Annotated in this window: 200 protein-coding genes, 4 tRNA genes and 1 CRISPR repeat array (2 of these 205 only partly in view); of the genes, 147 read left to right on the forward strand and 57 right to left on the reverse strand. The window is 41.8% G+C overall.

Annotation, left to right across the window (positions count from 1 at the left end):
• The 6 genes from CYCPU_RS0103165 to CYCPU_RS0103190 form a co-directional block, all read left to right on the forward strand.
• On the forward strand, nucleotides 1-2,746 hold the 3' portion of the coding sequence (locus CYCPU_RS0103165) for an EAL domain-containing protein (protein WP_020161899.1). Its footprint begins 1,682 nt before the window's first position; only the last 2,746 of its 4,428 coding nucleotides appear in the window; its start codon lies off the left edge, out of view; it ends in the stop codon at nucleotides 2,744-2,746.
• A 22-nt stretch (nucleotides 2,747-2,768) separates the two neighbouring features.
• The gene (locus CYCPU_RS0103170) at nucleotides 2,769-3,398 is read left to right on the forward strand and encodes a YqiA/YcfP family alpha/beta fold hydrolase (protein ID WP_015005437.1); all 630 of its coding nucleotides are present in this window, start codon (nucleotides 2,769-2,771) and stop codon (nucleotides 3,396-3,398) included.
• Nucleotides 3,399-3,482: 84 nt separating this feature from the next.
• Nucleotides 3,483-4,301: a DUF2797 domain-containing protein gene (locus CYCPU_RS0103175; protein WP_016389735.1), complete on the forward strand. Its 819-nt coding sequence runs from the start codon at nucleotides 3,483-3,485 to the stop codon at nucleotides 4,299-4,301.
• Nucleotides 4,294-5,505, forward strand: coding sequence for a competence/damage-inducible protein A (locus tag CYCPU_RS0103180; protein WP_020161900.1), 1,212 nt, complete (start codon nucleotides 4,294-4,296; stop codon nucleotides 5,503-5,505). Before CYCPU_RS0103175 ends, CYCPU_RS0103180 begins: the two co-directional genes overlap by 8 nt.
• Nucleotide 5,506: 1 nt before the next feature.
• Nucleotides 5,507-7,378, forward strand: a complete 1,872-nt coding sequence (locus CYCPU_RS0103185; RefSeq protein ID WP_020161901.1) for an ATP-binding cassette domain-containing protein — start codon at nucleotides 5,507-5,509, stop codon at nucleotides 7,376-7,378.
• A 74-nt stretch (nucleotides 7,379-7,452) separates the two neighbouring features.
• Nucleotides 7,453-7,540: transfer RNA gene (locus CYCPU_RS0103190), tRNA-Ser, on the forward strand.
• 110 nt (nucleotides 7,541-7,650) lie between these two features.
• On the opposite strand, the gene CYCPU_RS0103195 is transcribed toward CYCPU_RS0103190, so the two are convergent.
• The 7 genes from CYCPU_RS0103195 to CYCPU_RS0103225 all read right to left on the reverse strand — a co-directional run bounded on the left by CYCPU_RS0103195 (nucleotide 7,651) and on the right by CYCPU_RS0103225 (nucleotide 16,915).
• Nucleotides 7,651-8,532 (reverse strand): efflux RND transporter periplasmic adaptor subunit, encoded by an 882-nt coding sequence (locus tag CYCPU_RS0103195; protein ID WP_016389732.1) that lies wholly within the window; start codon nucleotides 8,530-8,532, stop codon nucleotides 7,651-7,653.
• Nucleotides 8,533-8,535: 3 nt separating this feature from the next.
• Nucleotides 8,536-8,745 carry a DUF1656 domain-containing protein gene (locus CYCPU_RS12190; protein WP_020161902.1) on the reverse strand — a complete coding sequence of 70 codons (210 nt, stop codon included), beginning with the start codon at nucleotides 8,743-8,745 and terminating at the stop codon, nucleotides 8,536-8,538.
• Nucleotides 8,742-10,718: an FUSC family protein gene (locus tag CYCPU_RS0103205; protein ID WP_020161903.1), complete on the reverse strand. Its 1,977-nt coding sequence runs from the start codon at nucleotides 10,716-10,718 to the stop codon at nucleotides 8,742-8,744. The genes CYCPU_RS12190 and CYCPU_RS0103205 overlap by 4 nt, the downstream gene beginning before the upstream one ends.
• Nucleotides 10,715-11,116 carry a MarR family winged helix-turn-helix transcriptional regulator gene (locus CYCPU_RS0103210; RefSeq protein WP_020161904.1) on the reverse strand — a complete coding sequence of 134 codons (402 nt, stop codon included), beginning with the start codon at nucleotides 11,114-11,116 and terminating at the stop codon, nucleotides 10,715-10,717. Before CYCPU_RS0103210 ends, CYCPU_RS0103205 begins: the two co-directional genes overlap by 4 nt.
• 463 nt (nucleotides 11,117-11,579) lie before the next feature.
• Nucleotides 11,580-14,189, reverse strand: coding sequence for a M14 family metallopeptidase (locus CYCPU_RS0103215; RefSeq protein ID WP_020161905.1), 2,610 nt, complete (start codon nucleotides 14,187-14,189; stop codon nucleotides 11,580-11,582).
• Between the two features lie 195 nt (nucleotides 14,190-14,384).
• Nucleotides 14,385-16,004 (reverse strand): DUF1643 domain-containing protein, encoded by a 1,620-nt coding sequence (locus CYCPU_RS0103220; RefSeq protein ID WP_020161906.1) that lies wholly within the window; start codon nucleotides 16,002-16,004, stop codon nucleotides 14,385-14,387.
• Nucleotides 16,001-16,915, reverse strand: a complete 915-nt coding sequence (locus CYCPU_RS0103225) for an ATP-grasp domain-containing protein (RefSeq protein WP_020161907.1) — start codon at nucleotides 16,913-16,915, stop codon at nucleotides 16,001-16,003. The genes CYCPU_RS0103220 and CYCPU_RS0103225 overlap by 4 nt, the downstream gene beginning before the upstream one ends.
• A gap of 331 nt (nucleotides 16,916-17,246) precedes the next feature.
• On the opposite strand from CYCPU_RS0103225, the gene CYCPU_RS0103230 reads away from it, so the two are divergent.
• From CYCPU_RS0103230 to CYCPU_RS0103240, 3 genes are all read left to right on the forward strand, one after another.
• Nucleotides 17,247-18,347 carry a M20 family metallopeptidase gene (locus CYCPU_RS0103230; RefSeq protein ID WP_026362575.1) on the forward strand — a complete coding sequence of 367 codons (1,101 nt, stop codon included), beginning with the start codon at nucleotides 17,247-17,249 and terminating at the stop codon, nucleotides 18,345-18,347.
• A gap of 370 nt (nucleotides 18,348-18,717) precedes the next feature.
• Nucleotides 18,718-19,530 (forward strand): DUF432 domain-containing protein, encoded by an 813-nt coding sequence (locus CYCPU_RS0103235; protein WP_020161909.1) that lies wholly within the window; start codon nucleotides 18,718-18,720, stop codon nucleotides 19,528-19,530.
• A 25-nt stretch (nucleotides 19,531-19,555) separates the two neighbouring features.
• Complete coding sequence (locus tag CYCPU_RS0103240; RefSeq protein ID WP_015005451.1) at nucleotides 19,556-20,401, forward strand: mechanosensitive ion channel family protein; 846 nt, start codon at nucleotides 19,556-19,558, stop codon at nucleotides 20,399-20,401.
• Between the two features lie 101 nt (nucleotides 20,402-20,502).
• On the opposite strand, the gene CYCPU_RS0103245 is transcribed toward CYCPU_RS0103240, so the two are convergent.
• On the reverse strand, nucleotides 20,503-20,943 hold the full coding sequence (locus CYCPU_RS0103245; RefSeq protein ID WP_020161910.1) for a phosphate-starvation-inducible PsiE family protein: 441 nt from the start codon (nucleotides 20,941-20,943) through the stop codon (nucleotides 20,503-20,505).
• 272 nt (nucleotides 20,944-21,215) lie between these two features.
• Here CYCPU_RS0103245 and mgtE point away from each other — a divergent pair, with 272 nt between their 5' ends.
• The 5 genes from mgtE to CYCPU_RS0103270 all read left to right on the forward strand — a co-directional run bounded on the left by mgtE (nucleotide 21,216) and on the right by CYCPU_RS0103270 (nucleotide 31,822).
• Nucleotides 21,216-22,553 (forward strand): magnesium transporter, encoded by a 1,338-nt coding sequence (gene mgtE, locus CYCPU_RS0103250; protein WP_015005453.1) that lies wholly within the window; start codon nucleotides 21,216-21,218, stop codon nucleotides 22,551-22,553.
• Nucleotides 22,554-22,656: 103 nt separating this feature from the next.
• Nucleotides 22,657-24,399, forward strand: coding sequence for an autotransporter assembly complex protein TamA (locus tag CYCPU_RS0103255; protein WP_232228646.1), 1,743 nt, complete (start codon nucleotides 22,657-22,659; stop codon nucleotides 24,397-24,399).
• Entirely contained in the window at nucleotides 24,396-28,427 is a 4,032-nt protein-coding gene (locus tag CYCPU_RS0103260) for a translocation/assembly module TamB domain-containing protein (RefSeq protein WP_020161912.1), read from the forward strand. The genes CYCPU_RS0103255 and CYCPU_RS0103260 overlap by 4 nt, the downstream gene beginning before the upstream one ends.
• A gap of 154 nt (nucleotides 28,428-28,581) precedes the next feature.
• Entirely contained in the window at nucleotides 28,582-30,858 is a 2,277-nt protein-coding gene (locus CYCPU_RS0103265) for a mechanosensitive ion channel domain-containing protein (RefSeq protein WP_020161913.1), read from the forward strand.
• Nucleotides 30,848-31,822 (forward strand): zinc transporter ZntB, encoded by a 975-nt coding sequence (locus CYCPU_RS0103270; RefSeq protein WP_016389722.1) that lies wholly within the window; start codon nucleotides 30,848-30,850, stop codon nucleotides 31,820-31,822. The genes CYCPU_RS0103265 and CYCPU_RS0103270 overlap by 11 nt, the downstream gene beginning before the upstream one ends.
• Before the next feature lie 225 nt (nucleotides 31,823-32,047).
• Here the strand turns inward: CYCPU_RS0103270 and rimK (CYCPU_RS12205) are convergent, their stop codons facing one another.
• The 6 genes from rimK (CYCPU_RS12205) to CYCPU_RS0103300 form a co-directional block, all read right to left on the reverse strand.
• Nucleotides 32,048-33,457, reverse strand: a complete 1,410-nt coding sequence (gene rimK, locus CYCPU_RS12205; RefSeq protein WP_015005458.1) for a 30S ribosomal protein S6--L-glutamate ligase — start codon at nucleotides 33,455-33,457, stop codon at nucleotides 32,048-32,050.
• Between the two features lie 37 nt (nucleotides 33,458-33,494).
• Nucleotides 33,495-34,556, reverse strand: coding sequence for a succinylglutamate desuccinylase/aspartoacylase family protein (locus CYCPU_RS0103280; RefSeq protein ID WP_015005459.1), 1,062 nt, complete (start codon nucleotides 34,554-34,556; stop codon nucleotides 33,495-33,497).
• An 82-nt stretch (nucleotides 34,557-34,638) separates the two neighbouring features.
• Nucleotides 34,639-35,856, reverse strand: a complete 1,218-nt coding sequence (rimK, locus tag CYCPU_RS0103285) for a 30S ribosomal protein S6--L-glutamate ligase (protein WP_015005460.1) — start codon at nucleotides 35,854-35,856, stop codon at nucleotides 34,639-34,641.
• Between the two features lie 117 nt (nucleotides 35,857-35,973).
• Nucleotides 35,974-36,477 carry a chalcone isomerase family protein gene (locus tag CYCPU_RS0103290; RefSeq protein ID WP_020161914.1) on the reverse strand — a complete coding sequence of 168 codons (504 nt, stop codon included), beginning with the start codon at nucleotides 36,475-36,477 and terminating at the stop codon, nucleotides 35,974-35,976.
• A gap of 55 nt (nucleotides 36,478-36,532) precedes the next feature.
• Nucleotides 36,533-37,234 (reverse strand): ChrR family anti-sigma-E factor, encoded by a 702-nt coding sequence (locus CYCPU_RS0103295; RefSeq protein WP_020161915.1) that lies wholly within the window; start codon nucleotides 37,232-37,234, stop codon nucleotides 36,533-36,535.
• On the reverse strand, nucleotides 37,231-37,809 hold the full coding sequence (locus CYCPU_RS0103300) for an RNA polymerase sigma factor (RefSeq protein WP_232228559.1): 579 nt from the start codon (nucleotides 37,807-37,809) through the stop codon (nucleotides 37,231-37,233). Before CYCPU_RS0103300 ends, CYCPU_RS0103295 begins: the two co-directional genes overlap by 4 nt.
• A gap of 229 nt (nucleotides 37,810-38,038) precedes the next feature.
• Here CYCPU_RS0103300 and CYCPU_RS0103305 point away from each other — a divergent pair, with 229 nt between their 5' ends.
• Genes CYCPU_RS0103305 through CYCPU_RS0103340 form a run of 8 tightly spaced genes read left to right on the forward strand, consistent with a single transcriptional unit; the run spans nucleotide 38,039 to nucleotide 44,611 of the window.
• Nucleotides 38,039-38,635: a DUF3833 domain-containing protein gene (locus tag CYCPU_RS0103305; RefSeq protein WP_232228563.1), complete on the forward strand. Its 597-nt coding sequence runs from the start codon at nucleotides 38,039-38,041 to the stop codon at nucleotides 38,633-38,635.
• A complete protein-coding gene (locus CYCPU_RS0103310; protein ID WP_020161918.1) occupies nucleotides 38,636-39,568 on the forward strand; it encodes an acyl-CoA desaturase in 933 nt (310 codons plus the stop codon). It abuts the gene before it with no gap.
• 2 nt (nucleotides 39,569-39,570) lie between these two features.
• A complete protein-coding gene (locus CYCPU_RS0103315; protein WP_020161919.1) occupies nucleotides 39,571-39,987 on the forward strand; it encodes a nuclear transport factor 2 family protein in 417 nt (138 codons plus the stop codon).
• On the forward strand, nucleotides 39,987-40,751 hold the full coding sequence (locus CYCPU_RS0103320) for an SDR family NAD(P)-dependent oxidoreductase (protein ID WP_020161920.1): 765 nt from the start codon (nucleotides 39,987-39,989) through the stop codon (nucleotides 40,749-40,751). Before CYCPU_RS0103315 ends, CYCPU_RS0103320 begins: the two co-directional genes overlap by 1 nt.
• Nucleotides 40,751-42,007 carry an NAD(P)/FAD-dependent oxidoreductase gene (locus CYCPU_RS0103325; RefSeq protein WP_020161921.1) on the forward strand — a complete coding sequence of 419 codons (1,257 nt, stop codon included), beginning with the start codon at nucleotides 40,751-40,753 and terminating at the stop codon, nucleotides 42,005-42,007. Before CYCPU_RS0103320 ends, CYCPU_RS0103325 begins: the two co-directional genes overlap by 1 nt.
• Nucleotides 41,988-42,767: a DUF1365 domain-containing protein gene (locus CYCPU_RS0103330; RefSeq protein ID WP_051088447.1), complete on the forward strand. Its 780-nt coding sequence runs from the start codon at nucleotides 41,988-41,990 to the stop codon at nucleotides 42,765-42,767. The genes CYCPU_RS0103325 and CYCPU_RS0103330 overlap by 20 nt, the downstream gene beginning before the upstream one ends.
• 45 nt (nucleotides 42,768-42,812) lie before the next feature.
• Nucleotides 42,813-44,108: an SAM-dependent methyltransferase gene (locus CYCPU_RS0103335; protein WP_016389711.1), complete on the forward strand. Its 1,296-nt coding sequence runs from the start codon at nucleotides 42,813-42,815 to the stop codon at nucleotides 44,106-44,108.
• 8 nt (nucleotides 44,109-44,116) lie between these two features.
• On the forward strand, nucleotides 44,117-44,611 hold the full coding sequence (locus CYCPU_RS0103340) for a DUF2878 family protein (RefSeq protein ID WP_083923778.1): 495 nt from the start codon (nucleotides 44,117-44,119) through the stop codon (nucleotides 44,609-44,611).
• On the opposite strand, the gene CYCPU_RS0103345 is transcribed toward CYCPU_RS0103340, so the two are convergent.
• From CYCPU_RS0103345 to CYCPU_RS0103370, 6 genes are read right to left on the reverse strand one after another with little or no spacing between them, the layout of a single operon-like run.
• A complete protein-coding gene (locus tag CYCPU_RS0103345) occupies nucleotides 44,608-44,988 on the reverse strand; it encodes a sirohydrochlorin chelatase (protein WP_015005472.1) in 381 nt (126 codons plus the stop codon). The two genes, CYCPU_RS0103340 and CYCPU_RS0103345, sit on opposite strands and share 4 nt — an antisense overlap.
• Nucleotides 44,985-45,443 carry a phosphate-starvation-inducible PsiE family protein gene (locus tag CYCPU_RS0103350; RefSeq protein WP_015005473.1) on the reverse strand — a complete coding sequence of 153 codons (459 nt, stop codon included), beginning with the start codon at nucleotides 45,441-45,443 and terminating at the stop codon, nucleotides 44,985-44,987. The genes CYCPU_RS0103345 and CYCPU_RS0103350 overlap by 4 nt, the downstream gene beginning before the upstream one ends.
• Before the next feature lie 29 nt (nucleotides 45,444-45,472).
• Complete coding sequence (locus CYCPU_RS0103355) at nucleotides 45,473-46,000, reverse strand: lipocalin family protein (protein ID WP_020161923.1); 528 nt, start codon at nucleotides 45,998-46,000, stop codon at nucleotides 45,473-45,475.
• Nucleotides 46,001-46,007: 7 nt separating this feature from the next.
• Nucleotides 46,008-47,420 (reverse strand): deoxyribodipyrimidine photo-lyase, encoded by a 1,413-nt coding sequence (gene phrB / locus CYCPU_RS0103360; protein WP_020161924.1) that lies wholly within the window; start codon nucleotides 47,418-47,420, stop codon nucleotides 46,008-46,010.
• Nucleotides 47,420-48,322 carry a MerR family transcriptional regulator gene (locus CYCPU_RS0103365; RefSeq protein WP_020161925.1) on the reverse strand — a complete coding sequence of 301 codons (903 nt, stop codon included), beginning with the start codon at nucleotides 48,320-48,322 and terminating at the stop codon, nucleotides 47,420-47,422. Before CYCPU_RS0103365 ends, phrB begins: the two co-directional genes overlap by 1 nt.
• Nucleotides 48,312-49,256: a YbgA family protein gene (locus tag CYCPU_RS0103370; protein ID WP_020161926.1), complete on the reverse strand. Its 945-nt coding sequence runs from the start codon at nucleotides 49,254-49,256 to the stop codon at nucleotides 48,312-48,314. The genes CYCPU_RS0103365 and CYCPU_RS0103370 overlap by 11 nt, the downstream gene beginning before the upstream one ends.
• Nucleotides 49,257-49,371: 115 nt before the next feature.
• On the opposite strand from CYCPU_RS0103370, the gene CYCPU_RS0103375 reads away from it, so the two are divergent.
• Both CYCPU_RS0103375 and hemH read left to right on the forward strand, forming a co-directional pair.
• Entirely contained in the window at nucleotides 49,372-50,280 is a 909-nt protein-coding gene (locus CYCPU_RS0103375) for a TIGR01777 family oxidoreductase (protein ID WP_020161927.1), read from the forward strand.
• A 14-nt stretch (nucleotides 50,281-50,294) separates the two neighbouring features.
• On the forward strand, nucleotides 50,295-51,314 hold the full coding sequence (gene hemH, locus CYCPU_RS0103380) for a ferrochelatase (RefSeq protein ID WP_020161928.1): 1,020 nt from the start codon (nucleotides 50,295-50,297) through the stop codon (nucleotides 51,312-51,314).
• A 102-nt stretch (nucleotides 51,315-51,416) separates the two neighbouring features.
• Here the strand turns inward: hemH and CYCPU_RS0103385 are convergent, their stop codons facing one another.
• Nucleotides 51,417-52,868 carry an NAD-dependent succinate-semialdehyde dehydrogenase gene (locus CYCPU_RS0103385; RefSeq protein ID WP_020161929.1) on the reverse strand — a complete coding sequence of 484 codons (1,452 nt, stop codon included), beginning with the start codon at nucleotides 52,866-52,868 and terminating at the stop codon, nucleotides 51,417-51,419.
• Between the two features lie 315 nt (nucleotides 52,869-53,183).
• Between CYCPU_RS0103385 and CYCPU_RS0103390 the strand changes: the two genes are divergently transcribed.
• From CYCPU_RS0103390 to CYCPU_RS0103400, 3 genes are all read left to right on the forward strand, one after another.
• On the forward strand, nucleotides 53,184-54,146 hold the full coding sequence (locus CYCPU_RS0103390; protein ID WP_020161930.1) for a dihydrodipicolinate synthase family protein: 963 nt from the start codon (nucleotides 53,184-53,186) through the stop codon (nucleotides 54,144-54,146).
• A 5-nt stretch (nucleotides 54,147-54,151) separates the two neighbouring features.
• Nucleotides 54,152-55,165, forward strand: a complete 1,014-nt coding sequence (locus tag CYCPU_RS0103395; RefSeq protein WP_020161931.1) for a ketopantoate reductase family protein — start codon at nucleotides 54,152-54,154, stop codon at nucleotides 55,163-55,165.
• Between the two features lie 92 nt (nucleotides 55,166-55,257).
• On the forward strand, nucleotides 55,258-56,163 hold the full coding sequence (locus CYCPU_RS0103400) for a DMT family transporter (RefSeq protein ID WP_020161932.1): 906 nt from the start codon (nucleotides 55,258-55,260) through the stop codon (nucleotides 56,161-56,163).
• Between the two features lie 211 nt (nucleotides 56,164-56,374).
• On the opposite strand, the gene CYCPU_RS0103405 is transcribed toward CYCPU_RS0103400, so the two are convergent.
• Entirely contained in the window at nucleotides 56,375-57,244 is an 870-nt protein-coding gene (locus CYCPU_RS0103405; RefSeq protein WP_016389696.1) for a bile acid:sodium symporter family protein, read from the reverse strand.
• Nucleotides 57,245-57,461: 217 nt separating this feature from the next.
• Between CYCPU_RS0103405 and htpG the strand changes: the two genes are divergently transcribed.
• Entirely contained in the window at nucleotides 57,462-59,366 is a 1,905-nt protein-coding gene (gene htpG, locus CYCPU_RS0103410) for a molecular chaperone HtpG (RefSeq protein ID WP_015005485.1), read from the forward strand.
• Between the two features lie 605 nt (nucleotides 59,367-59,971).
• On the opposite strand, the gene queF is transcribed toward htpG, so the two are convergent.
• Entirely contained in the window at nucleotides 59,972-60,361 is a 390-nt protein-coding gene (gene queF, locus CYCPU_RS0103420) for a preQ(1) synthase (RefSeq protein ID WP_016389693.1), read from the reverse strand.
• Between the two features lie 134 nt (nucleotides 60,362-60,495).
• On the opposite strand from queF, the gene smc reads away from it, so the two are divergent.
• From smc to CYCPU_RS0103505, 17 genes are all read left to right on the forward strand, one after another.
• A complete protein-coding gene (smc, locus tag CYCPU_RS0103425; protein ID WP_020161934.1) occupies nucleotides 60,496-63,996 on the forward strand; it encodes a chromosome segregation protein SMC in 3,501 nt (1,166 codons plus the stop codon).
• Nucleotides 63,997-64,028: 32 nt separating this feature from the next.
• Complete coding sequence (locus CYCPU_RS0103430; protein ID WP_015005489.1) at nucleotides 64,029-64,724, forward strand: cell division protein ZipA C-terminal FtsZ-binding domain-containing protein; 696 nt, start codon at nucleotides 64,029-64,031, stop codon at nucleotides 64,722-64,724.
• Nucleotides 64,721-66,742: an NAD-dependent DNA ligase LigA gene (ligA, locus tag CYCPU_RS0103435; RefSeq protein ID WP_015005490.1), complete on the forward strand. Its 2,022-nt coding sequence runs from the start codon at nucleotides 64,721-64,723 to the stop codon at nucleotides 66,740-66,742. The genes CYCPU_RS0103430 and ligA overlap by 4 nt, the downstream gene beginning before the upstream one ends.
• A gap of 16 nt (nucleotides 66,743-66,758) precedes the next feature.
• Nucleotides 66,759-67,892 (forward strand): GGDEF domain-containing protein, encoded by a 1,134-nt coding sequence (locus CYCPU_RS0103440; protein ID WP_015005491.1) that lies wholly within the window; start codon nucleotides 66,759-66,761, stop codon nucleotides 67,890-67,892.
• A gap of 269 nt (nucleotides 67,893-68,161) precedes the next feature.
• Nucleotides 68,162-70,738: a DNA gyrase subunit A gene (gene gyrA / locus CYCPU_RS0103445; protein ID WP_020161935.1), complete on the forward strand. Its 2,577-nt coding sequence runs from the start codon at nucleotides 68,162-68,164 to the stop codon at nucleotides 70,736-70,738.
• A gap of 19 nt (nucleotides 70,739-70,757) precedes the next feature.
• A complete protein-coding gene (gene serC / locus CYCPU_RS0103450) occupies nucleotides 70,758-71,840 on the forward strand; it encodes a 3-phosphoserine/phosphohydroxythreonine transaminase (protein WP_016389688.1) in 1,083 nt (360 codons plus the stop codon).
• A gap of 32 nt (nucleotides 71,841-71,872) precedes the next feature.
• Nucleotides 71,873-73,036 (forward strand): phosphoglycerate dehydrogenase, encoded by a 1,164-nt coding sequence (locus CYCPU_RS0103455; RefSeq protein WP_015005494.1) that lies wholly within the window; start codon nucleotides 71,873-71,875, stop codon nucleotides 73,034-73,036.
• 9 nt (nucleotides 73,037-73,045) lie between these two features.
• Nucleotides 73,046-74,128 (forward strand): prephenate dehydratase, encoded by a 1,083-nt coding sequence (pheA, locus tag CYCPU_RS0103460; RefSeq protein WP_015005495.1) that lies wholly within the window; start codon nucleotides 73,046-73,048, stop codon nucleotides 74,126-74,128.
• 37 nt (nucleotides 74,129-74,165) lie between these two features.
• Nucleotides 74,166-75,287, forward strand: a complete 1,122-nt coding sequence (gene hisC / locus CYCPU_RS0103465) for a histidinol-phosphate transaminase (protein ID WP_020161936.1) — start codon at nucleotides 74,166-74,168, stop codon at nucleotides 75,285-75,287.
• Nucleotide 75,288: 1 nt separating this feature from the next.
• Nucleotides 75,289-76,158: a prephenate dehydrogenase gene (locus CYCPU_RS0103470; protein WP_016389686.1), complete on the forward strand. Its 870-nt coding sequence runs from the start codon at nucleotides 75,289-75,291 to the stop codon at nucleotides 76,156-76,158.
• A 6-nt stretch (nucleotides 76,159-76,164) separates the two neighbouring features.
• Complete coding sequence (aroA, locus tag CYCPU_RS0103475; RefSeq protein ID WP_020161937.1) at nucleotides 76,165-77,466, forward strand: 3-phosphoshikimate 1-carboxyvinyltransferase; 1,302 nt, start codon at nucleotides 76,165-76,167, stop codon at nucleotides 77,464-77,466.
• Entirely contained in the window at nucleotides 77,463-78,137 is a 675-nt protein-coding gene (gene cmk / locus CYCPU_RS0103480) for a (d)CMP kinase (RefSeq protein ID WP_020161938.1), read from the forward strand. The genes aroA and cmk overlap by 4 nt, the downstream gene beginning before the upstream one ends.
• 133 nt (nucleotides 78,138-78,270) lie before the next feature.
• Complete coding sequence (rpsA, locus tag CYCPU_RS0103485) at nucleotides 78,271-79,938, forward strand: 30S ribosomal protein S1 (protein WP_016389683.1); 1,668 nt, start codon at nucleotides 78,271-78,273, stop codon at nucleotides 79,936-79,938.
• Nucleotides 79,939-79,998: 60 nt separating this feature from the next.
• Nucleotides 79,999-80,301: an integration host factor subunit beta gene (locus CYCPU_RS0103490; protein ID WP_015005501.1), complete on the forward strand. Its 303-nt coding sequence runs from the start codon at nucleotides 79,999-80,001 to the stop codon at nucleotides 80,299-80,301.
• Between the two features lie 120 nt (nucleotides 80,302-80,421).
• Nucleotides 80,422-80,712 carry a LapA family protein gene (locus CYCPU_RS0103495; protein ID WP_015005502.1) on the forward strand — a complete coding sequence of 97 codons (291 nt, stop codon included), beginning with the start codon at nucleotides 80,422-80,424 and terminating at the stop codon, nucleotides 80,710-80,712.
• Nucleotides 80,713-80,716: 4 nt separating this feature from the next.
• Nucleotides 80,717-81,856: a lipopolysaccharide assembly protein LapB gene (gene lapB, locus CYCPU_RS0103500; RefSeq protein WP_020161939.1), complete on the forward strand. Its 1,140-nt coding sequence runs from the start codon at nucleotides 80,717-80,719 to the stop codon at nucleotides 81,854-81,856.
• 133 nt (nucleotides 81,857-81,989) lie between these two features.
• Nucleotides 81,990-82,253, forward strand: coding sequence for a ComEA family DNA-binding protein (locus CYCPU_RS0103505; protein ID WP_020161940.1), 264 nt, complete (start codon nucleotides 81,990-81,992; stop codon nucleotides 82,251-82,253).
• A gap of 63 nt (nucleotides 82,254-82,316) precedes the next feature.
• Here the strand turns inward: CYCPU_RS0103505 and CYCPU_RS0103510 are convergent, their stop codons facing one another.
• The 5 genes from CYCPU_RS0103510 to CYCPU_RS0103530 form a co-directional block, all read right to left on the reverse strand.
• Nucleotides 82,317-84,101: an acyl-CoA dehydrogenase C-terminal domain-containing protein gene (locus tag CYCPU_RS0103510; protein WP_016389679.1), complete on the reverse strand. Its 1,785-nt coding sequence runs from the start codon at nucleotides 84,099-84,101 to the stop codon at nucleotides 82,317-82,319.
• Nucleotides 84,102-84,103: 2 nt separating this feature from the next.
• Entirely contained in the window at nucleotides 84,104-86,428 is a 2,325-nt protein-coding gene (locus CYCPU_RS0103515; protein ID WP_020161941.1) for a 3-hydroxyacyl-CoA dehydrogenase/enoyl-CoA hydratase family protein, read from the reverse strand.
• Complete coding sequence (locus tag CYCPU_RS0103520; RefSeq protein ID WP_015005507.1) at nucleotides 86,428-87,564, reverse strand: thiolase family protein; 1,137 nt, start codon at nucleotides 87,562-87,564, stop codon at nucleotides 86,428-86,430. Before CYCPU_RS0103520 ends, CYCPU_RS0103515 begins: the two co-directional genes overlap by 1 nt.
• 486 nt (nucleotides 87,565-88,050) lie before the next feature.
• A complete protein-coding gene (locus CYCPU_RS0103525) occupies nucleotides 88,051-89,712 on the reverse strand; it encodes an AMP-binding protein (RefSeq protein ID WP_020161942.1) in 1,662 nt (553 codons plus the stop codon).
• 75 nt (nucleotides 89,713-89,787) lie between these two features.
• Nucleotides 89,788-91,095: an OmpP1/FadL family transporter gene (locus CYCPU_RS0103530; protein ID WP_020161943.1), complete on the reverse strand. Its 1,308-nt coding sequence runs from the start codon at nucleotides 91,093-91,095 to the stop codon at nucleotides 89,788-89,790.
• Nucleotides 91,096-91,249: 154 nt separating this feature from the next.
• On the opposite strand from CYCPU_RS0103530, the gene CYCPU_RS0103535 reads away from it, so the two are divergent.
• The 11 genes from CYCPU_RS0103535 (at nucleotide 91,250) to radA (ending at nucleotide 102,972) form a co-directional block, all read left to right on the forward strand.
• On the forward strand, nucleotides 91,250-92,044 hold the full coding sequence (locus tag CYCPU_RS0103535) for an enoyl-CoA hydratase/isomerase family protein (RefSeq protein ID WP_020161944.1): 795 nt from the start codon (nucleotides 91,250-91,252) through the stop codon (nucleotides 92,042-92,044).
• 18 nt (nucleotides 92,045-92,062) lie between these two features.
• Nucleotides 92,063-93,328: a nucleotide sugar dehydrogenase gene (locus tag CYCPU_RS0103540; protein ID WP_020161945.1), complete on the forward strand. Its 1,266-nt coding sequence runs from the start codon at nucleotides 92,063-92,065 to the stop codon at nucleotides 93,326-93,328.
• Between the two features lie 145 nt (nucleotides 93,329-93,473).
• Nucleotides 93,474-95,759, forward strand: coding sequence for a ribonuclease R (rnr, locus tag CYCPU_RS0103545; RefSeq protein ID WP_020161946.1), 2,286 nt, complete (start codon nucleotides 93,474-93,476; stop codon nucleotides 95,757-95,759).
• Nucleotides 95,759-96,514, forward strand: coding sequence for a 23S rRNA (guanosine(2251)-2'-O)-methyltransferase RlmB (rlmB, locus tag CYCPU_RS0103550; RefSeq protein WP_015005513.1), 756 nt, complete (start codon nucleotides 95,759-95,761; stop codon nucleotides 96,512-96,514). Before rnr ends, rlmB begins: the two co-directional genes overlap by 1 nt.
• Nucleotides 96,515-96,831: 317 nt before the next feature.
• Nucleotides 96,832-97,260 carry a 30S ribosomal protein S6 gene (gene rpsF / locus CYCPU_RS0103555; RefSeq protein ID WP_020161947.1) on the forward strand — a complete coding sequence of 143 codons (429 nt, stop codon included), beginning with the start codon at nucleotides 96,832-96,834 and terminating at the stop codon, nucleotides 97,258-97,260.
• Nucleotides 97,261-97,292: 32 nt separating this feature from the next.
• The gene (rpsR, locus tag CYCPU_RS0103560) at nucleotides 97,293-97,529 is read left to right on the forward strand and encodes a 30S ribosomal protein S18 (RefSeq protein ID WP_015005515.1); all 237 of its coding nucleotides are present in this window, start codon (nucleotides 97,293-97,295) and stop codon (nucleotides 97,527-97,529) included.
• Nucleotides 97,530-97,564: 35 nt separating this feature from the next.
• The gene (locus CYCPU_RS0103565) at nucleotides 97,565-98,467 is read left to right on the forward strand and encodes a DUF2232 domain-containing protein (protein WP_020932830.1); all 903 of its coding nucleotides are present in this window, start codon (nucleotides 97,565-97,567) and stop codon (nucleotides 98,465-98,467) included.
• A gap of 45 nt (nucleotides 98,468-98,512) precedes the next feature.
• Nucleotides 98,513-98,962: a 50S ribosomal protein L9 gene (gene rplI, locus CYCPU_RS0103570; protein WP_015005517.1), complete on the forward strand. Its 450-nt coding sequence runs from the start codon at nucleotides 98,513-98,515 to the stop codon at nucleotides 98,960-98,962.
• 113 nt (nucleotides 98,963-99,075) lie between these two features.
• Nucleotides 99,076-100,473, forward strand: a complete 1,398-nt coding sequence (gene dnaB, locus CYCPU_RS0103575; RefSeq protein WP_015005518.1) for a replicative DNA helicase — start codon at nucleotides 99,076-99,078, stop codon at nucleotides 100,471-100,473.
• A gap of 50 nt (nucleotides 100,474-100,523) precedes the next feature.
• A complete protein-coding gene (gene alr, locus CYCPU_RS0103580) occupies nucleotides 100,524-101,618 on the forward strand; it encodes an alanine racemase (RefSeq protein WP_020161948.1) in 1,095 nt (364 codons plus the stop codon).
• Nucleotides 101,608-102,972: a DNA repair protein RadA gene (radA, locus tag CYCPU_RS0103585; RefSeq protein ID WP_015005520.1), complete on the forward strand. Its 1,365-nt coding sequence runs from the start codon at nucleotides 101,608-101,610 to the stop codon at nucleotides 102,970-102,972. The genes alr and radA overlap by 11 nt, the downstream gene beginning before the upstream one ends.
• Before the next feature lie 69 nt (nucleotides 102,973-103,041).
• On the opposite strand, the gene CYCPU_RS0103590 is transcribed toward radA, so the two are convergent.
• Nucleotides 103,042-103,644, reverse strand: coding sequence for an FHA domain-containing protein (locus CYCPU_RS0103590; protein ID WP_015005521.1), 603 nt, complete (start codon nucleotides 103,642-103,644; stop codon nucleotides 103,042-103,044).
• Between the two features lie 65 nt (nucleotides 103,645-103,709).
• Nucleotides 103,710-104,963, reverse strand: a complete 1,254-nt coding sequence (locus CYCPU_RS0103595; RefSeq protein ID WP_083856985.1) for an HlyC/CorC family transporter — start codon at nucleotides 104,961-104,963, stop codon at nucleotides 103,710-103,712.
• A 174-nt stretch (nucleotides 104,964-105,137) separates the two neighbouring features.
• Here CYCPU_RS0103595 and CYCPU_RS0103600 point away from each other — a divergent pair, with 174 nt between their 5' ends.
• The 17 genes from CYCPU_RS0103600 (at nucleotide 105,138) to CYCPU_RS0103680 (ending at nucleotide 121,479) form a co-directional block, all read left to right on the forward strand.
• On the forward strand, nucleotides 105,138-106,580 hold the full coding sequence (locus CYCPU_RS0103600) for a sigma-54 dependent transcriptional regulator (RefSeq protein WP_020161949.1): 1,443 nt from the start codon (nucleotides 105,138-105,140) through the stop codon (nucleotides 106,578-106,580).
• 118 nt (nucleotides 106,581-106,698) lie between these two features.
• Nucleotides 106,699-107,886 (forward strand): sensor histidine kinase, encoded by a 1,188-nt coding sequence (locus tag CYCPU_RS0103605; RefSeq protein WP_020161950.1) that lies wholly within the window; start codon nucleotides 106,699-106,701, stop codon nucleotides 107,884-107,886.
• 1 nt (nucleotide 107,887) lies between these two features.
• Nucleotides 107,888-109,231, forward strand: coding sequence for a sigma-54-dependent transcriptional regulator (locus CYCPU_RS0103610; RefSeq protein ID WP_020161951.1), 1,344 nt, complete (start codon nucleotides 107,888-107,890; stop codon nucleotides 109,229-109,231).
• Between the two features lie 39 nt (nucleotides 109,232-109,270).
• Nucleotides 109,271-109,588 (forward strand): flagellar hook-basal body complex protein FliE, encoded by a 318-nt coding sequence (fliE, locus tag CYCPU_RS0103615; RefSeq protein ID WP_015005526.1) that lies wholly within the window; start codon nucleotides 109,271-109,273, stop codon nucleotides 109,586-109,588.
• Nucleotides 109,589-109,636: 48 nt separating this feature from the next.
• Nucleotides 109,637-111,301, forward strand: a complete 1,665-nt coding sequence (fliF, locus tag CYCPU_RS0103620; protein WP_020161952.1) for a flagellar basal-body MS-ring/collar protein FliF — start codon at nucleotides 109,637-109,639, stop codon at nucleotides 111,299-111,301.
• Entirely contained in the window at nucleotides 111,286-112,320 is a 1,035-nt protein-coding gene (gene fliG / locus CYCPU_RS0103625; RefSeq protein WP_020161953.1) for a flagellar motor switch protein FliG, read from the forward strand. Before fliF ends, fliG begins: the two co-directional genes overlap by 16 nt.
• Entirely contained in the window at nucleotides 112,313-112,945 is a 633-nt protein-coding gene (locus CYCPU_RS0103630; RefSeq protein WP_020161954.1) for a FliH/SctL family protein, read from the forward strand. Before fliG ends, CYCPU_RS0103630 begins: the two co-directional genes overlap by 8 nt.
• Entirely contained in the window at nucleotides 112,942-114,327 is a 1,386-nt protein-coding gene (gene fliI, locus CYCPU_RS0103635) for a flagellar protein export ATPase FliI (protein WP_015005530.1), read from the forward strand. The genes CYCPU_RS0103630 and fliI overlap by 4 nt, the downstream gene beginning before the upstream one ends.
• Nucleotides 114,328-114,336: 9 nt before the next feature.
• Entirely contained in the window at nucleotides 114,337-114,777 is a 441-nt protein-coding gene (gene fliJ / locus CYCPU_RS0103640) for a flagellar export protein FliJ (RefSeq protein ID WP_223253240.1), read from the forward strand.
• Between the two features lie 74 nt (nucleotides 114,778-114,851).
• Nucleotides 114,852-115,091 (forward strand): OadG family protein, encoded by a 240-nt coding sequence (locus tag CYCPU_RS0103645; RefSeq protein WP_020161956.1) that lies wholly within the window; start codon nucleotides 114,852-114,854, stop codon nucleotides 115,089-115,091.
• Nucleotides 115,092-115,102: 11 nt separating this feature from the next.
• Nucleotides 115,103-116,896: a sodium-extruding oxaloacetate decarboxylase subunit alpha gene (gene oadA, locus CYCPU_RS0103650; protein ID WP_015005533.1), complete on the forward strand. Its 1,794-nt coding sequence runs from the start codon at nucleotides 115,103-115,105 to the stop codon at nucleotides 116,894-116,896.
• A gap of 12 nt (nucleotides 116,897-116,908) precedes the next feature.
• On the forward strand, nucleotides 116,909-118,042 hold the full coding sequence (locus CYCPU_RS0103655; RefSeq protein WP_015005534.1) for a sodium ion-translocating decarboxylase subunit beta: 1,134 nt from the start codon (nucleotides 116,909-116,911) through the stop codon (nucleotides 118,040-118,042).
• 375 nt (nucleotides 118,043-118,417) lie between these two features.
• A complete protein-coding gene (dusA, locus tag CYCPU_RS0103660; RefSeq protein WP_020161957.1) occupies nucleotides 118,418-119,398 on the forward strand; it encodes a tRNA dihydrouridine(20/20a) synthase DusA in 981 nt (326 codons plus the stop codon).
• Between the two features lie 57 nt (nucleotides 119,399-119,455).
• Nucleotides 119,456-120,001, forward strand: coding sequence for a GTP cyclohydrolase I FolE (gene folE, locus CYCPU_RS0103665; RefSeq protein WP_015005536.1), 546 nt, complete (start codon nucleotides 119,456-119,458; stop codon nucleotides 119,999-120,001).
• Nucleotides 120,002-120,221: 220 nt separating this feature from the next.
• Entirely contained in the window at nucleotides 120,222-120,422 is a 201-nt protein-coding gene (locus CYCPU_RS0103670; RefSeq protein WP_020161958.1) for a hypothetical protein, read from the forward strand.
• A complete protein-coding gene (locus CYCPU_RS0103675; protein WP_020161959.1) occupies nucleotides 120,419-120,691 on the forward strand; it encodes a hypothetical protein in 273 nt (90 codons plus the stop codon). Before CYCPU_RS0103670 ends, CYCPU_RS0103675 begins: the two co-directional genes overlap by 4 nt.
• 8 nt (nucleotides 120,692-120,699) lie before the next feature.
• Nucleotides 120,700-121,479 (forward strand): class II glutamine amidotransferase, encoded by a 780-nt coding sequence (locus CYCPU_RS0103680; RefSeq protein ID WP_020932819.1) that lies wholly within the window; start codon nucleotides 120,700-120,702, stop codon nucleotides 121,477-121,479.
• Here the strand turns inward: CYCPU_RS0103680 and CYCPU_RS0103685 are convergent.
• Complete coding sequence (locus CYCPU_RS0103685; protein ID WP_015005541.1) at nucleotides 121,476-122,342, reverse strand: HDOD domain-containing protein; 867 nt, start codon at nucleotides 122,340-122,342, stop codon at nucleotides 121,476-121,478. The two genes, CYCPU_RS0103680 and CYCPU_RS0103685, sit on opposite strands and share 4 nt — an antisense overlap.
• 273 nt (nucleotides 122,343-122,615) lie before the next feature.
• Here CYCPU_RS0103685 and CYCPU_RS0103690 point away from each other — a divergent pair, with 273 nt between their 5' ends.
• The 14 genes from CYCPU_RS0103690 to rluB all read left to right on the forward strand — a co-directional run bounded on the left by CYCPU_RS0103690 (nucleotide 122,616) and on the right by rluB (nucleotide 137,282).
• Complete coding sequence (locus tag CYCPU_RS0103690; RefSeq protein ID WP_020161961.1) at nucleotides 122,616-124,454, forward strand: EAL domain-containing protein; 1,839 nt, start codon at nucleotides 122,616-122,618, stop codon at nucleotides 124,452-124,454.
• A gap of 76 nt (nucleotides 124,455-124,530) precedes the next feature.
• Nucleotides 124,531-126,888, forward strand: a complete 2,358-nt coding sequence (gene mrcB / locus CYCPU_RS0103695) for a penicillin-binding protein 1B (RefSeq protein ID WP_020161962.1) — start codon at nucleotides 124,531-124,533, stop codon at nucleotides 126,886-126,888.
• Between the two features lie 6 nt (nucleotides 126,889-126,894).
• Nucleotides 126,895-127,443, forward strand: a complete 549-nt coding sequence (locus CYCPU_RS0103700; protein ID WP_020161963.1) for a tetratricopeptide repeat protein — start codon at nucleotides 126,895-126,897, stop codon at nucleotides 127,441-127,443.
• Nucleotide 127,444: 1 nt separating this feature from the next.
• Nucleotides 127,445-127,954, forward strand: coding sequence for a hypothetical protein (locus CYCPU_RS0103705; RefSeq protein ID WP_020161964.1), 510 nt, complete (start codon nucleotides 127,445-127,447; stop codon nucleotides 127,952-127,954).
• A gap of 9 nt (nucleotides 127,955-127,963) precedes the next feature.
• A complete protein-coding gene (locus CYCPU_RS0103710; RefSeq protein ID WP_020161965.1) occupies nucleotides 127,964-129,931 on the forward strand; it encodes a DNA repair helicase YoaA in 1,968 nt (655 codons plus the stop codon).
• On the forward strand, nucleotides 129,928-130,617 hold the full coding sequence (gene tsaB / locus CYCPU_RS0103715) for a tRNA (adenosine(37)-N6)-threonylcarbamoyltransferase complex dimerization subunit type 1 TsaB (protein WP_020161966.1): 690 nt from the start codon (nucleotides 129,928-129,930) through the stop codon (nucleotides 130,615-130,617). The genes CYCPU_RS0103710 and tsaB overlap by 4 nt, the downstream gene beginning before the upstream one ends.
• Nucleotides 130,614-131,249: an L-threonylcarbamoyladenylate synthase gene (locus CYCPU_RS0103720; RefSeq protein WP_015005548.1), complete on the forward strand. Its 636-nt coding sequence runs from the start codon at nucleotides 130,614-130,616 to the stop codon at nucleotides 131,247-131,249. Before tsaB ends, CYCPU_RS0103720 begins: the two co-directional genes overlap by 4 nt.
• A complete protein-coding gene (locus tag CYCPU_RS0103725; protein WP_016389646.1) occupies nucleotides 131,249-131,908 on the forward strand; it encodes a site-2 protease family protein in 660 nt (219 codons plus the stop codon). Before CYCPU_RS0103720 ends, CYCPU_RS0103725 begins: the two co-directional genes overlap by 1 nt.
• 8 nt (nucleotides 131,909-131,916) lie before the next feature.
• Nucleotides 131,917-133,137: a tryptophan--tRNA ligase gene (locus CYCPU_RS0103730; protein WP_015005550.1), complete on the forward strand. Its 1,221-nt coding sequence runs from the start codon at nucleotides 131,917-131,919 to the stop codon at nucleotides 133,135-133,137.
• Nucleotides 133,138-133,168: 31 nt separating this feature from the next.
• A complete protein-coding gene (gene ppnP, locus CYCPU_RS0103735; protein ID WP_015005551.1) occupies nucleotides 133,169-133,483 on the forward strand; it encodes a pyrimidine/purine nucleoside phosphorylase in 315 nt (104 codons plus the stop codon).
• Between the two features lie 78 nt (nucleotides 133,484-133,561).
• Entirely contained in the window at nucleotides 133,562-135,001 is a 1,440-nt protein-coding gene (gene pyk / locus CYCPU_RS0103740; protein WP_020161967.1) for a pyruvate kinase, read from the forward strand.
• Between the two features lie 71 nt (nucleotides 135,002-135,072).
• Entirely contained in the window at nucleotides 135,073-135,885 is an 813-nt protein-coding gene (locus CYCPU_RS0103745) for a segregation and condensation protein A (RefSeq protein WP_020161968.1), read from the forward strand.
• 13 nt (nucleotides 135,886-135,898) lie between these two features.
• A complete protein-coding gene (scpB, locus tag CYCPU_RS0103750; RefSeq protein WP_015005554.1) occupies nucleotides 135,899-136,510 on the forward strand; it encodes an SMC-Scp complex subunit ScpB in 612 nt (203 codons plus the stop codon).
• Nucleotides 136,488-137,282, forward strand: a complete 795-nt coding sequence (gene rluB / locus CYCPU_RS0103755; protein WP_015005555.1) for a 23S rRNA pseudouridine(2605) synthase RluB — start codon at nucleotides 136,488-136,490, stop codon at nucleotides 137,280-137,282. Before scpB ends, rluB begins: the two co-directional genes overlap by 23 nt.
• Here the strand turns inward: rluB and CYCPU_RS0103760 are convergent.
• From CYCPU_RS0103760 to CYCPU_RS0103800, 9 genes are all read right to left on the reverse strand, one after another.
• The gene (locus CYCPU_RS0103760; protein ID WP_020161969.1) at nucleotides 137,279-138,163 is read right to left on the reverse strand and encodes a GGDEF domain-containing protein; all 885 of its coding nucleotides are present in this window, start codon (nucleotides 138,161-138,163) and stop codon (nucleotides 137,279-137,281) included. The two genes, rluB and CYCPU_RS0103760, sit on opposite strands and share 4 nt — an antisense overlap.
• Before the next feature lie 224 nt (nucleotides 138,164-138,387).
• Nucleotides 138,388-138,864: a FixH family protein gene (locus CYCPU_RS0103765; protein WP_020161970.1), complete on the reverse strand. Its 477-nt coding sequence runs from the start codon at nucleotides 138,862-138,864 to the stop codon at nucleotides 138,388-138,390.
• Nucleotides 138,864-140,252, reverse strand: coding sequence for a cytochrome c oxidase accessory protein CcoG (gene ccoG, locus CYCPU_RS0103770; RefSeq protein WP_020161971.1), 1,389 nt, complete (start codon nucleotides 140,250-140,252; stop codon nucleotides 138,864-138,866). Before ccoG ends, CYCPU_RS0103765 begins: the two co-directional genes overlap by 1 nt.
• The gene (locus CYCPU_RS0103775) at nucleotides 140,249-140,491 is read right to left on the reverse strand and encodes a hypothetical protein (RefSeq protein WP_015005559.1); all 243 of its coding nucleotides are present in this window, start codon (nucleotides 140,489-140,491) and stop codon (nucleotides 140,249-140,251) included. Before CYCPU_RS0103775 ends, ccoG begins: the two co-directional genes overlap by 4 nt.
• 7 nt (nucleotides 140,492-140,498) lie before the next feature.
• Nucleotides 140,499-141,389, reverse strand: coding sequence for a cytochrome-c oxidase, cbb3-type subunit III (gene ccoP / locus CYCPU_RS0103780; RefSeq protein ID WP_020161972.1), 891 nt, complete (start codon nucleotides 141,387-141,389; stop codon nucleotides 140,499-140,501).
• The gene (locus tag CYCPU_RS0103785; protein ID WP_015005561.1) at nucleotides 141,386-141,559 is read right to left on the reverse strand and encodes a cbb3-type cytochrome oxidase subunit 3; all 174 of its coding nucleotides are present in this window, start codon (nucleotides 141,557-141,559) and stop codon (nucleotides 141,386-141,388) included. Before CYCPU_RS0103785 ends, ccoP begins: the two co-directional genes overlap by 4 nt.
• Before the next feature lie 3 nt (nucleotides 141,560-141,562).
• Nucleotides 141,563-142,171, reverse strand: coding sequence for a cytochrome-c oxidase, cbb3-type subunit II (gene ccoO, locus CYCPU_RS0103790; protein WP_016389633.1), 609 nt, complete (start codon nucleotides 142,169-142,171; stop codon nucleotides 141,563-141,565).
• A gap of 15 nt (nucleotides 142,172-142,186) precedes the next feature.
• Complete coding sequence (gene ccoN / locus CYCPU_RS0103795; RefSeq protein ID WP_020161973.1) at nucleotides 142,187-143,599, reverse strand: cytochrome-c oxidase, cbb3-type subunit I; 1,413 nt, start codon at nucleotides 143,597-143,599, stop codon at nucleotides 142,187-142,189.
• Between the two features lie 155 nt (nucleotides 143,600-143,754).
• A complete protein-coding gene (locus CYCPU_RS0103800; RefSeq protein ID WP_015005564.1) occupies nucleotides 143,755-144,471 on the reverse strand; it encodes a helix-turn-helix domain-containing protein in 717 nt (238 codons plus the stop codon).
• Between the two features lie 64 nt (nucleotides 144,472-144,535).
• Between CYCPU_RS0103800 and CYCPU_RS0103805 the strand changes: the two genes are divergently transcribed.
• Both CYCPU_RS0103805 and ccoS read left to right on the forward strand, forming a co-directional pair.
• Complete coding sequence (locus CYCPU_RS0103805; RefSeq protein WP_020161974.1) at nucleotides 144,536-146,992, forward strand: heavy metal translocating P-type ATPase; 2,457 nt, start codon at nucleotides 144,536-144,538, stop codon at nucleotides 146,990-146,992.
• Complete coding sequence (gene ccoS / locus CYCPU_RS0103810; RefSeq protein ID WP_015005566.1) at nucleotides 146,985-147,176, forward strand: cbb3-type cytochrome oxidase assembly protein CcoS; 192 nt, start codon at nucleotides 146,985-146,987, stop codon at nucleotides 147,174-147,176. Before CYCPU_RS0103805 ends, ccoS begins: the two co-directional genes overlap by 8 nt.
• A gap of 2 nt (nucleotides 147,177-147,178) precedes the next feature.
• On the opposite strand, the gene CYCPU_RS0103815 is transcribed toward ccoS, so the two are convergent.
• Nucleotides 147,179-147,862 carry a sulfite exporter TauE/SafE family protein gene (locus tag CYCPU_RS0103815; protein ID WP_020932804.1) on the reverse strand — a complete coding sequence of 228 codons (684 nt, stop codon included), beginning with the start codon at nucleotides 147,860-147,862 and terminating at the stop codon, nucleotides 147,179-147,181.
• 38 nt (nucleotides 147,863-147,900) lie between these two features.
• Entirely contained in the window at nucleotides 147,901-148,449 is a 549-nt protein-coding gene (gene sufT, locus CYCPU_RS0103820; protein WP_015005568.1) for a putative Fe-S cluster assembly protein SufT, read from the reverse strand.
• Nucleotides 148,450-148,573: 124 nt separating this feature from the next.
• On the opposite strand from sufT, the gene CYCPU_RS0103825 reads away from it, so the two are divergent.
• Nucleotides 148,574-149,908, forward strand: a complete 1,335-nt coding sequence (locus CYCPU_RS0103825) for a YihY/virulence factor BrkB family protein (RefSeq protein WP_020161975.1) — start codon at nucleotides 148,574-148,576, stop codon at nucleotides 149,906-149,908.
• A gap of 69 nt (nucleotides 149,909-149,977) precedes the next feature.
• Complete coding sequence (locus CYCPU_RS0103830; RefSeq protein ID WP_015005570.1) at nucleotides 149,978-151,657, forward strand: glutamine--tRNA ligase/YqeY domain fusion protein; 1,680 nt, start codon at nucleotides 149,978-149,980, stop codon at nucleotides 151,655-151,657.
• A 134-nt stretch (nucleotides 151,658-151,791) separates the two neighbouring features.
• On the opposite strand, the gene CYCPU_RS0103835 is transcribed toward CYCPU_RS0103830, so the two are convergent.
• The 3 genes from CYCPU_RS0103835 to CYCPU_RS0103845 form a co-directional block, all read right to left on the reverse strand.
• Entirely contained in the window at nucleotides 151,792-152,457 is a 666-nt protein-coding gene (locus CYCPU_RS0103835; RefSeq protein ID WP_020161976.1) for an OmpW/AlkL family protein, read from the reverse strand.
• A gap of 317 nt (nucleotides 152,458-152,774) precedes the next feature.
• A complete protein-coding gene (locus CYCPU_RS0103840) occupies nucleotides 152,775-153,317 on the reverse strand; it encodes a 3-phenylpropionate/cinnamic acid dioxygenase subunit beta (RefSeq protein ID WP_020161977.1) in 543 nt (180 codons plus the stop codon).
• A 12-nt stretch (nucleotides 153,318-153,329) separates the two neighbouring features.
• Nucleotides 153,330-154,637 carry an aromatic ring-hydroxylating dioxygenase subunit alpha gene (locus tag CYCPU_RS0103845; RefSeq protein WP_015005573.1) on the reverse strand — a complete coding sequence of 436 codons (1,308 nt, stop codon included), beginning with the start codon at nucleotides 154,635-154,637 and terminating at the stop codon, nucleotides 153,330-153,332.
• A 131-nt stretch (nucleotides 154,638-154,768) separates the two neighbouring features.
• Here CYCPU_RS0103845 and CYCPU_RS0103850 point away from each other — a divergent pair, with 131 nt between their 5' ends.
• From CYCPU_RS0103850 to cas6f, 9 genes are all read left to right on the forward strand, one after another.
• Nucleotides 154,769-155,638: an alpha/beta fold hydrolase gene (locus CYCPU_RS0103850; RefSeq protein ID WP_020161978.1), complete on the forward strand. Its 870-nt coding sequence runs from the start codon at nucleotides 154,769-154,771 to the stop codon at nucleotides 155,636-155,638.
• A 157-nt stretch (nucleotides 155,639-155,795) separates the two neighbouring features.
• Nucleotides 155,796-156,314, forward strand: a complete 519-nt coding sequence (locus CYCPU_RS0103855) for a zinc ribbon-containing protein (protein WP_016389623.1) — start codon at nucleotides 155,796-155,798, stop codon at nucleotides 156,312-156,314.
• Between the two features lie 181 nt (nucleotides 156,315-156,495).
• On the forward strand, nucleotides 156,496-158,289 hold the full coding sequence (locus CYCPU_RS0103860) for an ABC transporter transmembrane domain-containing protein (protein ID WP_020161979.1): 1,794 nt from the start codon (nucleotides 156,496-156,498) through the stop codon (nucleotides 158,287-158,289).
• Between the two features lie 342 nt (nucleotides 158,290-158,631).
• Complete coding sequence (gene cas1f / locus CYCPU_RS0103870) at nucleotides 158,632-159,606, forward strand: type I-F CRISPR-associated endonuclease Cas1f (protein ID WP_020161981.1); 975 nt, start codon at nucleotides 158,632-158,634, stop codon at nucleotides 159,604-159,606.
• Nucleotides 159,603-162,788 carry a type I-F CRISPR-associated helicase Cas3f gene (gene cas3f / locus CYCPU_RS0103875; protein WP_020161982.1) on the forward strand — a complete coding sequence of 1,062 codons (3,186 nt, stop codon included), beginning with the start codon at nucleotides 159,603-159,605 and terminating at the stop codon, nucleotides 162,786-162,788. The genes cas1f and cas3f overlap by 4 nt, the downstream gene beginning before the upstream one ends.
• A gap of 11 nt (nucleotides 162,789-162,799) precedes the next feature.
• On the forward strand, nucleotides 162,800-164,050 hold the full coding sequence (gene csy1 / locus CYCPU_RS0103880) for a type I-F CRISPR-associated protein Csy1 (protein ID WP_033422325.1): 1,251 nt from the start codon (nucleotides 162,800-162,802) through the stop codon (nucleotides 164,048-164,050).
• Nucleotides 164,047-164,940 carry a type I-F CRISPR-associated protein Csy2 gene (gene csy2 / locus CYCPU_RS0103885; RefSeq protein WP_020161984.1) on the forward strand — a complete coding sequence of 298 codons (894 nt, stop codon included), beginning with the start codon at nucleotides 164,047-164,049 and terminating at the stop codon, nucleotides 164,938-164,940. Before csy1 ends, csy2 begins: the two co-directional genes overlap by 4 nt.
• Nucleotides 164,937-165,944, forward strand: a complete 1,008-nt coding sequence (gene csy3, locus CYCPU_RS0103890; RefSeq protein WP_020161985.1) for a type I-F CRISPR-associated protein Csy3 — start codon at nucleotides 164,937-164,939, stop codon at nucleotides 165,942-165,944. Before csy2 ends, csy3 begins: the two co-directional genes overlap by 4 nt.
• Nucleotides 165,944-166,495, forward strand: coding sequence for a type I-F CRISPR-associated endoribonuclease Cas6/Csy4 (cas6f, locus tag CYCPU_RS0103895; RefSeq protein ID WP_020161986.1), 552 nt, complete (start codon nucleotides 165,944-165,946; stop codon nucleotides 166,493-166,495). The genes csy3 and cas6f overlap by 1 nt, the downstream gene beginning before the upstream one ends.
• A gap of 370 nt (nucleotides 166,496-166,865) precedes the next feature.
• Nucleotides 166,866-168,634: a CRISPR direct-repeat array (repeat unit 28 nt; unit sequence GTTCACTGCCGCACAGGCAGCTTAGAAA).
• Between the two features lie 167 nt (nucleotides 168,635-168,801).
• Here the strand turns inward: cas6f and CYCPU_RS0103900 are convergent.
• Together CYCPU_RS0103900 and CYCPU_RS0103905 are read right to left on the reverse strand one after the other, a co-directional pair.
• Nucleotides 168,802-168,877, reverse strand: a tRNA-Asn gene (locus CYCPU_RS0103900).
• Between the two features lie 69 nt (nucleotides 168,878-168,946).
• The gene (locus CYCPU_RS0103905) at nucleotides 168,947-170,137 is read right to left on the reverse strand and encodes a pyridoxal phosphate-dependent aminotransferase (RefSeq protein WP_020161987.1); all 1,191 of its coding nucleotides are present in this window, start codon (nucleotides 170,135-170,137) and stop codon (nucleotides 168,947-168,949) included.
• 126 nt (nucleotides 170,138-170,263) lie between these two features.
• Here CYCPU_RS0103905 and uvrB point away from each other — a divergent pair, with 126 nt between their 5' ends.
• The 13 genes from uvrB to CYCPU_RS11680 all read left to right on the forward strand — a co-directional run bounded on the left by uvrB (nucleotide 170,264) and on the right by CYCPU_RS11680 (nucleotide 182,820).
• Nucleotides 170,264-172,264, forward strand: coding sequence for an excinuclease ABC subunit UvrB (gene uvrB / locus CYCPU_RS0103910; RefSeq protein WP_015005581.1), 2,001 nt, complete (start codon nucleotides 170,264-170,266; stop codon nucleotides 172,262-172,264).
• Nucleotides 172,265-172,346: 82 nt separating this feature from the next.
• Nucleotides 172,347-172,423: transfer RNA gene (locus tag CYCPU_RS0103915), tRNA-Val, on the forward strand.
• A gap of 44 nt (nucleotides 172,424-172,467) precedes the next feature.
• Nucleotides 172,468-174,387 (forward strand): threonine--tRNA ligase, encoded by a 1,920-nt coding sequence (gene thrS / locus CYCPU_RS0103920; protein ID WP_016389610.1) that lies wholly within the window; start codon nucleotides 172,468-172,470, stop codon nucleotides 174,385-174,387.
• A gap of 84 nt (nucleotides 174,388-174,471) precedes the next feature.
• Nucleotides 174,472-174,990: a translation initiation factor IF-3 gene (gene infC / locus CYCPU_RS0103925; RefSeq protein WP_073023809.1), complete on the forward strand. Its 519-nt coding sequence runs from the start codon at nucleotides 174,472-174,474 to the stop codon at nucleotides 174,988-174,990.
• Between the two features lie 12 nt (nucleotides 174,991-175,002).
• A complete protein-coding gene (gene rpmI / locus CYCPU_RS0103930; RefSeq protein ID WP_015005584.1) occupies nucleotides 175,003-175,200 on the forward strand; it encodes a 50S ribosomal protein L35 in 198 nt (65 codons plus the stop codon).
• Between the two features lie 24 nt (nucleotides 175,201-175,224).
• Nucleotides 175,225-175,578 carry a 50S ribosomal protein L20 gene (gene rplT, locus CYCPU_RS0103935; RefSeq protein ID WP_015005585.1) on the forward strand — a complete coding sequence of 118 codons (354 nt, stop codon included), beginning with the start codon at nucleotides 175,225-175,227 and terminating at the stop codon, nucleotides 175,576-175,578.
• Nucleotides 175,579-175,711: 133 nt separating this feature from the next.
• Nucleotides 175,712-176,731: a phenylalanine--tRNA ligase subunit alpha gene (pheS, locus tag CYCPU_RS0103940; protein ID WP_020161988.1), complete on the forward strand. Its 1,020-nt coding sequence runs from the start codon at nucleotides 175,712-175,714 to the stop codon at nucleotides 176,729-176,731.
• Nucleotides 176,732-176,751: 20 nt separating this feature from the next.
• A complete protein-coding gene (gene pheT / locus CYCPU_RS0103945; protein WP_020161989.1) occupies nucleotides 176,752-179,130 on the forward strand; it encodes a phenylalanine--tRNA ligase subunit beta in 2,379 nt (792 codons plus the stop codon).
• A 4-nt stretch (nucleotides 179,131-179,134) separates the two neighbouring features.
• Nucleotides 179,135-179,434: an integration host factor subunit alpha gene (locus tag CYCPU_RS0103950; RefSeq protein ID WP_015005588.1), complete on the forward strand. Its 300-nt coding sequence runs from the start codon at nucleotides 179,135-179,137 to the stop codon at nucleotides 179,432-179,434.
• Nucleotides 179,415-179,768, forward strand: a complete 354-nt coding sequence (locus CYCPU_RS0103955; protein WP_015005589.1) for a MerR family transcriptional regulator — start codon at nucleotides 179,415-179,417, stop codon at nucleotides 179,766-179,768. Before CYCPU_RS0103950 ends, CYCPU_RS0103955 begins: the two co-directional genes overlap by 20 nt.
• A gap of 12 nt (nucleotides 179,769-179,780) precedes the next feature.
• A tRNA-Pro gene (locus CYCPU_RS0103960) sits at nucleotides 179,781-179,857 on the forward strand.
• A gap of 790 nt (nucleotides 179,858-180,647) precedes the next feature.
• Nucleotides 180,648-181,430: a 3-hydroxybutyrate dehydrogenase gene (locus CYCPU_RS0103965; RefSeq protein ID WP_015005590.1), complete on the forward strand. Its 783-nt coding sequence runs from the start codon at nucleotides 180,648-180,650 to the stop codon at nucleotides 181,428-181,430.
• A 292-nt stretch (nucleotides 181,431-181,722) separates the two neighbouring features.
• Entirely contained in the window at nucleotides 181,723-182,820 is a 1,098-nt protein-coding gene (locus tag CYCPU_RS11680) for a patatin-like phospholipase family protein (RefSeq protein WP_020161990.1), read from the forward strand.
• 368 nt (nucleotides 182,821-183,188) lie between these two features.
• Here the strand turns inward: CYCPU_RS11680 and hypE are convergent, their stop codons facing one another.
• Genes hypE through hypF form a run of 4 tightly spaced genes read right to left on the reverse strand, consistent with a single transcriptional unit; the run spans nucleotide 183,189 to nucleotide 187,891 of the window.
• On the reverse strand, nucleotides 183,189-184,244 hold the full coding sequence (gene hypE, locus CYCPU_RS0103980) for a hydrogenase expression/formation protein HypE (protein WP_026362582.1): 1,056 nt from the start codon (nucleotides 184,242-184,244) through the stop codon (nucleotides 183,189-183,191).
• Entirely contained in the window at nucleotides 184,241-185,353 is a 1,113-nt protein-coding gene (gene hypD, locus CYCPU_RS0103985) for a hydrogenase formation protein HypD (protein WP_020161992.1), read from the reverse strand. The genes hypE and hypD overlap by 4 nt, the downstream gene beginning before the upstream one ends.
• Nucleotides 185,354-185,358: 5 nt before the next feature.
• Complete coding sequence (locus CYCPU_RS0103990) at nucleotides 185,359-185,595, reverse strand: HypC/HybG/HupF family hydrogenase formation chaperone (protein ID WP_015005594.1); 237 nt, start codon at nucleotides 185,593-185,595, stop codon at nucleotides 185,359-185,361.
• Entirely contained in the window at nucleotides 185,573-187,891 is a 2,319-nt protein-coding gene (gene hypF, locus CYCPU_RS0103995) for a carbamoyltransferase HypF (RefSeq protein ID WP_020161993.1), read from the reverse strand. Before hypF ends, CYCPU_RS0103990 begins: the two co-directional genes overlap by 23 nt.
• Nucleotides 187,892-187,965: 74 nt before the next feature.
• Between hypF and CYCPU_RS0104000 the strand changes: the two genes are divergently transcribed.
• Genes CYCPU_RS0104000 through hypB form a run of 7 tightly spaced genes read left to right on the forward strand, consistent with a single transcriptional unit; the run spans nucleotide 187,966 to nucleotide 194,090 of the window.
• A complete protein-coding gene (locus tag CYCPU_RS0104000; RefSeq protein WP_232228569.1) occupies nucleotides 187,966-189,750 on the forward strand; it encodes an NAD(P)H-dependent oxidoreductase subunit E in 1,785 nt (594 codons plus the stop codon).
• Nucleotides 189,747-190,469, forward strand: coding sequence for a 2Fe-2S iron-sulfur cluster-binding protein (locus tag CYCPU_RS0104005; RefSeq protein ID WP_015005597.1), 723 nt, complete (start codon nucleotides 189,747-189,749; stop codon nucleotides 190,467-190,469). Before CYCPU_RS0104000 ends, CYCPU_RS0104005 begins: the two co-directional genes overlap by 4 nt.
• Nucleotides 190,453-190,992, forward strand: a complete 540-nt coding sequence (locus CYCPU_RS0104010) for an NADH-quinone oxidoreductase subunit B family protein (RefSeq protein WP_015005598.1) — start codon at nucleotides 190,453-190,455, stop codon at nucleotides 190,990-190,992. Before CYCPU_RS0104005 ends, CYCPU_RS0104010 begins: the two co-directional genes overlap by 17 nt.
• 15 nt (nucleotides 190,993-191,007) lie before the next feature.
• Nucleotides 191,008-192,501: a Ni/Fe hydrogenase subunit alpha gene (locus CYCPU_RS0104015; RefSeq protein ID WP_020161995.1), complete on the forward strand. Its 1,494-nt coding sequence runs from the start codon at nucleotides 191,008-191,010 to the stop codon at nucleotides 192,499-192,501.
• Entirely contained in the window at nucleotides 192,494-193,003 is a 510-nt protein-coding gene (locus tag CYCPU_RS0104020) for a hydrogenase maturation protease (protein WP_016389590.1), read from the forward strand. The genes CYCPU_RS0104015 and CYCPU_RS0104020 overlap by 8 nt, the downstream gene beginning before the upstream one ends.
• The gene (gene hypA / locus CYCPU_RS0104025; protein ID WP_020161996.1) at nucleotides 192,996-193,337 is read left to right on the forward strand and encodes a hydrogenase maturation nickel metallochaperone HypA; all 342 of its coding nucleotides are present in this window, start codon (nucleotides 192,996-192,998) and stop codon (nucleotides 193,335-193,337) included. Before CYCPU_RS0104020 ends, hypA begins: the two co-directional genes overlap by 8 nt.
• A 9-nt stretch (nucleotides 193,338-193,346) precedes the next feature.
• Nucleotides 193,347-194,090 carry a hydrogenase nickel incorporation protein HypB gene (hypB, locus tag CYCPU_RS0104030; RefSeq protein WP_020161997.1) on the forward strand — a complete coding sequence of 248 codons (744 nt, stop codon included), beginning with the start codon at nucleotides 193,347-193,349 and terminating at the stop codon, nucleotides 194,088-194,090.
• Between the two features lie 128 nt (nucleotides 194,091-194,218).
• Here hypB and CYCPU_RS0104035 read toward each other — a convergent pair whose 3' ends face one another.
• Nucleotides 194,219-195,481: an MgtC/SapB family protein gene (locus CYCPU_RS0104035; RefSeq protein WP_015005603.1), complete on the reverse strand. Its 1,263-nt coding sequence runs from the start codon at nucleotides 195,479-195,481 to the stop codon at nucleotides 194,219-194,221.
• Between the two features lie 60 nt (nucleotides 195,482-195,541).
• Nucleotides 195,542-198,256 carry a cation-transporting P-type ATPase gene (locus CYCPU_RS0104040; protein ID WP_020161998.1) on the reverse strand — a complete coding sequence of 905 codons (2,715 nt, stop codon included), beginning with the start codon at nucleotides 198,254-198,256 and terminating at the stop codon, nucleotides 195,542-195,544.
• A gap of 266 nt (nucleotides 198,257-198,522) precedes the next feature.
• Between CYCPU_RS0104040 and CYCPU_RS0104045 the strand changes: the two genes are divergently transcribed.
• The 13 genes from CYCPU_RS0104045 (at nucleotide 198,523) to CYCPU_RS0104105 (ending at nucleotide 209,721) form a co-directional block, all read left to right on the forward strand.
• Nucleotides 198,523-199,002: a Na+/H+ antiporter subunit E gene (locus CYCPU_RS0104045; RefSeq protein ID WP_020161999.1), complete on the forward strand. Its 480-nt coding sequence runs from the start codon at nucleotides 198,523-198,525 to the stop codon at nucleotides 199,000-199,002.
• Nucleotides 198,999-199,304 (forward strand): MrpF/PhaF family protein, encoded by a 306-nt coding sequence (locus tag CYCPU_RS0104050; protein WP_016389583.1) that lies wholly within the window; start codon nucleotides 198,999-199,001, stop codon nucleotides 199,302-199,304. Before CYCPU_RS0104045 ends, CYCPU_RS0104050 begins: the two co-directional genes overlap by 4 nt.
• A complete protein-coding gene (gene mnhG, locus CYCPU_RS0104055; protein WP_033422297.1) occupies nucleotides 199,301-199,636 on the forward strand; it encodes a monovalent cation/H(+) antiporter subunit G in 336 nt (111 codons plus the stop codon). Before CYCPU_RS0104050 ends, mnhG begins: the two co-directional genes overlap by 4 nt.
• Nucleotides 199,633-200,217, forward strand: coding sequence for a DUF4040 domain-containing protein (locus CYCPU_RS0104060; protein WP_020162000.1), 585 nt, complete (start codon nucleotides 199,633-199,635; stop codon nucleotides 200,215-200,217). The genes mnhG and CYCPU_RS0104060 overlap by 4 nt, the downstream gene beginning before the upstream one ends.
• Complete coding sequence (locus CYCPU_RS0104065) at nucleotides 200,207-200,659, forward strand: Na(+)/H(+) antiporter subunit B (RefSeq protein ID WP_015005609.1); 453 nt, start codon at nucleotides 200,207-200,209, stop codon at nucleotides 200,657-200,659. Before CYCPU_RS0104060 ends, CYCPU_RS0104065 begins: the two co-directional genes overlap by 11 nt.
• A gap of 7 nt (nucleotides 200,660-200,666) precedes the next feature.
• Nucleotides 200,667-201,023 carry a cation:proton antiporter subunit C gene (locus tag CYCPU_RS0104070; protein WP_015005610.1) on the forward strand — a complete coding sequence of 119 codons (357 nt, stop codon included), beginning with the start codon at nucleotides 200,667-200,669 and terminating at the stop codon, nucleotides 201,021-201,023.
• Nucleotides 201,020-202,510: a monovalent cation/H+ antiporter subunit D family protein gene (locus CYCPU_RS0104075; protein WP_020162001.1), complete on the forward strand. Its 1,491-nt coding sequence runs from the start codon at nucleotides 201,020-201,022 to the stop codon at nucleotides 202,508-202,510. The genes CYCPU_RS0104070 and CYCPU_RS0104075 overlap by 4 nt, the downstream gene beginning before the upstream one ends.
• A gap of 10 nt (nucleotides 202,511-202,520) precedes the next feature.
• Complete coding sequence (locus tag CYCPU_RS0104080; protein ID WP_020162002.1) at nucleotides 202,521-203,996, forward strand: monovalent cation/H+ antiporter subunit D family protein; 1,476 nt, start codon at nucleotides 202,521-202,523, stop codon at nucleotides 203,994-203,996.
• A gap of 12 nt (nucleotides 203,997-204,008) precedes the next feature.
• Nucleotides 204,009-204,296, forward strand: a complete 288-nt coding sequence (locus CYCPU_RS0104085; protein WP_015005613.1) for a hypothetical protein — start codon at nucleotides 204,009-204,011, stop codon at nucleotides 204,294-204,296.
• Entirely contained in the window at nucleotides 204,280-206,028 is a 1,749-nt protein-coding gene (locus tag CYCPU_RS0104090) for a Na(+)/H(+) antiporter subunit D (protein WP_020162003.1), read from the forward strand. Before CYCPU_RS0104085 ends, CYCPU_RS0104090 begins: the two co-directional genes overlap by 17 nt.
• Nucleotides 206,029-206,647: 619 nt before the next feature.
• Nucleotides 206,648-207,091, forward strand: coding sequence for a cyanase (gene cynS / locus CYCPU_RS0104095; protein WP_015005615.1), 444 nt, complete (start codon nucleotides 206,648-206,650; stop codon nucleotides 207,089-207,091).
• 35 nt (nucleotides 207,092-207,126) lie between these two features.
• Nucleotides 207,127-207,936, forward strand: a complete 810-nt coding sequence (locus CYCPU_RS0104100) for a formate/nitrite transporter family protein (protein WP_015005616.1) — start codon at nucleotides 207,127-207,129, stop codon at nucleotides 207,934-207,936.
• 63 nt (nucleotides 207,937-207,999) lie between these two features.
• On the forward strand, nucleotides 208,000-209,721 hold the full coding sequence (locus tag CYCPU_RS0104105) for a bifunctional protein-serine/threonine kinase/phosphatase (RefSeq protein WP_020162004.1): 1,722 nt from the start codon (nucleotides 208,000-208,002) through the stop codon (nucleotides 209,719-209,721).
• A 25-nt stretch (nucleotides 209,722-209,746) separates the two neighbouring features.
• On the opposite strand, the gene CYCPU_RS0104110 is transcribed toward CYCPU_RS0104105, so the two are convergent.
• From CYCPU_RS0104110 to CYCPU_RS0104120, 3 genes are all read right to left on the reverse strand, one after another.
• Entirely contained in the window at nucleotides 209,747-210,421 is a 675-nt protein-coding gene (locus CYCPU_RS0104110; RefSeq protein ID WP_020162005.1) for an NnrU family protein, read from the reverse strand.
• A 224-nt stretch (nucleotides 210,422-210,645) separates the two neighbouring features.
• Entirely contained in the window at nucleotides 210,646-212,349 is a 1,704-nt protein-coding gene (locus CYCPU_RS0104115; RefSeq protein WP_020162006.1) for a bifunctional protein-serine/threonine kinase/phosphatase, read from the reverse strand.
• Between the two features lie 18 nt (nucleotides 212,350-212,367).
• Nucleotides 212,368-213,834, reverse strand: a complete 1,467-nt coding sequence (locus CYCPU_RS0104120) for a NarK family nitrate/nitrite MFS transporter (RefSeq protein ID WP_020162007.1) — start codon at nucleotides 213,832-213,834, stop codon at nucleotides 212,368-212,370.
• A 304-nt stretch (nucleotides 213,835-214,138) separates the two neighbouring features.
• On the opposite strand from CYCPU_RS0104120, the gene nirB reads away from it, so the two are divergent.
• The 14 genes from nirB (at nucleotide 214,139) to CYCPU_RS0104190 (ending at nucleotide 229,777) form a co-directional block, all read left to right on the forward strand.
• Entirely contained in the window at nucleotides 214,139-216,673 is a 2,535-nt protein-coding gene (nirB, locus tag CYCPU_RS0104125) for a nitrite reductase large subunit NirB (protein ID WP_016389573.1), read from the forward strand.
• Nucleotides 216,674-216,681: 8 nt separating this feature from the next.
• The gene (gene nirD, locus CYCPU_RS0104130; protein WP_020162008.1) at nucleotides 216,682-217,041 is read left to right on the forward strand and encodes a nitrite reductase small subunit NirD; all 360 of its coding nucleotides are present in this window, start codon (nucleotides 216,682-216,684) and stop codon (nucleotides 217,039-217,041) included.
• 13 nt (nucleotides 217,042-217,054) lie between these two features.
• Nucleotides 217,055-217,969: a PhzF family protein gene (locus CYCPU_RS0104135; protein ID WP_020162009.1), complete on the forward strand. Its 915-nt coding sequence runs from the start codon at nucleotides 217,055-217,057 to the stop codon at nucleotides 217,967-217,969.
• Nucleotides 217,970-217,986: 17 nt separating this feature from the next.
• Nucleotides 217,987-220,188 carry a molybdopterin oxidoreductase family protein gene (locus CYCPU_RS0104140; protein ID WP_015005624.1) on the forward strand — a complete coding sequence of 734 codons (2,202 nt, stop codon included), beginning with the start codon at nucleotides 217,987-217,989 and terminating at the stop codon, nucleotides 220,186-220,188.
• A 5-nt stretch (nucleotides 220,189-220,193) separates the two neighbouring features.
• A complete protein-coding gene (locus CYCPU_RS0104145) occupies nucleotides 220,194-222,083 on the forward strand; it encodes a DmsC/YnfH family molybdoenzyme membrane anchor subunit (RefSeq protein ID WP_016389571.1) in 1,890 nt (629 codons plus the stop codon).
• 265 nt (nucleotides 222,084-222,348) lie between these two features.
• On the forward strand, nucleotides 222,349-223,062 hold the full coding sequence (locus CYCPU_RS0104150) for a thermostable hemolysin (protein WP_020162010.1): 714 nt from the start codon (nucleotides 222,349-222,351) through the stop codon (nucleotides 223,060-223,062).
• Complete coding sequence (locus tag CYCPU_RS0104155; protein WP_020162011.1) at nucleotides 223,062-224,525, forward strand: AMP-binding protein; 1,464 nt, start codon at nucleotides 223,062-223,064, stop codon at nucleotides 224,523-224,525. The genes CYCPU_RS0104150 and CYCPU_RS0104155 overlap by 1 nt, the downstream gene beginning before the upstream one ends.
• Before the next feature lie 2 nt (nucleotides 224,526-224,527).
• Nucleotides 224,528-225,199: an iron-containing redox enzyme family protein gene (locus CYCPU_RS0104160; protein ID WP_020162012.1), complete on the forward strand. Its 672-nt coding sequence runs from the start codon at nucleotides 224,528-224,530 to the stop codon at nucleotides 225,197-225,199.
• Between the two features lie 151 nt (nucleotides 225,200-225,350).
• Nucleotides 225,351-225,980, forward strand: coding sequence for a tetratricopeptide repeat protein (locus tag CYCPU_RS0104165; RefSeq protein ID WP_020162013.1), 630 nt, complete (start codon nucleotides 225,351-225,353; stop codon nucleotides 225,978-225,980).
• Nucleotides 225,981-225,996: 16 nt separating this feature from the next.
• A complete protein-coding gene (locus tag CYCPU_RS0104170; protein ID WP_016389564.1) occupies nucleotides 225,997-226,656 on the forward strand; it encodes a response regulator in 660 nt (219 codons plus the stop codon).
• Complete coding sequence (locus CYCPU_RS0104175) at nucleotides 226,653-227,978, forward strand: ATP-binding protein (RefSeq protein WP_020162014.1); 1,326 nt, start codon at nucleotides 226,653-226,655, stop codon at nucleotides 227,976-227,978. The genes CYCPU_RS0104170 and CYCPU_RS0104175 overlap by 4 nt, the downstream gene beginning before the upstream one ends.
• An 8-nt stretch (nucleotides 227,979-227,986) precedes the next feature.
• A complete protein-coding gene (locus CYCPU_RS0104180; protein ID WP_015005632.1) occupies nucleotides 227,987-228,310 on the forward strand; it encodes a cupredoxin domain-containing protein in 324 nt (107 codons plus the stop codon).
• Nucleotides 228,311-228,314: 4 nt separating this feature from the next.
• Nucleotides 228,315-229,091 (forward strand): FTR1 family protein, encoded by a 777-nt coding sequence (locus CYCPU_RS0104185; RefSeq protein WP_020162015.1) that lies wholly within the window; start codon nucleotides 228,315-228,317, stop codon nucleotides 229,089-229,091.
• Nucleotides 229,088-229,777 carry a hypothetical protein gene (locus CYCPU_RS0104190; RefSeq protein ID WP_020162016.1) on the forward strand — a complete coding sequence of 230 codons (690 nt, stop codon included), beginning with the start codon at nucleotides 229,088-229,090 and terminating at the stop codon, nucleotides 229,775-229,777. The genes CYCPU_RS0104185 and CYCPU_RS0104190 overlap by 4 nt, the downstream gene beginning before the upstream one ends.
• Before the next feature lie 100 nt (nucleotides 229,778-229,877).
• Here CYCPU_RS0104190 and CYCPU_RS0104195 read toward each other — a convergent pair whose 3' ends face one another.
• A protein-coding gene (locus tag CYCPU_RS0104195; RefSeq protein WP_020162017.1) for an ATP-binding protein crosses the window boundary here: on the reverse strand, nucleotides 229,878-230,686 show its 3' portion. It continues 1,561 nt past the right edge of the window; 809 of the gene's 2,370 nt are visible here — the last part of the coding sequence; its start codon lies beyond the right edge, outside the window; it ends in the stop codon at nucleotides 229,878-229,880.

Raw genomic sequence — 230,686 nt, forward strand, 5'->3', positions numbered from 1 at the left:
GGGGGATATGACTGCGTTTTTAGCGAGTTTTAAGGCGAATGAGGAATTTTCTGGTACAAAGTTAATTCCGATGGTCCGGTTTGGCAGCAAAATTAGCTCTGCAGACGAAAGCTTGCCGTTATTTGTAGGATCAATTGACCGTCCTGTACGGTATGAGAAGTTACGGATGACATTAATAGATGTATTCTCTGAAGGTAAGGGGAGCACGTCAGCGGAGATTGGGAAAAAACCCAAGATCAAGACATCAGATGTTTTGCAAAGTATAAAGGCCCTAGTTGTCGATGATAATGTGACTAACCAACTGGTAGCCGAGGCAACACTAAAGGAAATAGGTATATCGTCTGATGTGGCCAATGATGGTCTTGAAGCACTGAATGCTTTTAAAGAAAAAAACTATGATCTGATTTTGATGGATTGCAATATGCCAGTGATGGATGGGTATGAAGCAACTAAAGCAATCCGGGCGTTAGGCCTTAAGTGCCGGCAGCCGATTATTATTGCTTTAACGGCGAAAGATCAACCAGGTGACTTTGAACACTGTATTAATAGCGGGATGGATGACTATTTATTAAAGCCGTTTCAATTGTCAGCGTTATTGGCCAAGCTTGAAAAACTATTTGGTTTCCCTCTAATAGACGATGAATCATCAGGTATAGAGCTTGAAGTGTCAGAAGGCTCAGTAATTGTTGAATCGGCATTCAAGGAGCTCGTTGCTAATACTGGCAGTGGTATTCAACAAATTGTTCAATCCTATCTACTCGATACACCTATCTATATTGTTACCTTAATTGCCGCAATGGAGGCTGGTGATACAACAAAGTGTTTGGATGTGGCGCATAAAATTAAGGGCAGTTCACGTAACTTGGGGGCGGAAGATTTTGTATCTGTTTGTGTTGAAATAGAGGAGGCCTGGTCTCGTAACACTGTTGATGAATCGATAATTGCGCCATTAGCTGAGCGGTTAGAAACAGAGTTCACCTTGGTTGAAGCATCTTTGAACAGCAAGTTAGCGACGTTAGAACTTTCTGATACAGAACAAACAAAGCGAACGAAAGAAGTGGTGTTAATTGTTGATGATGATCAAAGTACGCGAATGACGGTAGCAAGTGTTTTGGAGCGCGAAGGGTATCAAGTTGAACTGGGTGCTAATGGTCGTGATGCAGTGAGGTTGTTTGAAGTGTTAAGGCCTAATGTGATTATCATGGATGCAATGATGCCCATTAAAGATGGTTTTGAGGCCTGTCGAGAAATCAAGGCAATGCAGGGTGGTTCGGATGTTCCAGTGCTTATAACCACGGCCCTAGAAAGTGAAAAATCTGTGGATTTAGCCTATGAAAGTGGCGCCGCTGATTTTGTACCCAAGCCGATAAACTTGTCAGTTTTAAGACAGCGAGTGAGACGTTTGTTAGACAAGCAGTTTGCTGATCAACATGTACATAAATTAGCTTATAAAGATGCATTAACGGGTCTACCCAATAGAACTGCTTTTGTTGAACAGTTTCAGCAAGAACTTGAACATGCCAAGAGAAAAGATTCAAAAGTGGCGGTTTTCTTTATTGATCTAGATCGGTTTAAAGATGTTAATGACAGCATGGGCCATGAAGCTGGTGATATTCTGTTGAAAGCGCTATCTGGGCGGCTAAAAAACTGTATCCGCTCAGGAGATATGTTGGCACGAATCGGTGGTGATGAATTTGTGGTTGTATTAAGTGATATGACCGGTAAAACAGCGCCTGACCAGGTTGCTAAGGCCATGTTAAATGCGCTAAAAGAACCATTTAGCCTCGCCGGGAACGAGGTTTTTGCAGGGGTTAGTATTGGTTTGGCAATATACCCGGATGATGGTCTATCAAAAGAGACGTTGTTGAAAAATGCAGATACGGCGATGTATAGAGCAAAAGCCGCTGGGAGAAATACTTACCGTGCTTATACGCAGGAAATGAGTGAGGTATTAGAGCAAAGAATGCGTATTGAAACTGAGCTACGGAAAGTGTTGGCGGATAATGAGTTATCGCTGTACTTCCAACCGAAACAAGACACATCAACAGCGGAAGTGATAGGCTCAGAAGCATTAGTTAGGTGGGAGCACCGGTTAAGAGGAATGGTATCACCAGCCGAGTTTATACCTGTTGCAGAAGAAATGGGGCTGATTAAAGAAATTGGTTTGTGGGTGCTAGACACCGCGTGCGCAACAGCAAAAAAGTGGCAACTAGAATTTGACTACTATGGCACTGTTGCAGTTAATGTATCCGCGGTACAGATGGCAGAGGAGAATTTTGTATCATTGGTTGGTATGTGTTTGGCTAAACATGAATTAGAACCAAAATACATAGAATTAGAAGTAACTGAAAGTATGGTGTTGGACAATATTGATGCGATGTTGGAAAAATTAAACGATATTGCAGCAATGGGTGTGAGTATTTCTATTGATGACTTTGGTACAGGGTATTCGTCATTTAATTATCTTAAGCAGTTACCAGCGAACACCTTAAAATTGGACATGGAGTTCATCAAAGAGATACCAGAAAATGAAGCTGATATGGCTGTTGTTGATGGAATGATAGTGTTGGCACATAATTTAGGTATGAAGGTTGTGGCTGAAGGGGTTGAAGCACAAGATCAATATGATTTCCTAGCAGAGCATAGTTGTGACCTAGTTCAGGGCTATTTAATTAATAAACCACTGTCGGAAGACGAATTTATCGCAGAGTATGCCCGTTCAGCTAAAGAAGTAGGTCGCGTTTAAGAAGAGTAACAACTGATCGTTAATGATGGCAGGCCTGCAACGGGTCGGTTATCCTAATGGTTTATTTTTAATAATAGAGTTTTTCGTGCATATTATTTACTTACATGGTTTTTGCAGTTCTGTAGATTCCTTTAAAGCGCAGTTAGTTAAAAGCTATATTGAGCGAAACAATGTTCATACCTTGTTTTTAAAAGATTTACCCCCTTCTCCAGCTCAAGCGATGTCCTTGGTTGAGGCGCACATAGCTTCGTTAGATGATCAATATTGGGGTGTTGTTGGTAGTTCTTTAGGGGGCTTTTATGCAACGTATTTAAGTCAAAAGTATGCCAAGAAAGCAGTGTTAATTAACCCCGCTGTTGATGCGCATTTGATACTTGAAAAAGCCTTGGGGAAGAATACTAATTATCATACCGGAGAGAGCTTTGATTTTACTCTAACGCATCTCCAGGAGTTGCAGCAGTTACACTTACCAAAGCTTCAGCAAGCGCAAAACTTACTGTTACTCACCAAAGTGGGTGATGAGGTGTTGGATTTTCAAAAAGGGGTTGATTACTACCAAGGTAGCGAGCAAGTGGTGCTTGAGGGCGGTGATCACGGCTTTGCTGATTACGAAAATTATTTAGAGAAAACATTCGACTTCTTAACTTCGTAAAAGGTTAAGTTTCATCATAAATCGGTTGTTATACAGCCACCATGTTTCAAATCGGCATGGATTAATTGAATTAGGATAGAGAACATGATTGAAGGCCATTTAAAGAAAATGCTCAGCACCTTGAGTAACCCTGTTGAATATGTATTGCCCATCGGTGATGAGCGTATTGGCTTGAACCAATATTTGGGTAAAACCATCGCGTTAACCTATGAAGGTGAGATCAATTGTCTAAATTGTGGAAAACGAACAAAGAAAAGCTATAGCCAAGGCTTTTGTTATTATTGTATGACTAAGCTGGCTCAGTGTGATTTATGCATTATGAAACCTGAAACGTGTCACTATCACTTAGGTACGTGTCGAGAACCTCAATGGGGCGAAGAGTTTTGTTTTCAAGACCACTTTGTTTATTTAGCAAATTCATCGGGCTTAAAGGTTGGCATTACTCGCCATACACAGGTGCCAACGCGTTGGGTTGACCAAGGAGCAACACAGGCCTTGCCCATTTTTAAGGTGCGAACACGTCTACAGTCTGGTCAAGTTGAGATGGCTTTAAAACAACACGTGTCGGATAAAACTGACTGGCGGAAGATGTTAAAGGGCCAAGCGGACCATAAAAACCTATATGAACATAGAGACCGCCTTATTGAGGCTGCAGCCTCTGAGTTAAGCAATATTCAGGCGGCTAATAAAGACGGGGATATAGAGTTAATAAAAGATGCTAAGCAGGTAGAGATTAATTACCCCGTTGTTGAATATCCTCAAAAGGTTACCTCCTTTAATTTTGATAAAACAGCTAGGGTCGAAGGCCGTTTAATGGGCATAAAAGGACAATATCTAATATTAGATAGTGGGGTCTTAAATATAAGAAAGTTCACCAGTTACAAGGTTCAATTTGATGCATAAAACAGACAAGGCGCCTAGCGTCATTATTTTTTCACAAGGCGATGAAGTGATTACAGGTGCTTTGGTAGACACCAATGCTGCTTTTTTGGCTGATCAGTGTCGCTTGCTAGGCTTCGATGTTATTAGGCATATTACTGTTTCGGATGACTTAGCAGATTTGGTTCAAGTGCTTAAAGAAATAGATGCGATGGCTGATGTTTGTTTGTGTACAGGTGGTTTAGGGCCAACACAAGATGATTTAACCGCCGAAGCCTTTGCTCAAGCCTTTCAAGTAGAACTTGAAATGGATAGTGAGGCTTTAGTGATGATTGCTGAGTTTTTCGCGCAATTAAAAATGCCTATGGCCGATGTAAATAAGAAGCAAGCACTGTTGCCCACAAACTCGACACGAATTGATAATCGTTGGGGAACGGCGCCTGGCTTTACTGCCGTCGGTCAGCAGTGCCGGTTTTACTTTATGCCAGGTGTACCGTATGAAATGAAACAGATGATGGAGACGTTTGTGTTGGCCGATTTACAGCGCCAATTTAAGCTGGAGCAGCCCCGTTTGATTACATTTCGAAGCATGGGCAAGGGAGAGTCTGATATCCAGCAAGCCGTTAATAGCTTAGAGATTGACAATGATATTCGTGTGAGTTTTAGAGCGGGTATGCCAGAGAATGAATTAAAGCTACTCTTTCCACAAAGCCATACCAAAGAGCAGGTTCAATATTGGGTTGATAACGTTAGTGATGCATTGGGTGCTAGCCTTTTTGCCATTGATGGTTGGGGTCAATCAGTCAGTAATTTACCGGATTGTGTCGATCAGTTAATGACCGAAAAAAAGTTGACACTGAGTCTTATTGAAACCTTATCGCAGGGTGATATCGCCCGCCAGTGCCAAGCAGATTGGTTATTAACTTCAGCTGTTTATCCAAAAGTTTCAGGCATCCAAACTGCGTTTAGCACGGTGCAGCAACCCATTGGCGAAGCGTTGGCGCTTGAGATAGCAAAGGAAAATCGTGCTCGGCATAAAACAGCGTTAAGCCTTGTGCAACTACATAAGAAAGTAAATGATACAACAGTGGCTGTTTTTACCGCAGTAGCAGATGCTCACGGCCACATTTCAAGCACAAAGGAAGTGTGGGGGAGAGCGCTACGTCAACAAACAGTAGCGTCAGCACTTGCGTTCAATTTAATTAGAAAATTTATTCAAAATCAATAATATGCCATTACTTAAGCTAGATAATGTTAGTGTAGCGTTCGGTTTAAAACCAGTGCTAGATAATGCCGACCTGCAAATCGATGAACAAGAGCGAGTGGGCTTAATTGGCCGCAATGGCGAAGGAAAGTCGACCTTGTTAAAAGTATTGGCTGGGCAAGTGTTGGCCGACTCAGGTCAGGTCTGGCGGCAAGCGGGCATTACCATAGCAACACTTGAGCAGTCACCGTTACTGCCTGATGCCTCCACCGTTTATGATGCTGTTGCTGATAGTTTGGGTGAGGTGGGTCACTTAATTGCTCGTTATCACGACATGTTGCTTGACCCTGATGTTGACTTAGAAGCGCTGGGCAAATTACAACATCAATTTGAAGCATTAGATGGCTGGTCATTACAACAACGTGTTGACTCAGTGTTAAGTCGTTTAAATTTACCCGCCGATAAAAAAATAAATGAAATGTCAGGTGGTTGGAAGCGACGTGTAGGGCTAGCACGTGCCTTGGTAGTCGAGCCTGATGTTTTACTGTTAGATGAACCAACTAACCATCTAGATATGGAAACAATTGTTTGGTTAGAAAAACAACTTGCAACCTTTCGCGGTGCCGTGGTTTGCATTACACATGACCGAGTTTTTTTACAAAATATAGCCAAACGTATTATAGAAATAGATAGAGGACAGCTAACCAGTTGGTCGTGTAGCTATGAGCAATACCTTGAAAGAAAAGCGGCCGCATTAGAGTCTGAAGCAAAAACAAATGCAGAATTTGATAAAAAGCTAGCGCGTGAAGAAGTCTGGATTAGACAAGGCATTAAAGCGAGAAGAACACGAAATGAAGGCCGTGTGAGGGCTTTACAACAGTTACGGCGGGAACGTGCAGAGCGAAGAAACCTAGCCGGCCCTGCGAAACTAGAGGTTGAATCAGGTGAAAAGTCTGGCAAGTTGGTGATAGAGGCGGAGGATATTTCTATTGCCTATGGCGGGCGTAAAATGGTCGATCAGTTTTCATGTCGATTAATGCGGGGTGACCGCATAGGATTGGTAGGACCAAATGGTATTGGCAAAAGTACGCTCATTAAAGCGTTGCTAAAAGAAATTGAATTAGATTCCGGTGCTGTAAAACACGGAACCAAACTAAAAGTCGCCTATTTTGATCAGCACAGAGATGTTCTGGATCTAGAGAAAACAGTTATTGATCTAGTCTCCGACGGACGAGAGAGCATTACCATTAATGGGCGTGACAGGCATATTATCAGCTACTTAGGTGATTTTTTGTTTGCCCCTGAACGAGCACGATCACCAGCAAAAGTATTATCTGGTGGTGAACGTAATCGAATTTTACTGGCGAAGTTATTTAGTCAGCCGGCTAACTTTATCGTGATGGATGAACCGACTAATGATTTAGATGTTGAAACATTAGAGTTACTAGAAGAGTTACTGGTTGACTATGAAGGTACCTTAATACTGGTGAGTCACGACCGTAAGTTCTTAGAAAACGTGGTTACTAATTTTTGGTTTTTTGAAGGGGATGGTGTCATTACTGATTATGTAGGTGAGTTGCCTAATTGGAGTCAAATTATTAAAGACAGTAGTCAGGCCGAGCAGCCGAGTAAAACGGTTAGTGAAAAAAAACAGCCTAAAACCGTTAAAAAGCCGAAATTAAGTTTCAAAGTTAAAAAAGAATTAGATGACTTACCAAAGCAGATCGAGGTGCTTGAAGAAACGTTAGCGAAGCTACAGCAATTAACGAGTACGGCGGAGTTTCATGCAGGAGACCGAGAAGAGATAAAAAGCAAAATGGCTGAATTAACGTCTATCGATGAACAATTACAAGAAAAGTATCAACGTTGGGATGAGTTAGAGTCTCAACTACAATAAATACAAAAGGTTTAAGTTTGCTGATATAATTCAGCGCCCTAAAACGCAAGCACAGTGCGTTTTATAAGTTTTATGGAGAGATGTCAGAGTGGCCGAATGAGCACGCTTGGAAAGCGTGTGTACCGCAAGGTACCGAGGGTTCGAATCCCTCTCTCTCCACCATTAACTGCAAACGAAGCGCCATCTGCCGCAGATGGCATAGCCAAAAAATCAGTGCTGCATTAATTTGAAGGCTTCTACAACTAGCCCTATTGAACGGTAAAAAGTGATATTCAACCTTCATGATTATTGATAGTAATGCTGGCTGTTCGCCCTGAAATAAGTGCTATGTTATCAGGAATTTCATCAATCGCTATGCGGACTGGTACACGTTGTGCCAACCTTATCCAGTTAAAAGTTGGATTGACATTGGCGATCAGTGTATTAGAGGATGTTGCACGTTCACGGTCTTCAATTGCGGATGAAATCCCGACGACATGTCCGCTGATAGCTTGGTCTTCTCCCATAATATGAACTGTTGCAGGCATGCCAGTGCGAATATGGCTTAGTTTTGTTTCTTCAAAATATCCAGCGACATAAAAGCTATCAATATCGACCAACGCCATTACCGGTTGTCCGGCGGTTGCATAGGTTCCTGGGCGCAGTGAAAAATTGGTTACGATTCCATTGATTGGGGACTTCACTTGCGAGCGCTCTAGATTAAGGCGGGCGAGTTTCAGGTCTGCCAATGCTTGCTCATATTTCGCCTGGGCCTGCTCAGCAACAGAGATACGGTTATCACGTTCTTGTTCCGAGACAATGGTGTTTTTTAGGGTTTTATATCGTTTTTCCTCCCTGTTTGCTGCAGCAAGTGTTGCCCTAGCATTGCTTAAAGCAGCTTCGTTTTGCGCTACAGTATTTTCCAAGCGATCGGTGTCGATAGAAAATAATACATCGCCCTTTTGAACCTGCTGGTTGTCCTGAACAAAGACGGCCTCTACTTGGCCGGATACATCGGAAGATAAGGCAACAATGTCGGCCTTGATCTTGCCATCGCGTGTTTGCGGAGTGTAAGTATAGTAGGAATAGATATGCCAGAGCACAAACGCTGCAAGAACGGTCAGCGTGCATGTCATCATGACTTTTAGGATGTGAATTGTTTTTTCTTTTTGCATATTTTAACCGGTTATAAGGTAAAAAGTTTTAAGTGAGATCCCCAGTAATATAAAAAATAGGGACATATCGAATAAGGGGCGATGCCAGACAACTTTGTAGATGTTCACTTTTTCAAAAAGAGTTGAAATCATGATTCTTCCAATAAATGCACTTAGCAAGCATAAGAGTAACGGCGAGATAAATATTCCAGCTATATCAATTTCTCCGATCATGGGGCATACCTCCAAGCAGGTGCATATTCAAACAACGCAAGACGAAGGCCAATGAGCCCCCTTAACAGTGGATGTTTGGCCGATTTCAACTCATGCTTCCAGGCGGTTGAAAGGGCGTTGTCTATTTTTGCCAAAAGCTTGTCTGACGGTTCTTTATGGTTAATGTCTTGGCGGATTGTGGTGAATAGGTCTTCCAGCACGCGACGAGTTTCTTCATTCAGGTAAGCACTGGTATGTCGTAGCTCGGCAATACTTGCAGCTGCACGCAAACGACTTAAAACACGAGAGCTAGTATTTATTTGACCGGTTTGTTCAAGCCTACTTGCAAGGGAACCAATTTTATCTAAAGACCGATTGAGGAAAGCATCTCTATCGCGGGGTGTGGCGCGGTAAGTTAGGTTTAATACTTCTTCGCGACCCTCACGAATAAGTCGTTCCATGGTGTGTTTGGCGCCCAACGTGCGCACTAAGCCTAGCGAACAAAAGGCAATAAAAATGCCTAAAAGGTTGGCGATACAAATTTCAAGAAAGACACCAAAATCATAGGGTTGGTAGCTGCTTTGAAAATTAATGCTGCTAAAAGCCATAGCCAATAGCAGTATCGCCATCGGGTTTTTCGTTGCCCAAGCGCCTATTGGTAAGATAAATATCGCCATTATGATCAGAAACATGGGGTAATCATTGGCAAGCGGAAGCAGGCCATAGCTTAATATACTTGCGGCGAATAAGGCGATAATTGTAAACCTACCAAATAAGGTAATGGCGCGACCACCTTCGTCTGAACCACCAAAGAAGGCGAGAGCAGCAACCCCCATTAAAACTGCAGCGGGAGCATGATGCCAGCCTGTTGCATACCATAATACACAGAGCAGGCTGTAGGAGATAAGGCTGCCAATAAATATTTTTTTGGCAATATAGGTATCCGGATAAAGCTTAAATGAACGTGTATTGCTGACTTCTTTTTCAAGAAGAGGCGGTAACGGCGAATCTTGTTCTAGTGACTGTTGGCATTGGCGTATTTCAGACCAGTTATGCAGTATAGTTTTTAGTAATTCGGCCATGTTTTCTTGAACTAAATGGCGCCACTTAGACATGGAATCCATACTATGAGCCGTTTGGGTTATTTGTGTAAGTAGGGCTTCGTCCGCTGGCTCGCCATTTTTTGCATGGGCGGCCGCTGTTTTTAAAGAGGCCGTTAACTTGTTGCGTATATCGGGTTCGGCATCGGCAATGCGAGATGAGATGGCTGATAGCAACGGCACTAAGCGCAATAAACGCAATTGTATGGAAAATATAAGTTGGCTTTCCCGTCGCGTAACAAGCGGGTCATAGCGCAATTGAGCGGCCAGAGCAGATAAGGAGCTGATATCAGAGAGGGCTTTTAAGCGGTCATGTACTGCTTCGTCGTCGGTAATATGGCCTTCAAAGGCATCATCAATCCATTTCTCCATATCAGCCAGCCAACCTTGCAATTTAAACTGCACGCCAGGTTTTAAAGAACGTGGAGCAATAATGCTGTCGACCATGGTGCAACATATGATCCCCAGACCAATTTCGCAGATACGAAATATGGCTATGTCAAACAGTGTGGCTGGGTGTTCTATATAGGGTATTGCGACGATCATTAAGGTCAGACCAAAGAGTTGAAAACCGTAGCTTCGCGGTGTGCGATCTAGTAAAGAACATCCAAATGCTACTGCACCAATTAGCCCTATAAAGGCAATCATTAAGATCGGTGTGTTTGCAAAAAAACTTACTAAAATCAACGAGACAAGCCCGCCACAAAATGTACCGGTAAATCGATAAACGGCTTTAGATCTTACGGCACCGCTCATGGGGTTCATAACCACGCAGCAGGTAACAATGGTCCAATATGTTTCGGGGAGGCCAATATGCGCAGAGATTGTAAACGCCATCATCGCTGCTAGGTACAGCTTGAATGCGAATAGCCACTGGTCAGGTTTAAAAATCATTTTTGATCAGTTTTGCCATTTAGTAAATAGGCTTGGCATCGCTCTTCCAACAGACGCATTACGCGCGTTGTTGTCTCAATATCTTCTTCTGGCACATCACCCATCAGCTTAAAACGAAGGTCCTTAAGTGTAGCTTCCATTTTGCTAGCGTGGCGCTTTCCCTTCGGTAGCAGCTTAATGGCTTTGCTTCTACGGTCATTGGGAACATCACAACGAACGAGTAGCCCGGCCTCTTCGCCTTGATCAAGTATACGAACCAGCGCGGCTGCATCAATACCAGCTTCGATAGCCAGCGTTTTTTGTTGAACATGAGGCCCGAAACGCGATGCTAGTAAAACGATAATGGCTAATGACGTGGAAATACCATGATCAAAAGGAAGAGTGCTAACAGTTTGCATCCAAACTCTCCGTGAAGGCTGAATAACATTAGTAAGATCAAAGAGATGTTGGTCTAGAGAGCGTTTTTTAGTAGACATTTTGTATAGTTCAAATGTAAGTTTTTGTATATGTTATAAATCAATAGTTGATTTGTCAACTAGTTCAAAGTATCGACAAGCATCTAACATGGTTATGCTCAGTGTGCTGTATGAGGTTTATCAAACAGCATGTTTAAATATTTCAGGAGAGGGTGAGGTGACTAGCGTTATATCCGCAGCCACTGTTAGGACCAGTGAGAACTTGGCGCTGACGAGACAGTAAGTTATTAGGCTTTTATGACACGCTGGCCAGCTTTTAACTGGCTGAGCAGGCGACAAAAAACAAAGCGTTATACGCTTTTCAAATTGCCGGCGAGATTAACGATAAACCAAGCGTTTATCGGCTATTCATTCGTATTAGCCATACAGTGTCATTCATATAAAACTAGTTAGATGGCTTTTCTGCAGTGCTTTGATGAGCTTCATAATGTATTACTTGAGGCTCAGAGTAGTTTGGAACATCATCATAACTAAAGGCAGCATAATATTTTGAGATTTTGCTAGAGCCAAAGCTGTCGTATGTGTAATTATCCGAACCAGCATAGAGCTTTACACCATCATAGGGTGAGCGAGGTGGGCGGAACCTATTGCGTACGACATAAGTGCCAACAAATGCTTTGGTAGGTGGGTTCGCCCATGTTAATTTCATTCGACCATTTTCATTGCTTGCTTTTAATTCAGTAACCGCTGCCGTTGGTTTTTTGCGACGCTTGATATATTTAACGACTAATTTCACTTCATTTTTATGTCCAGCCTCATGCCAGTCAATCAATTTTGCATAAGATTCTGACTCAGAGGTGGCTCGTATTACAAAAGCAGCTGCCTCATTAGATTCGTGTTTTTCTTCTAATGTTAATTGACTATATTTGTCGAAAATGAAGTACTGCTTTTGCTTGCGAACAAGGTCTTGCGTGGTTGCTTCATAACCGACATACTCGATATTAGTTCGATTTCTGATATCAGAATAGCTGATGGCATTCATGTCGACAAACTCAAGATTAAAGCAGATATCACGATCACTGGGGGGGGTGTTTTTATTTTGTAAGCAAATAAAGGCTTCGGTAATAACCGTTTCTTCTGGGTTCGGTAAACTGTACAGGTTAAACTCAATATAGCCGTATGTTTTACCATCATTTTCGCTAAAACCAGACAGGAGCTCGTTTTCAACAACCCCTTTTTTTGACAGACTACAAAGGCGCGTGGGTGATAAGACCACTTCTGTTTCAGGGACGGTATAAATGACCTCAAGGTGTGGGCGATAATGAATCCCGCCACCAAATTTTCCATAGCCAATGTCGAATTGCATCATTTGTGAATCACGCCCAAGAGGCAGTGTTTTGGGGCCATCTATGCGAAATAATACCGAGCGTTTTGCTAGGTTTGATTCTAGAATTCGACATTCATGAGCACTAAAGGTCCAATGACTCCAGATACCCTGTGTTAGGGCGTCTGATGGAACTGTTTGACCTAAGGTTTCTATGCTTTCGGCCTGCTCTATATCTTCAAAGTTTGTTATATCGGCTACGTTATCTTGCTCTAAAAATGAAATCGACCAATCTCCAAACTGCTCAATTTTTGCGGCGACACGATTCATTGGGTAGAGTGAAGCCCTGGCAAACTTAATAACAGCATTTTCAGGGATGTTATCGAGGCTAAACTCAAGAACACCGGTACAGATACCTTTGGATTGGTTGATGCCAATGAAGAGTGAATTGTGACCAAAATGTTGGCGGTTTTGCTCGCCAGTGTATTGACCAACATAACCGACATTGGATTTACCGGGGAATAGCACCCTAGAAAATTCATTATGATCTAGTAATGTTTTTAATCTAATTTTTGTAGCAAAAGGCGATTTAATATTACTCAAGCGATGAACCGCACGAATATAGTAAAAATACATGGTGCCACTATCGAGTTCTATATCTGTAAACTCTTGTGCATGGGTAATGCCAACTAAATTACTTTCGGTGCAGGCTTGTTTGTTTTTTGTATTGCGATAGATTTCAAAATAAATATCTTCATCTTCTTCATACGTCCACGTTAACGTGGCAGATTTACTTTCAATCTTAAGGATATTAAGTTCAGTAACGCGTTTTGGAGCGTGTGTGGAATAATTAATTGCCTCACCTAATGCATATTGTACCGCCGGTATATTTTCATTAATCGACTGGGTCATGTTTTGCATATAGTCGGGAATATTACGGGTACCGACTTCGACAACAGTGGCAAGAATGCCTCGGCTATAATAGTATTCTCGTCCGCTTCCACCGATCAAGTTTGTAGGCGGTTTACCACGATGAATACCGTATTTACGCCCTGTTACTTTGTAGATTTTTCTGGCCATATTGGCGCAAAGCATATTCAGGTCTGTGCCTTCATGTTCGGCTTCATGATTAAACTTGTGGGCAGGGAAAAAAACATTTCCCTGAGAGTGGTAATCTAAAGCAATCGTAATGTTTTGATGACTGTCCACAAATTGTTTGATGGCCTGAGTTTCTGGCTCACTAAAGGGCTGTGGCCCACTATAGACGTTTGATGAAGTGTTTTTTGAGCCTGGGAAACCGACACTAAAGTTACGATTAAGGTCAACACCATAGGTACCATCGTGATTGAGACGACGGTTCTTTCGCCAAAATGAGAAATGCTTCATTGAGTATTCGAAGCCATCCGGATTTAAACAAGGCACCATATAAAGCGTGTTACGGCTTAAGATGTTGATAAGCTCAGGGTTGTACTCATGGTTATCGACGATATATTCAATAAACTTAACAGCCAGCTCGTTACCAATCCATTCTCTGGCATGAATGGTGCCTGTATACAAAAGAGCGGGTTTAGACTCTGCCTTTTCTACATCGAAAGAAGCGGTGATTAGCATAATCTCACGTTGTTCGTGAGTGCTGCCGATACTCTGAAGTTTAAATAAATTGGGGTGCTGAGAAACAACATGTTGTAAATACTGTTCTGTTTCTTGGTATGTTTTATATTGTTTTTTCACTGCAGTTGATTCTTCTTAAAGTAAGGGGCGTTAGATTAAGGGGGCTTATTGGGGGCGTATAAAGCCAGCTAATGCTTATTTGGACGATGCTAACACGTTGATCACATTAAGTTAACACCGATGCCTAGTTGCTAATGCTGCGTTGTTTGCGGCATTAGCGCATTGCTTATAAGTATCAAGGCTTAACGTCCCTATTTAGAGTAAAACGGGTGTCATGTCATTTGCCAAACCTTTAATACTACGTGGTTGTTTTTTTACCGTTAGTTGAAAACATAATAAATTCGGTAGTAATGCTTTAACTTCATCGGCTCTTCCTTTGAATGTGCCATCATTACCCCATATCGCAATCGTTTTTTCAGCGCGTTGATGATTTTCTAATAAGCTGACATCATTATATGTGCCGATTGGGTCGCAGGCCTTTTTTAGGTCTGAAATGTTCTTCGCTCGGTACGCAAAAAGACTGCCAATAATAATGCTGCCATAGTCATGTTGTTTCGCATAAGCGATACATTTTTTTATTAAAGCATCATCATAATGGTCTTCTTCGCAGGTTGGGTGTAAAGCAATAAAAAATAAGCTCGGTTTTTTAATATCCCATGTTCGGCTCAGTGAATAACGGTATGTCTCATCGGTGGGTGGTATGACAAACGCATTGTCGGCATTTGCGCTAATGGACTCAGCTGTTTTAGCAGAATTTTTTGATGTGGTTGGAGCCGGTTTTGAATCGGTTTTTTTTTGACGACCTAAATTATCTTGAAAATTCCAAATATCACTGGGCCACTCTTCTTGACTTAGGTCTTTTATTAAGAGCTCATTAGTGCTTGTTTTGGCAAGTGGTGTAAAGCAGTCGGCATCTGAGCTAGGGGTATATTGACCAAAGGTGATTTGGCGCATGGTTCTTAATAAGTAGGGCGATATCTTACCAAGCTCTTCCCAGTTATTAATGGGGAAATGGGGCTTTTTAAATTGACCGTTACCAAATAACCACATCAAATATTGACCTATCCAGTCCCTAATATAAGGGAAGGCCGCAAAGGCCGTTGCGCACTCTAATATGCGGTACTTGCCATCTTTTCCAACAGCGATGTCACAGGCCCAGTATTCTGCTTTTGCGGCTTTAGAAACGCGTACAGCTAAATCAAGCACTTCCTTTGGCACGTTTTGGTAATCAATGCTGCCACCCTGACTGGTATTGGTTAACCACTCACCTTCTGGTGGACGGCGCCAAAAGGCACATACCGGTTCGTGACCGATTAACATGACGCGAATATCAGCTGACATGGGAATAAAATCTTGAACGTAAATGGGGTTGTATTTTTTGCTTTCTAGTAGTTGTTTGGCTTCATCAAAAGTATCGACCTTATGAACAAAATAGCCACCATAATTTGACGGCCCATAGGATTTTTTAATGATTTTTGGGTAACGAGTTTTTTCAAGAAACTGGTAGCCTTTTTTACGGTCGTAAAAAATATGTGTTGGCGGAATAGGAATGTCATATTTTTTACAAAAGCGTGTAACGTTTTCTTTGGATTTATTAGAAAACTGTGTGTCTAGTGAGGGGACAAAGCGGACGTTAGGCAGTGCTTTGGAGATTTCACGAAACGTTTCGTACGCTGTTGCCGGAATATTACCAATTAAAACATCAATTTTTTTGTTTTTAATGTCGTTAATAAGGCGTTGCTGGTCATTTTTCCAATGATAAGTGACGGTTTCAATTTTATCCGGCCAACCTTTAAAGTTAGATGGGTGAAAAAATTGCAGTACAAAGTCCATGTACAGTAAACCTAATGTTGGGCGTTTTTGACTGCTATTCATTTATTTTTCTCGTGTAGTTTTTTTTCAATTAAGTTGACGATGGCGTTAATTTTTTTAGTATTAAAATCTAAGCCTAGTTGTTCTTGTTCTGGTGTGGCAAAAGCAGGGATGCCGTTGACCTCTAAAACCACATATTGTTCACGTTCTTGATCATAAATCATATCGACGCCAGCAATATCCAGGCCGGTTAATTTGGCGGCCTTTTTAGCTAAAGCGACCAGCTCATCAGTTGGTTCACGTAGTAACAATTTGCCGCCACTGGTAATGTTGGTTTTCCAGTCGCCAGCAGGGGCTTGACGACCATAGCAACTGATGTATTCACCGTCGACAATATCAACCCTGAAGTCAGTGTTATCGTAATCAATAAAGCGTTCAACGTAAAAATGCCGAAGATCGGTATGTTTTATAAAGGGTATCAGCATATCAAGGGCCGCGTCGTTTTCAATTTTAACAAGCCCCATGCCTCCCCAGCCCTCAGTAGGTTTGTATATAATCTTGCCACCCCATTCTTTTAAGATTCTGCGTAGTGTATGAACATCATTACGATGGCATAACTCATATTCTGGCGTGATGATGCCATTACGTTGTAATAAATGAGCTGTTTTGAATTTATCCTCGGTTAGGCTAAAGGCCGTATAGTTATTAATGATCGGTATATATTGATCCAACGCTTCATAAAGATATAGTTGGTACTGTGTTTGTTGGCCAGCGTTGTAGCTAAAGAACAAATCTAACTCTTCCATTATAACGCCATCGCAGTAAATAGCGCCATTTGTGGCTGTTGCATTTCTTAAATTTAGCTCGGTAATTGCAGAAATGTCGCGTTCTTGTAATTGGGCAATGATCGAATTTTGAATAACATCACCACCACCATTTTGATAGATCCATAACCCAATTTCATAGGTAGACATGTTTTTTTATCCTCAGATGAAGCGCTCTATAAGATTACAGCAATATTAGTACCAAGCCTGTAAGTCTTTGTTAGAGCTTGCTTAAAGCTGTTTTAGGTGCAAATAGTCGCACCATATCAGCGCTTTTTGCTTTTATATGGTGCAGTGCAAAAAATAAATGCTAGTTTTTTTATTCGTTGTTCAAAACTGCGATATATTTCTAAGTATGAGGTGAATAATAGTGTTTAGATCTTGAGACTAGGTGAACCGGGTTATGACTATGTTGTTTGGATTTACCCTGAATTTGGTTAGGCCTTTTTTTGACTGTTAATAAAGCATGGTGAAGGGTGAAATGGATTTTTCTGAATTAGCAGAATTAATTAATATTAATTCTTATACGAAGAATAAGCAGGGTGTCGATAAGAGTGGTGCCTTGTTTCAACTATGGATGGAAGAGATTGGTTTCGTGACCTATGTTTACCAGCGAGAAATGATAGGTAATCATTTATTGTTTACCTCAACTCAATCAACAGGTAAAAAATTACTGCTGTTGGGCCATTTAGATACCGTTTTCCCGCCTTTGAGTTTTGAAACCTTTAGTGAAGATGAGCAGTGGATATATGGTCCGGGTGCTTGCGATATTAAAGGCGGTAACTATGTTGCTCTTTGTGCCTTAAGAGCTGTTAAAGCTGCCTGTGGTCAAATTGGCAATATAGATATGTTATTGGTCAGTGACGAGGAAACCGGCAGTGATGATTCCAAACTGATTAGCCAACAATTAGCCGAACAATATGATTATGTGTTGGTGTTTGAGGCTGCAGGAAAGAATAATGAATTGGTGACTGGGCGAAAAGGCGTGGGCACATTCTTTATTGATATTAAAGGTAAGGCCGCACATGCTGGAAACCATTATTCCGAAGGAGTTAATGCTAATTTAGAGGCGGCGCATAAATGTATTCAATTAACTGAATTGACCGACTTGGAAAGAGGGACCACAGTGAATGTTGGTAAGTTGGAGGGCGGTATTGGTGCCAATACTATTTCTCCGCATGCTCGTTTAATTGTTGAAATGCGTTATACCAATATGAAAGAAAGAGATCGAGTGCTTGAGGCGATACACGTGATTACCCACACGCATGAAGTTGAGGGAACTGATGCCAGCTTATCTGGGGATATTCAGCGAGATGTCATGGAGCCTAATGAAAAACAGCAGCGGTTTTTAAGACAATTAGAATCCATCACCGGTGATCGATTGTTAACAGAACAACGGGGTGGTGTTAGTGACGCAAATATTTTTGCTGCGAAGGGTTGTATTACCTTGGATGGGTTTGGCCCCTTTGGAGATGGGGACCATACTATTCATGAACGAGCGAATAAACAAAGTTTTATAACGCGTATTGAGCAAGTTAGAAAAATCTTGATGCATTATAACCAAGGTTTGGAGAAGGATTAACGCGTCTACTCAGTGCAATGAAGTTGATAAAAACCATGTGTGATCAAGTCGTTCGCTCGCAAGGCTAAGCAAATATCTTATTTTGGACGAATAAAAGGCCTACTTATCTTAAGTGGCCTGTAGGATAAACTGCATTTTGCAGCCGTGGCTACATCATTATTAAGCCTTGCTTGGTATCAAATTTTTCATCGCTATTCGTAAAACAGTAGACATCTAGCCGTTGTTTTTTTAGGCCGTTATAAAGCCCTTTGTGTTTACTTAATGGGGTATCATCATGACAGTAAAGTTGTTAAAAATTTAATGAATCAGTGGCTTAGCCCGCCCTCTGGCATTCATTGGTATAAGCAAGTTGTCAACGATCGGGGTTTATATGGGTCAACAAGATTTAAAACAAGAATCGAGGTGCTGGGGGGTGTTTGATTTGACACCCAACACAAGGTTGCAATTTAACTGTGGGGACCTTTTGCTGGATATTGCGTCTGGCGAGAAAGATTGGCTTATGCAGTATGAATTGAAAACAAGCGACACAGTGCACAACCCGTGTATACAACTGATGGGTACGGGTGAGGAGGGCTGGAGCTTGGCGAACAAGCAACGTATTGTGTCAAACAATATACCGCAAAAGCTTTCCTTGACTCCTGTTATGTCTGACAGGGCTATTGTCTGTCGTGCGACCACGACTGTTGTCTTGTTGCCAAAAGAACAAATATCGCTCTATGTTGCTGTTCCATTGTGGTTGCAACTGAGTATAAGGGGCGGGGAAAAACCATTGTTAGATGTCTCAACAGAGCGTATTTCAGATACATGGTTTGGCTTAAATTCACGAGAAGGTGTGATGAGTTATGCTTTGCGTATGAGCGAGCAATTAGATATACAACCTTCAACCAACCACGGAATGCGAGTGACGATTGAGATTAGAATTAAAAATGAATCCAATGAACAACTAAATTTAGATAAAGTGAGTGTGCCAGCACCACATCTTGCGCTTTATGTAGATGAAGTTGGTCACTTTTGGACACGCCGTATTACTATGGTTCGTGAACAAGATGAACAGGCGACCCTGACCATAGATAAAGTAATGAGTACAGGTTTAGCCCATCAAAACCTGACCCTAGTGAGTGCAGCAAGAGACGACCTGGGGCAACATAAAATAACAAAGGCCTTATCAGCTTTGTTTGGTTAGCCAATAATACCCCAGGACATAACAGATGGATAATGTATTCGCCAACATAAATACCGAGTTAACAATGGCCGTTGTACGTGCGCTGATTTTTTTTATAGTCGGTATTATTTTATCTCGAGCAGCTAATAACGTGGTGACCCGCTGGTCAACGCATAAGCTGGATGCGCATAAACAGTTATTGGTCGCAAGAGTGGCCAGTTACCTTGTGCTGCTGATGTTCTTTTTTATGGGTTTAAAAGCACTCGGGTTTGATTTAGGGGTGTTGATAGGCGCAGCTGGAATTATATCGGTTGCGATTGGTTTCGCCTCGCAAACCTCTGCCTCAAACATTATTAGTGGGTTGTTTTTGGTGTCTGAACGGCCCTTTTCGATTGGTGACATGGTTCGTGTAGGTTCAACCATTGGCGAGGTTATTTCTATTGATTTATTATCGGTCAAACTAAGAACCTTTGATAATTTATTTGTACGAATCCCCAATGAAACATTGATCAAGTCAGAAGTCACCACATTGACGCGTTTTCCAATTAGGCGAATTGATTTGGCGATAGGTGTTGCCTATAAAGAAAGCATTAAGCATGTGCGCAAAGTGATGGAGCGGGTCGCCGATGCTAACCCGATCTGTTTGGATGAGCCTAAACCGACTTTTATTTTTAAAGGGTTTGGCGATTCCTCGTTGGATATGCAGTTTTCGGTTTGGGTAAAGCGAGAAAATTTTAGCGAACTAAAAAATGCTATTTATGAAGAAATTAAAGAAGCCTTTGATGCCGAAGGGATAGAAATACCCTTTCCGCACCAATCCATCTATGCGGGTAGTGTTACCGAGCCGTTCCCTATACGCGTGGTAACAGAGGAAAATGAGGCTGGACGTTAATTCGTAGTGAATAACGCTACTTAGAGAGCTTTATCAACTGGGCTTAGTCGCAAAAACCAATGTTTGAAGCTGACTGATTGGGCTTTATGATATCTGCGCTTTTAGTCATGGTTTTCATCGGCAATTACTTTTTCTCGTTGGTATAAAATAATGGCGGCGGTTCGTAGTGCGCCTAGTACAAACAAAAAAGTAGAAAGGGCATAAAGCATACTGGGATCAATTTTATGCTTGAATAAGGCAATTAAAATTTCACGAATAATGAAAACAATCGCTGCGTCAATAATTAAAGAAATTTTTAGTTTGTGAGAAATAAAGTAGTCGGTTATCGAACGCGATAATTCAATTAATACATAGAGGGTGAGCACATCAGTAATAATGTTAATATACTGACCGGTTACCCCTTCTAATTTAAACAAATCCCAAACAGAGAAAACGAGTTGGCCTGCCCCAATAGCAATGCCAATTATTATCAGTGCGAGAATCACCCCAAATACAATATCAATGGTCTGACGATATAATTTTTTGAAAAACGTACTGAACATTATTTGCTCCTAAGCACGTCATTCGACGTGTGCTATTAACGATAAAATAGACAATAACACGAATTGCTTTGAGTCCTTATTTAATAATATAGAAAGCGCTAAATCAGACTGTCATAAACCGTTACTATGTCTTATGTTAAAAGAAACGAAAGGGCTAACAGTTGATTAAAAGATCCGATGGCTGGTAGGGGTGGCGAGTGTATTTCATAAGAAGGGTTTGGCTGATTTTTACACATAAACAATGTATTTAAACATTAAGAAAGGGGAATAGAATGACCGATGAAGTAAGCCAGTTAGTCGAACGGCTCAATGATGCTCATCATGATGAACAAAGGGTTGTCTTTGAAGATGCTGTTGATCAACTCGAAGGCACTGAGCTGGCTTTATTACTCGAGTCATTGCCTGTGGCGGAGCGGTTAGAGCGATGGGAACAAGTGCCAGATGAAGAGCGTATTAATGTGTTGGTCACAATGCGCTCGGAATCACGCCAGGCCATTTTTGACAGTATTGATGAGGAGAAATTACACGCTCTATTGAATAATGTTCATGCTGAAGACCTTGTTCAATTAGCCGATACGTTGCCTGAGTCAGTGGTTGATGAAGCCTTGCAAAATATGGCTGAAATGCAACGTGAACATTATCAGCAATCGGTTCAATATGAAACTGATCAAATTGGGCGTTATGTCGATCACGGGCTATATATTTTGCCCAGAACAGCACGTGTTCGTGATGCCTTACGGGGGCTTAAAAAATCGTCTTTTGAGTGTGCAGATTGCCTTTATTTAATTAAAAGAAATGGTGATTTTGCAGGGACCGTATTAATTCAAACATTATTTTCTGCTCCGCCAGAGCAATCATTGCAGGCATTAAGTATTGACGAGCCAATGACAGTGCCTGCTGAAATGAGTCGTTCTACAGCCTCCGATAAAGTTGAACATTCGGGTTTGATGGCGCTGCCTGTGGTTGATGCGAATAATAAACTATCTGGGCGTATTACTTTGCGCCAAGCCCTTGAAATAACGCGTGAAAATTATGAAAGCCAATTAATGGCAACAGCGGGTTTAAATGAAGATGAAGACCTTTTTGCGCCTGTATTACGCAGTTCTAAACGAAGGGCAACTTGGCTGGGCATTAATTTGTTAACCGCATTTTTCGCATCTTGGGCGATTGGCCTTTTTGAAGCGACATTGCAACAAGTTGTTGCGCTAGCTGTTTTAATGCCTATTGTCGCCTCTATGGGCGGGATTGCCGGCAGTCAAACATTAACCTTAATTATTAGGGGACTTGCATTGGGGCAAATTGCAAAAGGTAATATCCCACCCTTGTTAATCAAAGAGGTCAGTGTCGGTGCGCTTAACGGTGTGTTATGGGCTATTGTAATTGGCGTTATTGCCTCTTTCTGGTTTGCTAGTATCAACATTGGTTTAGTCATAGCAGCAGCGATTGTATTAAACATTATTGCGGCAGCTTTTTCAGGCGTGGTGATTCCAATTATTCTTGACCGATTGACTATTGACCCAGCCTTATCGGGTTCAGTTATCTTGACAACAGTAACTGATGTGGTGGGCTTTGTTGCATTTTTAGGTTTGGGAACCTTATTTCTGCTTTAATGCGGTATTGACGTTACTTTTACTCTTTCGCAAGGTTTAGTGGCGTGGTTATAAGGTGATGGTGCAAATTTAAAAATTATTTAGAGGTTATGCTTTGTTTACAGTGTTATTAAGGGGGAGCCTATTCGCTGTATTGTTGTCATTATTTTTTATGGCGGGCCTTGTGCAGGCGGAAGATCTGATCATTTCGGTGCAATTAGATGGCGCGCCTGAAGGCAAAAAGGACACCTTGTTAAGTGGTCTGAGTATTGTTAAACATCAAAAAAATCAATTGTTATCGTCTAAACGTATTCATCGCTTACATGAACAAGCAGTTGATGAGCTTTCCGAAATGCTGCCCGTGTATGGTTATTACAAGGCCAAAGTTACTAGCAAATTAGAAAAAAAAGACAATATCTGGTTGGCGAGTTATCAGTTAAATTTAGCTGAGCCTGTCACTATTCAAGCGGTCAACGTGACAATCGAAGGTGAAGGCTTGCACGATGAGAGTTTTCAGCGGTTATTAGAAAATTTTCCATTAAAGGAAGGGGAGGTGCTTAATCATGAGCAGTATGAATCAGCCAAGAAAAACCTACGACGATTAGCTGCTGAACGAGGTTATTTTGATGGTGAGCTGACTGAGCATCGGGTTGAAGTGAGTTTAGCTAACAACAAAGCGACTATTTATTTAGTGTATCAATCCGGTGTGCGGTATGTCTTTTCGAAGACTGTCTTTCCTAAAACGGTTATTAACAATGAACTATTGTTAAAACTATCGCCGATCAAGCAAGGCGCGCCTTATTTAGCCTCTAAGGTCTTGGCGCTGAGAAGTAATCTAAATAATAGTGGTTATTTTAATTCCGTGTCAGTGACGACGCTGATTGATGAACGTCAAAATGGCGTAGTCCCCTTAGCTATTTCCTTGGAACCGGAAACGCAGTATCGCTATTCTGCGGGGTTGGGGTTTGGAACCGATAGTGGTGCGAGGGCTTCACTCGGCTGGGAAAATAGATATGTTAATAATCGCGGGCATCGCTTTAGTGCGGGCACTAAATTTTCACAAATTGGTAATAGCTTGTCGGCGGACTACCAGATGCCCTTTTGGAGCCCTAAGATTTCTGATGTTGGTTTTAATGCCGAATTTAAAAACAAAGATACAGATAGCAGCGAAAGTCGTTCATTTGCAGTCGGCAGTTATTATAAAACTGATCGATGGGGCTGGAATGAAACCGGCTCAATAAAATTTCTAAATGAAAATTTTGACGTGTCAGAAGATGATAATACCTCGACCTTGGTGATTCCTAGTATTGCTTGGTCAAAAACATGGGCAGATAACAGTATCTATACCCGACAAGGTGGTCGGTTATCCTTGTCATTTTCCGGTGCCAGTGAAGCGGTATTATCGGATACGACGTTTGCGCAAATGGTTTTAAGAGGGAAATATATTCAATCGATTGGCGAAAAAGGTCGGTTTATTACCCGTGGTGCTTTAGGGGCGACAGACGTGAGCGATTTTACAAAACTGCCTAGCTCATTGCGGTTTTTTGCCGGTGGCGACAGCAGTATCCGTGGTTTTGATTTTGAATCACTAGGGTCTGAAGGTGACGATGGTGAGGTCACTGGTGGACGTTATTTATTGGTTGGAAGTGTGGAATACGAACGCATGCTGGTGGGCAACTGGGGAGTTGCCGTGTTCAGCGATTTTGGTAATGCCGTTAACAGTTTGCATGATCCCCTAGAATACAGTGCAGGCCTTGGTATTCGCTGGAAATCGCCCATTGGCCTTATTCGATTTGATATAGCTAAAGGGTTATCAGATTCAGCTGATTCAATCGGCTTCCATGTGGTCATTGGGCCTGACTTATGATGTATCGCGCTGGTCTACGTGTATTGTTAGCCACGTTTCTTTTGATCGTTGTGCTGGTGGCTTGGCTTGCGTTGACCGAATCTGGTCTTTCGGCGGTGCTATCGCTCAGTCAAAAATTGGTACCCGAATTAACGGTAAAAAAAGTGTCTGGCCGCTTGCTTGATGGCGCTGTATTTGAACAAATAGAGTATCAAGTTGACGAGCATAGCCAAGTGTCTATTAATAATTTAACGCTAAGTTGGCAGGCCGCTCAGTTAATAAGAGGGCGGTTAACAATTAACGAGTTGCTGATTGATGATGTGTTGATGACACAGCAGGGAAATGGGGCACAGACCTCAACGCCTATCAGTTTGCCTGCTATTTCATCGCCGTTAGTATTATCGCTGAAGAAGGTTCGTGTTAATACGCTAACAGTGCAGCAAGGGCAGGCTGTGACGCAGCCGATCAGAAACCTTCAGGCGGCGTTGAGTCTTTGGAATGACACCCTAACGATTGATGCTTTATCCCTCGACAGTACAGGTAAAGCAGGTTTAAAACTGAAGGGATCGATACAGTTAAGCGGTGATTACCCTACAACCTTAGCGTATGAGTGGTTTGCAATTGATCCGACGTTGAAAGGGCTGGCTGGGAAAGGCGATATTAAAGGTAATGCGAGCGAATTACGAGTTGAGCTGAAGGTTATTAAACCGATGCAGTCGACCAGCGTCCTGACGATAAAAAATTTACTCGGTAAACTGAGTTGGCAAATGAATGCGCGCATTGCACAGCTTAATCTGGCTGATTATGTAGACGGCCAAACAGGGCATTTAAATAGCATTCAAGTAACAGCCCAAGGCGATATAAATCAAGCGGATATTAAGTTTGATGCAGGCTATCAACAAGAAGGCTGGCCCGTGTTGGCGTGGAGCGCTCAGCTGCTGAGTAAAGACCTTGATAGCTGGACGCTGAACAGCACTTTAACCAATGAAAACGGACTAAGGTTGTCCCTGTACGGCGCTGTTAAAAACGTGATGACGTTACCAATACTTGAGCTAACTGGACAGTGGCAACAGCTCGCTTGGCCGTTGTCTAACGGAGTTAGCGGTATAGCAAGTCGAAGCGGCGAATTGACTATTCAAGGCGGGCTTGATGAGTATAAGCTTGCAATAAATGGGGTGCTTGAAGCGCAACAACAGGCCTTCAATTTTAAAGGGGCGATGGAGGGCCGCTCGAATAAGTTAAACATCACACAGTTACAACTGAACGGTTTAGACGGTCAGGCTTCTTTAATGGGCTGGTTAGATTGGCAGAACCAAATACCTAGTTTTCAGGCTAATGTCACAATAGAAAACATTGACTTGCCAAACATTCTGAGTGAGACGGCCTTATTAATTAAAGAAGGGCAGGTATCGTTTGCCGGTACGGTTGCCGATGCTACGGCTAAAATCGACGGCGATTTATCAATCAATTCGCTACCCTTGTCAGTACAAGCACAGGCAAAAATTAGCCAGCAAGGTGCGAAAGATTTAAATATTAAGCTGGCTGTTGAGTCCGGCCAAATGAGCTTTATTGGCGAAGCGCAATGGCAAGATATGCTCGCGCTTAAAGGCTCAGTGAGGCTCAATAAAGTTAACCCCGCATTTATTTCGTCACAATGGCAGGGGCAATTATCTGGTGGTTGGCAACTGGTGGCCGAAAACCTTAATACTAAGGCCGTGGGTGTATCAATAAAGGGGCTGGATATTAGCGGTACCTTAAGGCAACGACCGGTGCATTTAAGCAGCGATTTTTCATATCTTGCACAGCAGCTGACGGTCAAAAATCTCCAACTACAGTCTGGCCAATCAGTTATCACAGCGTCGGGGCAAATAAATGAAGGGAAAACGCTAAATTGGGTTGTTAATTCGTCTAATTTAGCAGATTTTCATCCCGAGCTAACGGGAGCATTAACGGCGTTAGGAACAGTCAGTGGGAACCTTGCTACAGCGCAAATATTTGCCGATATTGATGGCAGCACATTGGCCTATTCTAACCTCGTGAGCATTAATCAATGGAAAAGTAAGCTTAGCCTAGATATGAGTCAACAGGGCGTTATGAGTGGTAAAGGCTCGCTTGTCGGCTTAAGTGTTGAAAATTCAGCGCGACTTGATGTCACGGTGGATCTTAACGGTACGACAGATAAGCATCAAGTTTTTGTTGATGTGGCTAACAGGGAGTTAAAGGTATCGGCTCAACTGGCCGGTGGCTTGTCTGGGACAAATTGGCAGGGTGAGTTTTCACAACTGACGCTAGAACATGTTCTAGCAGGGCAGTGGCGCCTTAGCGAGCAAGGTGCAATACGTATCGCCAGTACGCATGGTTCATTTGATAAGCACTGTCTACAATCACCCACTGGCTCAGTCTGTATACAGGCAAATAATTCAACCCGTGGCGATTGGAATATTCAAGGTGAGTTGGCTACCATTCCGCTAACGCTGCTACAGAGCTTTTCACAGTCACTGGATTCATTCGAGGGGAATTTAAAGGGTCGGTTTGAGCTGACTGGTAAAGACCAGTATCCAATAAGCGGCCAAGGTGTTTTCAGTTTGACTGATGGTCGGGTTTTGCTAGAAAAAGATTTAACGCTTGAAAATACAGTGATCGCCTTACGCAATGCCAATATCGATTTTCAGCTTGCCGAGAAAGGGGTGGTTGCGAATGTGTTGATTGAGCCTGATTTAATCGGTGTTTCAGCGTTAACAGGCCAAGTTAGTGTGCCCTCCTTGAAAACGATTATTGATACGCCACAGCAAGCAGGGTTGTCAGGCTATTTCAGCTTGTCGGTAAAAGATTTATCGGTTTTTGATACGTTGTACTCTGAGTATGAACACTTACAAGGCCAGTTGAATGTTGATATCAAATTAACTGGTACGGTGGCGAACCCAGATGTTACAGGAAACGTATTGCTTGCTAACGCGGGAGTAGAGTTGACTAGTTCTGGAACAGTGTTATCAGCAATTAATGCGAGTTTAGAAGGCGGGGTGGAGACAGGTATTCACTTAAAATATAAGGCGACCTCTGGTGAAGGTGATTTTTATGGTGATGGTCAAGTTGTTTTTGCTGATAAAGGCTGGCATGCCTCGTCTACACTGGTAGGCGAGAATGTTGAGGTTTTGAATTTACCCGAAGCGTATGTAATCGCATCACCGAATTTATTATTTAATATGACGGCTGGCTCAGCATACCTTGAAGGAAGCATTAATATACCGACCGCAGACTTAGCACCGATAGAGTTTAATATTCCTGTGTCTGCTAGTAAAGATGTGGTTGTTATTGATAAGACGTTAGCAAAAGAAACAAAACCTATTTCAACCCGGGTCAAATTAAACGTTAATTTGGGTGATAACGTACAGGTTAAAGGGCTGGGTTTTGAGGGAGCACTAACTGGCGGATTATTAGTTAGCGGTGAGACAGATAAACTGCTTCTTGGAACTGGCGATATCGTTATTAATAAAGGTACCTATAGGGCATATGGCCAACAACTAGCGGTTGATAATGGCAAAATACAATACTCCGGAGGCGCGCTGGATAACCCAAATTTGGATATAAAGGCGGTAAGAAAAGAGAAAAAATTTACAGCGGGCCTGCACTTGTTAGGCCCGGTCGATAACCTTCAAACCTCGTTATTTTCTATACCGTCGATGAGTGATGACGAGGTGCTGGCTCATTTGTTATTGGGTCGCTCTTTGTCGAACGCGAGTGCATCGGATGCTGCTTTGTTAGCCTCTGCTGCCAGTGGTTTAGGCATTAAAGGCGGTAATATGATTGGTGAACAAATAGCCAATGCGTTTGGGTTGGATGCTGTTACATTTGATGGTAATGGTGGGGATGATACGGCTTTGCATGTTGGTAAGTATTTGCTGCCAAATTTATATTTAAGTTACGGCATTGGGATTTTTGATTCGGTGAGCACGGTTAACCTGAGGTACGAATTGAGTAAGCTGTGGTCATTAAAAGCAGAATCGGGTGTAGATACGGGGGTGGATTTACTATACGTTCGTGAACAATAAACCTAATAGCTATCAGTGGCTTAGTAGATAAGCGGTTATAGTAATGGGGTAAATGAAGGGTTAGTTTTAACATATGTTCACATGCTAGGTGAGCATTGTACAGTCGATATATGATGCGAAGCGTCTAGGGTGTTTATAGTGTGGGGAATAAAATATGAAGTTATTGCGGTGTTTTAGTTATCTTTGTTTGGTTGTTTTTAGTGTTCACAGCTCGGCTGTTGCTGCGCAGGAACTGATAAACCAAGAAGCGACTAAGTTATGGCTTAAAGAAAAACAAGAGACGATAGAACTTATTTCTCAACAGCTAGCTGACAATACGATAGATAAAGCTCGTTTGTTGGAATTGCGTCAAACGCTTCGCTCAGCGCGAACAGAATTACAATATAAGGTAGACGTTATTAAACCGGTTAATAATAGCGTGCAAGCAGATTTGGCCGACCTTGGCGCTGCCCCCGATGAAGATGCGCCACCAGAGCCCGATAATATTCAAAAGTTGCGCGCTGAGTTAACGAATGAGTCGTTAATTATTGAAGGTTTGCTGACACAAGCCGAAGCGCTGACGTCTAAATCATCGCGGTTGTTAGAAAAAATCACTTCGTTAAGACGCACATTATTTTTAGATGGGCTTTTTGAGCGGCAAATGGCAGTATTTAATACTACTTTATGGAAAACAGCAGAAGAGCCTTTTTATGCTCAATTTTCAAATTACAAAGGTATTTTTTACGATAAAACTCTGCGGTCGTTGAGTGTCATATCGGGCTGTATTCTTTTGGTCGTTTTCCTTTTCGCCACGTTAGTATCAAAAAAAAGGTTAACTATAAAATTACAAAATGCTGGGCGGGAACATGTGTTTCCATTGGTTTCAGCGTCGTTAGTTTTGCCATTTTTAGCGATAGGGCTAGGGCTGCTTTTCATTTATCAACTATTTATTAGCCAAGGCATTGTTACCGAGGCTAATCACTTGTTAATACAAAAGGTATTAATGCTTACGGGGTTTTTGTTCGCTGTGTATTTGATGACAGGGCGGTTTTTGAAAGCGGCTCTTATTCGTTCACATTTGCGTTATTTAATCTGTGTGGTGGCACTGCTGTTTGCTGTCGATACATTGCTTCTTGAAAGTGGAAAAATTATCGGGGTGCCCATAGAGCTGGCAGTTGTCCAAAGTTATATTGTGAGCTTAACTTTTGCGTTTATATTAGGCCTGTTTTCTTTGTTTGTATTGATAGGGCCAAAAGAGACTAAAGACTACTTTTTCCCACGCAAGATATTTGTTGTTTTTCTAACGATTAGCCTCTCCATCATTGTATTTAATGTATTTGGCTATGCAGCTCTTAGCCGTTATATCTTCGAAGGTTTTGTTCTTATTTTTTCATTATTAGCGTCTATTCTCGTTATAAGAGCGGTTATTCGTCCATACTTTTATCGCTTAGATAAACGCTTTTCTCAAGACAACATAGGGGAAGACTCAGAGCAGGTTATTTACTTCTGGTTATGCCTATCATTGGATCTTATTTTGTTCTTTATCTGTTTACCTTTTGTTGCCGGTATTTTTGGCACCGAATGGCAATATATTCAAGAGACGATAAAGCAGGCATTTTTTGGCTTTAAAGTTGGCAATATGACCATCTCAATTTCAAATATTGGGGTTGGTTTACTTGTCTTTCTAACCTTGCTGTTCATCACACGTGTTATTCAGCGTATTTTGGATCAAAAGATTTTGCCTAAAACGAACATGGATACGAGTGTTCGTCAGTCAATAACACAGGTGTTAGGTTATGTTGGGCTGATTATTGCGCTAATGGCGAGTATATCAGCGGTTGGATTTGATCTAACGAATTTGGCGTTGATAGCCGGTGCGCTGTCTGTTGGCATTGGTTTTGGTTTGCAAAGTATCGTGAGTAACTTTGTTTCAGGCCTTATTTTGCTGTTTGAACGGCCCATAAAAGTAGGGGATTGGCTGATTACCAATTCAGGTGAAGGGATTGTAAAGAAAATCAGCGTGCGTGCCACAGTTGTTGAAACCTTTGACCGAACATCGATTATTGTGCCAAATGCTGAGCTCATTTCATCGTCTGTTAAAAATTGGACGCATGCAGATAGAGTAGGTCGTGTGATTGTGAATGTTGGCGTGTCATACTCCTCGGACCCACAACAAGTTCGAGATCTTCTAATGGACATGATTACGGAAAATAAAGACGTCTTAAAAACCCCAAAACCAACAGTTCTTTTTAAGGACTTTGCAGATAGCGCATTGATATTTGAAATACGTTTCTTTATTAGTAATATCCAAGAAATTTTTCCAATTTCAAGCCAAGTGCGCTTTGATATTTGGGAAGTGTTTAAAGAGGCAGGGGTGGAAATTTCTTTCCCACAAAGAGACTTACACATTCGTACAGCACCTGGATTAGAGGGAGTGTTTGATGGAAAATAGTCATATCCTTTACGCTTGTAAGTTGAATGGCGACGGCTCGAGTACCTTACTCGAAGAGTCACAGATACAACAAACCATTAGTAGTGAATCCAAGGTTTGGATTCATTTAGAAGCAGAGCACCCAGAAAGCCGCCGTTTGCTTGAAAAAGAGTTTCCGCATTTAGATCACTTAGTTGTTGATGCCTTATGTGCAGATGAAACAAGACCTAGAATTCTTGAATTTGACTATGGCGCGTTGCTTATTTTACGCGGGGTAAATTTAAACCCTGGCGCTGAGCCGAATGATATGGTGTCGATACGTTTATGGGTTGATAAAGATAATATTATCAGCCTACGGCGTCGAAAACTAAGAGCTGCCATCGATATTCAAGGGAAACTGAAAGCGGGGAAAGGGCCAAAAAATAGTGGCGATTTTGTGACCATGCTAATCGCTGGTTTATTTGAGCGAATGGAACCTATTTTTTCTGAAATAGATGAGAAGTTAGACGAGGTTGAAGAAAGTGTTATGGAAAACCCTGACACAAATGAGCGACAGGAAATCACCTCTATTCGTAAAGACGCCATTATGTTTAAACGTTATATTGCCCCTCAAAGAGACGTGATTTCAAGCCTTCGTGTCTCTGATCAGTCGTGGTTGGAGCAAATGCATAAACGCCGCTTGCAAGAGTCATTAGACCGCGTAATAAGGTATGTTGAAGATTTGGATACGATTCGTGAGAGGGCTCAAATTGTTAAAGATGAGCTGGTCACCGGTCTTTCTGATCGGCTGAATAAAAATATGTATATGCTCTCGGTTGTTGCGGCTATATTTTTGCCCCTAGGTTTCTTGACTGGGCTGTTAGGGATTAATGTTGGCGGTATACCAGGGGCAAATAATGAAGCTGCTTTTTGGATCTTTATGGGCATATTGGCGCTAATTATCTTAGCTCAGGTCTGGTTGTTTAAAAAATTAAAATGGTTTTAATAAGCGGTTTTTAAAGGTATGCGATAGTGACTATCGGCTAAGCGTTTAGCGGATAGTTTGCTGGCCTTAACTGAACCAGCAAACCATTCATGGCGTCTTATAAGAGAGGGGGTAAGGGGCTAAAACCGCTGAGTGTTTATAAAAATAATCTCTGCATACCGTTAGACAGGGGGAGCGCATGCAAGGGCTAAATTTTGCTCTTTTTAGTTAATAGCGCGCAGGTGGTTAAAGTGTTTCTAAAACGCTAGAACTAACGGGTCTTTCCCACTTAAGCCTCTTTTCAATAGACGCAATAATATGCCCGGCTATATCTTTACCGGTGGCAGACTCAATACCTTCTAAACCTGGAGATGAATTAACTTCTAAAAGCAGAGGACCTTTACTCGAACGTATAATATCAACGCCAGCAACTTTAAGCCCTAATACTTTTGCCGAAAGCGTTGCTAAACGACGTTCTTCGGGTGTTATTTTAACCACAGAAGCGCTACCACCTTGATGAATGTTGGCTCTAAATTCGCCAGGAGCAGCAGTTCGTTGAATTGAGGCAACTACTTTGCCATCAATGACAAAACAGCGTAAATCTTTCCCGTCTGCTTCTTTAATAAACTCTTGAACTAGCAAGTTTGCATGCAGTGCTTTGAAGGCATTGATAACACTTTCGGCGGCTTTTTTAGTTTCAGCTAATACAACACCTCGGCCTTGAGTGCCTTCTAATAGTTTTACAATCAATGGCGCTCCGCCAACCATTTCTATCAAGTCGCTGGTATCCATTGGCGAGTGTGCAAAACCTGTTGTGGGGATACCAATGCCACTTTTTAACATCAGTTGAAGCGAAAATAACTTATCTCTTGATTGGCTAATAGCGGATGATGAATTGACGGTATAAATGCCCATGCTTTCAAATTGGCGAGCCAAGGCGCAGCCATAAAAGGTCATGCTAGGTCTTATACGTGTGACAACGGCATCTAAGTCATTGAGGATTTTACCGCCTCGATAATGGACTTCAGGTGCTTGTTCATCGACTTTCATATAGCAATATTTGATGTTTAAAAACACCATTTCATGGCCACGTTCCTCAGCGGCTTCCATAAGGCGCATGTTGCTATAAAGGTCGGGGTTACTGGCAAGTAAGCCTATTTTTAGCCCACTTTTGTTTTTTTGAGGCTGGCCATACCAATCGTAAAGCTGTTCTTTTGACGGCTCGTTGAGGCATAGGCTTAGCTCAGGGTCTACCAAGATTCGTCCTTTCATCGCTTCACGACCTAACAACATACGATAGCCCATTGAATCACGGTTTGCTAAGGTGAGTTCTACTTCCCATGTTTCGCTTTCCACCTTAATTAAGGTGGAAATTACGTAGCGTGTTTCAGAAATTCCAGACGAGCTTTTGACGGAACGTTTGTCAACCACAGGGCGTTCACAGCGCAACACAGTGCGGCGATCCTTTTGTAGTGGGTGTACTTCAAAGCTAACCCATAAAAGGCCTTCGCGTCTAAAGGTTTGAATGTTAAAGGCATGAATAGAGGATGTTTTAGCACCTGAGTCTACACGCGCTTTGATAGCAGGAATGCCTAGGGCAGGGAAGGAACACCATTCTTCACTACCTACAATGATTTTATTATTGCTAGAAGTCATTTATTAGTCCAAATTAAAGGGTAAAAGGGGTACAAAACTAGATGATTGGAAGGTCTTCAGGGGGGGCTTCATCACTAGCAGGATCAAGGTCCAGCTGAAAAGCCTCCAAATTATCTACAACATCCTTAGGACGTGTGAAACGCGCAATATGAAATAAGGCTTCACCTTCACTAACGAGAGGCAGATTGGTTCTGCCGATAATAATGCCTGAAATGGGTGAAATAATATCGGTTTCTTTGCCATCCTCACCGTAGGGTGTGGCAACAGCACCGAGTAAGTCACCCTCAAAAACATGTTTTCCCATTGAAACAGTCATCCGGAAAATACCACTTTGAGGTGCGCGAACCCAAAGAGTAGAGCGTGCAACAAAAGGTTCTGGAGCTTTCTTTTTGGTTTTACGTTTAGGGGGTGTCAGCATGCCAATCGATTGCATCACCGATAGAATGCCTTTGACCCCTGCGCGGATCGAAAACTCATCGAAGCGGAGTGCTTCCCCTGCTTCGTAAACAATGATTGGTAAGTTTTTTTCTGTACTACAGGCATACCGTAAAGAGCCTTCTATTAGGCCAGAATTAACCACCACAGGCGCATTAAAGGCTAAGGCCATCTGTTCGGTCACCTGGTTGCTTAAGTCGGCGCGTATTTGCGGCAAGTTGTCTCTATGAATGGCTGCTGTATGCAAATCAATGCCATGTGTACATTGCTGCACCACTTCGGTCATAAATAATTTAGCTAAGCGTGCAGCTAAGGAGCCTTTTACCGAGCCTGGGAAACAGCGGTTTAAATCTCTGCGGTCGGGTAAGTAACGGCTTTGGTTGAGAAAACCATAAACATTAACAATAGGCACAGTAATCAACGTGCCTTTCATTCGTGAGAGTGATTTGCTTTTTACCAGTCGACGAATAATTTCAACGCCATTAATTTCATCACCATGAACGGCCGCAGAAACAAAGAGAATGGGGCCTTCTTGCTTTCCTCGAATGACCTGTACCGGCATTGATAAAGAAGAATGTGTATATAAATCTGGCAGGGGAACATCAATGATAGTGTTTGTTCCTGGTAAGACTTCTTGACCTGCAAGTATAAAGGGTTCTGACATTTTAATTATCCACTTGTATGTAGCTTAAATAGAGACCTTATCAGTCGGTTTTATTAATTAGCTAGAGATTAAACCGATCTGCTTATTGGTCTGCGTCGTCTTCATGAGGTTGGTTTAATTCATCTGATTGTAAATCCTGAACTTTTGGCCTTCGGCGAGCCTTTGTTTTCTTTGGAATCATGCCACGTAAAGAGTCTAATTTTCCAAAGCATAATAGCCTATCATCAGCTTCGAGTTCGCGTGCAGCACGTGGGTTAGGGATTGCCTTGGCCCCTCGATACAAGGTGAGCACGTTAATGTCTTTTTCTTCATCCATCACTTCTTGGATGGTCTTCCCAAGAAACTCTGATCCTTCAGGAATATATATTTCACTGACGCCATACCCTTTGCTAATGGTTAACCGTTGGCGTATATCAATTTCAGGAAAATCAACTTGAGCAGATACATAGTCAATCACAGCGCCGGCAATATCTAAACCGGTGGCCGTTTCAATACCTTCAAGTCCTGGCGAAGAATTGACCTCCATTATTTGAGGGCCGTTTTTACCTTCCAACATATCAACGCCAGCTACTTCTAGGCCTAAAATCTGAGTTGCTCGTACGGCTGTTTCTCTATACCGTTCATCAAGTTCTACCGGTTCAGCAATGCCGCCTCGGTGTACATTGCTACGAAATTCTTGTCCTTGGGCGACGCGGCGCATTGCGGCAACAACACGATCGCCAACGACAAAAGCGCGAATATCCTTTCCTTTGCTTTCTGCCACAAACTTTTGAATGAGCACATTTTGTTTTTGGCTTTGTAGTAGTTCAATAATCGACTCAGCCGCTTTCATTGATTCAGCCAATAGCACACCAATGCCCTGGGTGCCTTCAATCAATTTAATAACGACAGGTGCACCACCAACTCGTTCGATCGCAGGAATCACATCCTTTCGGTCTCGGACAAAGGTAGTTCTAGGAATACCAATATGATGACGACTTAAGATTTGCAGGCTACGTAACTTATCTCGCGAGTTAGAAATGCCATGTGCAGTATTAGCACAAAAAACGCCCATTTCTTGAAATTGACGGACAACAGCCGTGCCATAGTAAGTAATTGATGCACCAATTCTCGGTAACACAGCATCATAGCTACTTAAAACTTTTTGCCGGTAGTAGAGGTCGGGGATGCCTTGTTGTAAATCGATAGCAAACTTAAGGGTGTTTAAGACTTTTACATCATGCCCTCTTTGAAGGGCCGCTTCTTTTAAACGTCGTGTGCTGTAGGCATTAGGTCCACAGGATAAAATAGCAAGTTTCATAAGAGCACCCTTAGGTTTTATCGTTAAGAAGTGATTGTATAGTCTTAATAATTGAAGCTACAGCTTTATATCGCTAAAGGTTAAATCGGTTAGCTCAAATTTGTTCTCGTTTTGTTTTTAATAAGTTGAGCCAATTAATTTTTTTGTCATTGCAGGGTAGGGGCCATTTAGACTTAGCCAGATGGAAGGAAATGTATCTGAAAAACCAGCTTCATTTATTTTTCCTATAAATTGTCCATTAAAATAAAAGTAAGTGATTTTTTCATTATCAATGTAAACCGTAATGGTATCGTTGGGTTTAACACTCGGCCATATTTTTAATAATTGTTTTGCCCAGTTTTTTTTCTGCTCTTCGCTAATATTGAAACGTTTCAATTGGGTTAGTGTTTCATCTACAAGCTCAACATTAGAGATGACTCTTTTGTAAGTTAGCTCTAGAGATAGCGGCCTTTTTCCTTCTTCGTACGTTCCGCTTGGAGTTTTTAACTCAATATCATAAATATCCCAAAACCAAACGCTGAAGTTTGAACGACCGACAAGGTTTAGATCATCTAAATGCAATTTATTAGCACTTGTATTAGCTGTATGTAGCAACAAAAGTAAGATGAATATTTTCTTCATAAAATCTAAAAGTCGTAAGCGGTTTATTAAAAATAAAGTATTTCTAATATGCTACTTAATAACTGGCGTACCGATTTAAAAGCGGACCTAGGATACCTGTAAATTTTAAAGGCGCTTCTGTTATGGCTAAACAAACACAGCCAGTATCACCAGCGACAGGGCTGTGTTCATCAGAACCATCACAGGCAATAAAATCACCAGCGGTATGTGTTCCCTTGTGATCTTTAAAGTCTCCTTCAATCACAAACGTAAATTCTTTACCTAAATGCGTGTGTTTGGGGATTTTAGTTTTCGCTGAAAAACGTAATAAATTAACCTTAAAACTAACGTCGTATAATTCAAGCTCAACGGTTGAAATGTTTGATGTTAGTTTTTGCCATTCAAACCCATCCTGATTGAAGTTTAATAATTGCTTTAGTAAGGGCCTATTGATTTCAGCAACGGCATAATCATCAACAAAACCGATGCCGCCATTATTTTCTCTATCATGGTTTGTCAATACTTGAGGCACTGCCTTGTTAGTGTCAGCCGTTGTCAACTTCGCTATATCTGTAATTAAACGATCAAAGCCAGCACCTTCGTTATGACTACTTTCAGATAATTCAAGGTTTTCACCATAATGTGACTCTAAATCCTTAATTTTTTGTCGACATGTTGGACAGTGTTTTTGGTGGAGAGCAATGGCCAAACTCAAAGCAGGTTCCACACTGCCCTCTACATAATTTAATAATAATTCAGTATCAATATGATTATTCATTCGTTTTGATTTCCTAGATGGTGGCGCAAAACCTTCAATGAACTTCTAATTCTAGATTTAATAACACCCAATGTTAAACCCAGCTCTTGAGCTGCCAATTGGTGGCTTTTATCTTCGTAATAGACTTTTAATATTACCCGTTTTTGCTCCTCACTTAAGTGCTTGAGATTATTGCTTACTTGTATTTTTTCAGAAGTGCTAACAAGCCCTTTATGAAGGTTATCTTCAGCTATTTGCAGCTGAGAGTGTGAGTCATCAAGGCTAACTTCAGCAATTCTCTTTTGCCTTAGTACATCAATTTTTAAATTTCTAGCGATGGTGAAAATCCATGTTGAAACGTTTGCTTTTTCTGCTTGGTATGTTTTGGCTTTTTGCCAAACACGCATGAACACTTCATGGGTCATTTCTTCAGCATCACTGGTACTAGTGTGTTGCTTGAAGAATGTTTTGACCTTAGGAGCAAAGTAAAGATACAGTTTTTTGTATGCATTCTTGTCTTGCTTAACGGCAATAGCCTGCATGTATTGTTTACACAGCTTTGCTTGTTCCGTCTTGCTGATGATGGGCTCGTTCATAGAGTAATAAACTGGTTGCAGAAGCGTGCTTTGAGCTGACCAATATACTAAGTTTTCGGTTATTTGTCTTTGCGCCTGCCCATTCATATTTTTTAAACTCTAAGTGTTATAAACATCGATAAATAGAACAGCGATACACTGCCCTATTTACTGTTTTACGAAAAATATGCTTTTTTGGATCAAAAAAATAAATTTAATCTAATTGGCAATTTTTTACGTACAAGTAAATATGTCCCAGAAATTTGAGGTGTCGATGAAAGTACTGTGTTTGATCTTTAGTGTTTTTTTAATCAATGGTTGCGCAATAGATGCCGAGCGTTACCGCGATAAAACACCTGATTTTAAGTTTGAATCTTTTTTTCAAGGAAACCTCTGCGCAAAAGGCTTAGTGAAATCAAGAAATGGTCAAATTAATCGAAAATTTGCAGCTGATATTGTTGCCTCTCATTCTGCCAATCAAGTTATCTTAGAAGAAGTTTTTCTATTTGATGATGGAGAACGCCAAGAACGTAACTGGGTGTTTGATAAAACAGCTGAAGGTTGGTCCGGTACGGCCGGTGATGTCATTGGTATTGCAAACGGTGAAGTATTTGGCGATAGCCTGAATTTGAAGTATCAGCTGAAAATTAACATTGATAACTCTGAATATATTGTCGAAATGGATGATTGGTTAACGTTAGTTGATGATTCGACGCTTATGGGCTCTACAGAAATAACTAAATGGGGTGTTAATTTGGGCCGAATTGATATCGTTATTCAAAAAACCGAGAGTCTTCAGCGAAATGCAAGTAAGCTAGAAAACTGTATTGAGGCTGGAGTGTTATAAATGCGTTTGCTAAACCGCTTAAAACCGATGCTTGTATGGTTCGATACCCAATCCGGTTTGGATTCAGTTGCCACTAAAGACTCGAATAAATTGGGCTGGGCTCAAGTCACCCCATTCGTTTTTATGCATTTAATGGTATTCGCTGTCGTGTGGGTCGGGTTCAGTTGGGTAGCTCTTTGGGGCGCAATCTTTCTATATTTAGTCAGAATGTTTGCGATTACTGGTTTTTACCACCGATATTTTTCACATAAATTGTTTAAAACGTCACGTTTTATACAATTCTTTTTTGCATTTATGGGAGCCAGTGCGGCGCAACGAGGCCCATTGTGGTGGGCTTCACATCATAGAGTTCACCATCAGGCTTCTGATAAAGAAGGTGACCCACACTCACCCCGGTTGCAAGGCTTCATTTGGAGTCATTGCCTTTGGTTCTTAGCACCCAAAAACTTGCAAACAAAAACTGATAAGGTGAAAGACTTTAATAAGTTCCCGGAACTTAGGTGGCTTGATCGATTCGATATAACGGCACCTTTGGTACTAATAATTACCCTGTATTGCGCCGGCTTTCTGATGGAAACGTATTACCCTCAGCTGGATACAACAGGCGCGCAAATGGTTATATGGGGCTTCTTTATATCAACAGTTGCCTTATATCACGGCACTTACACGATAAATTCACTGGCACATTGTTTCGGTAGTCGACGTTTCGATACGCCTGATGACAGCCGTAATAACGCACTCTTAGCAATTATTACACTCGGCGAAGGCTGGCATAACAACCATCACTTTTACCCGGGAAGTGCCCGTCAGGGCTTCCTATGGTGGGAATTTGATATGACGTTCTATCTGCTAAAAGTAATGAGTTGGTGCGGCTTAGTTTGGGATTTAAAACCCATTCCGATTGAGGTTCAAAAAGAATTTAAAAGGAAATAGTGATGATAATTGAAGACTTTACTCAAATTTACCAACGGCTCAATAAAGATAATCTTGAGTTATTAACAGACCTTTATAGTGCAGATATTACCTTTATCGACCCCTTACATACAATTGAAGGGGTCGATAATTTAACGGTTTATTTTGCAGGTTTATATGACAATGTTTCCTCCATATCTTTTGATTTCGAAGAAGTTACATCGGATAAAAACAGTCATTTCATAACCTGGGATATGACCTTGGCCCATTCAAAAATGAACGGGGGAAAGCCCTATATTGTGCCCGGTGTAACACACTTAAAAACCAACGAAGAAGAGCAAATAAACTATCACCGAGATTACTATGATGCTGGTCAGATGCTGTACGAGCAAATACCGCTGATTAGAAACATCATCAGACTCATTAAACGGAGGCTCTAATGGCCTACGATTTTAACGGTAAAAAAGTATGGGTTACGGGTGCTTCCAGCGGAATTGGGAGATGTTTAGCTGATCAACTGCATGAAAAAGGTGCCCATGTATTTGTCAGCGCGAGAAATACCGAAAAATTAAGCGAAAACTTTTCCGGCAAGGAAAGAATAACCATTTTGCCCGGCGATTTAACATCTGCAGATGTTAATAAAAACATCGTGGCTGACATTAATGCATCAGCGGGAGGGTTAGACTGCGTTATTTTTAATGCAGGGACGGCTGAATATGTTGATGCTTATCATTTCTCAGCAGCTCCGTTTGAACGAATGATAGAGGCCAACTATTTCACTATGATAAGGGGAATTGAAGCGGCCTTACCGCTATTAAAAGAATCTGAAAATGCGTATTTGGTAGGTATGAGTTCTAGCGTTGGGTGGCAAGGTCTGCCTTCAGGGCAAGCATATTCAGCGAGTAAAGCGGCTATTAGAAACTTATTTCAAGGCTTAAAAATAGAGCTGGCTCCAAAAAACATAGCGGTCAGCTGGATCTGCCCTGGCTTTGTTAAAACACCCTTAACCGATAAAAACACCTTCGATATGCCATTTAGGGTAAGCACCGATGAAGCCGCACATACAATTGTTAAACAGTTAATGAAACAAACAACAGAAATCCATTTTCCTAAACGGTTTACCTATTTCTTGAAATTTGTATCGTGTCTGCCTGCAGGCTTGGCAGCAAAAATATTAAGTAAAACCGTGCCGGAGTCAAGCTGATGAAAATTGCTGTTGTCGGTACAGGTATATCGGGTAATTTGGCGGCATACCACTTAAACAAAAAACATGATATTACCGTTTTTGAAGCTGAAAACTATGCCGGTGGCCATACACATACACATACGGTTGAGCTAGGTGGTGAGAAGCAAGTCATTGATACGGGGTTTATCGTCTTTAATAAAAAGACCTACCCTAATTTTATTAACTTATTAAAAGAATTGGAGGTGCCCTATCAATCAAGCAAGATGAGTTTTAGCGTTCAAAATCAGCGTACAGGTCTTGAATATAATGGGACTAACCTGAATGCTCTATTCGCGCAACGTAGGAATCTATTTAGACCCCGTTTTTATCGGATGATAAAACAAATATTACGTTTTAATAAAGAAAGCCTTAGCCTGCTAGCAGACGATACAGACTCAATATCGCTAGGTGATTATTTATATAATAATCAATACGGTAAGGAGTTTATACATGACTATATTATACCTATGGGAGCTGCAATTTGGTCAACCGACCACGATAGTATGTTTGCCTTTCCAGCACGTTTTTTTGTGCAGTTTTTTCATAACCATGGCATGTTATCGGTCGATGTTCGTCCCGAATGGTTTGTTATTAAGGGCGGCTCTTCGGAATATTTAAAACCCCTTATCGCTGGACATAAAGACAAGATCCGCTTGTCAGCACCTGTTGAAAATGTACGCAGGACAGCAGGTGGTGTATTTGTAAAAGCGACCGGCTATGAAGAAGAGCGTTTCGATTATGTTTTTATAGCCTCACATAGTGACCAAGCGTTAAGTTCGTTAGCAGAACCAACCCCATTAGAAAACGAGGTGTTGGGTGCTATTCCTTACATCAATAATGAAGTTGTTTTACATTATGACCAAAGCCTATTACCAAAACGTAAATTAGCTTGGGGCGCTTGGAATTATCACTTATTGAAAGAGAAAAAAGAGCGCGTCGCATTGACCTACAATATGAATATTTTGCAGTCACTTAAAAGTGATTACACCTTTAATGTAACGCTTAATAATACTGCAGCTATTGACCCCAAAAAAATCATTAAAGTACTTCAATACACGCACCCATTTTTTAGTGTAGACGGTGTAAAAGCACAACAAAAACACAGCGAATTAAACGGCCAAAATCGTACCTATTATTGTGGTGCTTATTGGCGATATGGGTTTCATGAAGATGGCGTTGTTAGTGCCTTGCAAGCACTTAAAGACTTCAATAGAGATGTGCTCGGTGAACAGTAAAATATTTACTGGCCGAGTGAGACATCGGCGGTTTAAGCCGAAAGAAAACGAATTTCAATACACTATATTTATGTTGTATTTAGACCTTGATGAATTACCGACGTTGTTTGATCGATTTTGGCTCTGGTCCTTAAATAAACCCAATGTCGCTAGCTTCCAGACTCAACAATATTTAGCGGATGAAAACGGCTGTATAAAAACCGCGGTTAAACATGAAGTTAAAGCACAGTTAGGCGTTGTTCCGAAAGGGCCCATAAGGTTACTGACACATCTGTCTTATTTTGGATATTGCTTTAACCCAGTTTCTTTTTATTATTGCTTTAACGAAGATGGTGAAACGCTTGATTTTATAGTCGCGCAAATTAATAACACGCCGTGGAATGAAAGGCACTGTTATGTTTTAGATAATAGACCCTCCGACGCAAGCAATAGCCCCTCTAAAGTGGTTAGAAGTGAGTTTGAAAAAACATTTCATGTATCGCCATTTTTGCCGATGGGTATGCGCTATTTTTGGCGTTTTAATACGCCGAGTGAAAAATTAGCTGTTTATATGAAAAACACGCAGGATGACGAGACGTTCTTTGATGTTAATTTGTCATTAAAGCGCAAAGAAATTAATTCGTTAAATTTATGCGCTGCTCTCGTAACGTTCCCTTTGATGACGTGGCAAGTAATAGTTGGTATTTACTGGCAATCATTAAAGTTATGGTTAAGAAAAACACCTTTTTATGATCACCCTAAAACGCATAACACTAAGTAATGAATAGACTCGATAGTAACCTAACAATGATAATTTGAGGATGGTATGAGCAAATCAGCATCAGTAAGAAAACTAACACAACACTTAGAAAATAAAGCCTCTCATCGCAGAGGCACTTTGTTTAGCAAGGTGTTGAAAAAAGCTGTATTTAAACAGCTAAATCACCTTCAGTATGGTCAACTAACGTTGACCGACAGTGGGGAAACACACCATTTTATGGGTGATAAAAGCAGTGATTTAGTCGTAGAAATAAACGTTTTAAATAACGAATTTTATTGGTATATCGCTTTAGGCGGTAGCATAGGGGCTGCCGAATCTTATATAAATGATTACTGGCGCACACCTGATCTAACCAAGGTTATTCAGCTATTTGCGTTAAACCAATCTGTTATGGACTCAATGGAGACAGGTTTGGCGAGCTTTACAAGCCCCATTAAAAAAGCATTTCACTGGTTAAACAAGAACACGCATAAGGGAAGTAAAAGTAATATCGTTGCGCACTACGACCTCGGTAATGATTTCTTTAAGCTATTTCTGGATCCAACGATGATGTATTCATCGGGTATTTTTTATCAACCAGATAACACAATGGAGCAAGCCTCGGCCAATAAATTAGAAAGAATTTGTACTCGTTTAAAGTTAAGGCCAGAAGATCAAGTGATTGAAATTGGCACAGGCTGGGGTGGTTTTGCGATGTACGCGGCTAAACACTATGGCTGCCATGTCACCACAACTACAATTTCTGAAGAACAGTACGCCTATGCACAACAACAAATTGACAATGCGGGTTTAAGCAACAAGATTACGCTATTAAAACAAGACTATCGTGAGCTGACAGGGCAGTATGATAAGTTAGTGTCAATAGAAATGATCGAAGCGGTAGGTCATCAATACTTTGACACCTTCTTTTCAAAATGTAGTGCGCTTTTAAAAGACGATGGTGAGATGCTTATTCAAGCCATTACTATTAGTGACCAGCGATTTAATAGCGCAAAAAAAGATGTCGACTTTATAAAGCGCTATATTTTTCCTGGTAGTTGTATACCGTCTATTAACGCGATTAGCCACAGCCTAACTAAATCGAGTGATTTGCGAATGACCAATATGGATGACTTCGGTATGCATTACGCAAGAACGTTAAATGAATGGAACAAATCGTTTAAAAATAATATTCAAGAGGTAAAGGCACAAGGCTTTAGTGATGAGTTCATTAGGATGTGGGAATATTATTTCAGTTATTGCGAAGGTGGATTTAAAGAACAGGTAATTAGTGTATCGCAGTTGCATTTAGTTAAACCTATGGCGCGGGTTCCAATGTCGTTAGTAGCACTGGAGACATAACAATCAACCTGTGGCAAACAGTTTTATTATTTCAGGCTGGTTGGCTAGTCCTCGTTTCATGCCACGACAGTTTGCTTTACTTAGTCTCAATCGCTTTGATTTTGCTTTATTTGCTGCTCGACCTATATAAGACAAAGCAAAAAGACTATTTATCGTACGCCTTGCCGAAGCTTTTAATGTTTATAAGCGGTTGCCTGGCAGATTGGAGTTTAGCCAAACTTGAGTTTATTCAGTTTGCTGCTGATGGCCCGACTCTACCTTTTTGGTTAGTGTTGCTTTGGCTGCTTTTTTCTATTACGTTTGAACAGTGTTACCGCTGGTTAAGCGGTAAGCTAAAGGTTGCCGCTTTATTGGGAGGCTTATTTGGCCCAGCTTCATATTGGGCTGCCAGCAAACTGTCCGCTGTCAGCATACAGATGCCGGTTGAATTTACTCTATTAAGTGCTGTTTTTTGGGCCGTGCTGTTTGTTGCTTTTATTAAAAAAAGACCGCTGGCCACTTAAGCGCTCACTAATGTCGAGTTAACCGCGGTTGAAATCAATAAATCCACCATTAAATCAGAAGCGCCTAAGTGAGGCGAAAGGCTAATATTGATGTTTGCATGCTGAGCTGTACACCTATTAATAATATTAGGTATATCTTCCACCACATGCCGACCAGAATTAAGAAAGTAAGGCAAAACGGTAATTGATGTTGCACCCTCTGCAATACACTGCTCAATACCTTCAGGAATCAATATATCGCTTAGCTCCAAAAATGCCGGCTTAACAATATCGTATTGTTCACCGCAGTTCTTTTTAAGCTTTTCAGCTAGATGGACTACCTCATCATTCGATTGTTTGCGTCGGCTACCATGCGCAACTAGTAATAGTGCATTCATGATGTAACAGTCTCATCATGATTCTTTCCTAGCAAGTAGTAAGTGATACCTAAAGCCAGAATAATACTCGCTAGAGCAAACATATGCATAGGGTCGACAAACTTAAAGTCAATAATGATAACTTTCCTAGCCATTGCCATCATAGCCGTTGCGACGACTAACCTTAGCGGAAATACATCAGTCCTTAAGTAAAGCACAATATTTTGGAAAATTTCTATCGCGATTAAAACCGCTAAAAAAGCAGCGAAGGTCTTAAATATATCTGACAAGCTAAGCAACAAGAAAGGAGGCGCTAGTAGTTGCTTATACATCACATAAAAAACATCGGCGACTCCCCAAAAAATAACCAGCACCATTAATACAGCCAGTATTTTTATGGCCACTTTTATGGCCTTATGCAAAATGGAAATTAAAGGGTCGTGGTGCTCGGTAGGTAGTTCATCATGCTGGCTCATGTCAGGTCTCTTTAAAATATATAAGGTAATTACTGGTGAACGAAAATTAACGCTGAGGTGTCGAATCCAATAGATTTTGACATTGAGATAAACCGGTCTATCACCTCTGGTTTAACGGTAGGGGTTCTTGCTAACAACCATAAATAGTCTTTATCTGGGCCCGATATAAAGGCATATTGATAGCCTACGGCATCCAACTCAAAAACAATATACGAACCATAAAAGGGGCCAAAAAATGATACCTTTAAATGCCCTTCATCGGCGTCATTCACAAAATAAGCTTTACCTTGGGCTTCTTGCCAAGCATTATTGTCGGCTGAAAACCCACGGTTAACAACGTTAATACCACCGTCCTCTCTTAAGCTATAGTCTGCGGTAACTTTGCTAAGCCCTCTTTCAAAAGAATGGTCTAGCCGCGCAATTTCATGCCATGTTCCTAAGTACCGTTCAAGCTGAAAATTTTCAACCGGTTTTACCCCCTCTGGTATGCCAACACATCCGGACAGGATAAAAACAACACTGAAAAAAAGATAAGCTATGGTTTTTTTTCTAAACATAGAGTGACTATACACCTTTAAAAGCAGACAGCGCTCTTAAGCGACCCCGCTTTAAATCAACAATCGGGCTAGGGTAATTCTCCGGTCTATTCTTGGCGCTGGGTAAATGAATGTCTTTATCTGATAAGTGTGCCAGCTCTGGCAGGTAATGGCGAATAAAAGCACCCTTTGGATCAAACCGTTGCGATTGAGTGACTGGATTAAAAATTCTAAAGTAAGGCACCGAATCAGAGCCTGTTGAGGCACACCATTGCCAGCCCCCATTGTTTGCCGACAGATCACCATCAATTAAATGTTGCATAAACCAACGCTCACCTAAGCGCCAGTCTATCAATAAATGTTTCGTTAAAAACATAGCCACTATCATCCGCAAACGGTTATGCATCCACCCCCTTGTTAATAGCTGCCGCATGGCTGCATCAACAATGGGGATTCCCGTTTTACCGTTCTGCCATGCCGCTAATTGCTCTTTATCATGTCGCCATTCAATCTGCTCTGTTTGCAGCTTCAAGGGCTTATGTTTAGACACTTGCGGAAAATCAATCAGTGTGTGTTTATAAAATTCACGCCACAGCAATTCGTTTTGCCAAATATGTACGCCATCACTCATTTCACAATGCAAGGTTGCGTGCCAACATTGTGCAGCGGAGAGTATTCCACTGGCTAGATACGGCGAAAGTCGGCTGGTGCCAGCTAACGATGGCGTATCCCTATCGGTTTTGTAGTGTTGAATAGGCTGCTGACAAAATTCAGTCAATCGAGTTAAGGCTTCCTGTTGACCGGCAGGCCAAAAGGTTTGTATTTTGTTTGAAACCGTTGGCCAGGGTATGTCTGCAAGTTGACACTGCTCTTTCAATCTCTTCGTTACGTTGTCGCTTATTTTTTTGCAAGGATTAGGTACAGGGTAGAGGCTAGGCGGGGTCGCAAGCCGCTGCCGAGCTTGTGTTGAAAACGCTGTAAATACTTTATACGGCGTGCCGGTTTTAGTCCGTATACTTGCTGGTGGAAGCAGCAATTGGTCGTGATGCTCTTGATAGGCCACGCCAATGTCTTGGCATCGTTCAATAACGTTTGCATCTCTTTGACTTTCGTTAACGGCCAGCTCCGCGTTAACGTGCACTTGATTTACAGCCCACTGCTGACAAATAGTGGCGATTAAATCAGGAATTTGCTGGTAGTTATCATGCTGAAAAAAGTGCAATTCAATATTTAGCTCAGCTAACTCTTTTTCAAGTTGAACGAGATTGCGGTGCCAAAAGTCCAGTTTTACCGCAGCATCATCATGCTGATGCCATTGTTGTGGTGTGGCAATATATATTGCAATAACCGGCTGTGTCGATTGGCAAGCATGGTAAAGCGCAGGGTTATCAATGGTGCGCAAATCATTACGAAACCAAACTAATTCATGCTGTGCCGACATTAGCGTTTTGTTTTTTCTAGCCAAGTTTTTATCGCAGCGGATTGCCAAGCGTTACTGCTATGGCCGCCTACACAGGCAATACCTAGGCTAGTTAATTGCTCATGGTGAATATCCGATGCCAAGCCAAGGCAGATAATATCGTCTTTCCACAGTGTGCCAAGTTTAGCTAACGGCTTAAATGCTGTTTGCTCTAGGCGTTGATCTGCATATACTATTAATGGCCATTCAGCATTATTATGTAAGCGTGTTAAACCCGCTAAATCTTCAACTTTACCAAAGGCATTAACACGAAGGCCGCTTTGCAAAAGCAGGCTATGCAGCAAATAATAACCCAATGATGTCCCATCAAGGTCTAGGCTTGCTAGATAGCAATGTCCTTGTGGTTTTTGTTTTTCTGTACGCAAGGTCATTATTAGCATTTGCCGTTGCCAACTTTGTTGCCATAGCTGTTGTTCCAGCTGATAGCCCAGTGGTTGCAGTTGCCAGCGCTGGACTAATGTTACCTGCAAAGGGTGGTAGACGTATTCACAGAGTGTAGTAAACGGCACAGATTTGTTTAATCGGTCCAGCATCTGGTTTACACCATGCTTGTTAAGCTCTGTGATGCTCGACAACAATTTATTTTGCTCCACTAACCATTGTTCAGCAACCGGCTCAGCCGCAGCATATGACTTACCGCTGGCAAGCAAAGTAGCCACCTTGCTGATCGCTACACCACGGTTTAGCCACGACAATATGTGTTGAATATCCTGAATATTGCCTTGGTTATACACACGATGGCCCTTCGCTGTTCTTTGTGGCTTAATTAAGCCATAACGCCGCTCCCATGCGCGCAAGGTGACCGAGGCCACCCCGGTTTGTTGGCTAACATCACCAATCGTATACGTTTTTTCAGATAGCATTACGTAAACTCAAATCGTCTGGGTAAGGTTGCAAATATGCCTGTTTTTCAATGTAGGGGTCGGGGTGGTTGTTAAAATGATGCTTCAGCAAGGTAATGGGCACAATGAGCGGCACCTGATTAGTACGATATTGTTCAATAAGCTTACCTAGCTCTTGTTTCTCTTTAGCGGATAACACTTTTTTCAAATAACCCTGTAAGTGCATTAACACATTGGTATGCGTTTTACGGGTGGCAAGAACGCTTAAATTTTCCATTAACAAACTAAAATAGTGCTCAGCCAAGTCATCAATATCGTGCTTACCCGCATCGGCCAATAATCGACCAAGCTCAACATAATGCGTGGGGGTACGCGCCATTAAGCAATACTTATAACTCGCGTGAAATTTAAGAATGCCTTGATAACTAAGCCCTTGTTTCTTTAGTTGTTGCCAATTGTGATAAGCATAAACCCGCGTGATAAAGCTTTCCCTGAGCACCGCATCTTCTAATCGGCCAGACTCTTCAACGGGTAATAATGGCTTAGCCTCCATAACGGCTTTAGCATAAACCCCACGACCGGGTTCAGCCGCAGGATAACCACCTTCTTGATAGACTTTGACCCGAAACACCCCACAACTAGGTGACTTTTGCATAAATACATAACCGCATAATTCATCTAGCTGTTGCGCTTTATGTTCACTATATGTCTTCAGCTGATCGGTGTAATCTACGCTATTATCGTGAACAGCCACCACCTTAGGCGACTGTACGTCGCCAATAAGGCGGATGGGTTTTCTAGGAATAGACATGCCGCTGGCCACTTCAGGGCATTCAGGTACAAACTCAAAATAGCGAGAGAGACTATCGGTACAAAGACGAGAATGCTTATGACCGCCGTCAAAACGTACCTCATTACCCAGCAAGCAACTGCTAATTCCTACTTTTATTTTCATTGTTAATGTCCCTTATAAACTGTATGCAAGAATAGCAGCTTATAAAAAGTTGTACAAGAATGTTATTTTGTACAAATATATGCCATTATAAAGCCATCAATTAAAGGTCATTTCTATGAAACATGTTCTTATAACTGGTGGTACAGGCTTAATTGGCTCGGCTTTGTGTAAATTATTGCTAAGCCAGCAGCATCAGGTCACCGTGCTTAGTCGGCAGCCCGACACAGTGCCCGCTAAATGCGGCCAACATGTTAAAGGCATTCAGTCGTTAAGCGATATTAGTGATGAGACACCGATTGATTGGGTTTTCAATTTGGCAGGCGAACCCATTGCCGATAAGCCATGGACAAAAAAACGCAAGGCGTTGCTGGAAGCAAGCCGAATTGAGCTAACGCAACAGCTTGTTGACTGGATCGCCCAGCGCAAAACCACGCCAGACTGTTTAATCAGTGGTTCGGCCGTTGGCTGGTATGGCAATGGCAAAGACACAGTGTTAACAGAGCACAGTAATTTTGTGGATGAATACACCCACCAATTGTGTGATGCATGGGAGCAACAAGCACTGCGCGCCAAAGCATTTGGTGTACGCGTGTGCACTATACGAACCGGCTTAGTGTTAGCACCAACGGGAGGCTTTTTACATAAAATGCTGCTGCCCTTCAAATTAGGCCTTGGGGGAAAGCTCGGCTCTGGTCAACAATACATGCCTTGGGTGCATATTAACGATATGGTACGCTTGCTGGCGTTCCTTGCTAATAACGAGCAAGCTCAAGGGCCATTTAATGCGTGCTCTGCTAACCCAGCACGTAACAATGAATTTACCAAAACCTTAGCGCAGACCCTACATCGTTATGCGTTTATTCCAATCCCTGCTTGGTTACTTAAGGGCGTATTAGGTGAAATGTCTGGCTTATTATTAACAGGGCAACGAGCCATTCCCGAGAAAGCTCATGCAATGGGTTTTAACTTTGCTTATTCTGATTTACAAACAGCGTTAACAGATATTTTACAAACCAAACACTAACAGCGGACGACATAATGACAAACAAAGCAGTATTATTGGCTAACCTAGGATCACCAGACAATACCGAAACAGCCTCAGTCCGGCGCTATTTAAATCAATTTCTAATGGACCCCCACGTGATTCAGTTACCGTGGTTATTGCGCCGAATGATTGTTAGCCTGTTTGTATTGCCAACGCGGCCAAAAGCTTCTGCTGAAGCTTATAAAAGTGTCTGGATGAATGAAAGTTCGCCGTTGATTGTTTTATCAGAGCGGCTTAAAAACGCATTGCAATCTCAATTAGATATGCCTGTTGCAATGGCCATGCGCTATGGTAAGCCCAGCATTGAAACGGAATTATTAGCGCTCAGTCAACAAGCCGGTATAGAAGAAGTTTTGTATATCCCACTGTATCCACATTTTGCCGATAGTACCGTCACCACTTCTATTGAAGAAGCCGAGCGAGTTATTAAAGAACACAATCTAAACATCAAGCTTAACGTTGTTGCGCCGTTTTATGACCAACCTGATTATATTAATGCCTTAGTACACAGCGCCCAGCCCTATTTAGAGCAAGCCTACGATCATATCGTTTTTAGTTATCACGGCCTACCCGAATCGCATATTACAAAACGTGACCCAACGGGCCAACATTGCCTGCAAAGTGCAGACTGTTGCCAGCGCCCAAGCGAAGCGCATAAAACCTGTTATCGCCACCAAGTGATGCGCACCACGCAATGTTTTGTAGAACAGGCGCAGATAGGGCCAGAAAAATACTCGGTTAGTTTTCAGTCTCGGCTTGGCCGCGCTAAATGGTTAGCACCTAATACAGAAGACCGCTTGCGTGAACTGGCCCAATCAGGCGTTAAAAAAGTGTTGGTGATTTGCCCCGCTTTTGTCACAGACTGTTTAGAAACACTTGAAGAAATAGCCATTCGTGCAGACGAGGTGTTTAAGGAAGCAGGGGGGGGCGAGTTACAGTTAATTCCGTGTCTTAATGATCACCCTGCATGGGTTAATACGCTAGGGGCGTGGTGCGAAGCGAAGGAAGGATAAAAAGCTTAAGCTTGGAACAATATCCTTGTATTTAATCGCAGTTTCAATAATGGGTGACTGAGTAAAAGCGACATTAATACTTTAACCTTGGCCCCGAATTGTTTACATGTTGCCTAGGCATAAATACTTGATTTCTACAAACTCATCGATACCATATTTAGAGCCTTCGCGGCCAATACCAGACTCTTTAACGCCTCCAAATGGCGCGACTTCTGATGAAATAATGCCCGCATTGATGCCAATAATACCTACTTCAAGCGATTCAGCAACTTGCCACACACGCTTAATGTTTTGTGAGTAAAAATAAGCGGCTAAGCCAAAAGGTGTATCGTTAGCAAGCTCAATGGCTTGCTGGTCTGTTGTAAAGCGATAGAGCGGGGCAACGGGACCAAATGTTTCTTCATGAGTGATTTTCATCGCCGGAGAGACATTGCTTAATACCGTGGGTTGAAAAAAGAGCCCGCCTAATTCATGCGACTCTCCACCGGTTAGCACAGAAGCGCCTAATTGAACGGCGTTATCAACGTGTTCTTTAACTTTATCAAGTGCTGCGGTGTTAATCAGAGGTCCTTGCTCTGCGGTCGGCTCAATACCATTTGCAACAGTGAGTTGACGCACTGTTGCAGTTAGCTTTTCGGCAAACTCATCATAAATACTGTCTTGAACAAATATTCGATTTGCACAGATACAGGTTTGCCCTGTGTTCCTAAATTTACTGGCCATCAGGCCTTCAATAGCGGCATCTAGGTCGGCATCATCAAAGACAATAAAGGGTGCATTTCCACCTAATTCAAGGCTTATTTTTTTGATCGTATCTGCGCATTGGCGCATTAAGGTTTTGCCAACCTCTGTAGAGCCCGTGAATGAGAGTTTACGTACGATGGGGCTTGATGTTAGTTCTTCACCGATGGTGCTGGCTTGTCCGGTGACGACATTGAGCACGCCAGGTGGTATTCCAGCTTGATCGGCTAATTCAGCCAGCGCGAGTGCAGAAAAGGGCGTTTCCGATGCTGGTTTAATGATAACGGGGCAACCAGCTGCTAGAGCCGGTGCGCATTTACGTGTGATCATCGCATTTGGGAAATTCCAAGGTGTGATCGCTGCAACAACGCCAATAGCCTGCTTGATGACGATGATTCTTTTATCATTACTGGGGGCGGGAATGGTGTCGCCGTATACTCGTTTTGCTTCTTCAGCAAACCACTCAACAAAACTAGCTCCGTATAATATTTCTCCACGTGCTTCGTTGATAGGCTTGCCTTGCTCTGTTGTCATTATGGTAGCAAGGTCTTCTTGATTGTCGATAATTAATTCATACCATTTTCTTAGAATACTAGAGCGGTCTTTGGCGGGGCGTTTTTGCCATTTTTCCCATGCAGATTGAGCGCATAAGATAGCGTCTTGAGTTTGTTTTGCAGTAAGCAAAGGGACATGGCCTATAAGCTCATTATTTGCTGGGTTATAAACAGCAAGCCTTTGGTGGTCAGTACTATCTACCCATTGCCCGTTGATAAACGCGTGTTGTTTGAAAAGCTTTCTATTTTCAATGTGCATGATTTTATAGCGGCTTTATAAGACAGAAGATCATAGTAATATAAATTTAAAGGATTAAAAGCTTAAAGCAAATATTATTAGCATCGCGTTTTTAATTCTTACTACTGCAAATATTTAAGGGTAGGTCATGGCTTAATGCTCAATCTTGCAGAAAGGGAGTGTCAAGCTGATTGATTAAATATGAGCTGGGGTTATGATGTTAGAACACCTTGCAAATATTAAATAAAGGAGTAATGGTGAAGCAGTAATAAAAACAGTGGTAGATGTAATTGTGAAGTGCTAAAAAAAATAATAAAGACTAAACAGGGGAAGAGCATGAATTACAGCAGAGAAACAGCGAAACAGTGGGCGAATGAACACATTAAGGGTTTGTTTATGTGTCCTATTTCACCAATGAATGATGACTTTACTTTTGATGAAGAAGGGATTCGTGAAAATATTGAAGCGTTTATTGAAATGGGTGTGGATGGTTTAGTAGTGGGTGGTTTCATCGCCGAGTGCTGGAATGCAACGCTAGACGAATGGTACCGTTATCATGAGGTGGTTGCCGAAGCAGTTAATGGGCGGATTCCCTTATTTTCAATATTATTGGACCCCAGTGCTTATCAAACAATTGAAAAGATGAAGCGCCTAGAAGTACTTGGCTATGACGGTGTAGAAGTGATAAACCCCGTTGTTCAACTCAAAAGTGATGATGAAATTTATAATTGGTTTAAATTTATCACCGATAGCTCGGATTTGGCGGTTGTGCTATACAGAACGCCGGTTTCCGGCAAAGTACTCGGCTGGGATTTACTACAACGTTTGGCAGACCTGGAGACTGTTGTAGGAACAAAACAGGGCGTTATGAATCGCGTGGAAACGTTAAAAATTCGCAGCATCATTCGCCCTGATTTTATTGTAGCTGACCCGTTTGAATCTGTTTTTTGTGATGACCTGCGAAAGGGTGGAAAAACAGTATTTGGTGAGCTGTCTTATATTTTGTATGGCAAAAAACGTCATATCGTCAAAGATTATATGGCCTTGTCGGCAGCAGGCAAGTGGGAAGAAGCTTATCAAACAAGTGCACAGTTAAACGATATTCGAGAATTTTATAATGAAGTGTTTATTTGGGATGTAGTGCAAACATTCACCTATGCCAGTGCCTTAGCTAGTATGAAGGCATGGTTTGAAGAGATTGGTTTAAAAGCCGGGCCTATTCGTCCCCCTATCGAGCAATGTACGCCTGCACTAAAGGCGCGTATTCAGTCAACATTAAAAGAATTGGGCGTGAGTTAAATATAATGAAAAAAAAATTGCATATTTGCATACATGGCGCAGGCGGTTTGGGCTCTGTAATAGGGGGGTATTTAGCTAAATCTGGGCATCAAGTAACATTAATTGGTCGGCAAGCACATGCAGATGCTATCAACCAAAAAGGCCTGCAAATGGTTGGGCGCTTAGGTGACATGTTAATTAAGGATAATTTACGTGCCGTTACCGTGCCGGATCAAGTAGAAGGCGTTATTGACTACTATATTTTATTAACCAAGGCCAAAGATGCACGGGCCGCCTTAAATGATGCCGAAGTTTTAGTTAATCAGGTTAACTGTGCGTTAACGATGCAAAATGGTGTTGGTAAAGAGGCTTTGTTGATTGAAAGTTTTGGTGTTGAAAAAGTGATTGGTGGCTCAACGATTGAAGGGGGTACTTTGCTTGCGCCAGGGAAGGTTAATAATCATGTCAGCGCGCCAATAACAGCCTTTTTTGGTGAACTTAATGGCGGCACTACAGAGCGAACCGAGCTATTAGCCGAGGCCTTTAGTGGGGCAAATTTAAAAGCAGAATCTGTTGACGATATTAATCACGTTTTATGGGAAAAAGCGGTTCAGGTATCTGGCGCGTCAGCCTGGGCTGCCAGTACGTTAAGTGCAATCCCAGCGCTAGATTACGCTGATGGTATTTCAGTACGCGAAGGGGCTGAGCATTATGTAACGATTGCCAAAGAATTAATTGGTGCCTACAAAGCAATGGGGTATGTTCCACAGGATTTTTATGCGCCTTTTTCTTTTCTTAAAGTATTGGATGACGCTACTTTTGAGGATGCTGTTCAAGTTTGCCTCGACTTAGGTGTGCATATGAAAACCTTGCGTCGGGGTATCCGGACATCAATGCATGAAGATGTTATTAATGGCAAATTGACAGAGGTAGATGCTTTGTTTTTACCTTTAATTGAAGCAGCAAAGGAAAATAACGTGGCAATCCCTACCTTCGTTGGTGCATATCGTGTTATTAAAACTATCGACAGCCTACGTTAGAGGTAAAAAAATACAGGGCTTAGGTGCATTTGTTTAGTGCTTATAAGGCAAGTAGCGTGTAAGGTGTCGAGCCAACTTAAGAATTGATAGTCATGGATAAAGAAACAATAAAAGCATTACTGTATTTAAATGTTGCCAGTATTTTATGGGGGGGTAATGTTTTTTTTGGCAGTTACTTAAAAGACTTTTTAGGTCCATGGAGCATCATGAGCGTGAGAATGCTGATTGGTAGCTTTATATTTTTGTTTTTACTGCACCAAGCAGGGCACCTTAAAGGAGTGACCCGCTTACTCGGCTGGAAAGAGGTGTTTTTAATTGCATTGTCGGGAACAGTTGCCTATCAAGCAACCGTGTATTTTGGTTTGCGCTATACAACGGCCATTAATGTGGGTTTGATTAATTCGCTAGCGCCGATTGCTGTGGCTTTTGCAGCAGCGTTTTATTTAAAAGAAAAGTTAGGCCGTCAACATTGGATAGCGGCGTTTGTTTCGGTTATTGGCTTGGTATTTATTTTGAGTAAAGGGAGCATGGAGAGCCTTTATGCGTTGAGATTTAATAAGGGTGACTTATTTATTTTAGGGTCCATTTTTATTTGGGCCGTTTATAGTATTGCGGCGAAACTGGCAATGGCGAAGGTTACCCCTTTAGTAGTAACAGCCTTGGGTATTTTATTATCAACTTTCATTGTGATCCCGTTGGGGGTGTATGAAGCCAATTACCTTATTAAGCCGATTATCAATGCTGAGGTTATTATGGCAGTTGTGTTCATAGGTATTGGTCCTACGGTGCTGTCTTTGCTGTTTTGGAATAAGGGAGTGATGATTATTGGTCCAGCTCGTGCGTCATTATTCCTTAATATGGTTCCAATTTATGTAATCGTCTTGTCGTCGCTTTTATTGGACGAAGTACTGCACGATTACCAGTTAATAGGTATGGTATTAATTATTGGTGGCAGCTTATATGCCAATAGGCAAAAGGTTGTTAGCAAGAAAGACTGATATTTCTTTGTGCTGACTGGGTGATGAGTGATTATTTGAATGAAGCCGAGTTGTATTTGTGTTATCTAGGTTTTGTTAAGTCGGGTTAACATACTATAAACACATTATTGTGTAAGGCTTCTGATGAAACCGTACGGTAAAAACTTTTCAATACATGTACTTAGGTCTGCTATTTGACGAATGGGCGAGCCAATAGTCAGATAATGTTCTGTTATATGTTAGCTTTTTGCAGCCTATCAACTCTGCTTGTCGTTAAGGCGTAGAGCCATAAAATGATAACCATGGTGACCCCATAAATAGAAGGGACCATCGCCACATCGGCATTGTTGAGTAAAAAAGGGCTGATAGCAATAGTGACACCTAGCATTGCATTTTGCGCACCTACTTCAATGGAAAGCGTTTTGGTTTGAGGCCTTTCAAGTTTTGCAAATTTAGCGATACCGTAGCCCAGTAATATAGACAGGATATTCAGGCAGATAGTTAATAGACCCACTTGTACGAAGTGTTCAAACCAAGACCCACCGTTTTGCATAAAAATCCCAACAATCAGGAAAGGCAAGAAAGCACCACAGCCTCTTCGCACCCATTGTTTAGAGGCTTTCGCAAAGCGTGGCGCATATTGTAATACCAACATGCCGCAGCTGACAGGAATGACGGTAATCAACATGATTTGGCTGGCTGTTTTCAGAAGAGGTAAACTCAGCTGAATGGTTTCATCGTTAAAGTAGATCATGCTTAGGTTAAGAATAACCGGTAACGTAAAGACGGTGATTAGGCTGGAAATGCTGGTCATCGTGACAGATAGTGCTAAATCGCCTCGTGCGATCAGGGTAAACATATTAGATAACACACCACCAGGGCATAGGGTTAATAACATAATGCCAATGGCTATAGCGCCACTTAGATTTAATGTATAACACAATATAAATCCAAGCAGTGGCAACATAATTAATTGCCCTATTAAGCCTGCCAAAGCGGCCTTTGGAATGGTAAAAACTCGGCTAAAATCTTGGATAGTGAGTCCAAGGCCCATGCCAAACATCAGTAAAGTTAAGAGAATAGTAACAAGGTAGCTGATCATGATATTTTTTTTATAGTTATCTTTTATCAGTATAGTCTTATATGTAAAGCAATGCTAATCAAGCCAGTTTTTGCTCAGCGCTTGGGGCTGTTAATAGGCTTGCTGATTGATTTCGCGTTGTGAAATTTTAAGGCCTTGGTGAGAGGGCTTGAAAAATATTTCGCAAGACCCCATATCTGGATTTGCAAATAAACTTGATGGATAAAAGGTAACTTTAATGAGTGAAACAATAGAAAAGAATGAAAAACAAACGCTAGGCTTTGAGGCGGAAACGAAACAAGTATTAGATTTAGTGATCCATTCGCTTTATAGCAACAAAGAGATTTTTTTACGTGAATTAGTCTCAAATGCATCAGATGCTGCAGATAAATTACGTTTTTCGGCACTGTCTAATGAAGAATTATATGAAGGTGATGGTGAGCTGAAAGTTCGTTTGTCAGTTGATAAAGAGGCGCGAACGCTAACAATTTCCGATAACGGCATTGGTATGACGGTAGAGGAAGTAAAGAAAAACATCGGCACCATTGCACATTCAGGTACTAAAAAGTTTTTTGAGTCATTAACGGGTGATGAAGGCAAAGATAGCCAAATGATTGGCCAGTTTGGTGTCGGCTTTTACTCTGGTTTTATCGTAGCTGATAAAGTGACAGTGGTAACACGCAAAGCAGGCGAAGATAAAAGCATGGGCGTTCAATGGGAATCATCAGGTGAAGGTGAATACACTATTGAAACCGTAGAAAAAGCGGCACGAGGCACCGATGTTATTTTGCATTTGAAAGAAGGTGAAGACGAGTTTTTAGAGTCATACCGTCTACAGGCCATTATTCATAAGTTTTCTGAGCACTTGGATATTCCGATTGTGATGAAAAATGAAAACAAGGATGAAGAGAAAGAAGATGAGCCAGACGATATTACCGTTAATAGTGCTAAAGCGTTATGGACAAAAGCAAAAAATGATTTAACCGAAGAAGACTATCATGAGTTTTACAAACAAACACTTCACGATTATCAAGACCCACTTGCCTATACACATAGTAAGGTAGAAGGTAAAAATGAATATACATTGCTGTTGTATGTGCCTGCAAAAGCACCATTTGATATGTGGGATAGAGAAGCAACCAGTGGTGTAAAACTATATGTAAAGCGTACTTTTATTATGGAAGGTGGCGAATTAATGCCACGTTACTTGCGTTTTGTTAAAGGTATTATTGATTCAGACAGCCTGCCGCTTAACGTTTCGCGTGAACTACTACAGCAAAGCAAGCAGATTGATCTATTAAAAGCCGGCGCGGTTAAAAAAATATTATCGTTGATTGAAGGATTGTCTAAAAACCACCCTGAAAAATTTGATACCTTCTGGGCAGAGTTTGGCGCAGTCTTGAAAGAAGGGCCTATCGAAGATGTAAAAAATAAAGATCGGATTGCTAAATTATTACGTTTTGCTTCCACAAAAACTGAGGGTAAACAAACCGTAACCCTGGCTTCTTATATTGAAAATATGCAAGAAGGCCAAGACAAAATTTATTATCTAACGGGAAGTGCCTACTCAACTGTTAAAAATAGCCCACACCTTGAAGTGTTTAAAAAGAAAGGTATTGAGGTGCTGTTATTGACCGATCATGTTGATGAATGGTTAGTTCAGCATATGCCAGAGTTTGACGGCAAGTCTTTACAATCAGTCGCTAAGGGTGATCTTGATCTGGATTCATCAGATAAGGATGAAGCGGATAAAAAGACCGATGATAAGAAAGAAGATGAATCGCTAAACAGCGTGCTTGAGCAAATCAAAAGCACGTTAGATGGTAAGGTTAAGGATGTGCGTGTTAGTTCAAGGCTAACCGATTCACCTGCTTGTCTGGTTGCAGATGAACATGAGATGGGCGCACACATGGAGCGCATTATGAAAGCGGCAGGCCAAGACATGCCGACCAGTTTGCCAATCTTCGAAATCAATGCAGACCATGCACTTATTCAACGCCTAAAGGATGAAGCGGATGATGAGCGCTTTGCTGACTTATCGAACTTGTTATTTGAACAAGCGTTGTTGAGTGAGGGTGGTCAGTTAGAAGACCCGGCAACATTTGTACACCGCTTAAATAAATTACTGCAATCTTTATTGTAAAAAGTAAAGTTCTTTTTCAACGCTAAAAAGAAGGCGGCCAAATGGCCGCCTTTTAAGTATGTGAGATATACCTCACAAGGGAAGGGGCTAAAATTTTAAATACAGGTTGAGTCCTGGGTTGTAGTAATTAAGACGGTTTAAGGCATTATTAAACCGATGGCCTGATTGGTAATTATTGTAGTGATAATGCTTTGGCCGGTAACTGTTATAATTATAATACTTAGGGTGGTTGTTATAGTTTGAATAACGGCGGTCGCGGTAATTATGCTGTGAATGCTTATTCGAATGTTTTCTTGCCTTCCAATGTTGCTTTGTCGAGTAGCCGTTTTGGTGTTTATTATGTGAATAGTGCTTGTTATGGTGGCTTGAAAAGCCAGTGTTACGATCGGTATGATCTGAGCGATCAGAATGTCTTCTGTCAGCTAACGTGTCCGCGCTTATTGTTAACAAAGAACAAAAAATAATAGCGGAAATAATATGTAGTGATTTCATCATCTTATCCTTAACTGCAAAAGCAGTTCTGTTAATGTGCAGTTAAAGGATAAGACTTAGTGATGAATTGAAACTGAATGCTGGCCTTGATGCAGAAAAGTTCGTTCGTTTTTTTACGGCAGTTGCACAGGCGTGCTAGGTTCCCAGTTACTATCCTTATGTTCAGCGACGACCGTGGTATAAACACCACCTCGTACATTAAACTCGGCTGAAAGGCGCATAAAACGTGGCTCACAGGCTTTAACCAAGTCTGCCAAAATGGAGTTGGTTACCGCTTCATGGAAGGCGCCTTTGTCTCGGTAAGACCAAATATAAAGTTTAAAGGATTTTAGTTCGATACAGCTTTCGTTAGGCACATACTCAAGCGTCAGTGTTGCAAAATCAGGTTGCCCCGTTTTTGGGCATAAACAAGTGAACTCAGGAGTGTCTATGCGGATCGTGTAGTCACGCTCAGTATTTGGGTTAGGAAAGGTTTCTAAGTCGGTATTAGGTTGTGTGCTCATTAAAATATCATGGATGTTGTCTTTAAAAGCGCATTTTACATTGAATATAAAGCGAAGGGTGTTAATCGGCTTTTTTATCGGCTAAATTTACCAGTATTCTTTGTGAAAAAAGTACATTCCTGTATTGTTATTCGATGCGCTTGGAAAAAATAAAACTATCCGGTTTTAAATCATTTGTTGATCCAACGACCATTCCTTTTTCTAGTGATTTGGTCGGTATTGTTGGGCCTAATGGTTGTGGTAAATCAAATGTGATTGATGCCGTTAGGTGGGTGCTTGGTGAAAGTTCAGCAAAGCATCTGCGTGGTGACCAAATGGCTGATGTGGTTTTTAACGGTTCAACAACGCGTAAACCGGTTGGCCAAGCATTTGTCGAACTTATTTTTGATAATACCGATGCCACCATAACAGGTGAATTTGCTGGCTATCAACAAATATCCTTGCGGCGACAAGTGAACCGGGAAGGGCAATCGGTATACTTTTTAAATGGCACGCGCTGTCGGCGCAAGGATATTACAGATTTATTTCTGGGTACTGGGCTCGGGCCACGTAGTTACGCAATTATTGAACAAGGTACCATTTCACGCTTGGTAGAAGCGAAACCAGATGAACTGCGTGTGTTCCTTGAAGAAGCGGCCGGCATCTCGAAATATAAAGAGCGACGTCGTGATACTGAAAATAGAATGCGCCGTACCCGAGAAAATTTGGAGCGTATCGCTGATCTTTGTGATGAGATTGAAAAGCAATGTCGTCATTTAAAGCGTCAGGCCACTACGGCCGAACGTTACAAGCTCTTAAAAGCAGAAGAGCGCCAATTTAAAGCGCAGTTATTGGCATTACGTTGGCAGCGGCTTGATGAGCAAGATGAGGGGCAGCTTAAAGCCATTAAATTGCTTGAATTAAAAGTGGAGCAGACGCTAGCCGCACAGCGAGAGCTGGAAAAAAATATAGAGCAGCAACGTGAGCAGCATAGTCTGCAGCAGAAACAGCTCGGCGAAGTTCAGGCAGAGTTTTATGCGACCGGGTCAGAGATCGCCAAGGTTGAACAAGCCCTGCAACACCAACAAAGCTTAAAAAAGCAGCATGAGTCAGAATTGGAAAATGTTAGCAAATTGCTGACGCTGTCGACACAAGAGCAAGACGAAGGTGATAGAAAATTGGCAGAAACAAATGATGCCATTAAGAAAAGTGAAGCTGAACTGGTTGAGGTAAAGCAACGGTTAGAAACAGCGAATAAAACGCTAGCTGATCAAGAACAAGCAATGGCAGATTGGCAGCAATCATGGGATGAATTTACTTATCGAGTAGCCGAGCCTAAAAGAAGCATTGATGTAGAAAACGCTAAAATAGCTCAGCTTGATAGGCAACTTTTGCAAGCGTCGAAACAATTATCTAAGTTTACAAACGAGCAAAAAACACTTCAGGAAGCTTTGGAACGTGTTGACTTAAGCGACCTTGAAAAACAACATGCTCTGTCCGAATCTCAGCAACAAAAGAGTCAATCGGCAGTGCAAGAGAATCGCGAAAAAATGGCTAGCATGCAGTCGTTAATTCATCAAGAAAGTGAGCTTTTAGCCGACTTGCGTGCTGAAAAGTCACGTTTAACGGCAAGGGTTGAATCAATAACTGTCTTGCAGCGCTCTAGTTTAGGTGAGCCAGATGAAACGGAAAGGCAGTGGTTAAAGGGCCTAGGCTTAGCGCAAGCACCTAAGTTAATTGAGAAAATAGACGTGGTAACTGGCTGGGAAAAAGCAATAGAAACAGTCTTGGGGGTAAGGTTACAGGCAATTTGTACTGAGGGTATGGATGCTGTCGTTGATGCTGGCATGCAATACCCAGTTGATGGCTTAACATTCTTTGATACAACGGTTAAGTCTCAACAATTACCTTGTAAAACGTCGTTAGCGAACCTGATTACCTCTGATTTACCCGCAATGGCTTTGCTGAAAAATGTTCATTTTGCTGAAACGCTGGAGCAGGCAAAAGCCTTAATGAATGAATTAAAAGAGCATGAATCAGTTATTACTAAAGGGTGTGTTTGGCTGCATGTGGATAGTATTTATTTTCAGCATAATGCGCAAAAAGATAGTGCCTTGGCGCTAGAAAAAGAGAAAAAAGAGTTAACGCAACAATTGCACGTGGTGTCGACTAATGTTTTAGATAAAGAAGGTTGGTTAATAAAGGCTCGAGACGAGGTGTCTGAGCTCGAGAAGCAAGGTATTGAGTTGCGCCAACAAGAAGGCAATGCAGTGAGGCAAGTGTCGCAGTTGTGGATGCAGATAAATGAACAGCGTTCAAAACTGGAGATGGCGACGCAAAGGCTGGCAGAGCTAGAGGTTGATATTAATCAGCTCGTTGAGAACCAAGCGACCGATCAAGAGCGTTTAACAGAAAGTAAACGCGTATTGGAGCAGGCCATTGGTCAATCAGCACAAATAGAAACACAGCGTGCTGCATTACAAAAAGAACGTTCAGTTAAAAAAGACCTCTTAGATAGGGTAAAGCAACAAGTGCATAGTTCGCGTGAACGAGTGCATTCATTGATGTTAAAGATCGAAGCGCAACGTTCATCACAAGCGTTGATTGTTCAAAATGCTGAGATGGTTAACGAGCGTTTGCTTCATGCAAAAGAAAAAGTGGCAGAATTGCAGGCTCAATTAACCATGAGCGATGAGCCAATAGAAGAAAAGGAAGTGACTTTGGCTGATCTACTTAAAAATCGAGTTGCTATTGAAAAACGTCTTGTAGAGGTCAGGACTACGGCTGAATCAACAGAACAAACAATTAGAAGCTTGGAAACAACGCGTCATGAATTTGAGCAACTAGTGCAACAGGCAAGGGACAACATGTCTGCCGCAAAAATAGAACATCAGGCTATCTTGGTGCGAAAACAAACCTTAATTGAGCAGCTTGAATCATCGGGCGTTGAGTTGGCTGACACATTGAATGAGATGCCCAAGGATGCAAATGAGACTCATTGGCAAGAGCAGGTGGATGCGCTTGCTGAAAAAATAAATGGTTTGGGGCTAATCAACCTGACGGCAATTGAAGAGTATGAAACACAGTCGGAAAGAAAGCAGTACTTAAATGATCAGCAGCTTGATTTGACCGAGTCGTTGAGGATTTTGGAAGAAGCGATTGATAAAATTGACCGAGAAAGCAAAGCGCTTTTTAAAGAAACGTTTGACAAAGTAAATGCAGGTTTTGAAAAACGGTTCCCAAAACTATTTGGTGGTGGGCATGCGTATTTGCAGCAAACAGGCGAAGATTTGTTGGAAACCGGCGTAACGGTAATGGCGAGGCCACCGGGCAAACGTAATAGCTCAATCCATTTGTTGTCAGGTGGCGAAAAGGCACTGACGGCCGTGGCCTTAGTCTTTTCAATCTTTGATTTAAACCCATCGCCTTTTTGTATGCTAGATGAAGTGGATGCGCCATTAGATGAGGCAAATGTTGGTCGTTTTGCTGAACTGGTTAAAGAAATGTCAGATAATGTTCAAATGATTTTGATTACACATAATAAATCAACGATGGAAATGGCTCAGCAGCTAGCTGGGGTCACCATGAAAGAACCGGGCGTATCGAGATTGGTTACCGTTGATTTGGAAGAAGCCGCTAAAATGGCAACTGGTTAAACGCTAAATAAACGAATTTTTAAGGATAGAAAATGGAAGAAAACTCGTTAAGGTTAATATTGCTCTTAGTGGGTATGGTCATATTGTTGGGGATATATTTTTATGACGTGCTAGAAAAAAAGAAAGCGACCGTTCAACAAGAAGAGCTAGATGACTCGGCATTTGATGAGCGAGTGGATCCGGTGATAGGTGGTGAGCCGTCCTTTTCTGCGGTATTGGACGAACAGCAGGCCCCGACCATTCATGAGCATGTGGACGTGCCTGAAGCGCAAGAGTCAGACCCTTCACCCGTTGATCCAGTGGAGGATGTGCCAGTGGCAGAGCAGGCATTGGTCATTCAACTGGTTGTTTTGCCTCACAGTGGCGGCTCGTTATTGGGTACAGCTTTGATAGATGCGTTTACAGCCTTAGGTCTTGAGTTCGGTGATATGGGGATTTTCCATTATTACCAGCGACATGATGGTGTTGAGGCGCAACAGTTTCACGTGGCAAATATATTAGAGCCAGGCACTTTTCCTGTGGGTAATATGACTGAGTTTGAATCAACAGGGATCATATTGTTTTTTCAAGTCAGTGATGTCGCGCAACCAAGTGAAGCGTTTGAAAATATGTTGAATGTGGCGCGTGAATTAAGTCAGCGCCTAGAGGCGAGATTGGTCGATGCTGAAATGAACGAGTTGAGACCAGATAACATTATGAATATTCAGTCACAGCTTTCTAATTTATGACAATGCATGACGATGTTAAGCGACGTGTGCAGACGCTACGTGAAGAGATAAATCAACATAACCAGAATTATTATCAGTACGACGCACCAAAAATTCCTGATGCCGATTACGATGCCTTATTGCGAGAGCTTCAGTTATTAGAGGCTGAAAACCCAGAGCTAATGAGTGATGATTCGCCGACGCAGCGCGTCGGTTCAGCTCCGTTAGACTCATTTCAGCAGGTAGAGCATGCGGTGCCGATGCTGTCATTAGATAATGCCTTTGACGATGATGAGTTTGAGGCATTTGATAAGCGAGTGCGAGAGCGAGCTGACGGGTTTGAAGATATCGAATACCTTGTCGAGCCGAAATTGGATGGCTTAGCTATTTCTTTGTTGTATGCGGACGGTGTGTTAGTACGTGCTGCAACAAGAGGGGATGGTAAACGAGGCGAAGACGTTACCGAAAATGTTAAAACTATTGGTGCCATTCCACTCAGTTTAAAAGGCGACAATCTACCATTGAGGCTAGAGGTCAGGGGTGAAGTGTTTATGCCGTTGTCTGGTTTTCAGCAGCTGAATCAACAGGCATTGGCGTTAGGTGAAAAGCCTTTTGCTAATCCAAGAAATGCCGCTGCAGGTAGTTTGAGGCAGCTAGATTCAAAAATAACAGCAACCCGTCCACTGGCTTTTTATAGCTATGGTATTGGGGTGGTAGAGGGTTACGAGCTACCGCAGACACAACAGGCGCTGTTTCAGCTGTTGGCTACATGGGGTTTGCCAGTGAGTGATCAGGTGACGACAGCAAGGGGCATGCAGCAATGTCACCAAGCCTATCAAGTGTTGGCGCAAAAAAGAGCGCTATTACCTTATGAGATTGACGGGGTCGTTTATAAAGTTAACGATTTTGCCTTGCAGAAAGCCATTGGTTTTGTGTCAAGAGCGCCGCGTTGGGCAATAGCACGTAAATTTCCAGCACAAGAAAAAATGACCGAAGTAATAGGGATTGATGTGCAAGTGGGTAGAACAGGAGCCATTACGCCGGTTGCTCGATTGGCACCTGTTTTTGTTGGTGGGGTTACCGTTACGAATGTCACGTTACATAACGAAGGTGAAATGCGCAGGAAAGATGTTCGTGTGGGTGATACGGTGATTGTCAGGCGTGCCGGCGATGTGATTCCAGAAATTGTTTCTGTTGTATTGGAAAAGAGAAAGCCTGCATCGCAGCTTTTTGAAATGCCAGTGTCTTGTCCTGTGTGCGGGTCAACAGTGGAGCGCGCCGAGGGAGAGGCGATCGCACGTTGTCCAGCTGGCTTGTTTTGTCGTGCTCAAGTGAAAGAGTCGATCAAGCATTTTGCCTCACGTAAGGCGATGGATATAGATGGGTTGGGTGACAAGATTATTGAGCAATTAGTCGCTCAGGATTTAGTTAAAACGCCGGCTGATTTGTATCGATTAACTCACGAGCAGTTGTCGAGTTTGGAGCGAATGGCCGATAAGTCTGCCAGTAATATTATCGCGGCACTTGAAAAAAGCAAGGTAACGACCCTGCCGAAGTTTCTGTATGCGTTGGGTATTCGAGAAGTAGGCGAGGTGACTGCGGCAAGCTTATCGAGCTATTTTGGACAGCTGGATGTGATACAGAGTGCCACTGTTGAAGAGTTGGAGAAGGTGCCTGATGTTGGGCCTATTGTTGCACAACATATCGTGGCTTTCTTTGAGTTGGCGCATAACCGTGAGGTAATAGCGAGCTTGAAAAACTTAGGGGTTAGTTGGCCCAATGTTGAAGCAGTTCCCCAAGATGATCAGGCTTTATCAGGTAAAGTCTTTGTGTTGACCGGTACATTGTCGACGATGGGGCGTATTGAAGCGAAAGAAGCCTTGCAATTATTGGGTGCAAAAGTGACTGGAAGCGTCTCGAAAAAAACCGATTATGTTGTTGCCGGGGAGGATGCTGGTTCAAAGTTGAAAAAAGCCCAGTCGCTAGGGGTGACGGTATTATCAGAAGACGATTTAATAAAGCTAATAGCAAAGGACTGAATATAACTGTAACGCTATGGATGCCGATTTAGAAACGCAAGTTTGCGTGTTACAAAGCCATATGGATGGCATGATTTCGCGTGCGCAAAAGAATGAGGAAATGTTGAAACGTTTTCAAGACTTGGAAATGCGTTTATTGTCACTGAATTCTTTACGTGAATTAATTGAGCATATTAACGACGATGCCCAGTTAGCCTTTAATCTCGACTCTTTATCGTTGGTGCTCGCAGATGAAGATGATGAGATAAAGCAGTTTCTTACCGAGGATGGTTTTAGGTTTGATGAATACCCGAATATTATTTTTTTATCTAAGGGAGGGGTGTTTAAAGATGAGCTGGGTTTGTCTCAACGAATTTTGCTAGGCGCTGCTAATGATGTCCTACCCCAGGTTTTTTGGCCAGCTAATAAAACAGCGCCAAAGACAGTAGCGATTATTCCTCTTGTGCGGCGTGGTATTTATCTGGGCTGTATGGTGTTTGGTAGTGAAGATGAGGGACGTTTTCAAGTAGAAATGGCGACATATTTTTTGGAGCGTCTAGGTAAGGTGATGAGCGTGTGCATGGAAAACACGCTGAATTATGAACAGCTCAGGCGCACTAGCCTATTTGATACGCTGACAGGGGTGAATAATAGGCGGTTCTTTGAACAACGGATGGATGAAGAGATGCTTCGCTGCTTAAGAACGGGTGATAGTCTGTCGTGTTTGTTTATTGATATAGACTTTTTTAAGGCGGTGAACGATAACTTTGGGCATCAAGTAGGTGATCTGGCGCTTCGACACGTGGCGGAGACATTACGTGGTCAATTGCGAGCAAATGACATTCTGGCGCGTTATGGTGGTGAAGAGTTTGTGGCGATATTGCCAACTGCCTCTGAGAAGAAGGGTATTGAAGTAGCAGAAAGGATGCGGCAGTCGGTTGCTAATGCCTCAATAGAAATGGCCGGCGAAAGTTCACTAGCGCTGACCGTTTCAATTGGTGTTTCAACGTTTGTTGTTGCAGAACCAGGGGTATCTAAGCCTTTGGGGGCTAGTCAGTTAATAGATGTTGCCGATAAGGCTTTGTATCAGGCAAAAAAATCTGGGCGTAATCTCGTGCGCAGTGGTGGAGAAGTAAAGTCGTGCTCAGTTGTTGATAAAAGAGCCGAGTAGCACGCTGGGTTTGTTTCTATGGTTCAGTATAGGGCGTAGCGGCTTCTTTAGGTCATATTTTATGGCGATGTAATGGCGATGTAATGGCGAAAGCTTAGGAGCATTGTTTTGTGCGGGCAAACAAAGTTATCAAGAGCACCGTTTTTCGGGTATAATTTCGGCTTTATTTAGCATAAATTTTTTGGCGATAAAAAGCTGATGTGAAGTATATTTTTATCGCTTTCTTAATGTTTTTTTGAATTATTTGGCATCCTAGGAGATACCGATACATGTCTGAGCTTGTAAAAGAAACGATCCCCGTCAATATTGAAGATGAGATGCGCCAGTCTTATTTAGACTACGCGATGAGTGTTATTGTTGGGAGAGCCTTGCCAGATGTACGTGATGGCTTAAAGCCAGTGCACCGTAGGGTGTTGTACGCAATGAATGTGTTGAACAACGATTGGAATAAACCTTATAAGAAATCCGCCCGTATTGTTGGGGATGTTATTGGTAAATATCACCCTCATGGTGATACCGCTGTGTATGACACCATCGTTCGGATGGCGCAGCCTTTTTCTATGCGTCATATGTTGGTGGATGGTCAGGGTAACTTTGGTTCAGTTGATGGTGATTCTGCAGCGGCGATGCGGTATACCGAAATCAGAATGTCAAAGTTGTCGCATGAAATGTTAACTGACCTAGATAAGGAAACAGTTGATTTTACTGCTAACTACGATGAATCAGAGCACGAACCCAGTGTGTTGCCTGCGCGTGCTCCTTTACTGCTCATTAATGGTTCGTCTGGTATAGCGGTGGGCATGGCGACGAATATTCCGCCACATAATCTTGCGGAAGTAACCTCAGCATGTCTGCGTTTGATTGAGGAGCCTGAAACAACCATTGATCAATTGCTGGAATATATTCCAGGGCCTGATTTTCCAACGGCAGGTATTATCAATGGTGCCACCGGTATTCGCGAAGCTTACCAAACAGGCCGCGGTAAAATTTACCTACGTGCGCGTTACCATGTTGAAGGCGAAGAAAGTTCAAATAGTAAGCTGTCTATTATCGTCACTGAATTGCCGTATCAAGTAAATAAAGCACGCTTGATGGAGAAAATTGCTCATCTTGTTAAAGATGGCAAGCTAGAAGGTATTTCAGGCCTGCGTGATGAGTCAGATAAAGACGGCATGCGTATGGTGATAGAGCTTAAACGTGGCGAAGTGCCTGAAGTGATTATCAATAATTTATATCAACACACGCAACTTCAGAATGTGTTCGGTATTAACATGGTGGCGCTGATCGATGGTCGCCCTAAATGTTTGAACCTTAAGCAAATCCTTAATGCGTTTATTGATCATCGACGTGAAGTCGTAACGCGCAGAACAATTTATGACTTACGTAAAGCGCGTGAGCGTGCTCATACCCTAGAAGGGTTAGCGATTGCGTTGTCGAACATTGATGAAATGATCGCGATGATTAAGGCAGCAAAGACCCCTGCCGAAGCAAAGGTGAGCTTGCTGGGAGCAGCTTGGGAGCCTGGTTTAGTAGCTGACTTATTATCAAAAGCAGACTCAAGCCGTTCTCGCCCAGATAAGCTTGAAGAGCAATATGGCATTGTTGATGGGCGTTATCATTTGTCTCCTGCGCAAGCGCAGGCTATTTTAGAGTTGCGCCTGCACCGTTTGACAGGGCTTGAGCAAGATAAGATTCTTCAAGAATATAAAGATCTTCTTGTTGTAATTGATGACCTTTTAGATATTTTGGCGAACAGGGATCGCTTGATGTCAGTGATCAGTGAAGAGCTGAAAACACTGATAGAAGAATATAAAGAAGAGCGTAGAACAGAAATTGTTGATAAGTTTTTAAACCTCACGGCAGAAGATTTAATTACCGAAGAAGATATGGTGGTGACTTTGTCGCATGAGGGTTATGTGAAATCACAGCCGCTTACTTCATATACTGCGCAACGTCGTGGTGGAAAGGGTAAAACAGCCGCAAACACAAAGAATGAAGACTTTATTGATAAGCTGTTTATTGCCAACACACATGACACAGTTTTATGTTTCTCGAGTAAAGGGAAAGTCTATTGGTTGCGCGTGTTCAATTTGCCGGTGGCCAGTAGGGTTGCGAGAGGTAAACCGATTGTCAATTTGCTGCCGCTAGACAGTGACGAACGTATTAACGCTATTTTGCCAATTCGTGAGTTCAATGAAGATGAATATATTTTCATGGCTACTGAATCGGGCACGGTTAAAAAGACCCATATTAAAGAGTTTGAAAAACCACGTGCGAACGGCAAAATTGCTATTGATTTGCGTGATGACGATACCTTAGTTGGCGTTGCAGTCACCGATGGCGAAAAAGACGTTATGTTATTTGCTAGCTCAGGCAAGGTAGCTAGTTTTAAAGAGGCAGATGTTCGGGTGATGGGACGTACAGCAAGTGGTGTTCGGGGTATGCGTTTAAAAGATGAAGAACATATTATTTCATTGATTATTTCAGAACCAGGCACTGTTTTAACATTAACCCAAAATGGTTACGGTAAGCGCACAAAAATTGAAGAGTATCCGATTCATAAGCGAGGTGGGCAAGGGGTTATAGCAATGCAAACCAGTGAACGTAATGGTGCGTTGGTCGGTGCTGTCTTGGTAGATGAAAGCGACGAGCTAATGCTGATCACCGATGGCGGTACATTGGTTAGAACGCGAACCAGTGAAATATCAATTTTAGGGAGAAATACACAAGGTGTTCGTGTTATTCGTCCCGCTAAGAATGAAAAAGTCATCGGTTTAGATCGTATTGCTAGCTTAGATGATGAAGAGGGTGAAGAAGTCGCCCTTGATGAAGAAATTACAGATTAATTGTTTTAAGGAGAGTTAGATGTCCCGTGTATATAATTTCAGTGCCGGCCCGGCTGCAGTACCTGTAGACGTATTGAAAAAAGCCCAACAAGAAATGCTTGAGTGGCATGACTCGGGTATGTCTGTTATGGAAATGAGTCACCGTGGTAAAGACTTTATTTCAATTGCAGAAAAAGCAGAAGCCGATGTTCGAGAACTAATGAACGTTCCTGAGAACTATAAGGTTCTATTTTTACAAGGTGGTGCAACAACCCAATTTTCAATGGTGCCGATGAATTTACTTCGCGGTAAAGATAAAACCTGTTATGTCAATACAGGTGCTTGGTCTAAAAAAGCCATTAAAGAAGCTAAAATTCATAGCAATGTGCACATTTCGGCCAGCTCAGAATCGACTAACTTCACTACAATCCCAGCAGTAGACAGTTGGGATGTTGATCAAAATGCGGCCTACTTGCATTACACCAGTAATGAAACCATTGGTGGTGTTGAATTTCACTCTATACCCGATGTAGGTGATATAGATTTGGTTGCGGACATGTCATCAAATATTTTATCTAGAGAGTTTGATGTCAGTAAGTTTGGTGTCATTTATGCTGGCGGTCAGAAGAATATGGGGCCATCGGGTATAGCGCTTACAATAGTGCGTGAAGACTTGATTGGCAATGTGAAAGCCGGTTCGCCGTCCATGATGGATTATAAAAATCATGCAGATGCAGGGTCAATGTTTAATACACCTGCCACCTACAGCTGGTACTTAATGGGCTTAGTGTTTGAGTGGATAAAAGAGCAAGGCGGTGTGTCAGCGATAGAAGCACAAAATGTTCGTAAGGCTGAAAAACTTTATGCTGCGATTGATAACTCAGATTTTTATGCAAACCCTGTCGAGTTGACCTCACGATCAAGAATGAATATTCCATTTACCTTGGCAAATGCTGAATTAGAAGGCTTATTTTTAAGTGAAGCTAAATCAGCTGGCCTAGTCACTTTAAAGGGTCATCGATCAGTAGGGGGTATGCGTGCCAGCATTTATAATGCAATGCCAGAAGAAGGGGTTGATGCATTGATCAGTATGATGGCTGAGTTTGAAAGAACAAAGGCATAGACAAACAGTTAATAATTTATAGGTTAGTAAACATGTACAAAATACAAACATTGAACAACATTTCTGTAAAAGGCCTTGAGAAATTTCCAAGAGAGACCTATGAAGTGGCCTCTGAAATTCAAAACCCAGATGCTTATATGCTGCGTTCTTTAAAGCTGCATAATGTAGATATACCTGAAAGTGTTTTAGCAATTGGACGAGCCGGTGCCGGTGTTAATAATATACCCATTGAGAAAATGAGTGCACGAGGTGTTCCTGTGTTTAATGCACCAGGCGCTAATGCAAATGCGGTAAAAGAATTAGTTTTAACAGGTATGCTTTTAGGTTGCCGAAATATATGTCAGGCGTGGGAATGTGCAAAAAACCTTACAGGCGATGACGAGTCCATTAGTAAAGAAGTAGAGCAAGTTAAGAAAAAATTTGTAGGCTTTGAATTACCAGGTCGTACATTAGGCGTTATTGGCTTAGGTGCGATTGGCACATCCGTGGCGAATATGGCGCGAGATTTAGGCATGAACGTTGTAGGATATGACCCAGCGTTGACTGTTGAGCGTGCGTGGCAGCTATCATCATCTATTGAATCTGCAAATACAGTCGATGAGTTGTTAGCAAAGTCTGATTTTGTGACGATCCACGTGCCGTTTAATGAGGGAACAAAGAACCTCATTAATGCACGTCGTATTAACACGATGAATGATAATGCGATTATTTTGAATTTTTCTCGCAACGGAATTGTAAATGATGAAGACGTTGTTGAAGCGTTAAATGCCGGTAAGCTGTATTCATACATTTGTGATTTTCCAAGTAACCTATTAAAAGATCACCCGCGTGTCATTACCTTGCCACATCTTGGGGCTTCTACAGGGGAAGCTGAAGAAAATTGTGCAATTATGATTGCTGATCAATTAAAGGATTTCCTAGAAAATGGAAATATCAAAAACTCGGTGAATTTTCCACAAGTCAAGATGCCACGAGTGAGTGGTTACCGTATGGCTATTGCAAATTCTAATGTACCTAATATGGTTGGGCAAATTTCGAGTATTCTTGCGGAAACAGGTCATAACATCTTAGATTTATTGAATAAATCGAGAGGCGACTTGGCGTATACCTTATTAGATGTGGATACAGAAATTACAAAAGACGTCGTTGATCAAATTAAAGCCATTGATGGTGTTCTATCTGTTAGAACGATTTAAGAGGTGAGCATGGGTGTTAATGATTCATTATCTGAGTTAAGAGGCGCTATCGATGAGCTAGATAGTCAATTATTAACCCTGTTTAATCAGCGAGCTGATTTGGCAAAAGCGGTTGCGGCAGTAAAGTTACGTGAAGGAGAAACGGTAGATTTTTATCGTCCAGACCGTGAGGCTTCGGTCTTAAGGCGTGTTAAGGAGCAAAACCCAGGGCCTTTAAAAGATGAGCATGTGGCACGAATTTATCGTGAATTAATGTCATCGTGTTTGGCGCTGGAAAAGCCGCTGACGGTGGCTTACCTTGGTCCGTCAGGCACCTTTACGCAAGAAGCTGCCTTAAAACATTTTGGACATGCTGTACGCACTGTTGAGACGGCGACCATTGCTGATATTTTTCATGAGGTGGAAAATGGAGAGGCTCACTATGGTGTGGTGCCGGTTGAAAATTCTACAGAAGGTGTGATTAGTCATACGCTAGACATTTTCATGAATTCAGCCTTACAGATTTGCGGAGAAGTAGCGTTAAGGATTCATCATCATTTGTTGACCAATGTAGAAGCACTAGACCAAGTTAAGGTGGTTTATTCGCACCAACAATCCTTAGCGCAATGCCGGCAGTGGCTTATGTCGCATTTACCCGGCGTAGAAACTATAGCGGTAAGCAGTAATGCTGAAGCGGCAAGGCTTGCGAGTGAAGAAGGGGCTGCGGCGATTGCGGGTGAAATAGCATCTGATTTATACCAATTAAATATGTTGGCCAGCAATATTGAAGATGAGCCAAATAATACAACACGGTTCTTGGTCATCGGTCAGCAAGAAGTACCACCAAGTGGCGATGATAAGACCAGCATGATGATTTCTACAAAGAACATTGCTGGTGCTTTGCAAAGTGTATTAGCACCGTTTGCATATGCAGGTATTAGTCTAAATAAAATAGAATCTAGACCGTCAAGGCAAGCAGCTTGGGACTATGTATTCTTTGTTGATATTGATGGTCATCAAGACGATGAAAAAGTGTCCACAGTATTACAAGAATTGCTGCCTAATGTGAATCTATTAAAAGTATTGGGCTCTTATCCCAAAGCGGTTATTTAAAAATAAAGCAAAGGGTTGCCGGAAAGCAATAATAATAATGTCTATAAAAAATAATTTTTGTGATTTGGCGTTTGAGCCTATTAATGGCCTGTTCCCCTATCAGCCCGGGAAGCCTATTGATGAATTACAGCGTGAGCTGGGACTTGATAATATTATTAAGTTAGCCTCAAATGAAAACCCCTTGGGCCCAAGTGAGAGGGTTAAAAAAGCGATACAGAACTCGTTGAATGATATTTCAATGTACCCTGATGGCAACGGTTTTTATTTAAAAAAAGCCTTGTCAGAAAAACTCGGTGTAAACGCTGATATGATTACACTGGGTAATGGTTCAAACGATGTTCTAGATGTTATTGCTCGGGTGTTCTTAAGCATGGGGCGAGAATGTATCTACTCTGAATATGCGTTTGTTGTGTACTCCATAGCTACGCAATCTGTAGGTGCTACTGCACGAGTCGCTAAAGCCCGTTTGCCTGATGAGCTTGAGGCTTATGGGCACGATCTTGAGGCGATGGGGAAGTTAGTTAGTGAAAAAACGTCAGTTATTTTTATTGCTAACCCAAATAACCCCACAGGAACGTGGATAGAGCCAGACCAATTGGAGCAGTTCTTAAAGAAAATACCTAAGCACATTATTGTGGTTCTTGATGAAGCATATTGCGAATACTTGGAACCACAAAATGTCGTTGATACAACCCGTTGGCTACAGCGCTATCCAAATTTAATTATTACCAGAACTTTTTCAAAAGCATATGGGCTAGCTGGGCTGAGAATAGGTTATGCGGTCAGTCACCCGGATATTGCCGATTTGCTCAATAGGGTGAGACACCCATTCAATGTAAATTCTTTGGGCTTAGTTGCTGCCGAGGCTGCGTTACAAGATGATGCCTACATTGATAAAAGCCGTGAATTAAACAAACAAGGCTTACAACAACTCGCTAGTGGTTTTGAGAAACTAGCGCTGAGCTATATCCCTTCTGCTGGAAACTTTATCTCGCTAAATGTCGGTGAAAAAGCGGCAGATATTTACACGAAATTACTGCATGAGGCGGTCATTGTACGCCCTATAGCAGGGTATAACATGCCTGACTATCTTAGAGTATCAGTTGGCTTAGCCGAAGAAAATGAGGTTTTATTAAGTGCGCTGAAGAAGGTGATCTAGCATGTTTAAGAAAATGTGCATCATTGGTGTTGGCTTAATTGGCGGCTCTATTGCAAGGGCATCAAAGAAAAACAACTTATGTGAAGAAGTTATTGGCGTAGGGCGAAGCGAGAAGCATTTACAAAAAGCAGTTGAATTAGGTGTTATTGATGGGTATGAGCTGTCCATTCCATTAGCGACAAAAAACGCTGATATTATCGTTATTTGCTCACCTGTTGGGGCTTTTGAATCAATTTTCCAGCAACTAAAAACCACATGGTCAAAAGAGTGCTTGTATACGGATGCTGGCAGTACAAAAGCTAGCGTTTTAGACGCTTTAGAAAGCGTTTTTGCTGAGGTGCCCAGTAACTTTGTGCCAGCGCATCCGATTGCAGGCTCGGAAAATAACGGTGTAGAAGCATCCAGTGATCGTTTATTTGAAGGAAAACGTAGTATCCTTACGCCCACTGAGTCGACAGATCAGCAGCTCACTGACCTATGTCAAACATGGTGGGAGAAAATGGGTGCAGAGGTGTCTATAATGAGTCCCCAGCATCACGATGAAGTGTTTGCTGCGACAAGTCATTTACCCCATGTATTAGCGTTCTCATTAGTAGAAGTGCTGAAAAACAAACAAGATGAACGTGAGATATTTGAATACGCTGCCGGTGGATTTAAAGATTTTACACGTATTGCATCAAGTGACCCAGAAATGTGGGCGGACATCTGCCTAGCAAATGGGCCTGAGTTACTTAATGTAATGAAAGAGTTAGAGCAACTTAACCAGAAGATATCATCGTTAATCGATGCAAAAGATAAACAAGGTTTATTAGAGATATTTAAATCAGCACAAAGTGCGCGGAAATATTTCTTAAGCCTTCAAAAAAAGTAAAATTCAATGAATACAATGTTATCAAGCCTCAGTCAGGGACTAAAGGGGCAGTTTCGTGTCCCTGGCGATAAATCAATTTCACATCGCGCTATTATGTTAGGTAGCTTGGCAGAGGGTGTCACGCAAGTCAGTGGTTTTTTAGAAGCCGAAGATGCCTTGGCAACCTTAAAAGCATTTCAACTTATGGGTGTTGATATTGAACAATTAGGTGAAGGTCGGCTACGAATAAATGGAGTCGGTTTGCATGGGCTTAAAGCGCCGCAAGAAGACTTATATGTTGGTAATTCAGGAACCTCGATGCGCTTATTATCGGGTATATTGGCTGGCCAAAAATTTGACAGCACGCTGACAGGTGATCATTCATTAACCAAACGTCCAATGCGTCGGGTCTTAGACCCACTATCATTGATGGGTGCAGCAGTTGAAAGCACTGATGCAGGTACATCACCTTTAAAAATTCATGGTGGCGCGCCCTTACGTGGTATTCAATATAAGATGCCAATGGGTAGCGCCCAAGTGAAGTCGTGTTTGTTATTAGCGGGTTTATACGCAGAAGGGACAACAGAGGTGATTGAGCCTGCAATTACTAGGGACCATACAGAACGTATGTTGAAGGGCTTCGGCTACTCATTGAAAACGGAAGGCAATGTGGTTGCAATAGAAGGGGGAGGGGCACTAAAAGGTATGTCAATTGATGTGCCGGGTGATATTTCTTCGGCAGCATTTTTTCTTGTGGCGGCCTCGATTACACCCAATTCAGATATTACACTCCAACATGTTGGCGTGAATGCAACACGGACAGGCATTATCGATATTTTATTAAAGATGGGCGCCGATATTAAGTTACTAAATGAAAAAGTAGTGGGTGGAGAAAAAGTAGCAGACATACGGGTCAAAAGCTGTCAATTAAAAGGTATAGAAGTACCTGAAAATTTAGTTGCTTTAGCCATAGACGAGTTTCCAGTCATTTTTGTTGCCGCTGCTTATGCTGAGGGTCAAACAATCGTAACGGGCGCCGAAGAGTTGCGTGTAAAAGAGAGTGATCGGATTCAAACAATGGCTGATGGCTTACAAACATTAGGCGTAGATGCCCAGGCTACAGCCGATGGTATGATTATTAATGGAGGGGCTGTGCAAGGCGGAGAAGTAGAGAGTTTTGATGATCATCGAATCGCGATGGCGTTTGCGGTAGCTGGTCTACAGTCAAGGGGTGCTATTAAAATTAATAATTGCGAAAATGTAGCGACGTCCTTCCCTAATTTTGTTGAGTTAGCGACTCAATGTGGTTTTGAGTTAGCGGCAAAATGAGTAATTTAATTCCAGTTTTAACAATTGATGGTCCAAGTGGTTCAGGAAAAGGGTCTATTTCCAAGCGTATTGCTGAAAAATTAGGCTGGCGTTATTTGGATAGTGGTGCACTATATCGCGCACTCGGTGTAGCAGCGATCAGGTCTAAAGTGGATCTTAAGAATGAAGACGCGCTTGCAGATTTGGTTAGAGATATTGCATTAGAGTTTAAGCGAACAGAACTGGGAAACTGGTCGGTTTTGCTAAACGGGCAAGAAGTACAGAATGAATTACAAACCGAACAGGTTGGGGATGTTGCTTCAAAAATAGCGGTATTTAAGAGAGTGCGAGATGGGTTGTTAGCTAAGCAACAATCTTTTTTGAAGCCGCCAGGCTTAGTCGCCGATGGAAGAGATATGGGGAGTGTTGTATTTCCAACTGCGACACACAAAGTGTATTTGACAGCAAACGCGGCCGAGCGTGGAAAAAGGCGTTATAAGCAGTTGATTGAAAAAGGAATAAGTGCTAACCTGACTGATGTTATTCAAGATATTGAGCGAAGAGATGAGCGAGATAAAAATCGCCGTACTTCTCCGTTGGTAGTGCCGACAGATGCTGTTTACATAGACTCATCTCTTTGCACTATAGAAGAGGTTGTACAGCAAGTTCTAAATTTACTGAAAAACAAATAAAACGTATCCGACAGTTTGGGTACTCTCGTTACCGAGAAATAAAGGTGGTTTGAGCTCGAATGACTCAAGCCTTTTTTTAACTTAACCCTTTTTTAAGGTCTTAGGACGTTAAAAAATTTATAAAGAGAACATCATGAGCGAAAATTTCGCAGAACTATTTGAAGAAAGCATTAAGTCCGCTGAACTAACACCGGGCACACTGATCACCGGTTTAGTAGTGGATATTACTAACGACTCAGTTATTGTTAACGCAAACCTGAAATCAGAAGGCAATGTGCCACGTTGGCAGTTTGTTAACGCCTCTGGTGAGCTAGAGGTTGCGATTGGCGATGAAGTTGAAGTTGTATTGGATATGGTGGAAGACGGCTTAGGCTCAACACTATTATCGAGAGATAAGGCGAAAAAAGCTGCAGCCTGGAAATTCCTAGAAAAAGCAGCAGAAGAAAAAGAAACAGTAACAGGTGTTATCACTGGCAAAGTACGTGGTGGCTTTACTGTTGAAGTAGGTGGTTTAAGTGGCTTCTTACCAGGATCACTTGTGGATGTACGTCCACTTAGAGATACAACCTTCTTAGAAGGCAAAGACCTTGAGTTTAAAGTCATCAAATTAGATGAAAAACGTAACAATGTTGTTGTCTCTCGTCGAGCAGTTCTAGAAACAGAATACAGCGCAGAGCGTGAAGCATTATTAGAAAACTTGAAAGAAGGCGCTATCCTTAAAGGGGTTGTAAAAAATCTTACCGATTACGGTGCATTTATCGATTTGGGCGGCGTAGATGGTTTATTACATATTACCGATATGGCTTGGAAGCGTGTTAAACACCCATCCGAAGTGATCGAAATCGGTCAGGATATTGAAGTTCTTGTGCTTCGTTATGACGAAGAGAAGAAACGTGTTTCACTTGGCATGAAACAGTTGGGTGAAGATCCTTGGGTTAATATTTTAGACCGTTACCCAGTTAACTCTAAACTGAGTGGTAAAGTAACAAACTTAACAGATTACGGTTGCTTTATTGAAATTGAAGACGGCATCGAAGGTCTTGTTCACGTGTCAGAAATGGATTGGACTAACAAAAATGTTAACCCAGCTAAAATCGTATCATTAGGTGACGAAGTTGAAGTGATGGTGCTTGAAATTGATGATACTCGCCGTCGTATTTCATTGGGTATGAAACAATGTAAAGGAAACCCATGGGAAGACTTCTCAGCGATTCATAAGAAAGGCGACAAAATTAAAGGTCTTATTAAGTCTATTACTGACTTTGGTGTCTTTATTGGATTGGATGGTGATATCGACGGTTTGGTGCATTTGTCTGATATTTCTTGGGATGAGAAAGCTGAAGAAGACCTGCAAAATTACAAAAAAGGAATGGAAATTGAAACTGTTATCCTAGCGATTGACTCTGAGCGTGAGAGAATCTCATTAGGCATTAAGCAGTTAGAACAGGATCCTTTCCAAGAGTTCTTGGCATCGAATGATAAAAATAGTCTTGTCAAAGGAACGGTAAAAGAAGTTGATGCGAAAGGCGCGGTTATTCAATTAGCAGAAGGTATTGAAGGCTACTTACGTGCTTCAGAGCTTAATAGAGACCGAGTGGATGATGCTAGAAACTTACTGACCGAAGGGGATGAGGTTGAAGCTAAATTTATTGGGGTTGATCGTAAGAACAAAACCATTAATTTATCTGTAAAAGCTAAAGATGATGATGAAGAGAAAGCAGTATTGAGCGACTACTCTGCTCAAAATGCTAGCACGCCGACATTGGGTGATATCTTTAAGAACTCCATGGAAGATAAGTAAAAAGAGTCGAACATTAGGCGGGATAATGTATTCCGCCTAATGTCTACTTAAGGTGATAACGTGACAAAATCAGAATTAATTGAAAAATTAGCAGATCAGCAAGTACATCTGCCCTATAAAGATGTTGAGTTGGCTGTAAAATGCATCTTAGAAAGAATGAGTAGGGCGCTATCCTCTGGTGAAAGAATTGAAATTAGAGGGTTTGGTAGTTTTTCGTTGCACTATCGTCCACCAAGAATTGGTAGAAATCCGAAAAATGGCGAATCGGTTGCCTTATCAGGGAAGTATGTTCCTCACTTTAAACCGGGGAAAGAACTAAGGTCTCGGGTAGATAATGCAAAAGAAAGTTACAGAATTAAATAAAAAAAGCCCCTTTTAAGGGGCTTTTTTTTGCTCGAAGAAAAGAACTAAATATAATTTTAGCTTGTTATAATCAAGTACACATTGTTTGATAAGCTACATATAAAGGCTAAGAAGGTGCGTATGAAATTCATATATTTATTAGTTTTCGTGATTGTTCTAGTCGTGGGCTTTGTACTATCGGTTTTAAACTCCGCGCCTATCAAAATTAACTATTACTATGGCTGGCTTGAGATGCCACTCTCTTTTGCGTTACTGTCAGCATTTATATTAGGTGCCGTGCTGGGGTTAAGCTCAAAAATTTGGAGTAATTTGATGTTACGACAACGTTACTCGAAATTGTCAAAAGAAGCGGCAGTTACCAAAAAAGAAGTTTCTAGTTTAAGAACATACCCCGCTAAACAGATAAATTAATTGAATGTTTGAATTTGCAATAATGCTGCTACCGGTAGCAGCAGCCAGTGGATGGTACGTAGCATTTAGACATTATAATGCGAAGTTAAAAAAGCCTTCTAACGAATATGAAGGCTTTTTTAAAGGCATCAACTATTTGTTAAATGAGCAGCCTGATAAGGCGATTGATGTTTTTATTGATTTATTAGAAGTGGATGATGAAACCATAGAAACGCACCTTGCATTGGGTACGTTATTTCGTCAGCGCGGTGAAGTAGAAAAATCCATCCGTCTACATCAAAATCTTATTGCGAGGCCTCAAATTAGCCTAGATACGCGAGCCAATATTTTAAATGAACTCGGTTTGGATTATATGCGTGCCGGACTACTTGATCGAGCCGAGAATATTTTTCTTGAATTAGAAAAAATGGAGCTTCATGAAGTTAATGCGGTTCGACAATTATTGTCTATTTTTCAACAAGAAAAAGAATGGTTAAAAGCGATAGATTATGCGACAAGACTAGAATCAATCGAATTCAAAAAGCAACCTTTACTACTGTCCCATTTACACTGTGAAGCAGCACTATTGTATCGTTTTGAAGAGGATGCGGATATTATCAAAAGCCACTTGAGAAAAGCGCTTAAAATCGATCCATTGTGTGTCAGGGTCAATATTATTAGTGCGGAAATTGAGGTGGCTAAAGGTGAGTATAAGCAAGCATTGAAATTATTGTTAAAAATAATGGATCAAGATAGAAAGTTTGTGCCTGTATTTATTGATTTAATACTTAACTGCTATGACCGACTAGGCCGATCAAAACAAAAATTTGATTTCTTGTCTGAACTTCAAGAGAGCAATGAATCAACCATTGTTGTCAGTCGCTTTTTAGATGTGCTGTTGGAACACAAAGGCTTGGAAGAAGCATCTGCTTTCATGCATAAAAAGTTACGTCAACATCCGTCGAAAAGTTATTTGAAATTGTATGCAGGGATTACACGTCCGGATAAAAATACCGAGCTTGAGTTCTTAAAAAGTATTATTAAACAGTTTGATAATGATGTACAAAATTTTCAATGTAAACAGTGTGGGTTTACTTCAGTTGATTTAAATTGGTGTTGTCCAAGTTGCCAAGACTGGGGGGTTATTGAACCGATCGAAATATAAAAGGTATTCTGTAAGTCTTTACCGATAACACTTTAAGGTTTTACGTATAGACGTAGGCTATCTAAATAGACGAAAGTAAATACGGTTGTATGGAATAAGGATGTTTAATCAACGTGAATGAATAAGGATATTTATGAAAAAGATTATTATATTATTGGTTTCATTAAGTTGTTTTTGCTTTTCTTTCATGGCATTGGCAGTAAATATAAACACAGCGGAAGCCGATGATATTGCAAAAGAACTTAAAGGTGTTGGCCCAGCTAAAGCAGAAGCGATTGTTAATTACCGTGAAAAAAATGGTGCCTTCAAAAGCCTGAAAGAACTGACTAAGATAAAAGGTATAGGCGCGTCTACGGTCGATAAAAATCGTGAAAATATTCAACTGGATGTAATGTAGAGCTTTTCATGGAGTGAAAAAGCCCTGTTAATTCAGGGCTTTTTTATGCTCATACCTTGATGGTTAAAACTGCTCTTCCTTAAGGCTCATGGTGCTATTACAGCCAGCCAAGATGTTAGACAATAGAGAGCCTGTTTGAGGCAAGAGGCGTTGCATATAAAATAGGCCTGTTTTGAGCTTTGCATCGTAAAAATCGGCACTCATTTCGCCTTTACGATAGGTGATTTGTTCAGCCATTTTTGCCCACATATAACCAAGAGCGACTAAACCAAACATATTTAGGTAATCGCTAGCAGCGGTAGCAGCTTCATCTGGGTCTGATAACCCTTTTTGTGCAATAAAGAGAGTTGCTTGTTGTAACCTTGAAAATGATTTCTGTAAGGGTAATATATAGGCTGTTAACGGCTTATCGTTAGCATATTGCTCAAGAAAGTTAGAGATGGGGTGAAAGAAATGCCGTAAATATTTACCCATTTGCTCGGGTAATTTTCGACCGACTAAATCAAGCGCTTGAATACCATTTGCACCTTCATAAATTTTACTAATTCTTGCATCTCGTAAATACTGTTCCATTCCATTTTCACGGATATAACCATGGCCACCGTATACTTGTATACCTAGGCTAGTGACTGTTTCTCCAATATCAGTAAGAAATGATTTAAAGACCGGTGTTAATAAAGAAACAAGCTCATCTGCTTCTTGCCTTTGTTGTTTGTTATCAGCATGCTGGGATAGGTCAAGTTTGTAAGATAACCAGCTACTTAAGGCTCGCGCACCTTCTGTGTAAGCCTTCATTGTCATCAGCATGCGTCTAATGTCAGGGTGAACGATCAGTGGGTCGGCAGCTTGTTCGGGGTACTTTGCTCCACTAAGAGCTCTGCCTTGAAGACGTTCTTTAGCGTAATCTTTAGCACTGCAATAAGAGGCTTGAGCAATGGCCAAGCCTTGAATACCAACATGGAGCCTAGCGCTGTTCATCATAACAAACATCGCTTTCATCCCTTTGTTTAGCTCGCCAACAAGAAAACCTTTCGCGTTATCAAACTCTATAGAGCAGGTGGATGAGGCGTTAATGCCCATTTTATGTTCTATTCCGCTACAAAAAACACCGTTGAGTTCTGCCAGGGTTCCATCATCATGAACGTTGAACTTGGGCACTAAAAACAAACTAATTCCTTTGATTCCTGAAGGGGCATCTGGGGTTCTTGCTAATACTAGGTGTATTATGTTTTCTGTTAAGTTATGCTCGCCAGCGCTAATAAAGATTTTACTGCCGGAAAGGTGATAATTACCCTCACTTTGTGGAACCGCTTTTGTTCGAATAAGCCCTAAATCTGTGCCACATTGAGGTTCTGTTAAACACATTGTGCCACTCCATTGCCCGGAGACCATATTAGATAGAAATTTTTCTTTTAAATCTTCGTGGGCAAATTTTTCGATAGCGTTATAGGCACCAATAGTTAACCCCATGTACATGGTGAATGACATATTGCTTGAAATAAGCATTTCATCAACGGCATTGGCAATATAATGAGGTAAGCCCTGTCCGCCGTATTTAGGATCACAGGTTAAATTCCCCCAGCCAGAGGCTGTCATTTCTTGATAGGCTTCTTTAAAACCATCAGGCGTTGTAACGACGCCATCATGGTATGTGCAGCCTTGTTCATCACCCGCTTTATTTAAAGGAAATAATAATGTTTCGGACACCTTTCCAGCCTGTTCAAAAATAGCATCTGTCAGGTCTGTCGTCATCTCTGAGAAAGTAGGTATGTTACTGAGTTCGTCAGTTTCTAAAAATTCATTTATTAGATACTTAATGTCGTCAATCGGCGCTTTTAATGTAGCCATGTTTAGTTCCTCAGCGGTTTGCCAGTTTCTAGTGTGTGCTGCATACGATCTAATGTATTAGTATTTTTGATCAGTGTTACAAAGGCTTGGCGTTCGAGTGCATATAAATCATCTTCAGTATGTAGTTCAGTAATATCAGTGTCACCTCCACTCAATACCATAGCTAATTGGTCGGCAACGGTGCTGTCGTAGGGTGTTGCTTTACCTGTATTAACAAAATTGTTAACGGCTAAATTAAGCGCTATACGTGCGGTGCTGCCGGGTAGTGATACCTCAGCTTCTTCAGGAGCAAGGTAGCCCTCAACCAGTTCTAAGGCTTTGTGTTTTGCGTCAAATAATAAGCGTTCACGATTCATCGTGATGCCATCTGTTGGGCGCATGAATAAGTGGCTTTTCGCTTCTTCTGCTGAGCTGGAGACGGTGGCAGTGCTGATTAATTCGAATGCTTTGCTGATCGCTGGCATGGGACCTTTAGCCCGTTTTGGGTTTAGCATCCAGCGGGTTAATAGTTCTTTACAGCCTCCCCATGATGGAATAAGCCCAACGCCTACTTCAACTAAGCCGAGGTAAGACTCTGCGTGTGCTTGAATGGCATCACAATGAAGCAAGCTTTCGCAGCCGCCTCCAAGAGCCATTCCAGATGGTGCACCAACAACAGGAAAGGGGGCGTATTTCATGGCTTTGTAGGTATCTTGCCCTGATTTCACCATCTGATTTATTTGTGGCCAAGCGGCTGTGTTAGCAGCAAATAAGGCTAAACCAATGTTGGCGCCAACAGAGTAGTTGTCGGCTTCATTGTATAAAACTAAGGCTTTGTAATTAGTTGGAATGACCTCAACTGTACTACCAATCAGAGCTAAAATATCAGGGTCAATCGAATTCATTTTGCTGTGAAACTCTAAACAGAGAACACCATCACCAATATCCCATAGACTTGCGGATGAATTCGACTTGATAGGGCGTTGGCTTTGCTTGATATCGGTTAATGTTAAAACCCCCTCGTGTTTTTCTACCGGACGATACTCACCGGCAAGGTTTAAGCTTAACGCCTGCTCGTTTTCAAAGGAGTAAAAGGTTTTTCCTCGTGCTGCTAACAAGAACGGTGGGATGGGTTGTTGGTTATCGTTTAGTTTATTGATAAACCAATCAACCCCGACTTTATCGAGCAGTTCGAACGGGCCATACTTCCAGTTATAGCCTAGCTTCATAGCTCGATCGATGGATTCAATATTGTCGCTTATTTCTGGAACTAAAGAAGCTGAGTAACACAAGGTTTTTGATAAAACTGACCAAGCAAATTGACCACCTTTGTCATCGAATGAAACCAGTTTTCGTAGATCCTTTTTAACTGAAGGTTTTAGTGACTCTAATGTTGTTTGCTTGTGTGGGGCATATTCTCCAGTTATTAAGTTAATAGACTCTTTGGTTTTTTTACCGTTTAACGTACTGAGTCTATAAAATCCACCTTTTCCCTTGCGGCCTATATAGCCATCGGTAATCATTTTTTTTACGATGTCTGGAATAACCGCTTGTTCTTGAAATGGGTCGTGCTTAGGTAAGGAGTGAACCATGGACTCTAAAACATAGGGCATGATATCAATGCCCACTAGGTCCATTAAGCCAAAAATGCCTGTTTTAGGAACGCCCATTGGTGTGCCCGCTAGGCTGTCGGCCTCATCTACGGTTAGCTTTAGGCGAATGGCATCTAGTAAGGCAGTTTGTATCCAATATGTACCAATTCTATTAGCAATAAAGCCGGGTGTGTCATGGCACTTGACGACCCCTTTGCCTAGTTTGTAATCACAAAAATGACTTAAGCATTCCACAACTTTTGGCTGTGTATCTGGCCCGACAACCATTTCTAATAATCGCATATAACGAGGTGGGTTGAAAAAATGCGTGATGAGAAAATGACGTGAGAAGTCTTTGGATGTTCCAGCTGTTAAATCGCTAAGAGGGAGTGTGGAGGTATTAGATGAAATGATGCAGTCTGGTTTACGTATTGCGTCAATTTTTTTGTATAAATCTTGTTTCAAATCTAAGCGTTCAACAATTACCTCTATTATCCAATCTACAGTGGCTAAATCATTGAAATTGTCCTCTAGGTTTCCAGGTGTAATGTTTTTGGCGTTACGTTTATGCATTAACGCAGCTGGTTTTGTATTCAATAATTTTTTCAGGGCAGTTTGAGCAATGATGCTGCGATCTTCGGCACCCTCAGGAACGATGTCTAATAACAAAACTTTTTTACCGGCATTCGCAATCTGGGCTGCAATGCCGCTGCCCATTACGCCTGCGCCAATGACGGCGATGCTGTCTATTTTCATTAGAGAGACTCCAGGATAGTTGCAATACCTTGCCCGCCGCCAATACATTGAGTGGCTAATGCATAGTGTTTGTTTTCGCGCTTTAATAAAGCGGCTGCTTTTCCTGTGATTCTAGCGCCTGTCGCACCAAGAGGGTGACCGAGAGCAATGGCGCCACCATCAATATTAACTCGATTAATATCAACCTTAAGTTCTTGAATACAAGCGATAGACTGACTGGCAAAGGCTTCATTAATTTCAATGATGTCTATATCTGTAATCGTTAAGGATGCTCTTTGTAAGGCCTTTTTGGTCGCGAAAATTGGTCCTAGGCCCATTGTTTCGGGAGCGCAACCGGATACAGCAATGCTGTTAATTCGAGCCAAAGGCGTTAATTTATTTTGTATGGCGTACTCTTCGCTGCAAACTAATGTTGCTGAAGCGCCATCAGTCAGCGGGGAAGAGTTGGCCGCCGTTACGGTTCCGTCAGTAGAGAAAGCGGGCTTTAATCCTGCCATCTCTTCGATGCTGGTATTTGCTCGGATGCAGCCATCCATCTCAACAATGATTGAATCACAGTCTATGGGGATGATTTCATCTTTAAAGCGGCCTTGTTGCTGAGCGGCGGCAGCTTTTTGTTGGCTAGCAATGGCAAACTCGTCTTGTTGTGAGCGTGACAATTGGTATTGTTTCGCAACGTTTTCAGCTGTTTCCCCCATGCTGATATAGGCTGCTGGTAGGGTGTTGAATAAGGCTGGGTTTGGCATAGGGTTATACCCGCCCATGGGAATGCGACTCATTGATTCAACGCCAGCACAAATAAAGGCTTCTCCTGCATTCATTTGAATAGCACCGGCAGCCATATGAATGGCTTGCATAGAAGAGCCACAAAAACGATTAACTGTGACCCCGGCAACACTGTTGGGTATTCCTGCCATTAAACCACTCAGTCTGGCGATATTAAGACCTTGTTCGCCCTCTGGGAAAGCACAGCCCATTATAATGTCTTCTAGTGAGCCTGAGTCGATGCCTGTTTTGCTAACTAGGCCGGCGATCACTTGAGAGACCAGGGTGTCTGGCCTTAGGGTTGCTAAAGCGCCCTTATGGGCAAAAGTTTGGGGTGATCGTACGTAAGCTGCTATAACAACATTTTTCATGATTTGCTCCATCTGATGGCAGGTTGAATGCTGAGAGTTTTTGAGACGGTGGGTTAAGTTTGTTTACGTTTTGCGTGTTTTTTTCAGTCCCATGTCGACGCTCAGTGAACGGCCTAATGTGGCCTGCTGAGCTGATAAGTAGAGGGGTTATATGTGTTGTTTGTTCTGTAAGACTGTTATATGACGCCGTAAAAACGTTGATATTAATGAATGAATAGTGAAAGAGTTTAGCGCAAAGCGTTAGCCACTTATGCGTGTAACTGTTACAAGGAAAGGTGAGGTTAAAAATAGGACTTTTAGAGTTTTTAAAGCGGCTCGTTTTATAGCGTGCTAGCGTATAAGCTCTAACATTTGCAATGCCAGTTATCGTTATTGCTATGTATAACGTGTCATGTTTCATATTATGCCTAATATGCAATATGCGCCTGCCTTATAGTAACGTCAATTGAACAAGCGGGTAGATACAAAAACGCAGCTTGGCATTGACTATAAAGACCGAAGTTCACGCCTTAAAACCTTACCGACATTGGTTTTAGGTAGTTCATGAATAAAAACAATTTTATCGGGTGTTTTATAGGCGGTAAGGCTTTTTCTGCAATGTGCCAGTAGTTCGCTTTCTGTTAATGATTGGTCTTTTTTGACAACAAACGCTTTAACAGCTTCGCCACGTAGGTCATCGGGTACACCAATAACGCCACATTCTAAGACGCCTTTATGTTCAACAATAACGCTTTCTATCTCGTTTGGGTATACGTTAAAACCAGAGACTAAAATCATGTCTTTTATACGGTCGACAATGTAGAAAAATCCATTACCATCCATTTTTGCAACATCACCGGTTTTAAACCAGCCATCGTTGGATAGGACTTCTGCGGTATCTTCTGGGCGATTCCAATAACCCTGCATAACTTGTGGGCCTTTAACGCAGAGTTCCCCCGCTTTACCATTTGGAAGCGTATCACCCTGGTCGTTTATTAGTTTGCAATAGGTTGATGGAATGGGGAGACCAATACTGCCGTTAAATTCTTCCAAATTTAAAGGGTTAATACAGACGGCGGGTGAGGTTTCGGTTAAGCCAAATGCTTCTACAAGCGTGCATCCCGTTATTTTCTTCCATTGAGCAGCGACGGCTGGTTGTACCGACATGCCGCCACCCAATGATATTTTAAGTTGGGTGAAGTCTATATCTGCAAAGCCAGGTGTATTAATAAGAGCATTAAAAAGCGTATTCACTCCAGTTATGGCGGTAAATGGGGTGTTGCTAAGTTCTTTAACGAAGCCTTTGAAGTCTCTTGGGTTGGTAATTAATATATTGTTTGCGCCCGCCTCCATAAAGACCAGACAATTAGCAGTAAGGGAAAAAATGTGATAGAGCGGCAAAGCAGTAATAATAACTTCACGGCCCGGTAGTACGTCATTTTTTATCCATTCGGATGCCTGTAACATGTTAGCAACCATGTTTTTATGCGATAACATGGCGCCTTTGGCAACACCGGTTGTGCCGCCTGTGTATTGCAGAAATGCAATATCATGATGGCTAAGTGGTGTTGGTACAAAGTCCTGGTTTGATCCTTCAGATAAGACGGTTTTGAATGAAATGGCGTTGGGTAGAGTGTAAGGAGGGACCATTTTTTTTAGATATTTAACCGCCCAATTGATGAGAATAGATTTAGGGAAGTTAAGCATGTCGCCCATTTTGGTAACAATAATATGCTCAATATCGGTATCAGTTACAGCTGCTTGAACTGTGCTGGCGTAGTTTTCAACAACAATAATCGCCTTGGCACCAGAATCTTTTAGTTGGTGGTGTAATTCACGAACGGTATAAAGCGGGTTAGTATTAACGACTGTTAGGCCAGCTCGCAAAACACCAAAAATTGAAACAGGGTTTTGCAGTAAGTTTGGCATCATAATGGCAACACGTTCTCCTTTTTCCAGCCCAAGTTTATTTTGTAAATAGGCGGCAACTGATTCTGTAGCATCGCTAAACTCGGCATAGCTAATTGTGGTGCCGAAATTGCTAAAGGCTGGGAGGTTTGCATACAACTCCACACTGTGTTCAAAGATCTCGACGAGAGAGTTATATTGATGAATATCAATATCTGAATTTACACCATCGGGGTAACTGGTTAACCAAGGCCTATCCATGATGTTCTCCTTTGTCGATTAGGCGTTTAAGTATGTTGATATCGGTTTTTATAATGGCTATAAACGTCTACTGGTCTACATATTCCAGCGCAGTTGTACGCTGATAATATCAGCATCAGACTCATAGTCTCCTCTAACAGCGCTAAGTTCTGCTGGGTTAAGTCCAGTGACTTCAGAAGATCTATTGATTTTTGTGTCCGGTACGAAGAGGTGAGCATAGCCCGCGTCAAGAGATAAATTATCGGCAAGTTGGTAACTAGCGCCAATGGCTAACCAATATCGGTCATTATCAGGGAAGCGTGAAGAACGGGAAGATGCATTTCTTGCAGCACCTTCATCGTAAGCTGCGCCTATGCGGTATGTCCAAGGGCCCTCTGTTGAATAGGTAGCACCAAGAGACAGACGAATATTGTCTTTAAGTCGTAAGATATCGGTGCTATCTGCTTTAAGTGGGTTATCAAACATAATGACTAGAGCGGGCACAGAGCTCCAGCCGACCCAAGTGGCATCCGCCATAATATCAATACTATCATTCCATTGGTGGTGGATGCTTAATGATGCACTGGCGGGCAGATCAGGTTGAACGTCTAAATGGGTATCTGCTAAAACAAGGTCTAAATTTAAAGCGGATGTAATATTACGGAAATCGGCATCGCCTTTAAAGTCATGCTTTATTTCTGATCGATAGGAAAGCCCAATGCGTGTTTTATTGGTTATGTTGTACAGTGCTCCTAGGTTAAAACCATACGATATGTCATCGGCCTCTAAGTGAGAAAAGCCGTCAGGAATAGCTCCTAAAACAGAAAAATCTACCTTATTATTTAAAGTGGCCTCAATGTATTGAATGCTGATGCCAAAGCCAAGTGAGAGGTTCGTTGTGGCTTTCCAAGCTACGGAGGGGTTGATATTAACGGTAACAATTTCAGACTCAATCGCCTGATACTTTCCAATCCAGTCAGCGCCATATTTTGTTGCAAGTCCAAACGGTGAGTTAATGCCTACGCCCACTTTGACATCATTATCTAGGCTGTGGACATAGTAAAAATTGGGTACATAGGCAAAACGTCCGCCGTCTTCTGAGCCATCTGCAAAGTTGCTAGCGCCAGCAGAGTTAGTGCTTCCGTCGTCATCAAAATCAAATGAAGGCGCGATAAAGTGCATGCCGAGTACCATTTGGTTGCCATTAATACGCGTCATGCCCGCTGGGTTAAACCAAATGGTCGAGGCGTCTTCAGCAGAAGCTGCACCACCTGCAAAGGCGTTCCCCAAACCAAGTGCGCTTTGTTCGGCGACACCGAAAGCGGCTGAGTGAGACATTGGAGAAAAAAAAGGTAATGTAAACAGGGTGGATAAAGCAAAAACTTTAATAGAGCGAGTATTCATGTTACATCCTCCAGTCATTTACTTTTGTAATTAGTATTTTTATAAGTAACGCAGTCCTTTTGTATGCCAATTTTTTGAAAAGGTCAAATTTAGTTGCAAAAGAATAAGATCAAGGACACCATGCTCAATATTAAAAATTATTAGGAGTGAATAAATGTCGTCAGTTTTAGTAGAAAAAAAAGACGGTGTTACTTGGCTTATTTTGAACCGACCTGAAAAGCTAAATGTGGTTGGTTCAACAATGCCGGCTGACTTACTGCGCTGTACTGAGGAGTTGAAAAATGATGAAAGCATTAAGTGTGTCATTGTCACCGGTGCGGGAGATCATTTTATGGCTGGGGGCGACATTGATTACTTCAAATCACTTGTAGATGCTTATGCAATAGAGGGTGAGTCAGCATTACCGGGTGATATGTTTGATAATTTGCATCAGGCAATATTGAATCTTGTCATGATGGAAAAGCCCGTTATTGCCTGTGTTAAGGGAGCTGTTGCAGGGTTTGGGTTAAGTTTAATGTTAGCGTGCGATATGGTGGTGGCGGCGGATAATTCAGTGTTCTCCGTTGCATATTGTAAAATTGGCACTACACCTGATGGTGGCATGAGTTATTTCTTACCGCGAGCAGTTGGTCAAAAAAGAGCGCTGGAATTATCACTAACTGGGCAACGTTTCTCCGCAGAGCAAGCTGAACGTTGGGGAATGGTTAATCGAGTTGTCGCTGTCGAGTTGCTAGAGACAGAGTCAATGGCTCTTGCCGAGTCACTATGTAAGGGGCCGAAAGATGTTTTAGCAAGAACCAAGCGGTTATTTAACCAGACGTATGAGACCAGTCTAAAAGATAGATTAAATGAAGAAGCGGATAACTTTTTTTTGAGTATGTTAAAAGAGGATTTCGTCGAAGGGGTTACCTCATTTTGCGAAAAGCGCCCAGCAATTTTTAAAGAATAAATAGAGGGTTAGTGCAAAATGACATTTAATGTCGCCGTGATAGGCCTTGGTTATGTTGGTTTGCCATTAGCCGTTGAGTTGGGTAAACAGTTTCCAACGGTTGGCTTTGATATTGATAATGAGCGTATTTCTGCATTACATAAAGGCTCTGATGTTACCTTGGAAATATCAGCTGAAGAGATCAGTGCTGCGAAGCAATTGAGATTTACAGCAAAGGCAGATGAAATATCGGCTGCGAATATCTACATTATTACGGTTCCCACGCCTATAGATAATGGTAATAACCCAAATTTAACACCGATTAAAGAAGCGACAACAGTGGTGGCTAACTACATGGGTAAAGGGGATGTTGTTATCTATGAGTCTACAGTGTACCCGGGGGCAACAGAAGAGGTTTGTGTGCCAATTCTTAGGCAGATATCAGGGCTGACATATAACGAAGAGTTCTTTTGTGGTTATAGCCCCGAGCGCATTAACCCGGGGGATAAAACACGTAGTTTAACGTCTATTGTTAAAGTAACATCTGGCTCAACGCCGGATACCGCAGCGCTAGTGGATCAGCTTTACCAGTCAATTATTTCAGCCGGCACTTACAAGGTTAGTAGCATCAAAGTGGCTGAAGCATCCAAAGTTATTGAGAATACACAACGCGATATTAATATAGCCCTTATGAACGAATTGGCGCATATTTTTAGCCGTATCGGTATAGATACAGAAGAAGTGCTTGAGGCTGCAGGGACAAAGTGGAACTTCTTACCCTTTAGGCCAGGTTTAGTTGGCGGGCACTGTATTGGAGTTGATCCATATTATTTGGCGCATAAAGCAGAAACACTTGGGTATCACCCGCAATTGATTGCTGCTGGGCGACGGATTAATGACAAAATGGGGTCGTTTGTAGTCAGTGAAGTGCTGAAACTTATGGCCAAAAAGCGTTTGAGTATTGTTGGTGCTAACGTGTTAATAATGGGTTTATCGTTTAAAGAAAATTGCCCAGACCTACGAAATACCCGTGTAATAGGCATGGTTGAGGAGCTTGAATCATACAATGCTAACGTCGAGGTGTACGACCCTTGGGTAAACGTTGATGACTTAAAAAATGAACAACAACTTAAGGTGATAAAGCAGCCGACTAAAGGATCGTACGATGCCATTATTATTGCTGTGTCGCACGATCAATTTAAAGCCCTGGGTGTGAATGCTGTTAGAGCCTTTGGGAAGCCTAATCACGTGTTGTATGACATCAAGTATTTGTTTGCTTCAAATGAGACAGATGGGCGGTTGTAACAAACAGGAATGAATGTTTGTGTTCTCGACGCGCATTAAGGCTGATCAGTAAAATACGCTACTAATTTGAATTTGCCTGTTATGTGTGGCCAATACTTGCATCGCTTTATTGGCGAGGGGGTATTAAAAGTAGCTTAAGGTAACTATGGCTTGCAAACTGAGCGCGTGGGCTTTAGGCTTGTCAACTCTATTATTAACTTTCCCATTAGTGTCTAAACAGAAGCGAAGCAATAAATTGTCAAACAACGAGACAACGTCTTTAGGTAGTAAAGAACCTATCAATAAAACCCAACTTATCAATTATTTAACTCAGCAAAAACGTCCGCAAAGTTGGATAGATATTGTGAGTGGGTTGAATGTCCAATCAAAGCGCGAAAAGAAAACAGTGTCGCGCCATTTATCTGAGATGTTGAAATCCGGCCAGTTGCTATTTAATCGAAAAGAGCAATATTGCTTGGTGCAACAAAGTGATCTTGAAACGGGCATAGTCATAGGTCATGCGGATGGTTTTGGGTTTTTAAAACGTGATGCGGGTGGTGACGATATGTTTATCCCTCCACATGAGATGCGAGCGTTAATAAACGGTGACCGTGTGGTAGTTAGCCGTGGAAAATTGAACCGTCAAGGAAAGCTTGAGGCGCGAGTGGTTGAGGTGCTAGAGCGGAAAGTTAAGACAGTCGTTGGGCGATTTTTTGATGTGATGGGTATTTTTCATGTTGAAGCAGAAAATAAACGGATTTTCCAGCATATTTTCATTCCCCCCGAGGCGACGTTAGGTGCTAAAGACGGCCAGATAGTGATGGCTCAGATCACCCATTACCCTTCTTCACGTACGCAAGCTATCGCCAAGGTGATTGAAGTGATGGGTGACCATATGGCGCCTGGCATGGAGATCGATATGGCCATTCGCTCTTACGAATTGCCAAACAGTTGGTCGCAGGCCGTATTGGATGAGGCCCAGCGTTTCGATACCAGTGTTGTTGAGGCCGACTTGGCCGACCGTAAAGATATTCGTAAATTACCTTTTGTAACCATTGATGGTGCAGATGCTCGCGACTTTGATGACGCGGTGTTTTGTAAAAAAATGGCGAAAGGTTGGAAGCTATGCGTGGCGATTGCCGATGTGTCTCATTATGTAAAGCCACAAAGTGCAATTGATACAGAGGCGTATGAGCGTGGAACATCCGTATATTTTCCCGAAAAAGTTATCCCAATGCTGCCCGAAGTATTATCAAATGGTTTGTGTAGTCTAAACCCACAAGTAGATCGTTTATGTGTGGTTTGTGAAATGCGAATCGATGAACAAGGAACGGTTACATCAACCAAGTTTTATAATGCCGTAATGTATTCACATGCACGGTTAACCTATGATGAAGTCGGGTTGATTTTTGACGAGGCAGCACCTGAATTATTGCTTAAGCATAAAAAATTACTGCCTCATTTAAAAGAATTAAGGGCGCTCTATGAAGTAATGAAAGGTGCTGCAGATGAACGTGGTGCGCTTGAGTTCGATACATTTGAAACACGCTTTGTTTTTGATAAAGGTCGAAAAATCAAGGCAATTGAGCCGGTTGTTAGGCATGATGCCCATCGGCTTATAGAAGTGTTTATGATTGCAGCGAATGCATCAACAGCTAACTTTTTAGCGAAACACGAAATGCCTAATTTGTTGCGTATTCATGAAGGCCCCAGTGTTGATCGTTTGTTGAAATTGAGGGGGTTCTTGTCAGAGTTGGGTTTGAGTCTAGATGGCGGAGAAGAACCAAAACCGCAACACTATAAACAGTTAATTGCGAGCATACAAAACAGGCCAGATGCCCATTTGATTGAAATGGTGATGCTGCGCTCAATGTCTCAAGCGATGTATGGCCCAGAACAACAAGGGCATTTCGGCTTGGCGTTAGAACTGTATGCGCACTTCACGTCGCCTATTCGCCGTTATCCTGACTTATTAACGCATCGTGCCATTAAGCACGTTATCGCAAAACAAAAGGCAGGGAGCTTTACCTATTCAAAGAGCGATATGACGCTATTTGGTGAGCATTGTTCTTTTTGTAGTAGGCGAGCAGACGAGGCAACCCGTGATGTGGAGAGTTGGCTGAAATGTGAATTTATGATGGACAAGATTGGCCAAGAATTTAGTGGTGTTGTCTCTTCAGTGACCTCCTTTGGTTTGTTTGTAGAACTAGATAAGATTTTTATCGATGGTTTGGTTCACGTTACTGGGTTAGGTGATGATTATTACCACTTTGATGCCAGCAAGCATCGTTTGTTAGGCGAGCGTACCAATAAATCATTTCGTTTGGGCGATCGACTAAAAGTAAAGGTGGTTAAAGTAAGCTTAGATGATAAAAAAATTGATTTGGCATTGGCGGGTGCAGAGCAAAAGAAAAAAATTGTGGCTAAACGTCGTAGGAAGAAGAAACGCTAATGGCTGAAGTGCAAAAAATTCATGGAATTCATGCTGTTCAAGCGCTTATTAAAGCGAGGCCTGATCATATCGTTAATGCATGGATGGATCGACAGCGCAAAGATGCAAAGCTGCAAGCAATAAAACAAAGTCTGGATGAGGTTGGTATTCGCGTTGACTATGTTGATAAGAAAACATTAGAGAAATTGTCCAGCAATGCAAACCATCAAGGTGTTTTGTTAACCGCTAAATTGCCACAAGAACGAACAGAAGAGCAACTTAAGAAGGCGCTTAAAGAACAACAAGACCAAGCATTTTATTTAGTGTTAGACCAAGTGACCGACCCGCATAATTTAGGGGCTTGTTTAAGAACAGCGTTGGCCGCAGGGGTGCAAGGGGTTATTGTGCCAAAAGATAATGCCTGTCGCTTAAATGCGACTGTTTGTAAAGTAGCCAGTGGCGCCGCTGAACTGCTTCCGGTCTATCGTGTGACCAACTTAGTGAGAACCTTGAAATACCTTAAGACTGAAGGGGTTTGGGTTAGCGGGGCTGCTGGAGAAGCAACAAAAGATGTTTTTGAGGCTGAATTGACCGGGTCTGTAGCGATTGTGATGGGAGCAGAAGGTAAAGGTCTGAGGTCTTTAACGCAACAGCAATGCGACCAATTAATTAAAATACCAATGTCCGAAAAAGTGGAAAGTCTAAATGTTTCTGTTGCTACGGGTATTATTTTGTATGAAGTGCTTAGACAAAATCAACGATCATTGAATTCATAAAAAATCAGTCAGGCATCAACCCTTATAAGTGTTCATCAGAATAAGCAAAAGAGTCTGTTGAATAACACAAGTCTGTTTGGTTGGTTTTTGGGTCGTTGATGAGCCGACAAAGCTTGCTTAAGGCGTTTAAGCAGTAAAGGGCTTGTTTAAAAACTGAGCCGTTTCTATGGTTAACAGTTTAACTATTAGAGCTAACTTGATTTGCAGTACTGATACCTGTAAAATCGCGCGTTCGAAATTGTAGCTTGTATGATCAGACTACAATCCTTGCCTTACCTGAGTGTGTCAGGAAGGCTGATAATCCTAAAGGAAATAAAATGAGACATTACGAAGTTGTATTTTTGGTTCACCCGGATCAAAGTGCGCAAGTTCCTGCAATGGTTGAGCGTTATAGCGCATCAATAACAGAGCGTGGCGGAAACATTCATCGAGTAGAAGATTGGGGCAGAAGACAGCTTGCATACCCCATTAACAAAATTCATAAAGCACATTACACATTGATGAACATCGAGTGTGATCAAGCGGCTCTAGAAGAATTAGAAAAAGCCTTCAAGTTTAATGATGCTGTGATTAGAAATATGATCATGCGTCGTGATGAAGCAACGACAGGTACTACACCACTTGCCAAGTCAAACGAAAAAGAAGCGGCTAAACCCTATGTAAAGCCAGTTGAAAAGAAAGCTGAATCATCAGCCGAAACAACAGAAACGTCTGAGCCTGATGCTGATAAAGCAACAGACGCATAGACACTGTACAACGTATAATTTAAGGAATAGACATGGCATTTGATAAAGGTTTTAGACGCCCACGTTACTGCAAATTCACTGCAGAAAATGTAAAAGAAATTGATTACAAAGATTTAGATACATTAAAAGAATATATGACCGAAACTGGGAAAATTATTCCTGCACGTGTGACGGGTGTTAAAGCAAAGTACCAACGTCAGTTAACGGCTGCAATTAAGCGAGCTCGTTTCTTATCGTTGATTCCATATTGCGACGCGCACGAACGGTAGATTTATGTCGCGAGTAATCGCGGGCTAAGCCTTGTATGATGAAAGCAGTAGCAACATTTATTATGCAAGGTGGTCGGCAGGCCACCATTGTTTCAGCAACGATGGCAATTTTGTCATTGTTAATGCCGCCATTATTAATCATTAGCGTTGCCTGTGTTTGCTTGGTAACATTAAGAAATGGGTCTGCTGATGGGCTTAGGGTTGTAATTGGCTCAACGGTCGCGACTGCGTTAATAGGCTATATAGTATTAGGAACATCGTTAGTTTCTTTTACATATTTGTTTATTATGTGGTTACCTGCTTTTTTGATATCGCTGGTATTACGAGAGACAGGGGAGCTAAACAAAGCACTTGAGTTTTTAGTCATACTTGGGATGTTAGCGGTAACGGGGCTTTATTTAACAATAGATAACCCTGCACAGCTATGGGCAACAGGCATTCAAGAGGTTGTTAAAGCCCTTGCAGAACAACAAGAGTTGCCGGTAACCGAGGCAGAACTTGAAGAAGGTTTGCTGTTCTGGTCTCAGTACATTACTGGTGTTGTAGTGGCCGGTACGCTTATTAGTTTACTGATGAGTTTGCTGTTAGGCAGATGGTGGCAAGGCTTGTTATTTAATGAAGGTGGTTTCGACAAAGAGTTTAGCCACCTTCGTTTATTACCACGTGATGGGTTAGTATTTGCAATACTGGTTGTGTTAGGCGTGTTATTAGACGGACAGTTTGCCGAATATATATTGAACTTGGATATACAAGTTCTTTTATTGTTTTTTATAGTTGGTGTGTCAGTGGTACATGTAGTAATCAAGGGTAGAGGTGGTAGCCGTTATTTGCTCTTTGTTTTTTACATGGCGATATTTTTTGTGCCACATTTGATCTTGCCTTTGGTGTTGATTGGCTTATCAGATGTTTGGATGGATTGGCGTCAGCGGTTTGTTTGAATCGCACGCTGAGTTAAATTTTAAAATAAATAGGATTTAGTAAAGATGAACATTATTCTTCTTGAAAAGGTAGCAAATTTAGGTAACTTGGGTGACAAAGTAACAGTAAGGCCCGGTTTTGGACGTAATTTTTTAATCCCCGGTGGTAAAGCAGTTCTTGCGACGCCAGCCAGAATTAAAGAATTTGAAGCACGTAGAGCAGACCTTGAAAAAGCAGAAGCTGAGCGTCTAACAAAAGCTCAAGCAAGAGCAGAAGCCATTGAAGTGTTAAACTTAACTATTACTCACCAGGCGGGTGAAGAAGGTAAGTTATTTGGATCGGTCGGCTTACCGGATATTATTAAAGCATGTGCGGATGCAGGTGTAGAAGTTGATAAGCAAGAAATTAAATTACCTGAAGGTTCCATTAGACAGACAGGTGAATTTGAAGTGGCTATCCACTTACATACTGATGTTGTTGCATCACTAAAATTGGCGGTTGTAGCTGAAGCTTAGGACACCACATTTAAAAAAAGCCGGTGTCATTTGGCACCGGCTTTTTTTTGCAAAGAAGATTTCACCTTCCTGTACAATCGTAAAAACTTTCAATTTATCTTCAAAAACTGCTCATGTCTGAAGAACCATTATTTGACTATGAAATGCCCGATGAGACAGAGTTTCTTCGTGTTCCACCTCACTCATTACAAGCCGAACAATCAGTTTTAGGCGGTTTAATGTTAGATAATCAGTGCTGGGATACAGTGGCTGATAAGGTTTCACCAGAGGACTTTTACCGTAAAGAACACCGGCTAATTTTTGAATCGATTGCAGACTTAGCAAAAAAAGACGAGCCTTTCGATGTTGTTACTATTTCCGAAGTGCTCGGGCAAGCTGGGGAATTAGAAAGTGTCGGTGGTTTAGCGTATTTAGGGGCGCTTGCAAAAGATACGCCTAGTGCAGCAAACATTGTTAGCTATGCAGCTATTGTTCGGCAACGATCTGTTCGCCGTCAGCTTATTCATATTGGTAATGAAATATCAGATTCTGGGTTTGATACTGAAGGCCGAGACATAAATGAATTGTTGGACGAAGCTGAAAGTAAAGTTTTTAAAATTGCCGAACAGGGTGCAAAAGGGCAAAAGGGTTTTGAATCGATTAAAAACTTATTGGGCGTAGCCGTTGATAAGATTACCGAATTACATGAAAACCAAAATGCTATTACCGGTGCGAGTACCGGGTTTTCTGATTTAGATGAAATGACATCCGGTCTTCAACCGGCTGATTTAATTATTGTCGCTGGCCGACCTTCAATGGGCAAAACCAGTTTTGCAATGAACTTGGCAGAAAACATAGGCATTCAAAGTGGCTTGCCTATCGCCGTATTTAGTATGGAGATGCCGGGTGATTCATTAGCGATGAGAATGATGTCTTCTTTAGGCCGTATTGATCAGCATAAAGTTAGAACCGGACAGCTTGATGATGATGAGTGGCCACGAATGCAATCTTCAATTAATCTGTTGGCAGAAGCTAAAATATTCATAGATGACACAGGAGCACTGAGCCCCATTGAGGTTCGTGCCCGAGCAAGGCGACTGATGAAAGAACATGGTCAGCTAGGTTTGATTGTTCTCGATTACTTACAATTGATGCAATCACCATCGAAAAGTGAAAGCCGTGTAGCAGAGATTTCAGATATTTCGCGTTCATTGAAAGCCTTAGCCAAAGAGTTAAATGTACCAGTTATTGCTTTATCTCAGTTGAATCGTAATTTGGAGCAACGGCCGAATAAACGACCAGTGATGTCTGACTTGAGGGAGTCGGGAAGTATTGAGCAGGATGCCGATGTTATTATTTTTATTTATAGGGATGAAGTGTATAACGAAGACTCTGACGCAAAAGGTGTGGCAGAAATTATTATTGGTAAACAGCGTAATGGGCCGATTGGCACCTGTCGGTTGACGTTTTTAGGGCAATATACGCGGTTTGAGAACTATGCCAATGACAGTTACATTGATGATGAATATTGATCTGATGGTTAATTAGTGGCCCATCAACGCATTATGACGTTAGAATAATTATGTCTTTTCACCCCGAAGCGGTTATTGATTTATCGGCATTAACACATAATGCTGATGTTGCTCGTCGAGCAGCTCCTAACTCAAAACTTATGGCGGTAATAAAAGCAGATGCTTATGGGCATGGCATGTTAGCGGTTGCTCAGGCGTTATCATCGGTTGATGGTTTTGCTGTAGCACGGCTAGAAGAAGCAATAACACTTAGACAAGCAGGCATCGATAAAATAATTCTTGTGTTAACTGGGTTTTCTTCTCAAGCAGACCTTGAGCAGTTTTGTGCCTATGACCTAGACGCAGTTATTCATAGTGAGTACCAAGTAGAGCTACTCCATTCAGCTGATGTTTCAACACCGATATCTGCTTGGTTAAAAATAAATACGGGGATGAACCGTCTAGGAGTTGATGCGTCCGCAGTGCCGAGGCTTTACGACGCTTTGCAACTATCTGGAAAGCTACGTTTGCCGGTTAAGTTAATGACTCACTTGGCCTGTGCGGACGATATGAATTCATCGTCTACCACCTCTCAAATTAGTGTGTTTGATGAGGCTACGCTCGGTTTGAATGGTGAACAAAGTATTGCTAATTCAGCTGGATTGTTAGGTTGGAAGCATGCACAAAGACACTGGGTGCGTCCTGGCATAATGCTATATGGTGCCAACCCGTTTTGTGACTCAACAGCAAGTGATGATAATTTGCTTCCTGTGATGACACTAAAAAGCAGGGTTCTATCAATAAGAACGGTTAGAAAATCGGGCTGCGTCGGTTATGGTTCAACTTGGCAAGCTAATAGAACCAGCCTAATAGCAATTGTTGCGATTGGTTACGGCGATGGTTACCCGCGCCATGCCGTGACAGGAACACCCGTTTTGGTAGCGGGCCAAGTAGCCCCATTAGTAGGCTGTGTTTCAATGGACTCGATTACGGTGGATATCAGTCAATGCAATAATGTTCGCGTGGGTGATGAAGTTGTTTTATGGGGACGTGGTTTGCCCATTGAGGAAGTGGCTGAAAAAAGTGGTACGATTTCCTATGAGTTATTGTGTGGGATTACTCATCGTGTCAGTCGATCTATACGGGAAACATTAAATGTCGAGTAAACCTAAAACTGTTTATAGCTGTCAAGAATGTGGGGCGAGTGCAACTAAATGGGCTGGACAATGCCAAGACTGTGGTGGCTGGAATACTCTGCAAGAATCAACGCTGAGCGGTTCCTCTAAAGTAAACCGTTTTAGTGGTTATGCTGACCAAGCCAGCTCGGCGGAAGTGCAAATCTTATCTTCTGTAACAGCGCAGCGTTTAGAGCGTACTCAAAGTGGCATGGATGAGTTGGATCGAGTACTCGGTGGAGGTATTGTTCCCGGCTCAGCAATTCTTATTGGTGGTGATCCTGGGATTGGTAAATCAACCTTATTGCTGCAATCATTGGCGAGTATGAGTCAACGTACTAAAACGCTCTATGTAACGGGTGAAGAGTCTGCTCAACAAGTAAGTATGCGTGCGACGCGACTTCATTTATCAGTCGATAAAGTTAATATTTTATGTGAAATTGCACTCGAAACCATATTGGCGACAGCAGAAAAAATGTCAGCAGATGTTTTGGTTGTAGACTCTATTCAAACGGTTTTTAGTGATGAGTTACAGTCTGCGCCCGGCTCGGTTGGGCAGGTACGTGAATGTGCTGCACGGCTGGTACGATTTGCTAAACGCACAAATACCACCATATTTTTAGTGGGCCATGTCACCAAAGAAGGGGCGATTGCTGGTCCACGTGTTTTAGAACATATGGTGGATTCTGTTTTATATTTTGAGGGTGATTCGGGAAGCCGTTTCCGCGTGATAAGGGCGATTAAAAACCGCTTTGGTGCGGTTAATGAGTTGGGCGTTTTTGCGATGACAGAAAAAGGGCTTCGCGAAGTGACAAACCCCTCTGCTATTTTTCTTTCGCGTCACGAACAAGAGGTGCCTGGTAGTGTTGTAATGGTGACTCGCGAAGGGACTCGTCCACTTCTGGTTGAGGTGCAAGCATTGGTCGATGAAAGTAGGCAAGGAAACCCTAAACGGGTTACTGTCGGGATGGACCAAAACCGTTTGGCGATGCTGTTGGCTATTCTACATAGGCATGGGCAATGCTCATTACTTGACCAAGATGTATTTGTAAATATCGTTGGTGGTCTACGTGTTATGGAAACAGGTGGTGATTTGGCGGTCGTTGCAGCGTTATTATCTAGCTTTAAATCTAAAAATATCTCTAAAGACTGGGTGGTGTTTGGTGAGTTGGGCCTATCAGGGGAAGTTCGCCCTGTGCCTAATGGTGAGGAGCGCCTAAAGGAAGCCGCGAAACACGGTTTTAAGTTTGCATTAGCGCCTAAAGGGAATATTCCTAAGGAAGGTGTCGATGGTCTAAAAATACATCCGGTGAGCGTGTTAAGGGATGCATTGCAGTTTTTTTAGAAGCATTTTTTTGAAGAGTAAAGACTAAAGCAGAAGCTGCCCCTCCACCCTATTACTTATATTTAAGGGTTATTCAGTAAAAAAGAGATATTTATTGTCTGCAATGTTTAAGACATTGTTATTAGCTAGTTTGGTCTCGCTGGATATCGTGTTGCCGTCGATGGAAATGCTAATATCGTCCATTAACCTTGAAATATAATACCCGTCGGCTCTCTTAGCAATCATTGCGGGTGTGGTGTTAGTAATATTGACTTCATTAACAGCCTTATTTAACGCGCTAACTAGGCCGATGTTGGCACCATTTAGAGCTTGAAGGTTTGCTTTGCCTACTGGGCGTAACGATGGTTGCGCAGTTGATGTGTCTGAGGTGTCGATATCATCGATGGTAGAAAAAGAATAAAGAAGACTGTGTTTTCCGATGTTAATTTTGTCGCCTTTCTTAATGGCCTCTTTTTGAATTGGCTGCCCATTAATAAAAGTGGGGAACTGTTCAGATACGCTTTCAATAAAGTATTCGTTAGCAACCCGAGTCACTTTTAAGTGTGTTGGTGCGATAGCAAGGCTGTCGATAATAAATGTATTGTCAGGGTCCCTGCCGATGGTTGAGGTGTTTTGTTCGAGTTGGAATACCTCAATGGGCTTGCTGTTAAAAAAAAGAGTCAGTTTAGCCATAAGTCATATTCCATTATTTTTTTATATTAAATTAGAGGCACCATAATCGTTATTTTTCATAACGATTATGATGATTGAAATTTCGCCAGCTTTACAGCATTGTCTTCAGTTAATACGATTTCAACAGAGTGTTTATAGAGTTTTAAACTGGTTCCTTGTTCTGGAATAGATTCAAGGTATTCAATAATTAGCCCGTTTAATGTTTTAGGGCCGTTGGTTGGCAATTTCCAGCCCATAGAACGATTAAGTTCTCTAATGGTAATGTTGCCGCTAACGAGTATGCTGCCATCTGCTTTTTTCTGAATGTCAGGAGAGCTATCTGAAAAGTCGGTGGTGAATTCACCGATCACTTCTTCTAACAGGTCTTGTAAAGTTATTAAGCCCAAAATGGAGCCATATTCATTTACAACAAAAGCAAAGCGCTGTTTGTTCTGTTGAAAGTTAATCAGTTGTTTATACAGGCTTGTGTTATTTGGAATAAAGTAAGGTGGTTGCTTAATGTCTAATAATTGTTGATGACTAAAGTCACCACTGTTAGCTAACTGCAAGATATCTTTCGTTCTTAAAAAGCCTTGAATAGAATCCATATTAGTGGAAAAAACCGGCAAGTTAGAATAGGACGCATTCAATAATTGTTTTTTTATATCATCGATGTCGTCATCAAGATCAATACCGTGAATATCGTTAATAGGGGTCATAATATCTTCAACGGTGGCCTGTTGAAGATCAAGAATACCCAGTAGCATGCCTTTATGCTCATCGGGTATTAGGTTTCCAGCCTCGGTCACAACAGTACGTAATTCATCATGGTGCAAATGTGTGTCTGTATCATGTTGAACATGGATGCCCACCATTCTTAGTAATAAGTTAGATAAGGTGTTGATGACCCAAACGAGTGGGTAAAGGAGCTTTAATAAAGGTGTGTATATAATGGATGCAAAAAAAGCTAAACGTTCAGGATGGCTAGCTGCCCAAGTTTTTGGTGCGACTTCAGAAAAAATTAAAATAATGAAAGTCAGTAACCCCGCGGCAATAGCGATACCTGATTCGCCATATAGGCGTAAGGCTAGGATGGTTGCAATCGATGAGGCGAAAATGTTAATAAAATTATTGCCTAATAAAATAAGGCCGATTAATCGGTCTGGCTTTTTTAACAGGGTATGGGCCATCTTGGCGCCTAAATGGCCGCTTTTGACAAGATGTATAAGCCGGTACTTATTCAAGCGCATCAAGGCAGTCTCAGAGCCGGAAAAAAAAGCGGATAATAAAATAAGGATGAATAACGTGGAAAAAAGAAATCCCAGTGAAAGGTCTGTCACGGCGTGTGGCTCAAATTAATATAATGTACTTTCTAAGACTTGTTTGTATAGCTGTCAAGTTAAAACACAGCGGAAGTCTAAAACAGCACGTTAACGCACAAAAAATTGCACGAGGTGTCGGTTTTTTGACATACTAATTGAAATTTATATTTCATGACATGGGTTTATTGCTTTATGGCATTACAAAAAGTTTTTTTGATAGGTGATGATAAAGATCGCTGCTCAGAAGTAATAACAGTATTAAATTTTTTAGATTATAAGGTTAAATTATTAACCTTGGATAAGTTACAAAGTGAAGTCAAGGATGATGAGTCACCACTGGTTATTCTTTGTGATGATGTGAGCTTTAAGGACGATGAGATACATTCTTTTTATTCAGAGCCTAAGCACCAGCAACCATTTTTGTATTTACATAACAAAGGGCGTGCACCTAAATTGTCTAAAACCATAGCGAGCTACCTCGTCCCCTTAGAGTGGCCAACGACCTATCAGCACTTTATTAACAGTATTCGTCAGTTACAGTCTGTAGGGCATTCACTGACACAAGAGACTTCAGAGCGAGCAACTCAACTATTTAGAAGTTTGGTAGGTAATAGTCAGGAGGTTAAACGTGTTAGGCAGCTAATTCAACAGGTATGCGTTTCGGATGCAACGGTGTTAATTCTTGGTGAGTCGGGTACAGGAAAAGAAGTTATTGCGAGAAATATTCATTACCATTCGACTCGCCGTCAAAAGTCTTTTGTGCCTATCAACTGTGGAGCAATACCAGCAGAGCTGATTGAAAGTGAGTTGTTTGGCCATGAAAAGGGAGCCTTTACTGGTGCATTAACAGCAAGGCAGGGACGTTTTGAGTTGGCAGAAGGTGGGACTCTATTTCTTGATGAAATTGGTGATATGCCGATGCAAATGCAGGTAAAGTTACTACGAGTGTTACAGGAAAAAGTATTTGAGCGGGTAGGGGGGACTAAGTCTATTGAATGTAATGTAAGGGTGCTAGCTGCGACACATCGAGATTTAAAGCAGGAGATTGAAAAGGGCAGCTTTAGGGAAGATTTATTTTATAGATTAGATGTATTTCCTATTAGTATTGCGCCATTAAGAAATCGCGCTGAAGATATTCCTATGCTGGTGAGTGAATTAGTGCAACGTATTGAAAATGATAATAAAGGCTCTGTGCGCTTTACCTCGGGTGCATTAATGGCGCTATGTCAGTACGACTGGCCTGGTAATGTTAGAGAGTTGGCAAATATGGTAGAGCGACTCGCCATTATTCATGCTTACGGGGTTGTAGATGTTAAGGACTTGCCTGATAAGTTTCAGCAGTACGATAGTGCACCGGTGGTTACACAAGAGGAGTTGCTGCTTGAGTCGCCAATATTCGACGAGACAAGTTTATTAAATCATCATTCGGTGACTAATGGCCATCATGCGGTAGGTATCTTGCCTGAGCAAGGGATGGATCTTAAAGAGCATTTGAATAACCTTGAGTATTCATTAATTCAACAGGCGTTAAATGATTCGGATGGTGTGGTGGCGCATGCCGCTAAGAAGTTAAGTATGCGTCGAACGACCCTTGTTGAGAAGATGCGGAAACATGAGATTAACCGCGCGGATTAAGTGACCAATATTTGACATTCGTTAAATCAATACTTCATAACGTATTGTTTATTAAGCATTAAATAATATGGCACGTTTTTGGCATTGTTTGTGAGTACCACAATTACAATGGCAGAAAATGAGTTTACTTGCTACATCAGATAAGGTTCATCAGAGCCAACCACTTGAAGATGCTTTTCATGCGTTTAATCAAGTGTCGCAACACCTAACGGAGTCATACCAGCAACTCGAACAACAGGTGGTTGTTTTAAGTGATGCGCTAGCTCAATCAAACTCAGAAAAAATACAGCACTTATCAGACAAAGAGGCCTTAGCGACTCAATTGGAAGGGTTGATTGAGGCTATTCCTGGTGCAGTTATTGTTCTTGATGTTCAGCAGAAAGTTGTCAAGCTAAATGCTTGCGCTAGATCCTGGGTGGATGGAGATGTACTAGGGTTACCGTGGGATAATGTACAGACAAATTATTTGATTCCCGATGAGCAGCTTGCAGATCAATTTAGTCTAAAGACGGGGCAAATAGTCGCCTTATCCACCACAAGCTTAGGTGGGCAATCTGGTAGTGTCGTTTTACTAACCGATATCACTCAGCAACGAGAGTTACATCAACAGCTTGAGCATAAAAAAAAACTGGCTGAAATGGGTGAGTTTTCCGCAGGCTTGGCTCATCAAATCAGAACGCCTTTAGCGTCTGCATTATTGTATGCCTCGCAACTGAATACAGGTGTATTAAGTCATGAGGCGCAGCAAATTTTTGCCGCAAAACTACTTGATAGATTAAGGCTATTGAACACACAAATAACAGATATGCTGAATTATTCGCATCATGGTGAGTTTGTGAAGCAGCCCGTTAAATTAACAACGTTTATTAAGGACTTAAGCGATTTGTATCAGGATAAACCAGTTGCTTTTGAGGGTCGTGATGCAGAAGAGTCTATACAGCTTTATATCAGTAAAAATGCTTTGCTCGGCGCGATTGGTAATTTGCTAGATAACGCCTTAGATGCGATTAAGTCGGGTGAATCTGTGACATGTTCAATAAGCTTGAACGGTGACGCTGACCTAAGAATCACCGTGGCAGATCAAGGGCATGGCTTGAGCAAAAAGCAGCAACAACGAATATTCGAGCCCTTCTATACCAATAAAGCCAATGGAACAGGGTTAGGTTTGGCTGTGGTCAGTAATGTGGTTAACGCCCACGCGGGTGACATTAAATGGGTCTCAAAGGTAGGGGTTGGGACCACGATGGACGTTCAATTACCGGTGGTAATGTCATCGTCCATGAAGCAACTACAAGGGAGTATGTAAGGTGATAAAACAAATAGATGTGTTAATTGTTGAAGATGATGAACCGTTGCAAGAAGCTATTCAAGATGCGTTAACGGCTTACGGTTATCAAACAAAGTGCGCTGCTAACGGCCTTGAAGCACTTAAAGTGCTGGAGACGTATCAGGCTCGTTTAGTGATCAGTGATGTTCAAATGGACGGAATGGGTGGTCAAGAACTACTTGAAATGCTCAAAGTGCGGTTTCCAAACTTACCGGTTTTATTAATGACTGCGCATGCCACAGTGGAGCAGGCCGTCAAGGCGATACAAGCAGGTGCATCAGACTATTTAACAAAACCCTTTGAGGTGGACCAACTCATTGTTCATGTGGAGCAAACGATCTCGCCAAGAGAAACCGCGTTTGGTGAACTACCCAGTAATGACAGCTGTATGAAAGACATTGTGGCGTTAGCAGGGCGTGTCGCTAAAAGTGAAGCGACGGTATTGATACAGGGCGAAAGTGGCACGGGTAAAGAAGTGTTATCGCGATTTATTCACAAAAACTCGCCTAGAAGTAAAAAAGAATTTGTGGCGATAAATTGTGCGGCGATTCCTGAAAACATGCTTGAAGCGATGTTGTTTGGCTATGAAAAAGGGGCGTTTACAGGTGCATATCAGTCGTCAGCAGGAAAATTCGAGCAGGCGCAAGGCGGGACTATTTTGCTGGATGAAATCTCTGAAATGAATATTTTATTACAGGCTAAATTGTTGCGTGTTTTACAAGAAAAAGAAGTGGAGCGCTTGGGCGGCAAAAAAACCATAGCGCTTGACGTGCGTGTATTGGCGACCACCAATAAAGACCTAAGAACCCTGGTGAACGAGGGTAAGTTTAGAGAGGATCTGTTGTATAGGATCAATGTGTTCCCCATCAATATACCACCACTAAGAGAGCGAAAAGCAGATGTTCTGGCTTTGTCGAAAACGATGATTGCGCGACATTATAACGGCGACCAATCGCCACCAACACTATCAGCTAACACCATTAAGCTGCTTGAAAAGCATGATTGGAAAGGGAATGTTCGTGAGTTAGAAAATGTCATTCAGCGGGCTTTAATTATGGCAAATGGCTCAATGATTACTGAGAACGATTTGATTTTTGAATCGACGCCATCAGCAACAAGCACAGAACCGCTTGAGAGGTCTGAGACGGCAGAAAATGAGTTGAGTGCAGGTGTTAGAGCGGTCGAAGATAAGCTTATTCTCGATACGCTAGTTAGTGCTAATGGCAGTCGTAAAAATACTGCCGAACGGCTTGGTATCAGTGCAAGAACACTGCGCTACAAAATTGCACGGATGCGTGAGGCGGGCGTTGAAATCCCTGCATGATGGTATTAATTGTTCAGAAACACGGTAAGGAAAAAGACTATGAGTAACATGGAAATAAATAATGTATTGGCCCAAATGCGGGCGATGTCGGCGCAAGCTTCAAATACAGTTGCAGAAGCAAAACCAACAAATTCATCAGACTTCTCAACAATGCTGAGTCAGTCAATTGAAGCGGTGAATAAAACACAACAAGAAGCCAGTACGCTATCAGAAGCTTTTACGAAAGGTGAAACGGATGCCAGTTTGGCTGAAGTAATGGTGTCTTTGCAAAAAGCAAACTTATCATTTCAGACGGTTCTGCAAACTAGAAATAAGTTAGTAGATGCCTATAAAGATGTTATGCGGATGAGCATGTAAGCGTGTTTGCTAATGCTCATAAAAATTACTTAAAGCAGGTTTACTAATATGGCAACTTCCGCCGAACAAGCAACTATTCAATTATCACCAAACAATATGATGGTGCGTCAGCTGGGCGTGATGCTCGCGCTGGCCATCAGTGTCGCCTTAGGTGTTGCGGTGGTGTTGTGGTCACAAACGCCAAACTACAGCCTGTTATATAGTAATTTGGGTGATAGGGAATTAAGCGAAGTAATGTCTGGTTTGCAGCAATCAGGGGTTGAGTATAAGTTAGAAGCAGGTTCAGGCGCTATATTGGTGCCTTCGTCACAAGTTGATGAGTTGCGTTTAAAATTAGCCGGTTTAGGTCTGCCACGTGGTGGTGGACAAGGGTTTGAATTATTAGAAAAAGAAACCGGTTTTGGCGGTAGTCAAGCTATCGAAAAAGCGCGTATTCAACGTGCATTAGAAGGTGAAATAGCCCGCTCCATTGTAACTATACAAAGTGTACGTTCTGCGCGTGTTTTATTAGCCATTCCAAAGCAGTCCGTGTTTTTACGGCATCGTAAAAAACCCAGTGCTTCGGTGGTTGTTGATATGCATCAAGGGCGAGAGCTGAATAAACCTGAAGTTGCCGCTATTTTGCACTTGGTGTCATCAGCGGTGCCACAGCTTGATGTATCGCAAGTAACCGTTGTTGACCAAAAAGGTGCTCTATTAAGTGCTAAAACATCAAATGATGTTATGTCTCTGACAAGCAACCAATTTGAGTTTAAGCAAGGTGTTGAAGAGCATTTAATCAACCGGGTTGAAAGTATTTTATTGCCGATTGTTGGCGCAGGTGCTATTCGTGCATCGGTCTCAGCGGATGTTGATTTTACGACGACAGAGCAGACACAAGAGCAATATAACCCCGACTTGGCCGCTTTAAGAAGTGAGCAGGTGACCGAAGAGCAGAGCAATTTAGCAGGTGTGCAAGGTGTTCCGGGTGCGCTCTCTAATCAACCGCCTGCAGCTGGGGTCGCACCAGAAGTTGCTGAAGGTGAATTGGGAAGCACTCCATCGGCGACCACGAATGTTAATAAACGGTCCATTAAGAACTACGAATTGGATAAGAAAATCAGCCACACTAAATTGTCTAGCGGCCGTGTAAAACGAATAACTGTGGCCGTTGTAATAGATAATAAACAAGGAGCGGTGACCGCTGAGGGTGGAGCGAGTGCTTCAGAACCCTATAGCGATGAGGATGTTGCTAAATTCACTGTGCTCGTGAAAGAGGCTGTTGGTTTTAATGCATTGCGAGGAGATAGCGTAACCATTACTAATTTGGCATTTAGGCAGCCAGATGTTCCTGTTGCCTTGCCTGAAGTGCCCTTGTGGGAACAAGCCTGGGTGCTAGATGCTGCTAAACAGGTTGTCGGCGGGGTTTTTGCGCTAATCTTGATATTTTTTGTATTAAGGCCCACTATTAAAACGTTATTAGAAAAACCAACTGCAACGGGTTTACCAGCAGGCGGTCAAGGCACGCAGATGACTCCTAGTGGCGCTATGGCGACAGAGGCAAGAGCTTCTCAGTCAGCGGGGGAAAGGTCTTTGGAGCTTGAGTCAGATGAGGAACTGATGATGTTAGAAGCACCTAAAAGTTACGAACAGCGTTTAGAGATGGCCCAAAAGATAGCAGGCGAAGATCCTAAGCGGGTTGCCCAAGTCATGAAAACATGGATAAAAGAATAATGGCTGAAGAACAAATAAGTGCACATGAATTAAGTGGAACAGCGAAGGCAGCAGTACTATTGTTGTCTTTAGGTGAAGACTATGCGGCAGGTGTTATGAAACACATGGGGCCTAAAGAAGTACAACAAGTTGGCACAGCCATGGCCTCACTTGAAAATGTGACGACGGAAATGCTGGATTCAGTTGTAGGACACTTTATTACCACCATTGGCGGGCAAACGGCGTTAGGCATAGATTCGGATAAATACATTAAAAATGTGCTGACCAATGCGCTAGGAGTGGATAAGGCGGGTGGCGTCATTGATCGGATTTTGTTGGGCAGAAACTCTAAGGGGTTAGAGCAACTTAAATGGATGGATCCACGGTCGATTGCAGACTTTATTCGTTTAGAGCATCCACAAATCATGGCCATCGTCTTATCGTATTTAGACAGTGATCAAGCCGCTGAAACATTGGGTTATCTGCCAGCCTCGCAGAGGTCTGATGTGCTCATGCGTATTGCCGTACTGGATGGTGTACAACCAGATGCATTACAAGAGCTCGATGCGATTATGGAAAATCAGTTAGCTGGAAACTCTGGTGCTCAAACTGCCCAAATGGGTGGTATTCAAACGGCAGCCAATATTTTAAATTTCTTAGAAGGTTCGATGAGTGCCGAACTTATTGATGCGGTAGTCGAATCAGATGATGAAATTGGACAATTAATTCAAGATAAGATGTTTGTCTTTGATAATTTGATTGATGTTGACGATCGTGGCATTCAAAGCTTACTCAAAGAGGTGTCTACTGATGTATTAACGCTGGCATTACGTGCAGCAGAAGAAGCGTTGAAAGAAAAAATATTTGCAAATATGTCTAAACGTGCCGCCGAAATGCTGCGTGATGATATGGAAGCCGCTGCACCTGCTAAGGTGAGTGATGTAGAGGCGGCGCAAAAAGAAGTGTTAGTGATTGCAAGACGTTTGGCAGACTCAGGTGAAATTGCGTTAGGTGGCTCTGGAGGCGAGGAGTTTGTCTAATTCATCAACAAAAAAAGAGGTTGTTTCTTCTTGGCGTTTTCCATCATTTGTCCAAGGTGACTCTGTTGATGTGGATATAGCTCATGTTAAAGCCCCGACGGCTGGTGATCTTGAAAAACTGCAAGAACAAGCAATGCAGGAAGCCTCTAAAAAAGGCTATGAAGAAGGGCTTGCAAAAGGATTAAGGGCGGCTGAAGCACAAATTTCACAACAGGTTAAATCCTTGGAGTCTGTTATTCAGTCGTTAGTGAGCCCGTATGAAGAATTTGACGAGCGTGTAGAGAATGAAATTGCCTCGCTTGCGATTCAGATCTCAAAACAGCTGATTCGACGAGAATTAAAAGCCGATGCGGGGCAGGTCGTTGGTGTTGTAAAAGAAGCACTAAGCGCATTACCTTCAAGTTCACAAAATATTCAATTATTTTTACACCCTGATGATGCGGCGTTAATAAAGTCAGCGCTTTCAATTGATGATGAGGCCCGTTGGAAAATTGTTGAAGACCCAGTTATTACCAGAGGTGGTTGTCGTGTTGCTACCGACGCATCAACAATTGACGCAACCATTGAAAACCGCCTGTTAGCCATCATTGCTAAAGCCTTGGGTGATGAAAGAGCGGTGTCGTGAACGATTTATCATTTGTAACGCAACGTACAGATAAATGGCTTAAGCGCCTTAAAGAATATCAAGAACGAATTGAAGAGCCTCAGCCAATGTTGGTAGAGGGGCGATTAACACGAATGGTCGGTTTGACATTGGAAGCGGTTGGTTGTCGCTCGACAATTGGAGGGCGCTGTATGATAGAAACGGCGGATGGCCATCAAACCGAGGCGGAAGTCGTTGGTTTTTCGGGCGAACGTTTATATTTAATGCCAACGGGCGATATTAGAGGTCTTGAGCAAGATTGTCGAGTTATTCCTATGGGTTTGAGTAGTATGGCGCATGTCGGACCTGGTTTATTAGGTCGAGTTGTGGATGGCGGCGGTAAACCAATTGATGGCAAAGGCCCTGTGCATACGACTGACACAATGCCTTTACACGGCCGTGCCATGAATCCCTTGGGGAGACGGGCTATAACGGAGCCTTTGGATGTTGGTATTGGGACTATTAATTCATTATTAACGGTTGGGCAGGGCCAGCGAATAGGCTTGTTTGCTGGCAGTGGCGTAGGTAAAAGTGTATTGCTTGGCATGATGACGAAATATACGAAAGCGGATGTGGTCGTGGTGGGCCTTATTGGTGAGCGTGGTAGAGAGGTGAACGAGTTTGTTAGAAAAACTTTGGGAGCCGAAGGAATGGCGCGAGCAGTAGTGGTGGCGTCACCAGCGGATGACCCGCCATTGATGCGAATGCACGGTGCTATGTTGGCGACCAGTATTGCTGAATACTTTCGTGATCAAGGAAAGAATGTATTATTGTTGATGGATTCGCTAACGCGTTATGCACAAGCTCAAAGAGAAATTGCCTTAGCGATCAATGAGCCACCTGCAACAAAGGGTTATCCACCCTCTGTTTTTAGTAAGTTGCCCAGTCTAGTTGAGCGCGCAGGTAATTCAGACAAGGGTAATGGCTCTATTACAGCCTTTTACACAGTATTGACTGAAGGGGATGATACAAATGATCCAATTGCAGATGCAAGTCGAGCAATTTTAGATGGGCATATCCATTTGTCACGACGTTTAGCAGAAGCAGGGCACTTTCCGGCGATAGACATGGAGGCATCAGTGAGCCGGTTGATGACAGAAATTGTGCCAGAAGACCATCAAGAGATGGCACGTGAATTTAGAAAAATAAACTCGACCTATCAACAAAATGCAGATTTAATCAATGTTGGTGCCTATCAGCCCGGTAGTAATTCGTCGGTTGATGAGGCCATTGATATGCATGAATCAATGTTAGAGTTTCTTCAGCAGAGAATAACCGAATCGGTTAGTTTTGATGAAAGTATTGAAGGTTTGGAAAGTGTTTTACAACATAGAAAGCCGGCAGCTATGTCAAAGGTATTATAAATGGGGGGAGTGTTGAAAAAGTCAAAGAGGCTTGGTCCGGTTAAACAAATTGCTGAAAACAATGAAACAGCAGCTGCGATGAAAATGAATCAATCGCTTCAAGCTCAGCAAGAATCTCTAGCGCAACTGGAGAAACTAAAAGAGTACCGTAATGATTATACCGTTCAGTTTAAAACGAAGGGGCAAGTGGGGATGTCAGCGTCACGGTTACGTGAGTATCAGGAGTTTGTTCAAAAACTCGATCAGGCCATTGAAGAACATAGCAAAACGGTGCAGTCATTACAGGAAAAGTTAGGCCAGCATCAACAGGCCTTTAAAAAAACGAATAGTCGAAAAAAAGTAGTTGAAAAGTTGATCGAAAAATCTAAACAGCATGAATTAAGAGAAACTGGCAGGCTCGAACAAAATGAGTCCGATGACCGTATGGTAAAAGGGTTTGAGCTGGATTAGGAGCAGTTTTTAAACACCTTTTTTAACAAAGCGTTTGTATATTTATTGTGTTTTTCAGCAAGGGGTGCTTTATAATGCAGCTTATGAATATCACAAACTTATTAGAACAAGGTGTGGAACTAATGTTACTTGGAATGGGGATGGTATTCTTCATCTTGGGTATGTTAGTTTTTGCTATCAAAGGGGTTTCTGCTGTTATTCAACGATACGAACCCGTTGTTGAACACAGTAGTAAATCGTCTGTTTCCACAGATATTAGTGAAGATATCGTTACAGCGATTACGATTGCTGTTCAACGTTTTCGCTCTAAATAAACTTAAAAATCATGAAAAATCCGTTAAAAATTACTGATGTCGTGTTGCGCGATGCTCATCAATCCCTATTTGCAACAAGGTTACGTATTGAAGATATGTTACCGATTGCGGAAAAATTAGACAAAATTGGCTATTGGTCATTAGAAACTTGGGGCGGAGCAACATTTGATGCTTGTATTCGTTATTTAGGTGAAGACCCTTGGGAGCGTTTGCGATTACTAAAAGCGGCGATGCCTAATACACAACAACAAATGCTATTACGTGGGCAGAACCTATTAGGCTATCGTCATTATGCTGATGATGTTGTTAGAAAGTTCGTAGAGCGTGCTGCAGACAATGGTATGGATGTTTTCCGTATTTTTGATGCGATGAACGATGTGCGTAACTTAGAGACGGCCATTAAAGCAACTGTCGAAGTAGGCAAACATGCGCAAGGTACAATCTCATATACAGAAAGCCCAGTACACACGCTAGAAAATTGGGTCGATATGGGTAAGCGGTTAGAAGATGCCGGCTGCCATTCGATCGCGATTAAGGATATGGCAGGACTTTTGAAACCTTATGATGCTGAGATATTGGTGAAGCGTTTAAAAGCCGAGTGTGACCTACCAATTGCTTTACACAGCCATGCAACAACTGGGATGAGTGTAGCAACCTGTCTTAAAGCAGTCGATGCAGGGCTCGACATGCTAGACACAGCTATTTCGTCCATGAGTATGACATACGGTCATTCACCAACGGAAACCTTTATTGCAATGTTGGAAGGGACTGATCGCGAGACGGGTCTAGACATTGAGAGCGTTGAAGAAGTAGCGGCATATTTTAGATCAGTACGGCCAAAGTATGCGGAATTTGAAGGGTCGCTGAAAGGTGTCGATTCAAGAATTCTTATTGCACAGGTCCCTGGTGGTATGTTGACAAACCTAGAAAGTCAATTGAAGCTGCAAAATGCAGGCGACAAAATTGATGAGGTGTTAGCAGAGATTCCACGAGTACGTAAGGACCTTGGCTATCTTCCTTTAGTAACCCCAACATCACAAATTGTAGGTACTCAGGCAGTGATGAACGTTTTGATGGGTGAGCGTTATAAATCTATCAGCAAAGAAACATCAGGTGTATTAAAAGGCGAATATGGTGCAACACCTGCAGCAGTGAATAAAGAGCTTCAAGAGCGTGTATTGGATGGCGCTGAAGCGATTACTTGTCGCCCAGCTGACTTGATTGATGATGAGTTGGAGAAAATTTCATCAGAATTTAAAGAAAAAGCCGAAAAAGATAGTTTGCCATTGGCCGATGAGGTCATTGATGATGTGTTGACATATGCGTTATTTCCACAGATAGGCTTGGACTTTATTAAAAATAGACATAACCCTGATGCGTTTGAGCCGGTTCCAACAGGCGTTGTTACTCAAGCAACAGCTGAAAAAGGCGGTAGTGAAGTATATGATGTGGCCGTTAATGGTAAAACATATCAGGTTGAAGTGGGTCCAAGTGGCTCGATTGAAAATCTAACACCTTCTTCAGCTGCTAGTAAAGTAGTTGCGAAAGCAGCTGAACCAACACAAGAGACAACATCAGGCGCGGTTTGTCAAAATGAACCCTTGTTGTCTCCAATGGCCGGTAATATTGTGCGCATAGCAATGGCGGCAGGAGATGATGTGTATGAAGGTGATGTAGTGATTATTTTAGAAGCCATGAAGATGGAAACTGAAGTAAGGGCGCATATTGAAGGTCAAATTTCAGATGTTTTCGTAAAAGAAGGTGAGTCAGTTCCTGCTGGCGCGCCGTTAGTACTTATTTGCTAAGGTTTATATAATATGGATAGTGGCGTATTACAAATTTGGCAGTCGACGGGTATTGCAAACTTTGAATGGGGCAATATATTAATGATAGCCATTGGCTTATTATTAATCTATTTAGCCATTTCAAAAAACTTTGAACCCTTGTTATTACTGCCGATTGGTTTTGGTGGAATTTTAGCTAATATTCCAATTGCTGGCATTAGTGGGCCAGATGGAATGCTAGGTATTTTGTACCATATGGGCGTTGATACTGGCTTGTTCCCTTTGCTTATTTTTATGGGGGTTGGTGCATTAACAGATTTTGGAGCGCTTATAGCGATGCCAAGTTTATTGGTACTCGGTGCGGCAGCCCAATTTGGTATCTTTGCAACGCTTCTTGGCGCTTTGGCGATGAACCTAATACCGGGTATGGAATTTAGTTTGTCTGATGCGTCGGCGATTGCCATTATTGGTGGCGCAGATGGCCCAACAGCTATTTTCTTAGCCTCTAAATTAGCACCTGATTTATTAGGCGCTATTGCAGTGGCTGCATATTCATATATGGCTTTAGTGCCGCTAATTCAACCACCTATCATGCGTGCATTAACCTCAGAGTCTGAGCGAAAAGTTGAAATGAAGCACTTGCGGCATGTGAGTAAGAAAGAGAAGATAATCTTCCCATTAACTATATTAACGGCGGTTATTCTATTTTTGCCAGCGTCAGCACCTTTGGTTGGAATGTTAGCCTTCGGTAATTTAATGCGAGAAAGTGGTGTGGTTGATCGTTTAAGTTCTACAGCACAAAATGAACTTATTAATATTGTGACTATTTTCCTAGGCTTAGCTGTTGGCTCGAAACTATCAGCGGATAAGTTTTTAACTGCTGAAACACTTGGTATCTTAGTGTTAGGAATGGCGGCATTTTCCATTGGTACGGCAGGTGGTATTTTAATGGGTAAGTTAATGCACAAGGTAACGGGCGGCAAAGTTAATCCACTCATTGGTGCTGCAGGTGTGTCGGCAGTTCCTATGGCGGCCCGTGTGGTTAATAAAGTAGGGCTAGAGTCTAACCCTCATAATTACTTATTAATGCATGCGATGGGGCCTAACGTAGCGGGTGTTATTGGTTCTGCGGTCGCGGCAGGTGTTTTGCTGGCAATAGTTAATTAATATCGGTCATTATCTAGGTAAAGAAATGAACGCAGTATTGTTTGCGCTCAAAAATATACCCTGAACAGTGACCTGCCTACAGTAAGGTTAGATGAGAGTAACCAAAGCCATAACGTTACTGATTAAGCTAAAAATCACCCTTAATAGAAATATTGGGGTGATTAGCCTTAATAATCTGTGGGGTTATCTTACGGTTCTTTTCGCTGCCTTTTAATTCAATCTATCAATCACTGACACTGGATTTCTTAGAAAGCTTTAAAAGGGCTAACAATCTAGCTGTTTACATTAATACAGGTTTATAACAGCATTATTTTTGATGCTGATGGGCAATGTAAAAAATTGGGCTAACATCTAACAGAAATAGCAATTACTCTCATGCCAAGCATTAATAGACTGTTATCCATTGCACCGATGATGGATTGGACAGATCGGCACTGCCGATATTTCCATCGACTTTTATCACCTAATGCCCTGCTTTATACAGAAATGGTAACGACAGGTGCATTACTTCATGGCGATAAACAGCGCTTTTTGGCATTTGATCAATATGAGCAGCCAGTAGCATTACAATTAGGTGGTAGTAACCCTAAAGCCATGGCGCAATGTGCCGGATATGCACAGGAAGCGGGTTATAAAGAAGTAAATATCAATGTCGGCTGCCCAAGTGATCGTGTTCAAAATGGACGTATAGGTGCATGTTTAATGGCTGAGCCGCAACGTGTTGCACAATGCGTATCATTAATGCGACAAGCTGTGGACATTCCAGTCACGGTTAAAACACGAATTGGGATAGATGAGCTAGATTCATTTGAATTCCTGAGAGGCTTTGTTCAGGCAGTTACTGATGCGGGTTGCGATACTGTTATTATTCATGCGCGTAAAGCCATCTTAAACGGCCTGTCCCCGAAAGAAAACAGAACCATTCCGCCGTTAAACTACGATAGAGCGTACGACATTAAAAGAGCTTTTCCATCGGTATCAATTATTGTTAATGGTGGGGTTAATGCAATCAGTGAGATTCAACAACATTGGCAACACCTTGACGGTGTGATGATTGGTCGTGAAGCTTATCATAATCCCTTTTTTTTGGCGGAAATTGAACACCAACTGTTCAAACAGCCCTTGGCCGATAGAAAAAAAGTGCTCGAAGCCTACCTTCCATATATTGAAAAACAATTAGAGTTAGGTGTTCCGTTACAAAATTTAACACGGCATATATTGGGGCTTTTTGCAGGTCAACCTGGTGGAAAACATTGGCGTAGGTACCTTAGTGAGAATGCTCGACAGAAAAATGCGGGGCCAGAGGTATTATTAGCAGGCCTAGAGGCTATGGCGCCATACGCTAAAACTATTTGATTTAAAGCAAACAAGAAAACGGTATACTTTAAATACTTTTAAAGATGATTGAGATTGATGGAAAAACTATATAAACAAATAATTTCACAGGTTGGAGAAGACGTTAATCGCCAAGGTTTGGTTGATACGCCAAAGCGTGCGGCAAAAGCAATGTCTTTCTTAACAAGTGGCTATCAGCAAAGTTTAGAGAATATTGTGAATGGCGCCGTTTTTGACTCTGATGCTGATGATATGGTGATTGTTAAAAATATAGAACTGTATTCTATGTGTGAGCACCATTTACTACCCTTTATTGGCAAGTGCCATGTGGCGTATCTGCCAGATGGGAAAGTACTTGGTTTATCAAAGGTAGCTAGAATCGTCGATATGTATGCACGTCGATTACAAATACAAGAGCAATTGACTACACAAATTGCAGATTCTATTCTCGAAGTAACGGGTGCAAAAGGGGTTGCAGTGGTTGTGGAGGCAAAACATTTGTGCATGATGATGCGAGGTGTGGAGAAACAAAACTCACAAATGACTACATCTAGTATGTTGGGGCAATTTCGTAAAAATTCTGAAACACGGGCTGAATTTTTAAGCTTATTAAAAATGGGCTAGTGGTGATTCAGCCTGTTAAATTACAGAAAAGCTGTTAATAGCACTGTTTTATTAGTTTAGGGAATGATGTGCCAAATAGACGGTCACAGAGTTTTAAAGGGAGTGATAGTCAGCGACTATCCCCACATTTAAGTGAAAGTAAAACACAGGCCTATGTGTTTTTTGAAGTTGATTGAAAGTACGCCATAGGTGAGACGGTAATACAAAAGGAGGGAACGAGATGCCAAAGTTTTTTGGAGAAGGGTCCGATTGTAGTTTTTGTAGAATGATGAGAAGTATGGCATTCAGTGGCCTAGGCGCTGCGATTGGTGCGGGGATAGGTAGCCTGATAGGCCTGCAGCGATCTGATATTTGGATGTGTGCGATTGGCGGGGCTTTTGTAATGGTCTTTTTGGTCTTAAGAAAACTGGAAAATTCATGAGATATATCGTATTGATAATCATAGCCTTTGTTCTTTCGGCTTGTTCAGAAGAACAGCAAAATAAATTTTCACGATTAGGTGTGAGCTGGATGGAAGGCGACTATAGGGTAAGCTTTTACGAGGGTGAGCATAAAAAATCGTGGACAGTTCTTGATAGTAAAGTGACATCCGAATCACAAAAAGGTTATTACTACTTTTGGGTTAAAGAGAACGGTAAAAAGAAATACGTCCAAGTTCCTATCGAGCGGACTATCATAGAAGAGATTTAACAGTCTATATGTGTGAATTACTAGGGATGAGTGCAAATGTACCGACAGATATTTGCTTTAGCTTTAGTGGTTTAATTAAGCGTGGTGGGGAAACTGGTGTACATAAAGACGGGTGGGGTATCGCTTTTTATGAAGGAAAAGGTTTTCGTGCTTTTCACGACCCAGTTGCTAGTGCTAACTCGGAAGTCGCAAAATTTATTCAACAGTACTCAATAAAAAGTACGCAAGTTATTTGTCATATTAGAAAGGCAAACCGAGGACGTGTTTGTTTGGAAAATACACACCCATTTTCGCGTGAACTGTGGGGTAAAATATGGTCATTTGCACATAATGGTCAATTAAAAGGCATTAAGAAAAAAGTACTTAATGGCTACACCCCTATCGGCACAACAGACAGCGAGTATGCTTTTTGTTGGATTTTGGGCCAGCTTCGTAAAAAGTACCCTGTTAAACCAAAAAGTAAAGTGAAGTTGCGGAAGACTGTTGAAGAACTTTTCCGTAAGGTATCTCAGCATGGAGTGTTTAACGTATTAATGAGTGATGTAGATCATTTGTATACGTTCTGTAATACAAAACTATATTGGCTAACACGTCAAACACCATTCGTAGAGGCGCAATTATTGGATGCAGACTTGTGTGTAGACTTTAATCAAGAAGCGTCACCCGATGATGTGGTGACGGTGATAGCCACTGAACCGCTGACATCGAATGAGCAGTGGACGAAAATGGAGACCAATGAATTTAGTGTGTTTCGCTTGGGTGTAAAAACATTTACGCAGGTTTCTTAATCAAAAAATAACGCATAGGTTTGGCTAAATTGCTCGTCTACGTGATTAGCAGCGGGTGCAATAATGCCGTAAGGGAGGTCGAGCTGGTTCCATAAATTATCTTCTGTAGATATTGTTTTGTTGATGGTTTCTTCAGACGTACTGTTAGCATGAGTTAATTTATTCGCAAGGTAAACGATATAAACTTCGTCTTTATTATTAGTAGCTAAATCAGGCTGATGATGGAAGCTTGCCGAATCTTGAATGGAGGCTGGTATTTCCCATAGTTTTAACAAAGCACCACCTAGCTCGGCATGATTAAAACCTACAAAGGAGGCCTCGGCTTCAATTTCATTTACAGTTTCCGTCTTAACAAGCAAAGCGGCTGCGCGGGCTAGATCAGGTGCTTTGATATAAAAAATTAACCGCCCTATATCATGGAGAAGCCCACTCATAAATGCAGAACTAAGCTGCCTTTTTTTAGGGTGATTGTCAGCAAGGTACTTTGCAAATAAAGCAGTTTTTAAACTATGCATCCAAAATTGGCGCATATCAAGAATCGAGTTAGGTAAAGTTGAAAATTTTTCAACCACGCTCGTTGTCATGACTAGCATTCGAACGTCATGATTACCCAGAATAGAAATGGCATGCTCAATCGTTTTAATTGAGGCCGGGAAACCAAAAAAAGCGGAATTAACAATTTTTAGCATTCGAGCGGATAGTGAAGGGTCTTGTTCGATAATGGCCGCAATATCTTGAGAGTTTTTTAAGGGGTCGTCGAGTGCTTGTGTAATACGATAGAAAATCTCCGGAGCAGAGCACAGGTCAATGTCTCCTGTTAAAAAATCATCAACGGTACAAATATTGGCGTATGTTTGTGTCATATCGAATCATGATTAAAAAGTTAATGGCTCTAAGTCTAGTAAAAATAGGCGATATGCTTAACGTTGAATGACTGATTATTATTTTTTCTAGCAGATATATATTCTACGGGGTCCTTGTCCGGAATATCAAGCTGTTATGAAATTATTGTTGACACTGTATTAAGAGTAGGCGTAAAGTTGTTGATAGAAAAGAAAATTATGTATATATTTTGATAATTATTCGTTGCTTGTTGTTTTAAAATAACGGATAGTCAGCTCGAAAAGGCGACTGAAATGACGGAACAAATACCAAAGCAACAAGCTATTCTAATCATCGAAGACGAGGTGAGCCGCTTGTCTACGCTGCAGGATATTTTATCAGCCGGTGGTTATAGAAATTTAATTTGTGCATCAAGCCAGGAACAAGCTTTTGAGCTTATCCGTCCTTATCAAGGTAAGGTAGACGAGATTGGCATGATATTTTTAAGTTATGGCTTGCCTCAAAGTGACCCCTTGAAACTTAGCCAGGTTTTAACGACTCTCGATGGTCATGATGCCATTCCGTTGATTTTACTCGCAGATAAAGCAATTACGATTAATGATGAGTTGATGGCCCAATGTCATAAAGCAAATGCCGCGACGATGACGCATTACCCAACAGAGGGCAAACATCTCATGCCTTTAGTTGAACTGGCGTTTGCACTTAAAAGTGAACGAGATGATCGAATTCAAAGTGAGGAAAAGTTAGTCAGGGAGCTTTCTGAACGACGAATTATGGAAGCCCGTTTACAATATTTAGTAGCGCATGATGAATTGACAGGGTTATCTAACCGAAGTGGCTTAGAAAAAACATTGGATTTTGCTATTTTAAGATGCAATAACTTTAAACAACATGGTGCTTTGTTAGACATTGATTTAGACCAATTTAAAGTCGTCAATGATATTGAGGGTCACGAAGCTGGTGATCGACTTCTAGTAGAAGTAGCCACCCTAATTCGCTCAACCCTCGATAATAATGCGTTTATTGCACGAGTTGGCTCAAATTTATTTCAAGTCTTCATTAGTAAAACAGCCGAAAAAGAGGCCATGCAATTGGCTGAAAAAATAAGGTTAACCATTGATGAGTTTGATTTTAAATCGGGTGAGAATATTTATAATATTTCAGCCAGCATCGGTGTCGCGATGTTGGAACCATTAAAATTAATTAAACGCCCTAGTGAACTGATGTCTAGAGCGAATCATGCCTGTTATTCTGCAAAGACCTTGGGCCGTAATAGGGTTAATTTATTTGAGAGTGATAACGACGAATTAATTAGCATTAGAGAGGATGCCAAATGGGTGCCTAAAATTCGTCATGCATTGAGTGAAGACTTATTTAAAATAGTTTTTCAGCCTGTCGTAAAACTCTCCAATGGGTCTGTTTCTCATTATGAAACATTGCTTCGGATGATAGGGGATGAAGGCGAGTTGTTAAGACCAGCCCAGTTTATTCCGGTGGCAGAGAGAATGGGGCTTATCCATCACATTGACCTATGGGTGGTTTCACATGCGATAGATCACATCGCTGGTTTACCAAAAACACAAGAGAATATTTGTTTTACCATTAACTTATCCAGTCACGCACTCCAAGGTGATTATTTGTTGCCGGTTATTAAACAGAAACTTGAATCTACATGGATTTCACCGTCAAGGCTAACGTTTGAAATAACAGAGACAGCAGCAGTTTCAAATTTCAATAAAACACGAGAAATGGTTTCTAAAATTCGTGCCCTAGGGTGTCGATTTGCCTTAGATGATTTTGGTGCTGGCTTTAGCTCGTTTAATTATATTAAAAACTTTCCGGTCGATTATCTAAAAATTGATGGTCAATTCATTAATAATTTAGCTGTGGACCATGCTGACCAAGTTCTTGTTAAATCAATGATAGAAGTAGCGCATAGTCTTGGTAAGAAAGCCATTGCAGAATATGTCTCAAATGCTGAAATATTACGAGTATTAAAAGAGTTGGGTGTGGATTATGTTCAAGGTTACCTGCTTGGTAAGCCTAGCCTAGAACTGTTAGAGGATCAGTATGTTTCTATTGACGGTTTGTTGAATAAATCGTTAGATATCGAAAAATTAATGACCCATTAACGCCAAGTCTATGACATGATGACGCAGCCGTGCTGCGGTGCAAATTTTGTAACCTTGTAAATCTGTTAAATTGACTATGGCTAAGCCAAAAACTAAAGCAAAATCGAGCAGAAAAAAAACGAAGAAACCTCAAAAAAAACCACAGTCTAGTGGTTTTCTAAAGAGGTTAATCCTGAAAGTAGGGTTGCTATTAATCGTTGTGATAGCTGTCTACGTTTTTTACTTAGATCATGTTGTTCGCACTCAATTTGAAGGGAAAAGGTGGGCGTTACCGGCTCATGTGTTTGCAAACCCTGTTGAACTGTATCAAGGGCTGTCCTTATCAGCACAGCAATTTGAATCGTTATTGAAAGACCTACATTACCAACGAACATCGACATTCACCTCGGGCGGTCAATACTATCAATCAGGCTCAACTTTTACGGTAAAAACACGTTCATTTAAATTCTTTGATGACCGTGAAGTATCTAAGACAGTCAAAATTTACTTTAGAAGTGATCATATATCGGCGATTCAAAACGTACAAACAGGTAAGTCTGAAGCCTTACTCCGTTTAGACCCAGTTCGAGTCGGTAGTTTTTACCCTAGTCACAAAGAAGATAGGATTCTAATAAAGCTTGATGATGTGCCACGTACATTAATTGACGGCTTGATATCGGTTGAAGACCGCGATTTCTATCAACATTACGGCGTTTCTATTAAATCTATTTTGCGTGCGGTGTGGGCAAATATAAAAGCTGGAGGCGTTGTTCAAGGAGGCAGCACCTTAACGCAACAATTAATTAAGAATTTTTACTTAACGTCAGAAAGGAGTTTGTGGCGAAAGATTAAAGAAGCCATGATGGCGTTGATTATTGAGTTTCATTACGAAAAAGATGAGATTTTAGAAGCCTATCTAAATGAGGTTTTTGTTGGCCAAGATGGTGAGCGTTCGATCAATGGTTTTGGAATGGCTAGTGTGTTTTATTTTAATAAACCCTTGATTGAATTAAAGCCACATCAAACGGCGTTGTTAGTTGGGTTGGTCAAAGGCCCTTCTTATTATGACCCGAGGCGATACCCCGAAAGAGCGCTAAAACGCAGAAACTTAGTACTTGATGAAATGACTCGCTTTGGAGTGCTACCGGACGAGCAAAGGCGTATTGCAAAACAATTTGGTGTGGATATTTCGCCATTTAAGCAGGTTAAAAGTTCTCGCTTTCCTGCATTTTTAGATTTAGTAAAGCGTCAATTAAGTCGAGATTATAAGGATGAAGACCTACGCTCGGAAGGCCTAAATATTTTTTCAACGCTTGATTACAATATTCAGACGACGGCCGAAAAACTGTTTAAGCAAAAGCTTGAAGCACTTAATAGGCAGTACGGTATTGAAAAAAATAAACTCCAAGGTGCAATGGTTATTACACGCCGTGAGGGCGGTGAGATTGTTGCCGTTATTGGCGACAGAAATCCATTGTTTAGTGGTTTTAATAGGGCGCTTGATGCAATTAGGCCGATAGGCTCTTTGGTGAAGCCAGCAGTTTATTTGACGGCATTATCGCAACCAGCAGACTATACGCTCACGACAATGATTGAGGATAAGGCGGTTAGTTTAAAACAACGTTCAGGTGAACTTTGGATGCCGGAGAATTATGACAAGGTTGAGCATGGACCTGTGCCATTACACGAAGCCTTGTCGAACTCATATAATTTAGCGACTGTTCGCTTGGGTATGGCGCTTAAAGTGCCAAATGTAAAACGAACAATTGAAGAGCTAGGTATTCGGCGACCGATTAAGCCTTACCCGTCATTATTGTTGGGAGCACTTCGGCTATCACCTCTTGAGGTAACGCAAATGTATCAAACTTTAGCAGGCGAAGGCTTTTTTACCCAATTGCGATCTATCCAGTCAGTAACATCTAGTGATCATATCGCTTTGCAGCGTTATGCGCTAAGTGTACGACAAGTGGCAAACCCATCAGCGGTTTACCTTGTTAATACAGCCTTACAAGAAGTGATGACGAAGGGCACAGGGCGCTCAGTTTATCGACAGATGCCTCACTACTACAAGGTGGCCGGGAAAACCGGAACTACTGACGAATTAAGAGATAGTTGGTTTGCCGGATTTAGCGGGGATTATTTAGCAGTTGTATGGCTAGGACGTGACGATAATAGGCCCTCTAAATTAACCGGCGCTAGCGGCGCATTGCAAGTATGGTCAAGTGTTATGAGTACTATTTCAAAAGAGCCCGTGGAGCTGACAAAGCCACAGAATGTTGAGTATACTTGGGTAGACCCACTCGGCTATCGTGCTAATGAGTTTTGTGAAGATGCTGTACAATATCCGTTTATAAAAGGCTCCGAACCCACTGAGTATTCACCCTGTGTTGGGGCGGTTAATAGAACATTAGAGCGAGCTGGGAATTGGTTTGATCGCTTAACGAACGGTATGTAAATAATCATGAAATTAACCACCTTGATCGCGTTGCTGCTAGCTTTATCGGGTTGCGCAGATCTGTCGATGTATAATCAAGTACCTGCTCCGATTGGACGCACTGGTGAAGCTTCGCCATATCCATCGCAACCATTGCCACAAACGGCTCAAACATACCCTATTGATGAGCAGCCTATACAAGAGGGTATGGGGCAGTCTTATGATCAACCAATCGATGAGGCAAAAACCACACAAAACCCAGCTGTAGTTGCCTTACTGGATAGTGCGTACCAACAAAGTGAATCTGGTCAGCCTGATATGGCGGCTTCAAAATTGGAACGAGCTGTTCGTATTTCTCCAAGAGACCCGCAGGTTTGGCATGCATTGGCGAAGGTGCGTTATCAACAAAAGAAATATACCTTAGCGATTAGTTTGGCTGAAAAATCTAACTTATTGTCTGCTGGGCAGACGAGCCTTCAGCGTAGCAATTGGTTATTGATGGCAGACTGTTATGATACCTTAGGTCGAACTGAGGATGCCCGAAAAGCACGTGTTGCTGCCAATAGGTTGTTTTAAAATGACGGAGCCAACGCAAGTTTATTCTGTTGATAAATTAATAGAGCAAGCAAGGCAGTTGGCCACAGATTATAAAAAAATGACAGGTAAACCCTTGCCGGGGGTCAGCAACGAAATTGCTGAACATGATGCTTGCAAACTATTAGACTTAGCGTTAGGCGACGACCGCTCGCTAGGTTTTGATGCCTTACGTGTTAAAGGGCGTGGGCCAAAAAGAATTCAAATTAAAGCGCGAACTATATTCAATGACAATTATCGAGGCCAACGGCTTGGGCAATTAAAGTTAGATAAAGAATGGGACTCGGTTGTGTTAGTGCTTATGGATGAAAATTATCTGCCGTTTGATATCTTTGAGGCCACACGTAGCGATATTTTAGATAACCTGAATGATAGCTCAAACCGTATGAAGCGAGGCGCTATGTCGGTTGCAAAGTTTCGCAATATTGCTACCTTGGTTTGGACAAAAGAAGGTGGTTTGGACGCATCAGCGTGGACTGATGAAACAAGTTAATAAATTTAAATGGATAACCCTTTGTACGACCTCGATAGCATATTTGGCTCTAATGGCGAGCTGGTTAAACATATTAAAGGCTTTCAACCGCGAGATGGACAGTTGTCGATGGCGCAGGCTATCGAGCGGGCTATTGAGCAGCATACACATCTAGTAGCTGAAGCTGGAACAGGAACAGGAAAAACCTTTGCCTATCTTATTCCTGCCATTTTATCTGGTAAGAAAACAATTATCTCAACCGGGACGCGTAATCTTCAAGACCAAATATTCGAAAAGGACTTCCCGTTAATCCGTGAGGTATTAAACGTACCTGTACAGGGTGCAGTGCTGAAAGGACGGTCTAATTACCTGTGTTTATATCGCCTTGATCAGGCAAAAATGCAAACATCTAGCTTTGACAAACAGACGGATGCTGAATTAAGAGAGGTCGAACGGTGGTCGAATCAAACAAAAGAGGGAGATATTGCTGAGGTAACATCGGTTGCCGAAGATTCTTACGTTTGGCAACAAGTCACGTCAACAGCAGATAATTGTTTGGGCCAAGAATGTCCAATGATCAGTGAGTGTTTTCCAGTATTAGCCAGAAAAAAAGCACAAGAAGTAGATGTATTAATTGTTAACCACCATCTTTTATGTGCAGACTGGTCATTGAAAGATGATGGGTTTGGGCAGTTATTGCCAGATGCAGAGCTAATTATTGTTGATGAGGCCCACCAATTAATTGACACGGCGTCTCGGTTTTTAGGGGTGTCGGTCAGTGCACGTCAAATTTTATCGTTGATCGGTGATGTCAGTGCAGAACAATTAAAATTAGCATCAGATATGCCTGAATTGATTGATTTAACACATGTAATTAGTGAAGACATACGAGAAATGCGGAAGGTGCTGCCTGAGCCGGTTATTAAAGGCTCTTGGGATGAGCTTGAGCAAGGTACAGACTTCTTGCAAGCCTTAGATTGCCTGATTGAACGTATCGAACAGTTATTTAAAGTATTAACTAAGGTGGCTGTTCGTTCTAAAGGTTTAGAGGCGTGTTGGAAACGCTGCGAAGATGTTCTACTGCGACTGAAACTTTTTTCAAAGCAAGATCAGCACGATTGGATCCAATGGTTCGAAACGTATCAGCGGACGTTTACTTTTTATCGAACGCCTTTGGATATTTCTAAGGCATTTGCCAGTTTTGCTTTTGCCAGTGATGCCAGCTGGGTGTTTACCTCGGCTACTTTATCGGTGAATAATAAATTTGATTTCTTTTCTAAACGATTGGGTTTGGAAGATGCTGAAACGGGTAGCTGGGAAAGCCCTTTTGATTTTGTGCATCAGTCATTGATGTATGTCCCAACTGGCATGCCTGAGCCACGCGATTATCACTATACGGCGACGATGATTGAAAAAATCATTCCAGTATTAGAGGCTAGTGAAGGTAGGGCATTTATTTTATTTACCTCGCATAAGGCATTAAAAGAAGCCGCTAATATTTTATTGGCTGAAACGAACTTTAAATTATTAGTGCAAGGTGATTTGCCGAAGCAACAAATGTTAGAGTCCTTTAGGCGTTCTGAGCGTGCGGTTTTGCTCGGTACTGCGAGTTTTTGGGAAGGCGTTGATGTGCGGGGGGAAGCCTTATCCTGTGTGATTATAGATAAACTACCGTTCGCATCGCCTGGCGATCCGGTGACTAAAGCTCGGTTAGAATATATGGCCGCTAATGGCCAGTCAGCGTTTTCAGATTTCCAATTGCCTTCAGCAGCCTTGACGCTAAAACAGGGGGTGGGAAGGTTGATTCGTGATGTTGAAGATAAAGGCGTGTTGGTGTTGTGTGATCCACGGTTATCAAGCAAAGGCTATGGTAAAGTGTTTATTAAATCCTTGCCAGCGATGCCTATTACACAAGATGTAAAAGATGTGAAGAGATTCTTTCATCGTATCAATAGTCAAAAAATCAGTGATAAAAAACACGTTATAAAATCAGCATGAAAATTTTAGCGATTGAAACAGCAACAGAAGGGTGCTCTGCGGCCTTGTTGATAAACGGCGAGGTAATAGACCGTTTTCAGGTGGCACCACGAGAACACGGTAACTTGATTTTGCCAATGGTCGATGAGCTACTGAACGAAGCTGGTATGACGTTACAACAACTCGATGCGTTAGCTTTTGGCCGTGGCCCCGGGTCTTTTACCGGCGTTAGAATGGCGACAGGCGTTATTCAAGGCTTAGCCTTTGCGGCAGAGCTACCGATCGCGCCGGTGTCTACGCTTACCGCGTTGGCATATCAGGCGGGTCCTCCCGTAGAAGGTCAGACAGTGTACGCAGCCTTAGATGCTCGAATGGGTGAGGTATATTGGTGCGAATATGAACGGATTGATGGCCAACTCAAAGCGGTTTCCAATGAGTCTGTTATTGCGCCAGCAGCGTTAAGCGTTACGCAAGGTAAACAGGCGATTGGTATTGGACACGGTTGGGGCACATATGAAAATGAGTTAACGCAGTTAGTTAACGCTAGCGAGTTGTTGCTTTTACCAAACGCGCTGCCAAGAGCAAGAGAGGTTGCTCAGTTGGCGGTCGGCATGGTGAGGGATGGGCAAACGGTGTCTGCCGACAATGCATTACCGGTGTATTTACGTGATAATGTAGCAAAGAAAAAAGCACAACAGCAATCATGACACAATATTTGAATATTCACCCCGATAATCCACAGCCACGGTTAATTAAGCAAGCGGCCGATATTATACGTCGGGGCGGTGTTATCGCTTACCCAACTGACTCTTCTTATGCCTTGGCTTGTCATTTGGGTGATAAGCAGGCGCTTGATCGTATTCGTCAGATTCGTCGAATTGACGATAAACATAATTTCACCTTAGTGTGTCGGGATCTAACTGAGATCTCAATGTACGCACAAGTGAATAACGATACGTACCGCCTGCTCAAATCATTAACGCCGGGCGCGTTTACTTTTGTGTTAAAGGCAACTAAAGAGGTGCCTCGACGCCTCCAGCACCCGAAACGAAAAACCGTTGGTATTCGTATTCCAAATAATTTGGTTGCGCAAAAAATACTTGAAGAGCTCAATGAGCCGATGTTAACCAGTACCTTGATCTTACCGGGTGAAACCGAGGCCATAGCCGACCCTTATGAGATTAATCAGCAGTTAGCCCGTGTATTGGACCTTGTGGTTGATGCGGGTGTTATTCCGTATGAACCAACAACCATGATCGTTTGGGATAATGACTTTCCTGAAGTGGTTAGAGAAGGTAAAGGTATTGCTGATTTTATTGCACGTAAGGATGAGCATTAATGTCAATGGACGAATTGACCTTGGTCGGTCGAATAGCGGTGTGGATATTACCGGTTATTTTTGCCATTACCGTTCACGAAGTCGCTCATGGTTGGGTGGCTAGCCAGTTTGGTGATAATACGGCAAAGAGCCTTGGGCGTTTAACCTTAAACCCCATTAGTCATATGGATTTGGTCGGAACCGTGATTGTGCCTGGGGTTTTGTTATTATTGGGTGGTTTTATATTTGGTTGGGCAAAACCGGTTCCGGTTAACTGGCACAATTTAAAGAACCCCAAACGTGACATGATTTATGTGGCCCTAGCCGGACCCTTCGCTAATCTTTTAATGGCGATTGGTTGGGGTGTTGTCATGAAAATAGGCTATATGATGGGCGCGCAAAATGAGTATTTTGCTATGCCATTGATATACATGGGCTATGCAGGTATTTTTATTAATTCGGTGCTGATGATGTTAAATTTATTACCGATTTTACCGCTTGATGGTGGTCGGGTGTTAGCTGGTTTATTGCCAATGAGAGCCAGTATTGAGTTTAGTAAACTTGAACGCTTAGGCTTTCCAATTTTGGTCTTTATTATTGTAATGGGATGGTTATCTAAAATTTTAGGTCCGCCCGTTTATTTTTTACAAACCAGTATTTTTAAAATATTGGGTATTTAGGAGGAAATGTGAGTTCAGAAGTTCCAGCGCAGTATCGTCGTGTACTATCCGGTATGAGGCCAACCGGCAAATTGCATTTAGGTCACTATCACGGAGTACTAAAAAATTGGGTCGATTTACAGCAAGAATATAAGTGTCATTTCTTTGTGGCAGATTGGCATGCGCTCACAACGCACTATGAAGACCCTTCAATTATTGCAGACAGTACTTGGGATATGGTTGTTGATTGGTTGGCCGCTGGTGTTGATCATGGTTTGGCTGATTTATTTATACAATCGAGCATTCCTGAACATGCAGAGCTGCATTTGTTGCTATCTATGATAACGCCGCTGGGGTGGTTAGAAAGGGTTCCGAGCTATAAAGACCAGCAAGAAAAACTCAAAGAAATGGATTTAGCAACGTATGGGTTTTTAGGCTATCCACTTTTACAAAGCGCAGACATTCTTATATACAAAGCCGGTTTAGTCCCCGTTGGAGCCGATCAGGTGGCACACGTTGAGTTGACGCGTGAGGTGGCTAGGCGCTTCAATTATTTATATGGCCGAGGCTTAGACTTTGAAGAAAAAGCGGAAGCTGCGATTAAGAAAATGGGGAAGAAAAATGCCAAAATATTCAACAAGTTGCGAAGTTCTTTCCAAGAAAATGGTGATCAAGAAGCACTGGGTGTAGCTAGAGCTTTATTAGAAGCACAACAAAATATAACGGTTGGTGATAAAGAGCGTTTATTTGGTTATTTGGAAGGCAGTGGCCGCGTTATTTTGCCAGAGCCTATCGCCTTGTTGACTAAAGCGTCAAAGATGCCTGGCTTAGATGGGCAAAAGATGTCCAAGTCTTATAACAACACAATTGCATTGCGCGATGAACCAGAAGAGGTAGAGAAAAAACTTAGAACAATGCCAACCGATCCAGCGCGTGTTCGTAGAACAGACGCGGGTGACCCAGCAAAATGCCCAGTATGGCAGTTTCATGAGGTGTATTCAGAAGAGGGTGTGCGTAATTGGGTTCAAGAAGGCTGTAAGTCAGCGAGTATTGGTTGCATAGATTGTAAACAACCCGTTATTGATGCTGTGTTACGTGAACTAAAACCGATGCAAGAAAGGGCTAAAGAATACACGGAGCAACCTGAGCTTGTTCGCTCTATTATTAATGAAGGCACTGAAAAAGCTAGAGATTTGGCAAAAGAGACGCTTGAAGAAGTAAAGTCAGCAATGGGTATTAATAACGTTTAAACGACGTTAAAAAAACAGAATAGGAAATAACATGTCAGAATTTAAAAATGTCACGATTGTTAAAAAAGCAAATGTGTATTTTGATGGAAAAGTGGTTAGTCGAACGGTTAAATTTGAGGATGGTTCGACAAAAACATTGGGCTATATGATGCCGGGTAACTATGACTTTAATACCGCTGCCGCTGAGGTGATGGAGATTTTAGCTGGGCAACTCGATGTGTTATTGCCAAATTCGCAAGAGTGGGTAGCTGTTAAAGGTGGCGAATCGTTTGATGTGCCGGCGAATGCTAATTTTCAATTAAAAGTTCATGAGCCGACAGATTATTGTTGCTCATATTTTAAATAACGTGTGGGTTATTGTTGCCATAAAACTGTCATCTACACGCTATACTCTAAGCACTATTTCTTAATGAACGAGTAGAGTATGCCTCCTTTTAGAAAACCTAGACGGACTAAAATTATTGCCACCTTGGGTCCAGCTACCGATGAACCCGATGTTTTAGAAAAATTAATTAAAGCGGGCGTAGATGTCGTTCGCTTGAATTTCTCTCACGGCCATGCAGATGAACAAAGAAAACGTGCTCAAGCGGTAAGAGACTTATCAGAAAAACTTGGCCGTCATGTCGGTATCTTGGCTGATTTGCAAGGACCAAAAATTCGTATAGCGCGTTTTGAGGATGGAAAAGTAAGCCTTCAAGAGGGGGCTAAATTTACGATAGATGTAGCGTTAGCATCAACAGCAGGTGATATCACCCAAGTTGGTTGTGATTATAAACCGTTAGCCAATGATGTGACTGAGGGCGATCGTCTATTATTAGACGACGGACGTATCGTGCTGGATGTCGAGGCTGTTAATGGTTCAAAAATCAAGTGTACCGTCGTTGTGGGCGGGATGCTGTCAAATAACAAAGGCATTAACTTACAAGGTGGGGGCTTATCCGCCAATGCATTAACCGACAAAGATAAGCAAGACATTAAGACGGCTGCTGAGATGAGGGTGGATTTTGTCGCCGTGTCGTTCCCAAGATCTGCAGAAGATATGCATCAAGCGCGTGCGTTGGTTAAAGCGGCCGGTAGCCAAGCGCATTTAATTGCTAAAATCGAACGGGCCGAAGCCCTGGATGTGCTGGAAGAAATAGTAGATGCATCTGATGCGGTTATGGTCGCACGAGGTGATTTGGGTGTGGAAATTGGTGATGCTAACTTACCCCCGGTTCAAAAACATATCATTAGGATGGCTCGAGATAGGGATACTGTAGTTATTACCGCTACACAAATGATGGAGTCGATGATTAATAACGCCATTCCTACGCGTGCAGAAGTGTTTGATGTTGCAAACGCCGTTTCTGATGGTACAGATGCTGTGATGTTATCGGCTGAAACATCAGTTGGACAGTACCCTGTTCAAACCGTGGAGGCAATGGGGCGTATTTGCGAACAAACCGAACGTCAGCCAAGAACGACTCGTTCGCGCCACCGTATGGGTAAAGCGTTTGGGCAAATTGATGAGGCCATTGCGTTATCTGCGATGTATGTGGCTAATCATACAGATATTACCGCTATAGCTGCCTTCACTGAGTCGGGGGGTACGCCGAGAATGATGTCTAGAATTAGTTCAGGAATACCTATTTTTGCAATGGCGCCAAATAGTGACGTTTGTCGCCGTATGACGCTGTATCGAGGTGTGGTGCCCATTTTGCTAAAAGCGCCACTAGGTCATGCTAAGGATGTTAATGAAGCGGCAATAACAAAATTGCAGCAGCTTGAAATAGTGACCAAGGGCGATTTGGTTATTATTACAGCAGGTGAGCTGACAGGGCAGCATGGTGGAACAGATACCATGAAAATAAAGAAGGTAGAGTAGCTTGATAGGGTTTAATTGCCAAGCATTTGCTGTGGTAGACTCAGTATCATTAGCTAGCATCTTTTAAATTAATGAACGACCAGACTGACTATGTGGTGCCAATTCAGCAAACGTTAGCCTTGGTTGATGGGAAACCATTTAAAGAGTTACCCGACGACTTATACATCCCCCCAGATGCCTTAGAGGTTTTTTTAGAAACATTTGAAGGCCCTTTAGATTTGCTGCTTTACCTTATTAAGCATCAAAACTTAGATATTCTTGATATTCCCATTCTGAAAATTACTCAGCAGTACATTGAATACATAACGTTGATGCAGAATTTGCGTATGGAATTGGCTGCCGAATATTTAGTCATGGCGGCAATGCTCGCAGAAATAAAATCTAATATGCTATTGCCAAAGAATGTTGAACAGTTAGATGATGAGGAAGACCCTCGTTCAGAACTGGTTAGGCGCCTACAAGAATATGAACGGTTTAAACGAGCAGCAGATGATATTGATGCTATGCCACGATTGTATCGCGACAATTATTTAGCCACAGCTGAATTGATCGTAGATAAAATGGAAAAACCGCTTCCTGATGTTGATTTGAACAGTCTCTTAATAGCGTTTCAGCAGGTGCTTAAACGTGCTGAAAAATTTACTCACCATCAAATTCAGCGCGAAGCATTGTCGGTTAGAGAAAGGATGTCTAATATTTTGACGCTACTCGATAAAACAGAGGGCACGTTTTTAGCTTTTCATCAGTTTTTTACCGTAAAAGAAGGGAAAAAAGGCGCTGTGGTGACATTTTTAGCTATTTTAGAGCTCTGTAAAGAAGAGCTGGTTGAGGTCGTGCAAGGTGAGGCGTTGTCAGAAGTATGGGTTAAATCGCTTAGAGAATAATTGAGAAACTAGGATGGACATAAAGAATATTATTGAGGCATCTTTATTTGCCGCCAGTGAACCCTTGTCGATAATGGAATTGCAAAACTTGTTTTCACTCGAAGATCGTCCAGATAAGCATTCGCTTCGAGAGGTCGTCAACCAGCTGCAAGATGAATATTCGACAAAACCGGTGGAGTTGGTTGAAGTGGCCAACGGCTACCGTTTTCAAGTTAAATCAAAGTATTCGCCTTGGGTAGCAAGATTATGGGAAGAAAAACCTGTAAAATATAGCCGTGCCTTACTGGAAACATTAGCTATTATTGCTTATCAACAGCCAGCGACTCGTGGCGAAATAGAAGATATTCGAGGTGTCGCTGTTGGGACTAATATTATACGTACGCTAGAAGACAGAAACTGGGTACGTGTAATAGGGCGTAAAGAAGTGCCGGGTAGACCGGCCCTTTACGCAACCACAAAAGCGTTTTTAGATTATTTTAATTTACAAACACTGGCTGATTTGCCACCGTTAGCAACTCTCCTTGAAGCTGACTTATTATCGAGCAATGAGCTTCAACTTAACCTGGGTGACGATACCCCAATAAATAAAGATATTACTCAAGATGAAAAACAACAACCCACGTAAAAACCCTCAGCAAGCGACTAATAAAAAAAAGGGTCAGCAGCCAGAGCGCATTCAAAAATTATTAGCGCAAGCCGGTGTTGGCTCACGAAGGCAAGTTGAAAAGTGGATTTTAGACGGTTCTATTCATGTTAATGGTGATGTTGCTAAGCTAGGCGACAAAATTACCACGCATGACATCGTTAAACTTAGAGGGCGGCCAGTTAAATTAGCTGGCAAGCTTGATGTAAATACACAAGTGTTGGTTTATCACAAACCCACGGGTGAAATTGTCAGTAAAAAAGACCCCGAAGGTAGGCCTAGCGTATTTAAACGACTGCCGCGACTAAAGGTTGGGCGTTGGATTGCGATTGGTAGGCTCGACTTAAATACGCAAGGCTTATTAATGTTCACTAATGATGGTGACTTGGCAAATAAGCTCATGCACCCATCAAAGCAAATTGATCGTGAATATGCAGTGAGAGTGATGGGGGTTGTGACACATGACATGCTTGAACGTTTGGTAAATGGTGTGGAACTAGAAGATGGAAAAGCGCGTTTTGAAGATGTACAAGAGTCTGGTGGTGAGGGAATAAACCGTTGGTTCCATGTGGTAGTGGCTGAAGGGCGTAACCGTGTTGTTAGAAGGCTCTGGGAATCCCAAGACTGTAAGGTGAGCCGTTTAATTAGGGTTCGCTATGGCAGTGTGTTTTTGCCGCCGGGACTGCCAGCTGGGCAGCACCAAATGTTAGATAAAAAAGAAATTGAAGCGCTTAAACATTTAATTGCCGATTAGGCACAAACAACTTTATTTCGACCGCTATCTTTTGCTTTGTACAATGCGTTATCTGAGCGACTCATTATGACCCCCAGTGAGTCGTTTTCTTTGTATTGTGTAATACCCATACTAGCAGTCAGCTGGAACTGAGTGTCATCATGTAGAATGCTTAAAGATTCAATAGCCGTGCGTAATCGTTCAGCAATGAGTTCAGCGCCTTTTAAATCAGTATCGTTTAGTAGTATGGCAAACTCTTCACCACCAAGCCTAAAAATATAGTCGCTTTCACGCAGGGTCTTTTCAATGCATTGTGTGACGTCTTTTAGGGCAGTGTCTCCCGCGCAATGACCGTATCTATCGTTTACTGTTTTAAAAAAATCAAGGTCTAGCATTATCAAAGATAAGTCAGAGTGGTGGCGCTTGGTTAAAGAAACCTCTTTTTGAAAAACAGAGCGTAATGTGGAACGGTTTAAAACACCGGTTAATGGGTCTGTATGTGCAAATTGAATTGCTTGGCTGTATAACAAGGTATTTTTCAAAGGGTAGAGCAAAACACTAAGAAATTGCTCTATGGTGTTAAGTTCACTTTCATTAAACCGTTGACGACGCATAAATGTCAGCTTACCAAGAGAATTGTTTTCAATAGTCAGGCTGTATTCGCAACTGTGGTTGGTGCGTGAACCATGTTGAAAAACAATGCCTAGTTCAGGGTTTTCAAAAATGACACCACTATGGTCAACAGCTTTTAGTAATTCATTACTAAAGAGGGGGACTAATTCATCTAAAATAATAGTGGTCTGAAGCGCACTGATTAGATGATTTATAGTGTCTTGCTGTTTAAGTTTTTGCGAGACTGATGTGTCGTTTGATCTGCTGTCTATTGTTTTTTTTAATTCCATTGTTATTCAGCCTGTACAGGTAACTAGGTTAACCGTTATTGTTGATTTTAAAACTTTATAGCGAAAGTTGTGCCAAAAAAATTAAATCGATATAAAACAATGTGTTAATAATTTATTTAAAGGTAATATTTTAAAACGACAATATTTTGACTTTTAATTGAGGGTCGTCTTGCAGGTAGGGATTAGTGGTTCTTATATGGTAATAAGAACCGAGCTTGGCAGTGCTATGGCGTCGTTAAAGTAGACGTTCTTGAGATCTTCCAATGGTTATTAGGTGGAGTGATGTATATATACCATTTGCCTTGTTTGGGTAATTTAAAAGGAGTTTGGTAGATACCGTTGGCTATTTTAACCAAATTGAGAGTCTGGTCATATTGCTCAAGCGTGGGATGTCGTAGCGCAACGATTAAGTGTGACGGTTGAACCTTAGGGGCATTTAAATGGACGGTAAGAGCGGTACTATTAACACTGACAACTGCTGAGACACCAAGTCTTAGAGCCTTTTCTTCAAGCTGTTTGCTGGCGTTTATGGCGAGCCCCTCTTTGTAATAATCACTTTGGACCAAGGAAGGAGGGTTCCCTTGAGCAATGAGAAAGGTAATTATGCTGGCAACAACGACGCTTAGCGGAAGTAGTATTAAAAACCAGGGCCAAAATTGTTTATACCAAGGGAGGCTGTCTTCACGAAGAGTATTCATCATTAAGGTTCTAATGGGCCAATAAATCGGCCTTCTGATTCAGTTGAAATGCTGGCATCATCTGTTGCTTGCACCGATAAAGTCAGGTTGATTGAGGTTGTATGAAGCGTATCTGGGTCGGCGGATAATTGTAACGGCATTTCTAATACTTGGCCGGCGTTAACATGGATAGGATCTTTGATAGAGGTTTTAATGCCTTCTATACCGGTGACCTTTAAGCTGTAGGTGTGGTCAACAGTATCCATATTTAAGATTTTAATCGTGTAAGTATTACTGATGGTTCCTTCATAATCTTCACGGTATAGTGCATTTCGATCTCTTAGGACATTTAGCTCAACAGCATCCCGTGTTTCAATAGAATAGATAACGCCAGATAAAATACCGATGAGCAGTAGAATGTAGATGACAATTCGTGGCCTTAGCAAGTTAGTTTTCTTGCCTTCCATATGGTTCTCGGTGGTGTATTTAATCAGCCCACGTGGGTAATTCATTTTATCCATAACGTCGTTGCACACATCAATGCAGGCGGCACAGCCAATGCATTCATATTGCAGTCCGTTACGAATATCAATTCCTGTTGGGCAGACTTGAACACATAAACTACAGTCTATACAGCTGCCTAACTGTTTTTCTTTGAAATCCTCGCCTCTTTTTCTCCGTCCTCTAGGTTCGCCTCTTAGGGCGTCATACGAGATCACTAAGGTGTTTTTGTCTAGCATGGCGCTTTGAAAGCGAGCATAGGGGCACATATACATACAGACCTGTTCTCTTAACCAGCCTGCATTGCCATAGGTTGCAAAACTATAAAATAGAAACCAGAAGGTTTCCCATGGACCTAGGTTAAACGAGGCAATGCCCTGTGCTAGATCCCTAATAGGTGTAAAGAAGCCGACAAATGTGAAGCCGGTATACAACGAAAAGATCAGCCAAATGGCATGTTTGGTCGCCTTTATACGAAATTTCGTAAAACTATTTGTTTGTTTGTCCAGCTTCATTTGCTGAGAGCGAGTTCCTTCAACTTTTCGTTCAATCCATAAAAAAACTTCGGTCCACACTGTTTGTGGGCAAGCGTACCCACACCATAATCGACCTGCTAGCGCAGTAAAGAGGAATAGTGCAAATGCAGCACAAATTAAAAGTAGGGCAAGATAAATAAAGTCTTGAGGCCAGAAAATCCAATGAAAAATGTAAAATTTACGCTCTGGTAGATCAAACAGTACAATCTGGTGACCATTAAAATTAACCCAGGGAAGGAGGTAATAAAGACCAAGAAGGGTGACTACACCGAGCACTCTTAGGTTAGCAAATAGGCCATGGACTTCACGAGGGTAAAGTTTTTTTCGTTTTTCAAAAAGCGATGACTCTATAGAGTCATTTTTATGAGACGTCATTTTTTTCTGTTTACGCTACGAGAAAATATGATTGAGAATAAGCCACTCCAAGCACAAGCTAGCCAGAAAAAAATAAAGCCTAAGGAGTAAGCGGCGAGATAGGAAATATGATCAAAACCAATCTGTGATGCGATAATGATGGGATCAATGGCACTAAAAACAATGCCGCTGAGGACGCAGGCCATCCAAAAAGATGGCCACAGTGTTCCAATAATGATCCGTTTAGTATCTAAATTCATGCTTAATTTAGTGGCTAGATAAGCTATAGACGTAAGCAGAGAGAATATGGATTTTGTCCTCGCCCAAAAACTCCAAATGAGCTGGCATTTGGCCTTTACGGCCTTTACTAATGGACTCAATTATTTTGTTACGTGAGGCACCATATAACCAAATTTTATCAGCAAGGTTGGGTGCGCCAAGCAAAGGATTGCCGGTTGCATCTGCTTGGTGGCAGGTGGCGCAATAACTTGCAAAAACTTTTTTACCACGTTGAGCATCGGTCGCTTTATGTTGTCTGCCAGTTAAGCTCATCAGGTAGTCTGCAAGATAACTAATTTGTATGGGTTTGAGGACTGACTCCCAAGCAGGCATAACGCCGGTGCGTCCGTGAGCTATTGTGTGTTGGATATCAGTGGGTTGACCGCCCCAGATCCACTCATTATCCGTGAGGTTGGGGAAGCCTCTAGAGCCGGCAGCGTCAGAACCATGACATTGTGCGCAATAATTAACAAATAAGCGTTGGCCGACTGCATTGGCATCTTTGTTTTCACTTAGCTCAATAATGGGTGTTTCAGCATATTGACTGAAAATAGGACCGTAGGTCTCATTGGCTGCTTGGACTTCATCAGAGTATTTTTTATCCGATGTCCAAGCTAATAAGCCGGGGTAATTACCATAACCGGGGTACATTAGTAGGTAGATTAACCCCCACACAATGGTGATGTAGAACAGGTATAACCACCAGCGAGGCATTGGATTGTTCAGTTCCATTAGGTCGCTATCCCAAACATGGCCTGTTGCTTCGCCTTGCTTGGCCTCGCCCTTATTGGGCTTGGCAACCCATCTAATGAGTAGATAGCAGCCAATAATATTTAATAGGATGACAACCGTTACAACGATAGACCAAAAATCACTCATTTCTTATCCTCTTGTAAAGTTGCGCTGATCTCTTCACCTTGAAAGGGGATATTAGCGGCTTCTTCAAACTCTTTTTTACGGTCTTTGCTCCATGCCCATATCCAAATGGCAATAAAAAGTACAAATAGCGCTAGTGTCAAAATAGAGCGTAGTGTATTAAGTTCAAACATACGTTATCTCCTTGTGCTGACGTGGGTCCCGAGAACCTGCAAATAGGCAATGATTGCGTCCATTTCAGTTTTTCCTTTTACAGAATCAGCTGCATTGGCAATGTCTTCGTCTGTATACGGCGTGTTAAGAATGCGAAGGGCGCGCATTTTCTTTGCAATGAGCTCACCATCGACCTTGTTATCCTTAAGCCAAGGGTAACCGGGCATATTGGATTCGGGCACTACTAAGCGTGGGTTTGTGAGGTGTAAACGATGCCAATCATCACTATAGCGACCGCCAACACGTTGTAAGTCTGGCCCGGTTCTTTTCGAACCCCACTGGAAAGGTCTATCGTACGTAAACTCACCGGCTAATGAGTAATGGCCATAACGTTCTGTTTCTGCACGGAATGGGCGAATCATTTGTGAATGACAGCCATAGCAGCCTTCACGTACATAAACGTCTCGGCCAGCTAACTGTAAAGAATTGTAGGGCAGTAACCCAGACACAGGTTCAGTCGTTTGCTTCATAAAGAATAAAGGGACAATTTCAATCAAGCCGCCAACTGAAATAACGAGGACGATTAAAACAACCATTAACCCAATATTAGTCTCAACTTTTTCGTGACTCATCTTGATGCTCTCCAGTTAAACATGTTGAGGTACAAGAATATTAGAAGCTTCAGAGCCCTTAATAGTTTTGTACACATTGTAAGCCATGATAAGCATGCCAATTAAGAACATGGTGCCACCCAGAAAGCGAATAAGGTAAAAAGGCTGCATACGCAATAAAGACTCTACAAAACTATAAGTGAGTGTCCCGTCATCATTGATTGCGCCCCACATCAACCCTTGCATAACACCAGCAATCCACATGGATGCTACGTAAAGAACAATGCCAATAGTAGCGACCCAAAAATGTGTTTCAACAAGTGCCATACTAGACATATCTTGTTTACCAAATAGCTTTGGGATTAAATAATACAAAGAACCTATAGTGATCATGGCGACCCAACCTAAAGCACCGGAATGAACGTGCCCGATCGTCCACTCTGTATAGTGAGATAGAGCATTGACAGATTTAATTGCCATCATCGGTCCTTCAAATGTAGACATGCCATAGAAAGACAGTGAAACAATTAAAAACTTTAAAATGGGGTCATGGCGAAGTTTCTGCCAAGCACCTGATAAAGTCATGATGCCGTTGATCATACCGCCCCATGATGGCGCTAATAAAACGATCGAAAAGGCCGCACCTACGGATTGAATCCAGTCAGGTAGGGCGGTGTAATGAAGGTGATGTGGTCCTGCCCACATATAAATAGAAATAAGTGCCCAAAAATGCACAATAGACAAACGGTATGAATAGATAGGCCGTTCGGCTTGCTTAGGAACAAAATAATACATCATGCCTAAAAAGCCAGCGGTTAGGAAAAAACCAACCGCATTATGCCCATACCACCATTGCACCATGGCATCCGTTGCACCAGCGTAGATCGGGTAAGACTCGGTAAGGCTTACAGGGATAGCTAAAGAACGGACGATATGCAAAACAGCGACAGTAAGAATAAAAGCGCCAAAGAACCAATTAGCTACATAAATATGTGGTGTTTTTCGCTTCACGATAGTGCCGAAGAAGACAATGCCATAGGCTACCCAAACAACCGCTAATAGAATATCAATCGGCCAAATTAATTCGGCATATTCACCGCTTTGTGTATAGCCTAATGGGAGCGTAATCGCAGCCAGTACGATAATCAGTGTCCAACCCCAAAAGACAAAGCTAGCCAAGGCGTTAGCAAATAAACGAACTTGACAGGTTCGTTGCACCACATATAAAGAGGTGGCCATTAAACCAGAGCCACCAAATGCAAAAATAACGGCATTTGTATGTAACGGCCGAAGTCGGCTGTAGGTTAACCAAGGCAGGTCAAAATTAAGAGCAGGCCAAACTAATTGTGCAGCAATGATGACGCCGACAAGCATACCAACAATACCCCAAACAACGGTCATGATCGAAAATTGTCGAACCACAGTATCGTTGTAGATAAGTGTACCCATGCGAGAACCTCTGTCATTTAAGAGGCTAAAGTATAGGTGCTGTATTGCAGCAAAGAAAGGTCAGCTGGGGCAAACCTGATCTGAATCAGTTTTTCGTTAAATCAAGTTATTTTGTGGGCTTAGCTCGGGCTAAATGCTTTGTTTTTTGTGATAAATTAGATAGCCGTCAGTATGTTTTTCAGGCCTTCCAGGTTATTGATTTTAATCCGGCGTCTATTTTCAAGCGTGATGAGGTTGTCACGTTCAAGTTTGCGTATGCCCCTGCTAACGGTTTCAGGTGAGAGGTTGAGTAAGCTGCCGATTTCACTACGCGATAAGAAAAGATTGAATTCGGTATAGAAGTAGCCCCGTAGTCGATAGCGATCCGATAAGTCTAATAGCAATGAAACAATACGTTTTTCAGCACTAACTTTACTAGTAGCGTTTGTATTGTTGCTTTGATTTATTGATTTGCTAGCATGCTTGAGTAATTGTTTAAAAATACTTGGGATGTTTTCTTGTAAACTCTCAAGGTCTATTTCACAAATATTGCTGGTTTCAAGTGCATGAATCGAACATTGGTATCTGTCAGTAGCGACACCATCAAAACCAATAATTTCGCCGGGAAGATAAACACCCATTACATCATCAGATTCATCACTTTTGCTGATAATTTTGACAGAACCAGATTTGAGTGCATATAACGACTTAAAAGGAGAGTTTTGGTGATAAAGAATATCACCCGCTTGCAACAGTTTTGTATGGCTGACCGAGTCATCTAGCCGATCAATATCTTGTGGAGCTAAGCCATGAGGTATACATAAATCACCTAGGCTGCAGTTACTACAAGATACAGTTAAATCACGAAATAAATTTTTAGCTGATACGCTCATTCAATCTAAACTATTGAAAATGAATATATTACCTTATTTGAACATGAATTCCACTGTCTAACTGATGACAATTGACACTAAATTAGAAAAAGAAGTTGTTTGCTTTCACTGTGGCCTTGAAGTGCCAAGCACAACGAAGTGGGGTATTAATTTTGATGGGCAGTGGAGAGCCATGTGTTGTCCAGGCTGTGAAGCCGTGGCGCAAGCGATTATAAATAATGGTTTGGCAGATTATTACCAAAAACGTACCGCTTATGCAGTTTCAATGGATTCGTTAAGTGAAGAGCTTGAGTTTAATACGGCTGCATCGTTAGAAACCGATTGCTCTAACGAAGAAGTCATAGAGACCTCACTTATCATCGAGGGGATTACTTGCTCTGCCTGTATATGGTTATTGGAGCGGCAAGTTCAAAAACTACGCGGCGTGGTGTCGTTTAAGATTAATTATGCGACTCGGCGTGGGTTACTTAAAACCATCGGTCACGAGGTTAATATTGCCGATGTACTAACGGCGATAAGAGCCATTGGGTATCAGGCAGTTACCTTTGATGCGAATAAGCAGTTCCTTAACTTGCAAAAAGAACGCAAAGACTTTCTCAGTAGAATTGGTGTGGCTGTATTTTGTGGTATGCAGGTGATGATGATCACATTAGGTATCTATGTAGCGGACCCAAGTGAAATTGACCCTAATATGTTGCAGTTTTTAAAATGGATTAGCGCCTTATTAACACTGCCGGTCTTATTGTTTTCAGCGAAGCCATTTTTATATGCGGCTTGTCGAGATATTAAAAATAAAATGCCGGGTATGGATGTGCCTGTTGCATTGGGTATAAGCCTGGGTTTTTTTGCCAGCCTTTTTAATACCTACCAAGGTAAAGGTGATACGTATTACGAGTCAGTTTGTATGTTTGTATTATTTCTTATGTTAGCGCGATATGTAGAGTTTCTCACCCGTTGGTACGCGATGAGTTCGAGTGAGCGTATTACACAGGCGGTGCCAATGATGGCTAAACGGATAGCTGAAAACAACGTTACCCATAAAGTTGCAGCAAATTCGTTAGCATTGGGCGATTACATACAAATTAACCCAGGAGAAGTGGTGCCGGCAGATGCAGTTGTTGTGGACGGTGAATCGCAGGTAGATGAGTCAATTTTAACCGGTGAAAGTGAACCGATTCGTAAACGCCTCAATGACAGTGTATTAGGCGGTAGCCATAATTTAGATAACACCTTAATAGCAAAGGTGAGCTGCGTTGGAAAAGACAGTACCTTATCAACCATTGCACGTTTAATCGAACAAGCCCATGCACAGAAGCCTGCTTGGGTCGAAACAGCAGACCGTTTTGCTAGTGTATTTGTTTTAATGGTTATTTTGGTCACCTTGGGTAGCGCTATATTTGGTTATTGGCAAGGTCATGTGGATTGGTTTTCAACGGCCTTGTCGGTCCTAGTGGTGACCTGCCCGTGTGCGTTATCCCTTGCGACGCCAACTGCTTATACAGCTGCGATGAGTGCGTTATTTGACCACGGCATTATTATTACAAAAGGGACTGCGTTAGAAAAATTAGCCAGTATTAATCGGGTCGTTTTTGATAAAACGGGCACGCTCACCGAAGGCAGTATGAATGTATCTGATTGCACTGTGTTTGATGGGCGTGATAAGCAAAGCATAATGGATATAGCCATTAGTTTAGAGCGCTTTTCAGATCACCCTATCGCGCGTGCTTTTAAACATGAAAAAACGGTAAACCCTCAACCAGCCAGCGCAATAGAGCAAACCAATGGCGCCGGTTTAAAAGGCTCGATAGAGGGTAAAACCTATTATATTGGATCTCAGCAATATATTAAGCAGTCATCTGGGTTAATGTTTGAGACTCATAATTCAAATGTAACACAGGTGTATTTGGCTGATGATGTGCAATGCCTCGCTGTTTTTGAAATACATGATGATATAAGGCAGGGGGCTTCTTCAGCTGTTAATTGGTTAAAAAGCGATGGAAAAAAAGTGAGCTTATTAAGTGGTGATAAACTCAGTCCCGTTGCATGGTTAGCGAAAAAAGTAGCTATTGAGGATTTTAAATCGGATGCCACACCGAGTGATAAACTAAAAGAAATCGACCGCATGCAAAGGGGCGGCGAGCAAGTGGCTATGGTGGGTGATGGTGTTAATGATGCGCCCATTTTGGCTAAGGCGGATGTTTCTATTTCTGTTTCTGGTGCAAGTCAATTGGCACGTGCATCATCGGATATCTTGTTAATGAATAATGATATGCAAAACCTTCAACACGTCTTTAAGCTATCAAAAAAGACCAAGGCAATTATTAAGCAAAATATGGCTTGGGCACTGGTATATAACATTGGTGCTTTACCATTAGCAATGGCAGGGCATGTAGAGCCTTGGCAAGCAGCACTCGGCATGTCGATTAGTTCCTTGGTGGTTGTTTTAAACTCTTTTCTCTTGCGCTTTGTGCTCCCAGCAGCCAGTAAGAGCAAAAAAATATCGAGGTTACACGTTGGATAGCTTGTATTTTTTAATTCCCGTATCGGTTGTTTTGCTGGTGCTAATAGCCGCTATTTTTTTATGGGCGGTGCGGTCTGGGCAGTTTGATGATTTAGAGGGGCCGGGCCACAGTATTTTGTATGAAGAAGAGAATGAAGAATTAGGTGCTGATGACAACAAGGCTGACAATAAAACAGACAAATAACGTTACTGCATAGACATACCCATGGGGTTAATTAATTTAAACACCGCAAAAATAATAATTAAGCCACCAACACTGCGTCGAATAAGTAGTGAGCGTGTAAATTGGGTTAGTTTTTCTGACGCTATTCCCATGGTCATTAACATCGGTAAGGTGCCTAGGCCAAAACTTAACATAATTAAGGCGCCATTTAGAGGGTGCGCGCTGGCAAGACTCCATGCCAGTGCAGAATAGACCAGTCCACATGGCAGCCAGCCCCAGATAATACCGAGGAGAAACGCATCACGTTTATGTTGGATGGGTAATAGTTGACGACTAAGTGGCGACAGGCGTTTCCATAAGCGTTGGCCAAAACGCTCTAAGTAACTGAGAAAATTTAGCCAGCCTAAGAGGTAAAAACCGAAGGCAAGCATAAAAATAGACGTTAAGTACTTTGAAAACAACATCAACGCGGCTGTATCCATTGGCGAAAGAGCAACGTGGCTGATGCTACCAGCTAAAAAACCAATAAAACTATAACTAAGAATACGCCCAGCATTATAGGACAGTGTTTTTGTAACAGTTTGATAACTAGATGAATTCGTTTGTTGGCTTAATATGCCGACTATTCCTCCACACATTGGAACACAATGGGTAGACCCCAATAGACCAAAGGTAAATGCAATAAAGTAAGTGCTTTGTGTCAACAAGGGGTAGCAATAACGGCTTTAGCAGATAAGCGCAGCGTCTAAAGCATCCCTAGTTGAAGTTTTGCAGCTTCAGACATCATGTTTTGATTCCAAGGCGGGTCTAAAACAACCTCTACTTCAACAGTCTCAACCCCTTCCATATGCTTAATACCCGATTCAATATCAGCTTGAATAACCGGGCCCATGCCACAACCCGGTGCGGTTAGGGTCATTGTAACGTGTACATGATTCAAGCCGTCAGTTAGGGCGCGAACGGTGCAATCATAAATTAGCCCAAGGTCAACGACATTGACCGGTATTTCAGGGTCGTAGACGGTTTTCATAAAAGCCCAACAAGCTTCACGCACTGATTCAGGGTCTGTGCCGGTTTCATAAGCATGAACAACTTCAACTTCCTTACCTAAAACATCAGCATCAATGGCTGAAATTCGAGCAATAATACCTGTTTCGCTTGATACGGTATAAGAGCCGCCCAGTGACTGCATGATGGTAACGACATCACCTTTTTTGAGCCGAACATGGATCCCCGCAGGGATAACGATGGCATTAACGTCTCTGTTTAGTTCGATGGATTCTTGTTCTGACATAAAAAAAATAAAATGAAAAGTGAGATTGCGTAAATGATACCTGTGTTGTTTACGAAAAGCGAAGCCTGTAGGATATTTGAGGGAAAAAAAGAACAGACAATAACAAAGGCCTGGGAGCTAATACGTGCAAAAAAATAAATTTAACTTGCAAGATAAAGTCACCTCGTTGCTCTGGCCAGATGAAACAGGGCTGTCACCATTCCATCTACTGTTATTGAAAATATTACGTGTGGTATACGTGTCTGTCACAGATTTAATGGAAGGGCAGCTAAGCCTAAGGGCGATGAGTTTGGTTTATACCACGCTGTTATCCATTGTGCCCTTATTGGCGTTGAGCTTTTCGGTGTTAAAAGCAATGGGTGTGCATAATGAAATTGAGCCTTTCCTATTTCAATTTTTAGCACCGCTTGGTGAGCAAGGCACCCAAATTGGTGAAAATATAATTGGGTTTATCGATAATATAAAAGTCGGGGTGCTCGGCTCGGTTGGCTTAGGTTTGTTAATTTACACCGTTTTGTCGCTAGTCCAAAAAATAGAAAATGCATTCAATATGATTTGGCATGTTGAAACGACCCGTAGCATTGGAGAGCGATTTAGTAGTTACTTGAGTGTTATTTTAATTGGCCCAGTTATGATGGTTTCTGCGATAGGGGTAACCGCTACCATCATGAGTTCCTCTATTGTGACTTATTTTGCGACCATCGAGCCTTTTGGTAGTTTGATTGTGCTAGCAACCAAATTGCTGCCTTATCTCATGGTGATGGGCGCCTTTACATTTATCTATATGTTTGTGCCCAATACGCGTGTGCGCCTATCAGCGGCTTTAATCGGGGCAATCGTAGCAGGGTTTTTATGGGAATCATCAGGCCTTTTATTTGCAACATTTGTTGTTAATTCAACGAAGTACACAGCTATTTACTCCAGTTTTGCTGTAGTGATTATGCTGTTGATTTGGCTCTATATCAGTTGGTTAATTTTACTGTTTGGCTCTAACCTTGCCTTTTATGTGCAAAACCCATCGTCTCTCAGGGTCGATAGGGGCGGTTTTGAAATAAGTAATCGGGTTAAGGAACGCATTGCTCTATTGTTAATGCAATTGGTTGGTGAAAAACATTATGCAGGGGAGAAGCCGCCTACAATGGCTGATTTAACCGGTGATATCTCTGCACCACATACAGTCGTTCGTTATGTTCTTAAAAAACTGATAGCGCAACATCTAGTGATAGGGACGAATGAGACACCGGTTGCTTATTTACCGGCCAAATCATTGGATGTTTTACTATTAAGCGATGTTATACAAGCGGTTCGATGTGCAGAAGAAGACCACTTCTTGGCGGCTAATGTACTAACATTAAAAAGCCAATCATTAGAGCTCGTTAATGGAATTGATAAGGCCATTAGTGCCTCTTTAGGCAATAAAACAGTGCGTGACTTGGTTGTTGATAGTAAGCAGCAGTGACTTTTTAAAGACGTTACCCGCAAGATGCTTTAAAATTCGGCGCTTAATTTAGAATTAGGTGTTCCGTCGATGAATGATAAGAAGATTGAGTCAAGCCCGAGTAATTTTATACGTACTATTATCGATGCCGATATAGCGTCGGGCAAGCATCAGCAAGTCATCACACGTTTTCCGCCCGAACCAAATGGCTATTTGCATATTGGGCACGCAAAATCTATTTGTCTTAATTTTGGTATTTCACAAGACTACAACAATTCTGTTTGTCATTTACGGTTTGATGATACAAACCCCGGTAAAGAAAAGTCAGAGTATATTGATGCTATTAAAGAAGATGTGCAATGGCTCGGTTTCGATTGGGGAGAGAACCTTCATCATACCTCTGACTACTTTGATCAACTGTATGCCTATGCAGTTCAGCTGATAAAAAAAGGCAAGGCATATGTAGATAGCTTGTCTGCAGAAGACATTCGGCTTTACCGAGGTAATTTGACGGAACCCGGTAAAAATAGCCCATTTAGGGAGCGGTCCATTGATGAGAACATCGATTTATTAGAGCGCATGAAAAATGGGGAGTTTGCTGAAGGTGAGCATTTATTACGTGCAAAAATTGATATGGCAGCACCGAATATCAATATGCGTGACCCAGCCATTTACCGCATTAAAAATATGTCACACCCTATGACGGGTAATAAGTGGCATATCTACCCAATGTACGATTTTGCTCATTGTGTATCAGATGCCATTGAAGGCATTACACACTCGCTTTGTACGCTTGAATTTGAAGATCACCGTCCTTTGTATGATTGGTTTTTAGATGAATTGCAAACGCCGGTACACCCACAACAGATTGAGTTTTCTCGTTTAAACCTCGATTACACGGTTATGAGCAAACGTAAACTGCACGAATTAGTAGAGGGCGGTTATGTTAATGGCTGGGATGACCCACGGTTACCAACGCTAAGCGGAATGCGTCGACGCGGTTATACGGCCAATGCTATACGTGATTTTTGTTCACGAATTGGGGTTACCAAAAAAGATAATATTGTTGAAATGAGCGTGTTAGAAAACTCATTACGAGAAGATTTAGATGATAACTCGCCCAGAGCATTGGCGGTTTTAGACCCTATTAAGTTAGTTATTGATAACTATCCAGAAGATCAAGAAGAAATATTACGTGGCGTCAATCATCCCAAAAAGCCGGAACAGGGGCAGCGTGATATTCCCTTCTCCAAGGTGTTATATATTGAACGAAGCGACTACATGGAAGGTGCTCCAAAGAAATTTTTCCGCTTAACCGAAGGCCGTGAAGTGAGGCTGCGCTTTGCTTACTATGTCACGTGCACCCATGTTGTGAAAGATGCAAACGGTGAGGTAACAGAAGTTCACTGTACCTACGACCCTGAAACGCGCGGTGGAAAGTCGGAAGATGGTCGTAAGGTAAAAGGCACCATTCATTGGGTATCAGCAAAACACTCAGTTAACGCAGAAGTCAGGCAATACGATCGTTTGTTTAGCATTCCTGCGCCAGCCTCAGAAAGTGATCAGGACTATAAAACGTTTATTAATAACGAGTCAGTACAGGTACTAAAAAATTGCCAGCTAGAAGCATCGTTATCCACTGCGGGATCATCAGCTTATCAATTTGAACGTCAAGGGTATTTTTGCCAAGACAGTGTGGACTCAACACCAGAAAACCTTGTGTTTAATCGAATTGTAACGCTGAGAGATTCTTGGGCTAAAAAGAAGTAAATGGGTTGTTACTAAACAAGGAAACAGTGTTAATCACCAAGTCATCTGGTGAATAAATGCTTGGCTGAAAAAACAGTGTATTTAAAAAGCCCAACCGCCGATGGTGGTTGGGCTTTTTAAGGCGACAACATTTTTTAGAATGTACGGCCTATACCAATACCCCAAACGATAGGGTCTATATCAATATCTACTTTGATATTGGCGCCATTTTTAATATGCGCATCCGCTTCGATATCAATGTACTTAACATCAAAGTTAACAAACCAGGTGTCATTCAGGTCAATATCAACACCTGCTTGTGCAGCAAGTCCCCATGAATCATCTATCTCAAGGTCTGCTCCGGGTGCATCTAAAGCCCCTTTTACAGTCGAGTCAAAGAAGTGAGTATAGTTAATACCGGCGCCTACATAAGGGCGGATATTTGATGTTGGTGCAAAATGATATTGCAAGGTTAGAGTAGGTGGTAATACTTTAGTATCGCCAATTTGGTTTAAGCCACCTAAAGAACCACCAGCATCAACTTTATGCTCGGTGTACGCTAAAATCAGCTCTAAACCCCAATGAGGATCGAGCATATAGGTAAAGTCTAGCTCTGGCATAATGTCTGAATCAACAAACGCGCCACTGCCAGCTACCGATGCGCCATTTATACTGACACTGCTACTGTCGTCTTGAGGGTCAACACTAATAATTCGACCTCGAACAATAAGGTCACCCGTTTCATAAGATAACGAAGGTGTTGCTACAACAGTTAAACCTAAGGCCGCACATAAAACAGTCGTGTTTTTGATAAGCTTCATTCATCCATCTCCATAGTTAAGAATTGTTAAAAGCCAAAGCGGCTAATGACAAATACCTTAGTAAAGAGGCTGTGTTTTCTTCTATGATCTATATCAGAGATCGGCGAAATGCATCTCTACAGAGGGGTGAACGCTAATTAAAATGAGATGAGTCAATTTTTTTAAAAAAATGACGGCAAAAACTTAGTGCTTAAAGCTCTAATAGTTAAGGTTTATGGCCCTGATTTTTTACAGGTGGTTATCATTCCTAAGGTTGCGTTGTTAAGGCATTGGCTGAAAAACCACCTGTAAAAATTTAACAGGCTATTGGGTTGTTTTTATAAGAAAACGTTAAGGTTTTTGCTTAATAACGAGGTGAAGTCAGGTGTTATTTTGCGTTTAGCAACCTTAAAAGAACCATCGGCTTCGCGTAAGACATCATCCCGTTTGGCAAGTAACCAATACTCTTCACGCTCTAATCTGCTTCTGTAAACTAATGTATTAGATCTCACCTTGATTTCACCTGCGGCGTCGCCTAGCTCCACTTCAACATTAGAAACAATATGTCGATAGCGTGTGCGTGGGTCTTCTGCCCAAGCGGCGCCACTATGAAGCCTTGCCACACGTAATTGTAAACTGGGCAAGGTTTCATTGTAATGGTTCATATTGCTGGTTGAATCGGGTTTTTCATCCTTGCGAAACACGCTTTCTCTTGCGGGCATCCAGTACTGTAAGTCTTCCGCTAGCATCGAAAACCAAGTTTCATAGTCTTCATCGTCTAATGCGCGTGCTTCTTGATTATAAAATTGGTTTACTTTATACCAAAGTAACATTTGATCAGTATCAGTCATTTTAGTTTGTGTGTTTGTTGTTGTAGTCATCTGAATTACCCCTTAACGGAACTTAGGAATATCGTCCCAAGAATCGGCGCTTAAATAGTCCATCCAGCGTTGATAAAACGCTAATTGATTAACATCGCTGTACATTGGCTTACTGATGTTGCCAGGTAATTCGGGGTCATCTCGGCGACTGGTTCCTGATCTTAATCCATAGTGCAGGCTTTGTTTTCGGGTTACAACGCCTTCATTGGCTTGAGTAGCATTTTCCCAGTTTTCACCATCGTCCATTTCAAAAATACCACTGGGTGAAAAGGTCATTACACAGGCGTTTTGAACAATTTCCCTGATATGGTCAGGCATGCTTTTGTTAACCATCGTCCAAGCACGTAATTCAAATTGTCTTGGGCCCTTTGGTAACCAAGTTCTCATGGTGTTAATGCCGGGTAAAAATGAAAAATTGGGGAAAACCGTTGCCGATATAACCGAGCCATATAATTTACGAGCACGAAGCTCACCAAGGCGTTTAGCCATGTTTTTACGCTCATTCTCAAAGTATTCGACCAACGTTGGGTCACCACTGGATATAAGTGCTAAAGTGCCCACACCATCGGTGCCGCCTTCCCAGCCATGGCCATTTGCGTTGGCATGAAAAGATTCAGGGTCGACTGGCATGTACTCAGGTACTTCGCCACCTTTACTAACCGCTCTTGTACCGGAGGCATGTGTCCAACCAACATGAAGTGAGTCGCCAACAAAGTTTTCGGCACCGAACTTCCAGTTAGCGTTGTACATATTTTTGATGCAACCACCAATAAATTCGGTTCCTTCTTCGGTTTGGTCAAGAATAACATCTAAATACCAGCGAAAATCGCCCAAAAAGTCTTCTAGTCTGGGTGCTTCATCATCAAAACAAGCAAATACCAATCCTTTGTAGGTTTCAACACGTGCATTTTGTAAACCGTGTTCAGCTTTATTAATATACCCTTCGTAATGCGTTTCTTCATGCATCCCCAATAGGGCGCCATCGGTGCCAAAAGCCCATCCATGATAATTACAAGTAAACTGCCTAGCTTGCCCGCGGTCTGCAAAGCAAATACGGTTGCCACGATGAGTGCATGAATTGGTAAACACATGGATATTGCCATCTTTGTGGCGAGAAACAATCACGTTATCTTGTCCCATATAGGTAGTAACAAAATCACCTGTGTTTTTTACCTGACTTTCATGAGCGACAAATAACCATGATTTAGCAAATAGTTTTTCGAGCTCCAGCTGGTAAATCCAATCTTCCCAAAAAATACGTCGGTCGATGCGACCATTTTGTAGATCAACCATCGACTTAAGTTCTTCAATCCGGCTCATTTGTCTTATTCTCCAGTGTGTTGTATTTAAATTTAAACCAAACTATCATTAGTTTTAACTTTATAAGAATATCTTAATATTGGATGTTCAACAACAAATCAGCAAACACAATTTAAAATAAGGAGAACACAATGAGCAGTATCTGGACAGATCTTATGGGCGTGGAGTACAGCCAGAAATATTACGATGTTAAGGGTATTAAAACCCGTGTTATAGAGGCAGGTAGTGGTCCCGTTTTAATTTTTTTACATGGAACCGGCGGGCATGCTGAGGCCTACGTTAGAAATATTGAAGAACACGCGAAACACTTTCATGTTTATGCCTACGACATGATTGGTCACGGCTATACAGATAGACCCGACTGTGAATACGATATGGATGATTTTGTTGAACATTTGGTTAACTTTATAGACACAATAGGGGCGGATAAAGTGTATTTGTCTGGCGAATCGTTAGGGGCAATGGTGGCATCGTGGACAGCTATAAAACACCCTGAAAGAGTTATTAAACTAGTACAAAATACGGGTATCCTAATGGCACCGAACGGTGAAGGGAAAGCTGAGTTAGCCGATGCGCTGGAACGTTCAAAAAAAGCAGCGGGTCAATTAACTAAAGAGATCGTGCGAGCTAGAATGAGCTGGTTGATGGCTGAGCCTGAAAAAACATTAACTGACGAGATTATAGATGTTCGTTATCAAATCTATGATCAGCCCGGTATGTTGCCGGTGATGGGGAAAATTGCCAATAGTATTTTAGGGGGTGTTATTAATGATCAATGGTGCGATAAATGGGTTAACCCTGAATCCATGCGCAACATTCAATGCCCTGCATTGGTTTTATGGACACGACACAACCCAGGTCAGCCTGTTGAGTTAGCGCAAGAAGGCATGAAGAAAATTCCTAATGCACGGATGATTATTTTGGAACAAAGCGCGCATTGGCCGCAATGGGAAGAACCAGAAGAGTTCAATAAACTGCATTTAGAATTCTTGCTCGAATAATCCAACTTTATCGCTCTGTGTTAAGAGAGGTGGCGTTAAGGTAATAATCGCAAAAAATTGCGATAAATCATTTCGTTTGTTTCTTTGTGTGTTATTTTTTAGTTAAGCGAGTCGCCTTTCTATAGGCGACTTTTTGAAAACTAAACCGGAGAATGAAATGAAAAACCAACAAAGCAGTGATTTTATTGATGTACTCGGTGCAGTTTACGAAAGGCTATTTGAACAGGTTGTCGAGGGCTTTCATAAAGCGGAAAAAGCCTCTGCACCGGTGCTTCATCAACTAATAGATGATGCAAAAGAAGAAGCCGTTAAGCTCGAAAAGGTTACTAGGGATGAAGGCGAAAAGTTAGCTCAATGGTTAAAGCAAGATATTCATGAAGCGGCTCATTACCTTACAGAAACAGGGCAAGAGTTAGAAGACTGGCTTGGTTTTGAAAGCAATATCTTGCAAAGTGTAGCCTTAGAAAAGCTACTTAAAACGGCAGATAAGGCAACGGTACAAATGTTGGCGCTAAAAATGGAATTGGCCCGGCGCATGACTCCACACACGGGTGAAGTAACAGGGGCGGGTACGCTGGTGTGTGATAAATGCGGCGAGAAACTACATTTCCATAAAGCCGGTAAAATTCCTCCTTGTCCAAAATGCCACGCCACTGAGTTTCACCGTGGGCATTAAATAATTCCTGTCTGGCTTAACGAGGCTTATTGCTCATAACCAGCAAGGTAAGATAGCACCATTTTCATACCTTAATGGGGCGGTTGATTAGTGGTAAGCCTTAACAAGGCCGGTGGTCACTAACTGGGTATTTGTTATGCCTTAAAACCCCAAATAATTTTAAGAGAGAAAGTTTCAGCTAATGGCGCAAGCAAATAATTCCGATCAACCAAACAGCGCCAAACCAAAACGCGTTATCTCATTAAAAGATTTATGGCCTTTTTTAAGGCCTTATCGCTTACAGCTGGCTATTGCTTTTGTCTTATTAAGCTTGGCGTCTGCCACTTTACTGTTAGTACCTTTAGCCTTTCGTGATTTAATTGATGTAGGCTTTGGCAATAACGATGCTACAACCCCCGCTATTAATATTAATACCAAGTTTGGTGTACTGTTTGGCTTGGCTGCTTTTTGGGCGCTGATGGTAGCTTTGCGCTTTTATGTGGTTTCATGGATAGGTGAGCGAGTAACGGTAGACTTACGTAGCGGGGTGTATGCCCGTGTACTAAGGCAATCACCACAGTTTTTTGAAACGCTACAAACCGGCGAAGTACTGTCTCGTTTAACTGGCGATACAACGCTTATTCAAACGGTTGTCGGTAGTTCGGCATCCATGGGCCTACGCAGCTTGTTTCAGTTTACGGGCGGTATGATCATGCTAGCGGTCACCAGCTTTTACTTGTTTTCGATCAATATTGGGTTAATGATCTGCCTGATTTTCCCCATTATCTTAATTGGTCGCTCAGTCAAAAAGCTGTCACGTGAGTCGCAAGATCGTATTGCCGACAGCTCCGCCATGGCGGGTGAAATTTTAAACGCCATGCCCACGGTGCAATCGAATACACAAGAAACGCGAGAAATTGATCGTTTTACCCAGAGCGCACAGTTGAGCTTTTTAGCCGCAATGCGCAGAACAAAGGTAAGAGCCTTATTGACGGCGGTGATTATTACAGCCGTGATGGGTACGATAATTTTTGTATTATGGCTAGGTGCGCGCCAAGTCAGTGAGGGCATAATGACCGGTGGCGAACTCGCCTCATTCGTCTTATATGCCGCCATGGTAGCTGGTAGCGTTAGCACCATAGCGCAGGTCTGGGGTGATATTATGCGCGCAGCAGGCGCTACCGAGCGATTACTTGAATTGCTGCATGCAGAAACAGCCATTACCGATACGCCAACCCCAGTACCATTAGCCAGTGTATCTCAGGCCGATATTCAATTTACCGACGTCACATTTTACTATCCATCACGGCCAGCTAACCCCGCTTTAAATAACGTAAGCTTGCATATTAACGCAGGGGAAACCCTTGCCTTAGTAGGGCCATCCGGAGCCGGTAAAACCACAATATTTCAATTATTGTTAAGGTTTTACGAAACGCAAAGTGGCAGCATTGCCATCAATGGCCAAGCAATAAATGAGATTAGCTTAGATGACTTACGGCGCTTAATAGCCATTGTCCCGCAAGATCCGGTCATCTTTTCTGCCAATGTATTAGAAAACATTCGTTACGGGCAGCCCAATGCCTCCGATGAAGCGGTGATCGCCGCAGCCAATGCCGCCCAAGTTGCGCCATTTATTCCGCAGCTACCCGATGGTTACAACACCTTCCTAGGTGAGCGCGGTACACGTTTATCGGGTGGGCAACGGCAGCGCATTGCCATCGCTCGCGCGATACTAAAAAATGCACCTATTTTATTATTAGACGAAGCCACCAGCGCATTGGATGCAGAATCTGAAATACTCGTACAAGAAGGGCTTAATGCCGCCATGCAAAACAGAACCACCCTGATTATTGCCCACCGCTTAGCCACGGTACAAAAGGCCGATAAAATTGTCGTTATGGAAAATGGCGAAGTAGTAGAAACAGGCGATGCGACCGAATTACGCAAAAAAGGTGGTTTGTACGCAAGGCTTGCTGAATTGCAGTTTGACAGTTAATTGTAAGGGGTAATTTACCAATTAAGTTGGTTGACTTCTTTGATTGTCAGCAGATGAAAGAAGTGATAAAAAATAGGCAATCATGGGTAGAATGTAAATTGAGTAAAACGTTGATATTTTTTTTGAAAATAGTTAAGGATAAATCAACAAGAACTAAAAATTTATTTAAAAAACTGCCTTTTTTAGTTACTTCAAATTTTACTAGTTAGGCTGTTATATTAACGTCAATGGAAGATGTTTTTAAATTTATGGATAAACTCAATAATACCCAGCAAGTGTTGCCTCAAAAAATTAATCTGAGGCAGGTCTTAATTTGCAATTTAGGTTTCGCAAATAATTAGCATGGAACAGCTCACCGATTTAAAAGCAATACTGCACTCCAAACGGGCGAATATTTATTATTTAGACATGTGCCGTGTCATGCAAAAGGACGGTAGGGTTTTGTACTTAACAGAGGAACAAAACGAAAAGCAGTACTGGAATATTCCTATCGCCAATACCACCTGTATACTTTTGGGTACAGGCACGTCAATTACTCAGGCCGCTGTTAGAATGCTAGCCTCAGCGGGTGTATTAATTGGTTTTAGTGGCAGTGGCGGCACGCCCTTGCTAATGGGTACTGAGATCGAATGGATGACCCCACAAAGTGAATACCGCCCAACCGAATATATACAGGGTTGGATGCAATTTTGGTTTAAGCAGGAAAAACGCCTAGCAGTCGCTAAACAGTTCCAATTGCAACGCGTCGGTTACATGCAAAAAGTTTGGGCAAAAGATAGAGACTTAAAAAATGAAGGCTTTAATTTAGACGACACCGATGTTAACAAAGCCCTAACAGACTTCGCTGCAAAAATAGAGCATTGCCAAGACGTGTCTAAACTGCTTTTAGTCGAAGCGCAGCTGACCAAATCGTTATACAAAATTGCAGCCACTAGAACCAAACAAAAAGACTTCGTGCGCCAACATAACAGTATAGACGATGCCAACGCCTTCCTAAATCACGGTAATTATTTAGCTTATGGCTTGGCCGCAACCACACTTTGGGTGCTGGGTATTCCCCACGGTTTTGCAGTAATGCACGGCAAAACCCGACGCGGCGCGCTGGTGTTTGATGTGGCTGATTTGATCAAAGACACCTTAGTGCTTCCGTGGGCCTTTATCTGTGCCAAAGAAGGGGCAACCGAGCAAGAATTTCGCCAGCAGTGTTTACAAGCATTTACCCAACATAAAGCACTAGACTTTATGTTCGAACAAGTTAAAGCCGTTGCGTTAGAACACCATCAAAACAAAGAACCAGCTGATGGTGACAATCAATGATGGTCACCTTTGTTTCACAATGCCAGAAAAAAGCCCTGAATCGAACACGAAGAGTATTAGATGCCTTTGCTAATAGAATTGGGGATAACACATGGCAAACAGTTATAACCGAAGAGGGCTTACAGGCAGTTAAAAAATTATTGCGAAAAACAGCCAGTAAGAATACAGCGGTGAGTTGTTTTTGGATTCGGAGTAGGTCAAGGTCAGAGTTGGTTTGGGTTGTTGGGAATAGAAAAAAATTCAGTAGTGAGGGCGTTGTTCCTGTGAATTACACCCAACAAGATATTTTGAAACATTCCAATGAAGATGACTGGTCATTCTTGCCGATGGTTGAGGCTATTACAGTGTTTTCAGCGCTCTTGCATGATTTTGGAAAAACAACAGTATTGTTTCAAAATAAACTAAAAAGTAAAAACAAAACACAAAGTGACCCACTTCGCCATGAATGGGTTTCACTATTATTCCTAATTGCTATTGTTGATAATCAAAGTGATGAAGAATGGTTAAATTATTTAATTAGTGATGAGATACATAAAAAAATATCTAAGCTTAGAGTTAAGGATGTTTTTAATCCTTTAGATAATTTACCTCCGCTAGCCAGTATGGTCGCTTGGTTGATTCTGACTCATCATAAATTACCCATCTATGAAAAAAAGTATGCTGGAAAAAGTATCAATTTATCGACTTTGTTTAGTTTGATTTCTCCTGCTTGGGGTTATGGAAATATTAAGGAGGAAATAAGTTTTAATGAATGGTTTAAATACGTAGAGTTACCTAGTAAATCAATAAAGTGGCAAGAACAAATAAATAGTTATGCTATTAGGTTAAAAAACTTTTTGCCACAGATTCATTCTCTGTTTGATTCAACATTATTTCGCCCAGCAATGATTTATTCGCGAATGAGTTTAATGCTTGCTGACCATTATTATTCATCAAAGGGTAAAGATGTTAATTGGCATAGTAGTGTCAAGTTATTTGCAAATACTGATCATCAACATAACCTTAAACAGCAACTTGATGAGCACTTGGTTGGCGTTGCTAATCAAACAAAAGTAAATATCAAAAAATTACCACAATTTGAAGGTGTTTTTAATCAGGATATTCGGGTAACAAGGAATAAAGCGATCAGTAAAAAAAGTCCTAAGGGTTACAAATGGCAAGATGATGCTGTCATCAGGATTAAAAACTGGAAACGTGAGTGTAAAGACTTAGATAAATACCAATTTGGTTTTTTTGCGGTCAATATGGCTTCAACAGGTAAAGGAAAAACCCTTGCGAACGCAAAAATCATGCAATCCCTTTCAGCCAATGAAGAAAGTTTACGATATATTTTAGCGTTAGGATTAAGAACACTAACGTTACAAACAGGCGATGAATACAAAGATAAAATTGGCTTAAAAGACGAGGAGCTGGCCGTTCTGATTGGTTCTAAAGCTATTGTTGACCTGCATGAACAGAAAAATAACACGGGTTCTGAATCAAGCACCAGCTTATTGGACAACGAATTGATCTTTAGTGAAGACTTTCCAGAGCAAGGTTTGGATACGGTATTAAAAAACACTAAAGACAGGCAGTTTTTATATGCTCCTGTGCTTGCTTGTACCATTGACCATGTTATTCAGGCAACTGAAGTAATCCGAGGTGGTCGATATATTCTGCCAACCATGCGTCTTATGTCATCGGATTTAGTGATTGATGAAATTGATGATTTTGACAACACCGATTTAATAGCTATAGGACGATTGATTCACCTAGCAGGGATGTTAGGTAGAAAAGTAATGATTTCATCGGCAACAATCTCACCGGATTTAGCAGAAGGATACTTTAATGTTTATCAATCTGGCTGGAATATTTTTGCCAAAATGCGAGGAAAAAAACGGGCTGTTGGCTGTGCATGGGTTGATGAGTTTAACACCAAAGTTTTTACCATTAAAAATAAAGAAGAGTATAAAAAACAGCATAGCAAGTATGTTGATACACGGTTAGACAACCTTGCTAAACAAGTCGTAAAGCGTAAAGCGAATATAGCACCGTGCAGTACCAACATCGGTGAATATTTTGCAGCTATTAAGCAAGCAGTTTTAGAGAAGCATCAGCACCACCATTTTTTAGATGCTAAAACAGATAAAAAAATTAGTATTGGTGTGGTTCGCATGGCGAATATTAACCCATGTGTTGGTTTAACAAAGTATTTGTTAGAGAACCATGCAGCGAAAAATGTTGAGCTTAAAATAATGGCTTATCATTCAAGGCAAGTCTTGTTAATGCGCCATGAACAAGAAAAATATTTGGACAAAATATTAAAGCGAAACAAGGGTGATGAGCATATTTTAGAAGATAAGGTGATCAGAAACCATATTGATAACTCAGAAGTAAACAACATCATATTTGTTCTAGTTGCTACCCCTGTAGAAGAAGTCGGTAGAGATCACGACTTCGATTGGGCGGTCATTGAGCCTTCCTCATACCGATCATTCATTCAGTTAGCAGGAAGAGTGCTTAGGCATAGGGATAGAGAAGTTAATGAACCAAATATTGCTATTATGAAGTACAACTATCGAGCCTTAAAAACAGAAGGTAAAAAAATCGCTTTCAGATGGCCCGGTTACCAAAACCAAATGAAAGACTTAAATACCTATGACCTTGATAAGTTGGTAAACATAACAGAATTGGCTGAAAAGCTAGATGCAACCAACAGAATCAAACAAACTAAATCATCAGACCTTGCAAATTTAGAGCATAAAGTTATCCATCAGCTATTGACTAACTATGATTACAAAGGCCCTGAATCAATGCAGGGTTGGTTAGAGAGTGATTGGTGGTTAACGGCTTTACCTCAACAATACATACGTTTTAGAGGAGATAAGAGCAAAGATATGACCGTGTTTTTAACAGCTGATGGTACCTTTTTAGAAAAGGGAGATAAGTGCAATACTGTTGAAGTAGGAAAAAATAATATTAAATCCAGTTTGCTGAATAAGCATGAATTGAAAAATTTATGGTTAGTGCGAAATTATGTTTCCTCATTAACTGAACAAGCTAAGAAATTAGAGCTAGACTTGGAAGAAACAGCATTAATTTATGGAGAAATAAATTTGCCCACCTATGGAGAAGCGTTAGAAAATCAACAATTTATTTACAATCACCAATTGGGTTTAACCAATGGCAATCATACGATTTGAAAGGTTTAGATATGCAAGATGAAGCAATTAAAGACTTCTTAGAAAATAAAAAAGAAGATTACCTAAAGAAAAATGTCAAAACTAATTCTAGTGATGAAGATAAGCTGCGTGTTACTCAAGAGGCGGCAGAAAAGTACAACCTTGAAACTTGGCTGCTTGATGCTTCGCTACGTGCAAAGCAATTATCACTTACCTCTCACCCTGCTAAGTTTATTCATCCAAATGCCAAAACCAGTAGCATTATTGCTGATGTAAAAAAAGAGAATGATGGCTTATTACGCTCAGGCAATGTTGAAGTAGAGCTAGATGTATTTGGTAATGCCGCCGCATTAGATGTTGAAAAATTTTTAAGAGTTGAGTTGCAAGACAAGCAAACAGTTTTACAGCATATAGAGCAAAACACTGACGCTATTAAACAGCAGCTTTCTACAGGCAATATTAACTTTGATGATGTCAGAAATGCTTTTATGCAAATTAAGTGCTCTGATTTAGATCAAAGCAGTGAAAAACTTAAGCAGGTTTACTTTCCAATAGCTAATGGCTATCACTTGCTCTCTATTCTTAATGCATCGGGAATCATTTATAAGCTTAAAGAAAAAGTGAATGCATTACGGTTTTCAGAAGAAAATAAACGGTTAAGAGAAGAATTAAAAAAAGCTAAGCCTCTCAAAATAAAGGGAAAGGTTACAGATGTAATTGGGTTAACATCTATCGGATACGGAGGAACAAAGCCGCAAAATATTAGTACTTTAAATAACCAAAACGGCGGTGTTAGTTTTTTGTTGTCATCTCTGCCTCCAACGCTAGAGAAACGTCAAACTCAGCCACCAAAAAAAGATTTTTTTAATGATTGCTTGTGGGCAGGATTATTCAAAAAAGATTTTGACCAGTTTCATAAAGTATTGAGTTGGCGTAAGAATAATAAAGATGTTAGAGATATACGTGATGATATAGTCCTCAATTCAATAACTAAACTTAAAAGACTAGTTGATAATATTCGTGAGGTTAATGCTGGCTGGTCTGATAGTGAAAACTACAGCGACTTAGCAATTTGGCAAAAAATTTGGTTGGATAATAAACACACTGAAATCAGAAATGATGACAGGCAAAACCAACGTTATTTAGGCAAGGCGCAAAGTTATTTTGCCAACTGGTTTATCGGCAACTATAAACATTCAACAAAAGATAATAAATTATTAGGTGATGATGATATAGAGCAAATTAAAAAAGTCCTTGAAGTAGAACAGGAGCTCTTGAAATGAAGGATATAGTGCTTATTCCTAATATAAAAATTCACAATGCTAATGCTTTATCTAGCCCTTATACCATTGGTTTTCCTGCAATGACAGCGTGGCTAGGTTTTATGCATGCACTTGAGCGAAAAATACGACAGGCAGAGTTTAAAGATATTAAATTTACAGGTGTTATTGTTAGTTGTTTAGAACTGGATTTGCAAACCTACAAAGGGCAGGGTGATTACGTTCATTCAATTATAGCTACAAGCAATCCGTTAGATAAGTCAGGAAAACGCCCGTCATTTATTGAGGAAGCACGTTGTGATATAGAAGTGACTATCGCAATTGAATGCGAGCTAGGCATCATTGATTACGAGAAGTTCACTCAACTAATTAACAACAAACTACACACCATGAAAATTGCAAGTGGTGATATTACTAGTTTTAAACCAAGTCAGCATAAAGAGGTTGATAACAATAAGCCTAGAGAATTAACTAAGTACTTAATGCCAGGTTTCTGTTTGGTTACTCGGCAAGATCTAATGCAATCGTCAATGGACAAAGGTGCGGATGCGATAGATGCAATGCTTGATTATTTAAAAATTACTACAGATATAGAGGTGGATGAAAACCATAAAGTGTCTCGAAGTAAAGCCCACAAAAAAGAAGAAGGTTGGATTGTTCCAATAGCAATCGGCTACCAAGGAATTAGCGAATTAGGCAGTTTAAAAAATACTCGAGATTTAACAACACCTCATCGATTTGCTGAAAGTGTCGTCACCTTAGGTGAATTTAAAATGCCTTACCATTTTGATACGCTTGATGAAATGGTTTGGCGTTATCAAGAATATGAGAAAAATGATCTATACCTTTGTCAGAACAACTATTCGATTAATCAAGAGAAAAGTAAATTATGAGTAAAATACCTGCATCCGTTTTAGCATTTGAAAAGAAATTAGTCCCCTCTGATGGTTTAATGTACGGCACAACTTGGGAAAATAGGGGCAATGAATCAGTACCTTTAAAGTTACAAGAAAAATCAGTGCGAGGGACGATTTCAAATCGACTGAAAAAATCAGAAGAAGGGAAAATTGACGCAAAAATAGAAAGTGCTAATCTACAAACTGTTGATAGCTGTGCCTTAGCACCAAATCAAGATACTTTAAAACTAAATTTCACCTTAAAAGTATTAAGTGGTGTTGAAACCCCATCAGCCTGTAATCATGAAGGGTTTAACCAAACATACTCTGAGGCAGTTTCTAATTATATCGCTGACTATGGCTTTGCTGAGTTATCACAGCGTTATGCCAGTAACTTAGCAAATGGTCGTTTTCTTTGGCGAAATCGTGTGGGGAGTGAAAATGTAGAAGTGCACATTAATGTTCTAAATAACGATATTTTAAAAAATTGGGTATTCAATAGTTTAGAGTTTAGCACTCAAAATTTTGATAATGCCTCTAGTGAAATAAATGAACTGGCAGAATTGATTGCTAAAACCTTGTCAGGGGAGAATGAGTTTTTATTATTAGAAATTACTGCTTTTGCAAAGGTAGGGAAATCACAAGATGTTTACCCAAGCGAGGAGTTAGTGCTAGATAAAAATAATAGTAAGGAAGGTAAAAGTAAAATTCTTTATGAGGTTGGCCAAGTTGCTGCCATGCATTCGCAAAAAATTGGTAATGCTATTAGAACTATTGATACTTGGTATCCAGAATTTGAACAGTGTCAAAAAGCTATCTCTATAGACCCATATGGGGCAGTAACGAATCTAGGAAGAGCTTATCGACAACCAAAAGACAAAAAAGATTTCTTTTCATTATTTGATCGTTTCTCACAAGGTGAAAAACTAGAGTTGCCAGAAGATGAGCATTTTGTAATGGCTGTTTTAGTTAGGGGTGGCGTATTCGGAGAAAAGCAGTAATGGATTATTATTTTGATATAAAAATAGAGCCTGATGAAGAAGTGCCGATTTACTTTATTCGTAATAAGGTATTCAGTAAGCTTCACAAAGCTTTGCATACCTTAAATTCATCGAGTATTGGTATAAGCTTCCCTCAATATAAGGTGCTTCTTGGTAACATAATTAGGATACATGGATCAGAAGCCAAATTGAATGAATTGAAAACCATAGACTGGTTAGGTGGGTTAGCCGGATACAGCAGCATAAGTCCAATTCAACATATTCCTCATGATGTAAAGTACCGAGTTATTTCACGTAAGCAACCAAGCATGACGGAGGCAAAACTAAGGCGGCTGATTAAACGCGGGTCAATTACACCAGAATCAGTAAAGGACTATAAGGTAAAAATGTTTGAAAAGGGTTTAGATAACCCTTATTTAGAGCTAGATAGTACTTCAAGTGGACATAAACATAGGCGTTATATTGCTTTTGGTGAGCTATTGAGCAACCCGTTGAAAGGAGATTTTGACTCGTTTGGCTTAAGCAAAACAGCCACTATTCCATGGTTTTAATCCAATGCCGAAAGCATTGCTATTATTTCAGGTAAAGATGGCTGGAGACTTAAATAAAATATTCTCCAAAATTTCTTTTATGCAACTTTTGTCGTTTTCTTAAGCGCAAGAAACTTAGGTTCTCTTAAAGTAATCGCTATAAGAGTATAAGGTGGCGTAATCTTAAATGAACTATTATCCGTATGATATTAAAGCAAGTATGGAAAATGTTTTTTATGCCCAAAAGGTAAGTATTTCCAACCAAATTTTTTTAGCTCCTTAAAAACATATAAATATCAATAAGTTAAAGGAAGGCGATTAATTAAAGGGTTGCTTGTTTAAATAGCAGCTAACTATTTGTTATTACTTGATTTTCTTGCTTTATACTCTTGTTCACTGCCGCACAGGCAGCTTAGAAATTATAATTAATAACTAGATAATAACATATTTCGTTCACTGCCGCACAGGCAGCTTAGAAAATTCGGGATATTAGACGGAAATAGGCTATACCGTTCACTGCCGCACAGGCAGCTTAGAAACGATAAATCAATATTGTCCGACACCGAACTAGAGTTCACTGCCGCACAGGCAGCTTAGAAAAATCTATAAGCGGCTGAAGTTCGTATCTACATGTTCACTGCCGCACAGGCAGCTTAGAAAATCTGCTTCGTGGGGATTTTATGCGTCAGCGTGTTCACTGCCGCACAGGCAGCTTAGAAAATTCCTGTACGCGACTCCACCCGATTCGTGATGTTCACTGCCGCACAGGCAGCTTAGAAATTCACACAACCCGATAGCAAAACTTGAAGAATGTTCACTGCCGCACAGGCAGCTTAGAAAAGCGTTGCTAAACATGGGGAGCTAAAAACGGAGTTCACTGCCGCACAGGCAGCTTAGAAATTAATCGTGCAAAAAATTAATTTATTATAAAAGTTCACTGCCGCACAGGCAGCTTAGAAAATTAAATCAAGAGCTTAAACTTTGGACGTTGCGTTCACTGCCGCACAGGCAGCTTAGAAATTTTTTAAAAACATCACATTTTCGGTTTTTTGGTTCACTGCCGCACAGGCAGCTTAGAAAGTTTAAATACAGCCCTTCGATACTAGCATTTTGTTCACTGCCGCACAGGCAGCTTAGAAATTTGAGTAACGCCGATGATTGAAATGCCACGCGTTCACTGCCGCACAGGCAGCTTAGAATATCGGCCGTTTCAAGCAGACCTTTACTCATATGTTCACTGCCGCACAGGCAGCTTAGAAATAACTATGAAGGTAGAATACCTGGCACTATCGGTTCACTGCCGCACAGGCAGCTTAGAAAATTTTATGAGCAAGCATCTGAAATTATCACTAGTTCACTGCCGCACAGGCAGCTTAGAAAATTAAGCGAGCGCTCATATCAACGCCGTCTAGGTTCACTGCCGCACAGGCAGCTTAGAAATCTTAAGGGACAATCCCCACACACTGAAGAGTGTTCACTGCCGCACAGGCAGCTTAGAAATCCCGTACTACATTGATGAAGACAAAGGTGAGGTTCACTGCCGCACAGGCAGCTTAGAAAATCCATCACAGACACAATAATCTCAGAGTTAGGTTCACTGCCGCACAGGCAGCTTAGAAAGTCAATGTCAAATGTCGGCGCAGGTCAAACAGGTTCACTGCCGCACAGGCAGCTTAGAAACTGACGGAGTTGGTTATTCAGGCATGAGCAATGTTCACTGCCGCACAGGCAGCTTAGAAATTGACGACGGTAAGCAGGGTCCACAGAATGAAGTTCACTGCCGCACAGGCAGCTTAGAAATAATTTCATCATCACGAGTAGCTATCATATCTGTTCACTGCCGCACAGGCAGCTTAGAAAACGGTGTCTATCTGGCCGAATTTACCTTTAATGTTCTCTGCCGCACAGGCAGCTTAGAAAATGGGACGGCTCAGGTTGGGAGGCTGCTGCATGTTCACTGCCGCACAGGCAGCTTAGAAATTCTGAAGTTTCTAGGGTTTGGGGCTGGTTCAGTTCACTGCCGCACAGGCAGCTTAGAAAAACACGCGCCGAATGAATCCGGCAGGTTTTGAGTTCACTGCCGCACAGGCAGCTTAGAAACAAAGATAATTACAAGCATGAAATCAACTAAAGTTCACTGCCGCACAGGCAGCTTAGAGGCGATTTCCTCTGGGAGTGTTGTAGTGCTCACTACCTAATTGTTAGGTTTAGGGAAGAGAGTTTGTTTTTTCATTTTTTTGTGGAGGGTTATCTTATGGTCCGCTAAGCTACCCTTTGTTTAAGGCATAAAAAAAGAGCTAGTTTTTACACTAACTCTTTGATTATATTGGCTCCTCCGACTGGACTCGAACCAGTGACCCAATGATTAACAGTCATTTGCTCTACCAACTGAGCTACAGAGGAATTGATCAGGTCGCGTATCTTACGAAACGCGGCTGTTTTGGTCAATAGCTAATAAGCTTTAAAACACATTTAATTGTCGTTTAGTAACTTCGCTATTCGATCCATGGCGTTTACTAGGTTATCCATGCTGGTTGCAATGGATATACGCATGTGACCATTAAGCCCAAAAGCTGAGCCTGGAACAAGTGCGACGCCTGCTTTTTCAAGAATATATTCAGCTAAGTCTACATCGTTGTCGATGCTGTCCATGCGATTCAGTATGGCGTTGAAGTCAGGGAAGCAGTAAAACGTTCCGTCAGATGGAATGCAGCTGATGCCATTTATTTGGTTCAGTTGTTCTACAACATAATCGTGGCGTTCTTTAAAGGCCACTAGCATTTCACCGATGCAAGATTGATCTCCTTCTAGTGCTGCTTGCGCAGCGTATTGTGAGATAGATGTTGGGTTTGATGTGCTTTGCGACTGAATCTTCTTCATCGCTTTCATCAGCTTGCTAGGGCCTGCTGCGTAACCAATGCGCCAACCAGTCATGGAGTAGGCTTTTGATACACCATTAAGCACAATAGTTTGGTCGTATAGTGCTGGGCACGCCATAACGATGTTGCTGAAAGGCTCGTCAGTCCAAAGAATGTGTTCGTACATATCGTCGGTCGCGATGAGGATATGTGGGTGTTTGACCAACACATCGCCCAGTGCTGCTAATTCGTCATTGGTATAGGCTTTACCACTTGGGTTTGATGGGCTGTTGATCACTACAAGTTTGGTTTTTTCGGTGATGGCAGCCTCAAGCTGTTCAGGGGTAATTTTAAAAGCTTGATCTTGGCCTGCTTGAACGATAACCGGTACGCCACCTGCCAATAAACTCATATCAGGGTACGACACCCAATACGGTGCAGGAATAATAACTTCATCGCCATCGTCTAATAAGGCTTGAGCTAAGTTGAAAAAACTTTGCTTGCCGCCGCATGAGACAAGAATTTGGTCGGCTTGATAATCAAGACCATTGTCGCGTTTTAATTTATTGATAATGGCATCTTTAAGTTCAACCGTGCCATCAACGGCTGTGTATTTGGTTTTACCTGCATTAATAGCGTCTTTAGCGGCTTGTTTGATATGCTCTGGTGTATCAAAGTCAGGCTCGCCTGCGCCTAGGCCGATGATGTCTTGTCCGGCTGCGCGTAAGGAAGCCGCTCTTGCTGTTACAGCAAGTGTTGGAGAAGGTTTTATGCGTTGTACGCGTTGTGACAGTTTAATGCTCATTTGTTATAGCCTCTATGAATAAAATTCAGCTTAAATGGGGTGTTGACAGCTTTTTTAGAATAAAATTAAGTATTTGGTCCCCTAAAGACAGTATTCTACTAGATGCTGCGTTCCCAGATAATCCCTATGAATAAAAAATTCGAAATTCACTCATCTTTTAAACCAGCAGGCGATCAACCAAAGGCGATTAAAGCGCTGGTTGAGGGAGTTAATCATGGCGAAGCGAATCAAACCTTATTAGGGGTAACAGGCTCAGGTAAAACTTTTACGATGGTGCATACCATCGCAGAGCTGCAACGGCCTGCTTTGGTGTTGGTGCATAATAAAACGCTGGCCGCGCAGTTGTATGGCGAGCTTAAAGAGTTTTTACCCGATAATGCGGTTGAATATTTTGTGTCGTATTACGATTACTATCAGCCAGAAGCCTATATGCCGGCATCAGATACCTTTATAGATAAAGATGCGTCATTAAATGAGCACATTCAGCAAATGCGCTTGTCTGCGACTAAAGCACTGATGGAACGCAAGGATGCGGTGATTGTTGCGAGTGTTTCTTGTATATATGGCTTAGGTGATCCGGAACTATATTTTAGTATGATTTTGCATTTATCTCGTGGTGAGCGGGTGAGTCAGCGCGAGATTATTCGTCAGTTAACAGACATGCAATACAAGCGTAATGATGTTGAATTACTTCGTGCAACGTATCGAGTAAGAGGGGATGTGATTGATATATTTCCTGCCGAGTCAGACCAAGATGCGCTGCGTGTGGAATTGTTTGATGATGAAATTGAGCGTTTGTCGTTGTTTGATCCATTAACCGGTGAAATTATCCAACGCATACCGCGTTACACGATTTTCCCTATTTCTCATTATGTAACCCCGCGCGAAACCATTTTAGAAGCGATAGAAAAAATAAAATCTGAATTGGCAATTCGCTTAGAACAGTTACGTTCGTTAAATAAACTGGTTGAGGCGCAACGGTTAGAAGAACGTACAAAGTTTGATTTGGAAATGATGCGTGAAATTGGCTACTGTTCGGGGATTGAAAATTACTCACGTTATCTATCCGGTAGAAAGCCTAATGAGGCGCCGCCCACGTTATTTGATTATTTACCAGATAATGCCTTGCTCTTTATTGATGAGTCGCACGTGACAGTGCCGCAAGTAGGGGCGATGTATAAAGGTGATCGTTCAAGAAAAGAAACGTTGGTTGAATATGGCTTCCGTTTGCCATCTGCGTTAGATAATCGGCCGATGCGCTTTGAAGAGTTTGAAGCGAAAGCACCTCAAACGATTTATATTTCAGCGACACCTGCTAAGTATGAAATCGAGCGCTCGGGGGCGGTGGTGGAGCAAGTTGTTAGGCCAACAGGCTTACTTGACCCGATTATTGAAGTAAGGCCGGCCACAACACAAGTGGATGATCTGTTGTCAGAAATTAAGAAACGAGTGGCAGTTGAAGAGCGTGTATTGGTTACAACGCTAACAAAACGAATGTCTGAAGATTTAACCGATTACTTAATGGAGCACGGGGTAAAGGTTCGCTATCTGCATTCTGATATTGAAACGGTTGAACGGGTAGAAATTATTCGTGATCTTCGTTTGGGTATATTTGATGTGTTAATTGGTATTAACTTATTACGTGAAGGCTTGGATATTCCAGAAGTGTCCTTAGTGGCTATTTTAGATGCAGACAAAGAGGGGTTTTTGCGATCTGAGGTGTCTATGATTCAAACAATAGGGCGTGCGGCAAGGAATGTAAAAGGAAAAAGTATTTTATATGCCGATAAAATAACACGGTCAATGCAACGGGCGATGGATGAGACCAGTCGTCGTAGGGAAACTCAGCAGGCGTTTAATGAAAAGCACGGAATTAGCCCAACCGGAATCATTAAAAAGGTCACCGATATCATGGAAGGGACGGCCCGATCTCAGCGAAGTACAATGAAAAAAGTAGCTGATGAAGCGGCAAAATATCAAGCTTTATCACCAGCTCAAATGGCAAAAAAAATAAAAGAATTAGAAGCGAAAATGTATCAACATTCACGAGATTTAGAGTTTGAAGAAGCCGCTAAAGTACGTGATGAGGTGAATGAGTTACAAAATCAGATGGTTTTGAATAGCTAGCATTGGCAAATTAAATAAACTGATAGCTTCACTAACGAGGCAACATTCAGTACAATGCGCGGTCTTAAGAAAATTGGCTTGCAGGCGCGTAGCTCAGTTGGTTAGAGCGCATCCTTGACATGGATGAGGTCGGTGGTTCGAATCCACTCGTGCCTACCAATTTTTAACACCAAATTCAAACATCAAAACACAAAGGTTCTAACGTGCCAGTTATTACATTACCGGATGGAAGTCAGCGCGAATTTTCACAAGCAGTTAGCGTGCTGGACGTGGCCGCTGATATTGGCGCAGGCTTGGCAAAAGCAACCTTAGCAGGGAAGGTGAATGATGTATTAGTTGATGGTTCTTATTTAATAGAGCAAGACTCAACGCTAGCGATTGTGACAGCAAGAGATGAAGACGGTCTTGAAGTTATTCGCCATTCAACCGCACATTTATTAGCACAAGCAGTTAAGCAGCTGTTCCCATCGGCTCAAGTCACCATAGGCCCGGTTATTGATAATGGTTTTTTCTATGATTTTGCATTTGAGCGTTCGTTTACGCCAGATGACCTTGAAAAAATTGAAAAGAAAATGTCAGAACTGGCAGAGCAATCTATACCGGTTGAGCGTTTTGAGCTGTCTCGTGATGATGCGGTAACGTTTTTTAGAGATAAAAACGAGGAATACAAAGCACAAATTATTGAAAGCATTCCGCAAGATGAAGTGTTGTCACTTTATAAACAAGGTGATTTCACTGATTTATGTAGAGGGCCGCATGTACCAAATACTGGTAGTTTAAAAGCGTTTAAACTAACTAAACTGGCTGGTGCGTATTGGCGTGGTGATTCTAATAATGAAATGCTTCAGCGAGTATATGGCACGGCTTGGGGCGATAAAAAGGCGCTGAAAAAGTACCTGCATAGAATAGAAGAAGCTGAAAAGCGTGATCATCGTAAGATTTCTAAATCACTGGATTTGTTTCATATTCAAGAAGAAGCACCAGGGATGATTTTTTGGCACGATGCAGGCTTAAGTGTTTATAGAACAATTGAGCAATATATTCGTTCTAAACTACAAGACAATAATTACGTAGAGGTACGTACACCGCAATTAGTGGATAAGTCATTGTGGGAAAAATCAGGTCACTGGGAAAAATTCCGTGATGATATGTTTACCGTAGACTCGGATAACCACGAGTATGCTGTTAAACCAATGAATTGCCCATGTCATGTGCAAATATATAACCAAGGCTTAAAAAGCTACCGTGACTTGCCCTTAAGAATGGCCGAGTTTGGTTCGTGTCATCGTAATGAGCCATCAGGTACCTTACATGGGCTGATGCGTTTGCGTAACTTTATTCAAGATGATGCGCATATCTTCTGTACAGAAGATCAAGTTCAATCAGAGGTGTCTGATTTTATTGACCTGTTGTTTGAAGTGTATGCAGATTTTGGTTTTACCGACATTCTTATCAAGCTGTCTACACGACCTGAAAAAAGAGTAGGCTCTGATGAGGTTTGGGATAAGTCTGAAAAAGCTTTAGAAGAGGCCTTAAATGCAAAAGGCTTAGACTGGGAATTGCAACCGGGTGAGGGTGCCTTCTATGGGCCTAAAATTGAGTTCTCACTGAAAGACTGCTTAGATCGTGTTTGGCAATGTGGCACCATCCAAGTGGATTTTTCAATGCCGGGTCGTTTAGATGCGCAATTTATTGCAGAGGATGGTTCAAGACAATCACCGGTTATGTTGCACAGAGCGATTTTGGGTTCTTTGGAGCGTTTTATTGGCATTTTAATAGAAGAATATGCGGGTAAATTTCCTGTGTGGTTGGCACCGACCCAAGTCGTTTTAATGTCAATTACGGATAAAAATGACGAATATGCGACCTCAATTGCAAAAATCCTTCAAAAACAAGGCATCAGAGTCAAATTAGACTTGAGAAATGAGAAGATCGGCTTTAAAATTCGCGAGCATACTTTAAAACGCATTCCGTATCTCATCGTTATCGGTGACAAAGAAGTAGAAAATAACGAGTTGGCAGTGCGTTCGTTAAGTGGAAAAAACCTGGGTCATTTCAATCCTGAGGACTTTATTTCGTTAGTAACCAAAAATGTTACTGAACGAAATGCATTAGAGTCTTAAGTTTTTGCACAAGGTGCATTAGCGTACGTTGCTAATATTAGAAATGGCTTAATTTAGCGTTAAAAATTTTCGGAGATTGTTAAGATCGCAACAAAAAGAGTAAGAGTAAACGAAGAGATTACAATACCAAGTGTAAGACTCATCGATCATGAGGGTGAGAAAGTAGGTGTTGTTACACTAGAACAAGCGATGAGCTTGGCGGCTGAAGTCGATTTAGATTTGGTTGAAGTTTCTCCAACAGCTAAACCACCTGTCTGTAAAATAATGGACTATGGTAAGTTTAAATTCGAGGCTAGCAAGAAATTGCAGGCATCGAAAAAGAAACAAAAAAATGTTCAGGTTAAAGAGATTAAGTTTAGACCTGGAACCGATATTGGTGATTACAACGTAAAATTACGTAATCTGCGTTCATTTTTAGAGAACGGTGATAAAACCAAAATCACAGTAAGATTTCGCGGTAGAGAAATGGCCCATAGAGAGTTAGGTATGGAGTTGTTAAATCGCGTAGAAAAAGATTTAGAAGAATTAGCCTTGGTCGAACAGCGGCCAAAGTTTGAAGGCCGCCAAATGGTAATGGTTATGGCGCCGAAAAAAATTAATTAACGGAGTATTGTAATGCCAAAGATGAAGTCAAATAGCGGAGCATCCAAACGTTTTAAGAAAACGGGTACGGGCGCTTTTAAATGTAAGCAAGCTCACTTGCGTCACATTTTGACCAAAAAAACCACTAAACGTAAACGTCAACTACGTAAAGCATCATTGATTCACGCTTCAGATATGAAAAGCGTGACTCGTATGTTGCCATATAGTTAATTTTAAGATTTTCGAGGATAAGAAATGCCAAGAGTAAAACGCGGTGTTGTTGCTAGAGCAAGACACAAAAAAGTATTAAAACAAGCAAAAGGATACTATGGAGCACGTAGCCGTATTTATCGTGTTGCTAAACAAGCGGTGATTAAAGCGGGTCAATATGCCTACCGAGATCGTCGTCAAAGAAAACGTCAATTCCGTGCTTTATGGATTGCACGTATTAATGCTGGTGCCCGTAGCTGTGGTTTGTCATACAGCCGTTTTATGAATGGCCTTAAAAAAGCATCCATCGGTTTGGATAGAAAAGTATTAGCTGATCTAGCAGTGTTTGATAAAGATGCGTTTTCGCAATTAGTAGCGACTGCAAAATCTAACCTGTAGAAACAGCTTTTGGGTGATTAATATTACCCACATATTTTTTATACTGTATTGACTACAAGCTGATAGTGAGTCGTGAGGGAAAGGTCTAGAGGCCTTTCCCTTATTTATTTGGATTAAATAAAAAGATAACAACGTGGAAAATTCATTAGAAAACATTGTTAAGCAAGCGCAAAAAGAATTAGCTGATGCGTCATCTCTTTCAGTTGTTGAAGAAATTCGAGTTACTTACCTAGGTAAAAAAGGTGTATTTACGCGCCAAATGAAAACGCTGGGCAAGCTAACTGCTGAAGAAAGGCCAAAGGTTGGTGCCGTTATCAACCAAGCTAAACAAGAATTTCAAGCGCACTTAGAACAGCGTAAGTTACAACTTGAAAATGAATTATTAGCAAAGCGCTTAATAGAAGAAACTATTGATGTGACCTTGCCTGGCCGTGGCCAATCAGTAGGTGGTGTTCACCCTGTGACAAGAACGATGCGCCGTATTGAACAGATTTTTAATCGTGTTGGTTTTGATGTGGCAACTGGGCCTGAAGTGGAAGATGATTTTCATAATTTTGAGGCATTGAATATTCCTTCTCATCATCCTGCACGAGCCATGCACGATACTTTTTATTTTGATGAGCATACCTTATTAAGAACACATACATCACCCGTTCAAATTAGAGTGATGGAAAATCAACAACCGCCACTTAAAGTGATAGCGCCGGGTCGTGTTTATCGTTGTGATTCAGATATTACGCACACACCCATGTTCCACCAGGTTGAAGGCTTTGTTGTAGATAAAGATATTAACTTTGCCGACTTAAAAGGTGTTATTAGTGCGTTTCTAAAGGCCTTTTTTGAAAAAGATGTCAAAGTAAGGTTTAGACCCTCCTATTTTCCATTTACAGAACCCTCTGCTGAAGTAGATATTGAATGTGTGATGTGTGAAGGTGAAGGTTGTCGTGTATGCGGGCATACCGGTTGGTTAGAGGTATTGGGCTGTGGAATGATTCACCCAGAGGTATTTCGTCATATCAATATTGATGCAGACCAATTTACCGGCTTCGCTTTTGGTATGGGTGTAGAAAGACTGACCATGCTTCGGTATAAAATCAATGACTTACGGTTATTTTTTGAAAATGATCTTAAATTCTTAAAACAGTTTAATTAAGCTTAAATAAGGACTCATAAATGTTAGTAAATGAAGCATGGCTTAAAGAGTTTGTTGACTATTCAATTCCAACGAATGAATTGACAGAAAAATTAACAATGGCTGGCTTAGAAGTAGACTCTGTAGAACCGGCTGCGGCTGAGTTTACCGGCGTGTTAGTAGGTGAAGTATTATCAGTTCAAGCACACCCAAATGCGGATAAATTACGCCTTTGTAAAGTCTCTATTGGGCAAGAAGAGCCTTTAGATATTGTTTGTGGTGCGAGTAATGTTAGAACTTCGTTACGGATTCCTGTGGCAACTGTTGGTGCCGTCTTACCCGGTAATTTCAAAATCAAACCATCAAAGTTACGTGGTGAGCCTTCTAATGGCATGTTATGTTCCGAAGAAGAGCTTGGCCTCGCTGATTCAGCTGATGGGTTGATGGAGCTACCAAGTGATGCGCCAATTGGAACTGATATTCGGGACTATTTACAACTTGACGACACGATTATCGAAGTAGATTTAACGCCAAATCGTGCCGATTGCTTAAGCGTGGAAGGTGTTGCGCGTGAAATTTCTTGTTTTGCTAAACAGCCTGTCAAAAACAAACCAGCACCAAAAATAGAAACTTCAATAAACGACCATAAAAATGTAAACGTTGAGGCTACTATAGATTGCCCTCGTTACCTAGGTCGTGTGATTAAAGGCTTAGATCGTTCAGCGCAAACACCTATCTGGATGCAGGAAAAATTGCGTCGATGTGGTCAGCGCAGTTTAGGTCCGTTAGTGGATGTGACAAATTATGTTCTATTGGAATTAGGGCAACCGCTTCACGCATTTGATTTAGCTAAAATCGATGGTGACATTGTTGTTAGACATGCGAGAGAAAAGGAATCTCTAAGGCTATTAAACGAACAACAAGTTGAGTTAGATGAGAGTGTGCTGGTTATTGCAGACCAACATAAAGCCTTGGCTTTTGCTGGTGTGATGGGTGGTGAAGCGTCAGCAGTTAATGACGAGACAACAGATATATTCTTAGAATGTGCATTTTTTAGTCCTCTGTCAATTGCGGGTAAATCTAGAAAGTTTGGCTTACATACAGATTCATCACACCGGTTTGAGCGTGGTGTAGACCCAGAGCTTTGTTACCGTGCATTAGATCGAGCGATTGAATTGTTGACCGATATTGCTGGCGGGCAAGTAGGGCCATTAACGGACGCATCGTCAACCAAAACGCTTCCTGTTAATAAAGCAGTGCCTTTTAGGTTTCAAAGAGTGCAGCGTGTGCTGGGTATAGAACTTGATGAAAATACAGTCGAAGCATACTTTGATAGCTTGGGAATGATTGTTAATAAAACGGCAAGTGAGTGGTTTGTTACAGCACCAAGTTATCGATTTGATATTGCAATTGAAGCAGACTTGATAGAAGAGGTGGCACGCTTATATGGCTACGATAATCTGCCACAAAATGAATTAACCGTTTCGGGTACTTTAACAGCCATTGAAGAGCAGTTGCAGCCCTTAGACAGGATTAAAGACTTACTGGTTGATTTAGGCTATCAAGAAGCGGTTACATACAGTTTTACAGATGACTCGTCGCTCAAGCTGTTGACCCCTCAGGATGATGTGTACCGATTACAGAATCCAATATCGGCTGATTTGTCTGTTATGCGTACAACCTTATGGGCTGGCTTATTAAAAGCAATGGATGCAAACATTAAACGTAATGAAGAAACAATACGTTTTTTTGAAACAGGCTTAAAATTCACGGTTAAAGATGGGCAGCTAGTGCAAGAGCAAATGTTGTCTATATTAGCGACAGGACTCGCTCAGCCAGAACAGTGGGGTGAGTCATCTAGAAGTATTGATTTTTATGATGTTAAACACGATATAGAAGCTATTTTATCGTTGAATGGCAGTTTGTCAGACTACCAGTTTAAACCGGCTAAACACGAAGCTTTACACCCGGGACAAACAGCAGAGCTGATTAATAATTCAGGGGAGCATGTTGGTTATATTGGTTTATTACACCCAGCTTTGGAAGGTGAGTTTAATATTAAGAAACCAGTGTATTTAGTAGAACTAAAACAATCTCTGATTCAGACAAAACAGATACCAGAATTTCAAGCAGTGTCAAAATATCCAGCGGTAAGACGTGACCTAGCACTCATTGTGGATGAAAAGTTCCACGTAAATGAAATGGTCGGCTATATTACTAAGCAATACACGCTTGTTAATGAGGTTATTGTGTTTGATATTTACCAAGGCAAGGGAGTAGAAACTGGTAGAAAAAGTGTTGCTTTGGGCTTGATTTTACAGGATAAATCTAAGACACTAGTTGAGCAAGATGTTGAGGAACTCATTAATGAATTGCTCGCTAATCTTAATAATTTATTTAATGCTCAGCTAAGGGAATAAAAAAATGTCATTAACGAAAGCTGATTTAACAGAGCAATTATTTGACGAGTTAGGTCTCAATAAACGAGAAGCTAAAGAGATCGTTGAGCAAATGTTTGAAGCAATAAAGGAATCGTTAGAAAAAGGTGAGCAAGTTAAAATTTCAGGATTTGGAAATTTTGAACTTAAAGACAAAGAGGCTCGACCTGGACGAAATCCAAAAACAGGCGAAGATGTATCTATTTCTGCAAGAAGGGTGGTTACTCTTAGAGCAGGTCAAAAACTTAAAGACAGAGTAGAAGCATATGCTGGAACCCAGTCATAACAATGAGTTGCCGGCGATACCGGCGAAACGTTATTTCACTATTGGTGAAGTGAGTGAGTTATGTGCTGTAAAACCCCATGTACTAAGGTATTGGGAGCAAGAGTTCTCACAACTTGAGCCGGTAAAACGCCGTGGTAATCGTCGTTATTATCAACGTAAAGATGTTGTGCTGATAAGGCAAATTCGTGGGCTGCTTTATGAGGATGGTTACACTATTGGTGGCGCTCGTTCACACCTTTCAGGTGAAAGTTCACAAAAAGACACCTCACAGACAAAAATAGAAATTCAGCAAATAAAAGCTGAATTAGAAGAAATTTTAGACATACTCAAGTAATTTTAATTCCATCGGGGCGTAGCGCAGCCTGGTAGCGCACCAGTATGGGGTACTGGTGGTCGGAGGTTCAAATCCTCTCGCCCCGACCAAATTTCCTTTATTATTCAATTAGTTATAGCTCGGCTATTTTTCGATATTACAAGATTGTCTAACCTTTCACTAGTTTCACTAGAATAAGTCACTTTTGCAACAGCACTAGCAAAGCCACTAAGGTAATTAACTTTTCCAGTTCCAACGTTGAAGCTTTTATTATCAGCATGTTTCTTAGCGTAAGAGGCAGAGGGTGTGCAAAGCCCGTTAAGCAATGTATTGCAAACGATGTAAGCAATTTATAGACACTGCAGCAGTGTTAGCTTATCTAGTTAACTAATTGTCGGTACAAATGAGGAAGCGGGTTGTAGTTGAAGTGTCTTATCATGTGCTTAAGTTTTTTGATACAGCCAAATTCTTTTTAATATCAACTGCTAAATAGGTTATCTACGATTGTAGGTCTGATTTTTAGTTAAGCATGAATCGTGGTTAGACCATTTTAGTTGGTGCTTAACAAATTCAAATAATTATGGCTATAAGATGCTAGTTATTAAGACTGGTGCTCTAAGTGGTTCTTTATTCCTCTATAGTTACGTTATAGCTAATGATGATGAGCTTTTTAGCTAGAAAAGCCTTTATTACGAATATCAGGTAGTCTATTTGCAAGGGCCATTAATAGTATTCCCACCACAGAGGCAGGAGGATAGGTTAGTTGTAGCGTAATAAATTTTATACAGGACTTGAACTGTGTTGTGTCACAATGCTGTTAGATTTATTGTCTTTTTTGATTAAAAAGGGGTGGGTCTTAGGCAATAGAGGCTGTTCACTAAACAACAGTAGGGTAGATAAATGGATTTGAAAGGAAAAGCAGCGATAATAACCGGTTCAACATCGGGAATTGGTTTAGGCATTGCGCAGGGGTTTGCAGCGCAAGGCATTAATATTATGTTGAATGGGTTTGGTGATTCGGTTGAGATTGAAAAAGAACGGCAGGCGATTGAAAACCAAGGGGTTAAGTGTATCTATAATGATGCTGATATGACCCAACCGGATGAAATAACAGCCATGGTCGAAGAGGCCGTGAAGGTTTTTGGTTCCATTGACATTGTTGTTAACAATGCGGGAATTCAGCACGTTGCACCCGTTGAAGAATTTTCGCCTGAGAAGTGGGATAGCATTATAGCGATCAATATGTCCTCAAGTTTTCATACCGTACGTGCCGCTATTCCGCATATGAAAAGACAAGGTTGGGGGCGAATTATTAATATAGCATCGGCACATGGACTTATTGCATCGCCTTTTAAATCGGCATACGTTACCGCTAAGCATGGTGTGTTGGGGTTTACAAAAACAATTGCCTTAGAAGTGGCAGAAGACAATATTACTTGTAATGCTATTTGCCCGGGCTATGTATTAACTCCGTTAGTTGAAAAACAAATTCCGGATACGGCTAAGGCTCGTGGTATTAGTGAGGAAGAAGTAAAACGAGACGTTATTTTATCGGCGCAATGGACTAAGAAGTTTGTGACTGTTGAGGAGTTAGCAGGGACGTCTTTATTTTTGTGTTCGGAACACGCTGAGAATATTACAGGTACACATATATCCGTCGATGGTGGTTGGACGGCTGGCTAAGTTACTCTATTGAGGTAATAAGGTGAATACTAGAGATATTTTAAGTTTACTTTCGATGCCGCTTGCATCGCCGAATTACCCAAAGGGCCGTATCGTTTTATTGACCGCGAGTATTTGATTATTACGTATGAGTCAGGCCCTGCTTGTTTGCAACTCATTCCACATGTAAAGGCACCCGTAACTGATCTGCCTGTTAAACAAGTTATTGGGGGCATGTAGATCTAACACTACCATATGGACGTGTAATACATGACTACATGGGCTCTAAATAATCTATTAACTGAGGAATTCCATGACGCAAAAAAGCAGTAAAGTAGAAAAGACAATCAACCTTGCGCTTCAGGGCGGGGGAGCACACGGTGCATTTACTTGGGGTGTGTTAGATAAACTATTAGAAGATGGTCGTATTGGCATTGATGGCATCTGTGCAACCAGTGCCGGAACGATGAATGCCTGCGTGTTAGCGTCGGGGATGCAGCAAGGCGGTCCTGAGAAAGCGCGTGAGAGTTTGCATAATTTTTGGTGGCGCATTTCAGAGGAAGGTAAAGCCTTCAAGCCAATGAAAAAATGGGCTCTAGATAAATATATGCCATGGAAAGTGCCTGATGCATTGAATTTTATGGTTACAGACTTCATGTCGCGGATCTTTTCACCGCATCAACTTAACCCATTTGATATAAACCCTCTGCGTGATGTATTGGCCGATACGGTCGATTTTGAAGCGCTAAATAATTGCAGTGACATTAAATTGTTTATCAGTACAACGCATGTCCATAGTGGCAGAGTACGGGTATTCAATACCAAAGATGTCACATTAGATGTAGCTATGGCATCCGCTTGTCTACCATTGATATATAAAGCGGTGTCGATAGACGATGAAGACTATTGGGACGGTGGTTATGTTGGAAACCCTGCCTTGTTTCCTCTGTTTTATAAAACGGATAGCAGAGATTTGTTGATTGTGCATATTAACCCCATCAACCGTTTTAGCACGCCTACAACATCGGCAGAAATTGTTAGCCGCATTAATGAAATTAGCTTTAACTCATCACTATTATCAGAAATGCGTGCGATAGCCTTCGTGAAAAAATTGCTCGAACACGATATGCTCAAAGATGAGCATAAAGGCAATTTTAAGGATATTCTCGTACATTCTATTCGGGCAGATGAGGCATTAAAAGACTTATCACTGAGTAGTAAGTACAGTTCAGATTGGGATTTTTTAACCTCTCTGCGTGATAAGGGTCGAGCAGAAATGTCTTCTTGGTTGGAACAAAATTTCGATGCAATAGGCGTTAATGACTCTGTGGATTTGCATAAGACCTTTCTCAATTCGAATACAAAAATATTTGAAGATGAAAATGGTCGGCATAGACACGAGAACAAGTAAGAAAGCATTAATTCATTACTACGGAAGCTTCCAAGACAAGCTGAGCAAGTAACATGCTAAAAAGCTAATCAGCGTTTTGCATGCCCCCAATGCTCGTTACTCCCTTTGTGAAACTTTGTAGTGGCCGGTTTTTTGGTGGGGATTTTTTTGCAGTGCCTTTAACTGATCAGTTGGGCCTTGTAATAACGAGGTGTTTTTCCTGTCTTGTCTGGAGAAGTCGTGGGTGTACGAAGAGTATCGAGATCGGTTTATTAATCTTTATATTGAATAGCTTTAAGAAAGCCCGTTCCGGTATGCAAGAAGGTAGTAGAAGCGGTTATCAGAGCAATGCTTTTATGGTGAGCCTCAAGTTAACGACAGCTTGATCATTAACATATTCTAGGCAGTTGCGAGCCACTTAGCAGTTGCAAAATACGTGTTGTACCAATTCGGTTTTTTATTGTAACCATGGCCTGAGAGCCCTTGTGTACGTTACCGATAACGGCGGCTTGTTTTCCTAAAGGGTGAGCGTGCATTATGGCTAATGCTTGAGCAGCTTGGGCTGATGGTAATATGCTAATAAAACGTCCTTCATTGGCAACATAGTACGGGTCTAGGCCAAGTACTTCACAAACACTACGCACGGGATCGGCAATGGCGATAGCGGTTTCGTCAAGCATGATTTGTTTGTTAGCGGCAGTGCTAATTTCAATTAAGGCAGTGGCTAATCCTCCCCGAGTTAAATCACGCATACAGTGAATGTCAATGCCGCTATCAAGCAATAATTTGACCAGTCCAGATAGGTCAGCGCAATCACTTTCCAGAGTTTGTTCGAGTTTAAAACCTTCTCTTTGCGCCATAATGGCGATGCCATGGCGACCAATATCGCCATTAATAATAACAACATCATCATGCTGTAGCATGCTTGGGGAGAGGCTCATGGCTGTATCTAGCACGCCGATGCCACTGGTATTGATGTACAGCCCATCGCCTTTGCCTTTCTCAACGACTTTGGTGTCGCCAGTTACAATGGTAACGCCAGCCGCTTTGGCTTGGTGGCTCATGGAGTGGATAATTTTTTGCAAGGAATCAATAGCAAAGCCTTCTTCAATGATTAAACCACAACTTAAAAATAACGGTCGAGCGCCACTCATTGCCAAATCATTTAATGTGCCGCAAACCGCCAGTTTGCCGATGTCACCTCCGGGAAAAAATAGGGGGTTAACCACGTAGGAGTCAGTGGTAAAAGACAAACGCTCACTATTGATAGCCAGCACAGCGCTATCATTTTTTTCATTGAGTGCAGGGTTGTCGAATTCAGCCAGCATGAGTTTGTCGATGAGTGACTGTGTCAATTGACCGCCGCCACCATGCGCCATCACTATCTTGTCATACTGGCCAATAGGTAGAGGGCAGGCGTCTTCTGAATTATTCGTTTTACTCACTGGTTATTGTTCTCCGTAATACTTTGCTGGCGACGGTAGGTGTAATAAGCGGCGCATGCACCTTCTGCGGAAACCATGGTGGCACCTAAAGGGCTTTCTGGCGTACAGCGGCCAGCAAACTCTGGGCATTGTGATGGTTTGATAATGCCCTGTAACACTTTACCGCTTAGACATTGCTCGTGTTCCTGAGTGTTGATATGTGCGATTTGAAAAGCATTTTCTGCATCAAAATCAGCGTAATCTGCACTGAGCTCAAAACCACTCATCGGGATATCACCAAGTCCTCGCCATGAACGAGTAACCGGTTTAAAAATTCGATTAATCATCTGTTGCGCCGTGGTATTACCTGATGCTTGGACGGCTCGAGCATATTGATTTTCAACTGTCACCTGACCTTGCTCTAATTGGGTAATACACAACAAAATTCCTTGCAGAATATCAACGGGTTCGAAGCCAGTAACGACAATCGGCACCTGATATTTCTCAGCAATGGGTAAATATTCCTGATAGCCCATCACCACACAGACATTGCCTGCGGCGAGAAAGCCTTGCACTTTATTTTCTACTGATGACAGTATCGCTTCCATAGCCGGCGGCACGCGAACGTGTGACACCAGCAATTTGAAATTTTTTAAACCCATTTGTTGCGCCTGATACACGCTCATGGCGGTTGTTGGAATAGTGGTTTCGAAGCCAATGGCAAAAAATACCACCTGTTTATCAGGGTGCTGTTGAGCGAGCGTAACTGCTTCTAAAGGCGAATAGACTGTTCGCACATCGCCACCTTCGGCTTTGACGGTCATTAAATCTTTTGTTGAACCGGGGACGCGAAGCATATCGCCAAAGGTGCAAAAGATAACGCCATTCAAGGCCGCTATGCCGATTGCCTTATCAATGGCTTGCAAGGGGGTAACGCAAACAGGACAGCCAGGGCCATGAATGAGGTTAATATCGCTTGGCAGTAGTTGATCAATACCGTATTTCATGATCGCATGTGTTTGACCACCGCATAATTCCATAATGGTCCAAGGGCGTGTGCAGGTATTCCTTATCGCTGTTGCCAATAACTCAACATGTGGCTGATGTCGAAAATCATCAATATATTTCACTGGGTTTATTCCTGTGCGCTTTTCAGGTCATCGAGGCTAGCCAAGGTGGCAAGGGCTTCTTCTTCATCTAGCAGATTAATGGCAAAGCCTGCATGCACAATCACATAGTCATTTTCTTTCGCTTCTGGCACCAGAGCGAGGCTTACAGTGGTCACTAGTCCTGAAAAACTGATATCCCCTGTACGGGTGTAGAGGTTTTCACCAGAAATGGAGATGATTTTACCGGGAATTGCCAAGCACATTCTGTGTTCCTCTATTAGCTGCGGCGAGTAATTGACCAAGCGCTAAGCCGCCATCATTACACGGTAGTTTTTGTTGCCAGTAGACCTTAATATTAAGGGCTGATAGGCGGCAGATGAGCGTTTCGCTTAGGTAGCGGTTTTGAAAACTGCCTCCGCTTAATATTACTCTTTTTTGTCCTGATTTGTGTGTCATATCAACCATCATTTCTACTAGCGTGTTATGAAATTTACATGCAATCAGTGGTTTTGGCACGGCGTTGTTTAAATCATCAATAATATCGCTCAGTAGGGGTTGCCAGTCAAATCTGGCTAATTCTTTGTCTTGTTGCCATAACACGCGATAGTAGTCGTCACTTGCTGTTGCGGCGAAACATTGTTCTAAACGCTGTGCAGCTTGACCCTCATAGCTTGAAACCTGACACAGATCGAGCAAACTGGCGACACAATCAAATAGCCGCCCAAGACTAGAACTGCGCGGGGAGTTGATTCGTCTGTTGAGCATAGCTTGTAACAGTGCTTTTTCTTCCTCGGTGAAGGCTGATATGGGAGCGAGTGAGTTGTGTGAAAATACCTTGTCACCCATGTATTCCCATAACATTGCCAATGCTGATCGACGAGGTTCTTTAAGGGCGATAGCGCCACCAAGCAAAGAAAATGGCCGCAGACTGGCGATGCGTGAAATGTTTGACGATGGGTCCAATGTGAAAAACTCACCGCCCCACAGCGAGCTATTATCACCGAGGCCATTGCCATCGCAAATGATGCCTAATAACGGTGGTTTAATAGCATGCTCTGCCATACATGACAGTAGGTGGGCGTGATGATGTTGTACGCTAACAGTCGGCAAATGGAGCGATTTAGCATAAAGGCTGCTGGCATACTCAGGGTGTTGATCCTGAGCAATCAGCTCGGGGTGGTATTCAAGCAATTGCGATAAATCAGCAATATTGTGTTTAAAACCAGTGATGCTTTCAAGGCTTTCAAGGTCACCATTGTGTTGACTGATCATGGCGTAATCACCCTTGCTAATAGCAAAGGTGTTTTTTAAATGCCCACCAACGGCCAATGTCGGCCTGTGCGGGTGTTGAGTAGATTGATTGTCCGCCAATTTGATTGTGACAGGCGCGTAGCCTCTAGCCGCACGTAGCAAAGTCGCTTCGTTATGAATGGTTTGTACAACAGAATCATCAACGGGTCGTAGAATAGGGCGATTATGAACAACAAAGAAATCAGCGATATTGGCTAGCCGGTCTAGTGCTTGTTGATTATCAATACAGATCGGTTCGTTACTAAGATTGCCACTGGTAGCAACAAGAGGGAAAGGTAAATGTCTAAGCAGTAAATGATGCAAAGGCGAGCAGGGTAGCATGATGCCAATGAGGGTATTGTCAGGCGCGACACCTTCAGCCAAGGTGGAACACGCGATTAATTTATCCATTAACACAATCGGCGCAGCTGCTGAAAGTAGCAGTTTTTTCTCCAGTGCTGAGGGTGTGGCGATGGTGTCGACTTGGGCAATGTCTCGACACATCAACGCAAATGGTTTCTCAGGACGTGATTTATGGAGTCGTAATTGTTCAATACTGGCCTGATGGGTCGCATTTGCTAACAGTTGAAAGCCACCAATACCTTTTAGCGCCACAATTTTACCCTTAGTTAATGCCTCTGATGCTTGCTTGATAGCCGTTATATTGTCAGCAAGGTATTTACCTTGATGGGTTAATAACTCAATAGTGGGGCCGCAATCTGGGCAAGCAATAGTTTGCGCATGAAAACGACGATCGCTAGGGTTCTCATATTCATTCTGGCATGCCTGACACAAGGGAAACGTGTGCATTGCTGTGCGTTCACGATCATAAGGTAATGCGTTAATAATGCTGTAGCGAGGGCCACATTGGCTGCAACTGATAAATGCATATTGATAGCGACGATTACTTGTGTCAAGCAGCTCATCGATGCAGGTGGGGCAGGTGGCAATATCGGGTGAAATAAACATCGAGTGTTGCTGACCGGCACTGTTGCGTAATTCGAATTGTTGGTAACCGCAAACAGGTAGGTTAGTTATAGTTAATGATTCTATTTTGCTGTTGATAGGAGGTTTTTTTTGCACTGTTTCAATAAACGCCTCTAACGCGCTTGGTGAGCCTTCAATATCAACCGTTACACCATCACCGGTATTGCTGGCCCATCCCTTCAGTGCTAATTGGCTGGCTTGCCGGTAGATAAAGGGACGAAAACCAACACCTTGAATTATCCCTGTGACTTGTAGTTTTTTTCTGTTAATCTGAATGCTCATGGTGTTTCCATACTATCGAACTATGGACTTGGAATGAAATCAAATTTGTGCAGGTTTAATCGCTTTGGAAAGAGATGATGGAAACCAAAATCAGTACAATTATTGATGAGCATGCGGCTGACCCCGCACGGCTGATTGATATTTTACAGGCCTTGCAAAACCACTTTGGCTTTCTTTCGACAGATACCGTTGAACAAACAGCGCATCTTCTGAATATTCCCCGTAGCCAAATTCATAGCGTTATCGAATTTTATAGTTTCCTACATTCAGAACCCGTTGGGACTTACCGCATTCTGTTAAGTGATTGTATTATTGATACCCTGCACGGTTTCCAAACAGTAATGGATGCATTTTGTCAGAAGCTTGATATTCAGCCAGAGACCATTCGCAGTGATGGCAAAGTGAGCATTGCGACCACCTCGTGCACCGGCTTTTGTGATCAGGGTCCCGCAGCACTTATTAACGGTATTGCAGTGGTCGCATTAGATACCGATCGCGTTGAGCGGATTGTTAATCTCATCGAACAAGGTGAATCAATCAGTGAGTGGCCAGCTGATTTGTTTCATAGTGAAGATAATATTCAACAACGCGGTTTTTTATTGCAACAAGGTATTGAAGCGGGATCAGCCATTAAGACCTTGCTTGATCGCGGCATTGAAAACAGCTTGATTGAGTTGGAGCAGTCTGGCCTACGTGGCTGTGGTGGTGCAGGGTTTCCTACGGTGAATAAATGGCGTTTTTGTCGACAGATCGAAGCTGATGCACATTATGTGGTTTGTAATGCAGATGAAGGTGAGCCAGGTACCTTCAAAGACCGTGTTTTGCTGAATAATTATGCCGATCAAGTGATCGAAGGGATGACGCTGTGCGGGCGTCTTATTGGTGCCTCTCAAGGCTTTATTTATTTGCGTGGAGAATATCTTTTTCTGCGACAAAAATTACAACAGATCATTGATCAACGTAGACAAATTCACTTGTTGGGTCAAGCCATTGCAGGTGTCGAAGGCTTTGATTTTGATATAGAGATTCGCATGGGTGCAGGGGCATATATTTGTGGTGAAGAATCCGCCTTGCTCGAGTCGCTGGAAGGTAAGCGAGGTGTCCCACGGATAAGACCGCCTTTTCCTGTGACGCATGGTTATCTTGATAAACCGACGGTCATCAATAATGTAGAAACATTTGCCGCAGCGGCGAAAATAGCGCTAGCAGGCGCTTCATCTTATAATCAGGTCGGTACGGAAGACTCTCCCGGAAGCCGCTTGCTAAGTATTTCTGGCGATTGTGCTCGCCCAGGTATTTATGAATATCCTTTTGGCACGACTATTGAGCAGGTCCTTATTGATTGCGGTGCTAGCCATACACGTTGTGTGCAAGTGGGTGGGCCATCGGGAGCACTGGTGGCGAACACCGATTTTAAGCGACAGATTAGCTTTGAAGATTTGCCAACGGGCGGTTCATTTATGATCTTTGATGAGAGCCGTGATCCTTTAGCAATAGCGACTAACTTTACCCATTTCTTTGCCCATGAAAGTTGTGGTTTTTGTACACCGTGTCGAGTGGGCACAACGCTGGTGAAGAACACGCTCGATAAGGTAGTTAACGGCATGGGGAGTGAGAATGACCTTGCAGAATTAAAAAAACTAAGTCATTTGCTGAAAGATTACAGCCATTGTGGATTAGGTCAAACGGCGACCAACCCAATAATGGACTCATTGACTTATTTCCCCGAGTACTATCAGGCCAAGCTTAAAGATCAGGCGTTTACCCCTGCTATTGATCTTGAACAGGCTTTACAGCAAGCACGTGTGCTGACCGGTAGAACGGATGCGGATGCCCATCTGGAGCAATTTAACGAATGAAAACGCTGTCGATAGTAATTGATGGGCAACAGGTTCCTTTTCAGCAAGGTCAGACGATTATTGAGGCTGCGTCAGCGGCTGGAATTTATATTCCTCACCTGTGTTACCAGCCCGAGTTTGCACCCCATGGTAGCTGTAAGGTTTGCGTTGTTAAGGTGAATGGTCGGGCTTGCTCTGCCTGTACAACGCCAGCGAGTGAAGGCCAAGTGGTCGATAATAATAGCGATGAAATGAATGCTTCACGTCGCAGCATTACACAAATGTTGTTTGTTGAGGGCAATCATTTATGTCCTTCTTGCGAAAAGAGTGGAGATTGTGAGTTACAAGCGCTGGCTTATCATTTAAAAATGTTCGATGCTCATTTTCCTCATTTGTTTCCCCTGCGTGAAATAGATGCCTCACACGCCGATATTATGTTGGATCGAGATCGCTGTATTTTTTGTGAATTATGTGTCCGAGCAAGTCGCGATGTTGACCAAAAAAATGTGTTTGCGATCAGTGGACGAGGTATTGAGAGCGAATTGATTGTTAATTCCCCGTCAGGGACATTACACGACAGCGACCTTGATGTGAACGATAAAGCGGCCCACGTTTGCCCAGTAGGGGCGATTTTAATTAAAAGAAAAGCATTTGATGTGCCCATCGGTGAACGTACTTATGACAAAAAGAGCATTGATGGAACAGAGCTGAATAAGGTGGAAAATGACCGCCAAAATTAGTATCGCTACAACATCACTGGCTGGTTGTTTCGGTTGTCATATGTCCTTGTTGGACATTGATGAGCGTATAACCGGTTTGGCGGAAGTGGCGGTGTTTGATCGTTCGCCATTGACTGATATAAAAAATTGTCATCATTCAGATATAGGCTTGATAGAAGGTGGGGTCTGCAATGCGGAAAATGTGCATGTATTACGAGAATTTCGAAAAAACTGTAAGACCTTGATTGCTGTTGGGGCCTGTGCCATTAATGGCGGGCTGCCGGCATTGCGCAATAAGATATCGCTAAAAGAATGTCTTGAAGAGTCGTATATTGATGGGCTTGGCGTAGTGAATCCGCAAATCCCTAATGACCCAGAACTGCCTTTGTTATTAGACAAGGTTTATCCGGTTCATGAAATCGTCAAGGTTGATTATTCGCTACCAGGCTGCCCACCATCAGCTGATGCGATATGGACATTTATTACCGATTTACTTGCAGGGCGCGAACCGACCTTGCCAGGCGAACTAATGCATTATGATTAATGAGATGTTGAACTTATGAGCACGACAGACCAGCAAGCATCTAATTCGGAGTCACTGCGACGAGTTGTTATTGACCCTGTTAGCCGTGTAGAAGGGCATGGCAAGGTTACGTTACTGTTAGATGAAAACAATCATGTCGCGCAAGCGCGCTTACATATTGTTGAATTCAGGGGCTTTGAGCGTTTTATTCGAGGCCGCCCCTACTGGGAGCTACCGGTTTTAGTGCAACGTTTATGTGGAATTTGCCCTGTTAGCCATCATTTAGCTGCGGCAAAAGCCATTGATCAATTAGTCGGTGTGGATCAACTAACGCCTTCGGCAGAAAAGCTGCGTAAGTTGCTACACTTCGGCCAGGTGTTACAGTCACATGCGTTACACTTTTTTTATTTAGCCTCACCTGACTTGCTATTTGGTTTTAGCAGTGACAAAAGTAAACGCAATATCCTTGGTTTATTAGCTGACTACCCTGAACTTAGCATGCAGGGCATTAAACTGCGAAAATTTGGTCAAGAAGTGATTCGGATTGTTACTGGTAAACGCATACATGGAACGGGGGCTATTGCAGGTGGAATGAATAAATCATTAACGCCTGATGAGGTTAATTATTTACTGAATGATATTGATGATGTTATTGAGTGGAGTAAGGCAGCGGTTAAGTTAGCGGCTGATATTCATTTAGCGGATGTCCCTTTTAACAATGAATTTGCCACCATCAAAAGTGGCTTTATGGGGTTGACCGGCTCTTCTGGTGAGTTGGAGCTTTATCATGGCGGTTTACGCGGTATAGATCGTAACGGTCATCCTGTGTTCGACCATTTTGATTACCGTCATTATCATCAAGTGATCCACGAGGAAGTGAAGCCGTGGACTTATATGAAGTTTCCATTTTTTGAGTCATTAGGTGTAGATGATGGCTGGTACCGTGTTGGACCCTTAGCCCGAGTTAACTTGTGTGACCTCATTACTACGCCTGCTGCTGAGCAGGCGCGTGTGGCATTTAAAGCTCAAGCAGGGGGTGATGCGATGGGAATGGTACAAAGCTCACTCGCTTTTCATTGGGCCAGAATGATTGAAATTCTTCATTGCGCCGAATCAATTAAAGCACTGTTGCATGACGCCGACTTGCAGGGGAAAGATTTAGTTGTTACGGGTGAAAAACGGTTGGAAGGTATCGGGGTGATTGAAGCACCGCGTGGCACCTTGTTTCATCATTATGAAATTAACGAAGATGATATTGTGACAAAAGCCAATCTAATCGTTTCAACCACGAGCAATAACCAGGCAATGAATGAATCTGTGCGGCAGGTTGCCGCCCGTTATTTGGATGGTCAGGAACTGACAGAAGGGCTGTTAAATTATATCGAAGTAGCCATTCGTGCTTATGATCCTTGCTTGTCTTGCGCCACTCATGCTCTTGGTAAAATGCCATTACAGGTGGAGTTACGCGATGTTGAAGGAAAGTTATTACAGCAACTGGTTAAAAATAGTCAGGGTGAAGTAAGTGGCTAAGCTGCTGATTATTGGTTATGGCAATCCAGCGCGAGGTGATGATGGCTTAGGGCCTTTAGTTGCCGAACATATTGAATCGCTTAAGTCGCTAAGACATTGGCAACATATCGATGTGTTAACGGCGTACCAATTACAAATAGAAAACGTCATGGACTTGGTCGATTATCAAACCGTATTGTTTATTGATGCAGATAGCCAAATCAATAGCCCCTATCTTCTAACGCGTTGCCAGCCTGAAGTCGGGCAAAGTTATACCTCGCACGCATTGACACCAGATGCGTTATTAGCGGTTTACCAGCAGGTGTATAAAACAGCACCACCAGCCTGTTATTTATTGAAAATGGCTGGTTATGCATTTGAGTTAGGTCAGCCATTGTCGTCGATAGCCACTGATAACCTACGGTTAGCAAAGGACTTTGTTGAGCACTGTTGTCAACGGTCAGAGCAAAGCGTGCTATTTGATGATCATGAAATGATGGAGCTTAGTACTGCTTATGCATGAACTATCGTTGTTAGAGGGTGTACTAAGCATTATTGATGATAATGCAGACACTCAGGGCTACACATCAGTAAAAAAAGTGTGTTTAGAAATTGGAGCGCTTTCGTGTGTTGAGCCAGAGGCATTGCGATTTGGTTTTGATATAGTGATGAAAAATAGCGTAGCCGACGGCGCGATTCTGGATATTGTAACCATGCCAGGGCAGGCAATATGCCAACAATGTGGTTGCGAAACAAAAGTTTTTGAACTACATACGCCTTGTCCCGACTGCCAATCCTTTAGCTTGGATATCCAGTCTGGACTGGAGATGCGAGTGAGAGACTTGATTGTTAATTAGGAGAGATTTATGTGTACCACTTGTGGCTGCGGTTCGACTGAAACAGTAAACCATCAACATACTAGCAAAGAGAATGCAACTGATACGGCTGATCTTCGATTGGTGCAATTAGAAAAGGATGTGCTGGGAAAAAACAAACGCTATGCAGCAAAAAATAGACAGTATTTACAGCAACATGAGATTTTTGCATTGAATATTATCTCCAGTCCAGGCTCTGGTAAAACTTCATTATTAACGGCAACGATTGATGCGTTGAAAGATCAGCTGGACATTAATGTGATTGAAGGCGATCAGAGCAGTCAACTGGATGCTGAGCGCATTCGCAATTCTGGCGCGAAGGCTATTCAGATTAATACCGGTAAGGGTTGTCACTTGGATGCTCATCAGGTGGGGCATGCCATTGAGGACTTAAACCCAGCAGATAAAGGCGTGTTATTTATCGAAAATGTAGGCAATCTGGTCTGTCCGGCACCATTTGATCTTGGCGAGGCCTACAAGGTCGTTATGCTGTCAGTAACCGAAGGCGAAGACAAACCGCTTAAATACCCAGATATTTTTTATGCAGCGGATTTGATGATCATTAATAAAACTGATCTGTTGCCCTATGTTGATTTCAATATGGATAAATGTGTCGAATACGCTAAGCAGATCAATCCGAACTTAATAATTATTGAACTCTCAGCGACAAAGGGCGATGGTTTAAGCGAGTGGGTGCAATGGATCAAGGCGCAACGAACATTAAAGGCTGTTTAGGCGCGTCACTGAAATTTATAACGAACATTGTGCATAACCCACAGTAGATGATTAAAACAATCAATTTTAATATTATTTAGCAGAACCTGTTGGAGAAGAGGCTAGAGCACCAATCACAAGAAAACTCATCACATTAGCCAAGCAGTTGTAAGTCCAACTGCAGACGCAGCCAATAATGGCAGTAGAACGCGCATCCCCAGCCCCGGGCCGCCAATAAAGCTGGCTAATAATGCTTTAACAAGCGTGTTTGACGATGCAGCAATAACAATGCCCAATGCGGCGAGGTTGACTGATAAATCGGTGGTACTCATTCTAGACAGTGCCAGGTTAATCGGGTCCACATCGGCAATGCCCGATATCATTGCCATCAAATAAATACCCGCTTCACCAAAATAATCAATCGCTGCCTTACTTAACAAGATGACGAGCACCAATAAAGCGCCGAAAAACAGTGCAGATTTTAGCTCTAGTGGATTAATCAAATGGGTCATCTTAGCGGGTGTCTGAGCGGCTTTTTTATGCCAGATGACAAGTGATGATAATAAAACCACAGCCATCATAACTGACATGGGAACCAGTAGTTTACTGAACAGCGCTGGATTGATAAGGCTAGAAACCAATAGAACACGAGGAAACATGGTGCCACAGGCAAGTAAGATACCTGCCGCTAGCAGGTTCCTCATGGTCTCTTGCTTTTGGGATAACCGAGCATAATGCAAGGTCAAGGCAGTGGATGATGCCATACCTGCTGCTAGTGCAGTTAAGATGACCCCTCTGCTTGGCCCAGCTATCTTCATCGCAAAATAACCGCTGAATGAAATGCTTGCGATGAGAACAACCATCCACCATATTTCATAGGGATTTAAAGCTTGCCAAGGCCCATAACCACGGTCGGGGAGGATAGGCAGAAGAACGACAGAAATAAGAAGAAGTTGCAAAGCGGCATGCAGTTCCTTTTTTTCTAGTTTTTTTAACCAGCCATGTAATGCCTCTTTATATCGTAATAATATTGCTGTCAGTACAGCGATAGATGCTGCCAGATCTACATGCTCTAGGGTAGCAAATACGCCCAATATAAAGGTCAGCAGCATTGTAATGAGGCTGGTAATGCTGGCATCTTCGCTATTGTTTCGCTGCACTGTATAGGCCGTTGCTACGGTGATAGAGAATCCCAAAAAAATAAAACCTAATACCATTGCATCAAGGTACTGTGACAGCAAACCAGCTCCGCCACCCAGAAGCCCTGTCAGACCATATGTTCGCAGGCCAGCTATCCTTTCACCGTCTTTTGCTTCACGGGATTTCCAGCCACGTTCGGCACCGATAAGAAGACCTATAGCTAGCGCTATGCCCATAAGCGTTATCTGTTTAGCATCAACAAAACCGTTCACTTTTTTCTCCAGTGGTTGGCTTATAGAAGGTTGTAGTATGTATAAAGTTGGATTTTTCCATCACTCTCCTTTCATTTTTTGGAATGCGAGCCGCATCTGTTTTTCTGCCTCAATAATAGTAAACAGTGCGATACCAACCGCGATAATGATAAGACCGTCTAAGAAGGGGATAGACTCAGTGGAAAAAATTGTTTGTAGTAACGGCAAATAGGTAATAGCAAATTGTGCAATCGTTATGGAGATAACAACAGCCCAGACGACTTTGGTGCCGCGTACTCCCTGCCAAGTTAATGAGGCACTATAAATGTTTCGAATAAAAAACAGATGAAAGATTTCCATCACGACCAAGGTGTTTAGCGCGATGGTTCTTGCTAAATTGACTGAATAACCATTATCTATGGCGTAGCTGTAAGTGCCAAAGACGCCACAGAGAAACAGAAACGATACTAGTACGATATGCCAAAGCAAACCACCATTTAATAGTAGTTCATGACGTGATCGCGGTGGTCGCCGCATGGTGTTTTTCTCGGTGGGTTCAAACGCCAAAGCAATGCCCAGTGTTATGGCGGTAATCAGGTTAACCCATAGAATTTGAATCGGGGTGATCGGTAGCGTCATTCCCAAAAGCAAGGCTAATACGATTGTCATGGCTTCACCGGCGTTGGTCGGTAGCGTCCAGCTGAGGACTTTTTTTAAGTTATCGTATACCGTGCGACCTTCGCGTACAGCGGCCACAATGGAAGCAAAGTTGTCATCGGCTAATACTAGGTCTGCTGCTTCTTTTGCCGCTTCACTGCCCTTTAACCCCATGGCAATACCGGCATCAGCTCTCTTTAGCGCGGGTGCATCGTTAACACCATCACCAGTCATCGCAACGGTCTTTCCGTGGGCTTGTAAGGCCATGACCAAGCGTAATTTATGCTCTGGGTTGGTGCGGGCAAATATATCGCATTCTAATATTGCTTGACTCAGTGCTGTGTCATCAAGTTCATCAAGCTCTTTACCGCTGAGGACTTTAGTCGTGTTTTGTAGACCAACCTGCTTACCGATGGCAGCAGCTGTTTTCGTGTGATCACCAGTAATCATTTTTACTTGTATGCCAGCATCATGACACTCTGCTACCGCTGTAATGGCCTCTTGTCTGGGCGGGTCAATCATTCCCAACATGCCAATCAACGTTAACGAACCCGATACCTCTGCATGTTCTAATACTGTGTGTGCTGGTGAAGTGGGATTAACCGCAATCGCCAGTACACGTTGACCGAGTGCGGCAATGGCGTCTGCCTGCTCGCTCCAATAAACGGTATCTAAAGGTTCAGTGCCACCATTGGCGCTTCGTTGATTTGCGCACATGGCGAGCATACGTTCTGGCGCACCCTTTACATGTATAGAAGCGTGATGCTCATGATCGTGATTGAGTGTTGCCATAAACTGATGTTTAGCGTCAAAAGGAATGGCATCGGTTCGCGCCCAGCTAACTTGTTCTTGACGGGTATTCAAATCCATTTTTCCGGCGAAGCTTAGTAGCGCGCCTTCCATTGGGTCGCCTTCAACAATCCAGGCCCCATTGTGTTCGCGCAGCGAGGCATCATTGCAGAGTATTGAGGCGCGGGCCAACTCTTCCAGTACGGCGTGTTCCGCTGGAGACACAAAAGCGTCCTCCAGCATGAGTGAACCTTTGGGTTCATAGCCACTACCTTCTAGGGTAAAAAGATGGCTGTGAGTGAGTACAGAGGAAACCATCATTTCATTGCGAGTTAGGGTGCCAGTTTTATCTGTGCAAATGACTGATACCGACCCAAGCGTTTCTATGGCAGGCAAGCGTCGTACGATGGCGTTGCGCTGAGCCATGGCTTGCACACCAATAGCCAAGGTAATAGTAAGGACTGCTGGTAGGCCTTCAGGAATCGCCGCCACAGAAAGCCCCACTACAGCCATGAATATCTCAGTAAAATCGTAATGTGCAACAAAGTAGCCGAATGCCAATAAGATCACAGCGATGACAAGAATCAAAATGGTCAGCCATTTGGCAAACACATTCATCTGTGTCACTAACGGTGTTGTCAGCGTTTCGATTTGCGATAGTAGTCCACTGATTCGACCGATCTCAGTGTCTGACCCTGTCGCCACTATCACCCCTTTGCCCTGACCACTAGTGACGAGGGTGCCGGAGTAAGCCATACAGCTACGGTCTCCTAAGGCGGCATTCTCGGCAACTGAGTGTGTGTGTTTATCCACTGGTACAGATTCACCGGTTAAAATTGCTTCTTGCACAGTTAATCCATGTGCGTTAATTATTCGAAGGTCAGCGGGCACTTTATCACCGGCCTCCAGTATGACGATATCGCCGGGAACCAATTGCTCGCCAGCGATATTGGCGCGCTCTCCAGCACGAACAACATTGGCTTGAGGCGCTAGCATATGGCGGATGGCATCCATAGCCTGTTCGGCTTTTCCTTCTTGCATAAAGCCGATAATGGCGTTAACAACGACCACCGTCAAAATAACCCAAGTATCGACCCAATGACCTAGAAGGGCGGTAATTAGAGCAGCGCCGAGTAGTACATAGATAAGGATATTATGAAAATGCAGAAGAAAGCGTACCAAGGAGTTACGACGGGGTGCTTGTGGCATTCGGTTGGGACCATGGGTGGAAAAACGAGCTTCAGCGTCGATTTTAGTCAAGCCGTTTTGTGAGGAGCCTAGGGCCTCCAGTGTAAGGTCGGAGGAAATTCCATGCCAATTAGTCTTTGACGACGCACCTGTGTTTTTCATATTTGCCCATTGTTAGCGTATAAAAAAATATCAACGTTGGTAAGCACCTTATCTATCATCCTAACAGATCTTGTATAAACTGCTTATTGGAAAAAAATCGGTTCTGGTAAGTGGGAGTGACCGGCAAAGTTTAATTTAATCGTTTTTCAGACACCGCATCGGATTCGCTATTATTTCGATCTATTTTCTTTTGTTCTTGAAATACCCCAGCTATACTATTTTCAGCTTGAGGTTTCTAAAACTAAGGTACATGGAAAGTTAAAATAATGAGAACAGTGGTTGTAGCGAGTACAATTTTTATATTCTGGTTTATGCTCTCAGGGCATACCGAAACGTTGTTGATCGGGTTAGGTGTTTTATCTACGGTGATCAGTGTCTATCTTGCAAGGCGAATGGATATTATTGATCATGAAAGTTACCCTTTTCATCTAAGTTTACGCTTGTTACATTATTACTTTTACTTAGGAGCGGAAATTATTAAATCTAATATTGATGTGGCGAAACGGATTCTGACGCTTGGGCCTGTTAATATTAGTCCGCAAGTTGTTACACTTCGCGCCAGTAAAGAAACTGACTTAAGTAAAGTTATTTATGCTAATGCGATTACGCTGACACCAGGCACTGTGACCTTGAAGTTATCAGACGATGAAATTGAAGTACATGCGTTAAGTAAAGAAGGCGCTGCTCATTTAAAATCGGGTGAGATGGGCAAGGCGGTTCCTGATATGCCAGAACACGCTTTATGATGTACGCTGCCGCAACACTCGCCATTTTAGTTGTTATTTTATTGCCCTTGGTAAGAGCTTTACTGGGGCCAACGGTTTATGACCGTATTGCGGCAATGAATATGTTGGGCACTAAAACAATTTTATTAATTGCTGTCTATGCCTTTTTGACTGATCGACATGACTTGCTTGATATTGCGTTGGTTTACGCGCTGATTAACTTTATTGGCGTGGTTGCTGTTTTAAAATTAATTGAGCAGGGTAATTTTTATACTGAAGGTAAGACGGTAGTTAATAACGAACAGAAGATGAAAGAAAAATGATGATGGATATACTCAGCTGGGTCTGTTTAGCATTGGGTAGTTTTCTGGGTATTGTTGGTGGTATCGGTATACTGCGTTTCCCTGATTTTTATACAAGACTTCATGCCGTTGGTATTACAGACACCTTATGTGCAGGACTTTTTTTATTAGGGTTAGCTTTTCAGGCAGGCTTAACAATAGCCAGTTTTAAATTATTTCTAATTTTCGTGTTTATTTTTTTTACTAGTCCTACTGCCTCACATTCCCTCGCTAATGCGGCTATGTTGGGTGGGCTTAAACCTAAACTTTCAAACGACGACACAACGGATTCAAGCAAGTTGGGTGATCAATGATAGATAATGTTGTTGATATTATATTGCTCAGCCTTATTGCCATCCATGCGATTGCGATTATTCGTCTGAAAAGTATATTTACGGTCATCATGCTATTTGCTGGATTTAGTTTTCTATCAGCTGGTTTGTTTGTGGTTATGGATGCCGCTGATGTGGCTTTTACTGAGGCTGCAGTGGGTGCTGGTATATCGACGGTGTTGATGTTGGTAACGCTCGGGCTGACCTACTCACCCAAAGATATTAATAAAGAAGAAAAACGAGCAACACATAACCCGTGGCTCCCTTTCATGGTGGTGTTAGTTACCGGTGCGTTATTAATTTATGGCACATGGGATATACCCGCATTTGGTGATTTGGCAGCACCGGCGAATCAGCACGTAGCACCCTATTACTTAGGTAACAGTTTATCTGATACAGGCGTGCCCAACGTGGTGACTTCGATACTAGCGAGTTATCGTGGGTTTGATACCTTGGGTGAAGTCACTGTTATTTTTACTGCAGGTATTGCAGTACTATTGTTGATTGGTGGCCGTCGGCGTAAACCTCAATTAGAGAAAAGAGACGATAACGGTGAAGCATAATTTAATTTTACGGGTTGTTTCAAAATTCCTTATCCCCCTTATTTTGCTGTTCGCACTTTATGTTCAGTTCCATGGCGATTTTGGCCCTGGTGGTGGTTTTCAAGCGGGGGTGATTTTTAGCGCAGCAATTATTTTATATGCGTTAGTCTTTGGCGTAGATAATGCAAAAGCAGTGATTTCACCGTATGTTCTTCGCCTTCTTGCCAGTTTAGGTGTATTAATTTATGCAGGAACGGGTGTAGCGGCATTAATCTTAGGTGGTAATTATTTAGAATACAGCGTGCTAGGGGCTACGCAAATAGCGGGTCAGCATCTTGGTATCTTGGTCATTGAGTTGGGTGTGGGTATCACCGTAATGTCTGTGATGTTGCTAATGTTTTTTACGTTTGCTGAACGCGGCAGACCAAACTTAAAATCAGAGCCTGAGTCAGGATTGGAATAAGTTATTTATGGAGATGATTCTTGGGCATTATAATTACTGGTTGGTCATTGTTATTATGATGGCTGGGTTTTATACCGTTATTAGTCATGGCAATTTGATAAAAAAAATTGTTGGCTTGAATATTTTTCAGGTCTCAGTTTTTTTGCTTTATATCAGCATTAGTAATGTAGAAGGCGGTGCGGTACCGATTATAGAAAAGGGCGTCGATCTTTACTCTAATCCCTTGCCTCATGTATTAATTCTGACGGCTATTGTGGTCGGTGTGGCAACAACTGCCTTGGGTTTAGCGCTTGTCATTCGAATCAAAGAAGCGTATGGCACTATCGAAGAAGATGATATTCATCGTCAGGATCAATCATTATGATAGAAAGCCACCTAAGTCTACTGTTAGTTGTTTTACCTTTAATGGCAGCACCTATTATAGCGGTGCTACCAAATGGCCGTTTGCCTTGGGCCGTTAGTACGATAGTGAGCTGGTCAGTTTTTTATATGGCGGCTTGGCAATTAATCAATGTCAGCACAGGGCATACGATCAGTTATGAACTTGGTGGCTGGGCTCCTCCTTGGGGTATTGAGTACCGTATTGATGCGGCAAATGCACTGGTTGCCTTGGTGGTTTCTGGTATTGCTGCGCTAACCTTACCCTACGCATTAAAAAGCGTTATTAAGGAGATTCCAGAGAAGCAGCACGCGCTTTTTTATACGGCGTTTATGTTGTGTTTGACCGGTTTATTGGGTATTGCGCAAACAGGCGATATATTTAATTTGTTTGTCTTTTTAGAAATTTCGTCTTTATCATCATATGCATTAATAAGTTTGGGTAGGCAACGTCAGGCATTGACGGCGGCTTATCAATATCTAATTATGGGGACGATTGGAGCAACATTCTTTATTATTGGGGTGGGTTTACTCTATGCGATGACTGGCACGCTTAATATGGCGGATTTATCGCAACGGTTACCAGAGTTATATAACCATCGTACTATTCATACCGCTTTTGCATTTATTATGGTGGGCTTTGCATTAAAGTTAGCCTTGTTTCCATTACACCTTTGGTTACCTAATGCTTACACTTATGCGCCGACGGTTGTGTCTATTTTTCTTGCAGCGACGGCAACAAAGGTTGCAGTTTATGTCATGTTACGTATGGTATTTTCAGTGTTTGGCTTTTCGTTTATTGAAAATACACCAGCGGATGAGTTGTTTATATTGTTATGCGTAATGGGTATTTTATCGATGTCATTTTATGCCATTTACCAGAAAGACAGTAAACGCTTACTGGCATACTCTAGTGTGGCTCAAATTGGTTATATGATGCTGGGTATAGGCTTAGGAAGTGTCCTAGGTGTTACGGCAACTATGGTGCATTTATTTAACCACGCCTTAATGAAGGGAGCTTTATTTATGGCAATCGGTGCCTTAGTTTATAGAGTCAGTTCTAGTCGCCTTGAGCACTTTTCTGGGTTAGGTAAGCAAATGCCGTGGACCTTTGGGGCGATTGTGATAGGCGGGCTTAGTTTAATTGGCGTGCCCGGTACGGCAGGTTTTATTTCTAAATGGTATTTAGTACTGGCGGCGATTGAAAAACAGAATTGGTTTATTGTTGGTGTAATCTTAACGGGTTCGTTGTTGGCCGTTGTGTATGTTTGGAAGCTCGTTGAAGTACTCTACTTCAACGTAGCTGATAAACCACAACAAGGGCAAATAAGTGCAACAGAGGCACCATTAATGATGCTAATCCCCATGTGGGTATTGGTATTGGCTAATGTGTATTTTGGTTTTAATACTGAGCTGACCGTGGGTACGGCAGAGCAGGCGGTTAAATTATTGCTTCCAGGTGCTAGCGAATGAGGTTGAATAAATGATCGGCTTAGCAGGCGAGCAAATAATCCAATTAGCTATCTTAATGCCGCTAGTGGCGTCAGTTTTAATTGTGTTAGCGGGTAAAAAACCTAATCTTCGTGAAGCAATAACACTCATTACAGCCGTGATGGTTGCTCTATTAGTGATGACACTTGCTGGCCAAGTGAACGCTGGTGAGCGACCAAGTTTTGATGTGTTTGAAGTGATTCCTGGCATCAATATTAGTTTTTCAGTAGAACCGTTAGGGATGTTGTTTGCCTTGGTGGCGAGTATTTTGTGGCTAGTAACCTCCATTTATGCGATCGGTTATATGCGAGGTCACCATGAAAAGAACCAAACACGCTTTTATGCCGCATTTGCCATTGCCATTGCTAGTACGCTAGCGGCAGCATTTTCTGGCAATATGTTTACCTTATTTCTTTGCTATGAAATATTAACGCTATCAACCTATCCACTTGTTACGCATGCGGGTACTAAAGAAGCAAAACGCAGTGGCCGTATCTATTTGGGTATTCTTTTGGGAACCTCTATTGGTTTTCAGTTGTTGGCTATTTTACTGACTTGGTCAGTAACGGGTACGCTTGATTTTAAAGATGGCGGTATTTTGGCTGGTAAGCTAGATCCTGCCTATGCTGGTATTCTGTATGCCTTGTTTGTTTTCGGTGTTGGTAAAGCGGCTATCATGCCATTCCATAAATGGTTACCTGCCGCGATGGTTGCACCTACGCCAGTCAGTGCTTTGTTACATGCTGTTGCCGTTGTGAAAACGGGTGTATTTGCGATCCTTAAAGTGACGATTTATATTTTTGGTAGTGATTTTATTACAAGCTCAGGAGCCGGTGATTGGCTTATTTGGTTTGCCGCAGTAACTATCTTATTGTCCTCATTGATTGCAATGACTAAGGATAACCTTAAAGCACGTTTAGCGTATTCAACCATCAGCCAACTCAGTTACATTGTATTGGGCGCACTGGTGGCTGTTGAGATGAGCTTAATCGGCGCATCTATGCATATTGCAATGCATGCATTTGCGAAAATCACCTTGTTTTTTGCTGCAGGGGCTATTTTAGTAGCAGCGCATAAAAAGGATATTAGTGATATGGACGGTTTAGGCCGTGTGATGCCGATCACTTTTGCCGCATTTACTATTGGCAGTTTGAGTATTATTGGTCTACCTCCTTTTGGTGGCATGTGGAGTAAGTGGTATTTAGCATTAGGTATGGTGCAAACTGAACAATGGGTATTGTTAACTGTTTTAATGCTTAGTTCATTACTTAACATCGCATATCTATTACCAATATCAGTGCGTGCGTTTTTTGCAAAACCTAAAGAAGGTGTGGTGTATACACAGATAAAAGAGGCGCCCATCAGTATGTTAATGGCTATAGGGTTTACATCACTCGCTTGTATCGTTTTGTTTTTTTATTCTGACCCATTTTATAACCTCGCTGTAGATGCAGCGACGGGTCGTTAGAGAGTACTTAATATGTCAAACAAAATTGAAGATGAAAAAACTTACTTGTTTGATAACCCACGCAATGTTTCGCGTCTGTTATTAGGCTTTTATATCATTTCTGCAGGGTTGTTTATTGCAGACTTCTTTGTTCATCGTCATACCGTTCACCCCTGGGAAGGCTTTCCAGGTTTTTATGCCCTATATGGTTTTGTGGCTTGTGTGTTGCTAGTTTTTATTTCTAAGGAAATGCGCAAGGTACTCATGAGGGATGAAGATTATTATGAAATGAAGGAAAAGAAAGATGATGTGGATAAGTAATTTACCACCCTTCATTCCTTTTTTTATTGCCGCGATATTGGTGCTGGTTACGCGTGGTCAGGTACGTAATATAATTCTACTTGCAACACCGGTTTTGGGTGGTTTACATTTATGGTTAGATGTACAACCGTTTGTTCCAATGCAGGCAAGTGATACCTTAGTCAAAGCAACTGCATTATCATATCCATTAACCGTATTTACGTATCAACTTGAGTTTATGCGAGTTGATAAGTTGAGTTTGTTATTTGGTTATTTATTTCATATTGCCAGCTTTATTGCCATCGTGTATGCCTTACATGTGCGGGATACCACGCAACAGGTGGCAGGGTTACTTTATGCAGGCAGTGCGCTAGGGGCAGTGTTTGCAGGGGATTTAATAAGTTTATTTATTTTTTGGGAATGCCTGGCATTAAGTTCAGTATTCTTGATTTGGGCTAACCGTACTGACCGTGCCATTCAGTCGGGCATGCGTTATTTGATATTTCAGGTAGCCTCTGGTGTGTTATTACTAGCGGGTGCTTTGGTCTATTACAATGAACATGCTTCATTGGCTTTTGATTATATTGGGCTTAATGGTATCGGCAGTTGGTTAATATTTTTAGCATTTGGTATTAAGTGTGCGTTTCCTTTTTTACACAATTGGTTAACAGACGCTTACCCTGAAGCGACCGCTAGTGGGACAGTCTTTTTATCTGCATTTTCGACTAAGCTTGCGGTATATGCTTTAGCACGTGGGTATCCTGGAACAGAGCTTCTGATTTATATCGGTGCTGTAATGGCCTGTTTCCCAATCTTCTATGCGGTCGTTGAAAATGATCTCAGGCGTGTTCTAGCGTACAGTATGATTAACCAGTTGGGTTTTATGGTGGTAGGTGTTGGTATTGGCACTGCTCTAGCGCTAAATGGCACAGTTGCACATGCCTTCGCACATATCATTTATAAATCACTGTTGTTTATGTCAATGGGTGCAGTCATGTATCGTGTTGCTAACATTAGAGGCTCAGATCTTGGCGGCTTGTATAAGAGCATGCCCTGGACAGCAACATTTTGTATTATTGGCGCCGCCTCAATTTCTGCTTTTCCCTTATTTAGTGGTTTTATTGCAAAATCATTAATCATGGTTGCTGTGCTGAAAGAAGGGCATGAAGTAGTTTGGTTGATGTTATTGTTTGCAGCGGCGGGTGTATTCCATCACGCGGGTATTAAGGTACCGTACTTTGCTTTTTTTCATCATGATTCGGGAATTAGGGTTAAAGAGGCGCCGATTAACATGTTAATTGCAATGGGCGTTGCGGCTTTCTTATGTATATTTATTGGTACACAGCCACAATACCTTTATGCGTTATTGCCATGGAAATTTGATTATTGGCCGTATGATTTGACACATGTATTGACCCAGTTACAGTTACTCTTTTTCTCTGCGTTAGCCTTTGTTTGGTTAAACAAAAAAGGCTTGTACCCACCTGAGCTACGCTCGGTTAATATTGATGTTGAGTGGACGTATAGAAAACTATTACCTGCAACAGCAAAGGCGAGTTATAAATTATTGGATCAGCTTAACCGTGTTGTAGTAGCCACTCTTCGTCAAAGTTGGGAAGGTGCTCAATCGGCTTTTCAAGCCAGTCGTTTATCTCAATATCATTTAGCGAGTAGCTGGCCAACCGGAAGTATGGTGTTGTGGATTGGCGTTATTTTAGGTGGATACCTATTAGCTGATATTTATTTTAAATAATAGCTAATAGGCTTATAACAAGAACTTAAAGTCTTTTCGCTATTGGCATAGGGTATTAACCGACAGTAGAAAACCTTCTCTGTACTCTAATTGTTTTGTTTTTTCCCAGCAGTTTTGACTTGCGTCACATCGTGAGCACAACAGGCCAAGGTTCCGTATTATAAAAATAATAACGTAGATGAGTGTTCACTCATTTCGTTAATAAATAGGGCTGTTTGTTATACGCTGGCCCATTTTTTTACGCCTACCGTATCTAATAATTACCTAAATATATCGTTTAAGACGCTTTATAAAACACAGATTTAAAAGTGGAAGACTGTATATAAGGCACATTTATGGTGCGCTGCATGATGAAAGTTGCGCATATATAGTGCAGTAGAGTATATGGATTCTTAAATTTGAAAATAAATTTATTTAGACATTTATTATTCGAGTTAAGTATAAAAATATTTATTTTTAATAGATTGATTCTAAAGTCTTTTTTAATAAGAAGGTGTTAAAAAAAATAGGGTGGCATTGTAGTTGCTTTAAGTAAACTTAAAGTGCGACGAGGTAGAACTAATTTTACGGCACTAGAGGTTGGTAATCATTATTTAGACTATTTATAAAGGAGTTTGCAATGACACGTAATGAGGTAACTGAATTAATTATCTTACAAAAATCTGCCATGGGTTTTACCTGGTCTGAGTTAGCAAAAGCGATAGATAAGAGTAAAGAATGGACAACGGCGGCTTTATTAGGGCAAATGACATTAACGAAAGAGCAAGCCGAGACACTTGGTACGATGCTTAATTTGCCTGTTGATGCGACGACCCAATTACAAGTAGTTCCTTATAAGGGCTCCTTACCTACAGCCGTTCCAACAGACCCTTTAATTTATCGTTTTTATGAACTAGTTAATGTGTACGGAACGACGTTTAAAGAACTGATACATGAGGAGTTTGGTGATGGAATTATGAGTGCTATTGATTTCAGCATGGATCTTAAACGTGAACCAGACCCATTGGGTGATCGTGTGAATATTGTAATGAGTGGGAAGTTTCTTCCGTATAAAAGTTACTAATCATTTAATTAATTTGTAAAACTGGAGTATATAAAATGTCATATTTAGAGCCGAGTGAATTCGTTACAAAAATGGTGGATTCTGGTGAATCCAAAGTGTATATGTCGACAAAAGATACGTTTATTCGTGCTTTTATGGCCGGTGCTATTCTTGGGCTTGCCGCCATTTTCGCCATTACGGTTGCTGTGAAAACGGGGTCTCCATTAATTGGTGCTATTTTGTTCCCTGTGGGTTTTATCATGCTGTACTTAATGAAGTTTGATCTATTAACAGGGGTATTTACCTTAGTGCCATTAGCATTAATTGATAAGAGGCCAGGTGTCACCATCGGTCAAGTATTTAGAAACTGGGGGCTTGTGTTTATTGGTAACTTTGCAGGAGCGCTCACAACAGCGTTTATGATGTCGTTTATCTTAACCTACGGCTACAGTGTCGATGGAGGCGCTATTGCTGCCAAAGTCAGTACGATTGGTGAGTCTAGAACGTTAGGCTATAAAACACACGGTGTTGATGGCTGGTTTACGATTTTTATTCGCGGCATGTTATGTAACTGGATGGTTTCAATGGGTGTGGTTGGTGCAATGATTTCGACTTCTGCTACCAGTAAAATGTTAGCGATGTGGATGCCTGTTATGCTGTTCTTCTTTATGGGTTTTGAACACTCAATTGTTAATATGTTCCTGTTCCCATTTTCAATGATTATGGGTGGGGAGTTTACGTTTGTTGACTATTTAGTTTGGAATGAGCTGCCAACAGTACTTGGCAACCTAGCTGGTGGTTTGTGCTTGGTAGGGCTTCCACTATACTTCACTCATGTTAGAACCAGTCCAAATCGTTCTATATAATCATTTCCATTAAACAACTGATGGACCAAGGCCAGCCTAAGCTTAGGCTGGCCTTTATTTAAAATGACAAATCGATTAAACATATCCGTAGGTCAATATTCAGATAAAGGTAAAAAGGATATAAACCAAGACTTTCATGGTGTTTATATTCCTGATGAGCCGATGCTAACATCTAAGGGCATAGCGGTTGTTTTATCCGATGGTATCAGTAGTAGTGATGTAAGCCATATTGCCAGTGAATCATCGGTGAGTGGTTTTATCTCGGATTATTATTGCACCTCCGAGACTTGGTCTGTTAAACAATCAGCTGAACGGGTGCTAAGGGCTACCAACTCTTGGCTATACGCCCAAAGCCAACAAAGTACACACCGGTTTAATAAAGATCGTGGTTATGTGTGCACGTGCAGTGCCATGGTTATTAAGTCAAGAACAGCACACATTTTTCATGTTGGAGACAGCCGAGTATATCGCCTGAATGATCAGTCGTTAGAACAGCTTACCAACGATCATAGATTATGGGTAGCAGAGGGTAAAAGTTACCTTAGCCGAGCAATGGGGGTTAAGCAACAACTCGATATTGATTATCAAAGCATGGCTGTGGCAGAAGGTGATATATTCTTTTTGGCAACAGACGGGGTGTATGAGTTTGTTAATGATGCGTTTATCGTTAATACAATAAATGAGCACGCCGATCAATTAGATGAGGCGGCAAAGCTTATTGTTAATACAGCATATGAACAAGGTAGCGATGATAATTTAACGGCGCAAATTATTCGTATTGATGCACTACCAGATCATGAGACAAGTGAGCTTTACCAACACATTACTGAGCTTCCATTTGCCCCGTTATTAGATGCTCGCATGACAATGGATGGGTATAGAATTATTCGCGCTATTCATCAAAGTAGTCGTAGTCACGTTTATTTAGCGCTTGATGACGACACTGGAGAGCAGGTTGTTATTAAAACGCCCTCCGTTGATCTAAGAGATGATTCTGCTTATCTAGAGCGTTTTACAATGGAAGAGTGGATTGCCAGACGTATCAATAATGCACATGTGCTGAAACCCTGTAAACAGAGTCGCAAACGAAACTACTTGTATCTAACAATGGAGTTTATTGAAGGGCAGACTTTAAAACAATGGATGATAGATAATCCTACGCCTGATTTAGAAACAGTACGCGGCATTATTGAGCAGGTTGCTAAAGGCTTACGGGCTTTTCACCGATTGGAGATGCTGCATCAAGATTTAAGACCAGACAACATCATGATCGATTCAACAGGGACGGTGAAGATTATTGATTTTGGTTCGACACGGGTGGCTGGCATCATGGACATATCAAGTTCAAGGCAGCAAGACGACATACTCGGCACTGCTCAGTATACTGCCCCAGAATATTTCCTTGGACAAAGCGGTACAAGCCGTTCAGACCTATTCTCTTTAGGTGTTATTACGTATCAGATGTTAACAGGTCGATTACCTTATGGCGTGGATGTGGCGAGGTGTAAAAGCAAGTCGGCGCAAAATAAATTGAATTATAAAACGGTGCTCGATGATGAAAGAGAGATTCCAGTATGGTTTGACGATGTGTTAAAAAAGGCAGTGCATCCTGATCCTTATAAGCGATATGGGGAGCTATCAGAGTTTATTTTTGACCTGCGACAACCAAATAAAGAGTTTATAAATAAAACTCGTCCACCTTTGATGGAGCGTGACCCTGTGCTTTTTTGGAAGAGCACCACGTTAATGTTAACGATCTTGGTTTTATATTTACTTAGCCAATAACGGGTTTTATGTTTATTGGTATAGGCTAAATCAAAGGGGAGCCTCCGAACCATGTTTGATGAAAGTACATAACGGCAAAGAATATGGCGGTACCTGCTAGTGCTGCCCAGATATTAAGTTCGCTCAAAACAAGTTTATTACGTTTGTTTAAAATAGCTACAAAAGGAATATAGGATGTTTGTTCGGTAAATTTAACCCAAGACTCACCATACCGGGCCTTGTATTTACGGTCTAAATTCATAGGCGCAATAAGCCCTTCAAATGCAATCGTTCCAAACAGAAGGTGGGAGGCCCAATCGCCGTTGACAATAAAATGAGCGAAGCCCCATAATCCTAACCCAATAAGTCCTGCATGCCGTGTGATGCGTACCATGCCACGGGTTGTGACTTGGTCGGGTGGAACAAGCCCCATTAAGGTTGGGTTTTTATCAAAAACACTCATTGGTAATAACAAAAAGGCAAAGAAGGTGAGCCCAATGCTGACTGGTTTTAAGGCTTCAGCTGTTCCCCAAGTGGCAATATAAGGAGCGCTTTGATAGGCGAACCCCATCCAAGCTAAAGCAATAAATATACTCAGCGAGAATAAGACCTTAAAGACGGTTTCGCCAAGAATGTTAACAATGTGAGCACGCAAGGGGCTGCCAGAAATAATCCAGTGCATGCCAAGAAAAAAAAGACAAGCCGCGGTTAGTGAGTTCATGGGTTGTTCCTCCAACTAGTTATTAGCGCCCTTTTTAGCTATGGGGCTGTTATTCGAACTAGCATAAAGCATACTTAAAATTTTGCGAAGCGTCGTGTATTTATGTAATTGTTAATTCAAAAAGCTAGTTTTTTTGGCATGAGAGGATGTAGATCAAGAAAACGCTAGTGATATAGGGTCGCTAAGATGATAGCGCAAAGCGTTATCGTTATGAATACATGGATTTACTTTATGAGCAAAAGGGCTGCATTGGAGAATAAGCTTAATAGCGCGACTGCCTTCCAGAAGGCGAGAGGGTTTCGTTCAACTAAGGGTGTGTGAACGGCAGTGGTGAATAATTTATTTGGGTGTGAGAGGTCGTGAATAAATTCTGATATTTCCTCGTATCGATTTGAAGGTTTTTTGTTGACGATTTTTCTGATTGCACCATCAATCCAAAGTGGAATGTCCGTATCGATTTCTAATATTGGAATATAGTGCAATTTACTAAGTGCTTTTTCACCGTATTTTTCCCCAAAAGGGAGTTTTCCTGTCAGCATTTCGTAGGTAATAACGCCTAAAGAGAAAGCGTCTGAACGGTAGCTAGCGGGCTGACCTAATAGGTATTCTGGTGCTGTGTAGTGTTGAGTTCCCAATAAATTTAAACGTTGAATGGGAGATGCTATTTCTTCTACACCGGCAACTTTTGTAGAGCCGAAGTCTATTATTTTAACGGTGCCTTGGGTATCGATAATGATGTTTTCTGGTTTGAGGTCTTGGTGAATCATTTCCTTTTTATGAAAAGCTCTGAGGCCTCGAGCAATTTGCCTAACGATGCCTCTAACATCGTGCAAGCTGGGTTGGGGGTTGTCACTCATCCAATGCCTGAGTGTTTGTCCTTCGATGTATTCGGTGACGTAATAAAGAAAGCGACGTGTCTTTGTTTGTTCAATAATTTTTAGAACATGATTGTTATCAATTCGGCGGCCAATCCACTCTTCTTGCACAAACATATCTAAAAATGTAGGGTCATCTACATAATTAACAGACGGTGTTTTAATAACAACTTGCTGTTGTGTTTGAATATCTGTTGCCAGATACACTTGTGTACGATTACTGGCATGTAGTTCTCGCTCAATTCGGTAACCATCTAAGGTCATGCCGGCACTTAAGTCAGGAGGAAAAGGTAGCTCAGTTAATTTACGGTATATTTCCTGTTCATTAACGTGTGGTCGTTGATTAAACCTGACAATTTGGCAGGTGACATTGTCATGGCTGCCATTTTTCATTGCAAGATCAGTAATGTTTCGAGCAGCACGGTCAAAATTGTCGGTATTATTATTTACTTGTGCCAGCATGATGTTGTCACTGACAAACTCATGAACACCATCCGTGGTGAATAAAAAAGTATCGCCTTCTTCCAATAGAAAATGGCTGTAGTCAATTTCTAAATGTAGATCAATGCCTATTGCACGAGTGAGGTAATTTTTTTCTTTGGATACCCAGAAACGATGATCGTCCGTGAGTAGCTCCAATTGCTTATCGCGTATTCGGTAAATACGTGTATCGCCAATATGGAATAAATGCACGGTGGAAGATTTAACAACCAAGGCGCTCATAGTAGTGGCTAAGCCTTTTTGGTTAGCACCACCTTGCTGTGCCATCCCCAACATCCAACGGTTAGTAGCGGTTAAAACCTTTTGAACAGAGGTTTTAACCGTCCAGGTGTCAGGTGTGCAGTAATAATCACCCAATAAGCTTTTTACACAAGATTCACTGGCAAGTTTACCTGCATCACAGCCACTAACACCATCAGCTATAACCGCAGCCACCCCTTTTTGCTCTAAAACAGGTGATTCAGGCAGTAAAACACCATAACTGTCTTCATTGTCCGTTTTAAGGCCTTTATCGGATGATTGACCAAGGTCTATAATCGATTCTGATTGCATGTTAGTGGTGTTGATGGGTTATGTCACATCGATAAGTTCTACTGTACCATCTTCAAGCACCTCGGCTGTTTGTCCTTTAGGCTCTTCTAAGAAAATAAACATAAATAATAAAACGGTGGCGGCTGTTCCACCAATCACCATAAAGAAGACTTGCGGAGAAACAAAAGAAAGAACAGTTAGAAATATAAGGCCACCTACATTGCCGTAAGCGCCCACCATACCAGCGACTTGGCCAGTCATACGACGTTGAATTAGAGGCACCATGGCATACACTGCACCAGACCCGCCTTTAGAAAATAGCCCACATAAAATAGTACATGCCACAACTAACGGTACAGCCCATGTTTCACTAACTTGACCGAGTAATAAAAAGGTAACGCTAATACCTGAAAACAAAATAACAAGCGATTTTTTGCGGCCAATTTTATCACTCATCATACCGCCGCCAGGTCGAGCTATTAAGTTCATCACAGGGTAAATGGCGGCTAGTAGCCCAGCTGTTACAGGCGATAAGCCAAACATATCGATATAGAATAATGGCAACATAGAGACTAGGGCTAATTCAGAACCAAATGTCACCATATAAGCAAGATCTAAAATGGCAACTTGTTTAAATTGATAGCGAAATAAATCAGGCACTTCTTTGCTGAAAATATCTTTGTTAACTTTAATAATATGCATCGCTTGATACAGGTAGACAATGGCAATGGATGCATAGGTGATAATGACTACTTGCTCATTTAACCAGCCCATACCCTTTGGAGAGAGTTTCCATGTGAGCAATGCGAGTGCACCATAAATGGGCATGCTCATTATTAAGTAAAGCGCCAAATCAAGCTTACTGGTGACTTCCATTCCACCTACTTTTTTAGGTTTGAAATAGGTTGAACCTTTTGGTGTATCTGTGACACTTAAATAATAAAAAATACCATAGAAAAAAGCGATCACTGCGGTAGCTGTTAATGCATAACGCCAGCCATCCTCACCGCCTATCCATAAAGCTAAAGCGGGTAAAGCCATGGCGGAACCTGCCGAGCCAAAATTACCCCAGCCACCATAGATACCTTGTGCGATACCAGTTTGTCTAGCGGGGAACCACTCGCCGATCATACGGATACCAACAACGAAACCTGCGCCAACAAAACCCAGTAAAAAACGAGCTAAGGCAAGTTGTTCAAAAGTTTGTGCCCAAGCAAAAAATAAACATAAAAAACTAGAGAATATTAGTATGCCTGAGAACATGCGGCGAGGGCCAAAGCTATCCACCATCATGCCTACAATAATGCGTGCAGGGATCGTTAATGCAACGTTCAGGATGAGTAAAACAGACACTTCTTGAGCTGTTAAGTTAAAGACATCTCTGATAACAGACATTAATGGGGCATGGTTAAACCACACCATAAAGCTGATAAAAAAGGCAAACCAAGTTGTATGTAAAATACGAATATTGCCTTTGAACGATAATAAATTTAGTTTTTGCGACATTGCAATGTGTCTCCTTCAATAGATTGTGAGGGTAAGAGCAAAAGCTATGCCAGCTAAGTATTTACTTACTCTTAATGGTCGTTGTAGTTATTTGTTTGGGGTAATGTGCTTTTTTGCACCAAGTTAATGCGATTGGGGTTTTTATTGCACAGCACTAAAGCAAAAAACTGTTTTGACTGTCTTTTTTTATATGTTTTTAAAAATTTTCTGCTTAAAAATCAATTGTTAGAGAGGTGGTGGTTGATGTTGGCATGTTGCGTGCTATGGAGGTGTGACTATAAAGAATTTTGGATATACATAAAGCATGAGTAATAAAAAACAATTAGTTGTAATTGGTAACGGTATGGTTGGGCATAAATTCCTACAGTCCATGGTAAACAGCGATGAAATGCAAAACTACGATATAACAACGTTTTGTGAAGAAACGAGGTTTGCTTATGACCGTGTTCAACTATCGTCATACTTTAATGGTAAAACTGAAGAGGATCTGTCACTTGTTGAGCCGGATTTCTTTGAAAAAAATAATATTACCGTTCATATCGGTGATCGTGCAGCCCACATTGATCGTGACAAAAAAATCGTTACCTCCGATAAGGGTCAACGTATTTCATACGATAAAATTGTTCTAGCGACAGGGTCCTTTCCCTTCGTTCCACCTATCCCAGGCCATGAAAGGGAAAATTGTTTTGTCTACAGAACTATTGATGACTTAATTGATATTGCGAAAGCAGGTAAAGAATCTAAGGTAGGCGTTGTTATTGGTGGTGGTTTGTTGGGTCTTGAGGCCGCAAAAGCGTTAAAAGACTTGGGGTTGAAAACACACGTTGTTGAGTTTGCGCCACGGTTGATGGCCGTACAAATTGATGATGGCGCTGGCGCAGTGTTACGTAAGAAAATTGAAGAGTTAGGTGTTAGCGTACATACCCAAAAGAATACACAAGGCATTGTTGATGGTGAGCAGTGTCTGCATCGGATGAACTTTGCTGACGGCTCACATATTGAAACCGATGTTATTTTATTTTCAGCCGGTATTAGACCGCGTGATGATATTGCTCGTGATTGTGGTCTGACACTTGGTGAGCGAGGCGGTATTGTTATTGATGATCATTGTCAAACGTCAGATAAAGACATTTATGCGATAGGCGAGTGTGCTTTATGGGATGGCAAAATATTTGGTTTGGTGGCACCGGGTTATCAAATGGCCCAAGTTGTAGCAGACCGGTTATCACTCAAGGAGAATAGTTTTACCGGTGCAGATATGAGCACGAAATTAAAACTGATGGGTGTGGATGTAGCGAGTATTGGTGATGCGCATGCAACCACTGAAAAGGCGAAGATTTACACTTATGTCAATGGTGCAGATGACGTTTATAAAAAGATCGTCGTCAGTGAAGATAATAAACGCTTATTAGGTGCGGTGTTAATTGGCGATACGGTTGATTACGGTAATTTGTTACAACTTAAACTGAACGATATTGCTTTGCCAGAGTATCCGGATGCATTAATTTTGCCACAACGAGATGGCTCAGGCGCAACAGGTTTAGGTGTTGAAGCTTTACCGGATGCTGCGCAAATATGTTCTTGTTTTGATGTATCCAAAGGTGCGCTTTGCCAAGCCATCTCAGATGGCGCTACAACGATGGCAAGCCTTAAAGAGTGTACCAGTGCAACAACAGGCTGCGGTGGTTGTACGGCACTTGTTGGTCAAGTACTGAATAAAGAGTTAGAAAAACTGGGGATGGATGTTAATACAGATTTGTGTGAACATTTTGCGTATACCCGCCAAGACCTTTATCACTTGGTTCGTGTCGGCAAGATTAAAACGTTCGATGAAATGATCGAAAAACATGGTAAGGGGTATGGCTGTGATATTTGTAAGCCAACGCTAGCGTCTATTTTTGCTTCTTGCTGGAATGATTATGTATTAGAAACTCCACATACTGGCCTGCAAGACACGAATGACCGTTATCTTGCCAATATTCAGAAAAATGGCACTTATTCAATCGTACCTCGGATTCCAGGTGGTGAAATTACACCTGACAAGCTGATTACTCTGGGTGAGGTTGGCAAAAAATATAATTTGTATACGAAAATTACCGGTGGGCAGCGTGTTGATTTATTTGGTGCGCACCAAGAAGACCTACCTGTTATTTGGAAAGAATTAATTGATGCGGGCTTTGAAACAGGTCACGCCTACGGTAAATCTTTACGAACAGTTAAATCCTGCGTCGGTAGTACGTGGTGCCGATATGGCGTTGCCGATAGTGTGACAACGGCGATTGATTTAGAGAATCGTTACAAGGGTTTGCGCACACCACACAAAATAAAGTTTGCTGTTTCGGGTTGTACTCGTGAGTGTGCAGAAGCGCAAAGCAAAGATGTTGGCGTGATCGCCACAGAAAATGGTTGGAACTTGTACTTGTGCGGCAACGGCGGTATGAAGCCGAGACATGCCGACTTGTTTGCAACAGGCTTAGATTACGAAACAATGATTCAATATATTGATCGCTTCCTTATGTTTTATGTAAAAACAGCAGATCGATTACAACGTACATCTACATGGATGATGAACCTAGAAGGCGGCATTGATTATTTGCGTGAAGTGGTCATTGAAGACTCATTAGGGCTTGCTGAAACGTTTGAAACAGAAATGCAAAATGTTATTGATACGTATCAATGTGAGTGGAAGACAACAGTTGAAAACGAAGAAAAATCAAAAACCTTTAAAGCGTTTGTAAATTCTGACAAAGGCGATAGCCAAATTGTATTTGTTTCAGAAAGGGATCAAATACGGCCTGCGCGAAAAGAGGAAATACCAGCACAACTTGAAGAAGTTTAAACAAACGGATGAATACACGAATGGTTAATGAATTAAAAAGTAGTGAAGTGGATGTCTGTGCGTTAACAGATCTAAATGAAAATGCAGGTACAGCTGCTTTGATAGATGAGAGACAAATAGCTTTGTTTTATGTGAAAAAGACCGAACAAGTTTATGCGCTTAGTAATTACGACCCTTTTAGCGAGGTGAACGTTTTATCCAGAGGGATAATTGGCAGTATAGGTGATGAACTTGTGGTGGCATCGCCGATTTATAAACAGCACTTTAATCTAGAAACAGGGCAATGCTTAGAAGACGAGAGTGTTTGTATTAATGCATACCCAGTAAAAATAATAAATGGCCGAGTTGTCGTCGGTACAAACAGTTAATGAAGGCTAAATAATGAAAGTAACTTATTACACTCTCGATGTTTTTACCGATACGCTTTTTCAAGGGGCACAGGTTGCTGTTTTCCCAGATGCAGAGGATCTGCCAGAAGAGCAGCTTGGTCGTATAGCACGTGAAATAAATTTATCTGAAACGGCATTCGTTTATAAAGCAGATGAGGGCCGTAGTACCTTTAAAGCTCGAATTTTTTCGCCGGATGGCGAGAAGGATTTTGCAGGACATCCTATTTTAGCGATTGCCAATGTTTTAGTGGAAACTGGAAAAGTTAGCTTGGAAGGCGACTATACAAGCATTATGGTAAAGCAAAATAGCCAAGATGTTACCGCAAATATTTCTAAGGATGCGAATGGTAAGCGGTATGTGCAATTTACATTAAGTAGTATGCCTGTTGTTGACCGATTTACACCCACGGATCAAGAGTTAGCAAAACTATTATCGATTGATGAGAAAGATATAGACCATTCAAGCTATTACACACGCCTTGTGTCGAGTGGCTTACCTTATTTAATTGTGCCACTGAAATCACAGGCGGATGTACGTAAAGCATGTTTTGATGTGAAGGCTTGGGGTGAGTCGTCAGCACCCGCTATGGCAGCACAAGAAATTTTAATTTTTAGTGCAAAAACGGACCTAGACGATTGTAATTTCCACGGGCGTTTAATGGGTCCAAATATCAGCGATCGTGAGGACCCACCTCTTGGTTCGGTCTTGCCTACCTTTGCTGGCTACCTAGCTTCTCATGAGCATATACGGCTGGGTACTTATAGTTTTGCAATTGATCGTGGCACAGCAGAAACTCGCCGAAGTTTGTTACATGTAGAAATGGATAAACGAGAAGGCCGCCCAATAACTTTAAGGGTGGGTGGCGATTCATTGTTGGTCAGTAAAAGCGAACTGTTGCTAGGTTAAACGAGGGAGATAATAAGATGCTATTTGGTCGGAATAAAAAAAATCCCATCGCGATCGCGGATAAAAAAATTGAAAAATGGACCTATGCTACTTGTGGCTATTGTTCAACTGGTTGTGCAATTGAAGTAGGCACGGACAAAGATGGTGTGCCAGTAGGAAGTCGAGGAGTGGCTGATGCAGATGTTAATCGAGGCAAGTTATGTGTAAAAGGCCTTTTTGAACACGAATTGTTTGAGTCAGCAGGTCGCGGTGACGTACCGCTGATGCGCTCAAATATTCATGATGAATACCAAGAAGCGAGCTGGGACGAAAGCTTTGAAAAAATGGCCTCTGAAATTAAACGCATACAAGATACCTATGGGCCAGACTCATTTGCCATTGTATCAACGGGGCAAATTTTAACCGAAGGTTTTTATACCTTGGGCAAGTTGGCCCGCGGTGTGATTGGAACCAATAACTACGATGGCAATACCACACTGTGTATGGCCTCGGCAGTATCAGGCTATAAGCGCTCTTTTGGTTCAGATGGCCCTCCAGGTTGTTATGAAGATTTTGAACATACCGATTGCCTGATTGCTTGGGGGTCCAATTTACCAGAACAACACCCTATTATTTATTGGCGTTTTAAAGAAGCGCAGGAAAAACGAAAATTTCCTTTAATTGTTATTGATCCAAGAGTCACCATGCTGGCGCAAAATGCAGATATGCATTTGGCAATTACGCCCGGTACAGACGTCGTGTTAATGAATTCATTAATGCATGTCATTCTGGCTGAAGGATTGGAAGATCAAGACTATATAAAAGCGAATACTACTGGCTTTGACGAATTAGCAGCAGAAGTTAAAAACTATGACCCGATAACGGCATCTAAAATATGCGGTATTGATGAAGATACGATTCGTAATGTTGCTCGTTTGTACGCAAAAGCTGGCGCCGCAATGAATATTTGGACGATGGGTATTAATCAAAGCACGCATGGCTCAGATGGAGTGGTGGGGCTTAATAACCTTAGCTTGCTGACTGGCAACATTGGTAAAAAAGGTGGGACCAGCTTGTCTATTACTGGACAGTGTAATGCGATGGGAACACGAGAGTGGTCATCGTGTTCTGGTCTACCTGGCTATCGTTTATTAGAGAATGAACAAGACCGAATTGATATTGGAAAATACTGGGGCGTAGATCCAGAGTTTTTCCCAAAGAAACGGGGGCTTGCACAAACAGATATATTTCCTGCCATTGAAACCGGCGCAATTAAAGGGCTGTGGTTGGTGGGTACAAACCCAATGACATCAATGCCTAATACGGCGCGTATTCGTAAAACATTAGAAAAGCTTGAATGTTGTGTAGTGCAGGATTCTTACCTTGATGTGGAAACAACGCAATATGCACATATTTTTCTACCAGCGGCTATTTGGGCTGAAAAGGAAGGCGTGTTTACGAATACAGAAAGAAGGGTCAATATTATTCGTAAAGTAAAAGAACCCTATGGTCAGTCAAAAACAGATTTACATATTTTTAACGGCCTAGCAAAACAGTTTGAACAGGGTAGAAAGATGAACTTCCCTGATAATTTTCATGAAGTGTTTGATGAAATGCGCGAACTATCCAAAGGACGGCTGGTTGATATATCGGGTATGACTCATGATTTGATTGAGCAGAATAAGGGCATTCAGTGGCCTTATACGCAAGAGCAGGTGGATAAGGGTGAAAAGCCGCTTAAAGGTGGAAAACGCTTGTATACCGAACCAGCTACTTTTCGCCATCCCGGTGGTCGGGCTAAACTGATTCCGCTACCGTTTATCGATAATAATGAAAAACCAGACGAGCAATACCCGTTTTGGTTGAATTCAGGCCGGTTAGTTGAGCACTTTCACTCACGTACTAGAACTGGAAAAGTCGGTAATAACAATAAATACAGTCCAACGCCATTTATGGAAATGAACCCTGATACAGCAGCTGAACAGGGGATAGAGCATCAGTCCTATGTGCGTGTTATTTCACGTCGTGGTGATGCTGTTGTTATGGTTATGTTGACACAACGAGTACCTAGGACGATGGTGTTTATTCCCTTTCACTTTTTTGATTGCGTTAACCGACTTACATTAGGACTATTAGACCCACATTCACGGCAACCTGCCTTTAAACAATGCGCAGTACGAATAGAGCATGTAAATCAGGAAGTTGCTGCACGATTAAATTTAGAAGCAAGAACATTTTAAGTCCCATGATTGAAACACGTAGTGATGAACAAAAATATGCTTTTTTAAGGACAGAAGAAAGCCGAGAAAAAAACCGATATGGAGACAATATTGAGCTCGCCGAGGAGGGTAATGCGTTAAGGGAGGTGAGCCTTAATATAAATGGTGATACAGGTATTAGCGAAAACCCAGATCGATATAAACAGCATGGGTTTTATTTAAATGCAGATAACTGTATCGGTTGTCATGCCTGTGAAGCGGCATGCAGTGAAAAAAATGATAACCCTGCTCATATCTCATTCCGTTCGGTTGGTTATGTCGAAGGCGGAACGTACCCAGATTATCAGCGCCTTAATATTTCGATGGCCTGTAACCATTGTGATGACCCTGTTTGCTTAAAAGGTTGCCCAACAAGAGCTTACACAAAGTTTGCTGAATATGGTGCGGTGTTACAAGACCCAGATATTTGTTTCGGCTGTGGTTACTGTACATGGGTTTGCCCTTATAACGCCCCTCAACTTGACCCTGTTAAAGGTGAGGTTAGTAAATGTAATATGTGCGTTGATCGATTAGAGGTGGGGTTAAAACCGTCATGTGTATCAGCCTGTTTAGGTAATGCGTTGGATTTTGGAGTCATTGAGAATGTGCCAGAAAATAGGGAACAGGCTCAAGCTGAAATACCGGGTTTTCCAACAGCAGATATTACGCATCCGAATATTCGTTTTCAGCAAACGCGACAAAATAAGCGTGAAATGACGCGTACCGACTCGATGCCGCTTAAATATCATAAAGATGAAGAGGTTGGAAAGTATAAACCGGTAGTAGATGAAAAGCATGGAGTCAAAAAGCAATGGAATTGGAAAGCTTTGCTGATGACGCATGAAAGTTCTCATGTCATTTTTACATTATCAACACAAGCCATCCTTGGCGCGTTTTTAATCATTGTGCTTGGTAGCTTTACGGGTGTTGAAGCGATAGTAGCGATTCAGTCGTCTGCTGCGTATCTGCCGTTATTAGTATTGATGAATGTATTGCTGATGTTTGGCTTCTATAAACTCAATATGCATTTGGGCAAACCACATCGTTTTTACCGTGGTTTTTATAATTTACGCCATTCACCGGTAAGCCGTGAAATTGCTGGGGTTAGTTTGTTTTTTAGCAGCTTGCTTGGGTTTAGTGTTTTTAGTTATTTTGAGATTAAGCCATTGATTGGACTGTTTGCCATTATGGGCGTACTCAGTGGTCCAGTAGGTCTGTTTTATATGTATAAGCTATATAGAATTAAGGCACGCCCATTTTGGGATCACTGGCAAACAGCGAGTTCTTTTGTTGGAACATGTTTGAGTCTTGGGTCATTAACGATTGTTTTCGTTGCGTTAATAGCAGATGCTCTCAATACTACACAATATATTAGTTTGGTAGTTTTACTATTGCTGGGTTTGCTGCTTGAAGCCATAGGGCACGTCGCGCATGCCGCTGATCTTAAAAATAGTGAGGGAGAAGGTAGTGCTTCATGGTACTTACAAACAACCCGTTTTGCATGGCCTTATATTATTAGTAATGTATTGTTAGGCTCCTCAATTATTGTGTCTTGCTTATTGCTTGATTCTCCATCATCAACGCTGGGTTGGTTGATATTAGGGCTGTCATTACTTAGTACAGCTGTGATTAGGCGTTCTTTATTCTTTGCATTGGTTATTCCTACCACAATGCCGGGTGCATTCTTTTGGAAAAACAAAGCTTTTGAAGAACATGCAAAAGAAACTGGTTTAGCAAATATGCCTCAAGTGGGTGTGCGTTATGAGGAGCATAGAACCTTTAAAGTAGGTGAATTGATAGATACTATTAAAACCACAACCGCAAAAGAAGCGATTGACCAATTGAAAGAAATATTTTATTGGAAAAAGGTTAAATAGAAGCTCGGCTTGAAACTCACGTGACCTTGTTATTTAACAAGGTGTAACTGTTTAGAAAATCCTAATGTGCCTTAAATTTATCAATTTGTTAATACTTGTTTGTAGGTTACCTTAGGTCTACAGCATAAGCTGTAACGTATTAAAGGCGATGTTCAGGGGAATATAAGGTTTTTATTATGTTTTTGCATTTATTCCAATTCTCTTAAGATTGGCTTAATTTTCAACAAGTACACTCGTAACCAGTCTATGAGAATAAGGATTGGTTATGAGTGCACTACAAAGTGAATCAGAGGGTAGCAAACAACGTGCTGATTCAGAAGCAAACAAACGAGTTTTTTTACCTCACTTATCTGTTGTTTTAACAGGCCTTGAATCACCGCAACGAGCTAATGTAGAAGCATATATTACAAAGCAATTTTATAAAAACCATGCCGCGCAGATAAAGAGTTTTTTACCTTATTTATTATCTGCAGAAACCAAAAAAAATATAACATCTGTGCTTGGGTTCTATCCGGCTGAGATCGATAACCCAATGTTTTTAGAACAATATTTAGATGATAAGGCTGAGTTAGTGATTAGTCGGCTGTTCAACCTTAATGTTGACCGGCAGAAGATAGCGGAAATTGGTAACTTAACATCGAGCTATCCTAGTACCAGTAAAATGCTGTTTGTTTTAATAGTGTCAACACTCTATCAATTAGATATTGATTGGGCATTATTTACCGCAACTAAGCAAGTTCAATCTATGATTTCGGAACTGGATATTGGGTGTATTGATATTTGTGATGCCCAAGCCGAAAGTCTTGCGTTTGATAGTGGTTCATGGGGCAGTTATTACAAAAACCAACCCAAAGTTATTGCAGGCGATATAAAAAAAGCTTATGCAATATTGAAAAGTCATCCGGTTTCAGGTTTTGTGATGACTAATTATCAGTCCACAATTGATCAGCTTGTATTGCGAGTATCTTTGGACCGGTAATGCTTTGGAACGAAATTAAAGAGCTTGCCAAACAGCGGCCAAGTGATATAGCCATTGTTGGCGAAAAAAAAGCATACACCTATAAAGAATTGCTGAATGGGGTTAATGTTATATCAAGGTTTTTAGTACGTTATCAGCATAAAGTATTGGCCTTGTTTTGTGATAATTCGCCTGAATGGTTGTTAGTTGACCTTGCTGCTAATGTATCAGGGGTGACCTTGTTACCCTTGCCGGCATTTTTTTCTCAGCAGCAATTAGCCTTTGCTATTGAAAAATCGGGCACATGTGCGCTGGTTCATAAGCGTGATGATAGCTTATCGAAAGTTACGGAGTTATTGAATACAGAGGTATTGATTGGGGATTTACTCTGTAGTGACTTGAAAAATATAGCGGATAGCGAATTACCCGTTTCTACTGCGAAAATAACGTTTACATCGGGTTCAACAGGTGAGCCTAAAGGTGTTTGCTTATCGAACAAGCAGCAGTTTGCGGTCGCGAAAGCTACTCATGATTCATTACAATTGACAGTCGGGAAGCATTTATCAGTATTACCGTTTAGCACCTTACTTGAAAACACAGCGGGTTCGTACGTGACCTTGTTAAATGGTGGAACTATTATTGCCTTACCCAGCAATCAATTAGGCTTTAATGGCAGCAGTGACTTTAAGTTATCAGCTTTGCTGAAAACGATTGAGAAATATAAGCCCGTTAGTTTAATTTTATTACCAGAAATACTACTGAGTCTTATTGGTGCGATAAAAAAAGGTTGGACGCTACCCTCGTCCATAGCGCTTATGGCTGTCGGTGGTAGCAAAGTGTCTCAACAACTCATTCAGCAAGCGCAATCGTATGGCTTGCCCGTTTATGAAGGGTATGGGCTATCTGAGTGTGCTTCGGTTGTGAGTTTAAATTCAGCTAAAAATAATAAAGTGGGGTCGGTTGGCAAGCCCTTGCCGCACCTTGAAGTACGCATTGTGAACGATGAAATTATTGTTTATGGCAACCCGTTCCTGGGTTATGTAGGTGAGCCTGCTTCATGGAAAAAAGCAGAAATTGGAACGGGCGATTTGGGGTTTTTAGATGAACAAGGGTATCTATATGTCAATGGACGTAAAAAAAACCTTCTTATTTCAAGTTATGGTCGGAATATTAGTCCTGAATGGGTTGAAGGCGTTTTATTAAGCGATGGTTTGCTTAAACAGTGTGTCGTGTTTGGCGATCAACGGCCACACTGCATTGCACTAATATCCTTAAGAGATGAAGCAATGCCTGAAGAAATAATAAAGGATAGCATTATCAAAGCGAATCGCTCACTGCCTGATTATGCGCAGGTTAAAAGATGGGCAGTACTACCACAACCGATGAGTTTTTCAGCAGGCACGATGACCTCTAATGGCAGACCCGTTAGGGATGTTATTTTGAGGCAGTATCAATCAACTATACATCAATTATATTCGGAGTAAGGATGATGGCCTTTTTTCATCAATTGCAGCAACAAACCGAGCAGGAGCGTCATCAACTGTTGGCGGCCCCGATTATTAACAAAGCGGTGTCTGGAACAATCTCAAAAGAGGAATATATCGCTTTTTTAGAACAGGCTTATCACCATGTTAAACATACGGTGCCATTATTAATGGCAGCAGGTGCGAGAATTCCAGAGGAAAAAGAGTGGCTACGTAATGCATTGGCAGAATACATCGAAGAAGAGTTAGGCCATCAAGAATGGATTTTAAACGACCTTGCTGTGTGTGGGGTTGATAAAGAAAGAGTTCGGCATGACGCGCCAGCCTTTGAAACGGAATTAATGGTTGCGTATGCCTATGATGTTATTAACCGTGTTAACCCCTTGGGTTTTTTTGGTATGGTTCATGTGTTAGAGGGAACCAGTGTCACAACAGCCGATAGAGCGGCAGATGGCATTCAAGAGGCATTGAGTTTACCTGATGAGGCGTTTAGTTATTTACGCTCACATGGCGCACTCGATCAGGATCATGTTCAATTTTTTGAAAGCTTAATGAATAAAATAAATGAGCCAGCTGAGCAGCAGCTTATTATTCGTTGTGCCAAACAGTTTTATCGACTCTATGGTGATATTTTTTGTAGTTTAACTGAACAGCCTGAAAAGACATTAGCATAGAAGGTAAGCGTACTTATAAATATATAAAACAGCGTGACGAGTAGTGGTGCATTGGCTTATCAATGATGTTATTAAGCGCTGGCTGTTCAATCTACGGATAAACAGTGAGCAAACACTAAAGGTTGCTGAGTAACCTAAATTGGAGTTTAGGATGAAAAATATTGCGAAAATAATGTGTTACGTTTTGCTCTTATCATCAACTACCGTCTTGGCAGATGTTCAACAGGATGTGGCTCTTTTGGCAAAAGATTGGGCAAAAGCTAACTACCAATTGAATGGGGCGCAGCAAGAAGAAGCGTTTGACAGCTTAATAGAGCAATCTAACGAGGCAGTTAAGTTGCATCCGAGATCGGCGGAAGTGCTTATTTGGCGGGGTATTATTAAATCAAGTTTCGCAGGCGTTAAGGGTGGCCTGAGTGCGTTATCATTAATAAAAGAAGCAAAAAAAGATTTGGAAAAATCTATTTTATTAGATGATAAAGCCTTGTCTGGCTCAGCATATACAACCTTGGGAACATTATATTTTAAAGCGCCAGGCTGGCCTATTAGTTTTGGCAATGACGAACAAGCAAAAAGGTACCTTCAAAAGGGCATACTCCTTGATCCAAACGGCATTGATAGTCATTATTTTTATGCTTTGTTTTTGCTGGATCAAGGTGAGAAAAAACAAGCTCAAGCTAGCTTCATAAAAGCACTCGATGCTAAAGCAAGGCCAGGCAGAGCGCTTGCAGATAGCGGCCGCCGGTATGAAATAAATGAAGCATTGCATGAAATTAATTAGCATTTAAACTGAACAAGTGAATATTTTATTGGTTGAAGACGATGTAGCATTGGCTAACGCCTTGGTAAAGACGCTCACACACGAAGGTTTTGTGGTTAATCATTTGAAGCATGGCCAACAAGCGATAAACGTCGTTAAAACTGAGCCGACTGATATTGTGATTTTAGACTTGGGTCTGCCTGATATAGATGGCTTGGATGTACTGCGGGCCATTAGGCAGCATACAGCGCAGTTGCCGGTACTTATTTTAACGGCTAGATCATCGATTGATGACAAGGTGTCGGGCTTGGATTTAGGGGCGGATGACTATTTAGCAAAACCATTTGAAGTGGATGAGCTGTTGGCGCGTTTAAGAGTTGTTGAACGCCGTTCTAGTAGCTCCAAACATGCAGGCCTTCAGATCGGCGACGTTGAATTAGACACGGCTTGTTATGGTTTATCGGTTGCCAACGAAGCGGTGGATATATCGCGTCGTGAGTTTACCTTGTTAAAGGCACTGATGGAAAATGCTGGGCGTGTTTTAACACGCGAAAGCCTGGAGTCAAAACTGTATAGCTGGAATGAAGAGGTGGCGAGTAATACGATAGAAGTTCATATTCATCATCTTAGAAAAAAGTTACCTAAAGGTTTTATCAAAACACTTCGAGGTGTTGGGTATATAGTGAAGCCAGCATGAGGTCAATTCGTACCTTTTTATTGTTAACACTGTTAGCGACTATTACCGCGGTGACGTTTTTATCGTTATTGCTAGGCTACCGCTCGAGTCTTGCTAAAACGGATGCTTTGTTTGATGAGCGACTTAAAAACTTAGCCAGCATTATTGTACATGCTAATCATGATCTCACGCCTAGGGTTGAAAAAACACTCGACCTTAAGCCTTCGGTTTTTTTTCAAATTTGGTCGCATGATGGCGTACTTATTGCGCGCTCCGGTAATGCGCCTGAACACCAAATGTTTAACAGTCAATTGTCGGAAGGCTTTCATGATGAAAACTACGCAGACTTTCGTTGGCGTACTTACATATTACAAGACAGGCTTTTTAAACGCTGGGTGATCACAGGGGAACGTATCGACTTACGTTATGAAATAGCCGATAAAATTGTATTATCTGCCATCAAACCAACAGTGATGGCTATCCCATTGGCCGCCTTTATTATTTGGTTAACGGTGGGTTTTGGTTTAAAGCCTTTACGTGAATTAACCACGCAACTCGGTGATAAGAAAGCGGATGATCTGTCTGCAATTTCGATTAAACAACAACCCAAAGAATTAGAGCAATTACTTATAACAATCAATGACTTATTCAATCGCTTAAATGATGCATTCGTACGTGAGCAGCAATTTTCTGCGGATGCGGCGCATGAGTTGCGTACCCCTATTAGCTCCTTAAAAGTGCAGTTACACAACCTAATGTCTACTAAGGACATAACTGATGGCGATCTAGAACCTTTGAAAGAGGGAGTGGAACGAATGGGGCATGTGATTGAGCAGATACTGAGTTTATATCAACATTCAGCCGATCAAGCTGCTCAGCAAATGGAACCGTTAAACTTAACTGATATTGCTAAGATGGTGATTGCCAACGAATACATGCGGTTTGAGTCAAAGCAGCAAAGAATAAGTTTGAATGCAGAGCCTGTATGCCTTATCAAAGGTAATGAATTTGCACTAGAGAGTTTATTGCAAAACTTAATTCTTAATGCCAATAAATATACGCCAGCAAAGGGTGTTATTTCGGTAAATATTAAATCCAAAGACAATGCTGTGATGCTTTGCGTAGAAGACTCTGGGCCAGGCATCGTAGAAGAAGATCGGGTACGTGTTTTTGAACGGTTTTATCGGGTGGGTGGAGATAGACATGCATCCGGTATATTAGGGTGTGGGCTTGGCTTAGCCATTGTGCAGCATATTTCTACTTTTCATGGGGCTAAGGTTGAACTGGCAGTATCAGCTGAATTAGGTGGTTTAAACGTGATGGTAGAATTTCCAGCTATTTAAGGGCATCTATGCGTATATTTATATTACTCATCATCTGCTTAATGTTGACAGTAACCCCACTTTTCGCGGCACCTACAGTTAATATTGTTATTCGTCATCACCTGTTTTACCCGTCCACGGTTGAAATTCCCGTCGATACCAAAGTAAAGCTGTTAATTGATAACCAAGACCAGACAGCAGAGGAGTTTGAGAGTTATGAGCTTAACCGTGAGAAAGTTATTCCAGGACATTCAAAAGGCGTTGTTTTTATAGGTCCATTACCAGCGGGTGAATACCCCTTTTTTGGTGAGTTTTTTCCTAAAACAGCTCAGGGCAAGGTCATTGTAAAGTAACGTTATGCTTATCAATTCAGTCATTATTATCTTACGGGAAGTATTTGAAGCAGCGCTTATAGTCAGTGTGCTGTTAGTGCTATCTCAGAAACTGCAATTACCGCGTCGTTACTTTCTTTCCTCTTTGGGCTTAGGTGGGGTGTTATCAATTTTTTATGCTCGTCATATTGCATCTATTTCGATGTTTTTTGATGGTGTTGGGCAAGAAATTTTGAATGCGTGCATGCACCTAATGACGTTTATTTGTTTGTTATTTTTAATTTTTTCAATGGGTAGGCGACCTTATTACAAAACAACTGTATGGGCGATTGCTGGGTGTTTATCGGCCACTTTAGTGGGCGAAGGGTCAGAAATAATCATTTATATTCAAGGTTTTATAGGTAATGAGCAGCTATTAGAAACAGTGCTTGCAGGCAGCTTTATTGGAGCTGGAGTTGGCTTCAGTGTGGGAGTGTTTATGTATTATTTAATGATCAATTTGCGTCCTAGGAAGGGGGTTGCTGTTTGCTTAGTTGCCTTGGTTCTAATCAGCGCGAGTATGACCACTCAAGCATTTCAATTGTTAATTCAGGCGGATATTTTGATCAGTCAATCACCATTATGGAACACCTCATCATGGGTGAGTGAGGGCTCTGTTATAGGGCAAATTTTATATGCCTTGCTTGGCTATGAATCAACGCCAACGCCTATTCAAGTTGGTGGGTATTTTATAAGTTTAATGCTTTCATCGGCCTTAGCTGTTAGGACTTTTAAAACCTTTAAGTGGGAAATGGGCGAGTGAGAACAATAAGCAGAACACTACAAGCCTGTTGTTTAGCACTTTTAGCCGTTCGTGTGGCAGCATCGGAATTTTCGGTAGATAAAGTGTATCACCCGTACGTCCAGCCTTTAGAAAGGGAGCTGGAATGGCGAATGTTATCAGGAGATGGGCAGCAACTTCACCGGCTTGGTATCGGTAAATCATTATCGGATAGCTTGTTCGTTGAGGGCTATCTTATTGCAGAAGATAACGATCGGCACTTTTCTTTAGAGGCCTTAGAGCTGGAAGTAAAATGGCAGTTAACTGAACAAGGTGAGTACGATGCTGACTGGGGTGTTTTATTTGAACTTGAGCATCAGCAGCACGATGATACTTGGGGCTTATCCAGTGGTCTTTTAATGGAAAAAGAGTGGGGTAAATGGGTGGGTGCCGCTAATTTTATTATTGAGTATGAGTGGGGGAATGAAATAAAGAATGAGCTTGAATCGTCGCTTGCTCTTCAGGCACGCTATCGGTATTCAGAAAAGTTAGAACCTGCCATTGAGTTTTATAGTAATGAAAATGGCCAGGCGGTAGGCCCTGTTGTAATGGGTGATATTCGCTTAGCCCATGCGAAAAAAATGCATTGGGAAGTGGGCTCCATATTTGGCTTAGGTTATAAAGGCCCTGATAGTACTTTGCGCGTATTGATAGAGTATGAGTATTAATGCAGAGGGATTAAGGTTTTCTACTTAACTGTAATTAGGGTTTCTTGATTGATTAAAGCGCCATGTAATGGTTGCTATGGGCACGTTATAAGAAAGTTGTTTAAGTTTCTTGATTATTAGTAAGGGTTTGCAGCAAGGTAAGAATGTCGCTTTTTAATGTAAGCAATGTCTGTATTTCATTACAAAAAATCTTGTGGAACTTTTGAGTATTATTTTTATCGTTTTCCCTCAATACAAGCTCAAGTTTTTTCGCTGCTGATTTTAATAAAGGTGTTCCACAATATGCTGCCGAACCGTGGATTTTATGGACTGCTTCTGCTGCATCCACTATGTTGTTTTGCCCAATCAGCTCTGAAATGTCTTCGCTTTGTTTAGGGAGTTCAGATAAAAACTTCTCAAGCATAATTAACATAAAAGAATGGTCCGCATTCATGCTTTTTTTAGCTAAATGATAATCAAACGGTTGACTGTTAGAGGCTGAGTCGCCATTTGTAGTGGTTGATATAAAAGGCTGCGTATCAAAATCATGTTCGCTAAGTAATTGCTCAATTAAGGCGAAAAAGTGTACTTGATCAATAGGTTTTATTAGGTACCCATCAAATGAACTGATGTGGTGTGCCTTCTCTTCACCTGAGGTAATGTGTGCAGTAATAGCAATGGCGGGTGTTTTATAGTTAGGGTTTTGTGGGTGGTTACGTATTTCAAAAAGTGCCTCATTGCCCATTTTTAAAGGCATTCTTAAATCAAATAGCATCAGGTCATAGGGGTGCTTGAAGGCTAGTTCAATGGCTTGTTGGCCATCGTTAACACAGGTTACATTAGCGTGTTGTTTTTCTAATAAATGACTCAACAATAATCGATTAATTTCGTTGTCGTCTGCAACTAATATATTTAAAGAACTTAGGTCGG

Origin of the sequence: Cycloclasticus pugetii PS-1, assembly GCF_000384415.1 — a bacterium.
Lineage (GTDB): Bacteria > Pseudomonadota > Gammaproteobacteria > Methylococcales > Cycloclasticaceae > Cycloclasticus > Cycloclasticus pugetii.

Excerpts from the sequence above, each read along its gene's own strand:
- CYCPU_RS0103860 (WP_020161979.1), top strand. The coding sequence starts at position 156,496 with ATGGCGCAAGCAAATAATTCCGATCAACCAAACAGCGCCAAACCAAAA.
- CYCPU_RS0103385 (WP_020161929.1), bottom strand. The coding sequence starts at position 52,868 with ATGCACATTGAAAATAGAAAGCTTTTCAAACAACACGCGTTTATCAAC.
- CYCPU_RS0103690 (WP_020161961.1), top strand. The coding sequence starts at position 122,616 with ATGACGGAACAAATACCAAAGCAACAAGCTATTCTAATCATCGAAGAC.
- CYCPU_RS0103680 (WP_020932819.1), top strand. The coding sequence starts at position 120,700 with ATGTGTGAATTACTAGGGATGAGTGCAAATGTACCGACAGATATTTGC.
- aroA (WP_020161937.1), top strand. The coding sequence starts at position 76,165 with ATGAATACAATGTTATCAAGCCTCAGTCAGGGACTAAAGGGGCAGTTT.
- CYCPU_RS0103210 (WP_020161904.1), bottom strand. The coding sequence starts at position 11,116 with ATGCAAACTGTTAGCACTCTTCCTTTTGATCATGGTATTTCCACGTCA.
- rpsA (WP_016389683.1), top strand. The coding sequence starts at position 78,271 with ATGAGCGAAAATTTCGCAGAACTATTTGAAGAAAGCATTAAGTCCGCT.
- CYCPU_RS0103590 (WP_015005521.1), bottom strand. The coding sequence starts at position 103,644 with ATGGCTAAACTGACTCTTTTTTTTAACAGCAAGCCCATTGAGGTATTC.
- queF (WP_016389693.1), bottom strand. The coding sequence starts at position 60,361 with ATGAGCACACAACCTAATACCGACTTAGAAACCTTTCCTAACCCAAAT.
- CYCPU_RS0103535 (WP_020161944.1), top strand. The coding sequence starts at position 91,250 with ATGTCGTCAGTTTTAGTAGAAAAAAAAGACGGTGTTACTTGGCTTATT.
- CYCPU_RS0104120 (WP_020162007.1), bottom strand. The coding sequence starts at position 213,834 with ATGTCGCAAAAACTAAATTTATTATCGTTCAAAGGCAATATTCGTATT.
- CYCPU_RS0104010 (WP_015005598.1), top strand. The coding sequence starts at position 190,453 with ATGACCGCCAAAATTAGTATCGCTACAACATCACTGGCTGGTTGTTTC.
- dusA (WP_020161957.1), top strand. The coding sequence starts at position 118,418 with ATGCCAAGCATTAATAGACTGTTATCCATTGCACCGATGATGGATTGG.
- CYCPU_RS11680 (WP_020161990.1), top strand. The coding sequence starts at position 181,723 with ATGACGCAAAAAAGCAGTAAAGTAGAAAAGACAATCAACCTTGCGCTT.
- CYCPU_RS0104015 (WP_020161995.1), top strand. The coding sequence starts at position 191,008 with ATGAGCACGACAGACCAGCAAGCATCTAATTCGGAGTCACTGCGACGA.
- CYCPU_RS0103835 (WP_020161976.1), bottom strand. The coding sequence starts at position 152,457 with ATGAAGCTTATCAAAAACACGACTGTTTTATGTGCGGCCTTAGGTTTA.
- CYCPU_RS0103245 (WP_020161910.1), bottom strand. The coding sequence starts at position 20,943 with ATGTTCAGTACGTTTTTCAAAAAATTATATCGTCAGACCATTGATATT.
- CYCPU_RS0103655 (WP_015005534.1), top strand. The coding sequence starts at position 116,909 with ATGGATAGTGGCGTATTACAAATTTGGCAGTCGACGGGTATTGCAAAC.
- CYCPU_RS0104115 (WP_020162006.1), bottom strand. The coding sequence starts at position 212,349 with ATGCAATCAGAATCGATTATAGACCTTGGTCAATCATCCGATAAAGGC.
- CYCPU_RS0103675 (WP_020161959.1), top strand. The coding sequence starts at position 120,419 with ATGAGATATATCGTATTGATAATCATAGCCTTTGTTCTTTCGGCTTGT.
- CYCPU_RS0103855 (WP_016389623.1), top strand. The coding sequence starts at position 155,796 with ATGAAAAACCAACAAAGCAGTGATTTTATTGATGTACTCGGTGCAGTT.
- CYCPU_RS0103350 (WP_015005473.1), bottom strand. The coding sequence starts at position 45,443 with ATGAGCCAGCATGATGAACTACCTACCGAGCACCACGACCCTTTAATT.
- CYCPU_RS0103605 (WP_020161950.1), top strand. The coding sequence starts at position 106,699 with ATGAGTTTACTTGCTACATCAGATAAGGTTCATCAGAGCCAACCACTT.
- folE (WP_015005536.1), top strand. The coding sequence starts at position 119,456 with ATGGAAAAACTATATAAACAAATAATTTCACAGGTTGGAGAAGACGTT.
- CYCPU_RS0104090 (WP_020162003.1), top strand. The coding sequence starts at position 204,280 with ATGATGTGGATAAGTAATTTACCACCCTTCATTCCTTTTTTTATTGCC.
- mgtE (WP_015005453.1), top strand. The coding sequence starts at position 21,216 with ATGACCGATGAAGTAAGCCAGTTAGTCGAACGGCTCAATGATGCTCAT.
- rimK (WP_015005458.1), bottom strand. The coding sequence starts at position 33,457 with ATGACTTCTAGCAATAATAAAATCATTGTAGGTAGTGAAGAATGGTGT.
- smc (WP_020161934.1), top strand. The coding sequence starts at position 60,496 with ATGCGCTTGGAAAAAATAAAACTATCCGGTTTTAAATCATTTGTTGAT.
- ppnP (WP_015005551.1), top strand. The coding sequence starts at position 133,169 with ATGTCAGAATTTAAAAATGTCACGATTGTTAAAAAAGCAAATGTGTAT.
- CYCPU_RS0104075 (WP_020162001.1), top strand. The coding sequence starts at position 201,020 with ATGATAGAAAGCCACCTAAGTCTACTGTTAGTTGTTTTACCTTTAATG.
- CYCPU_RS0104070 (WP_015005610.1), top strand. The coding sequence starts at position 200,667 with ATGGAGATGATTCTTGGGCATTATAATTACTGGTTGGTCATTGTTATT.
- CYCPU_RS0103230 (WP_026362575.1), top strand. The coding sequence starts at position 17,247 with ATGGATTTTTCTGAATTAGCAGAATTAATTAATATTAATTCTTATACG.
- CYCPU_RS0103235 (WP_020161909.1), top strand. The coding sequence starts at position 18,718 with ATGGGTCAACAAGATTTAAAACAAGAATCGAGGTGCTGGGGGGTGTTT.
- CYCPU_RS0104110 (WP_020162005.1), bottom strand. The coding sequence starts at position 210,421 with ATGAACTCACTAACCGCGGCTTGTCTTTTTTTTCTTGGCATGCACTGG.
- pyk (WP_020161967.1), top strand. The coding sequence starts at position 133,562 with ATGCCTCCTTTTAGAAAACCTAGACGGACTAAAATTATTGCCACCTTG.
- CYCPU_RS0103745 (WP_020161968.1), top strand. The coding sequence starts at position 135,073 with ATGAACGACCAGACTGACTATGTGGTGCCAATTCAGCAAACGTTAGCC.
- cynS (WP_015005615.1), top strand. The coding sequence starts at position 206,648 with ATGACACGTAATGAGGTAACTGAATTAATTATCTTACAAAAATCTGCC.
- CYCPU_RS0103305 (WP_232228563.1), top strand. The coding sequence starts at position 38,039 with ATGTCCCAGAAATTTGAGGTGTCGATGAAAGTACTGTGTTTGATCTTT.
- CYCPU_RS0103710 (WP_020161965.1), top strand. The coding sequence starts at position 127,964 with ATGGATAACCCTTTGTACGACCTCGATAGCATATTTGGCTCTAATGGC.
- CYCPU_RS0103365 (WP_020161925.1), bottom strand. The coding sequence starts at position 48,322 with ATGCTATCTGAAAAAACGTATACGATTGGTGATGTTAGCCAACAAACC.
- CYCPU_RS0103765 (WP_020161970.1), bottom strand. The coding sequence starts at position 138,864 with ATGATGAATACTCTTCGTGAAGACAGCCTCCCTTGGTATAAACAATTT.
- ccoG (WP_020161971.1), bottom strand. The coding sequence starts at position 140,252 with ATGACGTCTCATAAAAATGACTCTATAGAGTCATCGCTTTTTGAAAAA.
- CYCPU_RS0103195 (WP_016389732.1), bottom strand. The coding sequence starts at position 8,532 with ATGCAAAAAGAAAAAACAATTCACATCCTAAAAGTCATGATGACATGC.
- csy3 (WP_020161985.1), top strand. The coding sequence starts at position 164,937 with ATGAGTAAAATACCTGCATCCGTTTTAGCATTTGAAAAGAAATTAGTC.
- CYCPU_RS0103955 (WP_015005589.1), top strand. The coding sequence starts at position 179,415 with ATGCTGGAACCCAGTCATAACAATGAGTTGCCGGCGATACCGGCGAAA.
- CYCPU_RS0103830 (WP_015005570.1), top strand. The coding sequence starts at position 149,978 with ATGAATGATAAGAAGATTGAGTCAAGCCCGAGTAATTTTATACGTACT.
- CYCPU_RS0104150 (WP_020162010.1), top strand. The coding sequence starts at position 222,349 with ATGAGTGCACTACAAAGTGAATCAGAGGGTAGCAAACAACGTGCTGAT.
- CYCPU_RS0103525 (WP_020161942.1), bottom strand. The coding sequence starts at position 89,712 with ATGGATAGGCCTTGGTTAACCAGTTACCCCGATGGTGTAAATTCAGAT.
- CYCPU_RS0103440 (WP_015005491.1), top strand. The coding sequence starts at position 66,759 with ATGGATGCCGATTTAGAAACGCAAGTTTGCGTGTTACAAAGCCATATG.
- rluB (WP_015005555.1), top strand. The coding sequence starts at position 136,488 with ATGAAAAACAACAACCCACGTAAAAACCCTCAGCAAGCGACTAATAAA.
- CYCPU_RS0104060 (WP_020162000.1), top strand. The coding sequence starts at position 199,633 with ATGATAGATAATGTTGTTGATATTATATTGCTCAGCCTTATTGCCATC.
- CYCPU_RS0103600 (WP_020161949.1), top strand. The coding sequence starts at position 105,138 with ATGGCATTACAAAAAGTTTTTTTGATAGGTGATGATAAAGATCGCTGC.
- CYCPU_RS0103645 (WP_020161956.1), top strand. The coding sequence starts at position 114,852 with ATGCAGCTTATGAATATCACAAACTTATTAGAACAAGGTGTGGAACTA.
- CYCPU_RS0103225 (WP_020161907.1), bottom strand. The coding sequence starts at position 16,915 with ATGTCTACCTATGAAATTGGGTTATGGATCTATCAAAATGGTGGTGGT.
- CYCPU_RS0103205 (WP_020161903.1), bottom strand. The coding sequence starts at position 10,718 with ATGATTTTTAAACCTGACCAGTGGCTATTCGCATTCAAGCTGTACCTA.
- CYCPU_RS0103220 (WP_020161906.1), bottom strand. The coding sequence starts at position 16,004 with ATGAATAGCAGTCAAAAACGCCCAACATTAGGTTTACTGTACATGGAC.
- CYCPU_RS0104050 (WP_016389583.1), top strand. The coding sequence starts at position 198,999 with ATGATGTACGCTGCCGCAACACTCGCCATTTTAGTTGTTATTTTATTG.
- cas1f (WP_020161981.1), top strand. The coding sequence starts at position 158,632 with ATGGAACAGCTCACCGATTTAAAAGCAATACTGCACTCCAAACGGGCG.
- fliF (WP_020161952.1), top strand. The coding sequence starts at position 109,637 with ATGGCAACTTCCGCCGAACAAGCAACTATTCAATTATCACCAAACAAT.
- hypF (WP_020161993.1), bottom strand. The coding sequence starts at position 187,891 with ATGAGCATTCAGATTAACAGAAAAAAACTACAAGTCACAGGGATAATT.
- CYCPU_RS0103295 (WP_020161915.1), bottom strand. The coding sequence starts at position 37,234 with ATGAATAATCATATTGATACTGAATTATTATTAAATTATGTAGAGGGC.
- CYCPU_RS0103355 (WP_020161923.1), bottom strand. The coding sequence starts at position 46,000 with ATGTTTAGAAAAAAAACCATAGCTTATCTTTTTTTCAGTGTTGTTTTT.
- cmk (WP_020161938.1), top strand. The coding sequence starts at position 77,463 with ATGAGTAATTTAATTCCAGTTTTAACAATTGATGGTCCAAGTGGTTCA.
- cas6f (WP_020161986.1), top strand. The coding sequence starts at position 165,944 with ATGGATTATTATTTTGATATAAAAATAGAGCCTGATGAAGAAGTGCCG.
- CYCPU_RS0104185 (WP_020162015.1), top strand. The coding sequence starts at position 228,315 with ATGCTTATCAATTCAGTCATTATTATCTTACGGGAAGTATTTGAAGCA.
- serC (WP_016389688.1), top strand. The coding sequence starts at position 70,758 with ATGTCCCGTGTATATAATTTCAGTGCCGGCCCGGCTGCAGTACCTGTA.
- ccoO (WP_016389633.1), bottom strand. The coding sequence starts at position 142,171 with ATGAGTCACGAAAAAGTTGAGACTAATATTGGGTTAATGGTTGTTTTA.
- CYCPU_RS0103375 (WP_020161927.1), top strand. The coding sequence starts at position 49,372 with ATGAAACATGTTCTTATAACTGGTGGTACAGGCTTAATTGGCTCGGCT.
- CYCPU_RS0103725 (WP_016389646.1), top strand. The coding sequence starts at position 131,249 with ATGTCAATGGACGAATTGACCTTGGTCGGTCGAATAGCGGTGTGGATA.
- csy2 (WP_020161984.1), top strand. The coding sequence starts at position 164,047 with ATGAAGGATATAGTGCTTATTCCTAATATAAAAATTCACAATGCTAAT.
- hemH (WP_020161928.1), top strand. The coding sequence starts at position 50,295 with ATGACAAACAAAGCAGTATTATTGGCTAACCTAGGATCACCAGACAAT.
- pheA (WP_015005495.1), top strand. The coding sequence starts at position 73,046 with ATGGGTGTTAATGATTCATTATCTGAGTTAAGAGGCGCTATCGATGAG.
- CYCPU_RS0103800 (WP_015005564.1), bottom strand. The coding sequence starts at position 144,471 with ATGAGCGTATCAGCTAAAAATTTATTTCGTGATTTAACTGTATCTTGT.
- scpB (WP_015005554.1), top strand. The coding sequence starts at position 135,899 with ATGGACATAAAGAATATTATTGAGGCATCTTTATTTGCCGCCAGTGAA.
- CYCPU_RS0103685 (WP_015005541.1), bottom strand. The coding sequence starts at position 122,342 with ATGACACAAACATACGCCAATATTTGTACCGTTGATGATTTTTTAACA.
- CYCPU_RS0103540 (WP_020161945.1), top strand. The coding sequence starts at position 92,063 with ATGACATTTAATGTCGCCGTGATAGGCCTTGGTTATGTTGGTTTGCCA.
- CYCPU_RS0103270 (WP_016389722.1), top strand. The coding sequence starts at position 30,848 with ATGGAAAATAGTCATATCCTTTACGCTTGTAAGTTGAATGGCGACGGC.
- CYCPU_RS0103565 (WP_020932830.1), top strand. The coding sequence starts at position 97,565 with ATGATGAAAGCAGTAGCAACATTTATTATGCAAGGTGGTCGGCAGGCC.
- CYCPU_RS0103510 (WP_016389679.1), bottom strand. The coding sequence starts at position 84,101 with ATGGCTACATTAAAAGCGCCGATTGACGACATTAAGTATCTAATAAAT.
- CYCPU_RS0103990 (WP_015005594.1), bottom strand. The coding sequence starts at position 185,595 with ATGTGCTTGGCAATTCCCGGTAAAATCATCTCCATTTCTGGTGAAAAC.
- hypB (WP_020161997.1), top strand. The coding sequence starts at position 193,347 with ATGTGTACCACTTGTGGCTGCGGTTCGACTGAAACAGTAAACCATCAA.
- CYCPU_RS0104135 (WP_020162009.1), top strand. The coding sequence starts at position 217,055 with ATGAAAGTAACTTATTACACTCTCGATGTTTTTACCGATACGCTTTTT.
- CYCPU_RS0103495 (WP_015005502.1), top strand. The coding sequence starts at position 80,422 with ATGAAATTCATATATTTATTAGTTTTCGTGATTGTTCTAGTCGTGGGC.
- CYCPU_RS0103335 (WP_016389711.1), top strand. The coding sequence starts at position 42,813 with ATGAGCAAATCAGCATCAGTAAGAAAACTAACACAACACTTAGAAAAT.
- CYCPU_RS0103905 (WP_020161987.1), bottom strand. The coding sequence starts at position 170,137 with ATGAGCATTAAACTGTCACAACGCGTACAACGCATAAAACCTTCTCCA.
- sufT (WP_015005568.1), bottom strand. The coding sequence starts at position 148,449 with ATGTCAGAACAAGAATCCATCGAACTAAACAGAGACGTTAATGCCATC.
- mrcB (WP_020161962.1), top strand. The coding sequence starts at position 124,531 with ATGGCTAAGCCAAAAACTAAAGCAAAATCGAGCAGAAAAAAAACGAAG.
- CYCPU_RS0103760 (WP_020161969.1), bottom strand. The coding sequence starts at position 138,163 with ATGGAATTAAAAAAAACAATAGACAGCAGATCAAACGACACATCAGTC.
- CYCPU_RS0104080 (WP_020162002.1), top strand. The coding sequence starts at position 202,521 with ATGATCGGCTTAGCAGGCGAGCAAATAATCCAATTAGCTATCTTAATG.
- ligA (WP_015005490.1), top strand. The coding sequence starts at position 64,721 with ATGACAATGCATGACGATGTTAAGCGACGTGTGCAGACGCTACGTGAA.
- alr (WP_020161948.1), top strand. The coding sequence starts at position 100,524 with ATGTCTTTTCACCCCGAAGCGGTTATTGATTTATCGGCATTAACACAT.
- CYCPU_RS0103530 (WP_020161943.1), bottom strand. The coding sequence starts at position 91,095 with ATGAATACTCGCTCTATTAAAGTTTTTGCTTTATCCACCCTGTTTACA.
- mnhG (WP_033422297.1), top strand. The coding sequence starts at position 199,301 with ATGATGATGGATATACTCAGCTGGGTCTGTTTAGCATTGGGTAGTTTT.
- CYCPU_RS0104180 (WP_015005632.1), top strand. The coding sequence starts at position 227,987 with ATGCGTATATTTATATTACTCATCATCTGCTTAATGTTGACAGTAACC.
- CYCPU_RS0104000 (WP_232228569.1), top strand. The coding sequence starts at position 187,966 with ATGATGGAAACCAAAATCAGTACAATTATTGATGAGCATGCGGCTGAC.
- CYCPU_RS0103170 (WP_015005437.1), top strand. The coding sequence starts at position 2,769 with ATGATGGCAGGCCTGCAACGGGTCGGTTATCCTAATGGTTTATTTTTA.
- cas3f (WP_020161982.1), top strand. The coding sequence starts at position 159,603 with ATGATGGTCACCTTTGTTTCACAATGCCAGAAAAAAGCCCTGAATCGA.
- rpsR (WP_015005515.1), top strand. The coding sequence starts at position 97,293 with ATGGCATTTGATAAAGGTTTTAGACGCCCACGTTACTGCAAATTCACT.
- CYCPU_RS0104045 (WP_020161999.1), top strand. The coding sequence starts at position 198,523 with ATGAGAACAGTGGTTGTAGCGAGTACAATTTTTATATTCTGGTTTATG.
- CYCPU_RS0103290 (WP_020161914.1), bottom strand. The coding sequence starts at position 36,477 with ATGAAGAAAATATTCATCTTACTTTTGTTGCTACATACAGCTAATACA.
- CYCPU_RS0103265 (WP_020161913.1), top strand. The coding sequence starts at position 28,582 with ATGAAGTTATTGCGGTGTTTTAGTTATCTTTGTTTGGTTGTTTTTAGT.
- CYCPU_RS0103965 (WP_015005590.1), top strand. The coding sequence starts at position 180,648 with ATGGATTTGAAAGGAAAAGCAGCGATAATAACCGGTTCAACATCGGGA.
- CYCPU_RS0103325 (WP_020161921.1), top strand. The coding sequence starts at position 40,751 with ATGAAAATTGCTGTTGTCGGTACAGGTATATCGGGTAATTTGGCGGCA.
- radA (WP_015005520.1), top strand. The coding sequence starts at position 101,608 with ATGTCGAGTAAACCTAAAACTGTTTATAGCTGTCAAGAATGTGGGGCG.
- CYCPU_RS0103405 (WP_016389696.1), bottom strand. The coding sequence starts at position 57,244 with ATGATCAGCTACCTTGTTACTATTCTCTTAACTTTACTGATGTTTGGC.
- tsaB (WP_020161966.1), top strand. The coding sequence starts at position 129,928 with ATGAAAATTTTAGCGATTGAAACAGCAACAGAAGGGTGCTCTGCGGCC.
- CYCPU_RS0103700 (WP_020161963.1), top strand. The coding sequence starts at position 126,895 with ATGAAATTAACCACCTTGATCGCGTTGCTGCTAGCTTTATCGGGTTGC.
- nirD (WP_020162008.1), top strand. The coding sequence starts at position 216,682 with ATGAATACACGAATGGTTAATGAATTAAAAAGTAGTGAAGTGGATGTC.
- CYCPU_RS0103850 (WP_020161978.1), top strand. The coding sequence starts at position 154,769 with ATGAGCAGTATCTGGACAGATCTTATGGGCGTGGAGTACAGCCAGAAA.
- lapB (WP_020161939.1), top strand. The coding sequence starts at position 80,717 with ATGTTTGAATTTGCAATAATGCTGCTACCGGTAGCAGCAGCCAGTGGA.
- rplI (WP_015005517.1), top strand. The coding sequence starts at position 98,513 with ATGAACATTATTCTTCTTGAAAAGGTAGCAAATTTAGGTAACTTGGGT.
- rpsF (WP_020161947.1), top strand. The coding sequence starts at position 96,832 with ATGAGACATTACGAAGTTGTATTTTTGGTTCACCCGGATCAAAGTGCG.
- CYCPU_RS0103175 (WP_016389735.1), top strand. The coding sequence starts at position 3,483 with ATGATTGAAGGCCATTTAAAGAAAATGCTCAGCACCTTGAGTAACCCT.
- nirB (WP_016389573.1), top strand. The coding sequence starts at position 214,139 with ATGAGTAATAAAAAACAATTAGTTGTAATTGGTAACGGTATGGTTGGG.
- CYCPU_RS0104155 (WP_020162011.1), top strand. The coding sequence starts at position 223,062 with ATGCTTTGGAACGAAATTAAAGAGCTTGCCAAACAGCGGCCAAGTGAT.
- CYCPU_RS0103260 (WP_020161912.1), top strand. The coding sequence starts at position 24,396 with ATGATGTATCGCGCTGGTCTACGTGTATTGTTAGCCACGTTTCTTTTG.
- CYCPU_RS0103505 (WP_020161940.1), top strand. The coding sequence starts at position 81,990 with ATGAAAAAGATTATTATATTATTGGTTTCATTAAGTTGTTTTTGCTTT.
- CYCPU_RS0104165 (WP_020162013.1), top strand. The coding sequence starts at position 225,351 with ATGAAAAATATTGCGAAAATAATGTGTTACGTTTTGCTCTTATCATCA.
- CYCPU_RS0103845 (WP_015005573.1), bottom strand. The coding sequence starts at position 154,637 with ATGAGCCGGATTGAAGAACTTAAGTCGATGGTTGATCTACAAAATGGT.
- csy1 (WP_033422325.1), top strand. The coding sequence starts at position 162,800 with ATGCAAGATGAAGCAATTAAAGACTTCTTAGAAAATAAAAAAGAAGAT.
- CYCPU_RS0104100 (WP_015005616.1), top strand. The coding sequence starts at position 207,127 with ATGTCATATTTAGAGCCGAGTGAATTCGTTACAAAAATGGTGGATTCT.
- CYCPU_RS0104005 (WP_015005597.1), top strand. The coding sequence starts at position 189,747 with ATGAAAACGCTGTCGATAGTAATTGATGGGCAACAGGTTCCTTTTCAG.
- CYCPU_RS0103400 (WP_020161932.1), top strand. The coding sequence starts at position 55,258 with ATGGATAAAGAAACAATAAAAGCATTACTGTATTTAAATGTTGCCAGT.
- ccoP (WP_020161972.1), bottom strand. The coding sequence starts at position 141,389 with ATGAGTGATTTTTGGTCTATCGTTGTAACGGTTGTCATCCTATTAAAT.
- CYCPU_RS0103320 (WP_020161920.1), top strand. The coding sequence starts at position 39,987 with ATGGCCTACGATTTTAACGGTAAAAAAGTATGGGTTACGGGTGCTTCC.
- CYCPU_RS0103185 (WP_020161901.1), top strand. The coding sequence starts at position 5,507 with ATGCCATTACTTAAGCTAGATAATGTTAGTGTAGCGTTCGGTTTAAAA.
- CYCPU_RS0103345 (WP_015005472.1), bottom strand. The coding sequence starts at position 44,988 with ATGAATGCACTATTACTAGTTGCGCATGGTAGCCGACGCAAACAATCG.
- hisC (WP_020161936.1), top strand. The coding sequence starts at position 74,166 with ATGTCTATAAAAAATAATTTTTGTGATTTGGCGTTTGAGCCTATTAAT.
- CYCPU_RS0103370 (WP_020161926.1), bottom strand. The coding sequence starts at position 49,256 with ATGAAAATAAAAGTAGGAATTAGCAGTTGCTTGCTGGGTAATGAGGTA.
- htpG (WP_015005485.1), top strand. The coding sequence starts at position 57,462 with ATGAGTGAAACAATAGAAAAGAATGAAAAACAAACGCTAGGCTTTGAG.
- pheT (WP_020161989.1), top strand. The coding sequence starts at position 176,752 with ATGTTAGTAAATGAAGCATGGCTTAAAGAGTTTGTTGACTATTCAATT.
- CYCPU_RS0104040 (WP_020161998.1), bottom strand. The coding sequence starts at position 198,256 with ATGAAAAACACAGGTGCGTCGTCAAAGACTAATTGGCATGGAATTTCC.
- CYCPU_RS0104085 (WP_015005613.1), top strand. The coding sequence starts at position 204,009 with ATGTCAAACAAAATTGAAGATGAAAAAACTTACTTGTTTGATAACCCA.
- CYCPU_RS0103720 (WP_015005548.1), top strand. The coding sequence starts at position 130,614 with ATGACACAATATTTGAATATTCACCCCGATAATCCACAGCCACGGTTA.
- CYCPU_RS0103310 (WP_020161918.1), top strand. The coding sequence starts at position 38,636 with ATGCGTTTGCTAAACCGCTTAAAACCGATGCTTGTATGGTTCGATACC.
- CYCPU_RS0103785 (WP_015005561.1), bottom strand. The coding sequence starts at position 141,559 with ATGTTTGAACTTAATACACTACGCTCTATTTTGACACTAGCGCTATTT.
- CYCPU_RS0103240 (WP_015005451.1), top strand. The coding sequence starts at position 19,556 with ATGGATAATGTATTCGCCAACATAAATACCGAGTTAACAATGGCCGTT.
- CYCPU_RS0104105 (WP_020162004.1), top strand. The coding sequence starts at position 208,000 with ATGACAAATCGATTAAACATATCCGTAGGTCAATATTCAGATAAAGGT.
- CYCPU_RS0103520 (WP_015005507.1), bottom strand. The coding sequence starts at position 87,564 with ATGAAAAATGTTGTTATAGCAGCTTACGTACGATCACCCCAAACTTTT.
- rpmI (WP_015005584.1), top strand. The coding sequence starts at position 175,003 with ATGCCAAAGATGAAGTCAAATAGCGGAGCATCCAAACGTTTTAAGAAA.
- CYCPU_RS0103315 (WP_020161919.1), top strand. The coding sequence starts at position 39,571 with ATGATAATTGAAGACTTTACTCAAATTTACCAACGGCTCAATAAAGAT.
- CYCPU_RS0104140 (WP_015005624.1), top strand. The coding sequence starts at position 217,987 with ATGCTATTTGGTCGGAATAAAAAAAATCCCATCGCGATCGCGGATAAA.
- rplT (WP_015005585.1), top strand. The coding sequence starts at position 175,225 with ATGCCAAGAGTAAAACGCGGTGTTGTTGCTAGAGCAAGACACAAAAAA.
- CYCPU_RS0104145 (WP_016389571.1), top strand. The coding sequence starts at position 220,194 with ATGATTGAAACACGTAGTGATGAACAAAAATATGCTTTTTTAAGGACA.
- CYCPU_RS0103180 (WP_020161900.1), top strand. The coding sequence starts at position 4,294 with ATGCATAAAACAGACAAGGCGCCTAGCGTCATTATTTTTTCACAAGGC.
- CYCPU_RS0103395 (WP_020161931.1), top strand. The coding sequence starts at position 54,152 with ATGAAAAAAAAATTGCATATTTGCATACATGGCGCAGGCGGTTTGGGC.
- dnaB (WP_015005518.1), top strand. The coding sequence starts at position 99,076 with ATGTCTGAAGAACCATTATTTGACTATGAAATGCCCGATGAGACAGAG.
- CYCPU_RS0103805 (WP_020161974.1), top strand. The coding sequence starts at position 144,536 with ATGACAATTGACACTAAATTAGAAAAAGAAGTTGTTTGCTTTCACTGT.
- CYCPU_RS0103840 (WP_020161977.1), bottom strand. The coding sequence starts at position 153,317 with ATGACTACAACAACAAACACACAAACTAAAATGACTGATACTGATCAA.
- rimK (WP_015005460.1), bottom strand. The coding sequence starts at position 35,856 with ATGAAACTTGCTATTTTATCCTGTGGACCTAATGCCTACAGCACACGA.
- CYCPU_RS0103950 (WP_015005588.1), top strand. The coding sequence starts at position 179,135 with ATGTCATTAACGAAAGCTGATTTAACAGAGCAATTATTTGACGAGTTA.
- phrB (WP_020161924.1), bottom strand. The coding sequence starts at position 47,420 with ATGTCGGCACAGCATGAATTAGTTTGGTTTCGTAATGATTTGCGCACC.
- CYCPU_RS0104160 (WP_020162012.1), top strand. The coding sequence starts at position 224,528 with ATGATGGCCTTTTTTCATCAATTGCAGCAACAAACCGAGCAGGAGCGT.
- rlmB (WP_015005513.1), top strand. The coding sequence starts at position 95,759 with ATGGCTGAAGTGCAAAAAATTCATGGAATTCATGCTGTTCAAGCGCTT.
- uvrB (WP_015005581.1), top strand. The coding sequence starts at position 170,264 with ATGAATAAAAAATTCGAAATTCACTCATCTTTTAAACCAGCAGGCGAT.
- CYCPU_RS0103705 (WP_020161964.1), top strand. The coding sequence starts at position 127,445 with ATGACGGAGCCAACGCAAGTTTATTCTGTTGATAAATTAATAGAGCAA.
- gyrA (WP_020161935.1), top strand. The coding sequence starts at position 68,162 with ATGTCTGAGCTTGTAAAAGAAACGATCCCCGTCAATATTGAAGATGAG.
- CYCPU_RS12190 (WP_020161902.1), bottom strand. The coding sequence starts at position 8,745 with ATGATCGGAGAAATTGATATAGCTGGAATATTTATCTCGCCGTTACTC.
- ccoN (WP_020161973.1), bottom strand. The coding sequence starts at position 143,599 with ATGGGTACACTTATCTACAACGATACTGTGGTTCGACAATTTTCGATC.
- CYCPU_RS0103390 (WP_020161930.1), top strand. The coding sequence starts at position 53,184 with ATGAATTACAGCAGAGAAACAGCGAAACAGTGGGCGAATGAACACATT.
- CYCPU_RS0103330 (WP_051088447.1), top strand. The coding sequence starts at position 41,988 with ATGTGCTCGGTGAACAGTAAAATATTTACTGGCCGAGTGAGACATCGG.
- CYCPU_RS0104175 (WP_020162014.1), top strand. The coding sequence starts at position 226,653 with ATGAGGTCAATTCGTACCTTTTTATTGTTAACACTGTTAGCGACTATT.
- hypA (WP_020161996.1), top strand. The coding sequence starts at position 192,996 with ATGCATGAACTATCGTTGTTAGAGGGTGTACTAAGCATTATTGATGAT.
- CYCPU_RS0103280 (WP_015005459.1), bottom strand. The coding sequence starts at position 34,556 with ATGTCAGAACCCTTTATACTTGCAGGTCAAGAAGTCTTACCAGGAACA.
- CYCPU_RS0103300 (WP_232228559.1), bottom strand. The coding sequence starts at position 37,809 with ATGAACGAGCCCATCATCAGCAAGACGGAACAAGCAAAGCTGTGTAAA.
- rnr (WP_020161946.1), top strand. The coding sequence starts at position 93,474 with ATGGCTTGCAAACTGAGCGCGTGGGCTTTAGGCTTGTCAACTCTATTA.
- CYCPU_RS0103670 (WP_020161958.1), top strand. The coding sequence starts at position 120,222 with ATGCCAAAGTTTTTTGGAGAAGGGTCCGATTGTAGTTTTTGTAGAATG.
- fliG (WP_020161953.1), top strand. The coding sequence starts at position 111,286 with ATGGATAAAAGAATAATGGCTGAAGAACAAATAAGTGCACATGAATTA.
- oadA (WP_015005533.1), top strand. The coding sequence starts at position 115,103 with ATGAAAAATCCGTTAAAAATTACTGATGTCGTGTTGCGCGATGCTCAT.
- CYCPU_RS0103470 (WP_016389686.1), top strand. The coding sequence starts at position 75,289 with ATGTTTAAGAAAATGTGCATCATTGGTGTTGGCTTAATTGGCGGCTCT.
- CYCPU_RS0103515 (WP_020161941.1), bottom strand. The coding sequence starts at position 86,428 with ATGAAAATAGACAGCATCGCCGTCATTGGCGCAGGCGTAATGGGCAGC.
- CYCPU_RS0103775 (WP_015005559.1), bottom strand. The coding sequence starts at position 140,491 with ATGAATTTAGATACTAAACGGATCATTATTGGAACACTGTGGCCATCT.
- CYCPU_RS0103430 (WP_015005489.1), top strand. The coding sequence starts at position 64,029 with ATGGAAGAAAACTCGTTAAGGTTAATATTGCTCTTAGTGGGTATGGTC.
- fliE (WP_015005526.1), top strand. The coding sequence starts at position 109,271 with ATGAGTAACATGGAAATAAATAATGTATTGGCCCAAATGCGGGCGATG.
- CYCPU_RS0103455 (WP_015005494.1), top strand. The coding sequence starts at position 71,873 with ATGTACAAAATACAAACATTGAACAACATTTCTGTAAAAGGCCTTGAG.